Raw genomic sequence first — 230686 nt, 5'->3', positions numbered from 1 at the left:
CGGATTCAGTTTCTCCAGCAGCTGGCAGAAACGGTAAAAGTTTATCCGGTGAAGGTCAGCCTCCAGCCGCGGGGTCAGCCTGGAATGCGGCGGTTGTGCTTCTCTTCCCATTCCAGGCGCTCTCCGGTTGGTTGCAGGATAATAATCAGGCGGTTAAACAGATAGATATCGGTGTAGAGCGCGAAGAAGCGACTCAGCATCTCGCCAAACAGGCAGATATCGCCGCGTCCGGCAAAGCCGTGACTGTCCAGCGTCACCTCAATCTGCACACCGCGAACCATATAGCCCTGCTCAAAGCGCTCGGTTTCGCTGTGTTTCACATCGATGATGGCCTCCAGACGGCGGCGGTTCATTTCACTGTCGGTCCATTCATACAGCGCAAGGGTGCCACGCAGCACGTCGGCATTATCCATCATTGACAGGAAACCGCTGCCGAGATGGCTGAGTACGCGCCAGTGAAAACGATCCTGCGCCGGTGGGTAACAGGGCTGTGTCGGCGCACACAGGTTACGCACGGCGATGCTGGCTGAGGTAGTTTTCATCACCGTATCAAGCACCGTGCTCTGCAGTGCTCGTCGTGGCAGTTGACCGTTGGTGCCGGTAAGCGTCAGCGACAGGCTCTCGTCTTCCGGAACGGTGTGGTTATCAAACGCTTCACCGCCGAGGATAAGCCAGGTGTTATGCAGACCTGACGGGCCGCGACGCACACGAGTGTGGTAGTAATATTCCGGGGCTTCATGGCGCATCATTCCGCCTTTGTGGCGAAAGCTCGAAAACGGCACGTAGGTATGCTGGCTCGATGACATCACCGAATCGACAGCGTATATCTCAGTATGGCCATCCTGAACGCGCATCGGGCGCAGCATGTATTCGGTCTGCAATGAATTGAGCGTCAGCGGGTCGGATTCCAGCGGGAACAGGTTTATCACTGGCACACAGTTCAGGCGCAGATGCTTTTCGGTAAAGCTGAAATCATGCTCCCAGCGTTCCGCCAGTACCACGTCGATTTCAAACCATGGGAGCTCAGCCGGAAAAGCCACGGTCTCCAGCCCACGCAGCCCTGTGAACATGAATTTCTCACGGAAGGTGAAGTACTCCAGTAGCAGCTGGTAGCCTCTAAAGCTGCTGCTTCCCTTCGGCCACAGGTCGTCGTCGTCGCCAAAACCCAGTGCGGTGAAATACCCGTCGAGCGGTCTTCTGTCCATGTCACCCGGCATCCGCAGCCAGAGACGCGCAGTGTTCATGGTAAAGGCTTCATGCATCGCACAGGCCAGCGGTGCATCAGCGTTGAAGTAGAACGGGATCTGGCTGAGATCGACACGGCTCCAGTCGGCCAGGTGGCTGCAATTAAACCGCAGGCTGATGACCGAACGTCCGTCAGGGTCAGTCGACAGGCGGGCGTGCTCCAGCAACAACGGCTGAAGGGTGATTTCTTTGGTGGTGGTGTACCGGCAGCGCGTACCCTTCTCACCGATCGGCCGTGAGTTCACCTCAAAGCCTTTGACAATGCGCATTTGCTCTTTCATTTCACGCCAGTCAGGGGTGAACTCCACCACCGACATTGACGGAATGGTACGCAGGTAATGCGGCCACAACAGGCTGACCAGCCCTTCGGTCAGCTCCGGCAGATCGTCGTCGAGCTTCTCGCGAAGCCGCCCCATCAGGAAAGCAAAACCTTCGAACAGACGTTCCACATAAGGGTCGCGTGCGCCCGCTTTATCAAGATTGAGCATTGCCGCCTGCTCAGGGTGGGCCTGAGCAAATTCTTCACCTGCTTCGAGCAGGTAGCGCATTTCGGCGTCGTAGTAACGCAGGGTTAAATCATCCATACTTTTTTCTGCTTAGTTAATTGCTGCGTGTTTAACACTGAAGCAGACTTCGCGAGTCTGGCGGGAGTATCAAAAAGAAACGAGGCCCATCAATGCTGAGCACAAAGGGAGGGCTCGGTGGCATATTTTTTTGCCATACCAGGCATCCATCCTGAAGGGATCCCCAGACATTCGGTGTAGCCTTTATACATGAGTGATGCTGTGTATCTTTCTGAAAAGATAAACATTCCAAGGACAGTAAGCCCTAAGATGATAAACACGACCTTCAGTAATTTTTTGCCTGATGTAACACTTATCTGCTTTCCGGTAAAAACAACAGGAAAAAGCATCGCTAATAATGGAGAGAAAAAGAAGAAAAAAGCTGCAGCGAAAAACACCCAAAATGAAAAATTGACGACATCAGGATAGGACAGATATTCAGTTAACTTATACATTCCGAGATATGAAATCCCGGCAGCAAGCCCCATGAAGAAGATGCCCCCAGCAAAAGCAATGACACGTTGTTTTAAATGATACATTTTTAATTACCCATTGGGATAATGTCTTGTAATTTCTTTAGACAGATACCATCTACCTTGTCGTTTAACTCGAAATCATTATACCCTGGGGAAATGGTTAACACGGCCGAACAAAAGCCTGACTTTGAGGAGATGTGGAAGTTTTGCCCTCCGGAACCAGTGGAATTATATTCAAACTGACCGCCAGTAGACCAACCGACATTTAACTCATAACCCTCCAGAATTATTGCCGAAAATGAAGATGTTATCTTTAAGGTTTCTCCCGGTTCAATAACATCAGGGTGTTTCCTCATTACTTTATCAACCTCTTCTGGGGAAGGTTCAACACCGTTGATACTCTCACCGGCACGAAAATATACACGTTCTTTCGTTGCATTTTGAACGATGACCGCTGGCCTTACCGGGATCAGGTAAATCACTACAGTTGCAATAAAAAGAAAAATGAATGTTAACACTGCTAATTTTTTCATGGCATTTATTGCTCAACTTTGTCTGGGTTTCTCTCATTCCAGCACCAGTGTTTCTGCTTAGATACCGGGAGCGATTTAACAGGCGTGTTATCTAAAGCATTCAGAATATCAGTGGTTGTTAATGTCTCTGCCATTTTCCCATGTTGATGATACAGCGCAAAGCCGATTTTCATACTGGTCACATCATCTAATGTATCATCCCCGACTGCACCAGGGGTCATATTTTGTTCCCATGTTGAACCAGAGAGTAGTAACTCTTCGCTAAATCCAACACTAAGACCAACGTAACCATAATGGATATTCGACCATACATCATAAAAATAATCATATTGCTTGTATTTATGATAATAGGACTTAGACGGTGTATTACTTGGAAGAGGTCGCGCAACAGCAACTGAACCAAATTTATCACGGATTTTCGGCTTATGATCCCATACAGATCTTGTTTTCACTGTTTGATACCAGACAATGATGGCTTCAGCCATATGTGGCTGAGGGCGAGGACCAAGCTTTGCGTAAAACGGTAACTTACCCCATTCATTTAATGTTTTATTTATTGTCTCATCATCAATGTAATTCCTAATGGTCTTAGCAATTTGGCCTTTTACATTCGTCTTAATTTCATTAAGTATATAGTCTGCAACCTTCACAGCTCCATCTGTGTGCTGGCAATGTGGTCTACTGGCAGCATCCGACGACAATTCAGAATAAGAGCTCGTCGAACTGTTCGTTGATGAATCCGTTGAAGATGAAGTTCCGACTGCCGAATTTGCACTACCACTACTCTTCTCGTATGTATCGTCCCACATCGACGGGATAAATTTTGCTTTGCAGGGGCAGGTGCTGTAACTGTCGAGGGTGCCAGCCATACGCCGGTCACGAATGGTGTCGTTATCGATGCCGCCGGCAATTTTATAAAGCCCGGGATGCTGACCGCAGGTCACACTGTCCTGCTCCCTGGCAACGGGTTTATCAAAAAGAGTGTGATCCTCTGCACCCGTCGTTATTCTCCCGCCACAGGTTGTTTTATCACCCTGTACCAGATAGTTACCTTCTGCCATGTGTGACTCTCCTTGATAAATTCAGTCCTGATTATCCGCACAGTACCGCGCTGCCTGCCGGGTCGAGTGCGATAAGACCTGCCAGAAGCCGTTCCATCTCTGGCTGGAAGCGCGATTTGTCGGTTTCACTGCGGGTGGCTTTCATCCGCAGCAGCCGGAGGCGGCGTGATTTGACTTCAAACAGCAGCTCTGGCGTCCACTGTGCCAGGGTGATGGACTGTGCAGCTACATCGAGTTCACCCAGCAGATGCAGGGCCAGTTCATTCTTGCCCTTCTGCTCGGCCACGCGGGCCATCAGCAGGCGCAACAGCCATTTGTCTTTTGCAGAGTCGGCACGAGGGCGGGTCTGCAGCCAGTGGAGAGTAACATCCAGACCTTCGCTGTCTGCTTTCTCCAGCGCTTCAGGTTCAAGCGCCAGAATATCGTTGTCACCCGTTCTGATAGCGCTGACGGGCTCATCCCGCCAGCCGGACATATCGTCCAGCACGCTCTGGTTTATCCAGTTCAGTGTCACTTCATCCGCAAACGGCGTACCGTCATTAAAGGCCAGGGTTTCAAGCCCGGTAAGGCGACGCAGCAACCCTTTCAGGTCGGCGGCGATGATATCAGCCAGCACATCCTGCCCCGATGTCACCAGGGCCTGATGGATATACCACTGCAAATCCAGCCAGAGGTGGTTGGCGCCGCGTGAAAAAGCGCTGTCGGCCTGCTCCATAATTTCGGACCAGCTCTGCTGCAGATACAGGCGCTTAAGCATGGCCCGCTGTTCTGCACGCGGCGGTTCGATTCGGGTTTTCCCTTGTGCATCTGGAGCAGGAATACTGTGCAGCGTGTCATGACGCAGGCTTTTCATCAGCCGGTGAGCGGCAAGCCAGCCATCAGGTTGCTCACGCAGATATCCGGTCAGTGTCCGGGCCTGGGCCAACAAATCCTGGCCGGAGGTAATGCGGTTCAGAACCGGCGTGCCAGACTCGGCAGTAAGCGTGGGGGGCTGTGACTGTGCCTTATCACCAACGTTCTGTGGTACCACTGCATCCACGCCACCGGCCTTCATCAGGCGAGATTCCAGCGCGCTGTACAGGGCATTCAGCTCTGGCCGCGACGCTTCCGGCTCTGACTCCAGGCTGTCGCGAATAAGCAGCAGCGCGCCGGCAGTGCGTAGGGCATCGTCGCGTACCACTTCCGGCCAGAGTGACAGGCTATCCAGAACGCGGGAGCCTGCGAGCCACTCCAGCGCGGGTTTACGGCTCCGCTCGCGCTGAGGATGAAGCTGTGTTCCATAGAGCTGTACCAATCCCGCCAGCAGTTCAAGCCCTTCGGCAAATCCGGTTTCCCCGTCCTGGTGCAGACGCGCCCAGCAGTAATAGGTGGCAACCCGGATATCTTTGGCTGTGGTGGTCAGCAGTTTTTCGGCAAGCGTGCAAATCAGCCCGGTATCAATGCCGGAAAGCTTGTTGACCTCTTCCCGGATACGCTGAAAATCATCGTCATAGCCGGGGTCTTCTCCGGTCGGACTGACGTCACTTACCGGTGCAAGCCAGGACAGCCAGTTTTCCGTGCGTGTCTGCGCCTGCTGCCGCAGCTGCGTGTCGTCAGCCTGACAGGCCGCGACCAGATTCTGCAGTGTGCTCATTATTCGACTCCATCCCTGTGACTGTTTCCGGCACTGGCCATCAGTGCCTGTGCGGTGGCCGCGCTGTCGACACTGAATATCTGATCCGGCAGCGTGAAACCGCGCAGACCCAGCAGCGCCAGCGGACCTTTTCCAAGTTGGGAGCGCAATACCCACTGCAGGGTTCGACCGTCCGGGGCGGTAAAGCTCATCATCCACTGGCTGCGGTCAAGCTGCTGGCGCTTACCCTGTTCCAGCCAGCGAATAAAGCCCCAGGTCCCGCTGTAATCCCCGAACAGGCGCGCGCCGGCGTTGACTGTAGTCCAGGTCAGCATCGTCCCCGGCTTGTAAGTCTCTCCCGGCCAGCGGAAGTTCTGCCAGTCGGCCATCTGATTGAAGTAGTGGAGCGGCTGGCCATCGATGGTCAGCTGTGTTTCGACCACCTGCGGTACAGGGCGCGCCTGCAACTCAAAGATGATGCCCTGGCTTCCATCGGTGAACAGAATGTCTGACAGCTGGCTCAGTTGATTAATAGCCCGCAGGAAAGCCGGGTTAAAACTCAGCCCCTGGCTGTTGACCTTATCCGGTACCCACTGGCTGCCCTCTTTGTGCAGTACCCCGCTGAGCTCTGTCGTCAGGAAGCGCTCAATACGTCCGCTGTCCTTGCGCAAAAACTCAGCCAGCATCGGCAGGGAGGCATCACTTTTACTCGCCGCAAACGGGAAACGTCCGTCAAAGGCAGTTTGCCAGTTCGCGACAACCGAGCGGCTCCATTTATCATTCAGACTGGCCGCCGAAGGCTGAAGCACGGTCTCCCAGGCCTGAGTCAGTGGCTGCACAAACATCGTGCTGCCAAAACCGCTCCACTCTTCGCCAAGGCTTGCCGAAATCAGACTGCCGTATTGCTGGGTGTCGGTCAGATCCACGCTTTTGCCCTGGAATACGGTCTGCGCCAGAGTCTGCATCATTTCCTGCGGGTCGGAGGCACTGGCCACCTGCTGCAGGCGCAGACGCACGCGGGTGATGCGGGTCAGATACGTCTGCAGGCTCAGCGAGTTGTCTGCCGACATGACGTTGCTGCCTTTGTTTTTCCCCATCAGCGTCAGCAGTGGGCCAAAGGTTTCATCGAGCGGCCCCTGCGGGCCGGAGGCAGACTGGTCAATCGCGGGTTTGTCTTTACCGCCTACCAGGTCTTTGGCCGATTTGATGATCGACTCCGACAGGCCTTCACTCTGCTGGCCAGTCTGTCCCTGCCAGGCGATGGTGTTCATCAGGGCAATCAGTGGCGACTGACGGACATCACTCATCAGCGTCAGCTGGTCGGTAACGTCAGCAATGTTGTTTGCCGGATTAAGTCGCAGGCTGTTGAGGAAGCTCAGCCAGCTACCGGCAAAGTCGGTGAAGTAACGCTGGGTGAGACGGGCTTTCAGGGCTTCCGGCGACAGGTCAGCCGATACAGCCTTGCGGGAATCACTCAGCACCCAGTCGATTTCATCCCGGCGGGAATTTGCGGCCTTTTCGATAGCCTGCTGAATGCCCCCTTCCCACGCCTGCCGGGTAAACATGCCTGGCACCACTTCCTCGGTGGTGAACAGTCGCCGCGCATCGGTACCGCTGGTCATGTCTTCCAGAGACACATCGGCAAAGTTACGACGCATGGATTTGAGCATGTTCTCATACAGAGTGCTTTCGGCGTTACGCCGTCCAATTTGCTGCAACAACACCTGACGGCTCTGGCTCACCAGCTGCGCATCCGGCGTGATTTTCCACTGTGGCTGTTTTAGCAGTTCGGAAATGTAGAAGGCCCACAAATCCGGCGACAAGCTTTGCCACAGGCCGGTTGAAATACCCATCCGCGTCGGCTGCACGGCTTTCAGAGTCTGTGCGTAAAACGCGCCATCGGCTTTATCAGGTCGGGCCATCATCAGCCAGGCCTTCAGCTGGTCATAGCCTGGCTTCGCCAGCTGTGCCCGCTGGTCGCTGCCGGGAGCGGAGCCTGCCAGCACGCTGAGCTTCTGCGTCAGGGCGGCATTTGCCGGGTCGCGGATCAGGCGGTTGTTCGCCACGCCGTACCAGGGCAGCATCGCGTCGAGCAGTTGCTGGTTATGGTCCAGACCGAAGCGCTGATACCATGGCGCGCCTTCGTGAATTCGGTGCTGTAGGCGTCCGGCGTCATTACGCAGCGTATGCAGAGCCGTAAGCTGGTAATCCGATACGGAAGGATGATCCACCAGAGCATGCGCCTGCTGCGCCACGGAGACAATCTGCAGGCGGTTGACCGCAAACGACAGCAGTATTCCCGCGCCCCAGACACCGATAATGGCCATCAGCGTCCAGGCCAGCGTCTGTTCCCACGCCATACCGACACGGCGGCCACGCACGCGGGTGCAGTCATCCACAATGCCCTGCCAGGTTACCGGCAGGGTCAGCGCATGGCGTTGTGATTCCGGGATATATTTCTCAGCCTCGGCTGGTGCAGCACCGGCTGTTTCTCCTGCGATAGCGGCGGGTTTATTCTCCGGCAGACTGAACATCAGGCCACGCAGCGGAACGCGTTGCTGTGAGACAGACAGCCATGGCACCAGTTGCTGAGCCCAGCGGGCGATACCGCCGTCTTTCAGGTGCTGGCCCAGGCGCAGCAGAAAGTCGTGACTGTTGTTTTCCGCGACCTGACTCACCCCCTGCGTCCGCAGGGTCGGCAGCATCAGTTCTAGTTGGCGGATAACATCATCTTCTTTTGCGCGCACTGGAAAGCTTGCCCCTACCGCCTGTTCAGTGCGTGTCGTCTGTGACCAATTGCTGTCGCACAACTGCCACAGCCAGACCAGCGCGGAATAACGGAGCAGTTCATTGATTTTTTCAAGTCCGCGTAAGTCGTTGTCGCTGATTTGTGGGGTAAGATTAAGCGACTGCGGCATGACGCGGACAATACCGTCCAGTGGGCGCCCGCGACGCAGTTTACGCAGCGCAGCGTATTTTTCCTTATCGGGCTCAGCAGTCAGACTGCCGCCGTAAATCAGAACGGTACGGTTACCTTCAAGCCACAGGTTTTCCTGCAGGCCAGGTACCAGCTGTTCGATTGCCGCCTCATCGCCGGTGATCAGCAACAGACGGGTTTTACGACGCCAGTAAAGGCCTATACGGGAGCGAAGATGTCCCTGAATCTTGTTACACATGGCCACCGCAGGGTGAACAGGCGCTTTATCATTTTCCCGTTTCTTTTTCTCATCATCACCGTTGGTATTGTCGACAAGCGCATTAAACTCCTGCTTACCGGCACTACGAACTGCCGCCAGAAGCACTACGGATACGATAAGGGCGCAGCCTGAAATACATCCGCCGGCGAGAAGCCAGTAAATTTGCTGCTGACTTCCGTCTTCAATCCCTGCTATGTCCGGATGCTTCCAGACCATGAACGTCATAACGGCTAACAGCAAAAAGAAAATCAATGCGACAGCAAGATAGCGGCCTTCCGTAGTCTTCGGTGCTAAAGGTAGCTTCACGGATCCATCTCCTGTCGGGAAGCAATCGGGGTAATGAGCGTGCTCCACAGCACATTCTGTGTGGTATCACCGCAGATAATCATCTGTGGTAACTGAGTTTGTCGGGCGATTTCGGTGGCGGCAGCGATAGCCAGCCAGGGGGCCGCGGCACCGGCATGTCCCATAGATGTATCGAGCGAAATGACGGTTTCGTCCTCTACAGACTGCGCAGGGTACGCATTCTGGCACGTAATAACTTCTGCACGCTGCTCACCTGTCAGCCCGGCAAGCCATAAATTTTTCACGATATTTTCTTTGAGCGGGACGTTATAGGCGGCCATGTTCATCCCCTCCCTCAGCTCACCGGTAGGAGCAGCATCTGGCCGATGCAGCAACGCGAGAGGTTCGAGTGCCTCCTGGGTCAGGCGGTTGCCAAGAAGCAAAGCAACGGCTGTTTCAGCAGTATTATTTGAAACAGCCGGATCAATCTGGAGACCAACAATCAATAACATCGCATCATCTTTAATGCGGTGATCCAGCCAGTGGTTGACTACCCCCGGCCCATTGCTGTCTGTGTACTCAAGCGCGCAGGTTATGCCACTCTCCTGACAGGCTTCCTGCCAGATATTTCTGACAGCAGGGAGTGGCAGAGATGACGAGACATCGAGGATGACAACAAGCGAAGCGTTCTCAGGAAACTGGTGAACTGGAAGATCGGCAATAAGCTCAGAGAACAAACGTGAGATAACCAATCCAGGAGTATCTTCTGGTTCTGCCGTAATACGGCTCAGCCTCCTGCTTTCTTCGCCTTTCCAGTCCGACTGCGAAATGATAATGCTGTGGTTATTGAGCATTTCAACGGCAACAGAAGCTTGTTCATCGTCCTGATGGGCGGTTATAAATGTCGTATTCAAAACCTGAAGTGCACGACGAGCCCTACGGGTCTCACTCAGGATCCATTGCTCCCGACGCCGGTCAAAACCATTCGCTTTACTGTCCTGTAATGACCAGGCCCACATGCGAATAGTGAAACACACAATCCACACAACTAATGGTGTGCCAATGGCCAACATCCGGAAGTGACTGTTATCGATGTATCGTCCGAATATCCGCATAAGAATCACGCTGATGACCAGCATCGCAACCAATACGGCAAGCCAACGGGATATTTTAGGTTGTACTTGCCGAGGATAACATTTCGGAAGATCTTTCAGGGAATACGACATTCACACTCTCATGCTTTAAAATTTCCAAATTTTAACTAAGGCTAGTCACCATCAAATGAAATGCTCTCAAGCAATTTCAATGTTTCTTTAGATAGATCTTCACCTTTATCATCCAAATAATTAACACCAGAACCACATAGGGCATTATTTTTATGTATCAAACAAAAATAAACACTCTGGCCTAGCGCTCCATCTTTAATTTTCGCCATGGCATTAACAGCCATAAAACCAGATGCATCTTTGCTTTTTACCTGAAATAGAGATAGATGATTTTCCTTCCCATTTTTCACATATGTAGCATCCGGAATTGATTTCCATACCTTATTTTTGTAGTCATAAACAATTTTATTATCAGCGGCACTAACACTGGCACCCTTGTTGTTAACTTGCTGTACATCATATCCTGCTTCATATGCTTCACCAGAATACAGGCAAGTCCACTCCGATATTGGTGATTTTTTTGGAAGTACTCATCATCAGACAATGCAGGGTATTTAAAATCACTAAAATGCATATTGCATGCTTCAAAACTGGATGACGAAGAAATGTTGGCACTTGAATCAGATGACAGGGCTCTAGTTACAGGAACAAATCCTGCGTCAGCAGCAAGAACAGAAGCCATAGAGAAAGAACTGAAACCGATAATAAATGGCATGCAAACTTTGTTCATAACATTATTCCCTGTGCTTATATACTTACATGGATGCCCTAATGACTATGAAATTTAACTTTTCTCTAGGCTTCGACCATTGATACAATTTTTCAATTAAAGATAACTTTAACTCTATATCTTTTTTACATATCGAATGCAGTTATTTAAGACTTTTGAGGGGGATAGAACATGACTTTGGAGTGTTATCGTCATAAATCATATTAATCAGATCATGACCTTAAATTCTTACGTTAACAAAGTCATCGCCGCATGTTGGCTTTATCTCTTTGAACTTTTTGTCGGCAGGAGAAAAGAGAAATAATCTATAGATTTTATAAGCACCCATTCCCTCATCCAGATGCCAAATACTAAAATCTTTATAGCCATCACGATTGTAATCTTCAAATGTAATGTGATTTTTTTCTCCGATGACACATCAACATTTTCTTGATTAACCTGCTTGCCGGCTTCTGAAACTGATACTTCCAACGAATCATTATCTTTCAGCAAAACCTTTGCAGAAATATTTTTTGCACTATTAACATCTAAAATATCATTATCACAACCAAATGCAATTTTGGCAAAAACGAACAAAAAGAAAAAAGCATATTTCATAGTAATACCTTTATGATTTTTTGCGTTACTTTCCAGTAGGGCTTACACTGGCTGTTGCTTAAGGATATTTATTAAACCCCCACGAGCTATTTTCTTGCACGTTTCAAAGTTATTATCATCTGTAGGATCAAACTCTGATCCAACTGGCTTCATATTTCCATTTGCAAGATTAAAAAACAACCCCTGATTGGTTCCGATATAAGCGAGATCCTTTCATTTTATAAAATCAATGCTAAAAACACCTTCACTCACACTCTTTTCAATATTTTTATATCTGCGTTCCAAATCTAAAAGAATCACATTTGTATCTTGGGGGTTTCCATCATTAATTATTTTCGGCTTACCCCAGAGAATTATTTTATCACCACTACATTTAACACTGTAGCCGTTGATAATGGTATCAAATTTAAGAGTCTTTGTATCATTGTTAATGTCAACGGTTATTGAGTTAGTTCCATTTAATGCAACACCTGATACATATACATTAAATGAAATAAAAAAACCGGCAACTGTTGAAAATATCAGATTCATTTGTTAGTCCATCTATATATGAGATTCTCTAATTACCCCCTTCTGCGGCAGTATCTCTACAATAAAATATCATATAGTGTATTAATAAAACCTGTCAGTTTGAGCTTTATTCATTTTATCAACGCGATCCTAGTGGAAGTTAGCATCACCACTGGGTTTTATTTAGCACACTCCTCAGCACTTTTCTCATCCACAGATAAATTCTCGAGGTCTTTTATTTTAATTTTCCCCGCAGCTAGTTTTGAACTAAAATCTTTTGAGAAGCAAAAAACCTTGTCAGAATAAAAATATATTTCTTCAGTTTTATCTGGTGTGTCACCTTCTGACTGATATAAAGCCTCGGTCACATACCATTTAATATCTTTATTACCTTTAATGATCTGCATTCTATCGATGCCGAGGCATGGTTCAGAATCTTCGGCATATCCAGACTTATAATTCCTGTTTGGTATGAGATATTGATCATTAATTTTGAGCACTACGTTACACCGACTGTATGGCTCATCTTTACCAGGTATTCCTTCGCGATTAAAAACAAATGGGTATGCGTTCCCTTTACCTAACTTCTGGAAAACATAATAAGGAAGGAAACCGGTGTCAGGAGCATCAATTTGATATACTTGTGATAGGCCGTAAGGTTCTCCATCCTTGTAGGTATAGTTTATGACTGCGGATGACACATCCTGATTATTTGCCATTACGAAAAATGAAATTAAAAAAATATCAATAGCGAACCCCGAAAAAAATATAGTTTTCGTTTGAAACACTTTATACCCCAGCTTTACTTTAGATAAATAACTGGCGACTCACAAGAAAATTGATGAACTGACAGCAATAAAATAATTGCAAAAATTTCATTTCGTATTAATGAACTTTCCACCTAGCTCATTCAATGTTTTCTCACCTGAAAAAAGTTCTTTGCATTTACGGTCAATAACCGCATCATCTTTATCCTCCAGGAATGAAATTTTCATTTTCTTTTCAATATCCCATACACCAGGAAATGAATCCACAGTACAATCCAAGTCATTTGGTGCAACGTATTTTCCATTAATAGATATTTTCCCAATATATATGGTATCTCCGGGGTAAAAAAAGCTATCATCATCCGGTTCATTTTTGGAATCACTCCAAAAACCTTTTCCTGACAATAGATTTTTAGTTCCGTTAAACCTGGAAACGATGGCTTGATATGATCTAAGGTGAGCATCAACCACAACTAAGGCCAGAACTAATTTTTTTTCAAAGTTCACATCTATGATGGAAGCAATTTCTTCATCAAAGTATGGAATAGAATGAATGCTGATAGGCTTTTCTTTACAATTTATAATATCATTAACATACAAATATTTATTACCTGATGCTATAAGCACTCCTACCTGATCACTAGTTAAAGAGATACCTCCCGATCCAGAGAGTAGCGAATCATTCCAGTTATATATTTTACAGGAATAATACGCATTTGATTTTTTATCATGAATGCTGACAGAACCAGTTTTATTTTTATCAAAATTTACGCTTACGCCATCAACTTCAATGGTGTTGTAATATGCCCCCCATGAACTAAAAGTCATAGAACCAAATATCATAAACAAAAATGAACTAGTTTTAAACATCATCATCAATCATCTCTTTCGCTTTTTTAGTGGATTTTTTTCTTTCTGCTATTCCTTTATCTGCTCCATTTATGCCCTTAGTTACCTTCAAAATAATGCTGTCATCATCAGATTTACCAAATTTTTCCCCATCCATAGTTTTAAGCACTTTAGATTTAAAGCATGCTATAAAAAAACCACCTGTGTCTATGCAGTTGTATGCGCTTTCTGTTACCTTTTGAGGTTCAAATATATTTGGAGGTCGCTTTTTCATACCAGTAGCATTTTTCTTTTTGTACTCTGGATCATCCCACCAATACTTATCGAAATCATTTTTTGATATCCAACCTCTATATACCCAATAACCTGAATATGTATCAAGGCCAGTTAACATTTTAAATCCTCTGCCTCTAAATTTCTGAGCATCCACATCTCCGCAATTACCATTTATCCAACTATAGGAACCGGTAATATACCCACCGCGCGAATTATATTTCTTCCCAGAAAAGTAACTATCTTTCTCGGTTTCCAGTGCCCCATACCAATGACCAAGCTCAGTTGTTTCATTATATGTTGAGGCCTCTATGATTTTACCACCTTTCTGAACACCATCTACCACAACCTGCTGCTGGCTGGACTCTTGCATAGACAATAAATATCCTGACTCTACCGCCCCCTGACCTAAAAAATGACAAATTCTATTTGCATCAGAAAAATTATACTTCCGCATTATTTTATTTATATCCAAATAGTACTCTGACGTAGTATTTTTGATATTATCAAGTGCATTTTTATTTTTCTTACTGGTATTCGCTGCTATTACCGCTTCAATTACTTGACAATCAAGCCAACCACACTTCCGGAAGTGTCTAATAAATGTTTTTGGCTCGAAATGCCACAGCCGACCAGAACTGAATGCTGAATCAAAGCATAACGCTTCTGCATGAGCTTTAAACTTTGCATAATCTTCTTCAGTCATCGGATCATGCTCTTCACTTCCCGTTTTCAGCCACGAGAAGCGGGTGTCGATCGTACTTTTTTCCCATTCAAACGGGAAATGACAGATTAACTTTCCGCACTGGTTATCGAACTCACCATCTTCCTGCAGCTTCTTGATAATGGCTGAATTACACTGGCTATCGCTATCACTATCGTCATCAACCAGCTGCCAGCCTGTCCAGTGAGGGAAATCAGCGTCACTAAACTTTTTAATACTGGGGTCAGCAAGGTTTACCACCCCCTTTCCGCCCGGGTAACTGACGGTCATCCACAGTGGTGCATCCGCCGGCACCAGCGTTTCATGTTCCGTATTAATAATCCGCCCAAAACGAAGCAACTCAAATCCGGCACTGGGGCTCTCTTTATAATTCCGCATAGCGGTTTTATAAAGATTGTATTCGTAATCTTCACCATCAGCGTTAACCAGTGGCTCCCCCAGCAAATCATATTTTCCGTCAATCTGAGTATTTTTCTGCCGCGTTACCATCGTGCAGTTGCCTTGGGCCAGAGTCATGCTGGCATACAGAGGCGCATTGCTGGTATAGAGCTCAGAAAGCCCGGTTATGGCGGTACTGTTATTTGCGGGTGCCTTATCATAAAACTTCGTCCCGGCCGGAAGATAAAAATGAATATCCCCATATACGGCATCGGTTCGGCCATCTTTCGACACGTCCAGTTCGCGGCTCTTCCTGCCCGTCAGTTTGCTGATGTTGTCGTCATCACAGAAAATCTGGAAATGGAAGGCATTGACCGCATCGACCATCCCGGAGGTGCCAAGCGGATCTTTCCGGTACACCTTCTCACCAACCTTCACTGTTGATTCAAGCGACTTCAGGTGCATGTAAAGTGAATAAAAGACCACTTTAGCGCCCTCACCACTGCCGATCTCCGTTTGGTGCTTTAGCAGCACGTAGCCATCGTCACTGCCTTTGACATTTGGTTGATCCGCATTGAGGTTCAGCGGTGCCTTATCTCGTTTACCGATGCCTGAACTTTTACGCACGGAAACCACGATCCCATCCGCAACAGCTCTTACACTCTCAAAAGGCCTGCCGCCATCAGTATGGGCTATGTGGATCCCGCCATGCCATGAGCCATGGCCATTAACCGGGTAATCGCGGCGGTCAACTACGGCCATCACTCTTTCAATCCATGCCGCATCGGATTCATGGACATTTTTCGCTTTCAGGAATGGTGGGCTGATAATCATGTTATGACTCCATGTCAGGAAAAGCTGAATTTGCGGGAAGGTTCGGTGGTTTCCTGGGCAATGCTCGGGAATTGTTCGGGGTTGTTAGCCTTCTCTTTGCGCCCGTAGAACCCGGCTTTTGTCCGGTACTCACCCAACGTGGCAGATTCGATACCATTGGCATCCAGGTTGATATAACTTCCGCCGCCATTGATCACCACACGCTTATTTGCCGTAATGTGGATCTCATCCTCAGTGCTGGTAATACTGAATTCCCCACGCGCCACCAGTTCCATCAGGTCGTTCTGCGCCTGTATTTTTACCGGTCCCTGATTGGCGATCAGCTTGATCCCCAGCTTGCGGACAAACACGCTCAGGGCATTACCCACCCCGATAAACAGATTTTTCACCACGCTGACGTCTGCATTTTTACCAGCAGTGGCTATCAGGTTCTGACCAGCAGATACCTGCAGATGCTGTCTGCTGGTCAGCGCCATTCCATCCGGCGCACTGAGCAGCAGTACTGATTTTTTGAGGTCTGTCAGTTGCTGTTCCAGTAGTTTGATCTGCGCCTGGAGATCGGCCGGGTTCGCGGTCGCCTTCTGCGCGTCACCGGAGATGGATGTCATCTGTTCCCGGGCATCACCCAGATTGCTGACCGCCGGCCCCATCTCCAGCACCTGGCCCTGCGCCTTCGCCTGACCGTCCGCCGAGATAAACAGCCCTTTCTGCGCCCGTATTGCGCCCCAGCTGTCGGTCCGGAGCTCAAAGCCCTCGCCGCGCTGTTGCTTTTCGGCATCCACTAAATGACCCAGGTTCAGTTGGCTTTTGCCGCCGTACTCGGTGCTGACCTTGATGTGCTCTTTCCCGCGCTCATCATCGAGGCGGATTTTGTTGTTCGCAGGCGTCCGCAGGACGTTACGTTTGTAGTTTCGGATAGTGACATGGTCACCGTGCGCCGAGTCGTGAAGTACGCCGGAAATATACGGTCTGTCCGGGTTACCGTCCTCAAAGCCAATCGCCACTTCGGTGCCCGACAGCAGCGGCAGGTGCAGGCCGTAGGTATCACCGGCATACGGGCGGGACTGACGGACCCACAGGCTCTCGAACCCGGTATCCCAATTATCACGGTCAAACAGCATGTTGACGCGATAGCGGCCGTCTTTATCGATGTGGCCGTAGGTATCGTTCTCGGTGGTGCTCGTGACGCGGGCAGGCAAGGTGCCAGCCATCACGGGGCGTAACCCAGGCTCAGGACGGAAACTAAAATCCGTGCTGTCCGGGATGCCGTCGAAGTTGACGCCAAAGTCTTCATCACGGCGCGCATGGCTGTGCATCGCCGTGACGACTACGCCCTGAGCAAACACATCTGCCACCTCGTACCCGCCGGTGACTTTCAGCACCTGCCCCGGAGAGAGGGTCGGACAGCTGGTAATGGCATGAGTCTGCGTCTGGCCATTCAGGTAGCGCTCATGACGAATGCGGGCATAAAACGCCCCGGACTCCGGGACCGGATTGCGGTCATAGGTACTGCCCGCTGTCAGATAGTTATCTCCCCAGTGGTAAGCCTCCCCACAGGTGGTGGCATCCCCGCGGGTCGCATCGACCAGGGTGTTCATGTCATTCGTGGCCTGGCGGTAGTTGTAATCACGGGTGCTGACCTGCTTCTGCACCACGCTATGATGGCTCTCCATGCCCCAGACCGAATCCACACCGTCAGAATGCTGCCCTGATGGCGGAACCGATGGCAGTGTCAGGCCTTTTTCATACCCCTGCGGACCGTCGTAAAACTCCACGACGTCGATGTTCAGGCGCGTATCAGTGGTAAAGCGGAACCAAATACCCACCTCACCCAACAACCGGGAAATAAAGTGCAGGTCATCCTCGCCGTACTGCATCACCTGTTCACGACGCGGGTACTCTTTTGCAAGCGAGAACAGAAAATCCTGACCGCGCATGTTGAGACGCTCGCGCAGGATTTTTTCCACGATTTGTGGGACCGACATATCCTGATAAATAGCGTTCTGATGCGAGCGGTCAAGTAGCGCCAGGCGTGGCTGGAGGGTCAGGGCATAGTGGGTTTCATCTTTTGAGGTATTGAGACGTTCAAAGCCGCTCACCACCCCCTGAAGGGTTCGCACGACCTGCTGCATTTTGATGCCGTAACCCTGATCAACCGGGGCCTGCAGCGTCAGGGAGGCTGCTTTCATCAGCATCATTTCTTTGCTGATGGCATGGTCAGAACTTGTGAATTCAATACGGTAACTGAACGGCGTGCTCAGGGCTTCATCGCCTTCAAACGCCAGTACATCAAGCTCTGCTTCACATCCCTTCACCGACAACTGGTGATGGTTGTGGCTGAATCTGATCGGGGGATTAGTGCTCATGCGTGCACTCCTTGTGTACGGTCAAACTCCAGCCCGATGCCCTCTTCCTCACTCCAGCTAAGGCATAGCGACTGTGGTTTCTGTTTCGCTGCTATGTGGGTCAGCAACTGCTGACTCAGCACCGGCAGGATTTGCTGGTTGAGCAGACTGTCGACGTTACGTGCACCGGTGTCCGGCAGCAGGCAGGCGGCGACCAGCGCGTCATACAGGCTCTCCTCAATCTGCGTGGTCAGGCCGTAGTGACGATGTAAGCGCTTGCTGACCTGTGCGAGCTTCATTTCCACGATGGTGCGCATGGCAGGCTCACTCAGCGGGCGGTAAATCACCGTCTGGAAGCGGGCCAGCAGCGCAGGCTGGAAGTGGTCGCGCAGAATCGGGCGCAGCAGTTCGTGCAGCTCGCCTTCGGTGGCGGCCGGCTGCTCATCCAGCAGCTGCATGATGTGGTCGCTGCCGAGATTGGAGGTCATCAGGATGACGGTGTTGCGGAAGTCGATTTCACGCCCTTCACCGTCGCGCATAAAGCCACGGTCAAACACCTGATAGAACAGGTTCATCACGTCACGGTGCGCCTTTTCCACCTCATCGAGCAGTACCACGCTGTACGGACGCTTGCGCACGGCTTCGGTGAGGATGCCACCCTGACCGTAGCCCACGTATCCCGGCGGTGAACCTTTCAACTGCGACACGGTGTGCGGTTCCTGGTACTCCGACAGGTTGATGGTAATCAGCGATTTTTCACCGCCGTACAGCACATCCGCCAGCACCAGCGCGGTTTCGGTCTTGCCGACGCCGCTCGGGCCGACCAGCAGAAAGACACCCTGCGGACCATTTTCTGAGGTGAGGCCTGTTTTCGCCGCACGCAGGCGCTGAGCGATGGCGGTCAGAGGAACATTCTGGCCTACCACTCGCTGGCCAATTTCGTTTTCCAGGGTCAGCAGGTCGGTCTGTTCGTCTTTCATCAGTGACGACAGCGGCACGCCGGTCCAGTCGGCAATCACGGTGGCAACGGTGCGTACGTCCACATCAACGGAAAGCAGCGGGTTGCTGTGCTGCATGCCCTTCAGCTCCTGTTGCAGCGTGCGCGTCTCGCTCCGACGGGAGATGTCCTGCCGGCTTTCCAGCAGTTGTCCGGTGAGTTTCAGTTCCTGACCGTACTGGGTTTGAAGCTCGTCGAGTGCAACGATGAGATCGTTCTCTTCCTGCTCAATGGCGGTCAGGCGTTCACCATGACTCTGAGTGCCGACGGCGATATCTTCCAGCAGCGCCTGCTTCTCCATTTCAAGAGAGGTAATCTGCGAGCGAATGCGGGTCAGCTGTTCCGGCACGGTATCGAGACTCATACGTACGCACGCGGCGGCGGTGTCGAGCAGGTCAACGGCCTTGTCTGGCAACTGGCGCCCGGTCAGGTAACGGCGGGACAGCGTGACCGCAGCGCGCACCGCATCGTCAGTGATGTGTACATTGTGGTGTTCGGCATAGCGGGATTTGAGGCCACGCAGCATCAGACACGCCGTCTCATCGTCCGGCTCGTCCACCAACACCCGCTGGAATCGGCGCTCCAGCGCGGCATCCCGCTCAAAATACTGCTTATATTCGGACCAGGTGGTCGCGGCAATGGTGCGCAGCTCGCCACGCGCCAGCGCCGGCTTCAGCAGGTTGGCCGCATCGGCTCCGCCCGCCTGGTTACCGGCACCAATGATGGTATGCGCTTCGTCGATAAACAGCAGAACCGGCACCGGCGACTGCTGAACCGCATCGATGACGTTTTTCAGGCGTTGTTCAAATTCACCTTTCACGCCTGCGCCCGCCTGCAACAGACCGAGGTCAAGGGTGCGCAGGATGACCGGTTTGAGGGATTCAGGTACGTTGCCCTCGGCAATACGCAGCGCCAGACCTTCGACCAGAGCCGTTTTACCGACACCCGGTTCACCGACCAGAATCGGGTTGTTCTTACGACGGCGCGAGAGAATGTCGACCATCTGGCGGATTTCGGTATCACGGCCGAACACGGGGTCAATCTTGCCCTCCTTCGCTTTGGCGGTGACATCCAGAGTGAATTTATCCAGCGCGTTCTGCAGCGCCAGGTTCAGCTCCCCGACGTTCAGCTCTGCACCAACCGGGCGGCCAACAAACTCCACCTCACCACCGTGATTCTGCGCAAGTTCCGCTTCCTGCTGCAGTTCCGCGCGTTCGTCCGACTGGGCATCAAGCAGCGGACGCAGACGTTCCAGCTGACCCTGGCCCAGCGTCAGCAGCGGCCACAGCCCGTCACAGCGAACCAGTTTCTGTTTGTAAATCAGCGCCATCAGTAGATGGATGCTGCGGATTTGTTCCTCGCCGTTAAGAGAAGCAATCAGCCAGGCTTCCTGCATCAGCGTCTGAATGGCATCAGACAACTGTGGACGTTGACGTACTGAACGCGGCTGTTTATCCAGCCAGGCAAGCAAATCCTGCCAAAGCTGGTCCATATCCCACTCATAGCGGCGGGCCAGCACCGTCAGGTCACCTTCCCCCTGTTCGAGCAGCTTCAGCAGCCAGTGCTCCGGCAAAATTTCCGCATGGGCGCGGGTCTGGCAGAGCGACGCCGCCCCTTCCATCGCACGGGCACAGTAAGGGTTCAGACGTCGCAACAGGATGGCTGGGTTTTCCATGAATCTCTCTCTTTGTCGGTTCCTGGACACGCTACCGCCCATCGCTGTTCCCGTTAAGGGGACCAAAGCGCATACGGTCAGGCTGGCAGTTTGTGGTTTTCTTTGCTGAAAGCCCGCGAGCTGCAGACGTTCAGCAAAACAGCGGAAAGGTCATCCCCCTCCGCTTAAAAACGAGGATTACGCTAAAGAGTTCGTGTCGCAGGAAGGCGGCAAGTTCGTAAGTCTCCGGGAACATAGATAACTATGTGACCGGAGCGAGCGAACGCAGCCAACGCACCTGTGGCGCGAAATATGACGCGTAATCAGGCGGTGGCGCGTTCGTTCCAGCTATCGGAATGAATGATGTTGCCGTCTTTGTAGGTCCAGGTGATTTTTTCGTAACGCAGTTCAATGCGCTCAAGGTGGTTGTGCTTCTCTTTAGAAGGATCCTTGATGTCATACATTTCAGGATTCACTTTCACCACTTTCACGTTTTCCAGTTTGGTGTTGAAGTACTCCACTTCCTGGCCCGCGTCGTTGATTTTGTACCACCTGAATTCCGCAGACTTGAGGGTCTGACCGGTGGTCACAGCCTTGTACAGGTACGGGCTGGACGAGTCGATTTCCTTGGTGAACAGGAACGGGGTGTGGATACGGGTCCCGGTCAGCTTGCCAGTGTTGTTGTCGGTCGGGATGTACAGGTTATGCTCCTGCGCCACCACTTCGATGCTGCCATCACGATCCTGAACGTCCACGGACCCTTTAATGTCCGCGCCGCCGTCGTCTTTCAGCCAAAGATAAACAGGAATTGCCATGGAATTACTCTCCATTGTGTTGTGATGCGCCATCATCCTGCGATGACGCTGAGGGTTGGCCCGGTATCTGACAGGCATTGGCCTGCGGTACCAGACTGATTTCGACACGGCGGTTGAGCGCGCGCCCTTCCGGGGTGTCATTGGTTGCGATAGGACGGCTTGCGCCATAACCCTGCACCGCAAAACAGCTTTCCGGCACGTCACCGGTGTCACGCATCCAGTCGCGCACCGCTTCGGCACGTTTCTGAGAAAGCGTCTGGTTCAGTTGCGGATTGCCGGTGTTATCGGTGTGGCCAGCGACCACAATCAGCCAGCCTGGCTTCGCCTTGATACCGACCAGTGAGTTCACCAGCATTTTGGTGGAGCCAGCCTTCAGCATGGATTTGCCGGAATCGAACAGCGACATACTGTCGAGGCGGACAATTTTCGGTACCGGTTTGGGTTTCGGCTGTGGTTCAGGCGGCGGAGGCGGTGGCACATAAGAGCGGATCGCATCCAGCACAGGCATTCGCAGACGTTCCCCCTGATACAGACCAAGGCCCATACGCGCCGGTACGCCATTGCGCGCCCAGCCATCCAGCTCTGCCGCATCGTCACGCAGGACGGCAACGGCGTCGGCTTTTGGGCCGAAATCATGCATCGGGATACGGTCATAGCGGGCAATGTCGAAACTCACACGCTTCAGCAACTGACGATTGTTCCAGCCACTACTGAGCAGCGCAGCAATGGCCGCCAGCGTGAAAATACCGAGCGCACAGCAGAAGGCTCGCCCACGCGGCGTGACGCCTCGCCCTTCGGGCAGCAGCGGCAGGATAAAATCCGGGAAGGGGGAGATAACCGTACTGTCCGTTCCTGACGGCTGCCAGCCCGCTACCTGCTGCATCGCAGTTTGACGGGAAAGCCATGCAGTCCAGGCAGATGTGGCCAGACTTCCGGCAAGGATCGGTCCCATTCCCCACAGCACCGCGGCAGGCGCAATAACAGGAACGTCGGGATTCTCATCCATAAAGACAGCCTGGACGTGCTGATGGAACCAGCTTATCAGGCTGTTCATCAGCACCTGTTGCTGCATCGCAGGCGGCCCATTGGTGGTAACCCATGCAGCGATTGAACCCGGCGCTGAAGATTCACGCCAGACCCTCACCCCTTCACCCGGGATAGCCGCTTGCCAGAGCAGATCATTCATCATCGCGCTGCCAACCTGACCATTCAGAACCAGCGGCACAGAATGGCCCGTCTCTTTACGCAACTGGCTGATTTGCCATCGCAGGGCCAGCAGACGGCTGGTAAGCGTTTCGCTGTCGGCGTGTGTCTGCGGACAGACGCTGACCATCACCGACAGCTGTCGACCCCAGTCAGGTCGCAACCCCAGTACCTGGCGGGCTGCCTGCTCCAGATCCTGATGATCTTCCACTCGGATCCAGCAACCCTGCGTAACCGTAAGCACCGGTGACTGCTGCATACATTCCAGCGGCAGATCGCCACAGACCAGCACCACGGGCTGACGGTAAGTGGCTTCCGGAAGGTCATCCAGACGCAGGGTGACGTCATGCTCCGCACGACGACTGGCGACAGTCCGGAACGCCAGGATAAGCCCCAGAACGGTAAGCAGAACAAGTACAGAAACCAGACTGGATAGCGGCAGGAAGCCCAGGCAGACCACTGCACTCAGCAGGGCGGCCCACAGCGCAAGCCCGCGCTGCTGTGCAGGACTCATTTCACGGCCCCCGGTAACAGGGTCGCCAGCATCTGATCCAGCCAGTGATCCAGTCCCCACCAGAGTGCGGTGACCACCACCACGCTCAGGCCGATACACACGGGCCATGACGTTAGCCAACCACCCATTCCTCGTCCGGTACGGCTTTCTGCCAGTATCGGGTGAGTCTGCGGATAGCTGAACGGCGTGACATGTTCACTGAGCGCGTTGACGAGTTTCTGGCGCTCCGGATCATTCAGCGAGCGGAAACTGCCGAGGAACCCCAGCATCATGACCCGCTGGAAGCAGGTCACGACAGCATGGTCAGGCGCCGGTTCACGCAGCACGTCGCGCATCCGATCGCACAGCGTATCACCGGCGTCCATGGTGCCGAGGAAGTGCCCCTGTAGGGGAATGTCATACCACTGCACGCAGGCATCATCCTCCACACCGCGACCTTTTACGGCTTCATCAAGCAGCGCACACTGTGCAGTGAGAATATGCTGACAGCTGGCTTCATCGAGCTCGCTCGCTTTCAGATCACGCTGCACACGCTCAACATCAGCAATGCAGCGCTCCCACAACGTGCGCCCTTCTCCATCCTGAAACGTCGGACCGTGACGCAGGCTGATCACCTGCAGCCAGGTGTCCTGCAGCAGGGCATCAATATCAATGGACGCGGCCGCGCCGCGTTTGCGCTCACTCATGTTCTCAGTACCGCAAAGAGTTCAAGTTCAGGCTCGCCGAGCATGCCCGGCACGTAAAACATACAGGTTCCACCCTGGAGCATTTCGGTAGCCAGAGGATGAGAGACGTCCAGGCTGAAATACTGGTTTTCCAGACGCAGTGGAATAGCGGCCGGCACATGACGCAGTGGCGTCAGAGGGACGCCCACCCGCGATGAATTGACGATACCCCTGACATGATCCGGACTGCCGACCTTGCACTGGCGCGGGAACTGTTCCTGCAGCTGTGCTACCGGCATCGGTGAACGTACGGAGAGGTAGTAATCGGCCCCTTCGCGCAGGCGTGGGTCATGCAGACGGGCCTGCCAGAAGTGAAGCCGGGCATCATGCTCAAGCTCAATCGCCACCACCCGCGACGGCAGGCTGGCTTCCAGCAGGTCACCCAACAGGTCAAAGAGCGGCGGGAAGACGTTATTCAGTTGCTCATGCTGCCAGACAGGAATAGCGCTCACTTGGTGTTCCAGCGAGAAGGTCAGCAGGCTGCCCGCAAGGCGTGCCAGTTCCGGGTACAGACGCTCCGGTGGACTTTGCGGGTGACACTGAAACTGTCCGAGCAAGGGTTCTGCGCTGTTCAGGGCATTGAGCAGCCAGAACAGAGACACATCAGCCACGGCAAAATCGGCCATGCGCTCGTTACTTTCACGACGCATGTCCATCAGGCGGCTCAGACGGGCACGCAGTTGCGTCATCAGTTGTTCCAGCTGAGTTACCAGCCAGCGACTGCTCTGGATGGTAAGGAGCGGAGGAAGAAACGTCTCATCCAGTAACCACGCCCCCTGTGAATCCTGCTGCAGGCGGGCGACCGGACAGGTCAGGTAATCACTGTTGTTCTGATGGGCGAAACGCAGCGTCAGCTCTGGCTGCATCACCGCAATCTGGCGGGTATCGTCCCCAAAGGTGTTGCGGACATCCCGCCAGCGCTGGCGATAACGCACAGGACGCTCGGCCACCTCATCGGGTTTGAGGCAGTTGCCGCCATTTGCCCGCAGTAGTGGAAGCGCCAGAACCACCACCACTTCCTGTGATTCGCCCTCAAGCGCCAGCACCGGCGGCAGGGAGTCGGCATTATCCGTGTCGATAAGCGTGCCGTCGGGGAAACGGATGTGCAGATGACGGGCCTGCAGACGGCCCAGTTTCAGTGCATCCGGTTCGAAAGTGGCCTCAATCATCCCCCAGGGATGGGAGAGGCCCAGTCGGGCAATGCACTCCGCAGACCAGGCCACGTACGCGGCCTGTTGCTGGAAGTGCTGGGGAGAGACCATAACGCCCCTGCCCCATAATGGTTGTTCCGTTTTCATTGGCTTCCTGCCTTAGCTTATGACTTGGCTTTCGGCATCTGGGAAACCAGCGACAGATTGACGTCCATTCCTTCCACCTGAAAGTGCGGCACGGCATAGAGCTTCACACGGAAGAAACCCGGGTTATCCTCGATATCCTCCACCGTCACTTTCGCGTCGCGCAGCGGGTGAGAAGCCTGCAGCTCGTCGCCCGGATCGGTCATTTCAGTCACCAGACTACGAACCCAGGTGTTCAGCTCAAGCTCCAGCAGACGACGGTCCTTAGTGGTCCCGATATTTTCCCGCTGTATAAGCTTCAGGTAGTGGGCAATACGCGACAGCAGGAAGATGTACGGCAGACGCGCATTGATGCGGCTGTTGGCTGTCGCATCTGCGGTGTCATACAGGGCTGGTTTCTGGGTCGAGTTCGCCGAGAAGAAGCACGCGTAGTCGCGGTTCTTGTAGTAGGAGAGCGGAATAAAGCCGAGATTGGCGAACTCAAATTCACGGGTTTCCGGGATCATCACTTCAGAGGGGATTTTCACCTGATTGCCGGTGCCGAGGTCATACAGGTGGATAGGCAGATCCTGAACGGCACCACCGGCCTGCGGGCCACGGATTTGCACACACCAGCCGTTATTGATAAAGCTGCGCACCATGTTGGATGCAAAGGCGAAGGATGCGTTGGCCCAGAGGTATTTGTCGTGATCCGGGCCTTTCACTTCTTCAACATAGTTGAAGCTGCGCACGGGTACGGTATCCGGGCCATACGGCAGGCGGCCCAGCACACGCGGCATCACCAGACCGATATAGCGGGAATCATCCGTCTCACGAAACGATTTCCACTTGATGTACTCGGCACGGTCAAAGTAGTTACCGATATCCTTGATGGCGGCCACTTCCTCCATGCTGTCTTTCAGGAAGAATTTCGGGCCGGCGGAGCCGATAAACGGCATATGCGCAGCAGCAGACACTTTAGAGATGTTGCGCAGAAGCGTTACATCCTGAGCGGAAGCATCAAACTCGTAGGCGGAAATCAGCGCGGCAATCGGCTCTCCACCCGGGGTGTCATACTCATCAATATAGGTATGCTTATACAGTCCGCTCTGGATAATTTCCGGGCAGTCTTCGAAGTCCTGTCGCAGGTCTTCTTTGGACATATCCAGCAGTTCAACCTTCACGTTCTGACGGAAATCGGTTTTATCGACCAGGGATTTCACGCCGCGCCACAGACTTTCTACCGCCTGGAAGTCCTCATGGTGCATGACAGCATCAAGCTGACGGCTAATCTGGTAGTCCAGCTCAGCGATATGATGGTCAATCAGGTTTTTGTCGAGTTTTTCAACTTTTGAGCCCGCTTTTGTCAGGCACTCCAGGAACACCTGCATCCCGGCCGTTAAACGCTCATCCGCAGTCGCATCCGACATCGCCTGCGCATCCTGCCAGATATCCAGTGCACTGAGTTCGGAGACCGGGTTCAGATTGATTTTTTTAAACAGAGACGCATAAACCCCACCAGCGGCCGGACGTTCCAGCACCACACTCTCGCCACCCGCGGCATTCTCATTTTTTAGAGACATCAACATCTTCCTTATTAATCCGTTAAAACATCCTGACCGTTATGGCTGTTTAGGGGCCAGAGCAGACAATTCAGATCTGAGTTCTGCGCTTAATGCCGGGTCGAGCAGAATTTTTTCAAGCTCTTTCCGGAAAGCCTGATTGTCCAGCAGGTTAGCTTTTAAATCGCGAAGCAGATTACGCATGGAAAGCATCGCCTTCAGCTGAGGTATCTGCCGGGAAACCTGCTCAGGGGTGAAATCCTTCATGCTCTGGAATGTCAGATTGATATTGTCTTCGCTACCGTCACCGGCAAGCGTGTTTTTAACGGTGAGATTTACTTTTGGGGAATATTCGGAAAGTACTGAGTCAAAGTTATTTTTGTTCAGATTAACTTTTTTGCGTTCAGAGAGTGGCGCGGACTCCTGACCATTACTGAAGTCGCCCGCCACCAGTAATTTCAGGGGGAGTTCGGTTTTCTTGCTCGCCCCGCCCGTATGCAAATCAAGTTTTAAATTGATACGTGCCTTGGGTATTTCGGACTGAAAGGAAGAGTTAGACATGGCTGTCCCTGTTCTATGGAGTGATAGAAACCGCCACAGCCAGTGTCAAATATTAAGAATGGCTTACCCTGCCATAAAACATTCCTGCTATTAAACATTCAATGAAAAGCAGGACCTGCGGTCAGAAGCGAGTACATTCCATTTACTGGCGATATGACGCGATGAAAGAGCGTAAATCCTGAATTTATTTTTCAGATAAACACCCATGGCGCGAGTTTAGAAATAGTGGGTCAGCTAAAGGAAATGATAATATGTAACCATATGTAACAAAGTAACCTTGCCAGAAAATATCTTATACTGATCTGATATATAAGATTTTTCTTAAGATTTCGGCTGTGAGGCGCATGATAGCTGGGACTAAAAAATGTTTCAGTGAATAGTTCATTGCGGGATTGAGCAGAGAAATTACCCAATGCTAAAAAGTGCGGTTCATGCTTTTTTTACAGGATAGCGGCAGAAAGTGAAAACGAGAGCTAACCCAAACGGGTTAGTTTTTATAATAAGTTATGTTAATGATTTGTGGCACTGTTATACGCTGCTAATGTGCCTGTTGCCGCTAAGAAGTTCATCGACTTTCCCGACGACACGCCGAGGGCGTCATACCATAAACCTGCCGGAAACGATGGCTGAAGTGGGCTGAAGAGTGGTAACCACACTGAAGGGCAATATCGGTCAGCGTAAGATCGGGCCGCTCAAGCAACATCCTTGCACGATCCATACGACGGCGCATCACGAACTGGTGTGGTGCCTCGCCAGTGGTGTGACGGAACATGCGGGCAAAGTGAAACTCACTCAATGCCGCTTCCTGCGCCAGCACAGACAGGGTTAAAGGCTGATCGAGATGGGTTTCAATAAATTCCAGAACCCGCCGTAATACAGCGGGAGCCAGTCCACCCCGTACCTGGGGCAGTTGCCACTTAACTTCGCTGTAGTGCTGCAGCAGATGGGTCAGCAAGAGTGTTGATGCGCTGCTCAGCGTCAGCTGGCTGGCGGGCTGTTGCCAGTCGCTGCTCAGCAGAAAGTGTCGATAGAGCTGGGTAATGCGGTCATCAACAGAGAAGATTTTCTCATGCAGGTTTAACTGCGCCGGACTGCGGTCCCAGACCCGTTCGGCCAGTTGCCGCAGCTGGTTCTCGCTGCAATAGAGATGAACAAAGGCGAGATCGGCACGCAGATCCCAGGTTGATTCCGTGCCTGCCGGCATCAGACAGAAGCGGTCCGGTGCGCCACCGTTACGCCAGCCATTCGGGGTTTTATGCCAGGTATCGTAGCCGCCCGCCACGTAAAGGCTCAGCGTGTGATGGTCGCTGAGGTTTGTCACGCGATCGCCACTATTAAACCAGGCTGCCAGCTGAATGCCGCTGTGAAGCTGCACCTGATCGCGCAGTTGTGCTTTGTGTCGTTGCAGCATGTCAAAGGTCTGGAAGCGACTCATCGGGGTATCAGTTCAGATAAACAGAGTGCCAGTTTACGGATTGCGCGGGACAGAAAACAGAGCACATCGGGACAGAGAGTAAAAATGCGCAAGATTTTGCAAACCCTGCGCAATCCGCTGCAAGACCAGGGAGCGTTGCGGGTGCAGACTCGGCGTTTTTTTCGGTGGAGAATCTGGTAATGAACCTGTTTTTGTATCTCTCAGTCGTGCTGATCTGGGGCACGACCTGGATTGCGATTTATGCGCAACAGTCTGCAGGCATCAGCGCCGTAACCGTCGCTGTCTTCTGGCGTTTTTTGCTGGCCTCACTGGTCATGTTATTGCTGCTAAAGCTGATAAAGCGTCAGCACAGGCTGACGCTGCAGGATCACCTTTTCTGTGTGCTGCAGGGCTGTTGCGTTTTTGGCTTTAACTTTGTCTGCTTCTATTACGCCTCTGGCTATATCAGCAGCGGACTGGAGTCGGTCATTTTCTCTATGGCTGTGATGTATAACGCCATTAACAGCTGGATATTTTTCCGTCAGCGCCCTTCCGCACGTCTGATTCCGGCGATAGTGCTCGGCATGGCGGGTATTGTTGCGTTGTTCTGGCACGATCTGCGCAGCACTCAGGCCTCGGCCGGCTTGATGTGGGGCATTGGGTTAAGTGCGCTGGGCACCCTGGGATTTTCATTCGGCAATATGATCAGTCAGCGGCATCAGCGTCTGCAACGTGACGTGCTGACAACCAACAGTTACGGCATGTTATACGGTGCGCTGATCATGGCACTGGTCTCGCTGCTGCAGGGTGTTTCGCTGCAGCCGACATGGAATACACAGTGGTTTGGGGCATTGATCTATCTGGCTATCGTGGGATCGGTGATGGGATTCGGGGCCTATTTTACGCTGGTGGGACGTATCGGAGCCAGTCGGGCTGCCTATACAACGGTGCTGTTTCCGCTGGTGGCGCTGGCACTCTCTACCCGTTATGAAGGATATGAGTGGAATGCCAGCGCCATCCCTGGCCTTGTCATGATTTTACTGGGCAATGTCGTGATGTTTGCCCGTTGGCCGGCAAGTCGCCGCCGGATAATCATCTGACGCGGAGGCGGGCTGAGGCCCGCGTCCGGATGGGCGTTATGCCCACTGCTGCTGAAGGAGTTTCTGTGGTTTATTGATCGCTTTACGCGCAATCCAGTAGAGCAGAACACGCTCATCGTCACTATCACGATCGGCCATCGACAGCAGTTTTAATGCCAGCGTCGATTTGGTCACAGGCTGTTGTTCTGTACTGAGTTCAATCACCGCCTGACCGATGATGCAGCAAACTTCATCCTCACTGGTGCTGGATTCATATGTCCGGTCTTTCATATTTCCTCCTGATAAGTGAACTCTTAGCCTGGCAAATAATCTGTAAACCTGCTCACAGAATCATCTGATTGAAACATTATCTTACGGCTAATTACGCTTAATCATTAAGCTGCCGTTTAGCTTACTTTTGACGCGACGTTGCCAACCCCTCCCGATACCATTCATACCGCCTGAATGGCATTTCATTCCCCAATCCGTTCCGTTCATGCCTTTACTGCTCACGCGCGCGAATCACTGCTTTATTCTGACCGCAGTTTCCAGATTCCCGGATGGGAGAGAAAAATTATGAACCAGACTCAACAGGCTTCTTACCAGCGTGCTCGCTGGCTTACATTGTTCGGAACGGTAATCACTCAGTTCGCGCTGGGGTCAGTCTACACATGGAGTTTGTTTAACGGCCAGCTGTCACAGAAGCTGGATGCGACGGTCAGTCAGGTCGCTTTTTCGTTTGGTCTGCTGAGTCTGGGGCTGGCTATTGCCTCCTCGCTGGCCGGTAAATTACAGGAACGTTTTGGCGTACGCCGCGTCACTATCGGGGCGGGTGTGCTGATGGCGCTGGGTTTCTGGCTTACCGCGCATGCTAATAACCTGATGATGCTCTATTTCAGCGCCGGGCTGCTGGTGGGCCTGGCCGATGGCGCAGGTTACCTGATGACGCTCTCAAACTGCGTGAAGTGGTTTCCGGAGCGCAAAGGGATGATCTCTGCCTGTGCGATTGGCGCTTACGGTCTTGGCAGTCTGGGATTCAAATTTATCTGCGGGGCGTTGCTGGCAACGGTGGGTCTGGAGCAGACCTTTATGATCTGGGGCGTGCTCGCGATGTCGATGATTATCCTCGGTGCACTGCTGATGCGTGATGCCCCACTTCAGGATACCGGAAGCAGCACGAATGGTCAGCAACATGCGCGGGATTACACACTGGCACAGTCGGTGCGTCTGCCTCAGTACTGGATGCTGGCGCTGATGTTCCTGACAGCCTGCATGAGCGGTCTCTATGTGATAGGCGTTGCCAAAGATATCGGCGAAGGGCTGGTGCATCTGACTACGCAGACCGCTGCCAGTGCGGTAACGGTGATTGCGATTGCCAACCTGAGTGGCCGTCTGGTGCTGGGCATACTGTCTGACAAAATGATGCGCATCCGGGTTATTTCACTGGCGCAAATCGTGTCGCTGATCGGGATGAGCGTGCTGCTGTTTACCCGAATGAATGAGATCACCTTCTTCCTGTCACTCGCCTGTGTAGCCTTCAGCTTTGGCGGTACCATCACGGTATTCCCGTCGCTGGTCAGTGACTTTTTCGGCCTTAACAACCTGACAAAAAACTATGGTCTGCTCTATCTCGGATTTGGTATCGGAAGCGTGCTGGGCTCACTGGTCGCCTCGCTGTTTGGCGGGTTCACCGTCACCTTCAGCCTGATTATGACGCTGCTGGTCATCTCCCTGTTCCTGTCACTCACCATCCGCTTACCACAGAGTTCTGTTACAGCAACACCTGTATTGCAACGTCATTAACCATCACGACGGGCCGCGCCAGAGCGGCCCGTTCACGTTTAGCCGCGGAATCGCGGCTCTGCCATGCCCGCCACCGAGACGTCCACCGCAAAGATATCGCCTGACTGCGGATAGCGCGCCAGCTCCTCTTCGGTGCGATCTTCCCGTGAACTGGTAATAAACAGCGTTTTAAGATCGGCGCCACCAAAGGCCACCATGGTTGGCCACTTCACCGGCAGCAGGATCTCATCGACGATTTCGCTGCTCTGGGGATCGATGCGTACTACGCGACCGCCATCAAACTGTGCGGACCAGTAAAATCCTTCGCTATCCACTGCGGCACCATCCGGCAATCCACCTTTAGCGTCGAAACGGCGGAACAGGGTGCGTTCGCCCGGTTCGCCCTGCGCGTTTAATGGATAGCGATAGAGCGCTTCATTCGGCGTGTCACTGTGATACATCCAGCGCCGGTCGGGAGAGAAGGCCAGTCCGTTGGAAATTTTAATGTCACGCGCCTTGACCTCCAGCTTCATGTCAGGCGTCACGCGGCACAGCAGCCCGCCATTTTTGTCCTGCGGTTCCCACAGGCTGCCGCACCAGAAATTCCCCCAGGGATCAACGCGGCCATCATTAAAGCGACTTTGCGCAGCCACACCGGGATTCTCTGCGATCTTTCTCTCTGGCTTACCCTGCGCATCCAGCAGCCAGACACCGCCACGCAATGCTGCTATCAGACCGCCCTGCTCACGCAGACCGATGCATCCCACCTCTTCCGCCTGCGGGAAGGTTTGCAGTTCACCGCTGACCGGATCAAAACGGTGAATGGCGGGTGCCAGAATATCGACACAGTACAGCACCTGTTCTTCCACTGACCAGAGCGGGCATTCGCCCAGTTCAGCCTGTAAAGCCAGAATATTTTTAACGTCATGCGCCATGTTTCTCTCCCATTGAACTGACATGCTAATAATGTAGTTGTAAAAACTTTCAAATGAGAATTATTTTCGCTTGATTTTGAGACTATTCTCTTTGATAGTATTTACTATTCAGTTCATTCTTATTTCTTTATTATTCTCCGCTGCAAAACGCAGCACTCTGAAATATTCCGTCATACCTTCTTAAATAACTCTACAAAGCCTGCATCTTCACTCCACTTTTCCAGCGTAGTGTCATAGTCATTGGAAAAGAGGAGAAGCTTCCGATGAAGAGATTAATTAAAGTCGCTTCGGTGGTTGCGCTGATGACCTTATTAAGTGGTTGTATCATCAGCCCCAGACACGACAATGGCTGGCACCGCGGGGGTGGCGGCGGATATCATGGAGGCTACTATGGAGGTTATCACGGTGGGTATCATGGCGGTCACCATCGCCGCTAACGGGCAAAGATGTCACACAGCATAAAATAAAAGCATTAAACTTTAAGGGCGGGATAATTATCCCGCCCGTTTTATTTAGCTTTTCACAGCATAATTACACTGGAACCATGCTTTCTGCAGTCCCGGAATATGACTCTCCTGCGCAGGTAACGCCTCGACTTTATCAAAGCCTTTATTACTGCAGTAATTCGCCAGATCAATATTCATTGCATCACGATTGACCTTTACCGGGTCAAAACGGTACTGCACGGTATTTGAGCCTGGATCTTCATCTACACGTTCAAACGCCCCGGGTTTGCTGGCAGTACATCCACTCAGCAAAATCAGCGCTAGTGCGCCGGTTATTAGTTTTTTCATTTAGTTATCCTCACGTTGCCGCGCAGTTTATGACGCAGCATGCCGCGCATCCATAGGATTAATGCGCGAAAGTTCAAAACTTGAGAAGCTTTTACCGATTAATGTAATACGATTAAACGGCTATCACTATCATGCACGGCGTGACAAGATGCATTCAGACAAAACGAAGACTGCACCACACCAGGAAATGCCAAAAATAAAAATCTGTTCCTCTCTTCCCTGCCCGCGCTTAGCGGGCTTTTTTTCGCCCGCTATTCCGCTGCTCCGCTGCCGCTTACTGGCCAGTCAGTGCAATCATTCTACGTAACAGGTTAGCGGCGCGCTTGTCAGGTAATGCCAGAATCGCACTGTAGAGATCAATCGACATGGCACACAGCGATGAGCGATCAACCGCCGTGTCGGCAGGCATATTCAGCTGCTGCAGCTTATCCCCCCACTGCTGATAAAGCCGGGCGACAATCTTTTGCAGATCATCCTGCGCCAGCGCCTTATCCAGTGGCTGATCGGGCAATGGACTGTTCAGCAGCAGCTGCTCCATGGCATCCGCCTCTTTGCGATTCAGTGACGGCGGCAGCGTGGTCAGCAGATTGATGCCGCCACTCACCTGCGGATAGAGATAACGGAAGCAGAGGCCCGGATCGATTTGGTTCAGCGCCCGCATCTCTTCAACCGAGACGCTGATATAGTTGACCACCGCCGCGTCAGTTCCGCGCATCAGCCGCTGATTAATCACCTCAATCAGCCAGCCACGTAGCTCGCCCGTCGCCTTCTCAGCTGGCTCCCCCGCCCGGATGCGCCGGGTCAGCTCCTGGGTCAGCAACAGCCATAACGCCGGTTCCTGAGCCTGCAGCACCCGATAACCGGGCATCTTTGCCAGTTGATTTACCGCCTGCTCACGCTGACTGGCCTGCAACTGATGCGGCGCAACCCAGCTGAACCAGAGCAGGTTTGCCAGTATCAGAGGCAGCAGAAAGATGATCAGCCCCTGCCACAAACGCAGCCGGGTGGTTTTGATCAGCACAATAACAATCAGCGCCAGCAGCGCAAACGCGGCCAGCGTAATAAAAAGCAGAGCATTCATGCGGCGGGATTAATCCTTACGCACATCGATCAGCACAGGACAGTGAGCGCGCTCAATAACCGATGCGCTGACCGAGCCTTTTAACAGCCGATTCAAAGAGGAGAGATGGCGACGTCCCATGATAATCATGCTGGCCTTAAGCTGTTGCGACTGGGCAACGATAGTATCTGCCGCGTCACCCGCCAGAATCATGCCCCGCGCATTAATACCCGCGCGCAGTAACGGTGCCAGTGCATGGCGCACCACCATTTCTGCCGTATTCTGCTCATCCTGCGCAGCCACAAAATCGGCCGGATCTTCACCCGCATCGATTTCCATTGGCTGATTACAGGAGGAGTAAGCGGGATCGACGCAGCACAGCACGACCACCTCGGCGCGATGCGCCAGCGCTTCTTCAATGGTTAAGGCGACCACTTTTTCCGCTACCGGAGAGTGATCAATGGCCATCAGCAGGGTTTTCATCGAATGCTTATCCTTCTATCGCGGCGACTTTGCCGATTTCACGCACCAGTGCCTCTTTACACTTCAGCATCTCGTCACGAAAACGGGCTTCGTGTCGCAGAAAACGTGCAGAAGGCACCAGCAAAGAGACAGAAAAACGACCAAACAGCGTATCCAGCGCAAACGCCATGGTAGAGATACCTTCCAGCGTTTCACCGCGATCCACGGCGATACCGGTTTCGCGCACTTCCCTGATAAGTTGCAGCAACTGAGGCAGCGTTTTCACCGTCATATCGGTTAACTCCTGCCAGGCGTCGCCAACGATCGTCCGTACATCTTTTTCACACTCCAGCGCCAGCAACGCCCGTCCACCGGAGGTGCTGTAGAGCGGCAGATTGAGTCCCATATGCGGAACCACCCGAAGCTCACGCGACGCCACCACGTGGTGAATAATCGCCAGCTGACTGCCGCTGGCGCGCGCCAGCGAGACGGTTTCATTGGTGTCGGAAGAGAGTTTTTCCAGCAGCGGACTGACCAGATCAACCACATCGGTATGTACGCTGGAGATCAGTTTTAACAGCGCCGGCCCCAGACGCAATCCGCCCGCCCCGCTGCTGCGCACCAGCTCTGCGCTGTCGAGCGCGGCAACAATACGCTGCACCGTTGAGCGCGGCAGTTCGACCGCCTGAGCAATCTCACCGAGGCTCATGCCGCCGGGCTGTTCGCCAAGCGCATTAAGAATTTTTGCCGCACGGGCAATGACCTGTATACCGCCCGTTTTTTCATCCTCGCGGCTGGAGGGTTGATGTGCCATAGCGTCGTCCTGTTTGAGCTGCCTTACTGTAGCGCGAATGCCGCACTTTTTACAGCCTGTACCACATTGCAATACAGTATACCGGGATGTAATATTACGACCTGTATCACATCGCAGTACACTGCATCATAATAACGAGATCGCCTGCAATGAACGCTAAGCCTGCCACCGCGCCGGCCCCTCATCCTTTTACACTGCGACTGGCACTCGGATTAGTCGGCGTGCTCATCGCCGCCCTGACCTCCGGGCTGAACGATCGCGTCAGTGATATCGCGCTGGCCGATATCCGTGCCGCGATCGGCATCAGTTACGATCAGGGTAGCTGGATTATCTCTGGCTATCAGGCGGCAGAAGTAGCCGCCATGATGATTGCGCCCTGGTTTGCCGTCACCCTGTCGCTGCGGCGTTTTACGTTAGGCGTGTCGGCGGGATTTATGCTGACCGGCATTCTGCTGCCGCTGGTGCGGGATCCGACGCTGTTTATCAGCCTGCGCGTATTGCAGGGCCTGTTTGGCGGCGCCTTACCGCCAATGCTGATGACGGTCGCCCTGCGCTTTCTGCCGCCGCCCTTTAAACTTTTTGGCCTGGCGGGCTATGCCCTGACTGCGACGTTTGGCCCCAATATGGCGGCCTCGCTGGCCTCGTTGTGGACCGATCACGTCAGCTGGATGATGGTGTTCTGGCAGGTCGTGCCGTTGATGCTGATCGCTATGCTGCTGACAGGATGGGGATTGCCCCAGGATCCGCTGCGACCGGAACGCTTTCAGCAGATCGATCTGTTCGGCATGGTGACCGGCTGCAGTGGTGTTGCGCTGCTGATTCTGGTGCTGACCCAGGGTGAACGCCTCGACTGGCTGAACTCGCCACTGATTACCGGTATGTTGCTCACCGCGCTGCCGCTGCTGCTGGTTTTCCTGATTAATGAGTGGTTTCACCCGCTGCCGCTGTTTAAATTGCAGATGCTCCGACGGCCAAATCTGGCGCATGGCTTGCTGGGCCTGGCCTGCGTGCTCATCCTTGGGCTTTCTGGCTCCGCGCTGCCTTCGGCCTATTTTGCTCAGGTCAGCGGCTTTCGCACCCTTGAGTTTGCCCCGCTGGCGCTGGCGGTGGGCCTGCCGCAGCTGCTGATCGCACCGCTGATTGCGGCCCTGCTGAATATCCGCTGGATCGACTGCCGCTGGATGTTGACGGCGGGCGTCGGACTGCTGGTGACCTCCTGTCTGCTGGGCACACAGATCACCAGTGACTGGGCGAGACAGAATTTCTGGCTGCTGCAGATCCTGCAGGCGTTCGGACAACCGATGATTATTTTGCCGATACTGATGAGCGCCACCAGCGTTGTGGCCCCGCCAGAAGGCCCGTTTGCCTCGGCGATGTTTAATACGGTGCGCGGCTTTTCCAGCATCGCTGCCTCTACGCTGGTTGAGGTTTTCCTTTCGCATCGTGAGCAGTTTCACTCCAGTGTGCTGATTAATCAGGCGGCCAGTCGCAGCTGGCTGATGACAGCGCCGACAGCCAGTCAGGCCAGCAGCAGCTTGCCGCTGTTGCCGGATGGCAGCATCAGCGCCGCCGGTAATCTCAGCGGATTCGCCACCCTGGTCAGGCATCAGGCCACGATCCTTGGTCTGAGCGACAGCTGGCTGATGCTGACCGGCTTTGCCGCCTGCCTGTTATTGCTTACCGCCATCCTGCCAAAACGGGTGTGGCCGCCTCAAACTTTGATTCAAAACCCTTCCCGGAATAACTGAATATGCGTGCTTTCGAAATGAAAAGAACCCTGCTGCTGAGTCTGTTGCTGCTGGTGTTACTGGCCATCGCTTTTGTGGTCTGGTCACTGATGACCGGCAACGATCACCGCACCAACGACGCTTACGTCAATGCGGACTACACCCTGGTGGCACCGAAAGTCTCGGGCTACATCAGCCACGTGCAGGTGCAGGATAATCAGCAGGTCAAAGCGGGTCAGCTGCTGGCGACGCTGGACGATCGTGACTATCGTGTGGCGCTGGAGAGTGCGGAGGCTGACCTGCAGGTGAGCCAGGCGAAACTGCTGAGCAGTCAGGCACAGCTGGAGCAGCAGCAGTCGGTGATTGATCAACAGAAAGCCAGCGTCGCGGCCAGCGAAGCCTCTGCGCAGTATGCCGGTCAGAGCGCCGATCGTTATAACCGCCTCTATAAAAGCGGTACCGTGGCAGCCGACGATCAGCAGAAAGCCAGCTCAAACCAGCGCTCGGCGCTGGCAGCCGTGCATCAGAGTCAGGCCGCGCTGGCGTCGGCAGTAAAACAGGTGGGGGTGTTACAGGCGGCGGTGCGTTCTGCGGAAGCGGATGTTGCAGCGGCGAAGGCCAGCGTCGATCAGGCCAGGCTGAATCTCTCCTACACGCGCATTACTGCGCCCGTTGACGGCATGGTAGGTCAGCGCTCGGTGCGGACCGGCGCGTACGTATCAGCCGGCACCCGTCTGCTGGCGGTGGTGCCACTGCAGCAAACCTACATTACCGCTAACTATCTTGAGACGCAGTTAAGCGATGTGCGTCCCGGCCAGCGGGTGCGGATCCGGGTGGACGCCCTGCCGGGCGAGACCTTTACCGGTCATGTGGACAGCATCGCACCGGCCACCGGCGCAACTTTTTCGGCGATCTCTCCCGATAACGCCACCGGCAACTACACTAAAGTCGTTCAACGTCTGCCGGTGAAAATTGTGCTGGATGGCGACCAACAGCATCTGGCTCAGTTACGTGTAGGCATGTCGGCGATCCCTGAAATCGAAGTGCCGTAAAATTGTGAGCAATATCTCAGAACGGACCTATTTCATTTGGGGAGGATTACGCGTAAATTAGCGCTCGATCCTGTTCTGAGTTATTCAGATCAACCCGGAAAAGAGCAGACCATGACTGTAAATGGCGATCTCTTTTCCACATCTGTTCGCGTTGCACTGGTTTGGGATCGCCATCATCGTAACCGCTCAGAGGAGTTGCTTTGTGAAATATGCCTTGATGGGAATATCTTTTTTCGCGTTACTTTGGTTCGGAACCTTTGTTCTGCTGCTGAAGTAATGGCGTGACAGTGCCGCCACGGGGCGACCCCTGAGTCGCCCCTGCTGGCTGTCAGCGTTCTTCTTCCATTTTTATGCTGCCTGGCAATATGCCATCGGCACGAAACATCGCTTTAATTCCCCGTACCGCCTGACGAATACGATCGCTGTTCTCTATCAGCGCAAAACGCACGTGCGTGTCGCCATAGTCGCCAAACCCAATACCGGGCGAGACACAGACTTTCGCCTCCTGCAGCAGTTGCTTAGCGAACTCCAGCGACCCAAGATGTGCGTAATGATCCGGTATTTTTGCCCAGACGTACATTGAGGCTTTCGGGTTATCCACCATCCAGCCCGCTTCATGCAATCCTTTGACCAGCACATCACGGCGGCGTTTGTACTGCTCTGCGATGTCGCGCACGCACTGTTGATCCCCTTCCAGCGCCGCAATCGCCGCCACCTGCAGTGGCGTAAAGGTGCCGTAGTCATGATAACTTTTGATTCGCGCCAGCGCGGCGACCAGCTCTTTGTTGCCCACCATGAAACCGATGCGCCAGCCTGCCATGTTGTAGCTTTTTGACAGGGTAAAGAATTCGACGGCGACATCACGCGCGCCCGGCACCTGCATAATCGATGGCGCTTTCCAGCCATCGTAGACGATGTCGGCATAGGCCAGATCGTGGATCACCAGCACGTTGTACTGCTTCGCCAGCACAATCACCCGTTCGAAAAAGTCGAGCTCCACACACTGTGCGGTGGGGTTGGACGGGAAGCCAAGGATCATCATTTTTGGCTTGGGATAGCTCTCGCGAATGGCGCGTTCCAGCTCATTGAAGAAGTCGACACCCGCCACCAGCGGCACCGAGCGTACCTGCGCCCCGGCAATCACCGCACCGTAGATATGGATCGGATAGCTGGGATTGGGCACCAGCACGGTATCACCGTGATCCAGCGTCGCCAGCATCAGGTGCGCCAGCCCCTCTTTGGAACCGATGGTGACAATCGCCTCTGATTCAGGATCGATCTCAACCTGATAGCGATCGGCGTACCAGCGCGAGATCGCCCGGCGCAGGCGCGGAATACCGCGAGAAGTGGAATAACCGTGGGTATCGTCACGCTGCGCCACCTGGCATAACTTTTCGACGATGTGTGGCGGAGTCGGACCATCCGGGTTGCCCATTGAAAAGTCGATGATATCTTCGCCGCGCCGACGCGCAGCCATCTTCAGTTCAGCGGTGATGTTGAAAACGTAAGGGGGTAAACGTTCGATACGCGAGAAACGACGGGGTGTGCTGTTATCAGCCATGATGTCCTCTGGATTACGTAAGCGCCCGGACCGTCCGAGCGACGCGGGTCACTGTGGTGACCCGTTACGAACATAACGTGGCGAGGATCATTTTGTCGAGGGTGGCGGAAAATATTTTTATTTTTGCGGATTCAGCCGCCCCAGCAGCCAATCGTTCACCCAGCAGCCGTTCAGCAGATAATTATCCCGTAGCGTGCCCTCCAGCTGAAAGCCGTTTTTCTCCAGAATACGGCGTGACGCCCAGTTCCCTTCAATCACCATCGCTTTGAGTTTGTGGAAATCGGCTTCAAGCAAAAACTTGCACAGCGCAGCCAGGGCTTCGCTGCCATATCCCTGCCCACAGTGGCGATGCAGCAGCATATAGCCCACCTCCGCCTGACGGTATGGCTCCCATTCGGGGCTGCAGCCAAACAGGCCAATCGGCTCACCGTTGTCACGACGTCGCGCAACCAGGCAGAGCATATGAAAACTGCTCGCCTGCCAGGGGGCCAGACGCTCGGTGAAGCGCTGGCGGATATCCGCTTCATCGGGGATTTCGCTCACCCAGGTCATGGTGTTGCGATCTTCATGGACGGCACGAAACAGTTGCCAGTCTTCTGGCTGTAATTTACTCAGGGTTAATCTGGCGGTGACAAGTTGCATCTGCTGCTCCCGATGGGCGCGGTTTTCCAGCGGTCACTGGCGCACCTCATCGCGCAACATAGCAAAACGGCACCTTAGCGACCAGCCTCTGCAGGGCGAAAAACTGTTCCCCTTTAATGCACTCAACCTTTCCTCTTTTTGCCCATATGCCGTAAAAATTGATCTGAAGCACTAACTCCCACCGTGATTGATCGGGACGCTAGCGGTTCGCGATCACATTTTTTATCATAGAGGCACTTTCCATTGCCGACGAGTCGCCTGTGTCCTCCCACTTCACGATGTTACTGGCAGTATTTGACCGCGCCGCCCTGATGCTGATCTGCCTGTTCTTCCTGACACGCACCCGCCCGTTTCGTCAGCTGCTGCAAAAAGATGAACACACCCGTGCGGAGAAAGTAGCCGTTACTGCCATCTTTTCCCTGTTTGCGCTGTTCAGTACCTGGTCGGGTGTCGATGTCGATGGTTCACTGCTGAATGTGCGGGTCATCGCCGTGATGGCGGGTGGCATTCTGTTTGGCCCCTGGGTCGGGATCGCCACCGGGGTTATTGCCGGTCTGCACCGTTTTCTGATCGATATTCACGGCGTAACCTCCGTGCCCTGCCTGATTACCAGCATCATTGCCGGTATCGTTGCGGGCGGTATTAATCGCCGGGTACTGAAAGAGCACCGCTGGCGTGCCGGTATCGTCGGCGGCATGCTCTGTGAAGCCTTGACGATGTTGTTGATTGTTGTGTGGGCGCGCCCCACCTCACTCGGGCTGGCGATTGTGTCGGAAATTGCCCTGCCGATGATCCTCGGTGCCTCCAGTATCGGCATCATTGTGCTGCTGGTGCAGAGCGTCGAGGGGGAAAAAGAGGCGATTGCCGCCCGCCAGGCCAAGCTGGCGCTGGAGATCGCCAATAAAACCCTGCCGCTGTTCCGTCAGGTGAACAGCGACTCGCTGCGCAACATCTGTGACATTATCCGACGGGAGATCAAAGCCGATGCGGTGGCGATGACCGATAAAAAACAGATTCTGGCCTACGTCGGCTATGGCGAACATAATTATAAACATGGGGATGATGGCATCAGCCCCACCACGGCGCAGTCGATCGCCAGCGGTAAAATTATCATTAAGAACAACGATGAAGCGCATCGCACCAAAGATATTCACTCCATGATCGTGATCCCGCTGTGGGAGAAAGGCAAAGTCACCGGCACGTTGAAAATCTACTATCGCCGCGCACACCGTATTACCGGCTCGCTGAAGGAGATGGCGATTGGCCTGTCACAAATCATCTCAACCCAGCTTGAAGTATCGCGTGCCGAGCAGTTGCGCGAGATGGCTAATAAAGCGGAACTGCGTGCGCTGCAAAGTAAAATAAATCCTCATTTCCTGTTCAACGCCCTGAATGCTATCTCCTCTTCTATCCGGCTCAATCCCGATACCGCCCGTCAGCTGGTGATAAATCTGTCACGCTATCTGCGCTACAACCTGGAACTGAACGACGATGAGCTAATCGACATCCGTAAAGAGCTGTGGCAGGTGAAAGATTACATCGCCATCGAGCAGGCCCGGTTTGGCGATAAGCTGACGATGATCTATGACGTCGATGAGGATCTCCATTTTCTGCTGCCGAGTCTGCTGATCCAGCCTCTGGTGGAGAATGCCATTGTCCATGGCATCCAGCCCTGTAAAGGCAAAGGCGTGGTGACGCTGAGCGTCCGTGATCTGGGCGATCAGGTACGGATCTCGGTGCGGGACACCGGTCAGGGCATCAGTGACGAAGTGATAGCACGGGTGGCGCGTAACGAAATGCCCGGTAATAAAATCGGCCTGCTCAATGTGCATCATCGGGTAAAACTTTTGTCAGGTCAGGGATTGAATATCGTGCGGCATCAGCCGGGCACAGAGATTTCCTTTACGCTGAGTAAGAATGGCCAGCGCCTGGCGGAGAATCTGTTATGAAAGCCATTATTGTGGAAGATGAATTCCTGGCGCAGCAGGAGCTGAGCTGGATGATTCAGCATCACAGCAAAATCGAGATCGAAGCCTGTTTTGACGATGGTCTGGACGTGCTGAAGTACCTGCAACAGCATCGGGTTGATGTGATTTTCCTCGATATCAACATCCCCTCACTGGATGGCATGCTGCTGGCACAGAATATCCATCAGTTTGCCCACAAGCCACTGATTGTCTTTATTACCGCGTGGAAAGAGCATGCGGTGGAAGCGTTTGAGCTGGAGGCGTTTGACTACATTCTCAAGCCCTATCAGGAGTCGAGGATTGTCACCATGCTGAACAAGCTCGAAGCCACAGCGCAGGCGCAGCAGGCGGTCAGCCATCTCAGCGCCACGCCCGCGCCGCAGACGGTCAACCTGATCAAAGATGAGCGCATTATCGTCACTGACGTGAATGATATTTACTACGTTGAGGCGCATGAGAAGCTGACCTTTGTTTATACCCGGCGCGAATCCTACGTGATGTCGATGAATATTACCGAGTTCTGTTCACGCCTGCCGGAACAGCAATTTTTCCGCTGCCACCGCTCTTTCTGCGTCAGCCTCAGCAAGATTCGTGAAATCGAGCCGTGGTTTAACAATACCTATCTGCTGAAGCTGCGCGATCTGGAGTTTCAGGTGCCGGTCAGCCGCAGTAAGGTGAAGCAGTTTCGACAGCTGATGCGCCTGTAGCGCAGGAGGGTTAAAGGCCTGTTCAGAAAGGGGGGGTGGCGAAGCAGGAGAGCAGCAGCAAAAAATCCGGGGGGTTTTCCCGATCCTGCCCCGCTGAAGCAGGCCGATCGGGAAAATCGCTCGCGCGCAGAATGGCAGTACGCGCGCGAGGTAAAGCAGAATCAGATTTCGCGACCCAGCGTCTGGCGCAGATGCGCGCCCGCGCCCAGCAGGCCAGGCTGGTCGTGCGTAATCATATAAACCGGGATGCTGGCAACATAGTCGCGGAAGCGGCCTTTATCTTCAAACGCCGCACGGAAACCCGACGACTTAAAGAACTCCAGGAAGCGTGGCACGATGCCACCGGCAATATAGACACCACCAAAGGTGCCAAGATTCAGCGCCAGGTTGCCGCCGAAACGGCCCATGATGACGCAGAACATTGACAGCGCGCGACGGCAGTCGGTGCAGCTGTCATCCAGCGCACGCTGGCTGACATCTTTCGGCTTCAGGTTTTCCGGCACGCGATTATCCACTTTAACAATCGCACGATAGAGGTTAACCAGACCGGCACCTGACAGCACACGTTCCGCTGAAACATGGCCCAGCTCTTCGCGCAGCACTTCCAGGATCTGATCTTCTTCTTCGCTGTTGGCAGCGAAGTCGACATGACCGCCCTCACCTGGCAGGCTGACCCAGCGCTTGTCCACATGCACCAGATGGCTGACGCCTAATCCGGTGCCGGCACCATAAATCGCGATAGGTTTATCTTTGACTGGCTCTGTACCGCCAAACTGAATCACGTTTTCGGCGGTCAGCATCGGGATCGCCATAGATACCGCAGTGAAGTCGTTAATGATTTCCAGGTGTTCAAAACCGATGTTCTCTTTGAGCTTGCGCGTGGAAAACGCCCAGTCATGGTTGGTCATTTCAACCCAGTCATCGGTAATCGGGCAGGCAATGGCAATACAGCCATCTTTAACGTCCTGCTGTTGTTCATCAAGATAGTGGCGGATGACGGCTTCGAGGCTGTCGTATTCTGATGTTGAGAATGTTTTGGCCTGGGTGATGCTGCCGCTTTCCACCTCACACAGGGCGAGGCGTGCGTTAGTACCGCCGACATCGCCGACCAAGGCATAGGTTGTCATTCTTCTGTTGCTCCGCTTGGGGTCTTAAGAGTTGGAGGACACTATAAAATTCTGCCCATAAAACAACAACGCTCACCGGTGCGATTGGTGAGCGTCTTACTCAGGTGTGCTACAGCCTAACCGCGATAGTCCACCCTGCACAGCGGCAACTATCTGAATCTTAGCCGCCGTTGCGTTGATTCAGGCAGGCGGTGACTTTTCGTAGCAGTGGCGGCAAATCCTCTTTCTGCATGACGACTTCAACCAGAGAGAGCCACTTCGGCTCTGAGAGTCGCGCCATCACTTCCTCTAACTGCACCGTTTCACTGATACGCCAGCTCTGCGCCTGGCCCTGCAGGCTAAGGGCGTGCGGTAAGGCCGTCCAGTTCCACTGGGCAATATCATTGTAACGTTGTGTTGCGCCGTGAATCGCCCGTTCGACGGTATAGCCTTCATTATTCAGCAAAAAGAGTATCAGTTGCTGCTGGTCACGCAGCATCGAACCCAGTTCCTGAATTGTCAGCTGCGCCGAACCGTCTCCGATGATCAGGATAACCCGGCGATCAGGATCGGCAGTCTGCGCGCCAAATGCTGCCGGAAGAGTATAGCCGATTGATCCCCATAATGGCTGAACCACCAGCTGCGCCTGCGAGGGCAATCTTAACGCGGCGGCCCCAAAGGCGGCTGTCCCCTGCTCGGCCAGAATAAGGTCGCCGGGTTGCAGGAATGCCTGCATCGCCTGCCAGAACGCCTGCTGGCTGATCACCGCCGCCGGTTCTGCAGGCTGCGCGGCGGGCGGCGTGGCACCGGGTTGCCACTGCTGGCCATAGCGTTCAAACAGCGGCAGCAGTTCGCTCAGCGCATCCGCCATCGACAGTGGCGCAAAACGTTCACCGCCCACGCTGGCGCTGAGGGGCTGCAGATCAATCAGCCGCTCAGGGTTAAACTGCTGCGTGAAGCCTGCAGTAATGGTGTCGGTAAATCGCACCCCGACGCAGATCGCCACATCCACCTGCTCGATCTGTTCGCACACCTGACCTGCGCTGGCCTCACCGGCATAGGTACCGACGTAACCCGGCTGCTGTTCATCCAGAACCCCCTTGCCCATCAGCAGGCTGGCACAGGGAATCGCACACTGTTCACGCAGCGCGGCCAGTGCGGACTGCTGCTGCCAGCGCAGCGCAAGAAAATCGGCCAGGAGTGAAACCCGCTGCGCCGGTGCCAGCAAACGTTCCGCCGCGTCGCTGAAAGCGCGACGCGCAGCGGGCGAAGAGGATTGATGACTGTTCAGGGGCTGCGCGGGTGGCTGCACCTCCATGGCCGCCACGTCGACGGCCAGCGACAAATAGCCGGGACGACGGGCCTGCAGCGCACTGACGATCACCCGATCAATCTCAGCCGTGGCGTTGTCGGCGGTAAGCTGTGCCGTTGCCGCACTGACTTCTGTGGCCATGCGAATAAAATGCTGGAAATCGCCATCGCCCAGCGAATGATGAACACAATCCCCCTGCAACTGGGCCTGCGTCGCAGGCGCGCCAACGATATGGATCACCGGCAGATACTCGGCATAACTGCCCGCAATGCCATTAATCGCGCTGAGCTCGCCCACACCAAACGTGGTCAATAGCGCTCCCGCGCCGTTGCAGCGTGCATAACCGTCTGCCGCATAGGCTGCGTTAAGCTCATTAGCGCAGCCTACCCAGTTGATGGCCGGATGGGCGATGACGTGGTCAAGAAATTGCAGGTTATAGTCGCCCGGCACGCCAAACAGATGCTTTACACCAATCTCCTGCAGACGGGTCAGCAGATAATCTCCAACAGTAAAAGTGGACATTGCGCATTCCTTTCAGGGAAGAGTCGGGTTAAGTATCTGACACAGGATGAAATTAGCGAGGCGTGCCGCTATTTTAGCCAGCCGCAATGGCTGGAAAGGCGACGTTACGCTGGCGGAATATTCTGTAAAAATGCGAATTGCAGCGCGCTGTCACTGAGTGTAACCGTATACACTGATAGACTTTTGGCACATATCCCCGTTTTTACCCAGGAGCGCTGAATGTCCCTTTTCCCTCATCCCGATCGCTATCAACAGATGGAATATCGCCGCAGCGGCCGCAGCGGAATCAAACTGCCCGCCATTTCGCTGGGACTGTGGCATAACTTTGGTGACAGTACCCGGGTCGATAACAGCCGTGAGCTGCTGCGTCATGCGTTTGACCTTGGCATCACGCACTTCGACTTAGCCAACAATTACGGTCCACCCCCTGGCTCAGCAGAAGAGAACTTCGGGCGTATTCTGCGGGAAGATTTTCGTGCCCATCGTGATGAGCTGATCATCTCCACTAAAGCGGGCTATACCATGTGGCAGGGGCCTTATGGGGATTGGGGTTCGCGTAAATATCTGGTCGCCAGTCTGGATCAGAGCCTGAAGCGAATGGGGCTGGAGTATGTGGATATTTTCTATCATCACCGTCCCGATCCGGAAACCCCGCTGGAAGAGACAATGCGCGCGCTGGACCATGTGGTGCGCCAGGGCAAAGCGCTTTACGCTGCCCTTTCAAACTATCCGGCCGATCTCGCCGCCGAAGCGATAGCTATCCTGCGCGATCTAGGCACCCCTTGTCTGATTCACCAGCCGCGCTATTCGATGTTTGAACGCACACCTGAGCAGGGATTGATTCAGACGCTGGGCGATGCGGGCGTCGGCTGTATCGCCTTCTCTCCGCTGGCAGGCGGCGTGCTCACCGATCGCTATCTGCAGGGCATTCCGGAAGATTCGCGCGCGGCCAGCGGCAGCAAGTTCCTGAATGAGAACCAGCTGACGGATGAGAAGATGGAGAAAGTCCGCAAGCTTAATGCTATTGCGCAGCAGCGCGAACAGAAGCTGGCGCAGATGGCGCTGGCGTGGGTGCTGCGCGATGAGCGTGTGACTTCAGTACTGATCGGAGCCAGCAAAACAGCCCAGATCGATGACGCGGTGGCGATGCTCGCTCGCCGTCAGTTCAGCGACAGCGAGTTAGCTGCGATTGACGCGGCGCTGCTGTAACGGTTTTAGCGCCCGGCTGAGGCCGGGCGTTTTCTGCGCCAGAATAGTCTCAAACCCCTTTCTCTCCCCAATTTCCTCACAATCTTCCGACACAATGATGCGGTAACAACAGCAATACGCAGGCATAATCGCTGCGCCGCAACAGCATCAGACTGTTGATGAGGAGAAGAAAATGAAAAGAGCCCTTATTTTTGCTGCCCTGCTGGCCCTGTTGTCGCCGCTGGCACACCACACAGCCCAGGCCTCCAGTGCCTCTATTACTCTGGCCCCCGGCGTCACCCTGAATCTTGGCGATCGCGATCGCCGTGGCTATTACTGGGATGGTGGTCGCTGGCGTGAACCGCGCTGGTGGAACGACCGCTATTCTTACAACGAACGCCGCTGGTGGCGACACGAAGAGTGGCGTCGTCAGCAGCAGTGGGAGCGCGAACGCCGCTGGCATGAGCGCGACCGTGAGCGTCGCTGGGAACATCAGTATCGCCGCGATCGTGATCGTGGCTGGGATCACCATGACCGTCGTGGTCCTGACCATCGCGGTCCAGACCATCACGGACACGATCGCCATTAATAAAAACGCCCGGCAGAACCGGGCGTTTCAGACAACACAAAGACTTCAATCAGTGTGATTCTGGCCGCAACGCATAAACTCAACGCGCAGGGAACACGGTCAGAAGAGGAAAGCGTCCCGCGCCATGGACAAAAACGCCGGGAGCGTTTTTGAACAACGCAACGCGTTGGCCCGGCTACGGGCGCACCTCAGGGATGAGGTGCGTAATCGCGCGGGCCGAGCATGTCATGGATGACGGATTTTGCGTCTTTCCGATCTGACCGTGTTTCCTGCGCTGGCTCGGTATCACTGCGAACCTGGCCAGACGTTGCCAACAAGAAAATGCCCGGCATAGCCGGGCGTTTTCTTGTTTACCATAACCGCTACAGCCCCAGCGCTTCACCCACCAGCAGGTAAAGATTCAGCGTAATCACCAGCAACACGATCAGTCGCCCGGTGTTCTGCATCAGACGCGAGTTAACCATATCATCGCCCATCAGCTCGCGGTTGCCGGTAAAGGAGAGCAGCGGAATCAACGCCAGCGCAATACCGAAACTCAGCAGCACCTGACTCATCACCAGCACCCTTGTCGGGTCCCAGCCGGCCCAGATGACAATAAAAGAGGGCAGCATGGTGACGGTTCGGCGCACCCACAGGGGAATATGGAAGTGGATAAAGCCCTGCATCACCACCTGCCCCGCCAGCGTACCGACCACCGTTGAAGATAATCCGGCGGCCACCAGGCTCAGACCAAACACCGTCGCCGCCGCCTGACCTAACAGCGGTTGCAGCGTCAGATAGGCCTGATCGAGTTCAGCGATTTTACTGTGCCCGCTGAAGTGAAACGCCGCTGCGGCAGTCGCCATCATCGCCAGGTTAACAAATCCGGCGATGGTCATGGCAATCGCCACATCCAGTTTAGTTGAGGAGTACCGCTGACCTTTGCTGTCCTCACTTTTGCCCTGCGTTAGCGCGGAGTGCAGGTAAATCACGTGCGGCATAATGGTCGCACCCAGCACACCCGCCGCCAGGAATACGGCATCCGACGTTGGTAACGCGGGCAGCGCCATGCCGATCACCAGCTCTTTGACACTGGGTTGTGAGAAAAAGAGTTCAACGATATAGGCCGCCGCCACAAACAGCAGCAGTCCGCCAATCACCAGCTCCAGCGGCTTTTGCCCACGGCTCTGTAACATCAATATCAGGAACGTGGCGATGCCTGTCAGCACCGCGCCCTGCATCAAAGAAATACCGAGCAGCAGTTTGAACCCCAGCGCGGCTCCGATAAATTCCGCCAGGTCAGTGGCCATCGCGATAATTTCCGCCTGCACCCAGTAAAACCAGACGGCGGGCCGGGGAAAACGATCGCGAATGTGTTCAGCGAGGTTTTTGCCGGTAGCGATACCCAGCTTGGCTGACATCAGCTGAATCAGCATGGCCATGATGTTGGCCCATACCACCACCCACAGCAATTTGTAGCCGTAAGCAGCGCCCGCCTGAATGTTGGTCGCAAAGTTGCCCGGATCGATATAGCCGATAGCGGCGATAAAAGCGGGCCCCAGTAGTGCGAGTTTGACTTTTCTGACTCCGCGAGCGGCGCGCTCGGCGGTACGACTTTCAAACATATCCGGTACCCTGTCTGAACATTTGCCTGCCCCGGCAGCTTAGGGGTTAGCAGGTGCAAGTGAAATTCGTTTATTGTTATCGGTGTAATAGATGCTGCTATAAAGTATAGCCATTGCTATACATTACAGTAAAGGATGTGATTGCTAAAAATGTGAGCAATAGTGTCACTTTACGCCCGGTGTAAAATTCAGACAATAATTATGTGGTTATCTGAAGTGAAGTATTTGTAAACAGGACGTGATCTCTGGAACTTTTCTGGAAAATATAACGATAGCGAATACTTATATTGTGGTTCAGATCTCGTTTTTAAGTAACGCGTTACATAGAATACGCAACAAAATACAACCCTCCTCAAATTTGGAGCAACCATGTCCCATATTTTGCAATTTCTTTTAGCACTGGTGGTGGTCGGGATACTCGCCTTGCTGGTTAGTCACGATCGTAAAAGCATTCGCATTCGCTACATTATACAGCTACTGGTGATTGAAATTGTGCTCGCCTGGTTCTTCCTGAACTCAGAAGCGGGACTCGGTTTCGTCAAAGGATTCGCGGGCTTCTTTGACCATCTGCTGAAGTATGCCGCTGAGGGTACTAACTTCGTCTTTGGCAACATGAGCGACAAAGGTCTGGCCTTCTTCTTCCTTAACGTATTGTGCCCTATCGTCTTTATCTCTGCGCTGATCGGTATTCTGCAGCATTTCCGTATCCTGCCATGGGTGATTCGCGGTATTGGTACCGTACTGTCGAAAGTGAATGGCATGGGAAAACTGGAATCTTTCAACGCCGTGAGTTCTCTGATACTGGGACAATCAGAAAACTTCATCGCCTATAAAGATATCCTGGGCCAAATGTCACAGCGCCGCATGTACACCATGGCCGCGACCGCGATGTCGACCGTATCGATGTCGATTGTCGGCGCCTACATGACCATGCTGCAGCCGAAGTATGTAGTCGCCGCGCTGGTGCTCAACATGTTCAGCACCTTTATCGTGCTGTCGCTGATCAACCCTTATCGTGTAGAAAACGAAGAAGATCTGCAGTTGCAGGATCTGCACAAAGGCCAGAGCTTCTTTGAGATGCTGGGCGAGTATATCCTGGCCGGTTTCCGTGTCGCGATTATCGTTGCCGCCATGCTGATTGGTTTTATCGCGCTGATTTCAGGTCTGAATGCGCTGTTTGATCTGATCTTCGGCATCTCCTTCCAGGGCGTTCTCGGCTTTGTCTTCTATCCGTTTGCCTGGGTGATGGGCGTGCCTGCTGGCGAAGCGTTGCAGGTCGGCAGTATTATGGCGACCAAGCTGGTGTCGAATGAGTTTGTTGCCATGATGGATCTGCAGAAAATCGCGGGTCAGCTGTCGCCACATTCAGAAGGTATTCTTTCTGTGTTCCTGGTCTCGTTCGCTAACTTCTCTTCCATCGGCATCGTGGCCGGTGCGATTAAAGGTCTGAACGAAGAACAGGGTAACGTGGTTTCCCGCTTTGGTCTGAAGCTGCTGTACGGCTCTACGCTGGTCAGCGTGCTTTCCGCCGCTATCGCCGGTCTGGTTCTGGCGTTCTAAGCACGGTTCTGCGCACTACTCTAAGCATCAAAGGGCGAGCAGGTCTCGCCCTTCTCTTTCTGCTCTATCCTTGCTCTGCTTCCCGCTGATTCCCCTTTCCCGCGTTACCTCTTTCATTGCACATGTTACATCTGCATTCAGATCGTGCACGACAGGCGGCACAACGTACCGCAAACAGCATCGGATGTCATGACAGGTCATGCCGGTAATAACGTATTTAAGCGTGCGCAGCAGCGTGAATGGCAAAGCAATAGCGTTGGGATCCGCAGCAACTGGCGAATAAGAGATTAATCAGAAAGGATTTTGACAACGGCGTGTCAGAAAATGGTGGAGATAAGCGGGATCGAACCGCTGACCTCTTGCATGCCATGCAAGCGCTCTCCCAGCTGAGCTATACCCCCACATCTGGAATCGTTTTTCAGTGCCAAACTTTTGGGAAGAAGTTTGGTGGAGCTAAGCGGGATCGAACCGCTGACCTCCTGCATGCCATGCAGGCGCTCTCCCAGCTGAGCTATAGCCCCGAACCGAAAAACTGTCGCGTTAAGCGACGGACGGCATAATATGAAACCCCCTCCGGGGTGTCAACGGCAAAATGACATTCTCTGTTTGATCGCTGAAAAAGGCGGCAACCTGCGAAGTTTCAGCAGCATGCTGCAGGGGAAAATCGTGTCTGTTCACACAGGACCGTTTTTTAACTGTTATTCAGTCTGCCGTCAGGTTAATTCACGGTTAAATATGTTATAGGAATTTTCTTGTCTTCGGCTTTTTCGCATGCAAAACTTAGCCCGCTAATTTAGTGGTACCCGGGACCCTCTCCCGCGCACCACGCGTCCACCAGGCGTTATCGTCCCATTAATCATAAAAAAACTACTGAGATACTATGTCGCTGCATACACCTAAAGAAATCGCACAACTGGCGATCCAGTCAGGCGTGGCTAAAAGCCGTGCACCTGTCAGCATCCTTCTGATTCTCGGCTTTATGGCGGGCGCATTTATTGCGACCGGCTTCCTGCTGGATCTTCACGTGATCAACACCCTTCCCGCTGAATGGGGCTCTTTTGGTGGCCTGTTAGGTGCCGCGGTCTTTCCGGTGGGGATCATCATGACCGTGCTGGCGGGTGGTGAACTGCTGACCGGTAATATGATGACCTTACCGGTGGCCTGGTTCGCCCGTCGCATCAGCTTTATGAGCGTGGCGCGCAACTGGTTCTGGGTTACCCTGGCTAACTTTCTCGGCAGCGTGGCTGTCGCCTGGTTCTTTGGTCACATGCTGGGTATGACCGAGGGCGATTACCTGAAGAAGACCGTTGCTATCGCTTCTGCAAAAGTCCACGCTGATTTCCTGCACGCCTTTATTTCCGGCATCGGCTGTAACTGGCTGGTTTGCCTGGCGGTATGGCTGGCTTTTGCCAGTAAAGATGTGGTCGGCAAGATCTTCGGCATGTGGTTCCCGGTGATGGCATTTGTGGCCATTGGCTTCCAGCACGTTGTCGCTAACATGTTTATTATTCCGGCCGCCATTTTTGCCGGTCAGATGAGCTGGGCAGAGTACTTCCCTAATTTTATTGCCGTCTTCTCAGGCAATGCCGTGGGTGGTGCCGTGTTCGTTGGTCTGGCCTATTTCCTTGCATTCCGCCCTGCCGCTGAACCCGCCAGTAATCCTCAGTAATGATGTTTTGCCTTTTGTCGAGAGACAAAAGGCAATTTCAGCTTCAGTTACTTTCACCCGTTACGTTTTGCTGTAATATGTCCTGCTAATGTATTAATCAGGGACTGCATCGTGAAAAAGGAATGGCTTACCCCCGAAGAGCTGGCTGCAGAGACGGGTTACAGTCGGCAAACGGTGAATAAATGGATCAAGCGGGAAAACTGGACGACCACGCCGAAGCCCGGTGTGCAAGGCGGTAAAGCCCGATTGATTCACATTGATGAGCGCGTGAAAAGTTTTATTCAGTCGACCCGTAACCTTAACGAGCCGACGGCAACTTATGGCACTCCGTCTAATTCATTACCTGCGTTATTAATAAGTTCCGTCCAGCAAATGACTCAGGACGAGCAGGATCAATTCACTGCACTAATCTTACGCGAAGGTATCAAGGGCGTTTTGCAGCGACTGGGAATCAGCGAAGAGTAAGGTGTATTTATCAGGGAAGGTATGATGAAAAAGGAATGGTTAACACCCGAAGAACTCGCCTCAGAGACGGGCCTGAGCCGACAGACAGTGAACAAATGGATTAAGCGCGAAAACTGGACCACCCTGCCCAGACCCGGCATTCAGGGCGGCAAGGCGCGATTGATTCATGTCGATGATCGCGTAGAAAAATTTATCCATTCGACGCGTAGCCTGCACGAACCCGCCGCAATGTACAGGGTTCCGGCAGATTCACTGACGGCACTGTTGGTGAATGCGGTTCCACAAATGAGTCAGGCTGAACAGGAGCAGCTGTCAGCGCTGATATTACGGATAGGTATTAAAGGCATGTTGCAGCGTCTGGATATTACTGAAGAGTAAAAACCGGAAGCGCGAAGCTTCCGGTTCTGTTTATTAAGCCTGCGCTTCCCGCTCACTGATAAAGGCCAGCGCCTGCTCAATACGTGCAACGCTGCGGCTGCGGCCTATCGCTTCCACGGTGACATCCAGTCCGGGTGACTGACCGGCACCGGTTACGGCCACGCGCAGCGGCATGCCCACTTTCCCCATCCCGACTTCCAGCTCATCTGCGGTGCTCTGAATAGCCTGATGTACGTTTTCAGCCGTCCACTCTTCGATCGCGGCCAGCTTATCGCGTACCACTTCCAGCGGCTGACGAGCTACCGGACGAAGATGTTTCTTCGCGGCATCGGCATCAAATTCTGCAAAGTCTTCATAGAAGTAGCGGCAGGATGCAGCCATCTCTTTCAGCGTTTTGCAGCGCTCGCCTAACAGACCAACCAGCTTCGCCAGTTCCGGGCCCGTGCGGGTATCAATTTTCTGCTCTTCAATATGCCACTGCAGATGTGTCGCCACATATTCTGGCGGCAGCGTATTGATGTAGTGATGGTTCAGCCACTGCAGTTTCTCAGTGTTGAACGCACTGGCAGACTTACTGACCGCATCCAGGGTAAAGAGCTCAGCCATTTCGGCCACGCTGAAGATTTCCTGATCGCCATGTGACCAGCCCAGGCGAACCAGGTAGTTGAGCAGCGCTTCTGGCAGGTAGCCATCATCACGATACTGCATCACCCCTACCGCGCCATGACGCTTGGAGAGCTTTTTGCCATCATCACCCAGGATCATTGAGACGTGGGCATAGACCGGAACCTGCGCGCCAATTGCTTTGAGGATGTTGATCTGACGTGGCGTGTTGTTGATGTGGTCTTCACCGCGAATCACATGGGTGATGCCCATATCCCAGTCATCCACGACGACGCAGAAGTTGTAGGTTGGCGAACCATCGGTACGGCGGATGATCAGATCATCCAGCTCCTGGTTGCTGAACTCAATCGGGCCACGGATCTGGTCGTCAAAGATGACCGAACCTTCCTGCGGATTGCGGAAACGCACAACGCACGGCTCATCATCTGCATGATGTTCATGGCTGTCACGGCAGCGGCCGTCGTAACGCGGCTTTTCGTTGTTGGCCATCTGCTCTTCACGCAGCGCTTCCAGACGTTCTTTAGAGCAGTAGCATTTATAGGCTGTGCCCGCTTCCAGCATTTCATCAATGACCGCGTTGTAACGATCAAAACGTTTTGTCTGGTAGTAAGGGCCTTCATTCCAGTCGAGGCTCAGCCAGTTCATGCCATCCATGATGGCTTCGATAGCTTCCGGCGTGGAGCGCTCCAGATCGGTATCTTCAATGCGCAGCACGAACTCGCCCTGGTTGTGACGGGCAAAGAGCCAGGAGTAAAGTGCGGTACGGGCGCCACCTACATGCAGATAGCCAGTCGGGCTGGGCGCGAAGCGTGTTTTGATTTTCATTGAGTATTGCCTTAGATGCGCGGGTTCTCTGTCTGGATGACAAAAAACAGGTTAGACGCGAAAAAACAGTGGGCACATTCTAGCATCTGACGGTGAATCCTCAATGCATGCCCGCCAGTTGCCACCCGGGAAAAGGGGCTTTTCTGCCAGTAAAACCAGCACATTGGCTAAAAGCGCGACAGGGTGTTTAAAAATAAACCGAACGCACATTTATGTTTTAAAAAGCGTTGACTCAAAATCAACTATCCCTATAATGCGACTCCACACAGCGGGGGTGATTAGCTCAGTTGGTAGAGCATCTCCCTTACAAGGAGGGGGTCGGCGGTTCGAACCCGTCATCACCCACCACTCTTAACAGCGTGGCCCGCAGTGAACAGGTATGAAGATATGGGTGATTAGCTCAGTTGGTAGAGCATCTCCCTTACAAGGAGGGGGTCGGCGGTTCGAACCCGTCATCACCCACCATATCTTGCCTGTTAGTAGTACTGAAGTACGAAGTGGGTGATTAGCTCAGTTGGTAGAGCATCTCCCTTACAAGGAGGGGGTCGGCGGTTCGAACCCGTCATCACCCACCACTTCGGGTCGTTAGCTCAGTTGGTAGAGCAGTTGACTTTTAATCAATTGGTCGCAGGTTCGAATCCTGCACGACCCACCAATTCAGAATAAAGCGCCTTAAGGCGCTTTTTTCGTTTCCGGGGCACGGACTTTACCGTGCAGGATGAGAACCTGCTGCAGGTTCGACTGAATCGCCGGGAGCGATTCAGGCTGATGCGACAGCATCACCCGCAGGGCGAGGCCCACGACGGGCCGAGGCTATCCTGCACGACCCACCAATTCAGAATAAAGCGCCTTTAAGGCGCTTTTTTCGTTTCCGGGGCACGGACTTTACCGTGCAGGGTGAGAACCTGCTGCAGGTTCGACTGAATCGCCGGGAGCGATTCAGGCTGATGCGACAGCATCACCCGCAGGGCGAGGCCCACGACGGGCCGAGGCTATCCTGCACGACCCACCAATTCAGAATAAAGCGCCTTTAAGGCGCTTTTTTCGTTTCTGCTATTGAGAGATTTCCTGCGCTTCAGAGTGGAACTGCTTTTTCCAGCTATTTCTGACTTTAAACAAAGTGCTGGCTCAGGGAGCACAGGCCTTTCGCAAAGACGCAAAATCGCCATCCATGGCAGGCTCAGCGCGGGCGATTACGCACCTCATCCCTGAGGTGCGCCCGCAGACGGGCCAACGCTTTGCGTTGTTCAAAAACGCTCCCGGCGTTTTTGTCCCTGTCCCGCGATGCTTTGCTACAGGCCTGTGCTCCCCTCGCTTTAAGCTTATCTGCTGTCTTTTAGCCCTTTTTGGTGCCTGTTTTTTTTCTGCTGCACTGACATTGGCTTAACAGATAAGCTCTCACCTTTTCGCAACCTTAACAATTTCAGCTCTCAAGTCGTTTCACAGCGTGCCGATAACGTATCTGACAACTTACAGGGAGAAAAATGATGTCTTCAATTTCCGGAATTCTAAGCAGTGCAGTCAGTGGCGGTGACAGCGGTGGCGGCAGTGTTGCCTCGCAGGTCGCGGCGCTGAATAAACAGATTCAGAACGTCTTAACGCAAGTCAAAGAGCTGGCCGACAACAAAGAACTGACTGACGAACAGAAGTCTGAAATGCAGCAGATGTATCAGTCACAAATCACCATGCTGCAGGCACAGATTGCTCAGCTGGAACAGAAGCAGGCCGAGCAGGATCAGCCAAAGAGTGACAGCTCGTCCGTCAGTGAGAGCAAAGCAGACGGGATTAACCGCCCTACCGACACCAACAAAATTGATGTCTACATCTAAAATGCGGGCCTGGCCTCGCGTTGTTGCGCCAGCAGCGTCGCCTGCTGGCGCACCTCCTGCCAGATCGCTTCGGCAGCAGGCGTCAGCGAGCGGTTTTTACGCTTGATCAGCGTAAGGCTGCGATTGATCTCCGGATATAGTCGCCGCACCGTTAATGCGCGATCCGCCGGTAACGGTAACGCCAGCGCGGGCAGAATACTGATGCCGATCCCCACCTGTACCATCGGAAACAGCGTAGCGGGATGACCAATCTCCTGAACGACTTCAGCCCTGATATTCTGCTGCTGCATCGCCGCATCAATGAGGACCCGACTGCCCGAAGCATAGTCCTGAAGCACCATGGTGCGGCCATCCAGCATTGACCATTCTGCCCTTTCCACCTGCGCCAGCGGATCATCATCACGGCATAGCAGCAGGAAAGGCTCATCAAGAATCGCGATGCTGTCAAAATCGCTGTCGCTGAGTGGCCCAATCACAATCCCGAAATCGACTTCGGCGTTACGCACACTTTGCAGCACCCACTGCTGGGCGCGATCGTGCAGTATCACTTTGATGTCAGGAAAGTGTTGCTGGCTGGCGGCCAGACATTGCGGCATCAGATGAGCGGAAATGGTCTGGCTGGCTGCCACCCTGACGGTACCACTGCGCTGTTCGCCAAAACTGCGGATATCCAGCAGCGTGGTATGAATCTCCTCCAGCAGGCGCTCCATGCGTGACGCCAGCTGTTTTCCCGCTTCAGTCAGCATCACCTCCCGGGTGGTTCGATCCAGTAACCGCACGCCGGTTTCCGCTTCCAGCTCTTTAATACTGTGGCTTACCGCCGACTGACTCAGACCTATCGCCTGCCCTGCCTGGCTGAATCCGCCATAGTGAGCCACCGCAATAAAGGTTCGTAGCTGACGCAGGGTGTAATTCATCGATTCTGCTCATAGATTAATTCAATAAATCAATTTTATTTCTAAACAGGTTTCACGCACAATCGCGCTATTGAAAAATTTACCGGAATTTAACAATGGGATTTTTAAAACTCGATCCGATGATGGTTAAACTCATCATCACCGTGCTGCTGGCCTCTTTCCTGCCAGCCAGAGGGATCTACGTTGATATATTCAGCTATCTCGCGACGGCAGCAATAGCACTGCTGTTCTTTATGCATGGTGCCAAGTTGTCGCGTGAAAAGATCATCTCAGGCAGCAGTCACTGGCGGTTGCATCTGTGGATTATGTTCAGCACCTTTGTGCTGTTTCCGGTGCTGGGTCTGTTGCTGGTCTGGTGGCATCCGGTTAATGTCGGCCCGGAAATTTATACCGGCTTTATCTACCTCTGTATCCTGCCTGCGACCGTGCAGTCCGCTATCGCGTTTACCTCCATGGCGGGCGGTAACGTTGCAGCAGCGGTATGCAGTGCCTCTGCATCAAGCCTGCTGGGTGTGTTTATTTCGCCGTTGCTGGTGAACCTGGTGATGGATATTCACAGCAGCGCGCCCAGCGATGGACTGGAGCAGATCGGGAAGATTATGCTGCAACTGATGGTGCCTTTCGTACTGGGACACCTCTCACGGCGCTGGATCGGTGGCTGGGTTGAAAAGCACCGCAGCCTGATTGGCAAAACCGACCAGACCTCGATTCTGCTGGTGGTCTACTCCGCCTTCAGTGAAGCGGTGGTTAACGGCATCTGGCATCGCGTTGGGTTGATTACGCTGCTGTGGATTGTGGCAGGCTCAATCATCCTGCTGACCGCCGTGCTGATTATCAACCTGCTGGCCTCGCGCCTGTTCCGCTTTAAACGCGCCGATGAGATTGTGGTGCTGTTTTGTGGTTCGAAGAAGAGTCTGGCGAATGGCGTGCCGATGGCGAATATCCTGTTCCCGGCCAGTACCGTGGGGATTATTGTGCTGCCGCTGATGATTTTCCATCAGGTACAGCTGATGGTCTGCTCATTTATTGCCGGACGTTATAAGAAGACCAATGAGAAGCAGCAGCAGGCTGTGCAGGTCAAAGATTCGGTGATGGAGTCTCAGAAATAGATCGGCTGCCCGCCAGTGCGGGCAGCGTTACTTGCGGGTCTGAAGCGGTTTAACTAACCCTTCCAGACCCTCAATTTTTATTGTCAGGGTGAGTTGCATGAGATCGCCCAGCAGACCAGACGGAAAGTCCCCGCTGCGGGCAAACCACAGCAGGTAAGGCTCAGGCAGATCGATCAGCATCCGTCCCTTATATTTGCCAAACGGCATAGGCGTATTAGCTATCGCCACCAGCTGATGTTCATCCATCTGAGGCTCCCAGCAGGCGGATCATTTCCGCTTCATCAATCACTTCAATGCCAAGCTCCGCTGCTTTCGCCAGCTTTGAACCGGCCGCTTCACCGGCAATCAGCAAATCGGTTTTCTTCGAGACACTGCCGCTGACTTTTGCGCCCAGCGCGATCAGCTGCGCTTTGGCATCATCGCGGTTCATCTGCGACAGTGAGCCGGTCAGCACCACCGTTTTACCCGCGAACGGACTGTCGATCTCTTCGGCTCTCACCACCACCACCTGCGGCCAGTGAATACCGATATCTTCGACCAGCTGGCGGATAACCTCACGGTTGCTTTCCTCTTCCATGAAGTTGCGCACGTGTGCCGCAACGACTTTGCCGACATCCGGCACTGCAATCAGCGCCTCAAGATCGGCATCCATGACCTTCTGCAACTCACCAAAATGGTTAGCCAGATTGGCAGCGGTGGCTTCACCCACTTCACGAATGCCCAGTGCATAGAGGAAACGCGCCAGCGTAGTCGATTTCGCTTTCTCCAGCGCGTCGACAACGTTTTGCGCCGATTTCGGCCCCATTCGATCCAGTCCGGTCAGTTTGCCCGCCGTGAGACGGAACAGATCCGCTGGCGTGTTGACGTACTCTTTCTCCACCAGCTGGTCGATAATCTTATCGCCCATGCCATCAACATCCAGTGCCCGTCGCGAGACAAAATGCTTCAGCGCCTCTTTGCGCTGAGCACCGCAGATTAAACCGCCCGTGCAGCGCGTGACCGATTCCCCTTCGACCCGTTCAACCTCGGAACCACAGACCGGACAGTGTGCCGGGAACAGGACTTCACGCGTCTGTTCAGGGCGCTCGGCCATCACCACGTTGACCACCTGCGGGATCACATCACCGGCGCGGCGAATAACGACCCGATCGCCGATGCGTAATCCCAGCCGCTCGATTTCATCCGCGTTATGCAGCGTGGCATTGCTGACGATAACGCCCGCGACCTGCACCGGCTCAAGGCGAGCCACCGGTGTGATAGCCCCGGTGCGGCCAACCTGAAATTCGACGTCCCGCACCCAGGTCAGTTGTTCCTGTGCCGGGAATTTAAAGGCAATCGCCCAGCGCGGCGCGCGCGCCACAAAGCCCAGCTTTTCCTGCAGTTCCTGTGAATCGACTTTGATCACCACGCCATCAATATCAAAACCCAGATTCGGACGCTGTTGTTCAATATCACGATAGAAGGCCAGGGCTTCTTCTGCGTTGTGCACCAGCTTAATGCGGTCGCTGACCGGCAGGCCCCAGGCTTTAAACTGTTGCAGACGCCCCATGTGACTGTGCGGCATCTCACCGCCTTCCAGCAGGCCAAAACCGTAGCAGAAGAAGGTCAGCGGACGTTTGGCGGTAATGCGCGGATCCAGCTGACGCAGAGAACCGGCTGCTGCATTGCGCGGATTAGCAAAGACTTTGCCATCAGTCCGGCGTGCTTCCTCATTCAGCTTTTCAAAGCCGCGCTGCGTCATAAATATTTCGCCACGCACTTCCAGCCGTGCCGGAATGTTGTCGCCTTTAAGCCGCAGCGGGATAGCGCGAATGGTGCGGACATTGGCGGTAATGTTCTCGCCGGTTGTGCCGTCACCGCGCGTTGCGGCCTGGACCAGCAGACCATTTTCATACATCAGGCTGACCGCAGCGCCATCGAGCTTGAGTTCACAGCAGTAGGTTATGTCGTCACTGCTTTTCAGGCGATCCTGCACCCGCTTGTTGAAAGCCATAAACGTGGCTTCATCAAAGGCGTTATCCAGCGACAGCATCGGGACTTCATGGCGCACCTGCTCGAAGACCGTCAGCGGCGCGGCACCCACGCGTTGTGTCGGCGAGTCTGGCGTAATGAGATCCGGGTGCTCCTCCTCCAGCTGACGCAGTTCACGCATCAGACGATCGTATTCAGCATCCGGCACTTCCGGCGCATCCATAACGTGATAGAGATATTCATGATGGCGCAACGTGGTGCGCAGTTCGGTGATGTGATCCTGGACGGATTTCATAAAGCCCCATCAGATAAAAAACCCCCGACAGGCGGGGGTTTGTTTTTAACAATTCAGATAGCGTTTAGCGCAGGTCTCAGACGCCAACCACATCGCGGATACGCGCTTTGTAAGTTTCCAGCTTCTGTGGCGTCATCATGCGACGCTCATCATCCAGCACCACGCCACCTACATCATCAGCGATACGCTGAGCCGACTGCAGCATCAGCTTGAAGTTCTGATTCGCATCGCCATAAGAAGGCACCATCATAAAGATAGAGATGCCAGGCGTGCTGAAATCGGTCATCAGGTCAGGATTGAATGAGCCCGGCTTAACCATATTGGCCAGACTGAACAATACAGGGCCGCTGCCAGCCGGACTGAGATGACGATGGAAAATGTTCATTTCACCAAACTGGAAGCCCGCCTGGAGAATACCCTGCAGTAGGGCCTCACCGTTCAGTTCACCGCCCGAGTGTGCGGCAACATGCAGCACCAGTACCGCTTCTTTCGGTTTTTCCGCTGGCGCTTTAGCAGCAGGCTGTGCTGGCGCGGGCGCCGATGTCACTTCAGGCTGCGGCTCAGGTTCTGCCTGGTACTGCGGTGCTGGCTGTACAGATTCCAGCGGGTCGAGATCCAGCAGTGGGTCGGCCTGAACGGGCGGCGCGACAAAAGTGGGTGCGGGCTGCTGACGAACCGGTTCAGGGCGCGACTGCGGAGCAGGCTGCGGTGCCGTGTTAAAAAGCGGGTCGCTTTCAGGTTCGGGTTGCGGTGCGGGTCGTGGCGCAGGCTGACGCACAGGCTCAGCGGGCGCAGGCTTACGCGGCGCTTCTGGCTGTGGCTCGCGAATCTCATCGAAACGCGGTTCCTGATGTACGTTGCGATCAGAACGAACGCGAACCTCGCCGACGCCATCATCCTCGTCGTCAATCAGGTCCTGCTCATCATTTTCATCACGTTGTTTTAGACGTTTGTGCGGGCGATCGCGGAACACTGACGAACGCTCTTTACGGCTGGTCCACAGCCCGTGAAGAAGGAGCGCTATAATGGCGATCGCGCCAACAACGATTAATATCAGACGCAAATCCTGCATCATTGTATTCTCTGTTGTTCCAATACCTTGCCACCGCGGCAAACTTTATCCTCTAACTGTATTTGCCCTGCTACACAAGTGCAAGTCTGTGCACTATTTTCTGACAAATAAGATAGGCAACCCACGCTTTTTCGCTGTTTTTTTACCCAAACGGCACCTGGCCTGGAGAAAAAGCCAGGTTATAGTGGGCGCGCCTTAACATCTTCAGGAGAACTGGCTTTATGGCCATTGAGAATTCCGTCTCAAATTTTAACGGCATGCACTACTTTAGCCAGGGCTGGAAACTGGTACGTCTGCCTGGCATTCGCCGCTTTGTGCTGATGCCGTTGCTGATCAATATCGTGATGCTGGGTGGCGCTTTCATCTGGCTGTTCTATCGTCTTGGTGACTGGATCCCGCGTCTGATGGCCCATATTCCGGACTGGCTGCAGTGGCTGAGCTATCTGTTATGGCCGCTGTCGGTGATTGCGATTGTGCTGGTGTTTAGCTACTTCTTTTCGACCCTGGCAAACTTAATTGCCGCTCCGTTTTGCGGCCTGCTGGCCGAGCAACTGGAAGGCCGCCTGACAGGCAAGCCCCTGCCGGACAGCGGCTGGGCTGGGATGATTAAGGATGTGCCGCGCATCATGAAGCGCGAGCTGCAAAAACTGGGTTATTACCTGCCCCGCGCGCTGGGACTGCTGCTGCTCTACTTTATTCCTGGCTTTGGCCAGACCGTTGCGCCGGTGCTGTGGTTCCTGTTCAGCGCCTGGATGTTGTCCATCCAGTATTGCGACTATCCGTTCGATAACCACAAAGTGCCGTTTCAGCAGATGCGCAACGCCCTGCGTCAGCACAAAACGGCCAATATGCAGTTTGGCGCGCTAATCAGTCTGTTCACCATGATCCCGGTTCTGAACCTCGTGATCATGCCGGTTGCCGTCTGCGGTGCCACCGCCATGTGGGTTGATCGCTACCGGCCAACGCTGGTACGTGATGAGTTGCGCTAAATTCATCAGTGCGCCTTATGCTCTTTTTAACAGGGCTTATTGCCGGGCGACATATAGATATACGATTTCTTTCCTTCCGCCACCAGGCAGAAAAGGTATGCTCATAGGGTTCCCAATAATTCATACAGTTAAGGACAGGCTATGAGTAAGATCTATGAAGACAACTCTTTGACAATTGGTCATACGCCATTGGTTCGACTGAACCGCATCGGTAACGGCCGCATCCTTGCGAAAGTTGAATCCCGTAACCCGAGCTTCAGCGTAAAATGCCGTATCGGTGCCAATATGATTTGGGACGCAGAAAAACGCGGTATTCTGAAACCGGGTGTTGAACTGGTTGAACCGACCAGCGGCAACACCGGTATTGCTCTGGCCTATGTCGCCGCAGCGCGCGGTTATAAATTAACGCTGACGATGCCAGAAACCATGTCAGTGGAGCGCCGTAAGTTGCTGAAGGCGCTGGGCGCGACGCTGATACTGACCGAAGGCGCCAAAGGCATGAAAGGTGCCATCAGCAAAGCTGAAGAGGTTGTTGCCAGCAATCCGGATAAATATGTGCTGCTGCAGCAGTTCAGCAACCCGGCCAACCCGGAAATCCATGAAAAGACCACCGGCCCGGAAATCTGGGAAGACACGGACGGCGAAGTGGATGTCTTTATTGCCGGTGTCGGCACCGGCGGTACGCTGACCGGCGTGAGCCGCTACATCAAAAACACCAAAGGCAAAAAAGATCTGATTACCGTCGCGGTTGAGCCGACCGATTCCCCGGTGATTGCTCAGGCGCTGGCGGGCGATGAGATCAAGCCCGGCCCACACAAAATTCAGGGTATCGGCGCAGGCTTTATCCCGGGCAACCTTGAGCTGAATCTGGTGGACCGCGTCGTGGCCATCACCAATGAAGAGGCGATCAGTACGGCGCGTCGGCTGATGGAAGAGGAAGGTATTCTGGCCGGTATCTCATCCGGTGCTGCCGTTGCCGCGGCGCTGAAGCTGCAGGAAGATGAAGCCTTCGCCAACAAAAATATTGTGGTGATCCTCCCCTCCTCCGGTGAACGCTATCTGAGTACCGCCTTGTTTGCCGATCTCTTCACTGAAAAAGAGCTTCAGTAGCAGAGGCCGATAGTCCGAAAATGGAGAAAAAAGCACCCAATCGGGTGCTTTTTTGTGGTGCAGATCTCACTTTCATCACCCGGCAGATTGATTTCAGTGACGCCGCTCTGGTATTTAGACTGCCAATTATTTCGATGCCTGAAATTAATCCGCGTTTGAAGTGGATCAAGCTGAATCGATTTACGGATTCAGTGAAACGGCGAATCACGGCATAATTAACCGGTGACGTGTAGAATCGGTTTTGAGACGCAACGGACTGTAGATTTGACGCATGCGCGTCTTTGGTCAGCATGAAGCTATACCCGCGCACCTACACAGGCTAAAGTAAAGGCTCCAGGCTAGACTTTAGATCCATAACACTCATCCTGATAACGTTGGGGAAATAGAATGTTCCAGCAAGAAGTTACCATTACTGCACCAAACGGTCTGCACACTCGCCCAGCTGCGCAATTCGTTAAAGAAGCCAAAGCTTTCCAGTCAGAAATTACCGTGACCTCTAACGGTAAATCAGCGAGCGCGAAGAGCCTGTTCAAGCTGCAGACACTGGGTTTAACCCAGGGAACGGTTGTGACCCTTTCCGCGGAAGGTGAAGACGAGCAGAAAGCAGTTGAGCATCTGGTCAAACTGATGGCTGAACTGGAGTAATCTCCGCTCAGCTCTCCAGCAAATCGACTCCTCTGCGCCATTGAGTGCAAACATCTTGATCGCGGACAACCTGTCCGCGTTATTGCTTTCGTAGAGTACGTGTCCCGCGACAATGGCACCGCACAGAGTCCCATCAGCCATCGTGATTAAAAGGTAGCGTTATGATTTCAGGCATTTTAGCATCACCAGGTATCGCTTTCGGCAAAGCACTGCTGCTGAAAGAAGACGAGATCGTCATCAACCGCAAGAAAATTTCTGATGACCAGGTTGAGCAGGAAGTTCAGCGCTTCCTCGATGGCCGCAGCAAAGCGGCATTACAACTGGAAGCGATTCGCGTCAAAGCGGGTGAAACCCTCGGTGAAGAGAAAGCAGCAATCTTCGAAGGCCACATTATGTTGCTGGAAGATGAAGAGCTGGAGCAGGAAATCATCGACCTGATCAAAAAAGATCACGCTTCTGCCGATGCTGCTGCTTACTCCGTTATCGATGGCCAGGCGAAAGCACTGGAGGAGTTAGATGACGAATATCTGAAAGAGCGTGCGGCTGACGTACGTGACATCGGTAAACGTCTGCTGCAAAACATCCTCGGTCTGCATATCGTTGACCTGAGCGCTATTCCGGACGAATCCATTCTGGTGGCAAAAGATTTAACGCCGTCAGAAACCGCACAGCTGAACCTGAAGAAGGTGCTGGGCTTTATCACCGATCTGGGTGGCCGTACCTCACATACCTCAATCATGGCGCGCTCGCTGGAGATCCCAGCCATTGTCGGTACCGGCAATGTGACCGTCACGGTTAAAAATGGCGATTTCCTGATTCTGGATGGCGTTAACAATGCGATTCACGTCAATCCTTCAGAAGCGATTCAGGAAGAGCTGAAAGCCGTACAGAACCAGTATCTGTCGGAAAAACATGAATTAGCTAAGCTGAAAGATCTGCCAGCCGTTACGCTGGATGGTCATCAGGTTGAAGTCTGCGCCAACATCGGTACTGTGCGCGATATCGCCGGTGCTGAACGTAACGGCGCTGAAGGCGTGGGTCTCTACCGCACCGAATTCCTGTTTATGGATCGTGACTCACTGCCAAGCGAAGAAGAGCAGTTCCAGGCGTACAAAGCCGTCGCTGAAGCCATGGGTTCACAGGCCGTTATCGTGCGTACCATGGACATCGGCGGCGACAAAGATCTGCCTTACATGAACCTGCCAAAAGAAGAGAACCCGTTCCTCGGCTGGCGCGCTATCCGTATCGCCATGGACCGCAAAGAGATTCTGCATGCGCAGCTGCGTGCCATCCTGCGCGCCTCCTCTTTCGGTAAACTGCGCATTATGTTCCCGATGATTATTTCGGTTGAAGAAGTACGCAGCCTGAAAGCGGAACTGGAACTGCTGAAAGCGCAGTTGCGTGAAGAAGGTAAAGCCTTTGATGAGAGCATCGAAGTCGGCATCATGGTGGAAACCCCGGCTTCAGCCGTGATTGCTCATCATCTGGCGAAGGAAGTCGACTTCTTCAGTATTGGGACAAACGATCTGACGCAGTATACTCTGGCGGTCGATCGTGGTAATGATTTGATCTCGCACCTGTACAACCCAATGGCGCCGTCTGTGCTTAACTTAATCAAGCAAGTCATTGATGCATCTCACGCTGAAGGTAAATGGACCGGCATGTGTGGTGAGCTGGCAGGTGATGAACGTGCTACACTACTTTTACTGGGAATGGGGCTGGACGAGTTCAGCATGAGTGCCATTTCTATCCCTGGCATCAAGAAAATCATTCGTAATACTAATTTTGAAGATGCGAAGGCATTGGCGGAGCAGGCACTGGCTCAACCGACAGCGGAAGATTTAATGAACCTGGTAAACAAGTTCATTAAGGAAAAAACGCTCTGCTAATCCGCATGATGCTGGCCCCAAATTACTGCTTAGGAGAAGATCATGGGTTTGTTTTCTAAACTTTTTGGCGAAAAAACGGATAGCGCTGGGACAATTGACATCGTAGCGCCTCTGTCAGGCGAAATCGTGAACATTGAAGACGTACCAGATGTGGTGTTTGCAGAAAAAATCGTGGGCGACGGTATTGCGATCAAGCCCAGCGGCAACAAAATGGTTGCTCCTGTTGATGGTACTATCGGTAAGATTTTTGAAACCAATCACGCTTTTTCGATCGAATCAGACAATGGCATTGAGCTGTTCGTCCACTTCGGTATCGATACGGTTGAACTGAAAGGTGAAGGCTTCAAACGCATCGCTGAAGAAGGCCAGAAGGTCAAAAAAGGCGACGTGGTTATCGAGTTCGACCTGCCGTTGCTGGAAGAGAAAGCGAAATCAACCCTGACACCGGTTGTCATCTCCAACATGGATGAAATCAAGGAATTGATTAAGCTGACTGGCCAGGTCACCGTCGGCGAAACGCCGGTGATTCGCATCAGAAAGTAAGCATTCGTTCATAACATAACGGCACCCGCGGGTGCCGTTATCGTTTCTGCTGTATGCCTGTTCAGGGCTGCCAGTGCGGCAGACGCAGCGTCAGTTCCAGTCCGCCTTCTGGCCGGTTTCTTGCCTCGACCTCACCATGATGCGCCAGCACCACCTTGCGCACGATAGCCAGTCCCAGACCATAACCTTTGCCCATCAGCGGCGAATTCACCCGCACAAACGGGTCAAAGATGCTGGAGAGTTTATCCTCATCGACACCCGGCCCCTGATCGCGCACCTGAATCACCAGCCACTGCTGTTCTGCGCGCAGATGAACATCAATCCGCTGCCCTGGCAGAGAGAAGCGCAGCGCGTTGCGTAATACATTCTCTGCTCCGCGCCGTATCAGCTCTGCATTGCCCCGCACGGTGTAATCAGCCCGATCGTCGACCTGCAACTCTACCTGCACGCCTGGGATCTGCGCTTCATAACGGACATCGGTAATAACCGCCTGCAGCAAGCCGGTCAGATCAAAATATTGCTCATCCGGGATGCTTTCATGCTCAGCCCGCGACAGTGTCAGCAGTTCACCGATCATCTTGTCCAGCCGACGCGCCTCTTCATCAATGCGATCAAGCGAACTATTCACACTTTCTGGCGTCTGTCTGGCCAGCCCGGTCGCCAGCTGCAGTCGCGCCAGCGGTGAACGAAGCTCATGTGAGATATCATGCAACAGTTCTTCACGGGCGCGCACCAGGGTATCGAGCCGCTCGACCATGGCGTCAAAGGCTTCAGCGACGTTTGAGATCTCGTCGTGGCGCTTACGCATGATCGGAAACAGCCGCACGCTTAAATCGCCCTCAGCCACGCGGGAAAATCCTTCCCGCAGCTGACGCATAGGTCGCGTCAGATTCCAGGCCAGAAGCAGACTGAACAGCAATCCCACCGAGCCGGCGAAGACAAACATCGGCTCAGGAATATTCAGAAATTTTCGCGGCATCATGTTCAGCGTGCTGTCTTTACGCATGCCATCCAGGTCGTAGCGCAGCTGATAGGCTTTGCCATCCGCGCCGCGAACCCAGCGCACCACCTCTTCAGGAAAACGCCCTCTGATATCCAGGTTGCCGCTGTTTTCTGATTGTGACGGTTTTGTATGTTGGGTGACGTGGAAGAACTGCCGGTCGCTGTTATCCCAGTCCGAGAGCATCGCATTCAGCGCATCAGGCCCGCCCCGCTCCAGCACTGACGCGGCGGAGGTCATCTGCAGATCCACAATACGACGGATAGCCACGAGTTCAGGCGGTTCATGCCGTTTACCGGAGAGCGTAAAGCCGAGCCAGATAAGCTGGCTCATAATGACGAAAACGATCCAGAAGCCGATAAAGATCTTCCAGAACATGCGTCCACGGTAACTCTGCTTCATCGAATACGGTAACCGATGCTGCGAACGGTTTCGATGTTGATGCTGTCAGCGGTTAATGCACTGAGCTTCTGACGAATGTTACTGATATGCACATCGACGCTGCGGTCATAGGCTTCACGCGGACGACCGAGTCCCTTTTCGGAGAGCTCATCTTTTGACACCACTCTGTCCGGCGCACGCAGCAGCAGATCCAGCAGATTAAATTCCGACGCCGTCAGATCAAAGGTTTTACCCTGCCATTCGCTGATGCGGGTGGCGGGATTAAGTATCAGCTCTCCCCAGCGCAGCGGCTCTCTGGCGTCTGGCTGCGGTGCCTGCTCTTCGAAACGGCGTAATACGGCGCGCAGTCGCGCCACCAGCTCTCGGGGATAGCAGGGCTTGGGCATATAGTCATCCGCGCCCATCTCCAGACCGATCACGCGATCAATATTATCGCCTTTGGCGGTCAGCATAATCACCGGTATCCGGCTGTTCTGGCGCACCTGACGCAACACATCAATGCCGCTCATGTCGGGCAGCATAATGTCCAGAATCATGGCGGTGAACTCTCCCGATAACGCGCCCTGCACGCCGGCGCTGCCGGTCAGAACCAGCTGAGCATCAAACCCTTCCCCGATCAGGTACTGGCTTAACATCGTGCCTAATTCAACATCATCATCAACAAGCAAAATTTTCATGGTTATCTCTCTGGAGAATTGCCGCTATTTTGTCCTGTGCTGAACATTCGCGCAGCCTGATTTACGCGATCCTTACAGATTCAGTCTGTCTGGCACCGAAAATTGTGGTTAAAAAAAAGGCCTGTGGGCAGTAAATGCTCGCACAGGCCTGATTCCGCATCAGCAGAAGTTACTGATGGTAGAGTCCGGTAGAGAGATAACGGTCACCGCGATCGCAGGCGATCGCCACCACCACGCTGCCAGGATTGGCCTGCGCAATGCGCAGCGCACCCGCCACCGCGCCGCCTGAACTGACGCCACAGAAAATGCCTTCACGGCGTGCCAGCGCCCGCATCGTCTCTTCCGCTTCCTTTTGCGTCATATCCATCACATCATCCACCAGATCGGGACGGTAGATCCCCGGCAGATAGGCCAGCGGCCAGCGACGAATACCCGGAATACTGCTGCCTTCGCTGGGCTGCAAACCGATCACCTGCACGCCCGTATTAAGCTCTTTCAGATAACGCCCCACGCCGGTAATGGTGCCGGTGGTGCCCATGCTGGAGACAAAATGAGTCATGCGCTGGTTCGACTGCTGCCACAATTCCGGGCCGGTGGTCTGATAGTGACCCAGCGGATTATCGGGATTATTAAACTGGTCCAGCACCCGGCCTTCACCGCGCGCCGCCATCGCCTGGGCCAGATCGCGTGCGCCCTCCATGCCCTGTTCACGTGGCACCAGGATTAACTCTGCGCCATAGGCGCGCATCGCGTCCTGCCGCTCCTGACTCATGTTGTCGGGCATCAGCAGGCGAAGTCGGTAGCCTTTCATCGCCGCGATCATCGCCAGCGCAATCCCGGTGTTGCCGCTGGTAGCTTCAATCAGCTGATCGCCAGGTGCAATATCACCACGCAGCTCCGCCTGATTGATCATCGACCAGGCCGCGCGATCTTTTACCGAACCTGCCGGATTATTGCCTTCCAGCTTGAGCCAGACCTCGCTGCCGTTGGCGGGCGTCAGGCGCTGCAACTTAATCAGCGGGGTATTGCCGATGGTATTTTCGAGAGTCGTCACGGTGCGGTTCCTGGCATCTTACAAACCAGATGCGAAAAAAAGGCGGGAGTGTCACTCCCGCCCGGTGTTGAAGAGAAAATATCAGGCGCTTTGTGCAAAGGCAACTGCGCGCAGTGGCGTATCGCCCTTATAGAGACGCGCCTGCTGCAAGCCAACAAACAGACGCTCGCCGCGAATCGGCGCTGTCTGCTCACCTTCAAACACCACCGAGACCGGCTCGCTTTGCCAGCCTGCAGGCTGGACGACCAGCTGCCAGAAGTGTCCACGCGGGCTCACTTCCAGTACCTGTACCGGCAGCGGGGTTTCCAGACTGCTGCGGCGTGACACGTCGATTTCCCACGGACGCAGGAACAGCTCAACCGCGCCCTGGTGGGCCGAGGTATAGCCCAGCGGCCAGTGGTGCGCGCCAACGTGGAACTGTGATCCCTGAATCTCGCCATCAAAGCGGTTCACTTCACCCAGGAATTCCAGCACAAAACGGGTCGCCGGATCGCGCCACACATCATCTGGCGTGCCGACCTGCTCGATGTTGCCCTGGCTCATCACCACCACGCGATCTGCCACTTCCATCGCCTCTTCCTGGTCGTGGGTGACAAACACGCTGGTGAATTTCAGCTCTTCATGCAGCTGACGCAGCCAGCGGCGCAGCTCTTTACGCACCTGAGCATCCAGCGCGCCAAAAGGTTCGTCCAGCAGCAGAATCTGTGGTTCAACCGCTAACGCACGCGCCAGCGCCACACGCTGTTTCTGGCCGCCCGACAGCTGTGCCGGGAAGCGATTCGCCAGATGAGCCAGCTGCACCATCTCCAGCAGACGGGTAACACGCTGTTTGATCTCCGCCGTTGAAGGACGCTCACGACGTGGCAGCACGGTCAGGCCAAAGGCGATGTTGTCGAATACCGTCATATGACGGAACAGCGCGTAGTGCTGGAAGACAAAACCGACCTGACGATCGCGAGCATGCAGGCGGCTGACATCGTTGCCATGAAAACGGATGTGACCGCTGTTCTGATGCTCCAGCCCGGCAATGATGCGCAGCAGCGTGGTTTTACCCGAGCCTGATGGGCCAAGCAGCGCCACCATTTCACCCGAGGCAATATCCAGAGAGATATCGTTCAGCACCGATGTGCGACCAAAGGATTTGTTGATCTTGTTAATCTCAATGCTCATGATTTCCCTCCTGTTGCAGGCGTTTGTGCTGTTGCTCTAAACGCCACTGCACAATGCTTTTCAGAAACAGCGTCACAATTGCCATCAGGGTTAACAGGGCGGCCGCGGTGAATGCGCCAACGGTGTTGTAGTCCTGATGCAATAATTCAACCTGAAGCGGTAATGTGTAGGTCTCACCGCGAATCGATCCCGATACCACCGAGACCGCACCAAATTCACCAATCGCACGGGCGTTGGTCAGCACGATGCCATACAGCAGCGCCCAGCGAATGTTCGGCAGCGTTACGCGGCAGAACATCTGCCAGCCAGAGGCGCCCAGCAGCACCGCCGCTTCATCTTCATGACTGCCCTGACTCAGCATCACCGGGACCAGTTCGCGCACCACAAACGGACAGGTCACAAACACCGTCGCCAGCACCATGCCAGGCCAGGCAAACATAATCTGGATGTTATGCGCATCCAGCCAGCCGCCTGCCGGGCCATTAACGCCCCAGAACAGCAGATACATCAGACCGGCCACAACCGGCGACACGGCAAAAGGAATATCAAACAGGGTCAGCAGCAACTGACGCCCCGGAAAGGTGAAGCGCGTCACCAGCCAGGCGAGCAGCGTGCCGAACACCAGGTTAACCGGTACGGTGATCAACGCCACCATCACGGTCAGCCAGATGGCGTGCAGCATGTCCGGATCCGCCAGATTGCTGAGAGCGACAATGAGCCCCTGATTCAGCGCTTCCCAGAAGATGGAGGCCATCGGCACCACCAGCAGCAGAATCGAGATCAGCGCGCCGATACTAATCAGCAGCCACTTGCCCCAGTTCACTGGCTGACGTGCAGCGTGATTAATCTGTGAAACCTCAGCCATTAGTGACCTCCCAGACGACGGCCAAAGCGGCTCTGTAATGTGTTAATCGCAAATAACAGAATCAGCGATGCCGCCAGGATCACCGAGGCGATGGCGCTGGCCGCCGGATAGTCGAACTCCTGCAGCCGGACAAAAATCATCAGTGAGGTGACTTCCGTTTTCCAGGCGATGTTACCGGCAATAAAGATCACCGCACCAAATTCACCCAGGCTGCGGGTAAAGGAGAGCGCCGTTCCGGCCAGCAGCGCCGGTGCCACTTCCGGCAACACGACGCGGCGGAAGCTCTGCCACGGCGTAGCACCCAGCGTTTCGGCCGCCTCTTCATACTCCGGGCCTAACTCTTCCAGCACCGGCTGTACGGTACGCACCACAAACGGAATGCTGGTAAAGGCCATGGCGATGGCGATACCAATCCAGGTATAGGAAATTTTGATGTCGAACTGAGCGAACCACTGTCCATACCAGCCGTTGACCGAAAAGAGTCCGGCCAGGGTCAGACCCGCCACCGCCGTAGGCAGTGCAAACGGCAGATCCATCAGGCCATCCAGCAGCGTCCGGCCCGGAAAACGGTAACGGGTCAGGATCCATGCCATCAGCATGCCGAACACCGCATTAAACAGTGAGGCGACGCCTGCAGAGAGCAGCGTTACTTTATAGGCGGCAATCAGCTGCGGATTGGTCACCACATCCCAGTACTGTTGCAGCGTCATCTGCGACAGCTGCATGATCACCGCGCTGATAGGCAGCAGCAGAATCAGACAGGTAAAGAGCAGACTGGTGCCGAGGCTGAGACCAAAGCCGGGCAACACGCGTTTCTGGCTGGCTGCAAACATTATCCGCGCCCCGCCGCTAACAACTTATCAAGCTCACCGCCGCTGACGAAGTGCGTCTTCATCACCTTATCCCAGCCGCCAAACGCCTCTTCCACCCGGAACAGGCTGGTCTGCGGGAAGCGATCTTTCTGCTCCGCCATCAGCTGTGCATTGTTCACGCGATAGTAGTAGTGAGTAATAATATTCTGCGCTTCAGGTGTATAGAGATAGTTCAGATAAGCGCTGGCCGCATCAGCGGTTTTATTGGTGGCGACGTTTTTATCCACCCATGCCACCGGAAACTCCGCCAGAATGTTGGTTTTCGGCACCACCACTTCATACTCATCTTTGCCGTACTGGTTGCGGATGTTATTCACTTCGGACTCAAAGCTAATTAATACGTCGCCCAGGCCACGCTCAGCAAAGGTCGTGGTGGCACCGCGACCGCCGGTGTCGAATACTTCAACGTTTTTCAGAAATTGCGTCATAAAGGCACGGGTTTTGGCCTGATCGCCCCCGTCCGCTTTCTCCGCTGCGCCCCAGGCGGCCAGATAGGTGTAGCGGCCATTACCTGAGGTTTTCGGATTCGGGAAAATCAGCTTCACATCACTGCGGGTCAAATCTGACCAGTCGTGAATCTGTTTTGGATTCCCTTTGCGCACCAGAAACGCCATGGTGGAGTAGAAAGGCGAGCTGTTATTCGGCAGACGGCTTTTCCAGTCTGCGGCAATCAGGTTGCCTTTATCGTGCAGCACCTGCACATCCGTAACCTGATTGTACGTGACGACATCCGCGCGCAGTCCCTGCAGGATAGCCAGCGCCTGCTTCGATGAACCGGCGTGCGACATCTTAATGGTCAGTGGATCGCCGGGATGGCTGGCATCCCACTGTTTAACGAAGGGAGCATTCAGGGCGACAAACAGCTCCCGCGACACATCGTAAGAGCTATTAAGAAGTTCAGTGGCATTGGCTGCGCCGGCCAGGCTCAGCGACAACGCGATACCGCTCACGATTTTTTTCATCGCTTGTAATGTCATTTGGCACCCTGAAAAAGATTGATGCGGATCTCACCCGCTGAGGCACCAGTTTATTTATAACTCAGTGAAAACCAGTAACGGTTTTATATATCGTTTGATGATTTCAAAGTCGAAAAAAGCATAAGACGACGGCACTGTTTATGCAGAAATCAGCAAAAGCCGATAGGGAGGAGAAATCCCGTGCCGCGGGCAGCGGCAAAGGTTTTGGGAGGCTCAGCGGCCGCCTGACGGGCGGCGCGCTGAAGACGAGGGATTAACGCTGCCAGACAATCTTGCTGATTTTCCAGCTTTTCAGCGTATCGTCCGAGGGCATTAAGCCCTCCGGTCCATGCCAGTCACCCTGATAAACATAGGTCAGATGCTGACTGCCAGGCGCACGGCATGCCACGTCACGCGCATCGGTGCCGCTGGCTAAGGTGCAGTTGTCGAAGGCTTTGCTGAACTTATTACTGAAGAGATCACCCACTTTGCTGCCATCGCTGCTGGCGATTGCGCTGTCCATGACCTCAATACGTTCGACCTGCGACTGCCCGTAAATCACCAGCTTAACGTTGCCATCATCCAGCGCCTGCCAGAAAGAGACCACCTGACCATTCTGGCTGCGCATGCCCTGACGCAGGCTATAGTCACCGTTCAGTCCGGCATTAATCGCGTCCTCTTTCATGGCGGTCGAGGCAGTTAACCCACCCACACCCTGTTCTGTCGCGGTCAGCGAGGAACCGAACCAGTTCCACGGCAGCGCCGAAGACCAGTGATACGTCAGCGGATTCCACCAGCTTGCCTGCTGGCTGCTGTCAGCGCCGGAACCCGAACTGGCACAGCCGCTCAGTACAACCGCGGCGATCAGTAGCGTGGAACGAACAGCTTTCATGAGAACTCCTGTAAATGCGATGCCGGAAAGGCGGAACTTATTCGAGTCGCAAAGCGACAAAAAGTTTAGTGAAGATGATGTTCGGGCAGAAAGCAGTCGCGACAGCGGCGGCTGGATTGCAGCCAGATCAGCGCCAGCAGGTCAAAGAGCGTCAGCAGCAATGGCAGCGGTGAGGTGAGCAGATCGCCCTGCACAAACTGCATTCCCTGCCAGAGCAGATTCACCAGCAGCGACAGCGCCAGCACGCTGCGCCAGTGCTGCCAGAGTCGCGGCAGGCGGGTGCGATACCCGGTCAGCAGCAGGCCCGCCAGCGCCGGTAAACCCAGCGCAAGACCGATCCAGAACGCCTGACGATCCGGATAGAACAGCGCCAGCAGATCGTTGCCCTGCTGCCGTGACGCACCGGCCATCACCAGCAGCAGCCAGGTCCGCGCCTGGAGTAACAGGATCAGCCAAAAAAGAAACGGCAGCCGCAGCTGCCCTCTGGCGTCATACTCGTCCGGCAGATAGCCCGGTGACGGCTTAGTATTCACGATCTTCGATCAGACGTTTACCAAACAGTAGCGCATCGACCGGCTCATAATCGAGCTTCTCATAGAACGCCACGACCTGATCATTCTCTTCGCGGATCATCAGATGCAGTTTCGGACAGCCGCGCGCGATAAGCTTCTTCTCCAGACGGTTCATCAGCGCATTCGCAAAGCCGCGTCCCTGATAGTCGGGATGCACGGCCAGATAGTAAGCCGCGCCGCGATGGCCATCATAGCCGCCCATCAGTGTGCCCACGACCACGCCGCCCACTTCAGCGACCAGAAAGAGATCGGGGTCGTGATTCATTTTGCGTTCGATATCCAGCTCAGGATCGTTCCATGGCCGTAACAAATCGCAACGTTCCCATAAGGTGATCACTTCTTCAAAATCTTCCTGGCGGAAGGCGCGGATTTCCATCTTCTTTACCTGCAAATAAGCACAATTTGCTGATTATCACGCATTCTCTGCCGCACGCAACCCTCCATGACGGGCGACAAATAAAAAAGCGCAAATTTACTGTTCGCGACCTGCAATACAAAGTAATGCCCTGAAATGGTTCTGTGATCGCAGGCAGCAGCCCCTTAGGCTATAACACCGGCAAGATTCCTGTTACCGGACCCGCACATGCACCTGCTTAAACGTTTGATTCATCGCCGTCAGTTACTGCTTTCCGGGCTGGCTCTGGCCATTTTATCGCCGCGCGCGGTTCAGGCTAAAGAGCAGTCTGCGCTTACTGGTGCCAATCGTCACTCGCGCCCTGCCCCGCCCGCTAAGAACGGGAAACGTATCGTGATGATCGACCCCGGTCACGGCGGCATCGACTCTGGTGCCGTTGGCGAAGAGGGTTCAGAAGAGAAACACATCGTGCTGGAGATTGCCGGTAACGTGCAACGTCAGCTACAGAGCCATCCGCGCATAGAAGTGCGTCTGACCCGCGACAGCGACCACTTTATTCCGCTCTATCAGCGGGTGGAGATCGCCCACCAGCACGGCGCCGATCTCTTTATGTCGATTCATGCCGACGGTTTTACCAGTCCCGATGCCAGCGGTGCCTCGGTGTTTGCGCTCTCTAATCGCGGTGCCAGCAGCTCGATGGCGCGTTATCTGTCACAGCGGGAGAACGATGCGGATAAGCTGGGTGGCGTGAAAGCGCAGCAGCAGGATCACTATCTGCAGCAGATCCTGTTCGATCTGGTGCAGACAGACACCATCAAAAACAGCCTGACGCTGGGCAAGCATGTACTGGATCAGATCCGCCCGGTTCATCATCTTCACAGCCAGCACACCGAGCAGGCTGCCTTTGCGGTACTCAAGTCACCGTCGATCCCCTCGGTGCTGGTCGAGACCTCCTTTATTACTAATCCGCGTGAAGAGCAGCTGCTCGGCACCACCGCGTTTCGCCAGAAAATCGCCTCGGCTATTGCCAGCGGCATCGTCAATTACTTTGATGAGTTTGATCGGCGCAACGCCTGATGCGTGTCGCCGGTTCAGGCCGTGCGACTCGCCGCACTCATGCAAGCGGCGCGGTTTTGCGTATAATCGCGTCAGACTTTGACAAACCATAAGCGAAAAAATGGCTGATATTTCCCGCGTAAAAGCGTTCCTGCTCGCATTGCAGGATGAGATTTGTAACCAGCTGGCGGCTGAAGATGGCGGCGCAGCGTTTGCCGAAGATAGCTGGCAGCGTCCTGGCGGCGGCGGCGGTCAGAGCCGCGTCCTGCGCAACGGCGCGGTGTTTGAGCAGGCGGGCGTCAACTTTTCGCACGTGCATGGCGATCAGATGCCGGCATCCGCCACTGCACACCGGCCGGAGCTGGCGGGTCGCAGCTTTGAAGCAATGGGCGTGTCGCTGGTGATCCACCCGAACAACCCTTATGTACCTACCAGCCACGCCAACGTGCGCTTTTTTATCGCGGAAAAACCGGGTGCCGATCCCGTCTGGTGGTTTGGTGGCGGATTTGACCTGACCCCTTTTTATGGCTTCGAAGAAGATGCGCTGCACTGGCACCAGACCGCCGCTGACCTCTGCCAGCCTTTTGGCGAGGATGTCTATCCGCGCTATAAAAAGTGGTGTGATGACTATTTCTATCTGAAGCATCGTCATGAGCAGCGCGGCATTGGCGGCCTGTTTTTTGACGATCTCAATACGCCCGACTTTGAGCAGAGCTTCAGCTTTATGCAGGCGGTAGGCCGCGGCTTTATGGATGCCTATCGACCGATTGTGGCGCGCCGTAAAGATCACCCGTGGGGCGATCGTGAGCGTCAGTTCCAGCTCTACCGCCGTGGTCGCTATGTGGAGTTTAATCTGGTGTGGGACCGCGGCACGCTGTTTGGTCTGCAGACCGGCGGTCGCACTGAGTCGATCCTGATGTCGATGCCCCCGCTGGTGCGCTGGGAATATGATTATCAGCCCGATGCCGACTCACCTGAAGCCGCCCTCTATCGCGATTTCCTGCCGGTGAAGAACTGGCTGAACCTGCCAGTCTGATCGTTTCTGCCGCTGCAGCGCGCGTCTCAACCCGCGCTGCGCTTACCTCTCGCCTGATCGGCCTCTTCTTTTTTACAGGGCACAGATTGCTACAGTGTGGCCTGCGTCATTCCTCCTGACTGCTATGCTTATGGGTGGAATATGGCGCACCCCACGGTTAACACCGCATGACGGCTCCTTCGCACCGCCTCGCAGCGCAACAATCAGAGAAACCGCATGTTCATCAGAAACTCTCTGTTGCAATGTTATGGGTTCGCGTTCCCGGTAGCAGAACATGCCACAGACCGGCTGCGAGGCCTGAGGTGCCCCCTGTTCGCTTTCATTTTTCTTTTCAAGGAGTTTAGAGATGAACCAGCTAGAAGCCCTAAAACAGTTCACCACCGTGGTGGCGGACAGTGGTGATATCGAATCGATTCGTAATTACCATCCGGAAGACGCCACCACCAACCCCTCACTCATTCTGAAAGCGTCCGGTCTCGAAGGGTATAAGCACCTGATGGATGACGCGATTGAGTACGCCAAAAAACAGGGCGGCAGCAAAGAGACGCAGATTATCAACGCCAGCGACAAAGTGGCGATCAACCTTGGTATGGAAATCCTGAAAAGCATACCGGGCCGTGTTTCGACCGAAGTGGATGCGCGCCTCTCCTTCGATCGTGGCATGTGTGTGACCAAAGCAGAAAAACTGATTCGGATGTATGAAGAGCACGGTATCGATCGCTCACGCGTACTGATTAAGCTGGCCTCGACCTGGGAAGGCATCCGCGCAGCGGAAGAGCTGGAGAAAAACGGCATTCAGTGCAACCTGACACTGCTCTTCTCCTTTGCTCAGGCGCGTGCCTGTGCCGAAGCGGGCGTGTTCCTGATCTCCCCGTTCGTTGGACGCATCTACGACTGGTATAACTCGCGCAAACCCATGGACCCCTACGTGGCAGATGAAGATCCGGGCGTGAAATCCGTGCGTCGCATCTACGATTACTACAAAAAGCACCGTTACAGCACCATCATCATGGGCGCCAGCTTCCGTAAAGTGGAGCAGATTATCGCACTGGCAGGCTGCGACCGCCTGACCCTGTCACCTAATCTGCTGGAAGAGTTGCAGAACAGTGATGCGCCGCTTGAGCGCAAACTGGAGCCTTCAACTGAAGGTTTCCACCAGCCGTCGCCGCTCTCCGAGGCGGAGTTCCGTTGGGAACATAATCAGGATCCGATGGCAGTTGAAAAACTCTCTGACGGCATCCGCCAGTTCGCGGTTGACCAGCAGAAGCTGGAAGATGTGCTCGCCGCACGCCTGTAGTCTTTATTTTAGTCGGGCGGGACTTTCCCGCCCTGATGCATAACAAGGGAGAACTTTATGTCCTCACGCAGAGAGTTGGCAAACGCGATTCGTGCACTGAGCATGGATGCGGTACAGAAGGCAAATTCAGGCCACCCCGGTGCGCCAATGGGAATGGCCGATATCGCCGAAGTGTTGTGGCGCGACTTCCTCCAGCATAATCCGACCAACCCCGCCTGGCTTGATCGCGACCGCTTTATCCTCTCCAACGGCCACGGCTCGATGCTGCTTTATAGCCTGCTGCACCTGAGCGGTTATGACCTGCCGATTGAAGAGCTGAAAAATTTCCGTCAGCTGCACTCTAAAACGCCAGGTCACCCGGAAATCGGCTACACCCCAGGCGTTGAAACCACCACCGGCCCGCTGGGTCAGGGACTGGCTAACGCCGTGGGCTTAGCCATTGCAGAACGCACGCTGGCCGCGCAGTTTAACCGTCCGGATCATGAGATTGTCGATCACCACACCTATGTGTTTATGGGCGATGGCTGTCTGATGGAAGGCATCTCGCACGAAGTCTGTTCACTGGCGGGGACCCTGGGTCTCGGCAAACTGATCGGCTTCTATGACCATAACGGTATCTCGATCGATGGCGAGACCGAAGGCTGGTTTACTGACGACACCCATAAACGTTTTGAGTCCTACAACTGGCATGTGATTGGCGATATCGACGGCCATGACGCTGATGCCATTCGTGAGGCGATCAAAGAGGCGCAGAGCGTCACCGATAAGCCTTCACTGATTATCTGCCGCACCATTATCGGTTTCGGTTCGCCGAACAAAGCCGGTAAAGAGGAGTCGCACGGCGCGGCGCTGGGTGAGGCAGAAGTTGCCCTGACCCGCAAACAGCTCGGCTGGAACTATCCGGCGTTTGAGATCCCGGCTGAAATCTACCAGCAGTGGGATGCCAAAGCGGCGGGTGCTGAACGTGAAAAAGCCTGGGATGCAAAATTTGCGGCTTACAAAGAAGCCCATCCAGATCTGGCGAAAGAGTATGAGCGCCGGATGAATGGCGAAATGCCCGCCAACTGGGAAACCGAAGCGACCCGTTTCATTCAGGAGTTGCAGGCTAACCCGCAGAAAATCGCCAGCCGTAAAGCGTCACAAAACTCGCTGGAAGCCTATGGCAAAATGCTGCCGGAGTTCCTCGGCGGTTCTGCTGACCTGGCACCGAGTAACCTCACCATCTGGTCTGGTTCTAAATCGATCAAAGAGGATCCGGCCGGTAACTACATTCACTACGGCGTGCGTGAATTTGGTATGACGGCGATTGGTAACGGTATCGCGCACCATGGCGGTTTCGTTCCCTACACCGCAACCTTCCTGATGTTTGTCGAATATGCGCGTAACGCCGCGCGTATGGCTGCGCTGATGAAGGCACGACAGATTCTGGTCTACACCCATGACTCCATCGGTCTGGGCGAAGATGGCCCGACGCACCAGCCGGTAGAGCAGATCGCCAGCCTGCGTCTGACGCCAAACATGAGCGTATGGCGTCCGTGCGATCAGGTCGAAACGGCCGTAGCGTGGAAAGCCGCCGTCGAACGTCATCACGGCCCGACAGCGCTGATCCTCTCGCGTCAGAATCTGCTGCAGCCGGAACGTACCCCGGAGCAGATCGAAAACATCAAACGCGGCGGCTACGTGCTGAAGGATTGCGACGGCACACCAGAAGTGATTCTGATCGCGACCGGTTCAGAGATTGAGATCACCCTGGGTGCAGCGGATAAGCTCACTTCAGGCGGTCACAAAGTGCGGGTGGTTTCACTGCCTTCTACTGACCTGTTTGATGCGCAGGATGCCGCTTACCGCGAATCCGTACTGCCGAGCGGCGTGAAAGCGCGTGTGGCGGTAGAAGCGGGTATTGCTGACTACTGGTTCAAGTATGTCGGTCTGGACGGTGCGATTGTCGGTATGACCACCTTTGGTGAATCCGCCCCGGCCAGTCAGCTGTTCCCGGAGTTTGGCTTCACGGTTGAGAATATCGTCAGCCACGCTGAAGCATTACTCAAGCCAGTTTAATGCTTATGCCCTTCCCGGCTCACCGGGAAGGGCCATTTCCACTTATAGCCTGATACATAAAAAAAACTCTATTCCCCTCTTCCCGCCCTGCGCAAACTCATTACTATAGAGCCGTCATACTTAATGCTGCCTGTGCGCTGGCTGTCCGTCTGTTCCCGCTGTCGTTCTGCCGGGATAACGCGGTTCTGTCCTGATGCATCCCGATGAGTGAAGGCAGATTTCCTCCGATTTTATAGCGAAGCCACTTCCGTTGAACATGCGCACACCCTATTTACTGGCCCTGATGGTTTCACTGCTTCCATTAAAAAGCATGGCGCAGGTCGCGCCCGATCCGCTGCTGGCCTCTCAGATTGTTGATCGCTATGCGGAACATATCTTTTACGGCAGCGGTGCAACCGGCATGGCACTGGTAGCGATTGATGGCAATCAGCGGGTGTTCGCCAGCTTTGGTGAAACCCGTCCCGGCAACAATGTCCGTCCGCAGAAAGATTCGCTGATTCGCATCGCCTCGCTGAGTAAGCTGATGACCAGTGAAGTGATGGTGAAGCTGGCTGAGCGCGGACAGATCCGCCTCGACGATCCCCTGAGTAAATATGCGCCGCCGGGTTCACGCGTGCCCACCTACAATGGTCAGCCCATTCGCCTGATCAATCTCTCGACCCACACCAGCGGACTGCCTCGCGAACAGCCAGGCGGCAAAGCGCAGCGTCCGGTATTTGTCTGGCCGACCCGTGGTGAACGCTGGGCGTGGCTGTCGCGCGCTAACCTCAAAGCGGCACCGGGCAGCAGTGCCGCCTACTCTAACCTGGGCTACGATCTGCTGGGTGATGCACTGTCGCGCGCCACCGGCAAACCCTATCCGGCGCTGTTTCAGCAGCTGATTACCCGCCCGCTCGGCATGAAGGACACGACGTTTACGCCGTCGCCTGAGCAGTGCGGACGCCTGATGGTGGCGGAAAAAGGGGCCAGTCCGTGCAATAACACCCTGGCGGCGATTGGCAGCGGCGGCGTTTACTCCACGCCGGATGATATGGGCCGCTGGATGCAGCAGTTCCTTAACTCTTCGGTTAACCACCGCACGCCGCAGATCGATCGACTGCAGACGCTGATCTATCGTCGCGATCAGCTGAGCAAAGTAGAAGGCATGGATGTGCCAGGCAAAGCGGATGCGCTGGGGATGGGCTGGGTCTTTATGGGGCCGAAAAATGGTCGCCCTGGCATTATTCAGAAAACCGGCGGCGGCGGCGGTTTCATCACCTATATGGCGATGGTGCCGCAGCATAACGTGGGGGTATTTGTGGTGGTGACTCGCTCGCCGCTGACCCGCTTTACGCCAATGAGCGACGGCGTGAATAATATGCTGGCCGAACTGGTCGGTAATCAGCTTGGCTCACCGATGATGGTGCAGGCGATTCGTTAACGCTGCTGTACGCCACCGTCAGACTGGCTGACCCACAGGGTTGGCCAGTCATCACTGCTGTGCCAGGCATCACAGGTCGACTCTTCCGCATACTCCGCTAACACAAAACGCGTGCCATCAAACTGCCAGCGTGTGGCACTGCCGCAGTCACCCAATCCACGTCCTTTACCAAAGGTGTAGAGCTGGCCGCTGGCCGCATCATATTCGGCGTTAATCAGCTCAAGCTGTCGATCACTGGCACCTGGCGGGGTAAACGGCAGAGTTAAGGTGATGCCGCGCGCGACATACGGCTGGCTGCGCGTCACTTCAAACGCCAGATCGATCACGTTATAAGCCCCCATTTCACAACTCACCAGCAGCAGCGCGCGCTGATCGGTGAGTGGCGCCACGCTGACTTCACGGCGCAGTGGATCGAGTGAGCAGGAGTCGGTATTGACCCGCCAGGTGCCGTAATCAATTAATCCGCTGGTCTCATCGCGCGTCAATGCCGCGGGTGGCTCCACAGCAGGCGGCAGTGGCGGCAGCGCAGGCGGCGGCGGAACATCCCAGCTGGCGCGATCGCCACGTTTAACCCATGCGCTCATGCTGTTGACCCGCCCCTGGGTGTCATCCATCAGCAACAGCGCGGCCTTCATGCCGCGCAGGGAGATCAGCGCATTGGGATCGAAAGTGAGCTGAAGGGTTTTCGCCTCCATCACCAGATCAAGAAACTCATCAATTGCGATGGCATTGCTGGTGGCGAGATGATGCGGTTCAACCGTCCAGTGTTTGAGGTCGGGTTTCAGACGGCGCTGATCCAGTAGCAGGTTATCCTGAAGCGAACCGCCAGGCAGCGCGCCACTGTAGGCACTGCCGTAGTCGATTCGCAGCAAGGGGCGATCGTTGACGCCCGCATGCCGCGAAATCGTCATCACTAACCCTTTGTCGCCCGGAATATTGCGCGCCACGCAAAAGGCTTCATTGTTGCAGGTGATTTGCCAGTCGTTGAATGACTTTTGCAACGGTTCCGCCTGAACACAGGCAACCCACAGAGACGGCAACAGCCACAGCGATTTCATCCAATACGACATTAAGAAAATCGATCCCCGAATACCCAGAGTGGAGAGGATAGCGCATCAACGGGCCTGCCAGGGTTCCCATTCTGTGAACCTGTGCAAAAAGCGCAGTTAACTGCTTAAAAAGCGTGCATGAAAAGTGGATTATGCTTCACTTTCCACGCTCAACGCCGTCACGCTGCAACAGGCTAACTGCATGATTTTTTATGGTATCAGCCAGCCAGCAATCTGCGCATGCTGCAACAGCATGACGGTTTTGCCGTCGCGAATGCGGCCATCGGCGACCATTGCCAGTGCATCAGGGAAAGGCAGTTCCAGCACGTCGATCGACTCATCTTCAACGCCGCCGCCCGCATTGTCGCGCAGCGATTCATTATATTCCGCTGCGAAAAAGTGGATCAATTCAGTGACGCCGCCCGGCGACATATAGCAGGCATAGAGTTTCTCCACCTCGCCCACCGCATAACCGGTCTCTTCAATCGCCTCTTTGCGAATGCAATCTTCCGGAGAGTCGTCGTCCAGCAAGCCGGCACAGGCTTCAATTAACATGCCGCCCTCGTTACCGTTGACGTAAGTGGCGATACGGAACTGGCGCGTCAGGACCACGCTGTTCTTTTCGCGGTTATAGAGCAGGATGGTCGCCCCGTTTCCACGATCGTAGACTTCACGTTTATGGCGGATAACCTCGCCACGGCCATCGGTGATCTCATAGGTGTAGTTACGCAGCACAAACCAGTTTTCGGACAGGAGCTTATCTTTGATGATGTTGATCTTAAACGACATGAGGACTCCGCTACCGCATAAAGGGAGCCTTTCATCATAGGGGCAAGCTTGCGGGAAAACTATCTTAATTCTCGCGGTGAATGAGGCGGTTTACGCCAAAAAAAAGCCAGCCCGAAGGCTGGCCTGATTGCTGCAGCGCTTATCAGCGTGAGGTGTCGTCAGCCAGTCGGGTCGGCTGAGGCTCCTCTTCGTGATGATCCTGTTCGGTCTCAGCTATGGCGTGAACACGCTTACGCACGCCAAACCATCCCAGCACCAGCAGTACCGCGATCAGCGGAATGGAGGCGATGGTGTAAGTCCCGTTCGGGTAGTCAAACGCCATCAGCACCAGCACGCTGAACAGGAACAGCAGCGTCAGCCATGAGGTAAACGGCGCGCCTGGCAGCTTGAAGCTGACATCATCCGCCTTGCCCTCTTTAATCGCTTTGCGCAGACGCAGCTGACAAACCACGATAAAGGCCCAGGAGGAGATAATCCCCAGCGAGGCGACGTTCAGGACGATCTCAAACACCTGAGAAGGCACATAGTAGTTAAGCACCACACCAATCACATAGACGGCGATGGTCACCAGAATACCGGCATAAGGCACCTGCTGACCGTTCATCTTAGACATGAATTTCGGTGCAGAGCCACCCATCGACATGGAGCGCAGAATACGCCCGGTTGAGTAGAGGCCCGAGTTCAGGCTGGAGAGCGCGGCACTCAGCACCACGATATTCATGATGCTGCCAACGTAAGGCACGCCCAGCTTCGAGAAGAAGGTAACAAACGGACTCTGACCCGCCTGATAGGCGTTCCACGGCAGCAGCAGCACCAGCAGGACCACGGAGCCAACGTAGAACAGGCCGATACGCCAGATCACGCTGTTGATCGCTTTCGGCAGCATGGTTTTCGGGTCTTTACATTCTCCCGCCGCCGTACCTACCAGTTCGATAGAGGCAAAGGCGAACACCACACCCTGAATCAGCACCAGCGCAGGCAGTAAGCCGTGCGGGAACATGCCACCGTTATCGGTGATCAGATGGAAGCCCGTGCTGTTGCCATCCAGCGGTTTGCCGGTGCCAAGGAACACCACGCCCACCACCAGGAAGATCACAATCGCCAGCACTTTCACCAGCGCGAACCAGAACTCCATCTCGGCAAACCACTTTACGCCGATCATGTTCATGGTGCCGACAATCGCCAGCGCGCCCAGGGCGAAGACCCACTGTGGCACATCACCAAACGCGCCCCAGTAGTGCATGTAGAGCGCGACGGCGGTGATATCGACGATGCCGGTCATTGCCCAGTTGACGAAGTACATCCAGCCCGCCACGTAGGAGGCTTTCTCACCCAGGAATTCACGGGCGTAGGAGACGAAGCTGCCGCTGCTGGGACGGTGTAACACCAATTCGCCCAGCGCACGCAGAATAAAGAAGGAGAAGATGCCACACACCAGATAGATGATGGCTAAGGCGGGGCCAGCAGCCTGCAAACGGCCACCTGCGCCCAGGAACAAACCGGTACCGATGGCACCGCCGATCGCAATCATCTGTACGTGACGGTTACCCATCGCCTTCTGGTAGCCGGCGTCATGAGAGTTGAGCCAGCGTCGTTTCGCAGCGCGCATCTCGCCTGGGGTTTTGTTTTTAGATTTCATAGCATTCCTGTTTGTCCTGACTATCAGTCGTCGCCCCCATTTCAGGCGTAATGCCCTGTGAAATGGGGTATTTTCCTCTGTGCGTTTGCCTGTGAGTGAGTGCCAGACAGCGCGGGAATTTACGGCGATGAATCCTACCCGTTCTGCAAGAACGAAGCAAAATATACCGGGCAGATGCACAGGCTGATTTGTAAGAATCCATCCTGATGCACAAAAACAAAAAAACCGGCCATTTTCAGGCCGGTAAAAGCTACAGGGATGGAAACAGGAGGGTTGGGTTAGCGATAAATCTCTGCGGTGCCGCTCCACAGGCTGGAGTCGCCTGGGTTATCGACACCGATAACGCGGTAATGGCTGGCGCCCATCTCTTCCGCTTTTTGCGACAGCTGGCGATTCGCATCGTCCAGCGAGCCGCGAACGCCGGAGACCGAAACGCTACCGATGCTCTGCATACTCTGCGCCTGCGACTGATCGACCGGCGCGGCGGCGAAAGTGGCAAATGAGGCGGTAGCCAGTAATGCGCCCGCCAGGATAGCATTCAGCTTTTTCATTGGATGCTCCTTAATCTGTGATCGGGGTTGAGTTGATGACTGGATGAATTATTAGCGCTGCAATGAAAAGCAACATCGGGACGATGTAAACCTGTTCCTTTTTTAAGCGTTGAACAGCAGCACGTCCTGGGAACTGTCAGTTGCGGTCATTTTATGTGCGATGTGTAACGTCCTGTGCGATAAACAGGGAATGGATCATTTGCGTTACGTTAATGCGCTCTTATAATTCCCGCACTCTCAACAGGGCCATTCATGTGATTGTTAAACGTTCCGTAACTCAAAGCATCGCTCAGGCGCTCAGCGCCATTGTCCTGCTGTCGCTGCTCACCACCGGTCTGGCATTGGTCACGCTCCTGAGCAGCCAGCGCGACGCGGAGGCGATCAATCTGGCGGGTTCACTGCGCATGCAGAGCTATCGCATGGCCTGGGATGCCAGCCGTCAGCCGCAAAATCTGGCTCATCATCTGGCGCGCTATCAGCAAACGCTGGATGCCCCGGTGCTGCAGAAACTCGATCGGCCCTGGGTACCCCGTGAAGTAAGTGTTCGCTATCAACGGCTGCGTGCCGCCTGGCCCTCGCTGCAGCAACAGTTGCAACAGGGCGATACCGTGGCTTATCAGCAGCAGGTGCCGATCTACGTCGGTGAAATCGATCGCTTTGTGCTGGGTCTGCAGCGCTATACCGAGTTGAAAATGCATCTGGTGGCCGCCAGCAGCCTGGTGGGGGTCATTGCGATTGTGGCGCTGGCACTGATGACGATTCGCTTTACCCGACTGCAGGTGGTGCGCCCGCTTAATGCGCTGGTTACCGCCAGTCGCTATGTTGAGAGCGGTAACTTTGCTTTTCCGCCGCTGCACGTTGAGCAGCAGAATGAACTGCGGGTGCTGTCGCATGCCTTCAGCGGCATGGCGGCACGGCTGCATTCGCACTACCAGCTGCTGGAAAGCACGGTGCGCGCCAAAACAGAAGATTTAACCCAGGCTAATCGCACGCTGTCGCTACTCTATGACAGCTCACAAATGCTGACCGCCAGCCCGCTGCATCCGGCACTGTTTGAAGCTGTGTTAACCAATGTACTGACGCGCGAGAAACTGACGGCGATCCGGCTCGACAGCGACCAGTTTCAGTTTCGCGCCGGTGATGATCAGGCAGCCGGTCAGTGGCAACGTCTGCCGTTACAGCAGGACGAGCAGCAGATTGGCGAGCTGCGCTGGCAGACAGCTGGTGCCTCGCCTCCGGATGAACTGATGCGCAGCCTGGCGGCGATGCTGGGACGGGCTATCTGGATCTGGCAGGCACAGCAGCAGTATCAGCAGATGCTGCTGATTGAAGAGCGCACGACCATTGCCCGGGAATTACATGACTCGCTGGCGCAGTCGCTCTCATTTTTACGCATTCAGCTGACCCTGCTGCGCCGCGCCGTTGATAAAGACGATAGCGCCGCCCATACCATTATCGCGGACTTCGATCAGGCGCTGGCCGAGGCCTATCGTCAGCTGCGTGAGTTGCTGACCACTTTCCGTCTGACCATTGAGCAGGCGGATCTGGTGGCGGCCATGCAGGCGATGATCGCCTCGCTGCAGGAGAAGAGCAGCGCAGAGATACACTTTAACTATCAGACCGGCCTGCAGAGTCTGGAAGCACAACAGCAGGTGCATGTGTTGCAGATCGTCCGGGAGGCGCTGCTGAATGCGATTCGTCACGCCAGTGCGCAGGTTATCCGGGTGGATTATCATCACAGTGAAAAAGGTGAGCACTTACTGACAATTACCGATGATGGCGTGGGGATGAACAGCACTGAGGAACCGCCGGGCCATTACGGCCTGACTATTATGGCGGAGCGCGCTCAGCGCCTGAGCGGCCATCTGACCTTCCACGCACAGCCACGGGGTACCAGGGTGGAGTTGCGCTTTCCACCGCAACCGGCGCGCCCGCTGGAATAGCAGGCCAGACCTAATCTTAATTCATTAAAATAATCTATCGGTTTGCGACCGCGGGCTATTCGATACAAAACAGGGTGTTGTCCCTGAACAATACCGTCTGATCTGCCGCAGTCTGAAACCTATGAAACGGAGAAAATATGCAACAGCCCGCATTAACATTGATGATTGTGGATGACCATCCGCTTATGCGCCGCGGTGTCCGTCAGCTGCTGGCGCTGGATCCCCGGCTGGAGGTGATCGCCGAAGCCAGCAACGGCACTGAAGCGCTGGCGGAGGCCCGCCATCAGGAACCGGACATCATCCTGCTCGACCTGAATATGAAAGGCATGTCCGGACTGGATACGCTGAAGGCGCTGCGCCATGAAGGGATCAGTTCGCGCATTCTGGTGCTGACCGTTTCTGACGCCCGCAGCGATATTTTTGCCATGGTGGATGCCGGTGCTGACGGCTATCTGCTCAAGGACAGCGAGCCGGAGGTCCTGCTGGGGCATATCCTGCAGGCATCGCGGGGCGAAAAGGTCTTCAGCGAGGGCGTCACCCGCTATCTGGCTAATCGCCAGCACAGTGCCGATCCTCTGCGTCAGCTCACCGAGCGCGAACGGGATGTGCTGCAGGAGGTGGCGCGTGGCCTGTCGAATAAAGAGGTTGCCGCTATTCTGCATATCTCTGAAGAGACGGTAAAAGTGCACATTCGTAACCTGCTGCGGAAACTCGATGTCCGCTCACGCGTCGCCGCCACGGTGATGTGGCTTGAAAGCCGCAAATAGCCAACGAATTTACATTTTCTCCTCAATTTCTCCACGATTTCCCCCGCTGCCGCACGTAGAGTAAACGGCGGCGGAGAATCATGGCAAAGACCCGCCGATTTTCCTGCCAGAGCGCCCGTTGCTGGTGGGCCTGACCAACGATAAAAGTAGTGAGGAGTGTCGATTTAATGTCGAATTTCTTTATCGACCGCCCTATCTTTGCCTGGGTTCTGGCGATTCTGCTGTGCCTGTGTGGCACGCTTTCGATTATTTCGCTGCCTATTGAACAGTACCCCGATCTGGCACCGCCCAACGTGCGCATCACCGCTAACTATCCGGGCGCATCCGCCCAGACGCTGGAAAACACCGTTACCCAGGTGATCGAGCAGAACATGACCGGCATCGATAATCTGATGTACATGTCCTCTAACAGCAGCAACACCGGCCAGGCACAGATCACCCTCACCTTTACCGCCGGGACCAATCCCGATGAAGCCCGTCAGCAGGTACAGAACCAGCTGCAATCCGCACTGCGCAAATTGCCACAGGCGGTGCAGTCGCAGGGTGTGACCGTCAATAAAACCGGTGACAGTAATATTCTGATGGTGGCATTCGTTTCAACCGACGGCAGCATGGATAAGCAGGATATTTCAGACTATGTCGCCAGTAATATTCAGGATCCGCTAAGCCGTATTGATGGCGTCGGCCAGGTTGACGCTTACGGCTCGCAATATGCGATGCGTATCTGGCTCGATCCCAATAAACTGATCGCCTATTCGCTGACCACGGAAGATGTGGTCAGCGCGATCCAGTCGCAGAACACCCAGGTTGCCGTGGGTCAGGTGGGTGGCCTGCCGTCGGTAGAGAAACAGGCGCTTAACGCCACGGTCAACGCCCAGTCGATGCTGCAGACCCCTGAGCAGTTCCGGGCGATTACCCTGAAGAACAATCCCGATGGTTCGGTGGTGACGCTGGGCGATGTCGCCAGCGTGGCGCTGGGCGCTGAGAAGTATGATTATCTGAGTCGTTACAACGGCCAGCCCGCATCAGGCCTGGGGGTGAAGCTCGCGTCCGGTGCCAACGAGATGAACACCGATAAGCTGGTGCGGGCGCGCATTGAGGAGCTGTCCCACTACTTCCCGCACGGTCTGGAAGCAAAAATCGCCTATGAAACCTCCCCTTTCGTTAAAGCGTCAATCACCGATGTGGTGAAGACGTTGCTGGAGGCGATTGTGCTGGTATTTGGCGTGATGTACCTGTTTATGCAGAACTTCCGCGCCACCTTAATTCCTACTATTGCAGTGCCGGTGGTGCTGTTCGGCACCTTCAGCGTGCTCTATGCCTGCGGGTTCAGCATCAATACCCTGACCATGTTTGCCATGGTGCTGGCGATCGGGCTGCTGGTGGATGATGCCATCGTGGTGGTGGAAAACGTTGAACGTATCATGCATGAAGAGGGACTCTCGCCGCGTGCCGCCACCCGAAAATCGATGGGCCAGATTCAGGGCGCGCTGGTGGGTATCGCGCTGGTGCTCTCTGCGGTGTTTGTGCCGATGGCGTTTTTCGGCGGCACCGTCGGCGCCATTTACCGTCAGTTCTCAATTACCATTGTGTCGGCGATGGTGCTGTCGGTGCTGGTGGCGATGATCCTGACACCGGCGCTCTGTGCCACGCTGCTCAAACCCGTGGCGCAGGGCGAGCAGCCTGAGCGTCGCGGCTTCTTCGGCTGGTTCAATCGTCACTTTAATCGCAATGCTGACCGCTACGAGCGCGGGGTCGCGGGTATCCTGCGCAAGGGCGGTCGCTGGCTGCTGCTCTATCTCGGCATCATCGGCCTGATGGCCTTTCTGTTTCTGCGTCTGCCGACGTCGTTTCTGCCGCTGGAAGATCGCGGCGTATTCCTGACGCAGGTTCAGCTTCCGGCAGGCGCGACGCTTGAGCAAACTGCCAGCGTCGTCGCCAAAGTTGAAAACTATTATCTCACCGAGGAGAAGGCCAACGTGCTGTCGGTCTTCTCCACCATCGGCGCAGGTCCGGGCGGCAATGGACAAAACGTGGCGCGTCTGTTTGTGCGGCTTAAAGACTGGGAAGCGCGGCCCGGTGCCGATCGCACCTCGTTCGCGATTATCGAGCGCGCGACGAAGGCATTCCAGAAGATCAAAGAGGGTCGGGTGATTGCCAGCAGCCCGCCAGCCATCACCGGCATGGGCAGCAGCTCCGGCTTTGACCTGCAACTGCAGGATCACGCGGGCGTCGGTCATACCCAACTGATGGCGATGCGTGACAAACTGCTGGAGATGGCGGGCAATGACAACGCGCTGTCGCGGGTACGGCACAATGGACTGGATGACAGCCCGCAGCTGCAGATCGATGTTGATGCACGTAAAGCGCAGGCGCTGGGCGTGTCGCTGGATACCATCAACGACACTCTGACCACCGCGTGGGGTTCCAGCTACGTGAATGACTTCCTGGATCGTGGCCGGGTGAAGAAGGTCTATGTGCAGGCTGCCGCTGAATTCCGCATGCTGCCAGACGACATCAACAAATGGTACGTGCGCAACAGCAGCGGCAAAATGGTGCCCTTCTCCGCGTTTGCCACCAGCCGCTGGGAGACCGGTTCCCCGCGTCTTGAACGCTACAACGGCTATTCATCGCTGGAGATTGTCGGCGAAGCGGCCAGTGGCGTCAGCAGTGGCACGGCGATGGATGAGATGGAAAAACTGGTTAATGCCCTGCCGCTGGGCGTCGGATTCCAGTGGACCGGTGCCTCTTATCAGGAGCGGCTCTCCGGTTCGCAGGCCCCGGCACTTTATGCAATTTCGCTGCTGGTGGTCTTTCTCTGCCTGGCCGCGCTGTATGAAAGCTGGTCGATCCCGTTCTCGGTGATGCTGGTGGTGCCGCTGGGCGTGGTCGGCGCGCTAATCGCCACCTGGATGCGTGGGCTGGAAAATGACGTCTATTTCCAGGTTGGCCTGCTGACGGTAGTGGGGTTATCCGCCAAAAACGCCATCCTGATTGTAGAATTTGCTAATGAGATCAACAGCCGTGGACGCGAGCTGGTGGAATCTACGCTGGAGGCATCGCGTCAGCGCCTGCGGCCGATTCTGATGACCTCACTGGCCTTTATCTTTGGTGTACTGCCCATGGCGATCAGCAGCGGTGCAGGCTCCGGCAGCCAGCATGCCGTAGGAACCGGTGTGATGGGCGGAATGATCTCTGCCACACTGCTGGCGATCTTTTTTGTGCCGCTGTTCTTTGTGCTGGTACGCCGCCGCTTCCCGCTCAAAGAGAAGCCGCTCGACTAAGTAGAGGCGCAAATAAAAAGCGGTCACTGATATCAGTGGCCGCCTTATTTCTGTGTGTGGTAAGAATTCCAGCAAGCGGGATTAACCTGCTTTTTTCTTCGCGCGTTACTTGTTGCGTAACATCGCTTCGATAAATTCTTTCCAGGTTCCCATTTCGGTGTCAATCATAATGCCCTCTCTTATTGTGCTGGCAATGTTACGCTCTTTTTTTATACAGGTGAATACGTTTACACCTGTTATATCTATCGGCATACGCCATAAAAACATGAATGTTGCTGGTTTTGCAAGCTGACGCACACTTCAGCAACTCCTTAACCCCGTTGAAAATAATTTATTTTAAACCCAGCGGTAGACTATTTTATCAACATGGCGAAATTCCTAAGCTCTTATTGATAAGCAGGGTAATGGTTAGCTGCGAAATTGATAGCGTTTACCCGATGCCGGACGATGACCTTGCTGCCGTGCTCTGTGGCCCGATTCCCGCGCCTGTGCAGATGCCGCAACGGATCACACTATGGTAAACTCGCACTTTGGCTGCTTTTTTCAGCTTTCACTTCTCACAGGACAATAAGGATCGGGCAATGAGCACGCAGTGGGTGATGTTCGGGATTAAAAATTGCGACACCATAAAAAAAGCCCGGCGCTTTTTAACAGACGCAGGCGTTGACTATCACTTCCACGACTACCGTGCGGATGGCCTGAACGATGCCCTGCTGCAGGAGTTTATCGATGCACTGGGTTATCAGGCTCTGCTTAACACCCGGGGCACCACCTGGCGTAAATTGCCTGAGAGTGATCGCGACGCGGTTACCGATGCCAGCAGCGCCAAAGCGCTGATGCTGGCGCATCCCGCCATGATTAAGCGTCCGCTGTTGCGCGCCCCGGATGGCTCCCTGCTCGCCGGTTTCAGCGAAGCCACCTATCAGAATGCTATCCAGGAGAAGTCATAATATGTTTTGCCCGGTCATTGAGCTGACGCAGCAGCTTATTCGTCGCCCCTCTCTCAGCCCCGATGATGCCGGATGTCAGGCTCTGCTGATCGCCCGTCTTGAAGCTATTGGCTTTAAGATTGAAACGATGAACATCGACGACACCCTGAATTTCTGGGCCACCCGTGGCGAAGGTGAAACGCTGGCATTTGCCGGTCACACCGATGTGGTGCCGCCTGGCGATGCCAGCCGCTGGATTAATCCGCCGTTTGAACCCACCATCCGCGACGGTATGCTGTTCGGTCGCGGCGCGGCCGACATGAAAGGATCGCTGGCGGCAATGGTGGTGGCTGCCGAACGTTTTGTTGCGGTGCGTCCCAATCACCGAGGGCGACTCGCCTTTATGATTACCTCTGATGAAGAGGCCAGCGGGGCCAACGGCACGGTTAAAGTGGTTGAGCGGCTGATGGCGCGCCGCGAACGGCTCGACTATTGCCTGGTCGGCGAGCCCTCCAGCACGGAAGTGGTGGGTGATGTGGTGAAAAATGGCCGTCGCGGCTCAATCACTGCTAACCTGATGGTGCATGGCGTGCAGGGCCACGTCGCCTATCCACATCTGGCGGATAACCCGGTTCACCGGGCGATGCCCGCGCTGAACGAGCTGGTCGCGACCGAGTGGGATCAGGGAAATGAGTTCTTTCCGGCGACCAGCATGCAGATTGCCAACGTCCAGGCGGGCACCGGCAGTAACAATGTGATCCCCGGCGAGCTGTTTGTGCAGTTTAACTTCCGCTTCAGCACCGAACTCACCGATGAGATGATTCGTCAGCGGGTCGCAGAGCTGCTGGATCGTCACCAGTTGCGTTACACCATTGAGTGGAAACTCTCTGGCCAGCCCTTCCTGACCACGCGCGGTAAGCTGGTTGATGCCGTCGTGAAAGCTGTAGCGCACTATAATGAAATTAAGCCACAGCTGCTGACCACGGGCGGAACCTCCGATGGCCGCTTTATTGCCCGGATGGGTGCACAGGTGGTGGAACTGGGGCCAGTGAATGCCACCATTCATAAAATCAATGAGTGTGTGAAAGCCTCCGACCTGCAGATGCTGAGCCGGATGTACCAACGCATCATGGAACAACTGATCGCCTGACGGCGGTTTTAAGGAGCAGCAAATGGAATTTATTAAAGATTACTGGTGGATCCTGGTGATCCTGCTGATGGTTGGCGTGCTGATGAACGTTTATAAAGATCTGAAACGCATCGATCATAAAAAATTTATGGATAACAAACCTGACCTGCCGCCGCATCGTGATTTCAACGATAAATGGGATGACGACGACAACTGGCCGAAGAAGAAGTAAACGAAAAAGCCCCTGCTATGCAGGGGCTTTTTTACATCATCACGATAACATCATCGTCACCCGGTTTTGCGCCGCTTAACGCCTCATCAAAGTAGCGTTTTGGCACCGTATAACGCAGATGATTCAGCGCCAGCTCCATGCTGCGGTGATCGATGGCGTGCTCCAGATCGTCAACGATATCCAGGGTAACGTCGCCACCGCAGGCGGTCAGCCGATGCTCCGCCTGCTGCGCATGGTGCAGCGGGACCTGCTCATCATAATCACCGTGGATCAGGTGGATGGTGGTGCGGGTGCTGGCCTTCTCCGGCAAGGTGATAAACCGGCCATTAAACACCACCGCGCGGCCCGCCAGATCCGGATGCGCCTTAACCCCTTCCAGCACCATACTGCCGCCCTGCGAAAAGCCGATTAACGCTGTCGCTTCCGGCCGCACACCGCTCTTTTTTTGCCAGTGACGCACAGACCCAACAAACTGCGGCATGGCCGCATCAACCCGCTGCTGGACGGTCTGATCGTGAAGGTCGGTTTCGCCGAACCACTGACGACTCGCACCAGGCGAGCCGACGGACACCACCAGCGCGTCGGGAAACGTTCGGGCAAACCAGTTGCCAATCTCACCCATTGAATCCGGGTTATCGCCAACGCCATGGTAGAGCAGAAACAGCTGTGCTGTGGTGGCAGGCTGTTGAACGATTACATATTTCAGTGTCATGTTGACCTCCTGTGTTCACTCTACGCCGCCTGGCATAAAATCATATGAGGATAATTTGAACCAGCTGGTCGAATTATTTCAACGGCAGGTGCAGCAAGGCTGCATCAACGCCCAGTGTCTGGAGGGCCGCTGCCGCCTGCTGACGCAGCGCTGCGACTAGCGCTTTGCGCCCGCTCACTCCCGCCTGCTGGGCCAGTTCGCCCAGGGCTGTGGGTGTGGCAACCGCCGCAGCCAGCAGCGGTAAAGAGGCTGAACTGGCCTGCACCAGACGCTGCAACACCGGCAGGCTCGCTTCCAGTGGCCGCTGCGCCCAGGCAAAACCCGCCGCCAGACGAATATCCTGCGCGGTCAATCCGTCGTCAGTAACCTGATCAAACTGCAGTTTCAGCGCGATATGCTGGCGCAACAGCGGCCAGTCTCGCGCCAGCTGTTCTGCCGCGCGGTGCTGCAATGCCTCACCCGCAGCAGAACAGGACAACATGGCCATCGCCGCGTAGCAGCCGCTGCTGGCTTCGCGCTGACTGCCAATCCGCACCAGGCTAAAGCCACAGGCGCGCCAGAACGCCCAGAGAGATTCAGTGTAGCCGAAGCTGACGGAGAGGTAGTCATATCCGGCTGCCGCTCTGGCCGCTGCCGCAACCAGCTGCTGTCCGGTTCCCAGACGACGCCGCTCCGCCGCCACGGCAATACGGCTGATGCGCAGCGAGCGCAATGTCGCCGCCTCAGCCAGACCGGCATGGGCTGCCAGCGACTGCGCCACCAGATTCCCGCGGGGTCGCCGGGTGCCCGCCCAGACCGCCTGTGCCAGTGCAGGTTCAAGACCGCCCTCTTCCACCAGCCAGAGCGCGCCCTGTAACGCCGACGCGTCGCCGGCCCACCACAGCTGCATGCCCGGGGCATCCAGCAGGCGGCGCAGATCAAGTGGTGAGGTACGATAGTGTGCACTGGTCAGCAGACGATACGCGGCCTCCAGCACGCTGAAATCGTGGCGCTCAACACGATGAGGCGTTACAGGAGAATCGTGTGCGGTCGCGGTCGCGGCGGCATCGTCAAACAGCAGCGCCCGGTTCAGCCACTGCTCCAGCGGATCGAAACGCGACCAGCGCAGCGGCTCATCGAGCGTAAAATAGTGTGCATCAGGAAGCCCGGCGCAGAATTTAAGGATAAACCCGCGCCCGCTTCCTTCGTAGCCCTGTACGGTGGTGGTGAGCAATACACGGGGATATCGACTGACCAGCGCCTGCAGCAGCGGTGCCGGGATCGCCGCCGCTTCATCCACAATCAGCCATTCCGCCTGCGGCGGCGTCTCCAGCGCCAGCAGCGCATCGGGTGCCATAAAGTAAAAAGCGTCAGCGGCGAAGGTGCTCAGCACCTCCGTTGAGGCTTTGGCCGGAGCCGTCACCAGACAATGTCCGTTCAATCGCGCCAGCATACCCGCCAGCGCCGATTTACCGCGTCCGCGGGGCGCGGTCAGCACGGCAACCCCCGATGGCAGCCTCATCAGCTGATCGAGTATCGCCTGCTGCTGCTGCGGTGCCTGACAGTGCCACTGCGGCCAGTCCGGCTGCGCCGGAAACCGGCATGGCTGATGCTGCCGCTCCAGCAGCACCTGGTCATCCGCTAATATCAGCTGTTGCAGGTGGTGAACAAAATAAGGGGTGGCGATGGGTTCAGCGACATCGGCCCAGCGCAGGCTGTCGCTGTCAGGCTGCTGCGCCCACTGTTCCCAGGGCGGCACCAGCAGTAACAGCCAGCTACCGGTGGTGAGCGTGCCAGCCAGCGCAGCGAAAGCGTCGGCATGAAAGCCCTGACGGGCGTCAAACAGAGCATGACGAAATTCACGGCCAAGCAGCGTGCGCACCGCAGCAGGCTGTTTGTGCAGGACCGGCGTTTTATACTGACCCGGCCCTTTATCCGAAGCAGAGAACAGCGGTTCCGGGCTCAACGCCAGCCAGTCGCCGGTCAGCGTTTCACGCCACGCCGCAGCCCGTAGTAAACACCAGGCCGGGTCGCCGCTGATCACCGCCAGACGACGCACACCGGCCTGCTGCATAAGCTGCGTAAGAGGCTGCAGACTCATCAGTTGCTGGCGAAGGTGTTGCACTGTCCTGGATTGCCACCATCAAACCCGCGCTTGAACCAGGTGTAGCGCTGCTCAGACGTGCCGTGGGTGAAGCTGTCCGGCACTACGCGGCCCTGACCTTTCTGCTGCAGGCGGTCATCGCCAATTGCCTCGGCGGCATTCAGCGCTTCCTGCAGATCGCCCGCTTCAAGGATATTTTCCTGCTGCATATAGTGTCCCCAGACACCGGCAAAACAGTCCGCCTGCAGTTCCATTTTGACGGAGAGCTGATTAACCTGCGTCTGGCTGGCACCCTGCTGCATTTCACGCACTTCCGGTTCAATACCCAGTAGTTTCTGGACATGGTGGCCAACTTCATGCGCGACGACGTAGCCCTGGGCGAAGTCACCGTCCGCGCCAAGTTTGGTTTTCATCTCGTCATAAAAAGAGAGGTCGATGTAGACGGTCTGATCGGCAGGACAGTAGAACGGCCCCATGACTGACTGTCCGGTACCACAGCCAGTGCGGGTTGCGCCGCGATACATCACCAGCTTCGGTGCCACATACTGTTTGTTCATCTGCTGGAACAGTTTGCCCCAGGTGTCTTCCGTGGTGGCCAGGATCACCTTCGTAAATTTCGCAGCCTCATCATCATTGGCGCTGACGCTGCGCTGTTGCTGCTGGCTGGTCGGTGCAACTTCGCCGCCTGTCAGCAGTGCGGTCAGGTCGTAACCGTAATAACCCGCGATGGCCACGACAATCAGCAGCACAATACCGCCTTTACCGCGCGGCAGACGAATCTGGCGGCGTCCGCCTAATGAACCGGACGACTGATCGCGACGGTCCTCTACATTGTCGCTTTCGCGACGCCCTTGCCAGCGCATGCTGTATTCCCTCAGTCATTTTTTCAGATGGCATGATTTTAGTTGTGTGAGGCAGCAATCACCAGCTTTACCCTGAAATGAAAAAAGGAGAGCCGGGGCTCTCCTTTTTCTTTCTGCGCGGCAGGCAAACTCAGTCGAGCTTCACGCCCAGCCGCTGTGCAACCGCTTCATAGGCTTCCACCACGCCGCCGAGGCTCTGGCGGAAACGGTCTTTATCCATTTTATCCAGCGTCTCTTTGTCCCACAGGCGCGCACCGTCTGGCGAAAACTCATCGCCCAGCGTCACTTCGCCGTTAAACAGACCAAACTCCAGTTTGAAGTCGACCAGAATCAGGCCCGCATCGTCGAACAGTTTGCTCAGCACCTCGTTGGCTTTAAAGGTCAGCTCCTGCATCCGCGCCAGGTTCTGTTTGCTGACCCAGCCAAAGGTTTCGCAGTAGGATTCATTGACCATCGGGTCATGCTTTGCATCATCTTTCAGGAAAAGATCAAACAGCGGCGGATTGAGCACAATGCCCTCTTCCACGCCCAGACGTTTTACCAGCGAGCCTGCGGCGCGGTTACGTACCACGCACTCTACCGGCACCATCTCCAGCTTCTTCACCAGCGCTTCAGTATCTGACAGCAGCGCTTCCATCTGGGTCGGGATACCCGCTTCCTGCAATTTAGTCATGATAAAATGGTTAAACTTGTTGTTAACCATTCCCTTGCGATCAAATTGCTCGATTCGGGCGCCATCACCTGCTGACGTATCGTTGCGGAATTCGAGTATCAGCAGATCCGGGTTATCGGTGCTGTATACGGTTTTCGCTTTACCGCGATACAACTCAGCTCGCTTTTGCATCTTGTTCACTCCAGACTTGAAATAACGGGTGTTCAGCGGCCAGTGCCGCTGCGGCGATTGCCTTGACGCAATCGTTTACTTCGCCGCGCGCTATTATGCCAAAAACAAAATAAAAAGGCCGGAGAATCTCCGGCCTTGGGCAACTTTATTTGTTCAGCGCCGCCTGGAACACGGCCACCAGCGCATCGTTCTGCGACTGGGTCAGCACATGCCCTTTCGGGTCGATGAATTGCAGACTGGTGCGGTTGTCGAGATCGCCGACCTGCACTTTGTAATCACCGTTTGGTAATTCCGGATCTTTCGCACCGACTGAATCCCAGTCGCTGCTGCTCAGTGACTTGTAGGTCACCTTCATGCTGCCGGTTGAGCGGGTCGTGTCGGTCACTTCCATCCCGACGCGTTTCATTGCATCAGGCAGACGCTGCCATGCCACGTTGTATGGCGTACGCAGGATCAGCAGTGGCAGGCCAGTATCATCTGCACCGCTCTGCACATCAATGGCCCCATTCACCCGACCAGAGGCCGCGTTTTCACTCGCCGTATCAATCTTGTCCATACCGGTGCTGATGTCATTCAGCATCTGCGCGGTGTAACGCTGGATCTGCACAGGTGAGGTAATGGTTTTACCATCCTGCTGCAGCTCAAGCAGACGAACGGTTAACTGCTGCTGATAGCTCTGCGACTGCACGCTGATCTGGTAGCGGCCACGATACTGCTGATCTTCATCAGCACGATTCCACTGCACCCAGTCCGTCGTCAGCTGCTGGCCTGCGTCATTACGTGAGGCAATCGGGAATTTGTAAGACTGCACCACGTTGACGACCTGCGACCAGACTGAACCGCGGCTGTTATCAATCATCAGCGCGCCGGTATTGTTGCTGAACTGTGCGCGGGTGCCGTTCATCAGCGCCAGCGGCTGGGCTGGCGGACGGATGTCGAGCTGCTTGCCGGTGGGTGCCTGACTGGTCGTGCGCGGCACGTCGAAATCACCACGCTGCACCGGCAGGATCATTCCGGCAGGTGCTTTCAGTTCATTTAACTGACTGGCTTCAAGATAAGATTCGTCACCGCTGACCTGGCGCTTATAACGCTGATCGCTTGAACAGGCCGACAACAGCATCAGGGTAGAAAGCCCCACCACTGTGGCTACTGTTGACCGCTTTACTGAGTAATTCATTCAAACTCCCTAAATTATCGCAAACCCGCTTTCACCAGCGCCTGCTCCACTTTCGGCTGGCCGGCTGCAGTCAGTGGCGTCATTGGCAGACGCAGCGTGTCGTTAGCGATTAATCCTAGCTGTTTCGCAGCCCATTTCACCGGGATAGGATTGGGTTCACAGAAAAGCGTCTGGTGCAGATGCATCAGACGCTGATTCAGGCGGCGTGCCTCGACGAAATTGCCCTGCTGTGCGAGTTGACACAGTTCGACCATTTCGCGCGCAGCCACGTTGGCCGTCACCGAAATAACGCCTTTGCCGCCCAGTTGCATAAAGTCCAGCGCAGTCGCGTCATCGCCACTCACCAGAATGAAATCTTCATTAACCAGCTCTTGGATCTGACTAACCCGCGATAAGTTCCCGGTTGCCTCTTTGATTCCGATAATATTTTTGATTTCGGCCAGGCGGGCAACGGTTTCCGGCAGCATGTCACAACCGGTACGCGAGGGAACGTTATACAGCATCTGTGGCAGGCTGGTGCTATTCGCAATCGCTTTAAAGTGCTGGAACAGCCCTTCCTGCGTCGGACGGTTGTAATATGGGGTCACGGTCAGGCAACCCACAACGCCGGAATTTTCAAAACGCTTAGTCAGAGAGATGCCTTCAGCAGTGGCGTTTGCCCCGGTTCCGGCAATCACCGGAATACGGCCATCGGCCAGTTCCAGGGTCAGCATCACCACATCACCATGTTCTTCATGGCTCAGGGTAGCAGATTCGCCTGTGGTGCCGACGGAAACGATCGCCGCGGTGCCGCTGGCGACGTGATAATCAATCAGTTTTTTCAGACTCGACCGGCAGACATTACCGCTGTCATCCATTGGCGTAACGAGTGCAACAATACTTCCCGTAAACATTGGCGATCCCCTCGACAAACAAGTGCTTCATGGTACGTTTTACACTTAGGGAAAAGCAAGCCAGCCACGCCATTCCCGCGCTTGTCAGCAGTTTTTTTTATGTTTACCTTATGGTTATTAGCGAAAGCAGAGGAAAAGCCATTTTGCCGCAATCTCAGCCCCATCATCTGGTGATCACCGCGCTCGGTGTTGACCGTCCGGGTATCGTCAACACCATTACCCGACACGTCAGCAGCTGCGGTTGCAATATTGAAGATAGCCGTCTTGCCATGCTTGGGGATGAGTTCACCTTTATCATGCTGCTGTCGGGCAGCTGGAACGCGATCACACTGATTGAATCGACCCTGCCACTGAAAGGGGCAGAGCTGGAACTGCTGATCGTCATGAAGCGCACCAATGCCCGGCTCCGTCCGCCGATGCCCGACACCGCGTTCATTCAGGTTGAGGTGGCTGATTCGCCGCATATTATTGAACGCTTTACCGATCTTATCGATAAGCATCAGATGAATGTGGCCGAACTGGTGTCGCGCATCACGCCAGCGCAACACAATTTGCCACCTACGCTCTATATTCAAATGACCGCTCACAGTCCGACGCGAACCAGTGGCACCCCGTTTGAGCAGGCGTTTAATACCCTGTGTCAGGAGCTGAATGCTCAGGGAACGCTGCGCCTTTACAGTGTGTCAGATGCCGACAGCAGCGAATCTGTCAGCGCGGTACGCTAAGCTTTGGTCAATTAACCGGAGTTATTTCTCCACATTACTGCCACTGAAAGGTGATCGGCTATGTGGTGAAATACCCCCTGATGGTAATTTTCCCTCTGGCCGTTTCTGACCGGATGGTGTATTACCCACAGCCTGAATAAGAAAATGGAGAGATGTAATGAATCCACTGAAAGCCGGAGATACTGCACCCGCATTTAGCCTGCCCGATCAGGACGGCGAACACGTGAATCTGACCGACTTCCAGGGACAGCGCGTTCTGGTGTACTTTTACCCGAAAGCGATGACACCAGGCTGCACCGTGCAGGCGTGCGGTCTGCGTGACAACATGGATGAGTTGAAAAAAGCGGGCGTGGAAGTGCTGGGCATCAGCACCGACAAACCGGAAAAACTGTCAAAGTTTGTCGAAAAAGAGCTGCTGAACTTTACCCTGCTCTCCGATGAAAACCATGAAGTCTGCCAGGCGTTTGGCGTCTGGGGTGAAAAAACGTTTATGGGGAAAACCTATGACGGCATTCATCGCATCAGCTTCCTGATAGATGCTGAGGGCAGGATCGAAAAAGTGTTTGATAACTTCAAGACCTCGAATCACCACGACATGGTGCTGGATTACGTCAAGTCAGCCTGATGTTGAGGGGCGCGGTAGCCTTAACGCCGCGCCCTGCTTAGCTGCCTCTTCCCCACCCATTTTTATCCTGCCGTTGCGAAACACTGTGAGTTAACGCGATTACGCGGCGGCCACGATAACGCAGTTGCGCCCGGCATTTTTCGCCTCATAGAGTGCCGCATCCGCCTGTTTTAAACTGCCTTCCAGCCCGACATCCTGCGAACCATTCCAGGCCGCGACGCCGATAGACAAGGTAATGCGTCCCACGTCGGTGAGCCAGGCTTCTGCAATACCCAGTCGCACGCGCTCGGCGATAATCTGCGCCTCATCCAGCGCCGTTCCCGGCAGCAGCATCAGAAACTCCTCTCCGCCGTTGCGGCACACCACATCAGACTGACGGGCGCTGGCACGCAGCGTGCTCGCCACCTGCTGAATCACCCGGTCGCCCACATCGTGGCCCCAGCTATCGTTGACGTTTTTAAAGTGATCGATATCCAGCGCCAGCACCGAGAAAGGCTGGCGTAGCGTGCGGTAGTACTCCAGTACCGCATTAAGACCACGGCGATTCAGCAACTGAGTCAGGGGGTCGGTCTGGGCTTCCGAACTAAGACGACCGATTTTGTCCTGCACCAGTCCGATGCCGGTGAGTAGCGCGCGCTTGACCTGCGCCGCCTCAAAATACCAGGCACTGATGCCGCCAATCTCTTTTGATACGCCCTGCGCATCCATCCGGCTGGCTTTGCGGGCCAGCTGGAATAGCGGTCGGGCAATCAGCCGTGCCAGCCCTAACGCAACCAGCAGGGTCAGCAGCGCGAACGGCACCGAGTTTTTCAGGACTTTCATTAACAGGCCTGAAAGCGGGTTCAGCGTGACGTTAATCGGCTTCAGCGCTACCACCGTCCAGCCGGTAGTCGGGACGACGGCATAGCCCGCCAGCTGCGTCGACTCACCTGCACCCGCAAGCATCAGCGAGCCATTGGTCTGCTCGTCACGCGGACTGACGATGGCGGGCAGAACTTTACCAATCAGCTGACGATTCTGGTGATACAACACCTCATTATTACTGTCGAGCACATAGACCGTGGTGCCATCACGGTAGAATTGTTCACCCAGTAGCGCATTCAGAATGCTTTTTTTCTTCAGATAGATCGTGCCGCCGATGTAGCCCAGATAGTCGCCATCGGGACTCCAGATTGGCCAGGAGACAAACACCAGCAGATTATTGGCTGCAGAAAGGGTCGGTTTACTGATGATCGGCTGCCGCAGCGTCAGCGCTTCGCGGGAGGCGTCGCTGGTGACACGCATCCCTTTCAGCGTCAGGGATTCGGGCGAGATCGCTTTGATCGCGCCCTGCTCATCCACCACGGCCACCGAGTTGAAACTGGTGGTCTGCTCACGCAGACGATTGACTTCGCTATTCAGCAGTCCTTCATTATTAAAGTCACGGCTTAGCTGATTGGCGCTGTAGTGCAACTGTGACTGCGCCAGCTGAAAAAAGATTTCACTGGTTGAAGCCAGCTTGGCGGCATAGGCCCGGTTAGCCTCAAGCGTGGTGTCAATCAGCACCTGGCGCTGCACCCGCCAGGTGGCGTAGAGCGTATTCGCGAGCGTGATAACAATGCTGACAATCACCAGCAGGGCGATCAGATTGCGCAAGTCGGCCTTGGGCCGAAAGAGCTTTAACATGGCGTCGCCGCCCCGGAGAAGAGTGTCATGTCGTGAATGCCTGATTATTTTTTTAATGTGTGCCAGAAGCCCTGATAGCCGGGCTTAAGTCTACACTGTGTCGGCATTTTTGAGCAGCATTAAGACAAATATCACCCCGCTTAATACAGATTTAGCTGGCACTAATCGATTAACCCCTGACTATCGTAAAATGGCCAGGGTCCCGAAAAGTGGCCAATCGCGCACTGATGCGTGACCATTCCCTGCATTGGCTGCCAGCAATGGAGCAAAAAGCCGGGCGGCTCCAGAATAAAGTGAGCCGGCCCCTCCGGGTGCAGATCCAGAGCCACCTGATGCGACACGCCGGGTGCGACACAGGCCAGGGTTCCGGCAAAGCGGGTCTGCAGGCTGCGATGCAGATGGCCACAGAGCACCCGCTCAACCTGCGGATGGCGGGCAATGATCGCCTCAAGTGCCTCTGGATGGCGTAACCGTTGCCGATCCATATGCGCAATGCCACAGGCAAAAGGGGGATGATGCAGCATCACCAGCGTGGGCTGATCCGCGGCCTCGCGCAGTGCCTGATCCAGCCATTGCAACTGCTGCTCATCCACCTCCCCCCACGGCTGTTGCGGTACGCTGGAGTCCAGGGCCAGCAGCCTGACGCCGCCCACGCTAAGCTGCCAGTTCAGGGTCGGCCCCGCCTGCAGGTAGGTGTGATCCGGGAAGGCAGCACGCAGTGCCTCGCGATCGTCGTGATTGCCCGCCATCAGATAAAAGGGCAACTGGAGGCGCTGCAGGGCTTCGCGCAGCGTCTGATACTCTTCCGGCCTGCCAAAATCCACCAGGTCGCCGGTAATCACCACTACATCGGGGCGCGGCTGCAGCGCGTTAAGGGTATCGATAACCTGCAGTAAAGCGGCATGGGTATCGACCTGTTTATAAGAGAGACGACCAAAAGCCTTGATATGCAGATCGCTGATTTGCGCGATGACTGTGGGTTGAACAGACACAACAGACTCCTTAGCAACTAAATTCCAGCGCGGCCTGGCGGGTCAGCGACCAGCTGATGCGCTGTCCCGCCTGCCAGATTTCGCGGGCATGACGCTCGACCTGAATGGGGTTATCCAGCCCGATATCGATCAGTAAGCGCTGCGAGGCGCCAAGAAAAGTACTGCCCACCACCACACCGCGCTGGGCATAGCGGGTGTCGTCGGCCAGCAGCACATCTTCCGGGCGGCAAAAACGCAGGGGATGACCGTCGGGATCGTGCGCAATGCAGTTTATGGCACCCACAAAATCCGCCACAAAGCGGGAGGCCGGGCGCTGATAAATTCCCTGCGGAGTATCGAGCTGCACCAGACGGCCCTGCTCCATCACCGCGATGCGATCGCCCAGCGCCATCGCCTCCTGCTGATCGTGGGTGACGTAAACCGCAGTGATCGCCAGCCGCTTGAGCAGCGCGCCGATCTCCAGCCGCAGCCGATCGCGCAGCCTGGCGTCAAGCGCCGCCAGCGGCTCATCGAACAACAGGACTTTAGGCCGGGCGGCCAGCGCACGTGCCAGCGCCACCCGCTGCTTCTGCCCGCCGGACAATTTATCAATCGCCCGGTGGGACAGATGTGTCAGGTCAACCAGTGCCAGCATCTCCGCGACCCGCGCATCACGCTCGGCACGTGGCACGCCCTGCACCTTCAGACCATAGGCGACGTTCTGCGCCACGTTGAGCGTCGGGAACAGCGCGTAGTTCTGAAACACCATGCCAACGTTGCGTTTCTCAATCGGCAGCGCGGTGACGTTACGCTTGTCAAACCAGATCTCTCCCGGGGGATCGCTGCTATCCAGGCCGCTGATAATACGCAGCAGCGTGGTTTTGCCACAGCCTGACGGCCCCAGCAATACCAGTGTTTCACCGGCGTGAACCTGCAGGTCGAGCGGATGCAGCGCGACCTGCTGATTAAAGCGACGCGAGCAGTGGCGCAGCGTCACGTTGACGGCCTCATTCATACGGTTTCCTCTCTCTGCTGCCGCGAAGATTGCCGTTCCAGCCAGTGATTACAGGCGTTGAGCAACAGCAGCAGCGGTAAAATCATCATAATAAAGATCAGGGTATAGGCGGACCCGACTTCCAGCCGCATCGAGGTGTAGCTGTCGGCCAGACCGACCGGCAGGGTTTTGGTCAGTGGCGTGTGCAGCATCCAGGTAATGTTGAACTCCCCCACCGACAGGGTGATCACCATAAATGCGCCCGCCAGAATGCCGTTGCGGCAGTTCGGGACGACCACGGTAAAGAAGCGGCGCCAGAAGCCTGCCCCCAGGCTGGCGGCAGCTTCTTCAAGGCGCGGCAGATCAATCGCCTGCATCACCGACAGCACCGGTCGGATCATAAAGGGCAAGGTAAAGAGTACATGGCCGATAAGGATGAAGAGCCAGCTGTCGCGCAACGCGCTGAACTGACCATAGAGCAGAATGATGCCCAGAGCGGTGGCGAGGCCCGGCAATGCGACTGGCAGCATCAGGCACTCCTCAATGCGGCTGGCCCAGCGTGACGGTGATTTCAGTAAGCCCCAGGCGGCTGGCACGCCAGCGATAACCGTCACCGCCAGACAACTCAGAGCGATCAGCAGCGACAGCCAGAAGGTGTCGGCATACATCTGCCACACCTGTTCCACCCATTTCAGCGTCAGGCCGCTGCGCAGGCCAGTGAAATAGTTCTGCGTGACGCCCGCCAGCATCGAGAGCACAACCGGCACAATCATAAACAGCGCGGTGAGGCTGGTGATCACCACCTGCAGCCAGAACAGCCCCCGGCGTTTCATGTCTTCTCCTTACGGCGGGCAGCCAGTCCGTTCGCCAGCATCAGCGCCAGCCAGGCAACCGCCCCCATCACCACCGAAAGCGCCGCTGCGGTGGCAAAGTTGGCGTAATTAGTGAACTCGCCATAAATGGTCAGCGGCAGCACCGCGAGCTCTGTGCCAAGGGTAAATGCGGTGCCAAAGGCGCCCATGCTGGTGGCGAAACAGAGCGCGCCGCAGGAGAGCAGCGCCGGTTTCAGCCCAGGAATGATGACGTCAATGATGATGCGCCACTGGCTGGCACCCAGCGATCGGGCGGCCTCTTCCAGCGAACGGTCCAGCTTTTCACTGGCCGCCACCAGCGTCACGATGGCGCGCGGCAGCGAAAAATAGAGATAGCCAATAAATAAGCCGCTAAGCGAATAGGCCAGGATCCAGCGCTCATGAAACAGGCTGAGACTGAGTTGCGCCAGAACACCCTGACGCCCCGCCAGCATGACCATCAGAAATCCCACCACCACGCCCGGAAAGGCCAGCGGAAAGGTCAGCAGCGCCAGCAGCGTGCCTCGCCCGGTAAAGCGCTGCCGTGCCAGAAAGCAGCCCACCACCGCAGCAATCAGCAGCGTCACCAGTGTGACCGCTGCCGAGAGCAGCACGGTATTCAGCAGGCTTTGCAGATATTGCGGCTGGCTGATTACCGTCCAGTAGCCGCTGTGGTGAGTTGTGCGATCCTCCGTCATACCGATCTGCAACAGACGAGCAAACGGCAACAGCCAGAAGGCAGCAAAGAACAGCAGCGCAGGCAGCAGCATCCACGGCCAGTTTGCCCCCAGCGGCCGAAGGCGATGGCGAACCGGGCCGCCAGCGGCAAACGGATTGATCTCTGAGAGTGACATCAGCGGATCTCGCTCAGATAACGGGCGGAGAAGCTCTTCTGCGCGTCGGCCATCTGCTGATAATCAACCGTGTGAGCGCGCGCATAGTCGCTGTCAGGCAGAAAATATTTCTTCGCTTCGGGTGACATCGCGCCCGCCCGGACCGGACGCAGCCAGGCATTGGCCCAGATCGCCTGACCGGCATCTGACAGCACGAAATCGATCACTTTCTTACCATTGGCCGGATGCGGCGCATTTTTCACCAGGCTGATGACGTAAGGCACCGTGACCGTCCCCTCGCTGGGGATCACAAATTCCACATTGGCGTGATCTTTGTAGCGGGCGCGATAGGCGTTGAAGTCGTAGTCGATCAGAATCGGGATTTCGCCTGAAATCAGCCGGGCATAGGCGGTCTGCTTAGGCACAATCGGCTGGTTGCGTTGCAGCGCTTTGAACCAGTTGATGGCCGGGGTGAAGTCATGAAGACTGCCGCCTTTCGCCTGGTTCACCGCGACGGCTGCAACGTAGCCCACAAAGGCGCTGGCCGGATCAAGATAACCCACCATGCCTTTATATTCCGGCTTCAGCAGATCATCCCAGGAACGCGGCACCGGCGCGCCGCCCAGCGCATCAACATTGACCATAAAGCCCATGGTACCGGAGTGCAGCGCCACCCACTTGCCAGCAGGATCTTTCATGCCTGCCGGGATCTGATCCCAGTTTGCCGGTTTGTAAGCGCTGACCACGTCTGCACTGACTGCCTGAATGCCGAAGCTGACGCCGTAATAGACCACGTCGGCGACCGGATTGCTTTTCTCGGCGACCAGCTGCGCCAGCGCCTGACCCGAATTTTTATTATCCTGCGGCACATGAATGCCCGTCGTTTTTTCGATCGCCTGGAGCTGTGTCGCCCAGTCGGCCCACTCTGGCGGGCAGTTGTAGCAGATAGCATTTTCAGCCGCCTGCGCCCACGATGAGGCAAGCGTGCATCCGGCCAGCAGCGCAGCGCTGGCGATAGGTTTGAAATTAACGGTGAGTGACATGATGTTCCCCTGAAAAAGAGCCATGAAATGCCGGGGCGACACTCTCCCCGAGACGTAAATGATGTGCCAGCAGATGGGTTTTACCGCCGACGGGATTCAGAAGCAGGTCAATAGCGCGCGCGCCCATTAGCGCAATCGGCTGCACCACGCTGGCCAGTGAAGGTGAAAGCTGTTCGCCCAGCTCAATGCCATCGAAGCCGACCACGGAGAGCTGATTCGGAACGCTGACGCCGGCACGCGCAGCGGCGCCCAGCAGGCTGATAGCCAGCAGATCGTTACTGCAAATCACCGCCGTCAGCGGCAAAGGTGCATTAATCAGCGGCAGCAACAGATGGAAATCGGACTGGATATGGCTGGGCATCTCAATCATCGCCTGCGGCGTCAGACCGGCCTGCTGCATGGCATCGCAGTAGCCAAGGTAGCGCAGACGGGCGCGGTCAGATTGCTGCATAGGGCCCGCAGCCATCACGATGTGGCGGTGGCCCAGTGACACCAGATGGGCGGTCGCTTCGGCAATGGCTTTGCGGTTATCTACGCACAGCGCGGGCCATTCGTGCTGTTGCGGTACGTTGTGGGTCAGCACGAAGGGCATCTTCGCCGCCGCCAGTGTCGGCAGCAGCGCACTGCTGTCGGCATCTGCCACCGTCAGTACCAGACCGGCGACACGCTGGTGCAGCATATGTTCGACAATGGCCGCTTCCCGCTCAGCCTGATAATCACTGGTTGCTACCAGCAGCCCATATCCCGCCAGACGAGCCTGCTGCTCCATCGCCTGTAACTGCATGGCAAAAACCGGATTGAGCAGTGAAGGCAACAGGACGCCAAGCGTGGTGGAGTGCTGGGTGCGGAGCTGACGGGCAATATGATTCGGGCGGAAACCGATCTGTTCCGAGGCGGCAAGCACCTTTTGCAGCGTGCCCGGTTTTAGCAGATGAGGGTCAGAAAAGGCGCGCGCAGCGGTTGCGCGGGAGACCCCTGCCAGTCTGGCTACGCTGATTAAATCGGTCATGACTGCCTCGTTTATTGTCGATGAGATCGATCTCATTGCGACAACACTAGTGGCGTTCTATGACAGGGGCATCACAGCAATTTGACGGGCAGATGACAGCGGCAGTGACGCCGCTGTAGGGGAATTAAAGCATCAGGAAGGCGTAACCGCTGTTTTCCAGGGTAGCAACGGTGGTGCCGCTGGAGATAGTGTGAGTGACCATCGGGTCGATCCAGTTGCGCTCAAGCTGATGAAACGCCACTGACTGATCGCAGATAGTGACCTGAACGCCCGCTTTTTTCAGTTCGCTGATCAGCTTCAGGTTCGGGTTATCGACGCCGTAGGCTTTGCTGAACTGGTCATTATTCAGCGCTGATGAAACCGCGTCGCCGTTAATTGACACCACAAATTTCAGCTGGTCGAGTGGCACACCTGCCGCATAATAGAGGTTGGTGACGCGCGCTACGCGCTCCAGACCGAGATTCGGCTTACGAATATCCCCTTCACTGCGGTTGATCTGGAATACTATTTTATTACTCAGGCCCGCTGTCGTGCCGGGTTTAAATGCAGGCGTATCGACATAATGTATTTTGCCGTAGCCTTCAATCGCTGGCGTACTCCAGAAATCAGCAGGTTCGGATTTATTATCCGCCATTTTTCCGCTGACCTTATCGAATAATTCCGGCAACTGTAAAACATTGCCGCCGATAAATCCCGCTACGGCTGCCATCACCACTAAAGCTGCTGGACGCATTAACTCTTCTCCCGATCGTTTAAAACATTAATTACATTGCCAGCCACGCGTATCCCTGGTTTTGCAGGGTTGATACGGTGGTCGGACTGGAAAGTGCATGGACTACAGATTTATCAATCCAGTTATTGGGATAGTGATGGAATGCCACGGACTGATCGCAGACCGAGACTTTCACTCCCGCCTGATTCAGCTCATTAATCAGCTTCAGGTTTGGATTTTCGATGCCATAAAACTTTTTAAAATGGGCGTTATCCAGCATGGCGGGGGTCGCGTCGCCGGTGACCGAAACAACAAACTTCAGCTGATCGGCCGGAATGCCGGAGGCGATATATAAATTCACCACGCGCGCCACACGCTCCAGTCCCAGATTGGGCGCGGTCATCGCGCCATCGCTTCGGGTAATCTGGAAAACAATTTTATTGCTCAGGCCCGCCACCGGTTTAAACGCGGCGTCGGGCTCATAATGAATTTTGCCGTAACCTTCAATCGCTGGTGTGCTCCAGAATCCCGGGGCTTCCTGTGGCTCGGTTGCAAAATGGCCTGTCACTTTGTCATAAATCTCGCCACTCTGTGTGACAGCCGCGCCAACGACTCCGCCAATAATGGCGATTAACGCGTATGAAACAACTGAACGCATAACACTTCTCTCCGGCAAATAATGTCTGGCAGATTCAGGACTGAATCAGGTCGGCTATCTATATCACAGCGCAGGCATAATTCTCGCCTGCGTAAATTCAGGTCAGCGCGCGGCTGATAACTGCTGAAATTATTCACCTTCCGTATTAATCGAAAAGTTTCATTATGAGAAAAAAAAGGTCTTAATCAGAATGGACCTGACTCTTTGTGCTTTTTTCCCTTCCTGTGACATTAACAGGAATAAATAACAGCCAGTTGTAGCTGGAATAAGCAGGATAAACGCGGGAGCTACGATTTAATTTATCAATGGCAAAGAGGAGGTTTACGGCTCAGAGAGGGCTATTTTTTCAGAGTAGACCTGGAAAATCTCATGCCATAATCAGTTTTTTTGAGTGAATTTACATAACTTTAAAAAAATCCGCTCACTGGCTAAATCTGCGCGGCAGCAGATTCTGCTTTATTCTGCCGAAGGGCATTGGGAATAAATGAATAAGGCGTTACTTAACCGCTCACAAACCCGGCGATACTCCGCCGGTTTTTATTCGTTTAACCGCGGTTTAAGTTGGCAGGATGTTCAGTTTTTTTCGTCAAAATGGGCGATCTTGCACAAATTACGTCGGTCGCTTGCCAGAAAACGACATTTCATTCTTTTGATGCTCTGGTTAAGATAGTCACGAACCGTCGTTATCTGCGAAAAATGGAACATTCCCGCTGCGCACCTGTCCATTTTCAGGGCCTCTCTACAGGATTAAGGCATGTTGAACCGGTTAAAGAAAACGCTGATCGCCGCGCTCCTTCCGACGCTCATTTTCACTACTCTGTCACCTGCTTATGCCGATGTCAGTGATTCACTTCCCGATATTGGCACTACGGCCGGTTCGACGCTGTCGATTAATCAGGAACTGCAGATGGGCGACTTTTATGTGCGCCAGCTGCGTGCCAGTGCGCCGCTGATCAACGATCCGCTGCTTAATCAGTATATTAATCAGCTGGGTCAGCGACTGGTGTCGCATGCCGACTCAGTGAAAACCCCGTTCCACTTCTTTCTGATTCAGAACGATGAGCTCAACGCCTTTGCCTTTTTTGGTGGCAACGTGGTGCTGCACTCAGCGCTGTTCCGCTATACCGAAAATGAAAGCCAGCTGGCGTCAGTAATGGCGCATGAGATCTCACACGTTACCCAGCGCCATCTGGCGCGCGCAATGGAAGATCAGAAGCGCAATGCGCCACTGACATGGGTCGGTGCGCTGGGCTCTATTCTGCTGGCGATGGCCAATCCGCAGGCGGGCATGGCAGCACTGACCGGCACCCTGGCGGGAACTCAGCAGGGGATAATCAGTTTTACCCAGGGTAATGAGCAGGAAGCTGACCGCATCGGAATTCAGGTACTGCAGCGCGCCGGGTTTGATCCCCAGGCGATGCCGAACTTTTTACAGAAGCTGGCCGATCAGAGCCGCTTCTCCTCGAAGCCTCCTGAAATTCTGCTGACGCATCCCCTGCCCGACAGCCGTCTGGCGGATGCCCGCAACCGCGCTAACCAGATGCGCCCGGTGGTGGTGCAATCTACAGAAGATTTCTATCTGGCAAAGGTGCGTTCACTGGGCATGTACTCCACCGGGCGTAATCAGCTCACCGACGAACTGCTGAGCCAGTATGCCAGCGGCAATTCTCGTGAGCAGCTGGCGTCACAATATGGCAAAGCCATACAGTTTTTGCAGGCGAAAAGCTTTGCCGATGCGAAGCGGATTATGACGCCGCTGCTGGCGAAACAGCCGAATAACGTCTGGTTCCTGGATATTATGTCGGACATCGATATCGGCCTGAATCAGCCACAACAGGCGATCGCCCTGCTCAGCGCCGCCACCAGTGCAAAAAACAGCCCGGTGGTGCAGCTCAACCTGGCCAATGCCTACGTTGAAGCGAAACAGTATGCAAACGCCAGCCGCATTCTGAATCGCTACACCTGGGCTAATAAAGATGATCCCAACGGCTGGGATTTGCTGGCCCAGGCGTCTGCACAGCAGGGACTGAATGATGAAGAGTTATCGGCGCGGGCAGAGAGTCTGGCGCTGAATGGCCAGCTCGATCAGGCGATCACCGCGCTTGGCAGCGCCAGCGCACAGGTGCCGCTCGGCAGCCTGAAACAGGCGCGCTACGATGCCCGTATCGATCAGCTGCGCCAGTTACAACAGCGCTTTAAGCAATATCAGAAAGGCTGAGCATTCACGCTGCGAATAGAGGAGAGTCTGAGATGGTGACGATTTACCACAACCCGCGCTGCAGCAAGAGCCGCGAGACGCTGGCACTGCTGAACGCCCGCGGGATAGAGCCGGAAGTGGTGCTCTATCTGCAAACACCGCCCGATCGCGAGACGCTGCAAATCCTGTTACAGAAACTGGGAATGCAGAGTGCACAGCAGTTGATGCGGACTAAAGAGGCGATCTATAGCGAACTGGCACTCAGCGACAAAAGCGAAAGTGCGCTGCTGGATGCGCTGGTGGAACATCCGGTGCTGATTGAAAGGCCGATAGTGATCAATGGCGACAAGGCGCGGATCGGGCGTCCGCCCGAAGCGGTGCTCGACCTGTTTTAAAGGCCGAGTGTCTCTTTCACAAACGGAATGGTGAGTTTACGCTGGGCGCTGATCGAGGCGCGATCAAGCCGATCCAGCGTATCAAACAGGGTGCGCATTTCACGATCCAGTCGCTTCAGCAGGAAGCGCCCCACATCTTCCGGCAGCTCAAATCCGCGTAACCCGGCGCGCAGTTGCAGCGCCTGTAATTTGTCTTCGTCGGAGAGAGGCTGCAGGCGATAGATCTGCCCCCAGTCCAGCCGCGAGGCGAGATCGGGCAATTGCAGATTAAGCTGGCGTGGCGGACGATCGCCGGTAATAAACAGGCGCGTATTGCCGGTTTCCAGAATACGGTTATAGAGATCGAAGATCGCCATTTCCCATTCAGGCTCGCCTGCAATGCACTCGATGTTATCGATGCAGACCAGTGACAGCTGCTCCATCCCTTCCAGTACTTCCGGTACAAACCAGGTGCGTTTATCCAGCGGAACGTAACCGACCGCTTCGCTGCGCGCTGACATCTCGGCGCACGCGGCGTGCAGCAAATGGCTCCGCCCTCCGCCTTCGCGTGACCAGAAGTAGAGATAGCTGCCATGTTGTTGGTTGAGAGCGCCTTTCAGCGCGGCAATCAGCGACGGGTTTTCCCCCGGCCAGAAGCTGGAGAAGGTTTCATCGTCAGGTAAATAGAGTGGCAATGACAATTGTGCCGGCGTGTTCAGAAGCACCTCAGCAAGAGAACAAGCAAAAAATCGGGGGAAGTCTAACACAGTTTTCAGAAAGAGATGAATGGGGCGTCCCTGCCCCGATCCTGTCAGGCTTGCTGCGATCACGGCTCGCGCGATTCTTCAGCCTCCAGCACCACTTCTTCCGGACGCAACAGCGAGATCACACGGAAGATCAGCGCTAATCCAACCCCTACGATTGTCGCCAGCGCCATGCCTTTCAGCTCCGCAGCACCGATATGCACCTTCGCACCGCTGACGCCGATGATCAGGATCACCGAGGTCAGGATCAGATTTTGCGCTTTGTTGTAATCGACTTTGGACTCGATCAACACCCGAATACCGGATGCGCCGATCACGCCATACAGCAGCAGCGACACGCCGCCCATCACCGGTACCGGGATCGCCTGAATCACCGCCGCCAGTTTGCCGACACAGGAGAGCAGGATCGCCAGAATCGCCGCGCCGCCAATCACCCAGGTACTGTAGACGCGGGTAATCGCCATCACCCCGATGTTTTCACCGTAGGTGGTGTTAGGCGTTGAACCAAAGAAGCCGGAGATGACCGTTGATAAGCCGTTGGCGAACATTGAACGATGCAGGCCAGGGTCGCGAATCAGATCTTTCTTTACGATGTTGGCGGTGACCACCAGATGACCGATATGCTCGGCAATCACCACCAGCGCCGCAGGCAGGATCGTCAGCATCGCCACCCACTCAAAGCGCGGGGTATAGAAGGTTGGCAGCGCAAACCAGGGTGCTTTGACTACGCCGCTCCAGTCAACAATGCCCATAAATGCAGAGAGCAGATAACCCGCTACCACCCCGACCAGAATCGGGATGATCGCCAGGAAGCCACGAAACAGCACGGAACCGAATACCGTCACTGCCAGCGTGACCAGCGAAATCAGCACGGTTGTACTGTCGGGCGCACTGCCTTCCGCGGGCAGCAGACCTGCCATATTGGCGGCTACTCCCGCCAGTTCCAGACCGATGACGGCGACAATCGCGCCCATCGCTGCCGGGGGAAACATCACATCGAGCCAGCCGGTGCCCGCGCGTTTGACAATCAGCGCCACCAGACAGAACAGCACGCCGCACAGGATAAATCCGCCCAGCGCGACCTCATACCCCAGCGGCAGCAATAGCAGTACTGGCGAGATAAAGGCAAAACTGGAACCGAGGTAAGCGGGAATTTTGCCTTTACAGATAAAGAGGTAGATCAGCGTGCCTACGCCGTTAAATAACAGCACCGTCGCCGGGTTGATGTGGAACAGAATCGGTACCAGTACCGTGGCACCAAACATGGCGAACAGGTGTTGCAGGCTGAGTGGAATGGTTTGCAGTAACGGCGGTCGTTCACTAACGCCAATGGCGCGACGAGTCATCATTTATCCCCTTGTGTTATTTATCCCCCAGGGCGCGCGCCTCTGGCACAGCAGCAGGCACGCCGGTGAGCCTCGCAGACACACCAAACCCGTTCGGGGATCTTTTTTTTGCCAAAAAAAAGCCGACTCTCTGGTCGGCTGTGCGATTTATTTGGTTCCGAAAATCTTGTCCCCGGCATCGCCGAGCCCGGGAATGATGTAACCCTTCTCATTCAGTCCCTGATCCACTGACGCGGTGTAAAGCTCAACGTCAGGATGCGCTTTCTCCAGCGCGGCAATCCCTTCTGGTGCGGCAACCAGTACCAGCACTTTAATGCTGGTGCAGCCCGCTTTCTTCAGCAGGTCGATGGTGGCGATCATGGAACCGCCGGTCGCCAGCATAGGATCGACGACCAGCGCCAGGCGCTCTTCGATGTTAGAGACCAGCTTCTGGAAATAGGGAACCGGCTCCAGTGTCTCTTCATCACGGTAAACACCCACCACGCTGATACGGGCGCTGGGAACGTGCTCCAGCACCCCTTCCATCATGCCCAGGCCGGCACGCAGAATCGGCACCACCGTGATTTTTTTGCCTTTGATCTGATCGATCTCTACCGGGCCGTTCCAGCCCTCAATGGTTACGCGCTCTGTTTCCAGATCGGCGGTCGCTTCGTAGGTCAGCAGGCTGCCCACTTCAGACGCCAGCTCGCGAAAACGCTTTGTACTGATATCATGCTCACGCATCAAGCCCAGTTTATGTTTGACCAGCGGGTGTCTGACTTCCACGATCTTCATTGGTGTTCTCCCGGAATGAGTTGAGCTAAAAAAAAATCGCGGGATTATACCGCCTTTTACGCTCCGCGCCACCTGCTCTTGCGCAAAGCCGCGGGTTTTACCGGGACAAATAGAGGATTAATGAAAATCGCCCGATGCGCAATCCCGGACTCGCAAACGTTTGCCTGCACTGATAGAATTGCCGCGCTTTATTTTAAACCACCAACCGCAACTCGCGTGGGGACCTCGCAGTGACCGACAAAACCTCTCTCAGTTACAAAGACGCCGGTGTTGATATTGATGCTGGTAACGCTCTGGTTGACCGTATTAAAGGCGTAGTGAAAAAGACGCGTCGCCCGGAAGTGATGGGTGGACTGGGCGGTTTTGGTGCGCTTTGCGCGCTGCCGCAGAAATACCGTGAACCGGTGCTGGTCTCCGGCACCGATGGCGTTGGCACCAAGCTGCGTCTGGCGATGGATCTCAAACGTCACGATGCCATTGGTGTTGACCTGGTGGCGATGTGCGTCAACGACCTGGTAGTACAGGGCGCCGAGCCCCTCTTCTTCCTCGACTACTACGCTACCGGCAAACTGGATGTGGATACCGCCTCTGCGGTGATCACCGGCATCGCCGAAGGTTGTCTGCAGTCGGGTTGTGCGCTGGTGGGCGGTGAAACCGCTGAGATGCCAGGCATGTATCACGGTGAAGATTACGATGTGGCCGGTTTCTGTGTTGGCGTGGTTGAAAAGTCAGAGATCATTGATGGCAGCAAGGTGCAGGATGGCGACGTACTTATCGCCCTCGGCTCCAGCGGCCCGCACTCCAACGGCTATTCGCTGGTGCGTAAGATTCTGGAAGTCAGCAACACCGATCCGCTGGCTGAACAGCTGGAAGGCAAACCGCTGGCCGATCATCTGCTGGAACCGACCCGCATCTACGTGAAAAATATCCTGAGCCTGATTGAGCAGGTCGATGTGCACGCTATCGCACACCTGACCGGCGGCGGCTTCTGGGAGAATATTCCGCGCGTGCTGCCCGATAACACTCAGGCGGTGATCGACGAGAAGAGCTGGCAGTGGCCGGCCGTCTTCAGCTGGTTACAGCAGGCAGGCAACGTCAGCCGTTTCGAGATGTACCGCACCTTTAACTGCGGCGTCGGCATGATCATCGCCCTGAGTCCGGCAGACGCGGACAACGCGATTGCGCTGATGCAGGCTGCGGGCGAGAAAGCCTGGAAGCTCGGCGTAATTAAAGCGTCTGATGCCGAAGAGCGTGTGGTCATCAACGGATGAAAAAGCTGGTTGTACTGATTTCCGGCAACGGAAGTAACCTTCAGTCCATCCTTGACGCCTGTGCAAGCGGGCGGATTCACGGCAGCGTGGCTGCCGTGTTCAGCAACCGCGCCGCCGCTTATGGCCTGACGCGGGCGCAGGAGGCAGGCATTCCTGCCCACTCGCTTGCCGCCAGCGACTTCACTGACCGCGAAGACTTCGATCGCCAGCTCATCGCTGAAATCGAAGCCTACAGTCCAGACCTGATTGTGCTGGCAGGATATATGCGCATTCTCAGCAGCGCGTTCGTAGCCCATTTTCACGATCGCCTGCTGAATATCCACCCTTCCCTGTTGCCGAAATATCCGGGTCTGCATACGCATCGTCAGGCGCTGGAAAATGGCGATAGCGAACATGGCACCTCCGTGCATTTCGTCACTGATGAGCTGGATGGGGGTCCGGTGATCCTGCAGGCAAAAGTCCCGGTTTTTCCCGGCGACAGCGAAGCGGAGATTACGGAGCGGGTGCAGCATCAGGAGCATGCCATCTATCCGATGGTAATCGGCTGGTTTGTTGAGGGTCGTCTGGCGATGCGTGACGGCCAGGCCTGGCTGGATGGCGAACCGCTGCCGCCGCAGGGTTATGCTAACGACTGACGCGACAGGGGAAGCCGGGGCTTCCCCTGAAGTGCTGGCGGTCGGGGTAAAGGCTCAGGGAACCTTTGAGCCGTCTGACATAACAACCTGCTCTGCTCCCGTTACTGACTTAACCGTAGCGCCCCGTAATATAATCTTCGGTCCGTCGCTGTTTTGGCGCGGTAAAGATACGGTCAGTCTCATCAAACTCCACTAACGCGCCCTGATGCATAAACGCGGTGTAATCTGACACGCGAGAAGCCTGCTGCATGTTGTGCGTCACCAGCACCAGCGTGAAATGCTGCTTGAGCGTGGTCATCAACTCTTCAATCACCAGCGTGGAGATGGGATCGAGCGCGGAGGTCGGCTCATCCAGCAGCAGAACTTCCGGTTCAATCGCAATGGCGCGGGCAATCACCAGCCTCTGCTGCTGTCCGGTCGAGAGCGTCAGCGCATTCTGTGACAGCTGATCTTTGACCTCACTCCACAGCGCCGCCGCGCGCAGCGCACGTTCACAGGCTTCGTTCAGCACCCGCCGATCGCGTACACCCTGTAAGCGCAGCCCGTAGACCACATTTTCATAGATCGATTTTGGAAAAGGATTGGGGCGCTGAAACACCATGCCGACCCGACGACGCAGCGCCGAGAGATCCTGCTCGGGTCGCAGGATCGGCTGCGATCCCAGCAACACCTCACCCTCGACCCGGCAATGATCAATCACATCATTCATGCGATTAAAGCAACGCAGCAGCGTCGATTTGCCACAGCCGGAGGGACCAATCAGCGCGGTAATCTTGTTTTTCGGCACCTGCAGCGAAATAGCCTGCAGCGCCTGGCGCTCGCCATACCACAGCGACAGCTGGTTAACGGTCAGCGCGATATCCGTGTCGGACGTCATAGTCATAGCCTGTTATTGAGTCATAAGGCGATAGCGTTCACGCAGACGGTGACGCAGGCCCATCGCCAGCAGATTAAGCGACAGAATAATCAGCACCAGCAGCAGCGCGGTGGCGAACACCAGCGGCCGGTCAGCTTCAATATTCGGACTCTGAAACGCCAGATCGTAAATCTGGAAGCCCAGATGCATAAACTTGCGATCCAGATGCAGATAAGGAAACACCGCGTCGACGGGCAGTTCCGGCACCATTTTTACCACGCCAACCAGCATCAGCGGCGCGGTTTCACCGGCGGCACGCGCCACCGCCAGAATCAGGCCGGTCAGCATGGCAGGCACCGCCATCGGCAGCACCACGTTCCACAGGGTTTCCGCCTGAGTCGCGCCCAGCGCCAGCGACCCCTGCCGCAGGCTGTTGGGAATGCGGGATAGTCCCTCTTCGGTCGCCACAATCACCACCGGCAGCGTTAGTAACGCCAGAGTCAGCGACGCCCACAGCAAACCAGGTGTCCCGAAGGTGGGATTGGGCAGCGCGCTGGCGAAGAAGAGCTGGTCTATCGTGCCGCCCACCAGCCAGACAAAGAAGCCCAGACCAAATACGCCATAGACGATTGAAGGAACACCTGCCAGATTGACCACCGCGATGCGCACCAGTCTGGTCAGCGCATTGCGTCCGGCATATTCATGCAGCCAGATGGCGGCGATGACACCCAGCGGCATCACGACCACCGACATCAGCAGCACCATCAGCACGGTGCCAAAGATCGCCGGGAACGCCCCGGATTCACTCTCGCCTTCAGCGGGTGAATCGCTGACGAAACGCCACAGCTGATGCAGAAAATGCAGCGTTTTGCCGGTCAGCGTCATCGCGTTCGGCTTCCAGCTGTCAACGATTTCGGTCAGCGGGATCGCATGTTCGATGCCATGCACATCCCGCAGGATTAACAGATCGCGCTGACTCTGCTGTTGCAGCGAAGCCAGTGTCTCGCTCAGCTGATTAAAACGGCGCTGCAAAGCGGCCTGATTGGCCTGATATTCTGACTCGGCCTGCAGATCAAAGCGCCCGGCAGCACGGTTTGTGGCCGCCTGCTCATCAAGCTGCTCACGCTGGCTGTTGAGGCGCGCCATATCGACCCGGCGAATCTGATTAGCCTGCCGCACCAGCATCTGCACCTGTCCGAGCCGCTGATGCAGCAGTGCATCGGGATCCTGCGCAGTCAGCTCTTCATTATCCTCACGCAGGCCGACAAACCAGCCGTATGCCTGACCGTGGCTGCGGCGCTGCAGCACCATGATGTCCGCGGGCTGGCTGACCTGCGCCGCCGTGCGACTGTAAACCACCCGGAAATCGGGTGCGTCCCAGTCACGGTTACCGGTTTTAATCAGATAGCGATTAACCTGTCCGCCGCTGTTGCCCTGCTCATCTGCCGGGGCCGGAAAGCGCCGCTGATGTTCCAGGGTTTCACCCAGCAGGCGCGTCTCGGCCCCTTCAGGCTGGCTAAACGTGTAGAGATCGACGCGCTGCGCCCAGAAAGCGCGCACGCCCTGCCAGGCCAGTAACCCAATCAGCAGCGTAAAGGCCAGCAGGCAGACGGCTACGGCACCGGCGGTTAGCCAGCGCCAGCGATCGTTCTGTTGCATCGCTTTCATGCCTGCTCCTCGTGCTGGCTGTAGCGCTGGCGCAGCCGCTGACGGATCAGCTCGGCAACTGTGTTGATCACCAGCGTAAACAGCAGCAGCATCAGGGCGCTAAGAAACAGCACGCGATAATGGGCACTCCCCGCCGCCGCTTCCGGCATCTCAATGGCGATATTGGCGGACAGCGCGCGCAGGCCGCTGAACAGGCCACCTTCACTTTGCGGCGTGTTGCCGGTCGCCATCAGCAAAATCATGGTTTCTCCTACGGCACGCCCCAGACCAATCATCAGGGCGGCAAAAATACCGGCGGAAGCACCCGGCAGCACGACGCGGGTCAGGGTTTGCCACGGCGTCGCGCCCAGTGCCAGCGAGCCCTGCCCCAGTGCAGCCGGCACGCTGAACAGCGCATCCTCAGAGAGGGTAAAGATCAGCGGTACCAGCGCAAAGCCCATCGCCAGTGCGGCTACCAGCAGATTGCGCTGTTCGTAATGCGGCAGCCAGTCGCCCGCATCCGGTATCAACAGCGTGGGCAGCCACAGCGTCAGCAGCGTGACCAGCAGCAACAGCGGCAGCAGAATCAGCACTTCACGACCCGGCTGACGCCAGCGCGGCGGTAAACGCGCGCTGAATACGCCGCACAGCAGCAGCGTGCCCGCCAGCGTCAGCGGTAGCAGCAGCACACCCACCAGCGCCTGACCAATATGCGGCGCGAGCCAGATCCCGGCAATCAGCCCCACCACTACGCTTGGCAGCGCACCCATCATCTCAATGGCCGGTTTGACCCAGCGTCGCAGGCCTGGCGCCATAAACCAGGCGGTGTACATCGCCGCCGCCAGCGCCAGCGGTGTGGCAAACAGCAGCGCTAAACTCGCCGCTTTCAGCGTACCCATCACCATCGGCATCAGGCTGAACTTGGCCTGATAACTGTCACCCGCCGCGGTCGATTGCCAGATCCAGTCCGGTCCGGGGTAATTTTCATACCAGATTTTTTGCCAGAAATTGCGCCAGGTGACGTCCGGCCACGGATTATCAAGCCGCAGGGTCTGCCAGCTTCCCGCCCGTTCAATCAGCAGGCTGTCGCCACGTGGCGAAAACTGCGCCTGCACAATGCCAGGTTCCAGCTGACGCTGCAGTATCGGGCCATCCTGCTTGCTGGCAAACAGCCGCAGCATCCCCTGTTTACTGAGCGTCGCAAACACGCGGCGTTGTGATTCCGTCACCAGAATGGTCTCACCGTCGCTGTTGGCAAAAGTACGAATGCGCTGCAGGCGCGGCCCCTGTTCGCTGGCGATAGCAAACCACTGCGTGACGCCGCTGCCATCCTGGATCAGCAGGCTTGTGCCGCCCACCAGCAGATGCAGACTTTTTGGCCGCTGCGGCAGGGCGTGCGTTTCGCGCAATAGTGCACGGTCATCGTCAAGTTGCCAGACCCGCAGCAGATTGCCTTCGGTGGTGTAGAGCAGATCGCCGGACGGCGAGAGCGCCAGCAGATCCAGCTGGCGTTGCGGCAGCGGGATAACCGAGGCCTGGCGATCGGTGCCGAGCGTCAGCACCCGGAGTCCGGCCTCAGTGAGTGCGGCTATACGCCACTGACCCGCATGGCGCGTCGCCAGCGCCATCTTCGTCACTGCGCCATCGGGCAGATGAAACGGTTTGTCTCCCAGCGGAAAACGCCACTGCTGGTCGGCGGTTGGCTGAATCAGAGTCAGCGCACCCTGCATATTCAGCAGTAACGTCTGCTCATCGGCACTCCGCACTATCTCCCCGGGCGGCGGGGTCAGGGCCAGTGCCGGTTCCGCAGGCTGACCATCCAGCGGAATAAAACGCGCCGCACCGCGCTCGCTGATGCGCCAGCCGACCTTCCCCTGATTGCCAATCGCTAAGGCTGGCGCACGATCCCAGAGTTGCTGGCTGGCCGCAATCTGCAGGCCCGGCGCATTAAACAGCGGTAATACCACGCCAATCAGCCAGCAGAAGAGCAGCAGCATCAATAGCAGGATCGCCACGCCACAGCAGGTGACCAGTCGCCGTGTCAGACGGTCAACGGCACGACGCTTACGATCGCTGAATTGGACAGGAATGTGGTTTGCGCTCATGCGGTTCCGCTAGCAGGCCAAAATAAGCCGCTATGTTGCCCGTAGCCGATTGATAAGACAACTCCTGGCGTTGGACAACGCTGCCATACTCTCGCCATAATGTTGGTGGATACTGGATCTTCAGTCCTGCAACCGCTAAATGGAGTGAGAATGGGTCAGGTAAAGCTTTATATTGAAAAAGAATTAAGCTGGTTATCCTTTAATGAACGGGTTTTGCAGGAAGCAGCAGACAAAAGCAATCCACTGATTGAGCGGATGCGCTTTCTGGGTATCTACTCCAATAATCTCGACGAATTCTATAAAGTGCGTTTCGCAGACCTCAAACGCCGCATTCTGATTGGTGAAGAGCAGGGTTCCGCCAGTACGCCACGCCATCTGTTTAAGAAAATTCAGCAGCGGGTAATGAAGTCCGATCAGGAGTTTGATGCGTTATATAACGATCTGCTGCTGGAGATGGCACGTAACCAGATCTTCCTGATCAACGAACGTCAGCTCTCATCCAATCAGCAGGCGTGGCTGCGCCACTACTTCAAGCACGAACTGCGTCAGCATATCTCGCCGATTCTGATCACCCATGAAACGGATCTGACCGAATTCCTTAAAGATGACTACACCTATCTGGCGGTAGAGATCATTCGCGGTGACAATATTCAGTATGCGCTGCTGGAAATTCCGTCCGACAAAGTCCCTCGTTTCATCAATTTACCGGCTGAGCCACCGCGCCGCCGTAAGCCAATGATCCTGCTGGATAACATTCTGCGCTACTGCCTGGATGACATTTTTAAAGGTTTCTACGACTACGACGCGCTCAACGCCTATTCAATGAAAATGACGCGTGACGCCGAGTACGACCTGGTCACGGAGATGGAGTCGAGCCTGCTGGAGCTGATGTCCTCCAGCCTGAAGCAGCGACTGACGGCGGAACCGGTGCGTTTCGTCTACCAGCGCGATATGCCAGACACGATGGTGTCGCTGCTGTGCCACAAGCTTTCCATCTCAAACCTGGACTCCATCCTGCCAGGCGGCCGCTACCACAACTTCAAAGACTTTATCGGCTTCCCGAACGTCGGTAAAAACAACCTGGTGAACCGCCCGCTGCCGCAGATTCGCCACATCGGCTTTGATGGTTTCCGCAACGGCTTTGATGCGATTCGCAATCGCGACGTGCTGCTCTACTACCCGTACCACACCTTTGAGCATGTGCTGGAGCTGCTGCGTCAGGCGTCGTTCGACCCCAGCGTGCTGGCGATAAAAATCAACATCTACCGCGTTGCTAAACATTCCCGCATCATGGATGCGATGATCCATGCCGCCTATAACGGTAAAAAAGTCACGGTGGTGGTGGAACTGCAGGCGCGCTTTGATGAAGAAGCCAATATTTACTGGGCGAAACGCCTGACTGAAGCGGGCGTGCATGTCATTTTCTCCGCACCAGGCCTGAAGATCCATGCCAAGCTGTTCCTGATTTCACGCCGCGAAGGCGAAGAGATTGTGCGCTACGCGCATATCGGTACCGGCAACTTTAACGAGAAAACCGCGCGTCTCTATACGGACTACTCATTGCTGACCGCGGATGCGCGCATCACCAATGAAGTGCGTCGGGTGTTCAACTTTATTGAGAATCCCTACCGGCCCGTGACGTTCGATCATCTGATGGTCTCGCCGCAGAACTCGCGCCGGATGCTGTATGAGCTAATCGACACCGAAATTGCTAATGCGCAGCAGAATAAGCCCTGCGGCATTACTCTGAAAATCAACAATCTGGTGGACAAAGGTCTGGTTGATCGGCTTTATACAGCCTCCAGCGTAGGGGTGAAGGTCAATCTTCTGGTGCGCGGAATGTGCTCATTAATCCCTGACTTGCCCGGGATCAGTGAAAATATTCGTGTCATCAGTATTGTTGACCGTTATCTGGAACATGATCGCGTCTATATTTTTGAGAATGGCGGCGAAAAGAAGGTGTTCCTCTCCTCCGCTGACTGGATGACACGTAACATTGATTACCGTATCGAAGTGGCAGTGGCGATTCTCGATCCCCACATCCGGCAGCGCATACTCGACATTATTGCTATTCAGTTGAGTGATACGGTGAAAGCCCGCATCGTCGATAAAGAGTTGAGTAACCATTACGTCCAGCGCGGCAATCGTCGTAAAGTGCGATCGCAGCTGGCCATTTATGATTACATCAAGAAACTGGAACAACCTGAATAAATCCTATGCCAATTTCTCATAAAAGTACGCCAAAACCCCAGGAGTTTGCGGCGATTGACCTGGGCTCGAACAGTTTCCATATGGTGATTGCGCGGGTTGTCGATGGTGCGATGCAGGTACTGGGCCGCCTTAAGCAGCGCGTCCATCTGGCTGACGGGCTGGATGCCCGGCACAACCTCAGCGAGGAAGCGATGGAGCGAGGGTTAGCCTGCCTGGCCCTGTTCGCCGAGCGCCTGCAGGGGTTCAGTCCAAGCAACGTGACGATTGTCGGTACCCATACGCTGCGCGAGGCGGTCAACGCCGAAACCTTCCTGCAACGTGCGGCCGAAGTGATCCCCTATCCGATCGAGGTGATTTCGGGCCATGAAGAGGCTCGCCTGATCTTTATGGGCGTTGAACATACCCAGCCGGAGAAAGGCCGCAAGCTGGTGATCGATATCGGCGGCGGCTCCACCGAACTGGTCATTGGTGAGGATTTTGAACCGCAACTTGTTGAGAGCCGACGCATGGGTTGCGTCAGTTTTGCCCAGCTCTATTTCCCGAAAGGTGAAATCAGCCGTGAAAACTTCCGTCGCGCCCGTTTAGCGGCCGCGCAGAAGCTGGAAACGCTGGCGTGGCAATATCGTCTGCATGGCTGGCAATATGCGCTGGGCGCGTCCGGCACCATCAAAGCCGCCTGCGAAGTGCTGCTGGCGATGGATGAAAAAGAGAAGCTGATTACGCCTGAGCGCCTCGAAAAGCTCTATGACGAGGTGATGAAACACAAATCCTTTGCTGCACTCAGCCTGCCGGGTCTGTCGGAAGAGCGTAAAGGTGTGTTTGTACCCGGGCTGGCGATTCTGTGCGGCGTATTTGATGCGCTGGCCATTCGCGAATTGCGCCTCTCCGACGGTGCGCTGCGTGAAGGTGTGCTCTATGAGATGGAGGGCCGTTTCCGCCATCAGGATATTCGTAGCCGTACTGCACAGAGTCTGGCGAACCATTACGCTATCGACAGCGACCAGGCACGACGCGTGCTCGACACCACCGAGCAGCTTTATCTGCAGTGGCGCGAGCAGAATCAGAAACTGGCGAATCCACAACTGGCCGCACTGCTGAAATGGGCGGCGATGCTGCACGAAGTGGGCCTGACCATCAATCACAGCGGCCTGCAACGCCATTCAGCCTATATTCTGCAAAACACCAACCTGCCGGGCTTCAATCAGGATCAGCAGATGCTGCTGGCGGCGCTGGTCAGATTCCATCGTAAAGCGATAAAGCTTGATGAACTGCCGCGCGTGACGCTGTTCAAGAAAAAGCAGTTTGTGCCGCTGATTTTCCTGCTGCGCCTGGGTACCCTGCTGAATAATCAGCGACAGGCCACCACGCGTCCGGAGGCGTTAACCCTGAAATGCGATGACGGCCACTGGACGCTGACCTTCCCGGCGGGCTATTTCACGCAGAACAACCTGGTTCAGCTCGATCTTGAACGGGAGCAGGTTTACTGGAATGACGTCACGGGATGGAAACTGATCCTCGAAGAAGAAGTCTGACAACACGGGCGCCTGGCGCCCGTTTAACTGAAATGATGAATATGACACAACCAACCGCACCCCTTTCAGGCGAAAACTATTTTGCCGAAACCTATGGTTTAACGCCGCCCCACTCCGAAGTGGTTGCGGCGCTGCCCCAGCTCAACGTCGGCAAGGCGCTTGACCTTGGCTGTGGCGTGGGACGCAATACGCTGTTTCTGAATCAGCACGGTTTTGACGTCACGGCGTGGGATCATAATCCGCAAAGCCTGGCGCGCCTGCAGGAGATTATTGCGCAGGAAAATCTCAGCGGCATACATACCGAGCAGCGCGACCTGAACAACACGCGCTTTAATGGCGGCTTTAACTTTGTGCTGTCGACCGTGGTGATGATGTTCCTGCAGCCGCAGACCATTCCGCAGCTGATTGCCGACATGCAGGCCTGTACGGTCAGAGACGGTTTTAACCTGATCGTGGCGGCGATGAACACGGACGATATGCCCTGCCCGGCTGATTTCTCCTTTGCGTTTAAATCAGGTGAGCTCAGCCACTACTACCGCAACTGGCACATCGTGAAGTACAACGAGCACCCCGGTCAGCTGCATCGCACAGATGAAAATGGCAACCGCATCACCTGTCGGTTTGCGACGCTGCTGGCGCAAAAAGCGAGTTACTGATCTTTATCTGCTGTTTTTTTCAACAGCGATTGATTTCATCAGGCGACTGTGACTAAATATTGCAGTCGCCCCAGATGGGGTCATTACAGGAACCACCCCGCGTGAACAGCGCTATTTCTCCCCGAAGACGTCAAAAAACCGGCACCATGACCCGCATTGTGTTGCTGATTAGTTTTATCATTCTTTTTAGTCGCCTGATTTTTATCCTGCCTGCTGCCTTCGAGCATCATCAGCAACAGAAAGCTATTCCTGAACCGGTTGCCATAACATCAGGCGATACGCGATAGCGAATAACCAATAACGACCTTTCGCCTGAAACGCACCTGAAACTTAAACGTTATCCAGATAACTGGACTCTTTTTTGCATCCCTTTTTCAGGCGAAACGCTACACTTCGTGCTGGTGCTTTCAGACTTAAGGGATCCAATGTGTCTGCCTCTCACTCTCAACGTTTAAGTGAAATACGTCATCGCATTCTGACGCTGCTGCTCAGCGAGCACGATCTGGTTGATGCCCTGCTGGAGAAATCGGGCGATCTCAATCCTGAACAGCAACGTGAAAATGCGGCCCAGCGTGACGCGCTGGAGCAGGACATTCTGCAACTGCATGCCGCTGACCTCGCGGATATTCTCGAAGCCCTGCCCGAAGAAGAACGTCAGGCGCTGTGGCGGCTGGTGCCGAACGAGCGGCGCGGCCATGTGCTGGTTGAAGCGTCTGAAACGGTCTGGGCCAGCCTCACCGAAGAGATGAGCGACCGCGATATCCTGCGCGCTATCCAGCCGCTGGATATCGACGATCAGGTCTGGCTTGCGCGTTATCTGCCACGTGACCTGACCGGACGCCTGCTGGCAACGGTGGAGCCCGCCCTGCGCGCCCGCATGCTCGATATGGTGCAGCTTGACCGTGACCGCGTAGGCCGGGTGATGGATTTCAATATCCTGACGGTGCGTGAAGATGTCACGCTTGCAACGGTGCAACGCTTTCTGCGCAAGCGCAAAAGCATGCCGGGCGGTACCGATAAACTCTTCATCACCAATAAAGATAATCAGCTGCTGGGCGAGCTGCTGCTGACGGACATCCTGCTTAACAAACCCAAAACCTTGGTGAGCGACGTGATGAACGCCCGCCCTACCACCTTCCAGCTCAATGATAAGGCCGAAGACGCAGCCAGTGCCTTTGAACGTTATAACCTCATTTCAGCCGCCGTTACCGACGCCAGGGGCAAGCTGATTGGCCGCGTGACCATTGAAGACATCATCGACCTGGTGAATGCCGAAAACGAAAGCAACATTCGTAAAATGGGGGGTATCAGTCAGGAAGAGGATGTGTTCGCGCCGGTGCGTAAATCGGTACGTAAACGCTGGGCCTGGCTGGCGATTAACCTCTGTACCGCCTTTGTCGCCTCCCGGGTTATCGGGCTGTTTGAAGGGACGATTTCGCAAATCGTGGCGCTGGCCACGCTGATGCCGATCGTCGCGGGTATCGGCGGCAATACCGGTAATCAGACCATCACCATGATTGTGCGGGCGCTGGCCTTACATCAGGTTGAACCGGGCAACTTTTCGTTTTTGATCGTCCGCGAGCTTGGCGTGGCGCTGATCAACGGCCTGTTCTGGGGCGGCATCATGGGCGGCATCACCTGGATGATGTATGACAATATGGCGCTGGGCGGCGTTATGATGCTGGCTATGGCGCTTAATCTGCTGCTGGCCGCGCTGATGGGCGTGCTGGTGCCGCTGGTCATGACTAAAATGAATCGCGATCCCGCCGTCGGCTCCAGCGTATTGATCACCGCCCTTACCGACACCGGCGGCTTCTTTATTTTCCTGGGGCTGGCGACAATCTTCCTGCTGCCGCACTGATCGTCAGGCTTGCAGGCCGTAACGTTGCAGCGACCCGTTAAGATTGCGCTGCCGCGTTACCTGTGCCAGCTCTCGGGTCGCCGCAGGCAGCGTATAGTTACCTCGCTGACTCAGCCACTCCAGCACATCCGCTAAGTGCCAGATGGCGGTTTTACCGTCATGCACCGGCAGCGGAAACGGCGGGCGGTGGCTGAGCATCAGCTTACGCATATTCTGACGCGTCATGCCGATGATCTCCGCCACATCCGTCAATCCCACAAAATCGGGTGCGGCTTCCACCAGCGTGGCCCCCGGTATCGCACGCAGCACATCCTCTTCTGCCTGCTTCAATACATCCGTTGCAGAGTCGGACTCCCGGGTGAACTCCAGTGCAATTCTGCCCGGCATGCCCAGGCCGATTAGCGCATCATCACAGCCTGCCGCTGCCAGCGTTTCCAGCAGTTCACCCACCGGCGCATGCCCTTCCGGCAGGCTGAACCGTAATGTGAAACAATATTCCATATGCTTCTCCTTGTGCTGCATCAGGACTTCAGATAGTGACAGTTGTCGACCACGCGTCGCAGCGCGCGGGCATGCTGATGTGCGTTTTTTGGTGTGCTCCAGATACAGGTCAGACAAAACTCCCCGCATCGGCACATCAACAGATTTTTCGGACAGTACATTTTTCCCCAGGCGTGATGGCCTCCCGTGACGACCAGCCAGCCATGGGATTCGGCGTAGCGTAACGCCGTTTCGATCTCTTTGTTGGGATGCCGCTTCCTTGCCATGTTTTTCCCTATCCTGACGCTGAATTGATAAGTTGTCAAGTGACAACCCAATGAAATTATCTTAGTGCGGCTCAGCATGCGCAGACTTTTTCTCGCAGTAAAACAGTCAGGGTATAAACTGGAAAACGTCACACAAAAAACGATCAGCGCCAGAAGTCATCTGGCAGCAGAAACGATTAACAACGGAGGCAATATGTTTAAAGCAGAGGATTTTGTTCAGTCGAAAACCGGCGGCCCGAAAATGCAGGTGCTGCGCGTCGAAGGCGACACCTTATGGTGTGCACGCGTTGATGATGCGGCGAGAAAAGAGATCGAAGTGAAAGCAGAGAGCGTCAATCTCTATCACGAAGAGGGTGACTTTGGCGTGTGCTGAGGTGAAACGGCCCCTGACGGGGCCAGACTGTCAGGGCTTATCCTGCTGAAGGTTGTCATTTCCCAGGCCGCCAATAAACGGCAGACGCAGCCGGAACGGTGTGAAATCGAGTCCCATATTCAGGCCCAGCAGATTGACTTCAAATCCCTCTTCTGCACCCAGCGTCACTCCCGCCACGCCCAGAATCGACACCTGCACACCGCGCCCGGATGGCGGCAGCCCGACCGGACGCCACAGTGGCCGGTAATCTTTTCCCAGCGCGTTAGCGGGCAGATCAAGCCTTAAAGCGGGTACTTCGCGGCCAATATGCGCCAGGAAGGTGTTGCTGTTTGGTCCAGGCCAGGCGCGATAGGTTGTCGGCCACGGATAGGATTTAATGGCGGCTTCAATCTGCGGGATCATCGCTTCTGCTTCCGGTCCGCGATGTTCCACCAGCAGCCGCGGTTTTGCGCCATACCAGTAGCCATCAGGCAGGTTGGTGTTGCGCCGGACTTTATCGCCGCTGCCCCAGCTAATCACTTCGTAGCGAGTGAAACGCGTTTCACCGGCGCGCTTGAAGATGATCCACGGATGCACCGCCACCGCCCCTTTCCAGCCATAGGTCGGCGCGGCATAAACCTGCACAATAGCCAGGTTAGATAACGCGCGTGGATCGGGCGCTATCCCGGCCGAATCGCGGCGAGCCGACCACCAGCCGCCCTGCTCTGTGGTATCGCTGTGACGCGTCGCCTGCGCGATGCTGGCTCCCAGCGATAGCAGCAGTACGGCAACAAAAAACAGGCTGAACACTTTAAGTGAGAGCATGACAACATTCCTGGTGCGTAAGAATCGCGAAACGCCTGTTCAGCAGGCGGTTTCAGTAAGCGGCGGCTTTGGGATAAAGACAATCGGTGAAAGCGGCGGGTAAGAGCGGGACACAACTGACGTCAGTTGCGGGCTTTTACTGCATGGAGGATAGCGTAATTTCCGGCAAAGTGAACATGAAAACACCAGCGACGGACCTGGATGTGCTGAAAGGTTAAAACAGCGAGTCTGCGCACGGTCAGAGCAATAAAAAAAGCCCGCTGAGGAGCGGGCTGCAGACTTATCAGGGATTAACTGGCTGAGGCCAGGTTATTCCCACTCAATCGTCGCTGGTGGCTTACCGCTGATGTCATACACCACGCGGGAGATGCCGTCGACTTCATTGATGATGCGGTTAGAGACACGACCCAGGAAATCATACGGCAGGTGCGCCCAGTGTGCGGTCATAAAGTCGATGGTTTCCACCGCACGCAGCGAGACAACCCAGTCATATTTACGGCCATCGCCCATCACGCCGACTGAACGTACCGGCAGGAAGACGGTGAAGGCCTGGCTGACTTTGTTATAGAGATCCGCTTTATGCAGCTCTTCAATGAAGATGGCATCGGCACGGCGCAGCAGGTCGCAATACTCTTTCTTCACTTCGCCCAGCACGCGCACGCCCAGACCTGGACCCGGGAACGGATGGCGGTAGAGCATGTCGTAAGGCAGGCCCAGCTCCAGACCAATCTTACGCACTTCATCTTTGAACAGCTCACGCAGCGGCTCAACCAGGCCCATCTTCATCTCTTTCGGCAGGCCGCCGACGTTGTGATGCGATTTAATGACGTGCGCCTTACCGGTTGCAGAGGCCGCAGACTCAATAACATCCGGATAGATGGTGCCCTGTGCCAGCCACTTAACGTCCTGCAGCTTCAGCGCTTCTTCGTCGAAGACTTCCACAAAGACGCGACCGATAATTTTACGTTTCGCTTCCGGCTCATTCTCACCTGCCAGCGCGTCGAGGAAGCGCGCTTCGCCTTCAACGTGAATAATGTTGAGGCCGAAGTGGTCGCCAAACATATCCATAACCTGTTGTGCTTCGTTCAGGCGCAACAGCCCGTTATCTACGAACACGCAGGTCAGACGGTCGCCAATGGCGCGATGCAGCAGCATTGCCGTCACGGAGGAGTCAACACCACCTGACAGGCCGAGGATCACTTTGTCGTTGCCGACCTGCACACGCAGGCGTTCAACCGCATCTTCAATGATTTTGGCTGGCGTCCACAGGGCTTCACATTCACAGATGTCGATAACGAAGCGCTCAAGCATCCGCAGGCCCTGGCGGGTATGGGTCACTTCCGGGTGGAACTGCACGCCGTAGAAACGCTTCTCTTCGTTAGCCATGATGGCGAACGGACAGGTTTCTGTGCTGGCAACGGTCACGAAGTCAGCCGGGATCGCCGTGACTTTGTCGCCATGGCTCATCCAGACATCCAGCAATGGTTTGCCAGCGGCGCTGATCGCATCTTCAATATCGCGAACCAGGGCGCTTGGCGTCGTCACTTCAACCTGCGCATAACCAAACTCGCGCTCGGTTGAGCCAGCAACGGTGCCGCCCAGCTGCATCGCCATCGTCTGCATACCGTAGCAGACACCCAGCACCGGCACGCCAGCGCTGAAGACATATTCAGGCGCACGCGGGCTGTTCAGTTCGGTGGTGCTCTCCGGGCCACCGGAAAGGATGATGCCGCTTGGGTTGAACTGGCGAATCTGCTCTTCGGTGACATCCCATGCCCAGAGTTCACAGTAAACGCCCAGCTCGCGTACGCGACGTGCAACCAGCTGAGTATATTGTGAGCCGAAATCGAGAATCAGAATGCGATGCTTATGGATATTTTCCGTCGTCATTGAGGGTTTTCCAGAACGGTGACTTAATCAATAAAAGCGCCCGGCTGAAGCCGGGCGGGAAATCGGGATTATGAACCCATGCGATAGTTCGGTGACTCTTTGGTGATGGTCACATCATGCACGTGGCTCTCATTGATGCCGGCGCCGCTGATGCGGACAAACTCCGCCTTAGTGCGCAGGTCATCAATGGTCGGGCAACCGGTCAGGCCCATGCACGAGCGCAGGCCGCCCATCTGCTGATGCACGATCTCTTTCAGACGGCCTTTATAGGCCACGCGACCTTCGATACCTTCCGGCACCAGTTTGTCAGCGGCGTTATCGGTCTGGAAGTAGCGGTCAGAAGAGCCTTTAGACATCGCGCCCAGTGAACCCATACCGCGATAGGATTTGAACGAACGGCCCTGATAGAGTTCGATCTCGCCCGGTGACTCTTCGGTCCCCGCCAGCATCGAACCGACCATGACACAGGACGCACCGGCGGCGATCGCTTTCGCGATGTCACCGGAGAAACGGATACCGCCATCGGCAATCACCGGAATACCGGTGCCTTCCAGCGCGGTGACTGCATCAGAGACGGCAGTGATCTGCGGAACGCCCACGCCGGTCACGATACGGGTAGTACAGATAGAGCCCGGGCCGATACCCACTTTAACGGCGCTGACGCCTGCCGCAACCAGCGCCAGTGCGCCGGCACCGGTGGCTACGTTGCCGCCGACGATTTCAAGGTCCGGGTATTTGGCACGGGTTTCACGGATACGTGACAGCACGCCTTCAGAATGGCCGTGTGAAGAGTCAATCAGCAGCACGTCAACGCCCGCTGCAACCAGCGCATCGATACGCTCTTCGTTACCTGCACCTGCGCCAACTGCCGCACCGACACGCAGACGGCCCTGCTCATCTTTACAGGCGTTAGGTTTACGTTCGGCTTTCTGGAAATCTTTAACGGTGATCATGCCCAGCAGATGGAAGCTGTCATCCACCACCAGCGCTTTCTCAACGCGCTTTTCATGCATCCTGTGCAGCACCACATCGCGCGCTTCGCCCTCTTTCACCGTCACCAGACGATCTTTCGGGGTCATGACTGCAGAGACAGGCTGTGAAAGATCAGTGACAAAGCGCACGTCACGACCGGTGATGATACCCACCAGTTCGTTGTCGCGGTTAACCACCGGATAGCCCGCAAAGCCGTTGCGCTCGGTCAGCGCTTTAACGTCAGCCAGTGGGGTGGTTGGCAGAACGGTCTGTGGTTCAGTCACCACGCCGCTTTCATGTTTCTTCACCTTGCGCACTTCGTCCGCCTGGCGTTCGATTGACATATTTTTATGGATGAAGCCAAGGCCGCCTTCCTGTGCCAGCGCAATCGCCAGACCCGACTCGGTCACGGTGTCCATGGCAGCGGAGAGCATAGGAATATTTAAACGGATATTTTTGGTCAGCTGAGTGCTGAGATCGGCCGTATTCGGCAGGACGGTGGAGTGTGCAGGGACGAGCAGAACGTCGTCAAAAGTGAGTGCTTCTTTAGCGATTCTTAACATGGCAATACTCCACCTCGGGTGATTGAGAATAGATAAAATATTGCCGCGGCATTATACAGGCCGTAATCGATTGCCTCCAGCATTATTTACGAAAAACTCTTGATCCGCACTGGCAGCCCTGTAGTATCGATGAATTAACCTGCTGATTTGGAATTTGATCTTCGTCACATGTCGCTGCCACCCATCGCCAATATTTTTACCGTCAGCCGTCTCAATACGACAGTGCGTCAGCTGCTGGAGAAAGAGATGGGCCTGGTCTGGATCAGCGCCGAGATCTCCAACTTCACGCAACCGGCATCCGGTCACTGGTACTTCACGCTGAAAGATGATGGCGCTCAGGTTCGCTGTGCTATGTTCCGCAACAGTAACCGACGCGTCACCTTCCGTCCGCAGCATGGTCAGCAGGTGCTGGTGCGCGCCAACATCACTCTCTATGAGCCACGCGGTGACTATCAGCTGATTGCCGAAAGTATGCATCCGGCGGGTGAAGGCTTGCTGCAGCAGCAGTTTGAACTGCTGAAAGCAAAACTGGCTACCGAAGGACTGTTTGATCCGCAGCATAAGCAACCGCTGCCGGAACCGGCGCGTCAGGTCGGGGTGATCACCTCTTCCACCGGCGCGGCGCTGCACGATGTGTTACGCGTGCTGCATCGCCGTGATCCCTCTCTGCCCGTGGTCATCTACCCGACCGTGGTTCAGGGCGTCGATGCGCCAGCGGCTATCGTCCGCGCAATTGAAATCGCCAACCTGCGCAACGAGTGCGACGTCTTAATTGTCGGACGCGGCGGCGGTTCGCTGGAAGATTTGTGGGGCTTTAACGATGAACGCGTGGCGCGCGCCATTTTTGCCAGCCGCATTCCCATCGTCAGCGCGGTGGGTCATGAAACCGATGTCACCATTGCCGACTTCGTTGCCGATTTACGTGCACCCACCCCTTCCGCCGCGGCTGAAATTGTCAGCCGTAACCAGCTGGAGTTACTGCGCCAGTTGCAGTCACAGCAACAGCGGCTGGAGATGGCGATGGATTACTACCTGGCACGTCAGCAGCGGCTTTACTCCCGCCTTGAACATCGTCTGCAACAGCAGCATCCGCAGCTGCGTCTGGCCCGTCAGCAGACCGCCCTGTTCCGCCTGCAGCAGCGACTGGGAGAAGCGATGGAAACCCGCCTGCGTCAGGCCACGCGTCAGCAGGATCGTCTGTCGCATCGACTCAATGCCCAGCAGCCTCAGCAGCGGCTGTTCGATGCGCAAAAACAGCTGCAAAGCTGGCACTACCGCCTGCAGCAGAGCATGACAAAACAGCTGAGCACCAGCAAACAGCACTTTGGTCAGTTGGTGGCGCAGCTGGAAGGCGTCAGCCCGCTGGCGACGCTGGCGCGCGGTTTTAGCGTGACCACCGACACTGCCGGACAGGTGGTGAAGAAAACCGCACAGCTCCAGAGCGGCGACCTGCTCCGTACCCGTCTTGATGATGGCTGGGTTGAAAGCCAGGTGACGCAGTTACTGCCTGAAAAAAAGCGCCGCCGCAAAACCGCCTCCTGACTCTGCCCGTCAGCTCACATTTTTACACTTAACGCTGGCCTCACTAATGAGGTCTAACCCGCCTGACAGGTCTATACTTTCTGGCACATTCCCTGTCGCCAGGGCGTTTCAGATGGCTTGCCAACGTTGTTGTCTCAGAAAAGCGCCGCCGCAAAACCGTCTCCTGACTCTGCCCGTCAGCTCACACTTTTACACTTAACGCTGGCCTCACTAATGAGGGCTAACCAGCCTGACGGGTCTATACTTTCTGGCACATTCCCTGTCGCCAGGGCGTTTCAGATGGCTGGCCAACGTTGTTGCCTCAGAAAAGCGCCGCCGCAAAACCGTCTCCTGACTCTGCCCGTCAGCTCACACTTTTACACTTAACGCTGGCCTCACTAATGAGGTCTAACCAGCCTGACGGGTCTATACTTTCTGGCACATTCCCTGTCGCCAGGGCGTTTCAGATGGCTTGCCAACGTTGTTGTCTCAGAAAAGCGCCGCCGCAAAACCGCCTCCTGACTATGCCCGTCAGCTCACACTTTTACACTTAACGCTGGCCTTACTAATGAGGTCTAACCAGACTGACGGGTCTATACTTTCTGGCACATTCCCTGTCGCCAAGGAGTTTCAGATGGCTCATTGCGTTATTCCTCCCTATATCCTTCGCAAAATCATCGCGCACGGTTCCGGCCACCAGCAGGAGCAGGCACGTCGCACCCTGACACACGTCCAGCACCTGATGGCGGAACACTGGCAAAAGCAGCCGGTGGCAAAAACCGCGGCAGGCGGCCACGTGGATCGTGAAATTTATGATGCGCAAAGTCAGCAGACCCTGCCAGGTAAGTTGATTCGTCAGGAGGGCCAGCCCGGCAATGACGACGTGGCGGCTGAGGAAGCATGGGACTATCTTGGCGTAACCTATGACTTCTTCTGGCAGGCTTATCAGCGTAATTCGCTGGATAATCAGGGGCTGAAATTGCTCGGTACCGTGCACTACGGTGACAAATACCAGAACGCCTTCTGGAACGGTCAGCAAATGGTATTTGGTGATGGTGACGGCGAAATCTTTAATCGCTTCACCGTTGCGATTGACGTTGTGGCGCACGAACTGGCGCATGGCGTGACGGAAAATGAAGCCGGCTTGATCTACTTCGAGCAGGCTGGTGCACTGAACGAGTCACTGTCAGATGTGTTTGGCTCGCTGGTAAAACAGTTCAGTAAAAAACAGCGCGCCGATGAGGCGGACTGGATTATCGGCGAAGGCCTGCTGGCAAGCGGCATCAATGGGCGTGGTCTGCGCTCAATGTCTGAACCTGGTTCCGCCTATGATGACCCGATGCTGGGCAAAGATCCGCAACCGGCGCACATGGATCACTACGTGAAGACACGCGAAGATAATGGCGGGGTTCATATCAATTCCGGTATTCCTAACCGGGCTTTTTATCTGGCAGCAAAAGCGCTGGGTGGTTATGCGTGGGAACAGGCGGGATATGCCTGGTACGACACGGTGTGTGACGACGAACTGCCACAGGATGCTGACTTTAAGACCTTTGCCCGCTTCACCGTTCAGCATGGTAAAAAACGGTTCAACGAATCGGTCGGCAGTGCCATTGAACAGGCGTGGAAGGAGGTTGGCGTGCTATGAGTGACCTGCCCGAACTCACTGATGACGCCACCATCATCGTCGCGCGTGAAGGCGGCATGGCCTTTATTCCGGGGCTACGCGCCGAACGACGCTTTATGCTGGGCGATCTGCCGCCGCCAGAAAGAGAGCGCGTCTGCCATGCGCTGCAGCAGGCGATGCCGCTGGGCGAACCGGAGGAGAAAGCCGCGCAGGTGGGCAGTGGCGACCAGCGCTATTTTCGCATCCAGATTCAGTATGCAACCCACCGCGAGGTTGGGACGATAGTGCTGTTGATTCCGGAACAGGTGGCGCCGCCTGAGTTGCAGGCGCTGTGGCGCGACGGCAAATAAGCAAAAAAAAGGGCCGACAATGTCGGCCCACAGACTGCTGATAATCCGATGTGCATCTGTTAGCGACAAATGAGCTTAAAGCGAAGGTAACACGTTCAGAGGAGGAAAGCGTCCCGCGCCATGGACGGCGCGGGCCGAGCAGTCATGGATGACGATTTTGCGACTTTCCGATCTGACCGTGTTCCCTGAGCATGCTCGGTCTTACAGCGAACCAGGCAAGACTTTTCCGTAAAAAAGGGCCGACAATGTCGGCCCTTTTCATTAAGTGTTGTTACTTGCTGTCTGGCAGCGCGTAAGCAATCACATAATCACCACGGTCCGGTGACTGACGTGCGCCACCTGCCGAGATCAGGATGTACTGCTTACCATCTTTCGGTGAGACGTAGCTCATCGGTCCACCCTGACTGCCCACCGGCAGACGTGCTTTCCACACCTCTTTGCCGGTTGAAGAATCAAAGGCGCGCAGATAGTAATCCTGCGTACCCGCGATGAACACCAGGCCGCCCTGCGTGGCCAGCGTACCGCCCAGCGTTGGCATGCCAACCGGCATTTTCACGCGCATCTTGATACCGAATGGTCCGGTATCCTGCACCGTGCCGACCGGCACCTGCCAGACGATTTTCTGCGTTTTCATGTCAATCGCCGACAGCGTACCAAATGGCGGTTTCTGACATGGGATACCCAGCGGTGACATAAAGCGATTTTTATTCACAGCATATGGCGTGCCTTTCAGCGGAACGGCACCCATACCGGTGTTGATCGCTTCGCCGCCGTTGCTGCCACGCGCAATATTGCTGGTATCAGCCGGGATCATCTGAACCCACAGACCCAGACGCATATCATTGACGAACAACAGGTGGTTGTTCGGATCGACCGACATGCTGCCCCAGTTCATACCGCCCAGCGAACCCGGGAAGCTCAGAGACTTGTCGGTGTCCGGCACGGTGAACAGGCCATCATAGCGCATGGATTTGAAGCCAATGCGGCAGGCCAGCTGATCAAACGGCGTGGCACCCCACATGTCAGACTCTTTCAGCGTCTGGTTGCCAATCTGCGGCATCCCGGTCGAGTGTGGCTGCGTTTTGGTGTACTGCTCGTTCGGGATATGACCCTGCGGCATCGGCAGTTCTTCGACTTTGGTCAGCGGCTTGCCGGTCATACGGTCAAGTACGAAGATCATGCCGGTTTTGCCGCCAATCACTACCGCAGGTGTGGTAGTGCCATCTTTTTGCGGGAAGTCGATCAGGCTTGGCTGCATCGGCAGGTCAAAGTCCCACAGATCGTTATGCACGGTCTGATAGACCCACTTCTCTTTACCGGTCGTGGCATCCAGCGCCAGAACCGATGCGCCATATTTGTGATCCAGTTCAGTACGGTTCGCACCCCAGAGGTCAACCGACGAACTGCCCATTGGAATGAACACGGTGTTCATTTCCGAGTCGTAAGACATTGGCGCCCATGAGTTCGGCGTACTACGGGTATAATCTTTACCCGGCATCAATATCGCATTCGGGTCAACATTGCCTGGGTCAAACGCCCAGCGCATCTGGCCGGTGATAACGTCAAAGCCACGCAACACGCCACCCGGCATATCCGTCTGTACGTTATCCGCTACGCGACCGCCGACCACCACAGTGGTGCCAGCCAGGGTTGGCGCTGAGGTCAGCTGATATTGCGGATCCGGTGCCTTGCCCATGCCCGCTTTGAGATCAACGATGCCGTGATCGCCAAAGTTTTCACAGAACTCACCGTTGTCAGCATTGATCGCAATCAGACGCGCGTCGATGGTGTTCATCAGAATACGACGCTGACAGCTGTCACCGGCTGGCAACACTGCGGCAGTCACAGGTGAAGACCCCGGCTTATCTGGCTGCTGCAGCGGTTTCGTGGCGTCAAAGTAAGCCAGACCACGGCAGCGCGGCCAGACTTCCGCTTTGGCATTGATTTCACGTTTCCAGATCTGCTTACCGCTGTTGGCTTCAACGGCGATGACGTTGTTGTGCGGTGTGCAGAGATAAAGGGTATTGCCAATCTGCAACGGTGTCTGCTGATCTTCTGCGCCGTTGCCGGTCGGGCTGACAGGGGTATCACCGGTGCGGAAAGTCCAGGCCACCTGCAGATCTTTCACGTTGTCGCGGGTAATTTGATCCAGCGCCACAAAGCGGCTGCCCTGCGGGGTATTACCGTAGTTATCCCAGTCTTTCTGCTGTTTCGCTTTATCTACCGGGATCAGCGGCAGCTCTTCGCCCGTGCCTGCAACGGTAGGATGGGGCTGGAACATCTGCACCAGCGTAACAACCATGCCTGCCGCCAGCAGCGCAGAGAACGCATAAGAGGGTTTTGCCAGTGAGTGCTTACCTTCATGCTTACGCAATGAAGGCCAGATCAGGAAGGCAAGCAGCATCAGTCCGGCAGGCACCATCAGGCGTGATACCAGCGGCCAGAATTCCAGGCCCGCGTCGAACAGCGACCAGATCAGGGTGCCGACAAAGACCAGCAGGAACAGAACCACTGCCGAGGATTTGCGACGGAAGAACTGAATTGCGGAGAGTACAGTGACGATACCCGCACTTAAAAAGTACCCGCTGCCACCAAGTGCAACCAGTTTGCCGCCGCCAATTGCAAAAAACAGACCGGTGGCAAGTAGCACCAGTCCGAGCAGCACGGATGCTATTCCCAGCCCCTTTCCGGAGCGGGAGGATGTTTCAGCCATAATACTTACTCTCCTGAATAAACAGAGCGCCCGGACAGATGCCATCCGGACGCCGGCGCGATAAGGCAGTCCGCGCCAGGCACCGCTCGGTTTCAAATCGAATATAAACAGACCCGCGTCCGTGAGATCGATGGGCCGGAAGAACACGGATGTGGCTGGCCCCTCCCACGACGCGGCAGGATTGTACCACCTGGTACATTACAGAGTGAACATCTACAACCCATTTGTTACGGCGCAATAGCATTTTTGCTACAAAATGAGCCAGTCGTTGCTCTGAATTCTCAGACGTTTTAAGCGTAGCTGAAAGCGGCGTCAGTGACCTGGCGGCTGGAAAAGGACGCGCTTGCGGGAGATAAGGCCATGTCCGTTCCGGCAAAAATAGTCCACCGCGCCGCAGGCTTTGAGCACCTCAAGCGGCTGATGACACGCCGGACAGCAGGGTTGTGCGGGGTAATGCGTACCGCAGGTATTACAGATAAATTCCCCGTCACTGAGCGACAGCGGTTGCTGACATTTTTCGCAAATAATAGTCATTATTTTCTCCCTGCTCCGGTTTATTCAGAGAAAAAAAAAGAGGGCCAGATGGCCCTCTATTCTTAACGCTTGTTCTTTTTCATATGCGCCAGCAGACGCTTACGTTTACGCTGCTGCGTTGGCGTCAGCAGGTTACGTTTGCCTTCATAAGGGTTATCACCCTCTTTGAACTGAATACGAATTGGCGTTCCCATCACGTTGAGTGATTTACGGAAATAGTTCATCAGGTAGCGTTTGTAAGAATCGGGCAGATCCTTAACCTGATTACCGTGGATTACCACGATAGGCGGGTTATAGCCCCCCGCGTGCGCGTATTTGAGCTTAACGCGACGACTGCGTACCAGCGGTGGCTGGTGATCGTCTGCCGCCATGTTCATGATACGGGTCAGCAGCGAGGTGTTTACACGCTTCGTCGAACAGTCATAGGCTTCAGTGATCGACTCAAACAGATTGCCGACGCCGCTGCCGTGCAGCGCAGAGATAAAGTGGATGCGGGCGAAATCGATAAAGCCCAGACGGTAGTCCAGTGTCTCTTTCACTTCATCACGCACTTCCTGCGACAGGCCATCCCATTTGTTGACCACAATCACCAGCGAACGACCACTGTTGAGAATGAAGCCAAGCAGCGACAGATCCTGGTCGGAAATACCGGCATGGGCATCAATCACCAGCATCACCACGTTGGCATCTTCAATCGCCTGCAGCGTCTTGATCACCGAAAATTTCTCTACGGTGTCAGAGATTTTGGCACGCTTACGCACACCCGCCGTATCGATCAGAACGTATTCACGTCCATCACGCTCCATCGGAATATAGATGCTGTCGCGGGTGGTGCCCGGCATATCGTAGACCACCACGCGGTCTTCACCGAGAATACGGTTGGTAAGCGTTGACTTACCTACGTTAGGACGGCCAACAATCGCCAGTTTGATCGGCAGGCCCGTCGGGTCGAAGTTTTCTTCTTCCTCGGCGGCTTCCTGCTCAGCAATCTCGTCAGCTTCAAGCGCAGCCCAGTACGCCTGGTTCTCTTCTTCTTCCGTGAGCTCGACCGTCTCAACTTTGTCCATCCATGGCAGCAGTGCCTCTTCTATCAGGCTGCTCACACCACGACCATGCGATGCCGCAATGGCGTGGATCTCGCCCAGGCCCAGTGAATAGAAGTCCACAACCGCCTGATCAGGATCCATCCCGTCAGTTTTGTTGGCCACCAGGAAAGTCGCTTTCTGGCGGGAACGGAGATGCTTAGCGATTTGCTGATCGGCGGCCATCATGCCCGCACGCGCATCGACCATAAACAGCACGACATCCGCTTCTTCAATCGCCAGCAGTGACTGCTCGGCCATCCGCGTTTCAACACCCTCTTCGGTGCCGTCGATACCACCGGTATCAATAACAATAAATTCGCGCCCTTCCACTTCGGCGCGACCATATTTGCGATCGCGAGTCAGTCCAGGAAAATCCGCTACCAGCGCATCACGTGTGCGGGTTAAGCGGTTAAATAGCGTAGATTTTCCCACATTGGGACGCCCAACCAGCGCGACCACAGGTACCATAACAAAATGCCTCAATAAATAATTAATCGCCCGAATGGCGTGATTATAACGGCTCTGGCCGTCAAGTTCAGGCTTAAGGCGCAAAGAATACCATGCCTGACTAAAAACGAAACGGCCCCTGATTAAATCAGGAGCCGTCGGAACGGAGGATTTCACCTGCCAGACGTGTACCCGTTAACGGGTAATCGCATAAACCTCACCATCTTTCGACTGGATCAGCAGCTTATCGCTGGCGACCACCGGCTCGGTCTGGAAGCCTGAGCTATCCAGTTCCTGCTGCGCAACAAAACGACCATCCGTGGTGTTCAGCCAGTGCAGATAACCTTCGCTGTCGCCGACAACCAGATAGCCGTTGTAGAGCACCGGCGAAGTCAGGTTGCGATGCAGCAGATCGCTTTGACGCCAGATGGCGACACCGCCGTCAGCGTTAAGCGCAATCACACGATCGTCCTGATCGACCAGATAGATGCGGCCGGCATCAACAATCAGATCTTTCACACCGCCAATTTCGCGTTTCCACAAAATCTGGCCGGAACGCAGATCCAGTGCTGTCAGATTGCCGTTATACGCCAGCGCGTAAACCACGCCGTTGACGATAACCGGTGTGGTATCGACATCGTTAAGACGATCGATCTCAGTGGCACCGCTGACCTGGGAAATACGCTGCTGCCAGACCAGTTGTCCCTGGTTCAGCACCACGGCACTGACACGACCATTGTCGCCACCGACAATCGCGCCACCAAAAGCGACAGCCGGAGCAGATTCACCGCGCAGAGACAACGCTGGCATATCCAGGTTGACGCTCCACTTCACGGCACCGCTGCTCTGATCCAGGCCCTGCAACATGCCGTTGCTGGTATGAACCAGCACCAGACCATCGCTGACTACCGGACGTGACAGTGCTTCGCCGGCGACTTTCGTCTGCCACGCCAGGCTACCATCACTGCTGTTGAGGGCATAAACCTGGCCGCGCTCGCTGCCAACATAGACCCGATCGCCATCAGCCGTCAGGCCACCTGATAACATGGCTGAGCGATTTTTAGAGAAGAAGCCGGTTTTCTCAGAGAGATCGACTTTCCATTTTTCTTTACCGTCTGCGGCATCGAGCGCTTTGACGATACCAAAGCGGTCGGCAGCATAAACCGTATTATCCTGCCAGGCAGGATGCAGATTTGAGTAGAAATCACCGACACCATCGCCTACCGAGGTGCTCCACACTTTCTGTGGCGTGAACTGATTTTCCACCTTCGGTAACGGGGCCATTTTTACTACATCTTCTTCGCCGCTAAACAGCGAACAACCGCTGAGCAAAGTGACTGAAATCAGTCCCGGCAGCAGGTATTTACGTAATTCCATGCGCTCTCTCTTGACTGGCTTAGCTTAAGTTATTCATCTTCATCTGCATCATTTGCTTCAATGCCGGAGAGGCGTCAGATTCAACCCCTTTACTCCAGGCATCGCGCGCGCCCTGCTTGTCGCCTTTGGTCAGCAGCGCTTCGCCGCGAATATCGGCCACAATGGCTGTCCAGCCATCACCCTTCACACCGTCAAGGGTTTTAAGCGCCGCATCCGCTTGATTCTGTTGCAGTTGAATGCGTGCCAGGCGCAGGTTAATCACCGCCTGCAGATTGGCATCTTTGGTATCTTTCAGTCCGTTTTGCAGCAGCGTCGCGGCTTTATCAAGCTGACCGGCGTCAACATACTGCTTCGCCAGATCCATCGCAGCCAGCGCACCGTAGGTGTTGCTGTTTTCACTGGCAAAACGGTTTACCGCTTCCAGCGTCTCCGGTTTGCCCGCCTGCATGGCGCTGGTGAGCTGCTGATACTGCGCTGATACTGTCTTCGCCGTATCGTCCTGATGACTGCTCCAGTAACGCCAGCCGCCCAGCGCAGCAATGCCGATCACCACGCCAATAGCTAACGCTTTGCCATTGTTGGCAAAAAAGTTGCGCAGCGCGTCGGTCTGCTCGTTCTCATTGCTATACACTTCCACGCAATCCCTCTCCTTTCTATGGTTGGTGCTGTGTCACGCTTACTGTAACAGCGAGCGCAAGACAGCAGCAGCCTCTGCCTGATCCAGCGTTTGCTGCTCGCCACGGCGCAGATCTTTAATCACGACCTGACCGGCTTTGACCTCGTCCTCGCCTAACACCAGTGCGACGCGAGCGCCCCACTTGTCAGCACGGGCAAACTGTTTCTTGAAGTTGCCGCCGCCAAAGTTGGTCATCAGCCTCAGTTCTGGCGCTTCATCACGCAATTTCTCAGCCAGCTGCATTGCTGCAGACTGCACGCCCTGACCTGAAGCGATAACATAGACATCCACATTGCTCGTCGGTTCAAATTCAGGATTAACCGCCTGAACCAGCAGCACCAGACGCTCCATGCCCATGGCAAAGCCAACGGCAGGTGTTGCGCGCCCACCGAGCTGCTCAACCAGGCCATCATAGCGACCGCCACCACATACCGTGCCCTGTGAACCCAGGCTATCGGTGACCCACTCAATCACGGTGCGATTGTAATAATCAAGACCGCGTACCAGACGCTGATTGACGGTGTAGCTAATCCCGGCGTCATCCAGCAGGGCACACAGGCCGCTGAAATGTTCACGTGATTCGTCGTCAAGATAGTCGCCAAGCTGTGGCGCATCATTCAGTAACTGCTGGATATCAGGATTTTTAGTGTCGAGAACGCGCATCGGATTGGTGTACATGCGGCGTTTACAATCCTCATCCAGCACCTCTTTGTGCTGTTCAAGGAAGGCGACCAGCGCGTCGCGGTAATGCGCGCGTGCTTCCAGCGAACCGATAGAGTTGAGTTCCAGACGAACGTGCTCAGAGATACCCAGGGCTTTCCACCAGCGGGCGTTCAGCATGATCAGTTCAGCATCGATGTCCGGACCCTGCAGACCAAACACTTCCACGCCAATCTGGTAGAACTGACGATAGCGGCCTTTCTGCGGACGCTCATAGCGGAACATCGGGCCCATATACCACAGGCGCTGCTCCTGGTTGTAGAGTAAACCGTGTTCAATACCGGCTCGCACGCAACCTGCAGTGCCTTCCGGACGCAGCGTCAGGCTTTCACCGTTGCGGTCTTCGAAGGTATACATCTCTTTTTCAACCACGTCGGTGACTTCACCGATGGCGCGTTTAAACAGTGGGGTTTGCTCCACCAGCGGTAAGCGAATTTCGCTGTAACCGTAGCTCGCCAGCGTCTGCTTGAGAACGCCTTCAATCCGTTGCCAGAGGGCAGTATCCGCAGGCAGGTAGTCGTTCATCCCGCGAATCGCCTGAATATTCTTCGCCACGTTAGAATCTCTTAATGCAAAAAAACCTGTCCGGCATCATACCTTATGAGGATGAAACCGCACAGGTTCAGTCAAAAAAGTCACGCACGCAAACCGCGTACGCCATTATTTTTCCAGATGCTGCACATCAATACGGCGACTGGCATCCAGCATCGACGCTTTAGCACGAATGCGCGCTTCCAGCTGATCGATCATGTCATTGTTGTCGAGACGATCGCGCTGACGCACACCATCCTCGTAGAAACCACTCTTCTTGCTGCCGCCGGTCACGCCCAGCGTAGAGAGGGTCGCCTCGCCAGGTCCGTTGACCACGCAGCCGATGATGGAGACATCCATCGGGGTGATGAGGTCTTCCAGACGCTGCTCCAGCGCGTTGACCGTGCCGATAACGTCGAACTCCTGACGTGAGCAGGTCGGACAGGCGATGAAGTTGATGCCACGAGAACGGATGCGCAGTGACTTGAGGATATCGAAACCGACTTTGACTTCTTCTACCGGATCGGCGGCCAGCGAGATACGCAGCGTATCGCCGATCCCTTCTGACAGCAGCAGACCCAGTCCAATCGCCGATTTCACTGCGCCAGCCCGCGCGCCGCCCGCTTCGGTGATACCGAGATGCAGTGGCTGTTCAATCTGTTTCGCCAGCAGACGATAAGATTCAACCGCGAGGAAAACGTCAGAGGCTTTAACGCTGACTTTAAATTGATCGAAGTTAAGACGGTCGAGATGATCGACATGGCGCATGGCAGATTCCAGCAACGCCTGCGGCGTCGGCTCGCCATACTTTTCCTGCAGATCTTTCTCCAGCGAACCGGCGTTCACGCCGATTCGAATCGGAATATTGTTGTCGCGCGCGCAGTCGACCACCATACGGATGCGCTCATTGTTCCCGATGTTACCGGGATTGATGCGCAGGCAGTCGACGCCATACTCGGCGACTTTCAGGGCGATGCGGTAGTCAAAATGAATATCTGCAACCAGCGGGACGTTTACCTGCTGTTTGATCAGCCTGAATGCTTCTGCGGCATCCATGGTAGGCACCGAGATACGAACGATGTCGACACCGACTCGCTCAAGGGCTTTGATCTGATTTACCGTCGCCTCCACGTCAGTGGTGCGGGTGTTGGTCATCGACTGGACAGCGATGGGTGCGCCGTCACCGACCGGCACCTTGCCGACGTAAATGCGTTTGGATTTACGACGGATAATGGGTGCTTCGTTATGCATATTTCTTCTCCACAATTGCCCGGTACGCGATACGCTGTTATTGCGCACCCAACGTCAGGCGAGCAACCTGGTTATTACGGATAAAACGACTTAAATCAACGGGCTGATTCTGATATTGCAACTGAACAGCGGAAGGCGCGCCAATTTTCAGACGATACGGAGGCGTTCCTGCGAGGCTGAGTTTACCACCACTGCGCTGAATGCCGCTGAACAGTTTTTTGCCGGTGGCATCGCTCACTTCCAGCCAGCAGTCGGCGTTAAAGGTCATCACCACCGCATTAGGGTCAGCAGCCGGTTCACTGACCGCCGCTGCACCTACTGGCATCTGAGGTGCCGTGCTGTTATTGGTATTCGTGTTCGCGGCCGCAGGTGCAGCCGCTGAGTTGTCCACGGGCGCCTGGCTCGGTGAAACCACGGCATTGCTGGTGGTATCCGGCTGTGCGGTGGTCGCGCTATTGCTGCCAGTGGCGGCCGGAGCCGCACTCGCTGGCGCACTGGCTGCGCTGTTGTCACTGGTGGTATTGCTTTCGTCAGGCGCGGCAGGTGCCGCGCTGTCACCACTGGATTCACCCAGCGGAATCGACTGGCCGCTATCACCGCTGCTGCTGTTCTGATCGGTCATCGGCACCAGATCATCCTGCGACTCTTTATGATTCTGCCACCACCAGGCACCGGTCAGCCCCACCACCACAAACACCACCAGCCAGGTGAAAATCATCAACCAGCCGTCGCGTTTCTTGCGGCGTTTGCCCAGCGAGAAACTTTGCATCGGCTCGATCTTTGAAGCCCGAATCGGTGTCTGTTTCGCCATCATCGGCAGCAGTTCCTCTTCAGGAATGTGCACCAGACGCGCGTAGGAGCGAATGTATCCGCGCAGGAACGTGGAGGCCAGATCGGCAGGCGATTTGTCTTCCTCGATATCACGCACGGTAGAAAGTTTCAGGCACAGGCGTTCAGCGACGTTCTGCTGCGTCAGCCCCATCTGCTCACGGGCCAGACGCAGGCGTTCACCTGTTGAATGTAATGCAGAGTTTTCTTGAGTGGCTTCAGTATTCATTAGCTAAATAACGCTGGTACTGTATCGATTGCGGAAAACGTCGCGCTAACTGGTCGCCATAACGTGAAACGTCAGCGGCATCTCCCTGTAGCGCGGCGAAACGTAAGTGTAACGCCAGACTTCGTGCCGTTGCGGGCAGCTGTTGCTGGTAAATATCAAGCAAAACCTGCACCTTCGCCAGATGGTTATCTGCCATCTGCTTTTCAGCTTCCGACAGCAGCGAATCAGCTTTGCGTCTGTCAGCCTCAATGGCCTGGCGTAGTGTCCTGCGGGCATCGGCAATATCGCCAGCCTGCAGATAACAAAACCCTGCCAGTTCAAGCGCGTCATTGCGTGCATCAAACTGCGGTGCTGCGCTTGCCCGACTAAACTGTTGATGCGCTTCGCCATACTGCCTTAAAGCGCAGAGAAACGCACCGTAATTGTTAGCAACAAAACCATTATCCGGGGCCTGCTGCTGTGCCAGTATAAACCGTGCCTGCGCCGCTGTCTGATTACCCTGCTTCTGCGCCAGTCGAGCCAGCGCAAGCGAGACCCGGTAATCCTCTGGCGCGGCGGCCTGTGCCCGCAGAAAGTTTCGCTCAGCTGCGGCATAGTCGCCACCCGCCAGATAGTGCATCCCTAACTGCAGACGCACCTCTTCTGCTCCGGGTTCGTGATGCTGGCTGACACACCCGCTTACAACAAACAGCGCCAGTAAAACTGCAGGTAATCCGTTACGCATAATCGTTTCCATCCGGTTGACGTTGACAGGCTGCAGCCTGCCACGCGTCATCACTTCAGGAAACGCTCCGAGTCACTCTTCTAGAGAGCCTTCACAGAGATGGCTTCACCCGCCATTTTTTTACGCATCGTACGCTTGGTACGGTCGATCACCTCACCGGCTAACTGACCACAGGCGGCATCGATATCGTCGCCACGGGTTTTACGCACGATGGTCGTAAAACCATAGTCCATCAGGACTTTGGAGAAACGATCGATGCGGCTGTTGGAGCTACGGCCATAAGGCGCGCCCGGGAAGGGGTTCCAGGGGATCAGGTTGATTTTACACGGTGTTTCTTTCAGTAATGCGGCGAGTTCATGCGCATCATCTGTGCTGTCATTGACGTGATCCAGCAACACATACTCAATGGTCACGCGTCCCTGATTGGCGTTGGATTTGCCAATGTAGCGTTTCACCGCCGCCAGGAAGGTTTCGATATTGTACTTTTTGTTGATCGGGACAATATCATCACGCAACTTATCGTTAGGCGCGTGCAGGGAAATCGCCAGCGCGACGTCGATCATATCGCCCAGTTTATCCAGCGCGGGCACCACACCCGAAGTGGAGAGGGTCACGCGACGCTTCGACAGACCAAAACCGAAGTCATCCAGCATGATCTCCATCGCCGGGACCACGTTATTGAGGTTGAGCAGCGGCTCGCCCATGCCCATCATCACCACGTTGGTGATAGGACGCTGGCCGGTGATTTTCGCTGCGCCGACAATTTTTGCCGCGCGCCACACCTGACCAATAATTTCTGACACCCGCAGGTTACGGTTAAAGCCCTGCTGTGCGGTCGAACAGAATTTACACTCCAGCGCACAACCCACCTGTGAAGAGACACAGAGCGTGGCGCGGTCCCCTTCCGGGATATAGACCGTTTCCACCAGCTGGTCGCCCACGCGAATGGCCCATTTGATGGTGCCGTCGGTAGAGCGCATCTCTTCTGCCACTTCTGGCGCACGGATCTCCGTCAGCTCCATCAGCCGGTTACGCAGCTTTTTGTTGATGTCGGTCATCTGCTCGAAGTCATCGCAGCAGTAGTGATAAATCCACTTCATGACCTGATCGGCGCGGAAAGGCTTTTCGCCCAGCGACAGGAAGAATTCGCGCATCTGCTGACGGTTGAGATCCAGCAGGTTTATTTTCTGGCTTTTGGGGGAGACGACAATAGGGGATGCTGACGCGGACGTCACAATCTGTTCGGACATAATATTCTCTGGCCTCGTTGTTACACGTTATGGCGCTGTTCAGGGATAGGTGAAAAAAATTGCGCCTTCATTAAGCTGAGTCAATGAAGGCGCAATATTGTACAACATCTGCAGCCTGATAACAGGCGGGAGTGACCTCCCCTACGCAGATTTTTGTAAAGCCTACGTAACGTTTATCGCCAGGCGATTAACGGGTACGTGGGCAGATCTCGTTTTCGCCAAAGAAATAAGCGATTTCGCGGGCAGCGGATTCAGCAGAATCTGAACCGTGCGTGGCGTTTTCGGTGAAGCTGTCAGCGTAGTCAGCACGCAGTGTGCCAGCCAGTGCGTTTGCCGGGTTAGTGGCACCCATCAGGTCACGGTGACGCTGAACGGCATTTTCACCTTCCAGCACGGAAACAACAACCGGGCCAGAGGTCATGAATTCAACCAGACCATCGAAGAATGGCTTGCCCTGGTGCTCAGCGTAAAAACCTTCAGCCTGCTCTTTGCTCAGCTGCAGCATTTTTGCGCCAACGATTTTGAAGCCAGCGCTTTCAAAACGGTTATAGATAGCACCAATCACATTTTTAGCGACGGCGTTTGGCTTGATGATAGAAAAAGTACGTTCGATTGCCATGATGACCTCTGTCTTGACGTTCTGAAGAAACCGGTGGCGTCCGCCCCGGTTAAGAAACGGCGCCGATTATAGGGGCTGAGTCCGGCATTGCCTATCAGAGATCCCTAATTTGATGAAAATTCTTGATCTGAGTCGAAGCAGACGCGCCATAGTTATGATTTAGCGCAAAAAAGCGTCAGCCCCGGCTGAAGGTGACGGAGACAAGTTGCCCCTCTTCATCCATCACCACCAGCTGATACTCGCCCGGATGATCGAGCTGCAGCGACAGGCTGTCTGCGGCGTTCTGCGTCATCAGAGGCTCACCATTCAGGAACCACCAGCGCTGTGTGCCCTGCCCTCCCTGCACCGCAACCGGTATTGTCAGCGCGCTCCTGCCCGGCAGCGGTCTGACAATTTGCCCCTCAATCACGCCGGTAACGATCAGCGGAGCGCTGCTGCCCTGCTGTAACGGCGGACACCGGGCATCGACAGGGGGCAGACGTTGCGCCCGCCGCTCCTGAGGCGGCAGCCAGGCCTCCAGCGGCAGCGGCCAGACCAGCCGTTCATGGCGGGTGGCGCCGGGGCAGTCTGCTGCGACGCGCAGTCCCTGCGCATTCTGCCAGTAGCCCAGGCGTAATCCGCTGAGGCTCTCCTGGCCGGGTGCCAGCAGTGTAGGCGGCAGCGTGTCGGCGGCGACCCAGCTTTGCCGTCGCTGGCGACAGTTTTCGTCTCCGGCGGGCAACGGCTGACCGCCAGGCCAGCAAATGCTCGCCACCGTCACCGAGGCCGGCCGCGGATCGCCCGGAACATCACGTCTGCCAAGGCGACTCATCAGCAGGCTGTTGATCTGATTCATGACGGGCACGGCAGAGGCAAAACCAAACTGCCCGGCAACCGGCGTCGCATCCGGTCTTCCGACCCAGACGCCAATCAGATAACGGGGATTGATCCCCACCGACCAGGCGTCGCGGTAGCCATAACTGGTGCCGGTTTTCCAGGCCAGTGGCACCACATCGGGTACGCTGCCATTGCCCGCGGGCTGCGCTTCCCCGGCCAGGATACGCCGGATGATCCACGCCGACTCAGGCGAAAGCAGCGGCCGCTGCTGTAAGGGTTGATCGGGCATCCAGCGCAACTGGCCGGCGTTACCGTGGCGGGCAAAGGCGCTGTAGGCTGCCACGATCTCATCCATGCGCGCTCCGGTGCCGCCGAGAATCAGGGAAAGATTAGGTTCAGCGCCGGGGGGGAAACGTAAGTTCAGACCGACATTGCGCAGGCGCGCTGCAACGTTTTTCGGTCCCAGCGCCTCCAGAAGCTGCACCGCAGGCAGATTCAGCGACCGCACCAGCGCGTCACTGGCGCTGACCGGCCCGTGAAATCCGGTATCGAAGTTGCCTGGCCGGTAATCACCAAAGCGACGCGGCACATCCTGCAGCAGTGATTCGGCATGAATCAGCCCCTCATCCAGCGCCATGCCGTAAATAAAGGGTTTTAACACCGAGCCTGGCGAACGCACGCTGGCGATCATATCCACATGGCCAAAACGGCTGTCATCGGTAAAATCAGCCGAGCCGACATAGCCGCGAACCGCCATGGTGGTGTGATCCACCACCAGCATCGCCAGCGAGGTGCGTGGAGGAAGCTGATTTTTAACATTCAGCGCCAGGCTTTCCAGTTCGCGCTGCAGTGAGGGGTCAAGCGTAGAGACAATCTTATCGCTGTGGCTGATCGACAGCAGTCGCCGGGCCAGCAGCGGCGCCATCTGTGGCATCTGGCGCGGCGGCAGCCACACCGGCTCCTGACGGATTTCCGCCACCTGTTCAGCGGACCAGATGCGGTATTCCGCCAGCCGATCCAGCACTTTGTTGCGTGCGGCTTCTGCCCGCTCCGGCCAGCGATCGGGCCGCAGACGGCTGGGTGCCTGCGGCAAAACGGCCAGCAGCGCCGCCTCGCCCGGCGTCAGCTGTGACGGGGCTTTTCCCAGCCAGCTCCAGCTGGCCGCGCCCACCCCTTCCAGCGTGCCGCCAAAGGGCGCACGGTTAAGGTAGAGCGTCAGGATGTCACGTTTGGAAAGATGCCACTCCAGCTGCAGCGCCCGCCACGCCTGAATCAGCTTGCCGCGCAGCGTTCGGGGTTGCGGGTCGATAAGGCGTGCCACCTGCATGGTCAGCGTGCTGCCTCCGGAAATCACGCTCTGATGGCGCAGATCCTGCCAGGCGGCACGCAGCAGAGCCAGGGGATTGATGCCGGGGTGATACCAGAACCAGCGATCTTCGTAGGTCAGCAGCGCCTGCAGATAGGCCGGAGCCACCTCCTCTGGCGTGACCGGATAGCGCCAGATCCCCTTGCTGTCAGCAAAGCGCCACAATGGTGTACCGTCGCTGGCAACAACCACCCGCGCAGGCTGCACCTGTTTAAGCGGCAACGGGAAAAGCCGATCCAGTCCCCATGTCGCCAGCCACAGCGCCAGAAAAAAAAGCGGCAGCGCGAGCCACCACTTTTTGATGCTGCTGACGTTTACCACGCGTCGCGTCACTTACTGAATATGCAGCTGCGACGGCGTGCTGCCGGTGGCGCGCCACTCCGGCACATACATCGACTCGACCTGCGGTGGTGGCATCAGATAGCGCCCCGGTGTGACCGCCCGCGCCAGGTAGACCAGCGTCGCGGGACGATAAGTATCCACCGCCAGTGCCGCCACAAAGCGATCGTCACGGAACTCAATGTGTCTGATGTCAGCCTGCTGCATGTCACCCATGCTCTCCTTCAGCGCATCCGCACTGTCGCCGAGGCTGGCGCTGCTGTCAGCCAGGTTCTGGTTTTCCAGCTCCAGACCGGCAGGCAGCAGATCCACCACCAGCGCATCGGTGATGCTGCGCTTCGACGAAACGGTCAGACGCACCACCAGCAACTCGCCGCTGCGCAGATTGCTGAGATCGGCGGCTTTGCCATCCAGCGTAAAGTATTCACGCTTTATCCCGAGCACATTGCTCTCCGGCAGTGGCGCGGCCAGCGGATAACCGGTGACATCCAGACGACCATACAGCGGCGCACTGCCCGGATTACTGACGGCTAAGCCCTGCAACAGTCGTTCAGCCCCCAGCCCTTTATTCAGTGGCGCATCGCCCTGCAGAGGCTGTGCATTGCCCGACAGTTGCGCCTGCCAGCTTCCGCCCTGCGCACGCTGCAGAGTATGCGCCGCTAAATAGAGCGCGTTATTCTCCTGAGTCGAGAACCAGCGCTTGCCGTTGACCTCTTTTGACAACGACAGCAGCAGACTATTCTGCAAATCAGGCTGCAGCTTATTCTCTGCTAACAGGGCTATCATCATCCCCTCATCGCGCACCGTGCTGCCATAGTCGCCATACCACTCTTTATCTGAGCGCGTCAGACTGGCACCCTGCATGATCGCAAGCGATGCGCGCTGCCCGTCACCCATCAGCTTCAGCGCCACGCCAAGCTGCATCAGCGCCAGGCCGGAGCGGGCCTTCTCACGCTTTTCATACAAGGCGCGCAGCGCACCCAGCGGCGCACGCTGCTGACGCGCCAGCACCAGTCCGGCGTAAGCCTGCACGCTGAACTGCAGCGCGGCGTTGTTATCACTGCCGCCGCCGCTGATCTGCGCGGGATCCTGCAGATAGCGCAGCAGCCGTGCGTTAGCGCGATCAACGATATTATCCGGCAGCGCATAGCCCGCCTCGCTGGCGCGAAGCAGGAAATCGGTCACGTAAGGCGTCAGCCAGAACTCCTCCTCACTCTGCTTGTCCCACAGCCCGAAGCTACCGTTGGCCCGCTGCATGCCCGCCAGACGGGCAATGCCGGTGTCGACGGCGGCCCGGCGCGCCTCATCACTGCTGGTTTTTATCCCCATCGCGGTCAGCTCGGCATGGCTGATGTAGAGCGACGGCCAGAGGCCGCTGGTGGTCTGTTCCAGACAGCCGTAGGGATAGGCGTAAAGCGCACTGATATAGCTGGCGATATTGAGCGGCGGACGATTGCTCAGCGTCAGCTGTCCACTCAGGGTCTGAGCATCAAGGCCGGTAAACGCGGCTGCCGCGACCTGCCAGGGCTGATCGGAATTGATGACGGCATCGAAATTCAGCGTCCGGGCCGGATAAGGTGGTCTGACGCCGATTTTCCACTGCTGTTTGCTGGGCTTCACCTGCTCGCCCGGCAGGTTCAGACCGGAAATCTGCACGGCGACCTCACCATCACCAAAGCCGGCTTTCGCCGTGACCGGAATCTGAAGTGTGGTACGTGCGCCTTTGGCCAGCGTCACGCTCTGGCTGGCAGCCCCGGCCAGATCCACTAAGCCACTGCTGCTCAGATCCACCTTCAGAGTTTGCGGCAGATCGGTCAGGTTAGTGAGATCCAGCGCCAGTGAGGCTGTATCGCCGCTGGCAAGGAAGCGCGGGGTGGCCAGTTCGCTGATCAGCGGCGCCGCGACCACCAGTTTGCGCTCTGCCGCGCCGAAGCTGTCGTCGCTCCAGGCCTGAGTCATCAGCCGCAGTTCGCCGTTAAAGGCCGGGATCGGCAGCGTAATCGATCCGTTGCCCTCTTTATCCAGTGTGACTGCCTGTAACTGCTGCGCCACGATATTGACGTGCGTCACCGGCTTTTTGCCGCCGCGCGTCATCGATTCATCTTCGCCATCACCACCAAAACGCAGCGCCGCGAGCCGGCCACCGCCTTCGATCAGCTGGCCAAAGACGTCGTACTGATCGACGTTGTAGCGTTTACGGCCAAAAAACGCCTGCCACGGATCGGGCGTTTTAAAATCCGTCACGCTCAGAACGCCGCTGTCCACCGCTGACAGCAGTACATTCACTTTTTCAGGCAGCGGGCCGCCATCACGACTGGCGTGGACTTTTACCGTCAGGCGTTGCTCAGGACGGATTTTATCGGGCGCATCCAGCGTCAGATTTAAGCGGCGCGCCTCCGTCGCCATCGGCAGATGCAACAGCCCCACCGCGCGTTTTGGCGTTGCGCCACTGACCTTATCGCCGTCTCGCACCACGATGGCGCTGAAGTAGAGATCGTGACGCTGCCAGCTCTCAGCAACAGGGACATCCACCGTTGTGCCGCCCTTAGGTACGGTCAGTGGCTGCCACCAGAGCGTGCCGCTGCTCGACTCCACCATCAGGTAACCTTTACCGGCCGCCGGTGACTCAACCTGCAGATGCACGGTATCGCCCGGCTGGTAAGCCGCTTTATCCAGCTTCAGTCTGACCTGATCCGGGCGCAATGCACCCGTGCCGTTGGTGTTATCCTGCCAGTCATAACCCGCCTGGAACCGGACGCTGCTGACGATCTTCTCGCCCGCCTGCACTTCCAGCCGGTAGTGGCCCCACTCGACCGGGAAGCTGACTTTGGTGCTGCCATCAGCCGGGACAGAGATGGCGCGTTCATCTTCCTGCAGATCCTTGTCGCTATACTGCGACTGCCAGCCTTCGCTGTCAGAGAAGCTCCAGTAGTAATCATGGCGTTCACGGATCAGGCGAACATTCAGCTTCTCTGCCGCCAGTTTTTTGCCCTGACTGTTGGCATAGACAATGTCGAATTCGGCCAGGCTCTGTTCCGGCACGGTCGGCTCATCGTGATAGCTGTCACTGCGGTAGTCATAAACCGCCTTGTTACCAAACAGCGGCCGGATACCCGGCAGCGCTTCAGCGGGCCAGATGGCCTGGGTGGCACGACGGGTGACCGGACGTCCGCCGGTTTCCAGCAGGCTGGCCTGCAGGATCAGATTGAGCGGGGAGTGGAGCTGATCCCACTGATTTTCTACCGTGAGTTCTGCTTTACCGCTGGCATCGAGCTTGAGATCCACCTCATCCAGCGTCCGCTTTAACCCCTCTTCGGTGATGTCACCAAACTGGTAGCCTGGCAGTGCAGTCACCGCCTCGCGTGCCGGTCGCAGATAGAGTTGACCCTGTAGCGTGTTACCTGCTGCTGGGGCGCCATAGAGATAGCGCCCCTCAATACCGAACTCAACACTGGCATCAGCGGCCTGTGGCTGAGGGTCATTTTTCAGGGTTAACGCCATACGCTCCGGCAGAAAATCTTCGACGTGAAACTTCCACTCTCGCTTGAGGTTATCGCCGGTATTCAGTCGCAACATCCAGTCGCCGGTCATGGCCGACGCGGACAGCGCCAGTCGCTGCTGGTAGAATCCCGCTTCAGGCTGCCAGACAAAAGTCCGCATCACCTGGCCATCGGGCTGCACCAGCTCCGCTTTGATCGGCTGCGCGGGCAAGGGGTGTCCGTCGGCATCGCGAAGCAACGCATTTACGATGACCGTTTCACCTGGACGATAGATATCGCGCGGACCAAAAACAAACAGCTGTTTGTCATAGCCCTGCGGCCCCGCGACCGGGAATTCAGCGAGATCCAGCGCCGGACGCGCCAGGTCGATCATTGAGGTCTGTTCTCCCTGAATTGCCAGCAGGAGCTTGCCTTTTTCATCCGCCTTGAGGCTCAGATGACCGGTGCTGTCACTGGTTCCGCTTTGCAGCACCTGCCCCTTCTCATCCAGTAACCTGACGCTGACCCCAGAAAGCGGCTGACCGTCTGCCAGACTCTGGGCGAACAGTTCGAACCGGGTCGGGAAGCGATGCAGTGACAGGCCAATATCGCTGAGGGTGAAAAGCGTGGCGGGCTGGCTGTAGCGATAAGTCCCGGCCTGCTTCATCACCGCCAGATAGACGCCCGGCTGCTGAAGTGCGGTAATGTCACGCATCGGCAGCTGCAATTTTTCACGCGTGTTACGCGCCGGATTGAGCTCAAAGCGTCCGCTATAAACCAGCTGGCTGCTTTTCAGCAACTCCTGCGACTGCCAGCTTGAGAGGTTGTTGCCGTAATTCCACTGCGAGAGAAATTCCGCCAGGCCGGCATTCTTTATCCGGAAGAAATCGACATCGACCTGGTCAACATTCAGCGCCAGCACCGGCAGTCCCTGGGTGATACGCAGCGGCAGCAGTGAACCGCGACTGGCAAAGCCCACCATCGGCTGGATATCACGGGTGGCGATTTTCTGACTGTAATCGGCGGCAAGCGTCTCTCCGCTGGCCGCGCGCAGTCCCGCATCCACCGTGACGGTGAAGTGACGCGACGGCTCGGGATGGCGGAAGCGCAACGTTTTGCGGTTAGCAGAAAGCTCCCAGCCGCCATCCACCCGGCCCTGTTTATCGTCGGTCAGCCTGACTTTTTGCGCGATATCCTGTTTATCATCAAGCGGCTGATTGAAGGTTAAGACCAGCGCAGCGGCATTATCGATCTGCAGTTCCGAGAGATCGATAATCGTCAGCGGTTTGCTGACCTGGGAGGTTGCGGGTGCTTCTGCCGCCTGGAGAGGCAAAACAGGTAACAGGGTCGCTGACAGCAGCGAGCCACCGATCAGCATGCTGAGCAGCAGCCGGGTATTGCGTTTCTTCATGGTAGTTCCTTCACCGGGACGCAGGGAGTGTCGTTTGATTACGCAGCGCAATTTCATATCAATGCTCGCATTTAATCAACGCTTCTCTTGAGATGGTGCGCACATTCCCTGACACTGGTATGACAGATTGCTGAGATGAGGTTGTTATGACGACGCCACTGTTTGTGTCCGCCGACTGGTTACAAGAGCACTACAACGATGAGCGGCTTCAGGTGCTGGATGCACGGTTGTTGCCACCCGGTATGGAAGCGGTTCGCGATATCCAGGCCGAATATCTGGCGGGTCATTTACCCGACGCCCCTTACTTCGATATTGAAGCGCTTTCCGATCACACCAGCCCTTACCCCCATATGCTGCCCCGCGCCGAAAGTTTTGCCGTCGCGATGCGTGAACTGGGTGTCAGCAGTGATAAGCACCTGGTGGTGTATGACGAGGGTAATCTCTTTTCTGCGCCACGCGCCTGGTGGATGCTGAAAACCTTTGGTGTGGCTCAGGTGTCGATTCTGGCCGGGGGCTTGCAGGGCTGGAAAGAAGCTGGTTTTGCGCTGGCAACCGGCGAAGTGAATCTGCCGGAAGGTGAGTTTGAGGCCCACGCGGATGAAAGCCGGGTGAAACGCCTGACGGACGTACTGCTGATCAGCCATGAAGGCGGCGCACAGATTATTGATGCGCGTCCTGCCAATCGCTTTAACGCCGAAGTGGATGAGCCGCGTCCCGGATTGCATCGCGGACACATTCCCAACAGCCTGAACGTGCCGTGGAACAGCCTGGTTGAACAGGGAAAACTCAAGCCGGAGGCGGAACTTCAGACGCTGTTTGCCGATGCGGGCGTCGATATTACCCAACCGGTGGTCGCCAGCTGTGGCTCAGGCGTGACGGCGGTGGTGGTGATTCTGGCGCTGACGGCGCTGGGCGCACGGGATGTCACGCTGTATGACGGATCCTGGGGCGAATGGGGCAGTCGCGACGACTTACCTATCGCGAAATAAAAAACAGGCGGCCCATGAGCCGCCTGTTTTTTTAATAATATCGGATTCGATCAGCTGTAAGAACGAGGTAGCACAGGAAACAGGGTCAGATCGGAAAGTCGCTAAAGCCACTCCCTGGCCGCTCGGCCCGCGCCGTCCATGGCGCGGGACGCTTTCCTCCTCTGACCCTGTTCCCTGCGCGTTAAGCTTATTCGTTGCGGCCAGATTTCCCCTGATTCGGGATATCAGCTATATGAGGCGGCTCGTGAGCCGCCTGTTTACTTTTTTGTCTCAGATAATCCGCTCACTGCCCTTGAAGTCCCGCAGGAAACTGCCCCAGCGACGCTCATAGAATGGCGTGATATGGGCGGTAAAGAAGTGGCTGATGCCGCGATCGTTCAGCGTCACCTCACAGATATCAACCGGCGCATCGTCCGGCAGCGTATCGGTTGCCACGCTGCCCGCCGCCTGAATGATCGTCTCAATATTGCTGTCCGCTTCAATGCCAATCAGCAGATTGGGCGCTTCGTCAGCCCGCTCACGGATACTGGCGATAAACGCGCGACGCACCTGCTTATGCTTGCTGAAGAGCTGAGTCAGTGAGTCGATCATCTGCGCAGGGGGTTCAGCCACCTCAGACAGCAATAGTGACTGTCCGCCTTCCAGCACGGTTTGCTGGCTTAGTGCACTGCCCTCTTCAGCCAGCAGATGGGTGATCTCGGCCGCAGTAAACTCTTTACCGGAAGGCAGTTTGGGATTGAGAAACAGCGTCTCGCCACGCGTAATCTCAAACAGCGTTCGTACCGGCAGACGCAGCCAGGACTGCTCACCGCTCACCGCTTCACTCATCGCCTCTTCTGACGTGAAAAAAGGAATGATGCTGCTGCCATCCTCTTTTTCCCAGTGCTGCAGATCAACGGGCGTGCTGGCATCAAGCTGTTGCGTGGTGCTTTCACCTGGCACCCAGGCATCAGATTCCAGCAACAGCTGAAAAAATTCGGGCCGATGGGCAGGCTCAGTGGCCGCCAGCTTCAGCACCTCTTCAAGACGATTCATAGTTTCCCTCTGAACAGCGGCAGCATCAGCCACCGCTGAGATCGGCTTATTTCAGTAACAGATTGGCGAGGGTACGCACGCCAAGACCTGTTGCACCCGCCGCCCACTGGTCAACTGCGCCTTTGCGATAGGTCGCGGAGCAGTCGATGTGCAGCCAGCCCTGCTGATAGTTACTGACGAAGTGTGACAGGAACGCTGCCGCGCTACTGGCACCCGCCGCATGTGACGGGCTGGCGATATTATTGAGATCGGCGAAGTTAGACGGCAGATGGCTGCGATGGAATTCGGCCAGCGGCAGACGCCAGAAAGGTTCGTTCTCACTCACCGCGCTGCCCATCAGCGACTGTGCCATCACATCATCAAAGGTAAACAGCGCATGGTAATCGTTGCCCAGCGCCGTCTTAGCCGCACCGGTCAGCGTCGCAGCATCGATGATCATCGTCGGGTTCTGCTCGCTGGCGTCGATTAAACCGTCGGCCAGGACCAGACGCCCTTCCGCATCGGTGTTCATCACTTCCACCGATTTACCGTTGCGATAGCGAATGATGTCGCCCAGTTTAAAGGCGTTGCTGCTGACCATGTTATCGGCACAGCAGAGGTAGAGTTTGACGCGCTTGTTAAGACCGCGCGAAATCGCCATGGCCAGCGCGCCGGTGACGGTCGCCGCGCCGCCCATGTCAGATTTCATTGAGTCCATGAAGCTGCTCTGCTTCAGGCTGTAGCCACCGGTATCAAAGGTAATGCCTTTACCGACCAGACAGGCGTAGACCGGGGCATTGTCGTCGCCGGTCGGGTTGTAATCGAGCGCCAGAAATACCGGCGGACGATTTGAACCACGTCCAACGGTGTGCAGGCCCATATACCCCTGTACCCGCAGATCGTCGCCTTTGGTGATGCGATAGCTGACGGCGCTGCCGCCCACTTCACTAATCAGATCGACTGCATTGTGTGCCAGCTGTTCCGGCCCCAGATCTTCCGCAGGCAGGTTAATAACGTTGCGAACCCAGTCGATAATTTTCAGACGGCGATCAAACTCCGCCTGCTCATGTTCGCCCAGCGCCGGCCACTCAACCTGACGCTGGCCTTTCGGACCACGGAAGCCCTGCCAGAATGCCCAGCACTGCTCAAGGTGCCAGCCTTCGCCGGTCAGCGCCACATGGCGGATCCCCTGGCTGTCGATTTTGTGAGCCGCACGCTGAATGATATTCAGCGCATCCGCGCCGGTCAGATGCAGTGTCATGCCGCTGTCGTTGCTGCTGAGAATCGCTTTTTCGCCCCAGCGCGCATCGGCGGGCTGGCTGCTAAGCGTAATATTCATGGGTTGTGTGGTCATCGAAAAGCTCCATAATCGTTATCTGTTTCATCCAGCCTGATTGTTATAACGGCTTTAATAAGATGTTAAATATAATTCGCAGAGAGACCTGATAACAGATTCCGTCAGGTGTTGCCAGCGAAGTGCAAATATAGGCGCAATTTCCGGACTATGACCGGATATCAGGATTTCATTAAGGCCCGCAGACGGGTCACTGATTTCTGCACCAGGGCAATGGCGTAGTCGATCTCTTCCTCGGTAGTGAAGCGTCCCAGCGAGAAGCGCAGCGAACTGTGCGCCAGCTCTTCACTCAGGCCCAGCGCCCGCAATACATAGGAAGGCTCCAGGCTGGCGGAGGTGCAGGCCGAGCCGGAAGAGAGCGCCAGATCTTTCAGCGCCATGATCAGTGATTCACCCTCAACGTCAACAAAACTGAGGTTAAGAATGTTCGGTGCGCTCTGCTGCAGATCGCCATTGAGGGTGACGTCGGGCAGTGTGCTGATGCCCTGCCACAGACGATCGCGCAGAGTCTGCAGGCGCGCCATCTCGGTTTCGCGCTCTTCTGCTGCGATACGATACGCCTCGCCCATGCCGACAATCTGATGCACCGGCAATGTCCCGGATCGCATACCGCGTTCATGTCCGCCGCCGTGGATCTGCGCAGCAATCTGCACACGCGGTTTACGCCGTACATAGAGTGCGCCGATGCCTTTCGGGCCATAGAGTTTGTGGGCAGAAAAGGACATCAAATCAACCGGTAACTGGCTGAGATCGATAGGCAGCTTGCCGACGCTCTGGGTCGCATCCACATGAAACAGAATCTCACGTTCGCGGCAGAGTTCGCCAAAGGCGGCGATATCCTGAATCACCCCGGTTTCATTATTAACGTGCATCAGGGTGACTAAAATCGTGTCGTCGCGCAGCGCCGCACGCAGCTGGTCAGGCGAGATAATGCCGTTAGCCGCCGGGGTGAGATAAGTGACAGCAAAGCCTTCACGCTCAAGCTGCTGGCAGCTATCAAGCACCGCTTTATGTTCTGTCTGGCTGGTGATGATATGTTTGCCGCGCGCCTGATGGGCGTGAGCTGCACCTTTAATCGCGAGGTTATCGGATTCAGTGGCGCCAGAGGTAAAGATGATTTCACGCGGATCGGCATTGACCAGTTCGGCGATCTGATTACGCGCAACATCAACCGCTTCTTCAGACTGCCAGCCAAAACGGTGCGATCGCGAGGCCGGATTACCGAACGTGCCATCCAGCGTCAGAAACTGCATCATTTTGCTGGCCACACGCGGATCGGCCGGCGTGGTGGCGGCGTAATCCAGGTAAATCGGTAATTTCATTGCGCTATAGCTCCGTATAAAAAATCATACGTCTTTATAGCAGATTCGGCCCTGACCGCGTTAGCAGTAAGGGCCGCAACAGCGGGGATTACGAGGCGCGTTGGTTGACGTTAATTTCCTGCGTGCGCGGGCTCTGGAAGCGACGATTATCAATCGCATTCTGACGATCGGCTACATCCAGGATCTCCTGATTATTCACTAGCTCAGCCAGTGTAATATTGTTCAGGAAGTCACTGATACGCACGCTCAGATCGCGCCACAGCACGTGAGTCAGGCAACGCTCGCCGCCCTGGCAGCCTTCTTTACCCTGACATTTGGTGGCATCAACAGACTCATCAACGGCGGTGATCACTTCACCGACAGAGATGGTATTAGACGCTTTGCCCAACAGATAACCGCCGCCCGGACCACGTACGCTGGACACCAGCTCATTTTTACGTAATCGGGAGAATAACTGCTCCAGATAGGAGAGCGAAATGCCCTGACGCTCTGAAATATCAGCCAGCGGGACCGGACCTTCATGGGAGTGAAGGGCAACGTCCAGCATTGCAGTAACGGCATAACGTCCTTTGGATGTCAGTCTCATAACGTACGACCTCAATAGCGTCCGGTTATCGGAGGATTAGCAACAGATGCTCTGAAGTCTGCCATTCCCGAGTAAATTGGTCAACTATTTAACCTGGTAAATTAGTCAGGTATTTAACCTGGTAATTCACTCAACTATTATCTGCTTCTTTTTTATCGTTTTTTCGCTTTTCAAACGACGAAAGCATGCCGCGCAGGATGTTCAGTTCATCGCGTTCCGGGCGGGCACGGGTGTAAAGACGACGCAGTTTGCTCATCACCTGGCCAGGATTGGCTTCACGGATAAAGCCGCTGTTCAGCATCATCTGTTCCATATGCTGATAGAAGCGCTCCAGGTCATCCACCAGCGGATAAGGTGACTCTTCATACTGTGGCGGCGGGCTGGCCTGCTCCTGCGCCTGTAACCATGCCATGCGCACTTCATAGGCGATAATCTGTACGGCCATCGCCAGATTCAGCGAGCTGTATTCCGGGTTTGCCTGAATTGCGACGTGATAGTGGCACTTCTGCAACTCGTCATTGGTCAGGCCGACACGTTCACGACCAAATACCAGCGCAACCGGTGCCTGCTGGCCCTCTTCCACGCTTTTCACGCCACATTCGCGCGCATCCAGCATCGGCCAGGGCAGCGAGCGGGAACGTGCGCTGGTGCCGACCACCAGACTGCATCCGGCAATGGCCTCATCCAGCGAGTCGACAATTTTGGCGTCGCCGATAACGTCGCTGGCACCAGCCGCGAGTGAGATAGCCTGTGAGTCAGGCTTGACCAGCGGGTTAACCAGATAGAGGTTGGTTAAGCCCATGGTTTTCATGGCGCGCGCAACGGAGCCCATGTTACCGGTGTGAGAAGTCTCGACCAGCACGATACGAATATTTTGCAACATGATTAGGGATACTCAGAAACGGGTCAGTAAAATCAGTAGAGAGAATATTAACATAAAGCAGGACATTTACCGAACACGCTGCTATACTCCGCGCCGTTTTCCCCGTTCTTTAACATCCAGCGAGAGATACCGATGCATCCAATGCTCAACATTGCCGTGCGCGCAGCGCGCAAGGCCGGAAATTTAATTGCCAAATATTATGAAACCCCGGACGCTGTCGAAGCCAGCCAGAAAGGCAGCAACGACTTCGTAACGAATGTTGACCGCGAAGCAGAACGCCTGATTATCGAAATTATTCGTAAATCTTACCCGAAACATACCATCATCACTGAAGAAAGCGGTGAACTGGCGGGCGAAGATCAGGATGTTCAATGGGTTATCGATCCGCTGGATGGCACCTCAAACTTCATCAAACGTTTACCCCACTTTGCTGTTTCTATCGCTGTGCGCATTAAAGGCCGCACCGAAGTCGCCGTCGTTTACGATCCAATGCGCAATGAACTCTTCACCTCTTCACGCGGTCAGGGCGCTCAGCTGAATGGCTATCGTCTGCGTGGCAGCACGGCCCGCGATCTGGATGGCACCGTTCTGGCGACCGGCTTCCCGTTCAAAATGAAGCAGCACGCGCCGGCTTACATGAATATCATGACCAAACTCTTTACCCAGTGTGCTGACTTCCGCCGCACCGGTTCTGCTGCGCTGGATCTGGCCTATGTGGCTGCCGGTCGCGTAGATGGCTATTTTGAGATTGGCCTGAAGCCGTGGGATTTTGCGGCGGGGGAACTGCTGGTCCGTGAAGCGGGCGGTCTGGTGACTGATTTCACCGGCAACCACGGCTATCTGCAGTCAGGTAACCTGGTCGCGGGTAACCCACGTGTGGTGAAATCGATGCTGTCGAACATGCGTGATGAGCTGAGCGAAGCGTTAAAACGCTAAGTTTCAGTACAGAAAAAGGCGGCTTCTCAGCCGCCTTTTTTATTGCCTGTTACTCAGTGATGATTAACGACGTTCGTGTGACAGCACCTGACGAGGCTGAGTACGACGACCTACCATACCCATCACACCTGCCAGCACCGCTTCGATGATCAGCAGAATCAGGGCATACCAGCTCGCTTTCGCAGTCGCGGCAGCGGCTTTTTCACCGGCTTCACGCGCTTTCTGTTCAGCCTGCTGTTTCAGTTCCTGATACTTCTGAACGGCCTGCTGATAGCTCTGTTCAGTTTGGGCCACGATCTGATCCACTTCCTGATCGCTTTTGCCGGTGCGCGCTTTGATAATATTTTTCAGCGCATCACGATCGGCTGCCTGCAGGGTATCGGAATGACGATCCATCACCCCTTTTAACCAGTTAGCCAGATCAGTATCCGCTGTCTGTGGATGGTTTGCGGTGTTGTTAGCCTGGTTTTCAGCATTCTGCGCTTCTTTATTTGCATCCTGCTTTAAGTTCTCTGGCTGTAATTCCGGTTTCCCGGTCTGGCGTAAAGTCGTTTCCAGTTCGTTCTGCAGGTTATCTAAATTAATATTACTCTCCTGCAGTTTGTCTTTTGCCATTTGGGTAACGGATGGCGCAGCGGCGGAAATACCACTACCCAGCGCCTGGAAGCCTGAGCCCACAATATTCATCGCGCCGCCTAATACACTGGTCGCCAGCGCAATAGCCAGGTAAATAGTGAAAATTGTGCTAAGGCCAAACATCAGTAAACCGTGCAGTGCGCCTTCGCGCTGAGCCAGTCGTCCTGCAACATAACTACCTGCAGCCATCGCGACCAGCATTTCAATGGCAGTCCAGACCAGCGCGCCTGTGCCCAAGCCGTCGAGTGGATTCTGTTCTTTCATCGGATCAATGGTTGTTGCACCAATGGCGGTTCCCAGCAGCGTCAGAATAATGTGAACGATCAACGCACAAATGACACCGGCAAAGACGGCGCTCCAGGAAATACGTTTTAACGGCAATCCAGCAGGCCCGGTCGCCAGCGTTTCGGTGTAGCCATTATTAATACGGGTATCAGCCATGAAATATACTCCTCGCAATAAACAGAAAGCGGTCTTGATCTTTTATCATCCCGACGGCGGAATGCCGTTTTGGTATTATCAGCGTAGACAGGGAATAGTCATTTCACCACTAAACCAGCCAGAGAAAAAAATAAAGAGATGAATTCAGAGATAATTAACGAAGAGAAGAGCGCAGCGGCAATTTTATTTCCGCTGCGCTTTTATTCAGAAGGGTCGAATTCCGCCACCCAACGTCATCTGCGCTGACTGCCATAGCGCGATACCCGCTACGATTAAAATCAGGCTGCCGGTTAAGGCCAGCGCGGGGATCAGCAGTCGCGTCATGCCTGCGGTAACGCCAGGCTGTGCCAGCCGTTGTGCCACCGTGCGCGCCTGCTGAACCAGCAGGCCAATCGCCGAAATGGTCAGTGCCGTGCCCAGCGCCATCACCGCAGCAGAGATCACCCCCCAGCCATAGACACCAATCACTTTGGCAAACAGCAGCATCATAATCGCGCCGGAACAGGGACGTAATCCCATCGACACCACCACCAACAGCTGGGTTTTCACGCTGAGATTGCCGCTCATCTGCTGCGGTGTCGGAAGATGTGCGTGTCCGCATCCGCACTGATCGTCATGCTGATGGTGAGGTTTGAAGGTGCGAAATACCGGGGCCGGACGCGGACGCAATGTCCGCCACAGCGAACGCAGCGCCCGATAACCGATCATCACGCCCAGCCCGATCACCAACAGATAACTGCCCTTCTCCAGCCAGAAACTGCTGAGATGCAGCTGTCGCGATGACGTTTTCAGCAGCACCAGCATCACCGTCACCAGGGCAATCGCCACCGAACCCTGCAGCAGTGAGGCGAGCAGCGTCAGCCTGATACTGGTTTTCACTCTGGTGGGATGGGTCGCCAGAAAGGTCGCGATCACCACTTTGCCATGGCCCGGTCCCAGCGCGTGCAGTACGCCATACAGCAGGCTGAATATCACCAGCGAAATGCCTGCCTGGTGGGGCTGCTCCGCAACCTGCTGTAGCAGCTGAGTCATCTGCCGATGCAGATCTTTCTGCCACAGTACGCTCTGCATCAGAATCTGCGACCAGTAGAGCCAGACCAGCAACGCGCTGCTCAGCAGCACGCCCGCCATCAGCCACAGCGGCCAGAGGCGGGAAGCCCGTAACGGTGGGGAGATTACTGACATGTCAGTATCACCGTCTGGGCAAACTGGCGGCCTAAATCCATCTCCTCTGCAGGCGCGTCGGCTTTATCCAGCGACAGCGCATACTGCTTCAGTGAATCATTGGGCTTTGGCGTGTTCAGCGCGAACTTGCAGCGCGCCTGCAGCGCCGTCGGCAGCGTTAACGCACCAGGATTGTCATAGAACATATCGACGAAATAGGTGGGATCAAAAGTCAGGATCTCAAAGCGCTGCCCGGTCAGCTTCGGGGGTTCCGCCAGCGGCAGAATAAATTCCAGCACCGCTTTATGGCCGTTACGTGACAGGTTGTATTCGGTTGGCAGATTCAAAAACTTTACCCGCTGTTGGTTGTGCCAGATTTCAGAAAAGTAGTGCTGGCCCAGCACGTTCGCCATCACGCCTGCCGCCAGCTTCTTCCACACCACGCTGCCTGGTTTCGCCTCGCCCGCGTCGTAAAGCAGATCGGCGGAGGTAATCTCATCCATGGTCCAGGTCATCTTTAATCCGGTAAAGGTGTCATCCTGCGCCACCAGTTCGGTTTTCATATCGATGAAGCTGTGAGGATGTGCCATTACAGCCGGACTTAATACCATCAAGAGGGCAAAGAGTGTGCGTTTCATAATGTTATAAAGTAACGTTCCCGATGAAAAGAATCTATAAGTAACAAAATTTTGTGACCCGCCTTAAACCTCCGGCAAATAAACCGCGTAAACCGCGCAGGCGCTGACGGGGTTGACTATTCTTAGCTCAAAATAGCCTGCTGGAAACCTGATTGATGAGTTCTGCTACCCCTTTGGCACCACTCTTCACCCGCTCACAGCGTCAGTGCCATCTTTTATTGCTGCTGTTTCTGCCGACACCCGTGCTTACGCTTGAAAAAGTCTGCCAGCTGAATGGCGTCGATCCTGCTGTTGCCCGACAGGATATCGCGGATGTGGGCCTTGAGATACAGCGATATCACCAGCTGGAATTGCATCAGATGGTGGATGGCAGCTTTCGTCTTCATGGCACAGAGCTGGATCGGCGCCTCTGTCTGCTGCACAACCTGCGACGCAGTTTGCGTTTATCGCAGGATTTCGTCTGCGACCATTTTGCAGCTCCCCTGCGTCAGCGCCTGAAGGTGATGAAGATTGAGAAGGCGCTGTGGGATGAGACCAATTTACAGGCGCTGATCCAGCACTGTAGCCTGCGTCTGAAGCGCGATTTCAGCGAACGCGACCGGCTTTTTCTGCAGATTTTCATGAAATATGGATTGTGCCAGCGCCAGCCGGTGCTGTTCAGTGAAGCGCAGTGTCACTGGCTGCAGCAGAAGGCTGAGCGGCAGGCCGCTGAGGATGTGATTCACCACTGGCGCAAACGCTGCCACCTTGCGCCGCCCGTCAGTGAAACCGACTTCTGGACACTGCTGTTCAGCCAGATACATACGCCTGTCGTGGATGCGATTGCACATCCTGCTGAGCAGCAGTTAATGGCTGCGACCCAGCAGTTGATTAATGACTTTGAACGGTGTGCCGACATTACTTTTGCTGCTCGCGACGAGCTGCTTAACCAGCTCTATCCTCATCTGGCGCAGGCGCTGGATCGCACCCACTTCACTATCGGCATCGACAACAGCGTGGCGCTGGATGTCAGCCGCCTCTATCCCCGCCTGTTGCGCACCACTCAGCAGGCGCTGCAGGCGTTTGAGCAGCAATACGGGATTGCGTTCAGCCCGGAAGAGGTGAGCTTAATTACCGTTATTTTTGGTGCCTGGCTGATGCAGGAGAATGCGTTGCAGGAGAAGCAGGTGCTGATTCTGACGGGTGACGATACCGATCTGGAGCAGGATGTGGAGCAGCAGATCCGGGAGATCACGCTGCTGCCGATCAATATTACCTATCAGGACGTGAAACAGTTTCAGCGGGATGGCGCACCGCGGGATGTGGACATCATCATTTCGCCCTACCCCACCTCGCTGCCACTCTTCTCCCCGCCGCTGGTGCATGCGGAACTGCCGCTGACGTTACACCATCAGCAGCGGATTCGTTATTTACTGGAGTCGTAGCCGGGACGCAGAAATAGCGCGGGCAGCGCCACCAGTGCCATCACCCAGAACAGATGCCCCTGCAGATGAGCGAACAGCACGCCGCAGATCATGGTCATTATCGCAATGCCACCCCCCATCGCCAGCGCGGAATAGAGCGACTGCAGACGGATCACTTCCGCTCCCTGACGCGCCGCAATAAAACGCATCGCCGCCAGATGACAGACGGTGAAGCTGCCACAGTGGAGGATTTGCGCCACAATCAGCAGCGGCAGCGCGGTAGTGGCGCCCATCAGACTCCAGCGGATCAACGCACAAATGCCCGAAAGCAGCAGCAGATCGCGCGCGCTCCAGCGGCGGAATAACCGGTTGCTCAGGGCAAACACGACGATTTCGGCCACCACGCCCAGCGACCAGAGATAACCCACCGTGGAGGCGGAGTAGCCACTCTCCTGCCACCAGATAGCACTGAAGCCGTAATAGGCGGCGTGCGCACCCTGCAGCAGTGTTACGCAGAGCATAAATCGCCATACCGCATTCTCACGCAGCAATGCACGCCACACCTGCCAGCCGCCGCCCGCCGCGCCCTGCCGTTCATTACCCTGTGGCTGGGTGGCGGGTGACAGCATCATGCCTGCCAGCATAGAGATGACGCCGACGGAAAGCAGCAGCAGAATGGCGTTTGAAGAGTAAGCACTGACCAGCACGCCGGTTAATGCCGAGCTGATCACAAAGGCTAGCGAACCCCACAGCCTGACCGGCCCATACGCCAGTCCTATCTGCTGTGTCCAGGTGGCGGCCAGCGCATCGCTGAGCGGGACCAGCGGCGAGAAAAAGAGGTTAAAGCCGATCATGACCGTCAGCAGCCACATCCACTGCTCACCCACCCAGAAACCGGCAGCGAACAGGCAGGTCATCAGCGCCAGCAAACGCAGCGCCGTAATCAACCGTGAAGGATTTTTGACCTGAGAGGCGATAAGCAGACTGCCGACAAAGCGTGCCACCATGCCACAGCCGAGCAGCAGGCCAATCTTTTCAGCATCAAGACCGGTGCCTTTCAGCCACACGCCCCAGAATGGCAGATAGATGCCGTAACAGAAGAAGTAAGTGAAGTAGCCCAATCCGAGCCATCTGGCGGAGCCGATTGCCATATTCCCTCCAGCAAGAGTGCTGCCTGGCAGCATGAGTGGGCGCTACTCTGGCAGAGCGCCGCAGGACAGGCAATAAAAAAGGATGGCTGATGCCATCCTTTGTATGCTGTCTCACAACAGGTTAACGATTAAGCGTAGACCGGCAGACGGCTGCAGATTTCCAGCACTTTCTTTTTGGTGCGCTCAATGGTCGCTTCGTCATTGACGTTATCCAGCACATCCGCGATCCAGCCAGCCAGCTCACGCACGTCTACTTCGTTGAAGCCACGACGGGTAACAGCTGGCGTACCGATACGGATACCAGAAGTCACAAACGGGCTTTTCGGATCGTTAGGCACGCTGTTTTTGTTAACCGTGATGTTGGCACGGCCCAGCGCCGCATCCGCTTCTTTACCGGTCAGGTTTTTGCTCACCAGATCGATCAGGAACAGATGGTTATACGTTCCGCCAGAAACGATGTCATAGCCACGCTCAATCAGCACCTCAACCATCGCTTTGGCGTTTTTTGCCACCTGCTGCTGGTAGGTTTTGAATTCCGGCTCCATCGCCTCTTTGAACGCAACCGCTTTACCAGCGATAACGTGCATCAGAGGACCGCCCTGACCGCCAGGGAAGACAGCAGAGTTCAGTTTCTTATAGAAATCTTCGTCGCCGTTTTTCGCCAGAATGATACCACCGCGCGGACCCGCCAGCGTTTTGTGAGTGGTAGAGGTCACGATGTGCGCATGCGGGATCGGACTCGGGTAAACGTCTGCAGCAATCAGGCCGGCGACGTGTGCCATGTCCACAAACAGCCATGCACCTACGCTATCCGCGATTTCGCGCATTTTCGCCCAGTCGCAAACGCCGGAGTAAGCTGAGAATCCGCCAACGATCATTTTTGGCTTGTGGGTTTTCGCCAGTTCAGCCAGTTCGTCGTAGTCAATTTTACCGGTCTCATCGATACCGTAAGCCACAACGTTATAGAGTTTGCCCGACAGGTTAACCGGTGAGCCGTGAGTCAGATGCCCACCGTGCGCCAGGTTCATCCCCAGAATAGTATCGCCCGGCTGCAGCAGCGCGGTGTAAACCGCAAAGTTAGCCTGTGAACCTGAGTGTGGCTGCACGTTAGCGTAATCGGCACCAAACAGTTCTTTTGCGCGATCGATCGCCAGTTGCTCAACGATATCAACGTACTCACAGCCGCCGTAGTAGCGTTTGCCCGGATAGCCTTCAGCGTATTTATTGGTGAGCTGAGAACCCTGTGCCTGCATAACACGCGGGCTGGTGTAGTTTTCAGAAGCAATCAGTTCAATGTGCTCTTCCTGACGCACTGTCTCCTGCTCCATCGCCTGCCACAACTCGGCATCGTAATCGGCAATGTTCATATCACGCTTTAACATCCGGATCTCCTGACTCAGCTAACTTTCTGACGGTATTTACCCCCCTTCAGGGGCGAAGGCCCACAGTGTAAACCGTTTTAACAGGTGAAGGTAGGGTGAACCTCCTCTTTTTACGCAAACGATTGGCTGGCTACTGGCAGGGCTTTTTTACACCTTTTTACCCTGTTCAGACGCCACAATTTTTCTTCAGGATGTGACGGCGGTTTCTCAGGATGCACCAAAAAGTTGCCACTTTGACAACCGGGAAATTTATCGGGTTATTTACACCACAGGCGAGACGGCTATAAGATGCATTTAAAATACATTTTTAAATGAGAGGCCGCTTTTATGCTTGATGCACACACTATCGCCACGGTTAAATCGACCCTGCCTGCCATCGCCGCCTGTGGTCCTGCGCTTACCGCACACTTCTATGACCGCATGCTGTCGCACCATCCTGAACTCAAAAATGTTTTCAATATGAACAACCAGCGCAATGGCGATCAGCGTGAAGCGCTGTTCAACGCCATTTGCGCCTATGGCGCGAATCTGGAGAACCTGGCCGTCCTGCTGCCTGCGGTGGAAAAGATTGCACAGAAACATACCAGCCTGAATATTCAGCCTGCGCAATACGCCATCGTTGGTGAAAATTTGCTGGCAACCATTAAAGAGCTGCTGAATCCGGGTGAAGAGGCGCTGGCAGCCTGGGGCCGGGCCTATGGCGTACTGGCGGATGTGTTCATTAATCGCGAAGAGGAAATTTATCAGGCGACGGAGCAGCAAACCGGTGGCTGGCGCGGCACTCGTGCGTTTCGCATCAGTGCTATTGAGCAGCAGAGCGAGGTGATTAAAAGCTTTACCTTCAGTCCGGTAGATGACGGCCCGGTGGCGGCCTTTAAACCGGGTCAGTATCTGACGGTGCATCTGCAGCCCGTCAGTTTCGAACATCACCAGATTCGTCAGTACTCGCTTACTCACCTTAGTAATGGCAAAGATTATCGGATTGCGGTGAAACGTGAAGCGCAGGGCACCGTCTCCGGCTGGCTGCATCAGAATGGCAAAGTGGGTGATGAGCTGATGCTGGCCGCACCGCATGGCGACTTCTTCCTTGAGGTCGATGCTGCAACCCCGGTGGCGCTGATTTCAGCGGGCGTGGGTCAGACGCCGATGCTGGCGATGCTGCATGCACTGGCGGCCCGTCAGCACCGCGCGCCGGTAAGCTGGCTGCACGCAGCAGAGAACGGCAAACAGCATGCATTTGGCCCGGAAGTGATAGCTACGGGCGCGCAGCTCACCGATTTCGTCAGTCAGGTCTGGTATCGCGATCCCGCCGCTGAAGATGCCGGTCGCTATGACGCGCAGGGTCTGATGGATATCACCGCGATCTCCGCACGTCTCGCCTCACCCGACACCCACTTCTACCTCTGCGGTCCGCTGCCCTTTATGCAGCATGTGGTGGCGCAACTGCGTGATGCCAGCGTGGCAGATACACGCATTCATTACGAACTTTTTGGACCGCACAAAGGGATGTAATTGAGCAATAAAAAAAGCCCGCAGCGCGGGCTTCTTTATGCTGATAAAGAGCTGATAAAGATATAATCAGATCGCCTCTTCATCCTCTTCGCCAGTACGGATGCGCACCACGCGCGCCACGTCGAAGACAAAGATTTTACCATCACCGATTTTGCCGGTCTGCGCAGTACGCATAATGGTCTCGACGCAGGTATCAACGATATCGTCGCCCACCACCATCTCGATTTTCACTTTAGGCAAAAAGTCGACCATATACTCTGCGCCGCGGTAAAGCTCGGTGTGCCCTTTCTGGCGGCCAAAACCTTTTACTTCACTCACGGTCATCCCGGTGATGCCGACTTCCGCTAAGGCTTCACGGACATCATCGAGTTTGAATGGTTTGATAATCGCATCAATCTTTTTCATGTCAGACCCTTTTTCACTCCCTCCATGGTCAGAGGGTTTATCAAGTATAAATGTTGCTGGCGCTGTCGGGCGGTAATATCCGGGATTCTTCAGGTTGCCGCAAGCGCTGCCAGATTATGCTGACCGCACCCATTCTGATTCGGGCCTGAGCAGGCAACCTGCCGGTATCACTCCGCAGCCTCCGCTACTCTTTGAAATCACTGGCATCCAGCTCATGACGAGACAGCAGCTTATAGAACTCCGTGCGGTTGCGTCCAGCCAGACGTGCGGCATTGGTTACATTGCCTTTGGTCATCTGCAACAGCTTACGCAGATAGTTCAGCTCAAACTGATTGCGCGCCTCTGCAAAGGTCGGCAAAGCACTATTCTCACCGCTTAACGCCTGCTCCACCAGCGCATCGCTGATGACCGGCGATGAGCTCAGCGCCACACACTGCTCAATCACGTTAACCAGCTGACGCACATTGCCCGGCCAGCTGGCCGCCATCAACCGCTTCATCGCATCAACGGAAAAACTGCGGATCTGCGGTTTATGCCGTTCCGCCGCCTGACGCAACAGATGATTAGCCAGCAGCGGAATATCTTCAGTGCGCTGATGCAGCGCCGGAATCTTCAGGTTCACCACATTAAGACGATAGAAGAGATCCTCGCGAAACTCCTTTTTCTCCATCGCCTTCGGCAGATCGCGATGCGTGGCTGAAATAATGCGCACGTCAATCTCAATATCATGATCGCTGCCCAGCGGCCTGACCTTACGCTCCTGCAACACCCGCAGCAACTTAACCTGTAGCGGTTGCGGCATATCGCCAATCTCATCCAGGAACAGCGTCCCGCCACCTGCAGTTTTAAACAGACCATCACGGGCACTGACTGCGCCGGTAAAGGCCCCTTTGGCATGCCCGAACAGCTCTGACTCCAGTAACTGCTCCGGCAGTGCGCCGCAGTTAATGGCGACAAAGGGCTTGCCGTTTCGCGGGCTGGCGGCGTGAATCGCCTGTGCCAGCATCTCTTTACCAGTACCGCTCTGCCCGTTAATCAGCACGCTGACGTCCGACTGCGCCACCATGTGCGCCTGCTCCAGCAGCCGCAACATCAGCGGGCTGCGGGTGACGATCGCTTCCCGCCAGCGGTCATCGCTGACCGGCGCCTGCTGAGCCAGTGCTTCATCGATCGCTTTGTAAAGCGCATCTTTATCCACCGGTTTAGTCAGAAAGCTGAAGACGCCCTGCTGCGTGGCAGAAACTGCGTCCGGGATAGAACCGTGCGCCGTCAGGATAATCACTGGCAGACCGGTGTGGCGTTTCTGGATCTCGCCAAACAGCGCCAGACCATCCATCTCATCCATCCGCAGATCGCTGATCACCAGCTCGATTTTTTCTTTCTGCAGCAGACGCAACGCTTCGGGTCCGCTGGCCGCGGTGGTGACCTGATAACCTTCGCTGCGAAGACGCATGCCCAGCAGCTTCAGCAGGCTGGGATCGTCATCCACCAGCAGCAGTTTTGCCGCTTGTCTGACCATTATTGCTCCTCATCCTGCGGCAGCGCAGTGCCATGGCCGCTGTCAGAAACATCCGGGGCTTTCCGCGATGAAAGCTGGCGCTCAATATCAGTAAGTCGCTCCAGCTTATGCTGCGTGTCGCTGAGCTGCTGCTGCTGTTTAACCATCTGCTGGCGTATCGCCTCCAGCTGCGTATCGCTGCTCTGTTGCAGATGAACATAACGGGTGCGCGCTTCACTCAGGTCGAGCTGCGCGGCCTGATTACTGCGCCACAACTGGAGCAGCGGACGCACAGACTGCGGGAAATCGTCGCTGTAGCGATCCAGGGTTTCAACATAACGACGACGCTCCACTGGCATCACGTTGCCGTTCGACATCAGCACGCCCTGCTTGAAAGCGCGCGACCAGCTCTCAACCGGCCAGCGGTGGGCTTCGGCTCGGGCCTCGGCGGGGGAAAGGCGTTCAGCGCAATCGATCGCCCGCATCCAGTAGAGGGGATTACTCAGTGCCACACTATTCTCTATCGTCCACAGGTCACTGCAGCGGGTCGCCAGGTAATCAGCCACTCTGACCTCGGGTTCCGCCACCTGATGGCCTGACGGCAGGGATGAGGTGGCCGGGGAGGTCGTACATCCGCTGAGCAGCAGCGTGGTCAGTGTACTCAGCAGCAAAGCGGGTAAATATTTCATCAGTCAGACATTCCCGGCTGTGGTGTTCAGTTCAATTCGAAAACAGACGTCAGCCTGCTCGCAGGAGACCAGCGTCAGGTCGCCATGCATCCGGCGCAGGCAATCTTTGGCAATACTCAATCCCAGCCCGCTGCCTTTTACCGGCCCTTTGCGCTGCTGGCTACCCTGGAAAAAAGGTTCGAAAATCATTGCCTGCTCTTCCGGCGGGATCGGCGTACCGCTGTTCGCGACATCAATCCAGACCCGATCGCCCTGCTGCTGACTGCGCAGCCAGATGGTACCGGATTCGCTGCCGTAGTTCACGGCGTTCGAATAGAGATTATCAATGACCCGCATCAGTAACATCGGTTCGGCAAGGCAGTGACTGACCGCCAGATTGACAACCGTCTGCATGAGTTTGGCGCGCGCCGAGAGTGCGTGTGCATTCACCACCCCCTCCACAATTTCCGCCACGCTGACCGGTTCCAGCTGGATCGGGCCATCTGCCAGTTTACGGTTGTAATCAAGCAGCTGTTCAATCAGCCGCTGCAGATGACGGCTGCTGCCATCGAGGATAGTGACCACCTCTTTTTGATCGGCGTTCAGCGAACCGGCTACCTCGTCCGCCAGCAGTTCGGTGCCTTCACGCAGGCTGGCCAGCGGTGTTTTCAGTTCGTGAGAAAGATGGCGCAGGAATTCATGGCGCTGCGATTCCAGCCACTGAAGCCGTTCGCTGAGCCAGACGATGCGCTGTCCCAGCGAGCGTAACTCGCGCGGGCCGCGAAATGTCACGCTGTTACCCAGTTCCCGGCCTTCGCCAAGCCGGTTGATCATCCGCTCAATACGCTTGACCGGCCCGATAATCATGCCGGTAAACAGCGTCATCAACGCCAGACTGATGATAAACAGAATCAGCGCCTGCCAGCCAAAAAACTGGCCGCGATCGGCAATTTCGCGCTGCAGCTGAAGGCCGCGCGAAAACACCACTTCGCGCGTGTCCTGCACCATCTGCGCATTGGTGGCAGAAAAACGATCCAGCGCCTCTGCGGCAGGTGTAACCGGATTGCCGTTTTCGCACTTTAACGGTGTCAGCAGCGGCAACGTCGCCTGTAAAGTCTGGAATGCGGGCAGCTCGGGCAGGCTGGCGCTGTGCGAACTCAGCATCTGGCTGTAGCGGGTGTGCTGGGTCTGATAAAGGCGCGCCAGCGAGGCATCATCCAGCACGCAGTACTGGCGATAGCTGCGCTCCAGCTCAACCGCCGTTCGTGCCATCGCCTCACTTCTGCGAACGTCGGTGAAGGTATTGCGGTTGGTATCCGCTGCCTGTTCGCTTAACGCAGAGAGACTTTCCCACGCCTGCCAGGCCAGCACCAGCAACGGCAGCAGCACCAGTACAAACGCCATCAGCACCAGCTGACGCAGAGAACGGGGAAATAAACGCCATTTTTTCACGCAGCCGCTTCCTTAAGATTTGCTGTCTGGATGCTAACGGACTCTGTCAGCGGAAGAAAGGTGTCGGCGGAAGAAAGGGGAACAAAAGAAAACGGCAGGCTCGATGGCCTGCCGCTGGCACGACGCGTGATGCATCGCGTAAAAATGGGTGGAGCCTTACTCAACGTTACGTCCGGTGTTTGATAACGCAAGCGATTATCGGTCAGTTGGACGGCAGGCTCCGTTTGGTGCGTCATTCGGGCTTTATGAGCTCTTCTCCGCTAAGCGGGGCAATCATAAACAGGTGAATGAGCAGCTGCATGAGTATAGCAAGTTCCATGCCAGGAAATAAATCATTATATTTTTCAGCAAATTGAATAAGCTTACCGGACAACTGTTGCGCAAAATCTGATTACAGTAAGTGAAAACTGTCTCCGCTGAGCGACATGAAATCGCGCCGGATGGGCGTTCATTAAAAATCAACGAGATAGATGTCGCCAAAAAGAGACAGTACGACATGCTCATTGTCGCCATTTGCCAACAGAGCCACAAAAAAGAACAGGAGGCACACTGGCCTCCTGCTCTTTTCAGCGGATTACATTAACCCAGCTGTTTACGCGCATTGCGGAAAATACGCATCCACGGGCTGTCTTCGCCCCACTCTGCCGGATGCCAGGAGTTGCTGACGGTGCGGAACACCCGCTCCGGATGCGGCATCATGATAGTGACGCGCCCACTTTCATTAGTCACGGCAGTGATGCCGTTTGGTGAGCCATTCGGGTTAGCCGGATAGGTTTCTGTTACCTTGCCGAAGTTATCGACAAAGCGCAGTGCCACCAGCCCTTTCGACTCCAGCGCCGCCAGATGCGAAGCATCACGCACTTCAACAAAGCCTTCACCGTGCGAAACGGCGATGGGCATATGCGAACCGGCCATGCCGTCCAGCAACAGCGATGGACTGGCGGCCACTTCTACCAGACTGAAACGCGCTTCAAAGCGCTCAGACTGGTTACGCACAAAGCGCGGCCAGAGATCGCTGCCTGGGATCAGTTCACGCAGATTAGACATCATCTGGCAGCCGTTGCAGACGCCCAGCGCCAGGGTTTGCGGACGGTGGAAGAAGGTTTCGAACTCGTCACGCACGCGCGGATTAAACAGAATCGATTTCGCCCAGCCCTCACCGGCACCCAGCACATCGCCGTAGGAGAAGCCGCCACAGGCGACCAGCGCCTGGAACTCTTCCAGACCGCGACGTCCGGCCAGCAGATCGCTCATATGAACGTCAATGGCGGTGAAACCTGCCCGATCAAAGGCGGCGGCCATCTCTACATGGGAGTTCACGCCCTGCTCACGCAGCACCGCGACCCTTGGACGTGCGCCAGTGGCGATCATCGGGGCAGCAACATCTTCCTGCGGATTAAAGGTCAGATTAACGTTCAGGCCAGGATCGCTGTCGTTTTTCTTCGCTTCATGTTCCTGATCGGCACACGCCGGGTTGTCGCGCAGACGCTGCATCTGCCAGGTGGTTTCCGCCCACCAGGTACGCAATGTGTTGCGGCTTTCACTGTAGACCGCGCTGTCACCAGAACGGATCACAAAGCGATCGCCCGGCTGCGCGCTGCCCAGCAGATGCGTCGAGTCGGCAAGGCCGTGATCCGCCAGGATCTGCTCAACCACAGCGCGATCGGCAGCGTTGATCTGAATCACCGCGCCCAGCTCCTCGGTAAACAGGGCGGCCAGCGCATCGTTACCCAGCGAGGCGATGTCAACGTCGATGCCGCAGTGACCAGCAAACGCCATCTCGGCCAGCGTCACCAGCAGACCACCGTCGGAGCGATCGTGGTAAGCCAGCAGTTTCTGCTCAGCCACCAGCGCCTGGATGGCATTGAAGAAGCCCGCCAGCTGAGCGGCATCGCGCACGTCGGCAGGTTTGTCGCCAAGCTGACGGTAAACCTGCGACAGCGCGGTTGCGCCCAGCGTATTCGCGCCGTTGCCCAGATCGATCAGCAGCAGCAGGTTATCCTGATCGGCCTGCAGCTGTGGCGTGACGGTGCGACGGACATCTTCGACGCGGGCAAAAGCGGTAATTACCAGCGACAGCGGTGAGGTCATTTCGCGCTGTTCGCTGCCTTCCTGCCAGCGTGTTTTCATCGACATCGAATCTTTACCGACCGGGATGGTGATCCCCAGCGCCGGGCAAAGCTCCTCGCCGACTGCCTTCACCGCCGCATATAAACCGGCATCTTCACCCGGATGACCGGCGGCGGACATCCAGTTTGCGGAAAGCTTCACACGCTTCAGCGAACCAATATGGGTAGCCGCCAGGTTGGTCAGTGCTTCACCGACGGCCAGACGACCCGATGCCGCGAAGTCCAGCAGCGCAACCGGTGAACGTTCGCCCAGGGCAAACGCTTCGCCGTGATAGCTGTCGAGGCTGGCGGTTGTCACCGCACAGTTGGCAACCGGGATCTGCCACGGTCCCACCATCTGGTCGCGCGCAACCATGCCGGTCACGCTGCGGTCACCGATGGTGATCAGGAAGGTTTTTTCCGCCACGGCAGGCAGATGCAGCACGCGGTTCACCGCATCGACCAGCGTAATGCCGTCACGCTGCAGGGCAGTACCCTGTGTCTGCTGCGTCACCACATCCCGCGTCATCTTCGGCGTTTTGCCCAGCAGGACATCAAGCGGCATGTCGATCGGCTTGTTACCGAAATGACTATCTTCCAGGCTCAGGTGCAGCTCTTCGGTGGCTTCACCAATGACCGCGAACGGTGCGCGTTCGCGCTGGCAAATTGCCTCAAACTGCGCCAGCTGATCGGGTGCCACTGCCATCACATAACGTTCCTGTGATTCGTTACACCAGACCTCCAGCGGACTCATGCCAGGCTCATCACTCAGAATGTCACGCAGGTTAAACCGGCCGCCACGACCACCATCGCTGACCAGCTCCGGCATCGCATTGGAGAGGCCGCCAGCGCCCACGTCGTGGATAAACAGAATCGGGTTCTCATCACCCAGTTGCCAGCAGCGGTCGATCACTTCCTGACAACGGCGCTCCATCTCCGGGTTATCACGCTGTACCGAGGCAAAGTCGAGATCGGCATCAGACTGACCCGAGGCCATCGATGACGCCGCGCCGCCGCCCAGGCCGATGTTCATTGCCGGACCGCCCAGCACCACCAGCTTCGCGCCTACGGTGATTTCACCTTTCTGCACGTGATCGGCACGGATATTCCCGATGCCGCCCGCCAGCATAATGGGCTTATGGTAGCCACGCAGCTCAGTGCCGTTGTGGCTGGTGACCTGCTCTTCATAGGTACGGAAGTAACCATTCAGAGCCGGACGACCAAATTCATTGTTAAATGCAGCGCCGCCCAGCGGGCCATCGGTCATAATTTCCAGCGCGCTGACGATGCGGGCCGGTTTGCCGAAGTCCTCTTCCCACGGCTGTTCAAAGCCAGGGATACGCAGGTTCGATACGGAGAAACCGACGAGGCCCGCTTTTGGCTTTGAACCCCTTCCGGTTGCGCCTTCATCACGAATTTCACCACCGGAACCGGTCGCAGCACCAGGCCACGGCGAGATGGCCGTCGGGTGGTTATGGGTTTCCACCTTCATCAGGATGTGTGCGGCTTCCTGATGCCAGCGGTATTCGCTCTCTCCGGCGTCAGCAAAGAAGCGGCCAACCTCTGAGCCTTCCATCACGGCGGCGTTATCTTTGTAAGCAGAGAGCACGTAGTCCGGCGTCTGCTCCATGGTGTTTTTAATCATCTTAAACAGCGACTTTGGCTGTTTCTCGCCGTCGATAATCCAGTCGGCGTTGAAGATCTTGTGACGACAGTGCTCAGAGTTCGCCTGCGCAAACATATAGAGTTCAATGTCGTTGGGATTGCGGCCCAATGCGGTAAACGCCGCCACCAGGTAGTCGATTTCATCGTCGGCCAGCGCCAGACCCAGTGAGATATTCGCCTGAACCAGCGCCTGACGGCCCTCACCCAGCAGATCGACACTTTTCACCGGCTGTGGCGTGTGATGCGCGAACAGCTGTTCAGCCTGCGTCAGATCGCCGAAGACCGTTTCCATCATCCGATCGTGCAGCAGTGTGCCCAGCGTTTGCCACTGCGCTTCCGTCAGTTGCGGGGCCTGTACATAAAAGGCCAGGCCGCGCTCCAGGCGACGGACCTGCGGCAGGCCGCAGTTGTGGGCAATGTCAGTGGCTTTGGATGACCAGGGCGAAATGGTGCCGGGACGAGGCGTCACCAGCAGCAGACGCCCCTGTGGGGCATGTTCAGCGAGAGAGGGACCATATTTCAGCAGGCGCTGCAGACGGCTCTGTTCGTCAGCGCTTAAGGGCGTGCTGACATCAGCAAAATGGATGTACTCAGCGTAAATATCACTCACCGGCAGATGAGCGTCCTGAAAGCGGGTCAGCAGTTTGTTTACACGAAATGCCGACAGGGCGGGCGAACCACGCAGAATTTCCATTAATAAATCTCTCGTCAGGGCGCCGGGCGACGCTTCATTGGGCGCAACAGGGAAAACGGGGCGTATTATAGAGAAAGCGACCTCGCGACGAAACCGTTTGCGCACAATTTTTGGCGACCCGGATTTGCCTGAATTTTGCGCAAAAGCTGCTATAAAAGTTGCTCAGCGTGATTTTGTTGCGCAAAATGCCCCTCGCTCTGGGAGTTCAAAGAAGACAAATACTGCCTTTAAAAGACAGAGGCCTTAGAGCCAGCGAGAGATAACTATTTGAAACGCCTAAAATTTAATTATCTGTTTATCGGTCTGGTTGCCGTGCTGTTAGCGTTAGCGCTATGGCCATCCATTCCCTGGTATGGGGGTGGGCAGGACCAGATTTCACAGATTAAATCACGGGGAGTACTGCGTGTCAGTACCATCAATTCCCCGTTGACTTACTACACAGTGAACCAATCTCCGGCCGGTATGGATTATGAGCTGGCAAAACGCTTCGCCGATTATCTGGGCGTCAAACTCAAGGTGACAGTACGTCCCAACCTGAGCGATCTGTTTGACGATTTAGATGATGGCAAAGCCGATTTGCTGGCCGCGGGTCTGAACTACAACAGCGAACGCCTGACCCGCTATCAGACCGGGCCAGGCTACTACAACGTTTCGCAGCAGCTGGTCTATCGCGTGGATAAGCCACGCCCTAAAAACCTCGGTGACTTAAAGGGGCGGCTGACTGTTGCGTCAGGATCGGCGTATCTGTCAACGCTGAAGAGCGCGCGGTCAAACCAGTACCCCGATCTGGACTGGGCGATCTCCACCGATCAAAGTCCTAAAGCCCTGCTGGAAGCGGTGGCAGACGGCAAGCTCGACTATACGATTGGCGACTCCGTGACCATCGCTCTGCTGCAGCGCATCTATCCGCAGCTGGCGGTGGCGTTTGACGTCACTGATGAAGAGCCGGTCACCTGGTATGTGCGGCACAGCGATGACGACAGCCTGAATGCCGCGATGCTCGACTTCTTTAACGGTATGGGTGAAGAAGGGGCGATGGCGCGGCTGGAGGAGAAATATCTCGGCCACGTCGGCACCTTTGATTATGTCGATACCCGCACTTTCCTGCGCGCCATCGATAACACGCTGCCTGACATCAAACCGCTGTTTGAGAAGTACGCCACCAGCATTGACTGGCGACTGCTGGCGGCGATCTCCTATCAGGAGTCGCACTGGAACCCGCAGGCCACCTCCCCTACCGGCGTGCGCGGCATGATGATGCTGACCCGTAACACCGCTGAGAGCCTGGACGTGGGCGACCGGACCGATCCCGAACAGAGCATTCGCGGCGGCAGTCAGTATCTGCAGGATATGATGGCGAAGGTGCCGCAGACCATCCCGGAAGATGAGCGCATCTGGTTTGCGCTGGCGGCCTATAACATGGGCTATGCCCATATGCTGGATGTCCGTAAACTCACTGCCCGCCAGGGGGGTAATCCGGATAGCTGGGCGGATGTGAAGCTGCGTCTGCCCATGCTGAGCCAGAAGCGTTACTACACCCAGACGGCTTATGGCTATGCCCGTGGGCATGAAGCCTATAACTATGTGGAGAACATCCGCAAATATCAGTTAAGCCTGGTGGGTTATCTGCAGGAGCAGGAAAAGCGCCTGGCGCAGCAGGCTGAAGCACAAGAAGCACAGGCCGAACTGGCCAAAGGCTATCCGGCGGTCGAACCGAAGATCGCCATGAATTAATAATCCTGGCGTTGCGCCTGCCGCAGCGCTTTTTTCTGCTCACGACGCATACGGAAGAAGTCGCTCAGCATAGCGGCACACTCTTCAGCCAGCACGCCGCTCTGTAATTCAACCTGATGATTCATGCCGGGGTGCCCCAGCACATCGAGCAGCGATCCTGCCGCTCCACTTTTGATATCGTGCGCCCCGTAGACCAGCCGGCTGATGCGGCTGTGTACCATGGCGCCGGCGCACATCACGCACGGCTCCAGCGTCACATAGAGCGTGGTGTCCAGCAGACGATAATTTTCCAGTACTTTACCGCCCTGCCGCAACGCCATAATCTCCGCATGCGCCGTCGGATCGTGCTGGCCGATGGGCCGGTTCCAGCCTTCACCGATCACCCGGTCATTCTGAACCAGCACCGCACCCACCGGCACTTCGCCCTGCTCCCACGCCCGGCGCGCCAGGTCAAGCGCATGGCGCATCCAGTATTCATCTTGTTGTTTCATGCTGACCACTCCGGGCGACAGAAAAGCGGCGCATTATAGCGGTCTCACCGATCCTTTAGAAACTTATTCCAGCTGTTGCAGCTCACCTGCGGGTGTTACGCGCCAGCGATGCTGACAGAAAAACAACAGCGGGTTGTCCTGTTTGCTGTCGCTATAGCCGCTGTAGAGCTGTAGCGGCGTGCCGATTTTCTCTTCCAGCTGTGCCACTTTCTCATGACCGAGGCAGCGCATTGCCAGTACCCGCCCGCCCCAGCCGCGCTGCATCTGACTGGCAATCAGCTTCACGCGTGGCAGAAACGCGGAGTCGTAATAGACCTGCTCCACCAGAGACTGTGGCGATCCGGTGATGAGCCAGACGTCAGCATCATCACTGCCGAGGTAATCGGTCAGGCGCTGCTGAACCACCGGAAAGGCTTTAACGCGCAGGCGGAACCACTGCGCAAATTCGGCTTCGAGTTGCAGCAGCGTCCGCTCAGAACGACCAAAAGTAATAGACCAGAGCAGCAGGCTCATGGGCCAGCGTGCCGCCCGGCCTTTAAACAGCAAGCCGATACCCACTACCGGCAATAACGGCACCACCAGCAGCAGATTAAGCGGGCGGCGACGCAGCAGATAGCGCATAAAAGTGCCGAACATGTCCTGCTGGTGCAAAGTGCCATCCAGGTCAAAAAATACGACGCGACGTTGTGTTCCCCTGGTCAAACAACTCTCCTTCAGGCTGATTCTGGAATGATAAAGAGTAGTGTAGCCATCATCAGGCGCTACGGCGATGACTGTCATTTTTAATTCCGATGACTACAATGCCTGATGAATAGTTTATTCTTCACAGATTATCCCTGAATTACGAGGATTGGGCATGAGTTCATTGCTGCGCATTCGCCAGCTTTATCCACGTCTGGCATTGAACGAGCGTCGGCTGGCTGATTTTTTACTGTCGCAACCCGATCGGGCGCGCCACCTGAGTTCGCAAAAGCTGGCGGAAGAGTCTGGCGTCAGCCAGTCGAGCGTGGTGAAGTTTGCTCAGAAACTGGGATACAAAGGTTTTCCGGCGCTTAAGCTGGCTCTGAGTGAGTCACTGGCGGACAAAGATGCCATTACCGTGCATAACCATATCCTCAGCGACGATCCCCTTAAAATGGTGGGCGAGAAGCTGCTGACAGAGAAACTCTCGGCGATCCGCGCCACGCTGGATATCAACAGCGAAGAGAAGCTCAACGATGTGTTACAGCTGCTGAAAAATGCCCGGCGTATTTTACTGGTAGGCATCGGCGCTTCGGGTCTGGTGGCGAAGGACTTCTCCTGGAAGCTGATGAAGATCGGCATTAATGCGGTGGCAGAGCAGGATATGCACGCCCTGCTGGCCAGCGTGCAGGCGATGGGGCCCGGCGATGTGCTGCTCGCCATCTCTTACACCGGTGAACGGCGGGAGATCAATCTGGCCGCGCAGGAGGCGGTTCAGGTAGGCGCCGATGTGGTGGCCTTTACCGGCTTTACGCCGAATACGCTGCAGCAGAGCGCCAGTTACTGTCTCTATACGGTGGCGGAAGAGCAGAGTACCCGCAGCGCGGCCATCTCCTCGACCACGGCGCAGCTGGCCCTGACCGATCTGCTGTTTATGGCGCTGGTGCAAAACGATCCGGAACGCGCGTCCAGTCATATTCGCCACAGCGAAGCGCTGGTGAAAAAGCTGGTCTGATCAGCTGCAGCGCGTATAATACCCGCGCTTTTTCTGTTGTTATCAGGTGGGTAAAATGGCGCTGTTGATTACGTCCAGATGCATTAACTGCGATATGTGTGAACCGGAGTGCCCGAACCAGGCCATTTCACTGGGCGATGCGATCTATGAGATTGATGTCAGCCGCTGCACGGAATGCGTCGGGCATTATGAGACGCCAACCTGTCAGCAGGTATGCCCCATCGACAACACCATCATCATTGACCCACAGCACACCGAATCACGCGATGCGCTGTGGGAGAAGTTCGTGCTGCTGCACGGCTAGCTTTCAATGATCACCGTGGCGCAGGCGTAGTGACGCTCATCGGCCAGCGTCACGTGAACGTGTTTAACGCCCAGCCTCTCTGCCACTTCAGCGGCATGCTGAAAGAAGCGTAATCCCGGTTTTCCCAGCGCATCGTTGTAAACTTCAAACTGATTAAACGCCAGACCACCGCGAATACCGGTGCCAAAGGCTTTTGCCGCCGCCTCTTTTACCGCAAAGCGTTTAGAGAGAAAGCGCACCGGCTGCTTGTGCGCCTGATATTGCTGCCATTCGGCTTCGCTCAGCACCCGCCGTGCCAGCCGGTCGCCGGAGCGTTCAATCACCCCGGCGATACGTTCAATCTCAACGATGTCCGTACCCAGTCCCAGAATAGCCATCAGCGACGGGCTTCACGCAGCAGCTGCTTCATCTCTTTCACCGCATCCGGCAGGCCACTCATCACCGCACGACCAATAATCGCATGGCCGATATTCAGCTCATGCATTTCCGGCAGCGCCGCAATCGGCAGCACGTTGTGGTAGGTCAGACCGTGACCGGCATTGACCTTCAGTCCCAGGCTGGCGGCAAAGGTCGCGGCGTGGCGGATACGCGCCAGCTCAGCGTCACGCGCCAGTCCCTCTGGTGCTTCGGCGTAAGCGCCGGTATGAATTTCGATGTAAGGCGCGCCGCTGGCCACGGCCGCTTCAATCTGACGGTGATCGGCATCGATAAACAGCGAAACCAGAATGCCTGCGTCACTCAGCAGTCGTACGGCCGCGTTCATCTTCTCCTGCTGCCCCGCCACATCCAGCCCGCCTTCAGTGGTCACTTCCTGACGCTTTTCCGGCACCAGGCAGCAGAAATGGGGCTGGATATCACAGGCGATGCCGATCATCTCATCGGTGACCGCCATCTCCAGATTCATCCGCGTCTGGATGGTGTCACGCAGGATACGCACGTCGCGGTCAGTGATGTGACGGCGATCTTCGCGCAGGTGCACGGTAATGCCGTCTGCGCCCGCCTGCTCGGCGATAAACGCTGCCTGCACCGGATCGGGATAGTTTGTCCCACGGGCGTTACGCACCGTAGCAATGTGATCGATATTGACGCCTAACAGCAACTCAGCCATGTCCGTCCTCACTTGTTTTTCATCGTGATGTTGAGTGTACCGCGCAAAGTGAAACAGGCGGTACGACCCGCGCTATTCTTCTGCCTGTTCAGGCTTTTTCTTCGGGATAAACTGGCGGAACAGCTCCTGACTCTTCAGCGGCTTGCCACCAAGATAGGGCTTCAGGGCGATGCGGGTAAACCGCTTCGCGGCGCGCAGAGTGTCGGCATCGGGAAACTCTCGCTCGCACAGGGCGCGCAATTCGCGGCCGGTAAAGCTGCGCTGATTGACCACCAGGCTGGCAATAAAGCCGCGCTCTTCGCGGTAGCTGTACGTCATGTTGTCGCTGACCGGCTCGCCGCTGCCGGCGCAGTGAAGGAAATCGACGCCATAACCCAGGTGACCGAGCAGCGCCAGTTCAAAACGCCGCAGTGCCGGTTCGGGCTTGCCGTGCGTTGAGGCTAATGCCTGAAGGCAGTTGAGATAGTCGAAGAAGAGTTCTGAGAAGGGGAATTCCTGCTGCAATACGCGAGAGACCAGCTCATTGACGTAAAGACCGCAGTAGAGCGTGATGCCGCTGAGCGGTAAGGCCAGCGACACCGCTTCGGCATTGCGCAGGGTTTTGACTTCCCCGCGCCCGCTCCAGCGAACCAGCAGCGGGGTAAAAGGCTGTAACGCCCCCTTCAGCTGCGAGCGCCGCGAACGTGCGCCCTTGGCCAGAACCCGCACCCGCCCTTCGCTTTCGCTGAACAGGTCGAGCAGCAGACTGGTTTCGCTGAAGGGGCGACTATGCAGCACAAAGGCGCGTTGCCAGCCTTCCATTGAATCAGAGATCGTCTGTATAACCCAGGCTGCGCAGCGCACGTTCGTCATCTGCCCAGCCGGATTTCACTTTCACCCACAGTTCGAGATGCACTTTCGCTTCGAACATCTCTTCCATGTCTCTGCGCGCTTCTGTGCCGATGACTTTGATTTTGGCGCCTTTGTTGCCAATCACCATCTTCTTCTGCCCTTCGCGCTCAACCAGAATCAGACCGTGAATGTCATAACCGCCACGTTCGTTAGTCACGAAGCGCTCGATCTCAACCGTAACGGAGTAAGGCAGTTCAGCACCCAGGAAGCGCATCAGTTTTTCACGGATCATCTCTGACGCCATGAAACGCTGTGAGCGGTCGGTGATGTAATCTTCCGGGAAGTGATGATCGGCCTGCGGCAGATGCTTGCGGGTAATCGCCGCAATGGTATCGACGTTTTTGCCGCTCTCAGCAGAAATAGGCACGATATCGAGGAAGTTCATCTGCTGGCTCAGGAACTGCAGATGTGGCAGCAGAATGCTTTTATCCTGGATGTTATCGACCTTATTGATCGCCAGCACCACCGGCACTTTATTGTCGCGCAGTTTGCCCAACACCATCTCATCATCGGGCGTCCAGCGGGTGCCTTCAACCACGAAGATCACCAGTTCTACGTCGCCAATGGAGCTGCTGGCTGCGCGGTTCATCAGACGGTTAATGGCGCGCTTCTCTTCCATGTGCAGACCTGGGGTATCGACGTAGATCGCCTGATATTCGCCTTCGGTATGAATGCCCATGATGCGGTGGCGCGTGGTTTGCGGCTTACGCGAGGTGATCGACACCTTCTGCCCCAGCAACTGGTTCAGTAAGGTGGATTTACCGACGTTTGGTCGGCCAACAATCGCGACAAAGCCGCAATAAGTAACGTTTTCGCTCATTCGAGTCCTGAATTGTTCAGCGCCTGATGCGGCGCCGAAAGAGTGCTATTCGAGTCATGTGTCATTCAGCGTCTTCTGACGCCGGGATAGAATGTCAGGTTAATGGTCAGTGCCGGTTCCGGCACTGTCATCCCGACAGATCTATTCAAGACCTAATTTTATCAGTGCCTGTTCAGCCGCTGCCTGCTCAGCTTTACGACGGCTGGAGCCGACGCCGACAACCGGCTCGGCCATGCCACTCACCTGACAGTGAATGGTGAATTCCTGATCGTGGGCTTCGCCACGTACCTGTACTACCAGATAACTTGGCAGCGGCAGATGACGCCCCTGCAGATACTCCTGCAGACGCGTTTTCGGATCTTTTTGTTTGTCGCCAGGACTTATTTCGTCGAGGCGGGTCTGATACCAGTCGAGGATCAGCTGCTCTACCCGCTCGATACTGCTGTCGAGGAAGATACCGCCAATCAGCGCTTCCACCGTATCCGCCAGGATCGATTCACGACGGAAACCGCCGCTTTTCAGCTCACCGGGTCCCAGGCGCAGGCACTCGCCAAGATCAAATTCGCGTGCCATTTCAGCCAGCGTGTTGCCCCGCACCAGCGTGGCGCGCATGCGGCTCATGTCACCTTCATCAACCCGCGGGAAGCGGTGATAAAGGGCATTAGCAATCACATAGCTAAGAATAGAATCGCCAAGAAATTCCAGGCGTTCGTTATGCTTACTGCTGGCGCTGCGGTGAGTCAGGGCCTGCTGTAACAGTTCCGAATGAGTAAAAGTGTAGCCCAGTTTGCGCTGAAGCTTGTTAATCAGGATGGGGTTCATGCGATTCCAGTTCTTTGTTGCGTCTGTGACTCTGCATACCAAACGGGGCTGGTAATCCAACACGTTCCGTTTGGTGTGCAGTGGCCTCCCTGAGGAGGCCACCCGATTTGCCTGTTAATCAGACAATAATGTTAGTGGATACCACCGATGCGACTGAATCGCACGCCGGTTGGCCACTGGCCTTCTTGTTTCTCAAAGCTCATCCAGATAGCGACCGCTTTACCGACCAGATTACGCTCCGGGACAAAGCCCCAGTAGCGGCTGTCGGCGCTGTTATCACGGTTGTCGCCCATCATGAAGTATTGCCCTTTCGGCACGACCCAGCTCGCCTGCGGCTGACCCGGCTGCTGATAATACATGCCTGCCTGACTCTGCGCTTCGTTTACCAGCAGAATGTCATGCGTCACGTTACCGATTGTCTCTTTGCGGGTTCCCAGGCGCAAACCACCGCGCAGGGTATCGCCCTGCGGCACCTGATAAAAACCGTTGCCGGTTTCGTTGCCATCAAAGCCGCTAAAGGTCTGAACAAAGTTGCTTGGCTCAACGTCGGTGTAAGTTACCGCTAACGCTGTGTCACAGGCTCTATCATCGGAGCAGGTCGGTTTCACCGTCAGCGTTTTGCTGTAAGGATCATAAATGACTTTGTCGCCCGGCAGGCCGATAACGCGCTTAATGTAATCCAGGCTCGGATCTTTCGGGTATTTAAATACCGCGATATCGCCGCGCTTCGGCTGACCGGTTGGGATCAGCGTCGTCTGGGTGATCGGATCCTTGATGCCGTAAGCAAACTTCTCCACCAGGATAAAGTCACCAATCAGCAGCGTCGGCATCATCGAGCCAGAGGGAATCTGGAACGGTTCGTAGATAAACGAACGCACGATGAAAACCACGGCCAGCACCGGGAACACGGATGCGGTCGTTTCAACCCAGCCTGGCTTTGCAGCGACCTTCGCCAGCGTTTTGCTGTCGAGCGCGTTACCGGTCTGGGCCTGAGCCTCAGCCTGTTTCGCGCGACGCGCGGGTGCCCATTTAAAACGATCAATTACCCATACGATGCCAGTAATCAGCGTCGCTATCGCCAGAATCAGGGCGAACATATTAGCCATTGGAAATCCTTATTTGCTGTCCTTACCGACATGCAGAATGGCGAGGAACGCTTCCTGTGGCAGCTCAACGTTACCAACCTGCTTCATTCGCTTCTTACCATCTTTCTGCTTCTGCAACAGTTTCTTCTTACGGCTGACGTCACCGCCATAACACTTGGCGAGAACGTTTTTACGCAGCTGTTTCACCGTTGAACGCGCGATAATGTGGTTGCCGATGGCAGCCTGAATCGCAATATCAAACTGCTGACGCGGGATGAGCTCTTTCATTTTCTCAACCAGATCGCGTCCGCGATAAGGCGCGTTGTCACGGTGGGTAATCAGCGCCAGCGCATCCACACGCTCAGAGTTAATCAATACGTCAACACGTACCATGTCTGAAGGCTGGAAACGTTTAAAGTTGTAATCCAGCGAGGCATAACCGCGCGAGGTTGATTTCAGACGGTCAAAGAAGTCGAGTACCACTTCAGCCATCGGAATTTCGTAAGTCAGTGCCACCTGATTGCCGTGGTAAACCATGTTGGTCTGCACGCCACGCTTCTCAATACAGAGCGTGATGACGTTGCCCAGATACTCCTGCGGCAGCAGCATGTGACATTCGGCAATCGGTTCACGCAGCTCTTCGATATTGTTCAGTGCCGGCAGCTTGGATGGGCTGTCGACATGAACGATTTCGCCGCTGGTGGTCACGACTTCATACACCACCGTCGGTGCGGTAGTGATCAGATCGAGATCGTATTCGCGCTCCAGACGCTCCTGGATGATCTCCATGTGCAGCAGACCGAGGAAGCCGCAGCGGAAACCAAAGCCCAGCGCCGTTGAGCTTTCTGGCTCATAGAACAGCGAGGCGTCGTTCAGGCTCAGCTTACCGAGCGCATCACGGAACGCTTCATAGTCGTCAGAGCTGATTGGGAACAGACCGGCGTAAACCTGCGGCTTCACTTTTTTAAAGCCTGGCAGCGCTTTGTCTGCCGGATTACGTGCGGTAGTCAGCGTATCGCCCACGGGTGCGCCGAGGATATCTTTAATGGCGCAGACCAGCCAGCCTACTTCACCGCAGTTCAGCTCATTACGATCAACCCGTTTCGGGGTGAAGATACCCAGGCGGTCAGCGTTATAAACCTGACCGGTGCTCAGGACTTTGATCTTGTCGCCTTTGCGCATGGTGCCGTTTTTCACGCGCACCAGGGAAACAACACCCAGGTAGTTATCGAACCAGGAGTCGATAATCAGTGCCTGCAGCGGCGCTTCCGGATCGCCTTCTGGCGGCGGAATGTCGCGCACTAAGCGTTCCAGCACTTCCGGAACGCCGACGCCGGTTTTAGCTGAGCAGCGCACCGCGTCAGTTGCATCAATGCCGACGATATCTTCAATTTCCTGCGCGGCGCGATCGGGATCGGCAGCGGGCAGGTCAATTTTGTTCAGAACCGGCACCACTTCCAGATCCATCTCCATCGCGGTGTAGCAATTCGCCAGTGTCTGCGCTTCAACACCCTGACCGGCATCCACCACCAGCAGCGCGCCTTCGCAGGCGGCCAGTGAGCGGGAAACTTCATAAGAGAAGTCTACATGTCCTGGGGTATCGATGAAATTGAGCTGGTAAGTTTGGCCGTCTTTCGCGTGGTAATCGAGTGTGACGCTCTGTGCTTTGATGGTGATGCCACGCTCGCGCTCCAGATCCATAGAGTCAAGAACCTGCGCAGCCATTTCACGAGCGGTGAGGCCGCCGCAAATCTGAATCAGGCGGTCAGAGAGCGTAGATTTGCCATGGTCGATATGAGCGATGATGGAGAAATTTCTTATGTGCTTCATTTATTGGGATATCTTCGCTTAAAATTCAGTTGAAAACCTGAGCACAGACACATTCAGGAAGATCGCTCTTTACCCACAATCCTGTCAGCCTCATTAATGACGACGCATATTACACTGTTAACGCCGCGCATAAAAGAATGGAACGTGGTGGAAGCGAAACAGATATCTGCGCGAGGCAGAACAGACAAAGGCCGCGGGATGCGCGGCCTGGACGTGCGTTACGCTTCGCTTTCAACACGCAGCGCATCGGGAGGCAAGGCGATGTTCAGAATGACCGGCTGAAAGGCTTCCCGATCGCCGAATTTCATTGAAACGCCTTTGGCGACAATAAAACCCCCGATACCGCCCAGCAGCGCACCACAGGCGGCGGCCAGATCGCTGCTGAACAGCGCCTGAAACAGCCCGGAAACCAGGAACAGGCCAAACAGCGGCGTCATGTAGACCAGCAACGCTGAACCCAGCAGGCTGCTCTCTTTGATACCGAGTTCGATCCGCTGCCCCGGCTGCAGCGGCTTGCTGCTGGCGATCTGCATCACGTGGGCATTCTTCGGACCGAGCTTATTCAGCATATGGCTGCCACAGCCTTTACGCGCCTGGCAGCTGTTGCAGGAGGTTTTTGCTTCGGTGTGCAGCGTGGCGATGCCATCCTGCCATGCCACCACGGTGGCCCATTCTCTCATCATTTTTGTGACCCCAGGTCGATGCTGTCCGCAATACGTTTTGCGGTCGAGGGCGGTAATTCGCCGATCACCGCTATTTCGTTATTATTGCGCACAACGGTCTGGACCGTACGACGCCCAGTGCGCAATGTCTGCGTTGTGCTGGTTTTATCGGCCGGCGTCACGTTGATCGCGAAACTAAACAGGCCATCGCTGTAGAGCTTCGATTCCATATTTTTATTCAAACCGGGTAGCGTGCGGCGATTCTGCGACACCAGCGACATACCAGCAGGTATCCAGCCAGGCTGCCAGGTGAGCGTAACCGCATCCCCTTTCGGCACGGAAAGCGACGGTGGCAGATTGGCTTTCTCCAGCCCCTTCATCAGATTGCGCACCCCTTCGTCCACCGCAAAGCTGATGACGCGGAACTGCTCCAGCGTTTCGCCGTCACGATCAAGCAGGTCGATGCGCAGCGGCAGCTTGGTGTCCACATCCAGCCAGACCACATAGCTGTAACGGGTGCCATCGCGTGAAACGATGCGCAACACATCACACATCTGATCGGCAATGCGCGAGCGGCCTACGGTAATAAAATCATAGGCTGTGGCGAGCTTGGTGAAGTCAGCAAAAATCACCGACGGCAAAGCATCGATAATGTGATTGCCGGGGAGCGAAAAGGGATCGAGGCCGGGTTCGAAGTAACTGATATCGTTGCCGCGCTGGATCACTTCCCGACGTGGCCCGTCCATCTGCAACAGCTGAGCGAATATCCGGTTATCGATTACAGCATGACGATAACGCAGCGATTCGATGCCGATGCGGGAAACGTTGATATAGGCGAATTCGTAGTTGAGGTTCTGACTTGCCTGCTCCATCTGCTGCAATAGCGCCCCGGACGCAGAAGGTTGCGCCGGGGCGGCAGATGACCACAACAGGCTGCCTGTCAGCAGGCTAACAGCATACCAAAGCGGCTTCATTACTGCTGTTGCTGTCCTAATGATTGATTTCCGGGAACATCAACCTGCGCCTGTTTTGGCGCAGTGGTTTCAAACTGCAGCTGGTCAGCGTGCAGGCGACGTTGCAGTTCGTAATCCTGCAGCATGGCATTTACGCGACGACGCTGGTCCTGAACCTGCTGGTTAGAACTGTTGGTGTCAAATGCATCAGACGGCACGCCCAGGCTCACCGGAGACGCTTTGCCCATCATCGGCATCGTATTGAACACCGGAGAGTCAGAGGTCTGCGTGGCGCTGCCCTCTGGCTGGTTATAGTGCTGAACGCCTACGATCACGGCCAGTGAAACACAGGCAGCGACACCGACCTGGGTCAGTTGCGCAGCCCACGGGCGCGCTTTTTTCCAGAACGGCATTTTTTCCCAGCGGGAAGGTTCTGGCTGAGCTTCAGGGATCAGCGTTGTAACCGTACGCAACGGTTCTTTTTCGATGGCAGCAGCGACGCGCGCAGAAATATCAAAATGCAGGACATCGCCCACATCACCGCGCATGGTGTCGCGAATGAGATGATAGCTTGCCCAGCTTTTCTGTAGTTCTGCGTCCTTAGACAAGGCGGAAAACAGCTCGTTATCTAAGGTCTCACCATCCATTAAAGCGGAAAGTTTTTCTTTCTGCATGCCTATGTACCCTTCCAGTAGCCGTTATCACTGACGTTGGATAAGCGGTTGAACTTTGTTATCAATGGCCTCTCGCGCACGAAAGATACGTGATCGAACAGTGCCTACCGGGCAATCCATAATGACGGCGATCTCTTCATAACTCAGACCGTCCAGTTCCCTGAGGGTGATTGCCATACGCAAGTCCTCGGGTAGCGCCTCGATGGTACGAAAGACAATTTGTTTCAATTCTTCTGACAACATTAAGTTCTCAGGGTTCGAAATTTCTTTTAATGCACCCGCACTTTCGAAATTTTCTGCGTCAATAGCATCCACATCGCTGGATGGCGGACGACGCCCCTGAGCAACCAGGTAATTTTTCGCTGTATTTACCGCAATGCGGTACAGCCAGGTATAAAACGCGCTATCGCCCCGGAATGAATCCAGTGCGCGATACGCTTTAATAAACGATTCCTGTACTACATCAGGTACGTCGCCCGAGGGAACATAGCGTGAAACCAGGCTCGCCACTTTATGCTGGTAACGAATCACCAGTAAGTTGAAAGCTTTTTGATCTCCCTTCTGTACGCGCTCGACAAGGACCTGGTCCGTCAACTGCTCGCTCATCCGAGGTAATGTCTCCCCAAATTTTTCATACGCATAAAGTAACTGCCAGCACATCTCATGGTTCTGAGCAAGCATGCGCTTAGAGTTATGATGTGGTGCGAAGTTCACTTCTCGCCCTGATATTTACCGCTCCGATGGACATTACACAGGTTCTTCGTTTTCGTTCAGTGTAAGGAGCGTAAATCGCAGGCAGAGTAACCTATGACAACAGCTTTTTCATCATTAAATCCTTTAGGTTTAATAAGTTTGCTATAAAAAACCGCGCCAAAAGCAGCCCGGTTTTAACTCACTGATATTAAGTAACTTTGGGAAATCATCAGACAAAAACCTGCGCCAGATGTTTAAAATACTTCACAGCAACCCCCATTGCGCTTATGCTCAGCCCTATTCTTGTTTAGTAAATTAAACATTATGATGAATGCGAACCCGGATTATCAGTGTGATGTACTCATTGTGGGCAGCGGTGCTGCTGGCCTGTCGCTGGCGTTGCGGCTGGCAAAACAGTATCAGGTGACAGTTCTCAGTAAAGCGCAGGTCAATGAGGGGTCAACCCTTTACGCCCAGGGCGGTATTGCTGCGGTATTTGATGAGACTGACAGCATCGAGTCGCACATCGAAGATACGCTGATTGCCGGAGCAGGATTATGCGACCGTGAAGCCGTCTCGTTTATCGCCAGTAATGCCCGGCACTGCGTGCAGTGGCTGATCGACAACGGTGTCGCCTTTGATCTCGACCCGCAGGCGGCCGGCGACATGCGTTATCACCTGACGCGGGAAGGCGGCCACAGTCATCGACGTATCCTGCACAGCGCTGACGCCACCGGCCATGCGGTTGAAACGACGCTGGTAAGCCAGGCGTTGAGCCATCCCAATATCCGGATACTGGAACGCACCAACGCGGTCGATCTGATTCTTTCAGATAAAATCGGCCTGCCAGGCCCACGCCGCGTGGTGGGAGCATGGATCTGGAACCGTAATCGCGAACAGGTGGAAACCTGTCGGGCACGGGCCGTGGTGGTTGCAACCGGTGGTGCCGCCAAAGTTTATCAATATACGACTAACCCCGACATCGCCTCCGGTGACGGCATCGCGATGGCCTGGCGTGCCGGCTGCCGGGTTGCCAATCTGGAATTTAACCAGTTCCACCCGACCTGCCTGTTTCATCCGCAGGCGCAGAATTTCCTGTTAACCGAAGCGTTACGCGGAGAAGGTGCCTGGCTGTTGCGTCCCGATGGCAGCCGTTTCATGCCCGATTTCGATGAGCGTGCCGAACTCGCCCCGCGCGATATCGTCGCCCGGGCCATCGATCATGAGATGAAGCGGCTGGGCGTTGACTGTATGTATCTGGATATCAGCCACCAGCCTGAGGAGTTTGTTCGCGCGCACTTCCCGATGATCTATGAGAAGTTGCTGACCTTTGGCTTTGACCTCACCAAAGAACCCATCCCGATTGTGCCTGCCGCGCACTATACCTGTGGCGGCGTAGTCGTTGATCAGCACGGCCAGACCGACGTCAGTGGCCTCTATGCCATCGGTGAGGTGAGTTATACCGGCCTGCATGGCGCTAACCGCATGGCATCCAATTCGCTGCTGGAGTGTCTGGTTTATGGCTGGTCCGCTGCAGAGGAGCTGATTCGCACCCTGCCCGCCATCGAAGCCGTTACTGCGCTACCCGCATGGGATGAAAGCCAGGTCGATGACGCCGATGAGCGCGTGGTGATCCAGCATAACTGGCACGAGCTGCGGTTATTCATGTGGGACTACATGGGAATCGTCCGCACGACCCGGCGGCTGGAGCGGGCGCTGCGTCGCATCAACCTGCTTCAGCAGGAGATCGATGAATATTATCGTCATTTCCGCCTCTCCAATAATCTGCTGGAGCTACGGAATCTGGTGCAGGTGGCTGACCTGATGGTGCGCTGTGCGCTGGAGCGAAAAGAGAGTCGCGGCCTGCACTATATCCGCGACTACCCGGATTTACTGCCCGAGGCGCGGCCAACCATCCTGACGCCGCCGGACTACATAAAAAGGTAGAACTCCCGCGTCAGGCTACACCACTCATCAGAATAGCGGGTGTCCGGCGTGCGGATGGCAAGGCGCTCCAGCAGGGTTTCCCCGGCCTGCGGCGACAGCCCCAGCAGGACGCGGTGCGGCGGACGATGGGCATATTCCGCCACGTCCAGCCGGAAACGCAGATGCCAGCCATCCGCCTGCGCCAGGGCGATGAATTCCTGGCCGGTCGCGGTGGGCAGCACCACGCAGAACATCCCCTCTTCTTCAATCAGTAATGCAGCACTGCGTAACAGTGTCTGATGATCGAGCGAGGCCGTGGCACGGGCGCTGTCCCGTGCCGCAGTCGAACAGGCCACGCCAGGCGCAAAATAAGGCGGATTGCTGACGATTAGCGAGTAACGTTTATCGCACTGTTCAGCCCAGTCGGCGATATCACGCTGATGAACCCGAATACGTTCAGGCCACGGCGACTGCTGCACATTTTCCTGCGCCTGAAGCGCGGCTTGCGGTTCTAACTCAACCGCATCGATGTTGACCGGCGACGGCGTACGCTGCGCCAGCATCAGCGCGATAAGCCCGCTGCCGCTGCCAATATCCAGAATACGTTTTACCCCGGCAACCGGCGCCCAGGCCCCAAGCAGAATGGCATCGGTGCCCACTTTCATCGCACAGCGATCGTGCGCGACAAAAAATTGTTTAAAGGTAAAACCGTTCTTGTTTAACTGTGGCCGTTCACGCGGCTTATCCTGCATCATTCGTCACTACCATCTTTTTTTTCCTGCCGTACGGCAGCGCATGAGTGTAACGTGACAACAGAGGGAATTCACGCGGCAGACAACCCCAGGCGCAGCCGAAACGGATTAACAGATGAAGATTCAGTCTGATCTGTCTATAATCAGCGCCCCAAACTGAGGTAGACCATGACAGTAACCACATTTTCCGAACTCGAACTCGACGAAAGCCTGCTACAAGCGTTGCAGGAAAAAGGCTTTACGCGCCCAACAGTGATCCAGGCTGCTGCAATTCCGCCCGCGCTGGAGGGCCGTGACGTTCTGGGTTCGGCACCTACAGGGACCGGGAAAACCGCCGCGTATCTGTTACCGGCGTTGCAGCACCTCCTTGATTTTCCGCGTAAGAAATCTGGCCCGCCACGCATCCTGATTGTGACCCCGACCCGCGAACTGGCGATGCAGGTCGCCGATCATGCGCGTGAGCTGGCGAAACATACTCATCTGGACATCGCCACCATCACCGGCGGCGTGGCTTATATGAACCATGCCGAAGTGTTCAGCGAAAACCAGGACATCGTGGTCGCCACCACCGGCCGTCTGCTGCAGTACATCAAAGAAGAGAACTTTGACTGCCGCGCAGTAGAAACCCTGGTGCTGGATGAAGCGGACCGCATGCTCGATATGGGCTTTGCCCAGGATATCGAAACCATCGCGGCTGAAACGCGCTGGCGCAAGCAAACTCTGCTGTTCTCTGCCACGCTGGAAGGCGACAATATCCGTGACTTCGCCGAGCGTCTGCTGAACGATCCGGTTGAGCTGGAAGCGGACCCAAGCCGCCGTGAGCGCAAAAAGATCCAGCAGTGGTACTACCGCGCTGACGATCTGCAGCACAAGACCAAATTACTGATCCATCTGCTGAAACAGCCGGATGTGACGCGCAGCATCGTGTTCGTGCGTAAGCGTGAACGTCTGCATGAGCTGGTGAGCTGGTTGCACGAAGCGGGGATTCGTAGCAGCTATCTTGAAGGCGAAATGGTGCAGGCAAAGCGTAACGAAGCGATTAAACGTCTGAGTGAAGGCCGCGTTAACGTGCTGGTTGCGACGGATATCGCCGCGCGCGGCATTGACGTTGAAGATGTCAGTCACGTCTTCAACTATGACATGACGCGCACCGCTGATACCTATCTGCACCGCATCGGGCGTACCGGTCGTGCGGGCCGTAAAGGCATCGCCATCTCACTGGTTGAAGCACACGATTTCGTGCTGCTGGGCAAAATCACCCGCTATGTGAACGAGCCAATCAAAGCGCGCGTGATTGATGAGCTGCGTCCTGAGACGCGGGCGCCAAGTGCCAAAACGACCGGCAAACCGTCGAAAAAGGTTCTGGCGAAGCGTGCAGAGCAGAAAGCCAGTGAAACAGAAAAACCGCGTGTGAAAAAACGCCATCGTGATGCCAAAAATGTCGGCAAACGCCGCAAGGCAAGCGGCAGTACGCCCGCTAATGAGAATGCGGAATAAATCATCGCAGCTATAAAAAAATCGCCTCACAGGAGGCGATTTTTTTTATCTGATAATCAGTAACAGCCCTTTCACAATCTTTTATCTGCCAGAGCGCTTTCTTCATGACACTGGCATCAGCGTGCCGGGCAGTTAACTGTTTATCTTATTCATAATATTAATAAAAATTGCTGTGTGCGCTTTGCGCTAATTTTCAGCAACCGATAACTCAGGCTGCTTAAAGACTTTCAGTAAAGGTACGGGTAATAACGTCGCGCTGCTGCTCAGGCGTCAGTGAGTTAAAACGCACGGCATAGCCTGAAACGCGGATGGTCAGCTGCGGATAGTTTTCAGGATGTTTAACTGCATCTTCCAGCGTTTCGCGACGCAGAACGTTGACGTTCAGATGCTGTCCACCTTCAACACGTACCTGAGGTTTGATTTCAACCGGCACTTCACGGAAAGCGAATTCACCCAGTTCGCTGATGGCGACAACCTGATCTTCTTCGTAGCCCGCTTTTGCACACAGGCAACGCGCTTCGGCTTTCTCTTCGTCCAGCAGCCAGAAGGAGTTCAGTAGTTGTGAATTGTTTGATTGAGTGATCTGGATACCAGTGATCATGATTGCGTCTCCCGGGTAATACGTGGATAAATCAAATTTGAGGCCCCGGTATATCACCTTTGATTTCGGACAGTTTTGACCTGTATCAATATTAATCAGGCATTCCGCCCGCTTTTAAGCTAACCCATTGATCTCAATACCCCTGTCACTTAAACTTAATTTGTATTATTCAAATTATTTTTGCCTTCAGGTCAGCGGCAGGAACCGCTAAGCTTATGGCACTAACGTTAAGGGAGTTAAACATGGCTGAAAAGCTGACCTGGCACGACGTGCTGGCTGAAGAGAAAGAGAAACCCTATTTTATCGAGACGCTGAAGCAGGTCGCCGATCAACGCGCCGCAGGTGTCACGGTTTATCCGCCGCAGAAAGATGTGTTCAACGCCTTTCGCCTGACGGAGCTGGGCGACGTCAACGTGGTGATACTCGGTCAGGATCCCTATCACGGGCCTCATCAGGCGCACGGCCTGGCCTTCTCGGTACTGCCCGGCGTCCAGGTGCCGCCATCTCTGCAGAATATCTACAAAGAGCTGATGCAGGATATTCCAGGTTTTCAGAAGCCCAGTCACGGCTTTCTTGAGAGCTGGGCAAAACAGGGCGTGATGTTGCTCAACACCGTGTTGACGGTTGAGGCAGGTAAAGCGCATTCCCATGCGCGATTTGGCTGGGAGACCTTTACGGATAATGTGATTGCGGCGATTAACCAGCACTGTGAAGGGGTGATTTTTCTGCTGTGGGGTTCACATGCGCAGAAGAAAGGCAGCATTATCGATCGCCAGCGCCATCACGTGTTGCAGGCACCGCATCCCTCGCCGCTCTCCGCGCACCGTGGCTTTTTCGGCTGCAAACACTTTTCAACAACCAATGAACTGCTGAGCGCTGCCGGTAAAAAGCCGGTGGACTGGACGCCGGTTTTACCGGACTAACGCCAGAAAGCACACGGCCGCGTCAGAGCGCGGCCGTGTAACGGGATTCAGGCGTTGAATCAGCTTTTCGCTTTGGAAACCGCAACCATCGCCGGGCGCAGCAGGCGACCATTCAGCGTATAGCCACGTTGCATCACCAGCATGACATGGTTTGGCTCAAACTCTTCAGACTCCATCATCGACATCGCCTGATGCACTTCCGGGTTAAACGGCACGCCGGTTTCGCCGACCACTTCAACACCGAATTTACGCACGGCGCCCAGCAGGCCTTTCAGGGTCAGTTCAATCCCTTCAATCATCGAAGCCAGCTGTGGGTCCTCTTTGTTCGCGACTTCCAGCGCACGCTCGAGACTGTCGATTACCGGCAGCAGTTCGTTGGCAAACTTCTCAAGCGCAAATTTGTGCGCCTTCTCAACGTCCATCTCGGCACGACGACGAATGTTCTCAATCTCTGCCTGCGCACGCAGCTGGGCATCGCGCACACCGGTCTGTGACTGCGCTAATTCAGCTTCGAGCTGAGCAATACGCTCATCACGCGGATCCACCTCTGCCGCTGTCTCCGCTTCCTGAGGTTGCTGCTGATCCTGCTGAATTTCGTCTGAGACTTGCTCGTTTGGGGTGTTCTGTTCTTTACTACTCATGAATTTCTCCGCGTTTTGCACATTCATTTCGCTGGTTGGCTTATTATGGGGATTGGTATGACGGATTCAAGGGAACCTATCACATTGCCTTACCGTTTTGGCTTATAAGGAACACCGACCAGATGAACAAACACTTTAACTGCATTGGTATTGTGGGTCATCCGCGCCATCCCACCGCGTTAACCACGCATGAGATGCTCTGGCGCTGGCTGACAGCCAAAGGTTATCAAGTGATCGTTGAGAAGCAAATTGCGCAGGAGCTGTCGCTTCACGACGTGCAGACGGGCACGCTGGCGGAGATTGGTCAGCAGGCCGATTTAGCGGTCGTGGTGGGTGGTGATGGCAATATGCTGGGCGCAGCGCGGGTGCTGGCGCGCTACGACATTAAAGTGATTGGGATTAACCGCGGTAATCTCGGCTTTCTCACCGACCTTGACCCGGACAATGCGCAGCAGCAGCTGGATGAGGTGCTACAGGGCAACTATTTCGTCGAGAGCCGCTTTCTGCTGGAAGCGCAGGTGTGCAAATCTGACTGCTCGCCGCGCATTGGCTCCGCTATCAACGAAGTGGTGCTGCATCCCGGCAAAGTCGCGCACATGATCGAATTTGAAGTCTATATCGATGAAGTGTTCGCCTTCTCCCAGCGATCGGATGGGCTGATTATTTCGACACCCACCGGCTCGACCGCCTATTCACTCTCTGCGGGCGGCCCGATTCTGACGCCGTCACTCGAAGCGATAGTGCTGGTGCCGATGTTCCCGCATACGCTGTCAGCGCGGCCACTGGTCATCAACAGCAGCAGTACCATCCGTTTGCGCTTTTCCTCGCGCCGCAGCGATCTGGAAATCAGCTGTGACAGCCAGATTGCGCTGCCGATTCAGGAAGGCGAGGATGTACTGATTCGACGCAGCAGCAACCACCTGAACCTGATTCACCCCAAAAACTACAGCTATTTCAATACGCTGAGTTCAAAACTGGGCTGGTCAAAAAAATTGTTCTGAAATGCGGCCTCCCCTCTTTACTGGATAAAAAACCAGTTTATACTGTATGAAAAACCATATGTGTTTATTCATACAGGTGAACCTATGCTGGCCCAACTGACCATCAGTAATTTCGCTATCGTTCGTGAGCTCGACATTGATTTTCAACGCGGCATGACAGCAATCACTGGTGAGACCGGTGCCGGTAAGTCTATCGCGATTGATGCGCTGGGATTATGTCTGGGTGGTCGTGCTGATGCCGACATGGTGCGTCAGGGTGCCAGCCGGGCCGACCTTTGCGCCCGCTTCCAGCTTAAGTCCTCCCCTTCTGCTCAGCGCTGGCTGATTGATAATCATCTGGACGATGGCAACGAATGTCTGCTGCGCCGGGTTATCAGCGCTGACGGACGTTCCCGTGGCTTTATCAATGGCACGGCGGTGCCGCTCTCTCAGCTGCGCGATCTCGGCCAGTTACTGATTCAGATCCACGGCCAGCATGCCCATCAGCTTCTGCTCAAACCAGACCATCAGAAACATCTGCTGGATGCCTATGCCGGTCACGACGATCTGCTGCAGCAAATGCGCGCCAGCTATCAGACCTGGCATCAGAGCTGCCGCACCCTGGCGCTGCATCAGCAGCAGGCGCAGGAGCGCGAATCCCGCCGCGAGCTGTTGCAGTATCAGTTGAAAGAGCTGAACGACTTCGCTCCGCAGCAGGGTGAATATGAGCAGATCGACGAAGAGTACAAGCGTCTGGCCAACAGCGGACAGCTGCTGTCGACCAGCCAGCAGGCACTGCAACTGTTAGCAGACAGCGATGACAATAATCTCAACAGCCTGCTCTACAGCGCACGTGAGATGATTTCAGAATTGACCTCACTGGATGAGAAGCTGAATGGCGTTCACAACCTGCTGGAAGAGGCGGCGATTCAGCTGAGCGAAGCCAGCGATGAGCTGCGCCACTACTGCGACAGCCTCGATCTGGACCCTAACCGCCTGTACGAACTGGAACAGCGTATTTCGCGCCAGATTGCTTTAGCCCGTAAGCATCACGTCACTCCTGAAGGGCTGCCTGAACTGCATCAGCAACTGCTGGCGGAAGCGGAATTGCTGTCTCAGCAGGAGAGCGATCAGGAGAGCCTGCAATTACTGGTGGGTGAACACTATCAGGCCGCGCTGCACAGCGCAGAGCAGCTGCATCAGCAGCGCAGCCACTATGCCGATGAGTTGCAGCTGCTGATTACCCAGAGTATGCATCTGCTCTCAATGCCGCATGGCCAGTTTAAAATCGCGCTGACCTTTAATCCGGATCAGCTGACCGCAGACGGTGCGAGCCGCGTTGATTTCCAGGTGACGACTAACCCAGGTCAGCCACTGCAGCCGCTGGGCAAAGTCGCTTCGGGCGGTGAACTGTCACGTATCGCCCTGGCGATTCAGGTCATCACCGCGAAGAAAATGGAAACGCCAGCGATGATTTTCGATGAAGTGGATGTCGGCATCAGCGGCCCGACCGCCGCCGTGGTGGGTAAACTGTTGCGCCAGCTTGGCGAATCGACTCAGGTGATGTGCGTAACCCACCTGCCGCAGGTTGCCGGTTGTGGTCATCAGCATTTTTATGTCAGCAAAGAGACCGATGGTGCGATGACCGAGACCCATATGCAGCCGCTGGACAAGCGTGCACGTCTGCAGGAACTGGCACGACTGCTGGGTGGCAGCGAGGTCACACGCAACACCCTGGCCAACGCAAAAGAACTTTTAGCCGCATAGCAGCGCACTTTTTTAACCGGCTGGGGTCATAAGCTTGCTCTGTAGAGGTTTCCAATAGCGAAAAGGTTTATTATCATCGGCACTTATGTCGCCAAAGTAATAAAGCCTGCCGCAGGCAGAGTTCAGATTTTGATGGCAAGAAAACCGCCTGTAAAAGGCGTTTGGCCCCGGAAAAGGAATGTATAGATGCGCTGTAAAACGCTGACTGCCGCGGCAGTAGTAATGTTGATGATGACCGCCGGATGTTCCACCTTAGAGCGCGTGGTCTATCGTCCTGATATCAACCAGGGTAACTATCTGGTAGCTAACGACGTAGCCAAGATCCATACCGGTATGACACAGCAACAGGTGGCTTACACCCTCGGTACGCCGATGATGAAAGACCCGTTTGGCAGCAACGTATGGTATTACGTTTTCCGTCAGGAGCCAGGTCATGAGCGCGTGAAGCAGCAGACGCTGACACTGAACTTTGATGGTAACGGTGTTCTGACTAACATCGACAATAAGCAGAATCTGACCAGAAACAGCGACTGATTGAACGTAAGACCGTTTAAACGACAGACAGCAAAAAGGCGCACTGAGCGCCTTTTTTTATGCCCGCTATCCACTGAGCCTGTAGGGATAGCGACTTATTTTTTGCTTTCTGCCGCTCGCTCTGCGCGCTGACGGCGCAGCTCTTTGGGATCGGCAATCAGCGGACGATAGATCTCAATACGATCGCCCTCATTAACCTCATCACCCAGCTTCACTGGCCGACTATAGATGCCGACTTTGTTACTGCTGAGGTCAATCTCCCTACGCAGTTCCAGTAGCCCTGACTTTTGGATGGCCTGCTCTACCGTGCTGCCCTGCTCCACTTTCACGTAAAGCTGATACTGTTTTTCAGGTAAGGCGTAGACCACCTCAACGGAGATCTCAGGCACTGTAGACCTCTTTGGCACGCTGAGTGAAAGCCTGCACCATGCTGTTAGCAAGCTCTTTGAAGATACGTCCAAAGGCCATCTCTACCAGCATGTTGGTGAATTCAAACTCCAGGCTTAATTCAACCTTGCAGGCGTCATCGCCCAGCGAGACGAACTTCCAGCCGCCGGTCAGCTTGCGGAACGGTCCATCAACCAGTTGCATATGAATGCTCTGGTTATCTGTCAGGGTATTGCGGGTGGTAAATGTCTTGCTGATGCCCGCTTTCGACACATCCACGGACGCAGTCATCTGATTATCTGACGCATCCAGCACGCGGCTTCCGGTGCAACCCGGCAGGAATTGCGGATAGGCATCCACATCATTTACAAGTTTGTACATCTGCCCGGCACTAAACGGGACCAGCGCCGAACGACTAATCTGAGCCATAATGGTTCCTGTTCATCACGAAACCGCTGAATAATAGCATTTTCAGCGATTAAACAAAAATGTCCCCGAGTGAGGGTGTGCTAGAATATCCCGTTTCCTGCCGCCCCGCTGGACTGGGGATGCGATAACCGACTAAGTGATGTAAAATACGCCGCACTATGACAAAGAAAAAAGCACACAAACCCGGTTCTGCCACTGTTGCCATGAACAAACGCGCCCGTCACGAGTACTTCATTGAAGAGGAGTACGAAGCGGGATTGTCGTTACAAGGATGGGAAGTTAAGTCACTTCGTGCTGGTAAAGCCAACATCAGCGACAGCTATATTCTGCTGCGCGATGGCGAAGCCTTTCTGTTCGGTTCAACCTTTCAACCCTTAGCCGTTGCCTCCAGTCACGTGGTCTGTGACCCAACGCGCAGCCGTAAGCTGCTGCTGAAGCAACGTGAACTCGACTCCCTGTATGGCCGCGTCAACCGCGAAGGCTACACCATCGTGGCGCTGTCGTTGTACTGGAAGAACGCCTGGTGCAAACTGAAGATTGGTGTTGCACGCGGTAAAAAAGAGCACGACAAGCGCGATGATATCAAAGACCGCGAATGGCAATTAGACAAAGCACGTATCATGAAGAATTCAAAGCGTTAAGCACTGGATTTTGAGTTGTTTTGTTGTTAGTATTTGAAGTTCTGGGGCTGATTCTGGACTCGACGGGATTGTGAAGCCTTAGGAGCATGCCGAGGGGCGGTTTGCCTCGTAAAAAGCCGCAAAAAAATAGTCGCAAACGACGAAAACTACGCACTAGCAGCTTAATAACCTGCTTAGAGCCTTCTCTCCCTAGCTTCCGCTCTTAAGACGGGGATCAAGAGAAGTCAAACCCAAAAGAGATCGCGTGGATGCCTTGCCTGGGGTTGAAGCGTTAAATCCAATCAGGCTAGTCTGTTAGTGGCGTGTCTGTTCGCAGCTAACCGGCGAATGTAAAAACTGACTAAGCATGTAGTGCCGACGGTGTAGTAATTTCGGACGCGGGTTCAACTCCCGCCAGCTCCACCAAAATTCTTCAAAGATGGTTCCAGTGCCATCCGCAGAAGTCCTGAAGGCCCGCACGGCACAAGCCCTGCGGGCTTTTTTGTGCCCTCAATTTGTCCCGCGAAGTCTGAAGCCAACTAATTAAATCCGAACCTTTTAGGCCCATTGATAGGCCCAACGAAAAGCTCTATTGTTTTCGTTGGGCCTAAACGCATGGAGACTCCCATGGCAAGAAAAACCAAGCCGTTAACCGATACGGAAATCAAAGCCGCCAAACCTAAAGATGCCGATTACCAGCTGTATGATGGTGACGGGCTTACTCTGTTAATCAAGTCCAGCGGTAGTAAGCTCTGGCAGTTCCGTTACTATCGACCTCTGACAAAGCAGCGAACCAAGCAGAGCTTCGGTGCCTACCCTGCTGTCTCACTTTCTGATGCGCGTAAACTCAGAGCCGAATCTCGAGTTTTATTGGCAAAAGATATTGATCCTCAGGAACACCAGAAAGAACAGGTGAGGAATTCACAAGAGGCCAAAATCAACACCTTCTTGTTAGTTGCCGAGCGTTGGTGGAATGTGAAGAAAGCCAGCGTAACAGAAGACTATGCCGACGATATCTGGCGCTCACTTGAGAGAGATATTTTTCCAGCAATCGGTGATATTAGTGTCACTGAGATTAAGGCTCATACTCTGGTTAAAGCAGTGCAGCCGGTTCAGGCCAGAGGCGCATTAGAGACAGTCCGACGCCTTTGTCAGCGTATTAACGAAGTCATGATTTATGCGCAGAACACAGGCTTGATTGATGCAGTTCCCAGCGTAAACATAGGGAAAGCGTTCGAGAAACCGCAAAAGAAAAACATGCCAAGTATCCGCCCGGATCAGCTACCACAATTAATGCAAACGATGCGTACAGCAAGTATAAGTTTGCCCACGCGATGCCTGTTTATGTGGCAGCTTCTAACCATCACTCGCCCTGCCGAAGCCGCTGAAGCTCGATGGGATGAGATCGATTTTGATGCCAACGAATGGAGAATTCCTGCGGCTCGAATGAAGATGAACCGAGATCATACGGTTCCATTATCTGATGGGGCTCTAGCTATTCTGGAAATGATGAAGTCTCTTAGCGGTGGCCGAGAGTTTATATTTCCCAGTCGCATCAAACCAACCCAGCCAATGAACAGCCAAACAGTTAATACCGCACTGAAGCGTGCTGGCTTAGGAGGCGTACTCGTTTCACACGGCTTACGTTCTATCGCCAGTACGGCTCTCAATGAGGAAGGATTTCCACCTGATGTCATTGAAGCAGCACTTGCTCATGTAGACAAGAATGAGGTACGTCGTGCTTATAACCGCAGTGATTACCTTGAGCAACGTCGTCCTATGATGCAGTGGTGGGCAGATTTCGTGATGGCGGCAGATCGTGGAAGTATGATTGACGGCGGGATGAAAGAAATGCGGTTAGTTGGTTGATGTGAATTTCCTAAGACCTAACACGCCCACTAAACCTATGAAACCTTACTTAATTATGGGGATAGTGCAAAAACTGACATCTCCCTTCTTAGCACATAGATAACACATTAACATAAACAATTAAACTAAGGACTCAATATGAACGTAGCATCTACTTACGATGATGAACTCCGAACTTTTTCAAAGACATTTGATACTACGAGTGAGGACAAAGCGCTAAGTGCTCGTGGACATTTTCTACTGTCTTACCCACTAAAAGAACTTCAAAATATCACTATCGATGAATATGTTATTGGTAAAGGTACTGCTTCATTTTGTGCGTGTGTCGAAGCAAAGACAAAAGCTTGGGCAAATATACAAGGTGCGACAGCGAATAAGTTTGGTATTTACTACGGTAAAACTAAGTCTGATCCAACGACCAGATATCGTTATACTAAAAAATTTGGAAATACGAAAAAAGAAGCTTTTGATGGAGTAAAGAGTGCTCTCTTAAAACTCATTCAGGCAGGAAAATCCAAAAAATATCGCGATATAGATGAAAATCCCCTATCTCAAATGTTCAAGGCTAAAATATTAAGTCTCTATTTTCCATCCAGTTACTTAAACATATGTAGCTCCGAACACCTTAAGCAAATTGCATTAGGAATGGGGATTCAGGGGCAACTCTATATTAGCGAGTATCAGCACTTGTTAATCGAGAAAAAAATGGAGAATAAAATCACAAAGAACTGGACCAATCCTAAGTTCATGTCATTTCTTTATAGTAAGTTCATACGTGGAAACCTATCTACAAATTCTTTATGTACTATACAAAAACCTCGAAAAAAATCTAGACGCCCTGTTAATTTTGAGGACATCAATATAAACAGAGATATAATTGGAAAGTTAAGCGAAGAGTATGCCATCGAATGGGAAAGAAAAAGATTGGTTGGTATTGGATATGAAGAACTGGTAAAAAAGATAGAGGATCGCCGTGATATTCCATCTTATGGATATGACTACCTTTCGTTCAATGCACCGGGACATGAGAGGTACATAGAGGTTAAATCAGTTGGCCGAGAAAAAAAAGAAGAATACTATCGATTCTTTCTTTCCGAAAATGAACGTGCTATTTCCATTAAAAAAGAATACAGCAAGGATTATTACTTTTATCTTGTTATCTATGGTAAGAATGGAATGCCGTGCGATATTTTAGTTAAGCATGCCAAAGAACTCTATTCAAACAGTGAGATTACCCCATGTGCTTATGTAGTAAGATTTAATTTAGAAGATCATGAATAATTACACCATTAATTTTAATGTGTACTTTAAATATACATTCAATTAATAACCACTAAAGACTTATCACTCGGGTAATTCAGTGCCAAAACCATCTCATAAAGACAAAAACATACACCAACACACATTACGAGATATTATTAGGTATAAACCACCCTAAGATCTTAAATATATTACCACTGATAACACTGAATCCGATAATGGAGCTAATGTGCATTTCTTATCAAGACTCAATAGCTTAATTATAAAGTAAAACCTTAAAACATCTTATTGGTGACACTAAGAAATCGCAGCAAAAAACACATCCGTTCGGGTAGAAAAATGATATCGCTAGATAAATATAATCATTTGTAGGATTATGCTAGACATCATAGTCATACTAGAAATCAGCTTATAAGTTGTGAGAGCATGAAGCAATAAGTAGTTATGGTTCTCAACTATGTAGAAAATTCTATAACATTCAAGTATAGTGCAATAAACACAACTATAAACTGTCAGGTGCTAACAGAAAAATGATTTCAAATACACAGGCAGTACAACGTTGGTTAAAGCAATTTTCTAAGCCGCATAGAAATATTGCCAAATCGCTATTAGATAGCCTCATTTATATAAAAACATCCACTGTAATTAATGATTTGAAAGAGGAGCTTGCTCAAAATATAGGCGTAAATGTGGTTTCAATTTTGCCGATTAGAGAGCTTTCCCCCAATGAAAATGTGTATGATTTGTTAAATAAATCAATACCACCAGTAGTACAAGTTTCATTGGAGCCACTTGGAAGCGAAGCATTTATTAGTAATCTCTACACGCAGCTCAATAGGAGAAATAATCAATACTTCCCTTTACCCCAAACAAATATATCTGGCAGAAGGGTGTCAGCATCCATCTCACTAAATGAAATGCGCATTTTAAATGTTAGAAAGTTGATATTAATAGATGATCTAATTGGTTCTGGGGATAGAACTAAAGAATTTATTGAAAGAGTTTATAATCACCCTACAATTAAGAGTAGATTATCGTTTGGAACACTTGAGATAGAAATATTAGCATATATGGCAACACATACTGGCCAATCTGTAATTGAGAAATATATTTCAAATAAAAAGGGGCTAAGCCTAAATGTGCTGTATTCCGCCCCAATAATAGATGAACTTGCTAATCACAAAGAAATAACTAACCTTTGTCATGCATATGCCCATAATAAAGAAAAACACCCTCTAGGGTACAAAGGTAGTGCCGTACGGGTTATATTTACCCATTCAGCCCCCAATAATATCCCATCTATACTCCACCGTACTGTTATTAAGTATAAACCAAAAACCAATGGTATTACTCCAGCCAGTAGATGGGATGCATTATTTCCGAGACGATATATTCCTACGGATTTCACACACGAAATTGAAGAAAAAATCAAAATACAACCTAAGCTCTTAAAAATAAAATCAATTCTTAAGCTTTTGGAAGTAGAATCGTTAAGCCTAAAACAACTAAGTAAAATTTCTGGTTTTCCACAATATGAATTAAAACTTATTTTAAAGAATCTAAATACTGCTGGCTGGGTTCATTACCGGAATCATGAATATGAAATTACTGGTATAGGCCGTGTAGAAGTAGAAATAGGTTCAAAAACAAAAGGCTTTAAAATCATTGCAATAAACCCAGATTTTTATTATCCTCGTAAAAGGTGAACGGACTCTGGTCTATGCGCTAGTGTTAGTCGGTTGGTTTACAATCGACCCTCGTTTACGAGGATCAGACGGTGATGTTTTAACCGTGAGGGTTATGCCCTCAGTTGATGTAATTTGTATCAATTGTGGAAAATGATTCGCTTACATGCGCAATTGACCCCTTCAGCAACCCCGGCTCGTAACCTCGTCCGTCTTTGCTGAAGGGGTAAATCCGCGAACATTTAAGGTAGCCATATGACCATTGTTCCGTCTCACCTATATTACTTAGGAGGAATCAAAGCCAAAAGAATCCCCGCTGTGCTAAGCGCTACAATGGCAAAAGCAGCTAAGTTTCTTATCAATGATGTTGTATATATTCATAACCTGCAACATCTGGTTAAACTTTCTTCAGTCGATAAAGTTTATTTAGACGATATTATTCTTAGAAGAAAAAATGAATATGAACATTATACAGTTGAGAAAAAATCAGGTGGAAGTCGCTTCATTAGCGCTCCCAAAGAAGATTTAAAACAGTTACAAAGATGGATCAATTATTATATTTTGAGAAATCTTAAACCACATCCTTGCTGTTATTCTTATCATAAAAATTCATCTATTTATAGTTGTGCTATGGTTCATTGCTCATCTCAGTGGCTTGTAAAATTAGACGTTGAAAATTTTTTTGACATGACCTCTGAACGGAGTGTATATGAACAATTTATATTAATAGGGTATTCTCCCATTGTTTCTTTTGCTTTAGCTCGAATTTGTACTTATCAACCTACATTCCTGACTAAAAACCATAGTAAGTGGGTATTGTACAAGCGAAAAAACAGAGAGCTTGCTTATTCTAGGCATAATATAAAATATATTGGGAGATTGCCTCAAGGTGCTCCAACAAGCCCTATGCTTTCAAATATGGTTTTTTTCGAGCTGGATAAAATAATTTTTAAGCTAGTACAAAGTCATGGTGGCCTATATACACGCTATGCTGATGATCTATTCATATCTTTTCCAAAAAAAGACATGAATAGATCTGATATTAGTAAAATCATTGGCCGTGTCGTTGATTACTTACGAAAAAAAGGATACTCCTTAAATAAAACGAAAATCAAAGTATCCCCACCAGGTGCAAAAAAAATCGTTTTGGGATTGAATGTAGATAAGCATATTCCTCATTTATCAAAAGAATTTAAGAATTCGATTGATTCACACTTATATGCTTTAAGCGAGTTTGGACCAGTTGCTCATGCAAGATTTCGGGGTTTTAATAGTGTTTATGGAATGTTAGAACATATAAAAGGAAAGATCTTCTTTGCTAAAACAATATCTCAGGACTACGGTTTGAAATGTATTCAGGAATTCTATGCAGCTCTAGAAAAGCATGGTTTTAATTAGCTATATCACAGCATTCCTATTTCAGTATGTTTTCAGCTATTTTTTCAGTCTTGTTGTTTAAGTTCAGATAAATTTTTTAACCGAAACTCATTTTGTTATGTTCTTCTAACCTATTTATTGAGCCCCTTGGAATAGTTTACCATGAACAATCTAGTCACTTACGCAACATTGAGCTTAAGAATTTTTTAAGATAAAGTTTCCCGCTTTTCATATGCAATTACGGTACAGTTCTAATTCCTAACATATAGATAATGGTTTCTGCTGCTAGTAAAAAAACACAATATCTTTCAAGTGATTTCAAATTACTTCACCCCTCCAATTTAATATCTCTAACTGTTAAGTCAATTAGGATCACTTCAATTGCAGAAACACCAGAGAAATTATAGGCAATAGAATCCCAATAGGACTTAAGTGCATCAATCAGGCAAGGAAGAACTACACGTTGCCCCTCAATTTGCCAATGTGCTTGATTAGATCTACCCCGCCAAACCAAAAGCATTATCCCACAGCCTGCTGTTTCCTCTCGTAAATAATCACCTGCAAGTTGATTGCGTAATCGCTCACATAATTCTGGGCCAGACCAGTTTTCGAGTAACTTTAGTTCAATTGGCACAGGTGAGGAGATAAGTGGATTTTGAGTCCAAATATCTGGCCTTTGTCTATTTGGAAGCTCGTTTTCCTGAGCACAACTATAATGGCCTGAAGAATTGTGATTCAACCATCCCGCCACAAGGTTCCGCATTTCGGTTTCACCTTCAACTCTTTGCCAGGTCCTGTATGGGCTATCATTTCCGCCTTCGATCCATGATTTAAGATCAATCAACCGGTTGACTGTAAGATCAAAGAGCTGTCGATGTGTTGTTGGCGTGCTCATTTGGTACCTAACAAATTCTCGCATTTGCTGTGCCGACCATGGTTCTAAATCTGCATCTTCTTCAGCTCGTTTATAAGCTAACTTACTCATCCAAGCTCGAGATTCAATAACTGGATGTTCTCCTGATAGTTCTATAAGGGCAAAATAGGTCTCTTTACCTGGAATTGCAGCCAACCTGTTAAAAAGAGCATTACGACCATCTTGCGCATCATCTCTCAGCCCCGGAGAATACACTCCCATACCAGCCCGTTCTATATCATCCTCTGCTCTGATATACCGATGCATGAGAATATATAACGCTTTAAGCTGTTTGACACTAAAGGAATCACCATTACCATACGCTGTATTCCTAGAAAAACGAGTCCCCATTAATTTTGTTATAAACAACTGAGCTTCTTTTGAAGCCTCTTCTGGCTGAAGGCCTGACAACCAACTATCGACTGCAGGAATCGCTTCTTCCGCATTAAGATCAACCCAAACTGCATACCAAGTTGCTAGCTGCTCTTTTACAGAACTTTGCGAAACCTTAAATTTAACTAGTTTTAATATAACGTTAGAATCAACACATTCGTTTAGTACAATACAAATACAGTAACGAAGCATGTCAGAGTTATATATTTCGTTTTGCTCTATCCGGTCAATTAATGCTGGAGCCAAGTAGGGATGCATCCATGGTGCATAAGTCGCAAGTTTATACAAAATATAATGCATAGACTCGTCGACTGCAGTATGCGTCAATTCCCAGTTCAATTCTGTGAGGATTGCTTCCAATACCAATTCAGGAAAAGCATGATGCAATTGTTCCAGCCATTTTGGTAGCCCATTCAACTCCCAGATAGCATACCGAAATACATGGCGAACTTCAGCTTCAGTCAAACACGCAGGAAAAGTATCATTTTCACTTGCTTCAATTTCCAGGCCAGCTATAGCAAATAATAATTGATAGGAAACGGTGGTTGTGTCACTACCCTCGGATCTAATAGAAGGAACGTATTTCCTCCAATGTGAGATTGCAGCATCCCGATATGCTCTTGCGACATCTTCACCAAATTCAGGGATCAACCGTTTCCAATTTGAACCATCAGAACGATCACCGTTACCTTCAATCTCACATAATAACCAATACTGGTCATTACTGAAATCCCCTGTTTTAAGTCCAGGGGGATTTCTGATAACATCCGGTGTAGCTCTTAAGCGATTAATCCACGCTATCCGGTTGCGATTGCGATCTTCTTTTTCTTTTTCCCGCTCTTCCCGGCGCTGTGCTTCTTGTTCTTCCCTTTCAATAGTTTTTTGAGATCTCTGCGGGTTTAAAAATGTATCTAGGTACTCTTTAACTTCGGCTCGATCTTCTGTTACGCATTTGAGTTTACGTAACAAGCCTTCAGGTTTATCAGCCAAATTATAAAGCCTGAAGGCGAGAGAAACCGCTACAAGTTTGTCATCAAGAAAATCATGCATCGTGATAAAACTCAGCACATCATCGAATCGGTCTAGCCCGAATTTCCAAAAATGCCCGAGCCACTGCACAGAGTAATCATCGATCAGCCGTTCAGATTCCTTTGTTTCAATTCTGCCACGTGCTTCGTCGATACTTTTCCAGAATAGGGCATCGTTCAGTTCCTTCCAAGCTGGAACGATTTCGTGAAGTATATTTTTATACTCATCGAAATCCTCACTTCGCCAGAATCGCACCGCCGGAACTTTTAACATAATCGCAAGTGCATCCAATGAAAGTGCTGCTTCAGAGCGCATAGAAACCAGTCGTTCAACTGCATGTGTTGCCGCACCTAAAAGCCATACGAACTCTTTAGAGACATGGCACTCCCCTCGCTCAATATAAGGTTTTCTTTCAAGAAAACCGTTCAAGCCAATAATTATTGTTTTCAAGGGTTTGAGCGCGGCTGCATCATTTGGGAAGCGATCAATGAAAACATGCAAAGCTTGCTTTAGTCCAGATGTTTCATACTGTTTATAATCTTCAACTTTTTCTAACGACGCTAACAAGAAATTAGCTGAGGTAGTATCAGGGCTGGCATTCCCCAGTACTTCAGCCAGCAATTTTCGAGGTATAATGTCTGGTAAACGGATTAGCTCATTCAATAGATGGTTTATTTGCGTTTTCTTTCCACATGTCATTACAGCACGTGTAGCCGCGATCCGCGCATAAATACCTCGTCCTGAATCAATTGCAATGCCTGAAAGAACTGGGACACACTCCGTCATACAACCTTGCCAAACTAATCTTCCCAAGAAGAAGATTGCATCATCATTATTTCGATATTTCCCGATCAAATTGAGGGTGTCATTCATTAAATCCGGCTGGGCTATACGGGCAATAGCATTATTATCACGTGCCGAATGATCATCCTTCCCTTCCGCAATACGGTTAACAACATCTGTGAGTATCATTTTCCGTTCAGTTAAAGGTAAGCTAGCTGCATCTCCTCCCTCAAAAACGATCTCAGGTGATATTTTCAATACTTTTTGACGTAATTCATTATCAAATAAAATTAACCAAGGTAATATCGGTCGCAAACGAGGAGTTATAACTAATTGTCCATATTGTTCACGAATAAATAGGGATTCTATTGCTCTACGAGAATGACCATCATTAAGTTGACGACTAAACCATTCTGCTGCGAGGAGCTCTCGCACTTCTCGGTGCCGAAATCGTACCATGCCATATATGACATCATTGAAGATACCACGTTCAAGTAGTGCTCTCACCTCTGGTGGGTTCCAATCACCTAAAACAAGTTCCGCATCAATGCCTTCATCTGGATTCGTGGCATCTGGAATTCGAATTCCAGGTTCACCAGTCATAATAACCGCGGCTGCAAGTAAACGTACACCTGACAATGCATTCTCTCGATTGAGTGGTTGTCGTTGTGAACGACTTGGATCAATCTCGCTTAAACGAAGCTCAATATTGTGCTGTAGTAACTCGAGCCGCCCATCAAGCTTTTGTTCGGTTTTCCACTTAGCCAAAATACTCTCAAGATCAAATGGCCGTGCAGCCATAGTTGTCAGATTTGCACGATGAAGTTCAATAATCAGCGTTTCTACTTGTGGTGTTTCACGATGCTCGGCAAAAATACGAATGCCACACTCGTCCAATGGTTCGAGTATGAATACTTGCAGAGCGCTACTTACTTCAACTACCTGATCATTATCGATTTCATTAGAATTACTCTCTTCAGTGACAGTAGTATTAGCCAACAACTTTTCGAAGGGCAAATATTGCTCTAACAGTTCCCGATCAGTTCGTGCACGCCATGCATATGGGCGACTAGAAACGTAAATGTGTGCACGCTGTTGCGCTGATTTGATCTTCAATGAAAAACGCCTAATTGCTTTCTCAAAAGCTCGAGGGTTTTCAAGACGAGCTTCATCGACCGAGTCAAGGAAAAACCATGCTTTTTCGTGAGATTCAAGCCAATATTCAAAGGATTCTGCGCAACCAACTTCAAAGGCATTTTCGAAACCATCTTCTATATCTTCTATTCTGATGAAGAATGCTGCTCGACCTGATTGCTGAATATGCTTTGCTCGAGATTCCATCTCGAAGGTTTTTCCTGCTCCTGCTTCCGCCAAAATGACGCAGCGATATTCTTCTTCAAGACTTTGCCACTCAGTGTGTTTCTGTGTACCCCAAAGCGAGTGCAATTCGCTTTCATCTGAGTCATCCTTTGACTTAGGTACTAAAGAAAAATATCGAACAAGCGGAACAGGCTGATACATCATTTCAAAACACCTCGAGAGTCTATATTCTGATACGCTCTGATTTTCAGCGAACTCGGCATTAACTCAGCAATGGAATTATCCTTAAGATAAGGTAAGCATATCTATCCTCAGGCGACACTATGGAATGACCTGTATTTCATCTTTAGTAAACCACATGCTCTCCTCGATTCGAGCCATTGCTGCAGCAGGATCGGACGACCAAAGCACTAAAGCTAGCGATTCTTGCGCCCTGCTACAAGTCACGTACAGCAAACGTAAAGTCCGGTCAATTGTTGTCTCCTTACCAGCCTCTGCATTCTTTTTATCTGTTGGACTTAACTGCGTACCACCAAAAATTTTGTCGTACTTGATGAGAGTCCCACCAGCAAGAGCATCATCCATTACAACCATGACGTGATTGAACTCAGAGCCTTTAACTACCTGATGTGTTGCGAGCTCTGAAATCCCAGCAAGGTAATTCCGATAGCACTTAAGTTGTTTCCATGGAGACGCAAACAGTGCACACCATCCACGGCGCATTCTGGTTTGCTTTGACTCATCCTCACCACGTCCAGGAGCTTGCGGGGCTGGTGACTTGTCGACATAAGCCTCTAGGAGTCGATGATCAACCTCGAATAAGTTTGCACTCAAGACTGGCGCTAACACCTCAGCGATCGTTGACTCAGAGTTGGCGCAAGCCATTGCAAATATCGCTATCGCCTCGAGCATTTCATCAGTACGTTCAACTCTTGATTCTGAGTCCTCAGGCATATTGTCTAAACCGCCATAACGTCGAAAAACCTCGGTGGCCTTAAACTCATTAACGATTCCTTCATCACTGACGCAGGCTTCTAAATGCGCCAGCTCATTAAGCAAAATTTGAACTGTTGAAGGCCCCTTATTGTCCCCACTGCCAGATGGTGCTGCAGCGTTGTGATCTAACAGAACCATTGCCTCATAGACATCAAGAAACGAGCCACGAGTGGCGACAAGCCTATGCTCAAGCGCAAGCAACTGATATTGCCCTTGATTCCAATCTGCTAAACCACTAATTTCAAACATTCGCTCAGCGCACCAGCGTTCACTAAGCACTTTATCTTCTGGACTTCGTGATGTATCCCCCAAGAAGAGCCGAACCGTTCCACCAGCTTTTTCCGTTCGGGGATGTTGTGCTGAACCCTTTGTTGGTTGTGTCCTGCCTTCAAATTCAGTTTCCCAGATTTTATTAATCAGTGTGACTATCCGTCGTTGACTGCGATGATTCATTTGTAACTCAGGCGTTGCCCAGCTTTCCGGAACAATGCTTGGAAGATCGGCATGACCATCCATATAAATTCGTTGTCGATGATCTCCCAGCAGACCAAGAGTCAAATCTCTCTCACTTTTTTTGGCAAGCACCATCAAGGAGTCCAGTACACCTTTCATCGTGTCCTGCGACTCATCAATCAGTATGATTGGATGTCGATCTTTGAGAATGGATTGAAGTGTTGGCTTATTTTGAAGCAACCAAGCTGTCGCATCGAGTACGTAATTGTGTGGTAGTGCACCAGGTCCATATGTATTGCGATCGGGATGGTATTTGAATACTTCAGTTGTCCGAAGAACCTCGATTTCATTCGTGATTTCGTCAAGGTCACGCTGTTTTGCTGCAGTAATACCCCTCGGTTTCGCTTGTGCCTCTGCAGTCTCTTTAGCGAGTTGAGCTTCTTTTACTGCTATAAGGGACTCCCGAATGTCATCGTTGAACCCATTAATTAACTCCCAGCAAAACGAATGGATGGTAGACACACTGACTAAATTATTGTCCCCAAGACGTCTGTTGATTACAGAGACAGCATTCTTGGTGTAGGTCACAACTCTAATCGAACGCCCATACATCTTCAGGGACCGTGCTAATTGTCCCCCCTTCTCATGCTCAGTCACACCAGTAAGGCGACGCAAAACTTCTACCAAAGTTCGTGTTTTACCAGAACCAGCCCCTGCAAAAAGGAAGTAGTTACGGGGTGGTATGTCTGTAAGGTAGCCGCAAATCTCTTCAACTACCCCTGCATCGCGATCATTGTCGTCAAGGGCTGATGAGTTAGTCATGGCATCACCTCCTTGCTTGGCTCAAGCTGTGTCTGGAGCCATTCCAATGCATCCTCGATATATTTAGGACAGACTATCGGCTCATCCGCAGCAACCATTTCAAAGATACTTGCGGCAAAGTCTCCTTTATTAAAAGATCCATGCATTAATTTATGCAGAGCTGCGAGCAGTTCTGGAATATTATCATTTTCAGCGACCTGTCTTGCTACTGAGCCCAGTGCTCCCTTCGGCGGTTTGATTTGCTTCCCATCGCCATCGACTTTTTCATCAATAAGTTGCTTAAACCAAGGGATATTTCTCAGAATTAGAGAGTCTTCAAAAGTACTTGGCCATTGACCATCAGCTTCGACTACAGGCAACTGCCATGCAAAACGTACAGAACACTCGGCAATTTCTTTCCAGACAAGATGCTCATTTTTCGGGTTCTTGAAATCCTCAAGCTGTTGCAACTTAGGGTGCCATCCGCGAAGAGTCGGGTTCCCACATTGCAGTCCGGGTTGTCCTGTATTAGCCACAGCAACTAAGGTTGTAGTCGGATCCCCATTTTTTTTAGGCTTACCTGGTCTTTCTTCAACTGGATCGATATCAGTAATAATTACAGTTGGAATACGGAGTCTTTCAACGAGAGCTCTTAGCCGATGAGCATGGCTGCCACCAATATCAAGGAAGGACAGATAGCGACTGTTGAGTTCTGCAAAATCTCTTTCAATGAAAAGAGGTAACAGCATTCGTTCAGCAACCCCCTCGACAAAGATTGCAGCATTGGCAAATAAAAGATCTGTGTGTTGAACGCGAAAATAACGTTCAGCGAATTGACGGGTTGTTTTATCATCACCAAAAACTTGCCCAAGATTAACCACCTCAGTGGTAGGCATGTTTTGTTCTTCACTCTTGGCAACGCGGCGAACATATCGTAGCCGGTCAAAATTCTCAGCATGAGCTAAATGGCTAGAATGAGTACTGATAATCAGTTGGCTTTTAAGACCTGACTCATCGCTACCGTTAGGACTGATGAGCTTATGTGCCTTACCCGAGAAAATACGTTGTACCTGTACGTGCAAATGAGCCTCAGGCTCCTCAATCATAACCAGATGAACAGGTGCGGGAGCGCCCTTTTCAGGATTTAGGCGAGCAGCTTTGAAAGAAACAAGTTGGTAACTAAGGGATTGTAAATTCTGATAACCAAGACCTATGGAATATTCCGGCAGAAGCTCTTCTAACGAATCCTTTAGCATACTGTATTGAACAGCAGTTCCATGGTCCAGTAAATCAGCTGTTTGTATACGAGTCCGGAAACGGATCTCTTGAGGATCATGCAAGCCGGGGTAGCCAAGCTCTTTAACCTCTTCTACCGAAGGTCCAATAGCCTCATGAATCTTCTTATCCAGTTCCTGCTGGGCCTCAGCAACAGCTTTTATGAGGTCAGCTCGGTGCCCATGACCTGTTGCAGCCACATTTAGGTGCTGTCGAGCAAATTTGAGTAGCTGATTGGAAAACAAACCTATGCGATGAGGGCCAGAAGCAGATCGCGAATCAGCTTCCTCGCTACCAAGACCACGTTGTGCCGCTACAAAATCTACCCGTATAAGCTTTTGCAGATGTTTTCGATCAATTGGGCTAGAGTCAGCATTTAGTATCTGGCTAGCATAGGTCTTCATTCCGTCCAAAGGATTGTTATCAGCATCCAACTTGTAAGCTCGAACTTGGCCCAACAAGTATGCTTCGCGGAGCCAAAAATCTAGTAGATCAATAGGCCAAGCAAGAGAATTGTTCCCCATATCCTTTACAGGCCTTCTCACCATGTGATACTTCCATGCTAACTGTTTCAAATCCTCAATGTTAGTAGCTGGCTCAAGACGTAATCGGACACCTACTGCGCCGCCTTTCCAGCTAAATTTTGATAGAAACGGAGAGACATAGTGGAACATACCGGCCTTAGCATCGAACCATAGGTCTAGAGTTGGCATAGCTGAAAGTAAGGTTTCAAGTTGCTCTTTCCACACATCTTCGGATGCGCCAGACGTAGATGGATCTTCCTCTAATGCATCCCAAGCCCTTCCAAGTTCCCGCAATTTTGGCCATTGAGAAATACTTATGTCGAAAGCACCAAATGGTGAACTATCTGCGAGGAAGTGCCGAAGTGCAGCCAGAATTGACGTTTTGCCGCTATTATTTGCGCCGACGAGGATAGTCGTCTTTGGATCAACGTCCACTTGGACCTTACCGAGTCGACGGAATTGGGAGAGTTCAATAAATCTTAGTGATATGTGTCCAGACAATGGTGTTGTTGCGATTGCTTCTGACATTTTGGCTCCTCTCAATCCTTGTAGGAATGCGCCAACCTGCAGTAGCTTAGCGCCACACCGTAAGACCAAGTCCTTCAACCTTGATGCTGTTGAGGCACAAATATAAAAGAATTGACACGGCAAGTCATATTACCGCTTCGCTAAAAAATGCCAATCCTTAAATATACTTTAACTGATTCATGTCACAGCGTTTTGGGCATCAGATCTTCAATCAACATGGCCTATAGGTTCGCGCAATGACGTAATCCAACTTGTTCAAGGACTATTTTCAAATATAAATCCTTCCTGAGAGCCCACTGCGACATCGTTTCTTGGGTAGATCCTCTACCCAATCCATACACAGCAAATTCCAGTTTAAGTTTGATACCACTCCCGAGTGCTCTACAGTTTGGATAGTCTCAGACTATAGCCAGCATGTTACGATACGAGTAAAACCATTGGTTATGTTGTTCAGAAAGGGGGCAACACTGCGTATAAAGCAACTAAAATCAGTGACCTGCCCCCAGGATTAAATACAAAACTCAGTTAGTAATGTCGGATCATTCACTCTCAGAATTACCCTTTCTCCAGCTCACTGCAACTTCAGACGGCGTCTGATAATTCAGCGTGGAGTGCGGGCGGCACTCATTATAATCCTGACGCCATTCGCTGATGGTTTTCCTGGCATGACTGACGTCGCTGAACCAGTGTTCATTCAGGCATTCATCGCGAAAGCGTCCGTTAAAACTCTCAATAAATCCGTTCTGTGTCGGCTTGCCGGGCTGGATAAGTCGCAGCTCCACTCCATGCTCAAAGGCCCACTGATCGAGCGCGCGGCAGGTAAACTCCGGACCCTGATCGGTTCTTATCGTAGCCGGATAGCCGCGAAACAGCGCAATGCTGTCCAGAATACGCGTGACCTGCACGCCTGAAATCCCGAAGGCAACAGTGACCGTCAGGCATTCCTTTGTGAAGTCATCGACGCAGGTAAGGCACTTGATCCTGCGACCGGTAGCCAGCGCATCCATGACGAAATCCATCGACCGGGTCATGTTGGGCGCCGCCGGGCGGAGCAGCGGCAGACGTTCTGTTGCAAGCCCTTTACGACGACGTCTGCGTTTAACGCCCAGCCCGTTCAGATGATAAAGGCGGTACACGCGCTTGTGATAAACCAGAAGCCCTTCAAGACGCAGTAACTGCCATATGCGGCGGTAGCCAAAACGCCTGCGCTCCAGTGCCAGTTCAGTAATGCGCCCTGATAAATGGGCATCAGCCGCCGGACGCTGAGCGTCATAGCGCCAGGTCGACAGGGACAAACCTGTGAGTCTGCAGGCACGACGTTGTGACAGGCCGGTCGCATCACACATCAACACCACGACTTCGCGCTTCTGGTCTGTCGTCAGTACTTTCGCCCAGGAGCCACCTGAAGCACCTCCTTATCCAGCATGGCCTCGGCGAGCAGCTTCCTGAGTCTGGCGTTCTCTTCCTCAAGTGACTTCAGGCGCTTAACCTCAGGCACCTCCATGCCGCCATACTTCTTACGCCAGGTATAAAACGTGGCGTCGGAAATGGCGTGCTTACGGCAGAGTTCCCGGGCAGGAACTCCGGCTTCAGCCTCGCGGAGAATACTGATGATCTGTTCGTCGGAAAAACGCCTCTTCATGGGGATGTGCTCATGTGGCTTATGAAGACATTTCTAACATCGCGGTGTATTAATCAACGGGGGAGCAGGTCAATTGTACCAAGTAACTAAATTTTGTTATAAAAAGCCAACAATCAAACAAAAGACACTAATTAATTATGAATAAATTTGATATAGAAAAAATGCTATTAGAAGAGGGATTTACCCCAAAGGAAGTTTCTGTGATACGTCATCATTCTGAGAAAGAAGGTTTTCCTTATCCCTGGCTCCTTTCACAGTTAAAGAAAAGATTCATAGTTGCAATGATATTAATAGCAATCCTTCTGGCAGGACTCATTTATACCATTAGCAGTGGTACACAAGAAAACATTGTATCTTATTCGATAACGCTGTTAGCAGGCTTCACAATTCTGTATACTTTTATTCCTTTGAAGCCTGCATACAAAGCATTTAGATTTTTGAGAAAACACTCTCATATTTTATAAAGTCGCTAATGAATATTTTCATTTATTTAATCGAAGAATCGCACTACCTCTTCCCCCTACAGCAATACATTCACCACTAAAGACATCTATATAATATTTAATTGGATTTGGCATGTTTTCCATCATCCATGGAAGATCTTCAGAAAATTTCAAATCTGAGGTTGAAATAACCCAAACAGATTTACCATCAAAAGACGATCTAACAGCCTCATGAAAACGTTCGTCCCAACCATGACCTGTTACCCTTGCATATTCTTTGGCAATTTCAACAGCTTTATTTTCCGATATCATTGCTGAACTCCATACCAAACATTATACATTAACCCTCCAACCACTACTGGCCCCAAAAGAATACCTGCTGTTTCATGCCGCAATAATGTATATGTAATTTCGTAAGTATTTCCAAGAGGGAATTTGAAGCCTTCAATGATATATCCTCTACTCATCCCTCTGGCTCTTAATAAGCCAATAGTTTCAGCAAGTGACTCTTCCAGATATCGTAATATATATGATTTATTATATGCGCTTTGTCTCATGAAAACCCTAAGTTCTCTTAATAAATAGAACTTAGGCGCAATCGCCATGTGTACCTGTTCATGATAAAGAGTTGAAAGCATCTGCAAATAGGCGTCATCTTTCGACATTGCACCAGGATAGTAGTTGCGTCCTACTTCTACGTCCCCCCAAGGTTTTGTGCGTCCCTGAACGACGTCACTATGCTTTGTGATTTTTATCTTAGGAGTATAACGCCAACCTCCATTGCGAGGCAGGTTCATTTTCCTTCCAATATCGCTGCTGTATCTAGGCATTTTTACTCCCCTGAAAGGAGTTTTAAATGTATCACCAGGCTTCTTCTTTAAAAGAAGTGCGAGGACAGCATTAACGCCTAACAGAGTGATCGCGTCTGCTAAATCCTTAGCAGCAACGTCAAGATCTCCTTCGCTACGAGCTGCGTTAGTCTTCGTTGCAAAATCAAACAACTTCTTAGCCGCTTCAAGCGCTACGCCCCCTACTGCTACCCAACCTACAATGAGAAGCACTAAATCAGCGATTTCACCAATCCCAAAAAAGTGCGCACCAGCCCAAACCACGATTACCCCCGCCATAGTTGCTAATGCTGAGGGGGTGACCATAGCAAGAAGCTGTTGACCTATGTCAGATGGTAAGAGCACTGCCGCTTTCGAGATGACTAATTGTAGCCTTGACTGTATATCGCTAGGGATAACTTCCATTCTCTATCCTCAGTTATATGTTAAGCTGCCTGCAGAATAACTCTTGAATACTGCATTATCCAGTAGTTTTGCTTATCATGTTTGTTTGCTCTGAACGAAGAAGATATGTCCACTTATCATTTAGCTTTTTTAAAAATTCATTATAAACTGACAGCATTAAAATTATGATTTAAATCAAAAACCCAACCTAACCCTGAATAATAAAAATATAAAAAAACGAGAGTGGTAAGAAAAAGAGCAGCTTCCCGTTTTCAATCCCGCTATCAGAAATATATGTAAATGAAATCTTAAAGCTGACAGAACACGATGCAACAACATGGGCTCAGGAGGAAAGATTTGTACGTTATCTTGAGCGCTATAGAACTGGTCTTCCTAACAATCAGCAATTGCAGGATAAGTAATTAATCCAATACCTCAACGACCTGAAAAGATAAGTAGCTTGATGGCTATGTAGGTGCTAAAGCGAGTGACTCTGTAATGGATACTATCTATGAATACATGGGAATTTGAAGAATGAAGTCGGCTATAATGGTTTTAATGATGCTTCCTTTGATTTGCTTAGTGGTAAGCGTTTTTTTGTATCTAATGAACAGGTCTCGCTACAAGGAATTGATCTCAGACTTCCAACAAAAGCATACACTGCCCGCCCCTTACTTGTTGCACTGCAATATAGGATATATAGGTTCACCTCTAATGACCTATTTTTTTATGCGATTAAAAAAAAATAAAAAAATTTCTTTTTAAACAGGAACGACAATGCTTATAGCTTTGCACATGAAGGTCAAAACCTAAAAAAAATAAACAACTTAAAACCATTATATTATACATTTTTATTAGGGTTTTTCTGTTGCTTTTCACTTTCCATTATTGCACTACTGATCAAAACTAAAATAATTTGATCATGTTAATAAAACATTCAGATAGATAATTTTCTATACCATATTTTATGGTTAACCTTAGAATTAGATTGTATAGTGAATTCTGTCTCTGGATTAAAACCGGGCGGGCATACGCTTTTAAAGCATATTGGAAAATCACCCCAGGAACTTCATGAAAGAATTATCCAATCCAATGGGGTATTGGATCTATCTGGTTCGTTCTCATCGCTGGAGATTGCCGAAGCAGCCATATCAAAGGCACTTCATAATAATCGGGAATGGATAAAACTATGGGCTGCAAGTAAACCACGACATAACATGACGATAAGTTACGATATGGGTAAAACCGTTGGTTATGTTGTTCAGAAAGGGAGCAACACTACGTATAAAGCAACTAAAATCAGAGTTGCGCTCAAGTATCAGACTTACAATAACAAACCTTATTATATAATCACTTCTTTTCCAGATAAGTGAGTTGATCATGAGCCGCGCACCTCTTGCTCCAAACTTAGATTTATGCATTGTGGGAACCCTTAATCAGGACTTCGACGTTATCACTGGCGCTGATACGATGGATGGTGCCATTGATGTAGTCGTTGACGAAGCTTCTCCAGAAGAAAGATGTGATTTACGTAAAGAAATTAATGACTTTCTCAAACTGTCAGAAGAAGAGATAAAGGAAGAGTTTTCTCAGCGCTGGCAAGATATTTCACCTGATTACGCCAGCAGTTTTTTGCTCTATTTCCTTGAAAGCATTAAAAGATACGATCAAAAGTGATATTGCGTGCGCACCCATTCGTGAACTGATTGGTAGGTTTGTTGGTGGTGCACTTGCTGCATTTGAAATAGGACGTTTATGGTGACAGGAATGGAACAAATAGCTTCGGTTAAGCTCATTGAGAAAAGCAAAGCCTCTGATTTCATACAGGCAACATCTGAAGTTATTGTTGGGGATAAACCGACAGGTATCACCATTGACGGACAGGAACTGGAAGGGGCTGTTAAGGTGGATAGTGACAGATATATTCTGTTCACGACTGATGATGTCATTTTCGAGGAATCCCTTACCGTCACGCTCATCAGTTTGAGTCAGGGAAAGCTTGAAAGCCTGCAGATTGGCAATGAATACTCATCCGGTTCTTTTGAACAGCTGTCTGTGCATGACAAATATATCTGCTTCAATTTCATCGGCCATTCTGCATGGGTGATAAAAGTGAATGACAGCCCAAAGCTCCGTCTTCCTTTTGTTTCGGATCCGCGTGGAGTCAAGCGTGCCTCGGGTCTCAAAACATACCTTTCGATTGATGCAAAGCCCTGCCCCTCTATCTGACTGAACGCCTTAGTGGATGAGATAGCTATACGTCTGGTGATACCCATAATCTCTGTATCAGGCGTTTCGCTGGCAACAGATAACGCGCAGGCACTTTCCCAATCTGAAAGACCAGCCCTTCTTACACTCCCTTCCGCCTCCCCACTCCCCCTTTACAGCCCCAACCCAAACACGAAATAATACCCCTCTACGCCGGGCCACAATGCCCTGCCAACGCTTAAACCCAAACTCAACTCTGCGGACACCCTATGAATAACGAAATCTCTCTCAAATACTATGATGTCGCAGATGAGTATGCGACGGAGTCCGCTAAGCCGGTGAGCGAAGCTGAACGTACCCCACTGGCGCATTACTTCCAGCTGCTGATCACCCGTCTGATGAACAACGAAGAGATCAGTGAAGAGTCGCAGCAGGATATGGCGCGTGAAGCGGGTATTGATGAGCAGCGTATTGATGAAATTGCGGAGTTCCTGAACCGCTGGGGCAACGAGTAACAGACATTCACCGGCAGACGAGCTTTGCGCAGTTTGCCGGTTAATCTGCCTGACTCAGTACCGCATTCGCCCGCCGGTATTCCCGTAACAACGCACAATGCTGACAGCCACGTGTCTCACGTGGCTGATGTCCGTTACCTGCTCTACCAACCCATCACTTCGTCTTTATCTGCCGCTACACACTCCATCGCTCTCGCCTTAACCAGCCACAAAGTCCCCTTCCGCCCCACATCCTCTGGCGCACCTGAAAATTATCATCCAGACTTATATAGTCTGCGCAGGCATTGTGTTTTACACTGCGCGCTGTAAAAAACCGAGTAGATTAAGCAGGCAAAAATGGCGATGAACGGAACGATCACAACCTGGTTTGAAGATAAAGGTTTTGGCTTTATCAAAGATGAAAACGGTGATAACCGCTATTTTCATGTGATTAAGGTCGCCAATCCTGATCTGATCAAGAAAGATGCGGCGGTGACCTTTGAACCCACCACCAACAACAAGGGCTTATCCGCCTATGCGGTGAAGGTCGCGCCGACAAGCAAATACATCTATATCGCAGGCGAGCGGCTCAAGATCACCTCGATTAAGTCTTATCTGGTCTACAACGAAGAAGTGCCGGTCGATGCCGGTGTCGATAAAGAGAACGCGGTGTTGTCAGTGGGACTGCTGCTGAATAATATCCGGCCGAAAAATGACCCGAACGCCAATGAGATGCGCTCGCTGAAAAAGCTGGCGGTCACCACCTTCCAGGGTACGACACTGATCTTCTCTGAAGACGAGATCGACATTGAAAGCACGGTTAAAGTGCTTAAAGGCCTGAAGTAATCCCGAAGGCAGGCCGAAATTCTGTTAGCAGAATTCCGGCCTTCAGCCTCCCGCTAGCCTGCTATTCAGGCACATTTCTCTGACACGAAATCCC

203 protein-coding genes, 6 tRNA genes and 3 other RNA genes (1 of these 212 only partly in view) are annotated in these 230686 nt (G+C 54.3%); 77 read left to right on the top strand and 135 right to left on the bottom strand.

Features of this window, described 5'->3' with window-relative positions:
• The 24 genes from tssG to ACXKZD_RS05550 form a co-directional block, all read right to left on the bottom strand.
• On the bottom strand, positions 1-111 hold the 5' end (the start) of the coding sequence (gene tssG, locus ACXKZD_RS05665; RefSeq protein WP_033758527.1) for a type VI secretion system baseplate subunit TssG. 975 nt of this gene lie to the left of the window's left edge; only the first 111 of its 1086 coding nucleotides appear in the window; its start codon is at positions 109-111; its stop codon lies off the left edge, out of view.
• Positions 75-1829, bottom strand: coding sequence for a type VI secretion system baseplate subunit TssF (tssF, locus tag ACXKZD_RS05660; protein WP_010671403.1), 1755 nt, complete (start codon positions 1827-1829; stop codon positions 75-77). Before tssF ends, tssG begins: the two co-directional genes overlap by 37 nt.
• An 89-nt stretch (positions 1830-1918) precedes the next feature.
• Positions 1919-2347: a DUF1240 domain-containing protein gene (locus tag ACXKZD_RS05655; RefSeq protein ID WP_192033300.1), complete on the bottom strand. Its 429-nt coding sequence runs from the start codon at positions 2345-2347 to the stop codon at positions 1919-1921.
• Between the two features lie 2 nt (positions 2348-2349).
• Positions 2350-2817 carry an immunity protein TsiR gene (gene tsiR, locus ACXKZD_RS05650; protein ID WP_010671401.1) on the bottom strand — a complete coding sequence of 156 codons (468 nt, stop codon included), beginning with the start codon at positions 2815-2817 and terminating at the stop codon, positions 2350-2352.
• A gap of 5 nt (positions 2818-2822) precedes the next feature.
• Entirely contained in the window at positions 2823-3878 is a 1056-nt protein-coding gene (locus tag ACXKZD_RS05645; RefSeq protein WP_033758531.1) for a polymorphic toxin type 44 domain-containing protein, read from the bottom strand.
• Between the two features lie 31 nt (positions 3879-3909).
• Positions 3910-5511 (bottom strand): type VI secretion system protein TssA, encoded by a 1602-nt coding sequence (gene tssA, locus ACXKZD_RS05640; RefSeq protein WP_187510573.1) that lies wholly within the window; start codon positions 5509-5511, stop codon positions 3910-3912.
• The gene (locus ACXKZD_RS05635; RefSeq protein WP_488981930.1) at positions 5511-8993 is read right to left on the bottom strand and encodes an ImcF-related family protein; all 3483 of its coding nucleotides are present in this window, start codon (positions 8991-8993) and stop codon (positions 5511-5513) included. Before ACXKZD_RS05635 ends, tssA begins: the two co-directional genes overlap by 1 nt.
• Positions 8990-10198, bottom strand: a complete 1209-nt coding sequence (locus ACXKZD_RS05630) for a hypothetical protein (RefSeq protein WP_346553836.1) — start codon at positions 10196-10198, stop codon at positions 8990-8992. The genes ACXKZD_RS05635 and ACXKZD_RS05630 overlap by 4 nt, the downstream gene beginning before the upstream one ends.
• 41 nt (positions 10199-10239) lie before the next feature.
• Positions 10240-10488 carry a hypothetical protein gene (locus tag ACXKZD_RS05625; RefSeq protein WP_488981929.1) on the bottom strand — a complete coding sequence of 83 codons (249 nt, stop codon included), beginning with the start codon at positions 10486-10488 and terminating at the stop codon, positions 10240-10242.
• Complete coding sequence (locus ACXKZD_RS05620; protein ID WP_262405637.1) at positions 10485-10868, bottom strand: hypothetical protein; 384 nt, start codon at positions 10866-10868, stop codon at positions 10485-10487. Before ACXKZD_RS05620 ends, ACXKZD_RS05625 begins: the two co-directional genes overlap by 4 nt.
• 220 nt (positions 10869-11088) lie before the next feature.
• A complete protein-coding gene (locus tag ACXKZD_RS05615) occupies positions 11089-11208 on the bottom strand; it encodes a hypothetical protein (protein ID WP_488982077.1) in 120 nt (39 codons plus the stop codon).
• A gap of 470 nt (positions 11209-11678) precedes the next feature.
• Complete coding sequence (locus tag ACXKZD_RS05610) at positions 11679-11996, bottom strand: hypothetical protein (protein WP_488981928.1); 318 nt, start codon at positions 11994-11996, stop codon at positions 11679-11681.
• Positions 11997-12154: 158 nt separating this feature from the next.
• Positions 12155-12763, bottom strand: a complete 609-nt coding sequence (locus ACXKZD_RS05605; protein WP_488981927.1) for a hypothetical protein — start codon at positions 12761-12763, stop codon at positions 12155-12157.
• Positions 12764-12850: 87 nt separating this feature from the next.
• Positions 12851-13618, bottom strand: a complete 768-nt coding sequence (locus ACXKZD_RS05600) for a hypothetical protein (RefSeq protein WP_488981926.1) — start codon at positions 13616-13618, stop codon at positions 12851-12853.
• Complete coding sequence (locus ACXKZD_RS05595) at positions 13605-15800, bottom strand: M23 family peptidase (protein WP_488981925.1); 2196 nt, start codon at positions 15798-15800, stop codon at positions 13605-13607. The genes ACXKZD_RS05600 and ACXKZD_RS05595 overlap by 14 nt, the downstream gene beginning before the upstream one ends.
• Before the next feature lie 14 nt (positions 15801-15814).
• Positions 15815-18166, bottom strand: a complete 2352-nt coding sequence (locus tag ACXKZD_RS05590; protein ID WP_488981924.1) for a type VI secretion system Vgr family protein — start codon at positions 18164-18166, stop codon at positions 15815-15817.
• Positions 18163-20817, bottom strand: coding sequence for a type VI secretion system ATPase TssH (tssH, locus tag ACXKZD_RS05585; RefSeq protein ID WP_488981923.1), 2655 nt, complete (start codon positions 20815-20817; stop codon positions 18163-18165). Before tssH ends, ACXKZD_RS05590 begins: the two co-directional genes overlap by 4 nt.
• Positions 20818-21119: 302 nt before the next feature.
• The gene (hcp, locus tag ACXKZD_RS05580; RefSeq protein WP_033769751.1) at positions 21120-21611 is read right to left on the bottom strand and encodes a type VI secretion system effector Hcp; all 492 of its coding nucleotides are present in this window, start codon (positions 21609-21611) and stop codon (positions 21120-21122) included.
• Between the two features lie 4 nt (positions 21612-21615).
• Positions 21616-23328: an OmpA family protein gene (locus tag ACXKZD_RS05575; RefSeq protein ID WP_488981922.1), complete on the bottom strand. Its 1713-nt coding sequence runs from the start codon at positions 23326-23328 to the stop codon at positions 21616-21618.
• Positions 23325-24014: a type VI secretion system protein TssL, short form gene (gene tssL, locus ACXKZD_RS05570; RefSeq protein ID WP_089415061.1), complete on the bottom strand. Its 690-nt coding sequence runs from the start codon at positions 24012-24014 to the stop codon at positions 23325-23327. The genes ACXKZD_RS05575 and tssL overlap by 4 nt, the downstream gene beginning before the upstream one ends.
• Positions 24011-25351 (bottom strand): type VI secretion system baseplate subunit TssK, encoded by a 1341-nt coding sequence (tssK, locus tag ACXKZD_RS05565; protein WP_488981921.1) that lies wholly within the window; start codon positions 25349-25351, stop codon positions 24011-24013. Before tssK ends, tssL begins: the two co-directional genes overlap by 4 nt.
• A 17-nt stretch (positions 25352-25368) precedes the next feature.
• Entirely contained in the window at positions 25369-26916 is a 1548-nt protein-coding gene (gene tssC, locus ACXKZD_RS05560) for a type VI secretion system contractile sheath large subunit (protein ID WP_475009723.1), read from the bottom strand.
• A gap of 33 nt (positions 26917-26949) precedes the next feature.
• Positions 26950-27450: a type VI secretion system contractile sheath small subunit gene (gene tssB / locus ACXKZD_RS05555; protein WP_010671384.1), complete on the bottom strand. Its 501-nt coding sequence runs from the start codon at positions 27448-27450 to the stop codon at positions 26950-26952.
• A 565-nt stretch (positions 27451-28015) separates the two neighbouring features.
• Positions 28016-28885 carry a helix-turn-helix domain-containing protein gene (locus ACXKZD_RS05550; RefSeq protein WP_022624178.1) on the bottom strand — a complete coding sequence of 290 codons (870 nt, stop codon included), beginning with the start codon at positions 28883-28885 and terminating at the stop codon, positions 28016-28018.
• Between the two features lie 179 nt (positions 28886-29064).
• On the opposite strand from ACXKZD_RS05550, the gene ACXKZD_RS05545 reads away from it, so the two are divergent.
• Positions 29065-29964: a DMT family transporter gene (locus ACXKZD_RS05545; RefSeq protein WP_488981920.1), complete on the top strand. Its 900-nt coding sequence runs from the start codon at positions 29065-29067 to the stop codon at positions 29962-29964.
• A 36-nt stretch (positions 29965-30000) separates the two neighbouring features.
• Here ACXKZD_RS05545 and ACXKZD_RS05540 read toward each other — a convergent pair whose 3' ends face one another.
• Positions 30001-30234, bottom strand: a complete 234-nt coding sequence (locus tag ACXKZD_RS05540; RefSeq protein ID WP_010257893.1) for a hypothetical protein — start codon at positions 30232-30234, stop codon at positions 30001-30003.
• Between the two features lie 285 nt (positions 30235-30519).
• Between ACXKZD_RS05540 and ACXKZD_RS05535 the strand changes: the two genes are divergently transcribed.
• Positions 30520-31746 carry an L-lactate MFS transporter gene (locus ACXKZD_RS05535; protein ID WP_022624176.1) on the top strand — a complete coding sequence of 409 codons (1227 nt, stop codon included), beginning with the start codon at positions 30520-30522 and terminating at the stop codon, positions 31744-31746.
• Positions 31747-31784: 38 nt separating this feature from the next.
• On the opposite strand, the gene ACXKZD_RS05530 is transcribed toward ACXKZD_RS05535, so the two are convergent.
• The 5 genes from ACXKZD_RS05530 to ACXKZD_RS05510 all read right to left on the bottom strand — a co-directional run bounded on the left by ACXKZD_RS05530 (position 31785) and on the right by ACXKZD_RS05510 (position 35790).
• Positions 31785-32660: an SMP-30/gluconolactonase/LRE family protein gene (locus ACXKZD_RS05530; RefSeq protein WP_187511717.1), complete on the bottom strand. Its 876-nt coding sequence runs from the start codon at positions 32658-32660 to the stop codon at positions 31785-31787.
• Positions 32661-33172: 512 nt separating this feature from the next.
• The gene (locus tag ACXKZD_RS05525; protein WP_033758553.1) at positions 33173-33454 is read right to left on the bottom strand and encodes a putative periplasmic lipoprotein; all 282 of its coding nucleotides are present in this window, start codon (positions 33452-33454) and stop codon (positions 33173-33175) included.
• A gap of 274 nt (positions 33455-33728) precedes the next feature.
• Positions 33729-34535 (bottom strand): hypothetical protein, encoded by an 807-nt coding sequence (locus ACXKZD_RS05520; RefSeq protein WP_033758555.1) that lies wholly within the window; start codon positions 34533-34535, stop codon positions 33729-33731.
• Positions 34536-34544: 9 nt separating this feature from the next.
• On the bottom strand, positions 34545-34997 hold the full coding sequence (locus ACXKZD_RS05515) for a universal stress protein (RefSeq protein WP_010257878.1): 453 nt from the start codon (positions 34995-34997) through the stop codon (positions 34545-34547).
• A gap of 7 nt (positions 34998-35004) precedes the next feature.
• Entirely contained in the window at positions 35005-35790 is a 786-nt protein-coding gene (locus ACXKZD_RS05510) for an IclR family transcriptional regulator (protein WP_010257875.1), read from the bottom strand.
• Between the two features lie 149 nt (positions 35791-35939).
• Here ACXKZD_RS05510 and ACXKZD_RS05505 point away from each other — a divergent pair, with 149 nt between their 5' ends.
• From ACXKZD_RS05505 to ypdK, 3 genes are all read left to right on the top strand, one after another.
• Positions 35940-37538, top strand: a complete 1599-nt coding sequence (locus tag ACXKZD_RS05505; protein WP_060680687.1) for an MFS transporter — start codon at positions 35940-35942, stop codon at positions 37536-37538.
• 2 nt (positions 37539-37540) lie between these two features.
• Entirely contained in the window at positions 37541-38569 is a 1029-nt protein-coding gene (locus ACXKZD_RS05500; protein ID WP_010257869.1) for an HlyD family secretion protein, read from the top strand.
• Positions 38570-38771: 202 nt separating this feature from the next.
• Positions 38772-38846 carry a membrane protein YpdK gene (ypdK, locus tag ACXKZD_RS05495; RefSeq protein WP_099257831.1) on the top strand — a complete coding sequence of 25 codons (75 nt, stop codon included), beginning with the start codon at positions 38772-38774 and terminating at the stop codon, positions 38844-38846.
• Between the two features lie 51 nt (positions 38847-38897).
• On the opposite strand, the gene alaC is transcribed toward ypdK, so the two are convergent.
• Both alaC and ACXKZD_RS05485 read right to left on the bottom strand, forming a co-directional pair.
• Positions 38898-40130 carry an alanine transaminase gene (gene alaC / locus ACXKZD_RS05490; RefSeq protein WP_488981919.1) on the bottom strand — a complete coding sequence of 411 codons (1233 nt, stop codon included), beginning with the start codon at positions 40128-40130 and terminating at the stop codon, positions 38898-38900.
• A gap of 117 nt (positions 40131-40247) precedes the next feature.
• The gene (locus ACXKZD_RS05485) at positions 40248-40772 is read right to left on the bottom strand and encodes a GNAT family N-acetyltransferase (RefSeq protein WP_488981918.1); all 525 of its coding nucleotides are present in this window, start codon (positions 40770-40772) and stop codon (positions 40248-40250) included.
• 278 nt (positions 40773-41050) lie between these two features.
• Between ACXKZD_RS05485 and ACXKZD_RS05480 the strand changes: the two genes are divergently transcribed.
• Both ACXKZD_RS05480 and ACXKZD_RS05475 read left to right on the top strand, forming a co-directional pair.
• Positions 41051-42721 carry a sensor histidine kinase gene (locus tag ACXKZD_RS05480; protein ID WP_010257859.1) on the top strand — a complete coding sequence of 557 codons (1671 nt, stop codon included), beginning with the start codon at positions 41051-41053 and terminating at the stop codon, positions 42719-42721.
• Positions 42718-43446, top strand: a complete 729-nt coding sequence (locus tag ACXKZD_RS05475; protein WP_033769736.1) for a LytR/AlgR family response regulator transcription factor — start codon at positions 42718-42720, stop codon at positions 43444-43446. Before ACXKZD_RS05480 ends, ACXKZD_RS05475 begins: the two co-directional genes overlap by 4 nt.
• A gap of 161 nt (positions 43447-43607) precedes the next feature.
• Here ACXKZD_RS05475 and glk read toward each other — a convergent pair whose 3' ends face one another.
• Both glk and ipdC read right to left on the bottom strand, forming a co-directional pair.
• A complete protein-coding gene (gene glk, locus ACXKZD_RS05470; RefSeq protein WP_010257856.1) occupies positions 43608-44573 on the bottom strand; it encodes a glucokinase in 966 nt (321 codons plus the stop codon).
• 160 nt (positions 44574-44733) lie between these two features.
• Positions 44734-46386 (bottom strand): indolepyruvate decarboxylase, encoded by a 1653-nt coding sequence (gene ipdC / locus ACXKZD_RS05465; protein ID WP_488981917.1) that lies wholly within the window; start codon positions 46384-46386, stop codon positions 44734-44736.
• A gap of 219 nt (positions 46387-46605) precedes the next feature.
• Here ipdC and mgrA point away from each other — a divergent pair, with 219 nt between their 5' ends.
• Together mgrA and ACXKZD_RS05455 are read left to right on the top strand one after the other, a co-directional pair.
• A complete protein-coding gene (gene mgrA / locus ACXKZD_RS05460; protein WP_010257851.1) occupies positions 46606-47595 on the top strand; it encodes an L-glyceraldehyde 3-phosphate reductase in 990 nt (329 codons plus the stop codon).
• A 172-nt stretch (positions 47596-47767) separates the two neighbouring features.
• The gene (locus tag ACXKZD_RS05455) at positions 47768-48163 is read left to right on the top strand and encodes a DUF2502 domain-containing protein (RefSeq protein ID WP_010257849.1); all 396 of its coding nucleotides are present in this window, start codon (positions 47768-47770) and stop codon (positions 48161-48163) included.
• Positions 48164-48525: 362 nt separating this feature from the next.
• Here ACXKZD_RS05455 and ACXKZD_RS05450 read toward each other — a convergent pair whose 3' ends face one another.
• Entirely contained in the window at positions 48526-49767 is a 1242-nt protein-coding gene (locus ACXKZD_RS05450; protein WP_010257845.1) for an Nramp family divalent metal transporter, read from the bottom strand.
• A gap of 369 nt (positions 49768-50136) precedes the next feature.
• On the opposite strand from ACXKZD_RS05450, the gene ACXKZD_RS05445 reads away from it, so the two are divergent.
• Positions 50137-51327, top strand: a complete 1191-nt coding sequence (locus ACXKZD_RS05445) for a NupC/NupG family nucleoside CNT transporter (RefSeq protein WP_010671371.1) — start codon at positions 50137-50139, stop codon at positions 51325-51327.
• 325 nt (positions 51328-51652) lie between these two features.
• Here the strand turns inward: ACXKZD_RS05445 and ACXKZD_RS05440 are convergent.
• Both ACXKZD_RS05440 and ACXKZD_RS05435 read right to left on the bottom strand, forming a co-directional pair.
• Positions 51653-51728 (bottom strand) — tRNA-Ala (locus tag ACXKZD_RS05440).
• A 44-nt stretch (positions 51729-51772) separates the two neighbouring features.
• A tRNA-Ala gene (locus ACXKZD_RS05435) sits at positions 51773-51848 on the bottom strand.
• Between the two features lie 359 nt (positions 51849-52207).
• Between ACXKZD_RS05435 and ACXKZD_RS05430 the strand changes: the two genes are divergently transcribed.
• The 3 genes from ACXKZD_RS05430 to ACXKZD_RS05420 all read left to right on the top strand — a co-directional run bounded on the left by ACXKZD_RS05430 (position 52208) and on the right by ACXKZD_RS05420 (position 53839).
• Positions 52208-52996, top strand: coding sequence for a formate/nitrite transporter family protein (locus tag ACXKZD_RS05430; RefSeq protein ID WP_010257841.1), 789 nt, complete (start codon positions 52208-52210; stop codon positions 52994-52996).
• 111 nt (positions 52997-53107) lie between these two features.
• Entirely contained in the window at positions 53108-53461 is a 354-nt protein-coding gene (locus tag ACXKZD_RS05425) for a YfeC-like transcriptional regulator (protein WP_010257838.1), read from the top strand.
• Positions 53462-53485: 24 nt separating this feature from the next.
• On the top strand, positions 53486-53839 hold the full coding sequence (locus ACXKZD_RS05420; protein ID WP_010257835.1) for a YfeC-like transcriptional regulator: 354 nt from the start codon (positions 53486-53488) through the stop codon (positions 53837-53839).
• Between the two features lie 33 nt (positions 53840-53872).
• On the opposite strand, the gene gltX is transcribed toward ACXKZD_RS05420, so the two are convergent.
• A complete protein-coding gene (gene gltX / locus ACXKZD_RS05415; protein WP_010257834.1) occupies positions 53873-55288 on the bottom strand; it encodes a glutamate--tRNA ligase in 1416 nt (471 codons plus the stop codon).
• Positions 55289-55560: 272 nt separating this feature from the next.
• Here gltX and ACXKZD_RS05410 point away from each other — a divergent pair.
• The 7 genes from ACXKZD_RS05410 (at position 55561) to ACXKZD_RS05380 (ending at position 57117) form a co-directional block, all read left to right on the top strand.
• Positions 55561-55636, top strand: a tRNA-Val gene (locus ACXKZD_RS05410).
• A gap of 41 nt (positions 55637-55677) precedes the next feature.
• Positions 55678-55753: transfer RNA gene (locus ACXKZD_RS05405), tRNA-Val, on the top strand.
• A 34-nt stretch (positions 55754-55787) separates the two neighbouring features.
• Positions 55788-55863 (top strand) — tRNA-Val (locus ACXKZD_RS05400).
• Between the two features lie 4 nt (positions 55864-55867).
• A tRNA-Lys gene (locus ACXKZD_RS05395) sits at positions 55868-55943 on the top strand.
• 42 nt (positions 55944-55985) lie between these two features.
• Positions 55986-56121, top strand: a non-coding RNA gene (locus ACXKZD_RS05390) — RtT sRNA.
• Positions 56122-56164: 43 nt separating this feature from the next.
• A non-coding RNA gene (locus ACXKZD_RS05385) (RtT sRNA) lies at positions 56165-56300 on the top strand.
• A gap of 475 nt (positions 56301-56775) precedes the next feature.
• Complete coding sequence (locus ACXKZD_RS05380; protein WP_010259880.1) at positions 56776-57117, top strand: FlxA-like family protein; 342 nt, start codon at positions 56776-56778, stop codon at positions 57115-57117.
• Here the strand turns inward: ACXKZD_RS05380 and ACXKZD_RS05375 are convergent.
• Positions 57114-58034 carry a LysR family transcriptional regulator gene (locus ACXKZD_RS05375; protein ID WP_010259882.1) on the bottom strand — a complete coding sequence of 307 codons (921 nt, stop codon included), beginning with the start codon at positions 58032-58034 and terminating at the stop codon, positions 57114-57116. The two genes, ACXKZD_RS05380 and ACXKZD_RS05375, sit on opposite strands and share 4 nt — an antisense overlap.
• A gap of 95 nt (positions 58035-58129) precedes the next feature.
• Between ACXKZD_RS05375 and ACXKZD_RS05370 the strand changes: the two genes are divergently transcribed.
• Positions 58130-59143: a bile acid:sodium symporter family protein gene (locus tag ACXKZD_RS05370; RefSeq protein ID WP_010671370.1), complete on the top strand. Its 1014-nt coding sequence runs from the start codon at positions 58130-58132 to the stop codon at positions 59141-59143.
• Between the two features lie 27 nt (positions 59144-59170).
• Here ACXKZD_RS05370 and ACXKZD_RS05365 read toward each other — a convergent pair whose 3' ends face one another.
• The 3 genes from ACXKZD_RS05365 to zipA all read right to left on the bottom strand — a co-directional run bounded on the left by ACXKZD_RS05365 (position 59171) and on the right by zipA (position 62484).
• Entirely contained in the window at positions 59171-59389 is a 219-nt protein-coding gene (locus ACXKZD_RS05365; RefSeq protein ID WP_003848878.1) for a DUF3820 family protein, read from the bottom strand.
• Positions 59382-61409 (bottom strand): NAD-dependent DNA ligase LigA, encoded by a 2028-nt coding sequence (ligA, locus tag ACXKZD_RS05360; protein ID WP_010259887.1) that lies wholly within the window; start codon positions 61407-61409, stop codon positions 59382-59384. The genes ACXKZD_RS05365 and ligA overlap by 8 nt, the downstream gene beginning before the upstream one ends.
• Positions 61410-61485: 76 nt before the next feature.
• Complete coding sequence (gene zipA, locus ACXKZD_RS05355; protein WP_029519439.1) at positions 61486-62484, bottom strand: cell division protein ZipA; 999 nt, start codon at positions 62482-62484, stop codon at positions 61486-61488.
• A 218-nt stretch (positions 62485-62702) separates the two neighbouring features.
• Here zipA and cysZ point away from each other — a divergent pair, with 218 nt between their 5' ends.
• The 5 genes from cysZ (at position 62703) to crr (ending at position 67657) form a co-directional block, all read left to right on the top strand.
• Positions 62703-63470: a sulfate transporter CysZ gene (cysZ, locus tag ACXKZD_RS05350; RefSeq protein WP_488981916.1), complete on the top strand. Its 768-nt coding sequence runs from the start codon at positions 62703-62705 to the stop codon at positions 63468-63470.
• 141 nt (positions 63471-63611) lie between these two features.
• A complete protein-coding gene (cysK, locus tag ACXKZD_RS05345; RefSeq protein WP_010259895.1) occupies positions 63612-64580 on the top strand; it encodes a cysteine synthase A in 969 nt (322 codons plus the stop codon).
• Between the two features lie 387 nt (positions 64581-64967).
• Positions 64968-65225 (top strand): phosphocarrier protein Hpr, encoded by a 258-nt coding sequence (gene ptsH / locus ACXKZD_RS05340; RefSeq protein ID WP_003848868.1) that lies wholly within the window; start codon positions 64968-64970, stop codon positions 65223-65225.
• Positions 65226-65386: 161 nt separating this feature from the next.
• Positions 65387-67114 carry a phosphoenolpyruvate-protein phosphotransferase PtsI gene (gene ptsI, locus ACXKZD_RS05335; protein ID WP_010259908.1) on the top strand — a complete coding sequence of 576 codons (1728 nt, stop codon included), beginning with the start codon at positions 65387-65389 and terminating at the stop codon, positions 67112-67114.
• Positions 67115-67156: 42 nt separating this feature from the next.
• Positions 67157-67657 (top strand): PTS glucose transporter subunit IIA, encoded by a 501-nt coding sequence (crr, locus tag ACXKZD_RS05330; protein ID WP_010259911.1) that lies wholly within the window; start codon positions 67157-67159, stop codon positions 67655-67657.
• 61 nt (positions 67658-67718) lie between these two features.
• Here crr and ACXKZD_RS05325 read toward each other — a convergent pair whose 3' ends face one another.
• The 10 genes from ACXKZD_RS05325 to ACXKZD_RS05280 form a co-directional block, all read right to left on the bottom strand.
• Positions 67719-69059, bottom strand: a complete 1341-nt coding sequence (locus tag ACXKZD_RS05325) for an ATP-binding protein (RefSeq protein ID WP_158149126.1) — start codon at positions 69057-69059, stop codon at positions 67719-67721.
• Positions 69056-69736, bottom strand: coding sequence for a response regulator transcription factor (locus ACXKZD_RS05320; protein ID WP_425022206.1), 681 nt, complete (start codon positions 69734-69736; stop codon positions 69056-69058). The genes ACXKZD_RS05325 and ACXKZD_RS05320 overlap by 4 nt, the downstream gene beginning before the upstream one ends.
• Before the next feature lie 169 nt (positions 69737-69905).
• Complete coding sequence (gene cysM / locus ACXKZD_RS05315) at positions 69906-70790, bottom strand: cysteine synthase CysM (RefSeq protein WP_010259921.1); 885 nt, start codon at positions 70788-70790, stop codon at positions 69906-69908.
• A gap of 81 nt (positions 70791-70871) precedes the next feature.
• Positions 70872-71960 carry a sulfate/thiosulfate ABC transporter ATP-binding protein CysA gene (gene cysA, locus ACXKZD_RS05310; RefSeq protein WP_010259925.1) on the bottom strand — a complete coding sequence of 363 codons (1089 nt, stop codon included), beginning with the start codon at positions 71958-71960 and terminating at the stop codon, positions 70872-70874.
• Entirely contained in the window at positions 71950-72825 is an 876-nt protein-coding gene (gene cysW, locus ACXKZD_RS05305) for a sulfate/thiosulfate ABC transporter permease CysW (RefSeq protein ID WP_476098394.1), read from the bottom strand. The genes cysA and cysW overlap by 11 nt, the downstream gene beginning before the upstream one ends.
• Positions 72825-73658, bottom strand: coding sequence for a sulfate/thiosulfate ABC transporter permease CysT (gene cysT, locus ACXKZD_RS05300; protein WP_010259932.1), 834 nt, complete (start codon positions 73656-73658; stop codon positions 72825-72827). The genes cysW and cysT overlap by 1 nt, the downstream gene beginning before the upstream one ends.
• Positions 73658-74674 carry a sulfate ABC transporter substrate-binding protein gene (locus ACXKZD_RS05295; protein ID WP_033758584.1) on the bottom strand — a complete coding sequence of 339 codons (1017 nt, stop codon included), beginning with the start codon at positions 74672-74674 and terminating at the stop codon, positions 73658-73660. The genes cysT and ACXKZD_RS05295 overlap by 1 nt, the downstream gene beginning before the upstream one ends.
• A 253-nt stretch (positions 74675-74927) precedes the next feature.
• Positions 74928-75545, bottom strand: coding sequence for an RpoE-regulated lipoprotein (locus ACXKZD_RS05290; protein WP_022624157.1), 618 nt, complete (start codon positions 75543-75545; stop codon positions 74928-74930).
• Positions 75546-75610: 65 nt separating this feature from the next.
• Positions 75611-76078: a DUF2919 family protein gene (locus ACXKZD_RS05285; RefSeq protein ID WP_010259942.1), complete on the bottom strand. Its 468-nt coding sequence runs from the start codon at positions 76076-76078 to the stop codon at positions 75611-75613.
• Positions 76068-76493, bottom strand: a complete 426-nt coding sequence (locus ACXKZD_RS05280; RefSeq protein WP_003848834.1) for a GNAT family acetyltransferase — start codon at positions 76491-76493, stop codon at positions 76068-76070. The genes ACXKZD_RS05285 and ACXKZD_RS05280 overlap by 11 nt, the downstream gene beginning before the upstream one ends.
• Positions 76494-76700: 207 nt before the next feature.
• Here ACXKZD_RS05280 and amiA point away from each other — a divergent pair, with 207 nt between their 5' ends.
• From amiA to ampH, 5 genes are all read left to right on the top strand, one after another.
• Entirely contained in the window at positions 76701-77549 is an 849-nt protein-coding gene (amiA, locus tag ACXKZD_RS05275) for an N-acetylmuramoyl-L-alanine amidase AmiA (RefSeq protein WP_010259947.1), read from the top strand.
• A gap of 100 nt (positions 77550-77649) precedes the next feature.
• The gene (gene hemF / locus ACXKZD_RS05270; RefSeq protein ID WP_033758587.1) at positions 77650-78564 is read left to right on the top strand and encodes an oxygen-dependent coproporphyrinogen oxidase; all 915 of its coding nucleotides are present in this window, start codon (positions 77650-77652) and stop codon (positions 78562-78564) included.
• Positions 78565-78910: 346 nt separating this feature from the next.
• Positions 78911-79861 (top strand): transaldolase, encoded by a 951-nt coding sequence (gene tal, locus ACXKZD_RS05265; protein WP_010259954.1) that lies wholly within the window; start codon positions 78911-78913, stop codon positions 79859-79861.
• Positions 79862-79918: 57 nt separating this feature from the next.
• Positions 79919-81919 (top strand): transketolase, encoded by a 2001-nt coding sequence (gene tkt, locus ACXKZD_RS05260; protein ID WP_191919995.1) that lies wholly within the window; start codon positions 79919-79921, stop codon positions 81917-81919.
• Between the two features lie 256 nt (positions 81920-82175).
• Positions 82176-83339, top strand: coding sequence for a D-alanyl-D-alanine-carboxypeptidase/endopeptidase AmpH (gene ampH / locus ACXKZD_RS05255; protein WP_010259962.1), 1164 nt, complete (start codon positions 82176-82178; stop codon positions 83337-83339).
• Here ampH and ACXKZD_RS05250 read toward each other — a convergent pair.
• The 4 genes from ACXKZD_RS05250 to ACXKZD_RS05235 form a co-directional block, all read right to left on the bottom strand.
• Entirely contained in the window at positions 83336-84409 is a 1074-nt protein-coding gene (locus tag ACXKZD_RS05250; RefSeq protein ID WP_010259965.1) for a DUF1176 domain-containing protein, read from the bottom strand. The two genes, ampH and ACXKZD_RS05250, sit on opposite strands and share 4 nt — an antisense overlap.
• 189 nt (positions 84410-84598) lie before the next feature.
• Positions 84599-85177, bottom strand: coding sequence for a GDP-mannose pyrophosphatase NudK (gene nudK / locus ACXKZD_RS05245; RefSeq protein ID WP_031592577.1), 579 nt, complete (start codon positions 85175-85177; stop codon positions 84599-84601).
• 142 nt (positions 85178-85319) lie between these two features.
• Positions 85320-86816, bottom strand: coding sequence for an L-asparagine permease (gene ansP / locus ACXKZD_RS05240; RefSeq protein WP_010259970.1), 1497 nt, complete (start codon positions 86814-86816; stop codon positions 85320-85322).
• Positions 86817-87094: 278 nt separating this feature from the next.
• The gene (locus ACXKZD_RS05235) at positions 87095-87367 is read right to left on the bottom strand and encodes a YdgH/BhsA/McbA family protein (protein ID WP_010259972.1); all 273 of its coding nucleotides are present in this window, start codon (positions 87365-87367) and stop codon (positions 87095-87097) included.
• 254 nt (positions 87368-87621) lie between these two features.
• Here ACXKZD_RS05235 and narQ point away from each other — a divergent pair, with 254 nt between their 5' ends.
• The 3 genes from narQ (at position 87622) to acrD (ending at position 93361) form a co-directional block, all read left to right on the top strand.
• Positions 87622-89310 (top strand): nitrate/nitrite two-component system sensor histidine kinase NarQ, encoded by a 1689-nt coding sequence (gene narQ / locus ACXKZD_RS05230; protein ID WP_488981915.1) that lies wholly within the window; start codon positions 87622-87624, stop codon positions 89308-89310.
• A gap of 137 nt (positions 89311-89447) precedes the next feature.
• A complete protein-coding gene (locus ACXKZD_RS05225; protein WP_033758590.1) occupies positions 89448-90077 on the top strand; it encodes a response regulator in 630 nt (209 codons plus the stop codon).
• Between the two features lie 167 nt (positions 90078-90244).
• Positions 90245-93361, top strand: coding sequence for a multidrug efflux RND transporter permease AcrD (gene acrD / locus ACXKZD_RS05220; RefSeq protein WP_010259979.1), 3117 nt, complete (start codon positions 90245-90247; stop codon positions 93359-93361).
• A gap of 105 nt (positions 93362-93466) precedes the next feature.
• On the opposite strand, the gene ACXKZD_RS05215 is transcribed toward acrD, so the two are convergent.
• Positions 93467-93658, bottom strand: a complete 192-nt coding sequence (locus ACXKZD_RS05215) for a hypothetical protein (RefSeq protein WP_010259981.1) — start codon at positions 93656-93658, stop codon at positions 93467-93469.
• 284 nt (positions 93659-93942) lie between these two features.
• Here ACXKZD_RS05215 and ACXKZD_RS05210 point away from each other — a divergent pair, with 284 nt between their 5' ends.
• From ACXKZD_RS05210 to ACXKZD_RS05200, 3 genes are read left to right on the top strand one after another with little or no spacing between them, the layout of a single operon-like run.
• The gene (locus ACXKZD_RS05210) at positions 93943-94311 is read left to right on the top strand and encodes an ArsC family reductase (protein ID WP_010671352.1); all 369 of its coding nucleotides are present in this window, start codon (positions 93943-93945) and stop codon (positions 94309-94311) included.
• 1 nt (position 94312) lies between these two features.
• Positions 94313-95440, top strand: a complete 1128-nt coding sequence (gene dapE / locus ACXKZD_RS05205) for a succinyl-diaminopimelate desuccinylase (RefSeq protein WP_010671351.1) — start codon at positions 94313-94315, stop codon at positions 95438-95440.
• A gap of 22 nt (positions 95441-95462) precedes the next feature.
• Positions 95463-95651, top strand: a complete 189-nt coding sequence (locus tag ACXKZD_RS05200) for a YpfN family protein (RefSeq protein ID WP_003848800.1) — start codon at positions 95463-95465, stop codon at positions 95649-95651.
• A gap of 31 nt (positions 95652-95682) precedes the next feature.
• Here the strand turns inward: ACXKZD_RS05200 and ypfH are convergent, their stop codons facing one another.
• The 6 genes from ypfH to dapA form a co-directional block, all read right to left on the bottom strand.
• Entirely contained in the window at positions 95683-96363 is a 681-nt protein-coding gene (ypfH, locus tag ACXKZD_RS05195; RefSeq protein WP_010671350.1) for an esterase, read from the bottom strand.
• A gap of 73 nt (positions 96364-96436) precedes the next feature.
• Positions 96437-98443, bottom strand: coding sequence for a tRNA(Met) cytidine acetyltransferase TmcA (locus ACXKZD_RS05190; protein ID WP_488981914.1), 2007 nt, complete (start codon positions 98441-98443; stop codon positions 96437-96439).
• Positions 98443-99309 carry a KPN_02809 family neutral zinc metallopeptidase gene (ypfJ, locus tag ACXKZD_RS05185; protein WP_488981913.1) on the bottom strand — a complete coding sequence of 289 codons (867 nt, stop codon included), beginning with the start codon at positions 99307-99309 and terminating at the stop codon, positions 98443-98445. The genes ACXKZD_RS05190 and ypfJ overlap by 1 nt, the downstream gene beginning before the upstream one ends.
• Before the next feature lie 130 nt (positions 99310-99439).
• On the bottom strand, positions 99440-100153 hold the full coding sequence (purC, locus tag ACXKZD_RS05180) for a phosphoribosylaminoimidazolesuccinocarboxamide synthase (RefSeq protein WP_010260002.1): 714 nt from the start codon (positions 100151-100153) through the stop codon (positions 99440-99442).
• 145 nt (positions 100154-100298) lie between these two features.
• Entirely contained in the window at positions 100299-101330 is a 1032-nt protein-coding gene (gene bamC, locus ACXKZD_RS05175) for an outer membrane protein assembly factor BamC (protein ID WP_010260005.1), read from the bottom strand.
• 14 nt (positions 101331-101344) lie between these two features.
• The gene (dapA, locus tag ACXKZD_RS05170) at positions 101345-102223 is read right to left on the bottom strand and encodes a 4-hydroxy-tetrahydrodipicolinate synthase (protein ID WP_010260008.1); all 879 of its coding nucleotides are present in this window, start codon (positions 102221-102223) and stop codon (positions 101345-101347) included.
• A gap of 143 nt (positions 102224-102366) precedes the next feature.
• Here dapA and ACXKZD_RS05165 point away from each other — a divergent pair, with 143 nt between their 5' ends.
• A complete protein-coding gene (locus tag ACXKZD_RS05165) occupies positions 102367-102948 on the top strand; it encodes a glycine cleavage system transcriptional repressor (protein WP_010260011.1) in 582 nt (193 codons plus the stop codon).
• A 157-nt stretch (positions 102949-103105) separates the two neighbouring features.
• Positions 103106-103573, top strand: a complete 468-nt coding sequence (bcp, locus tag ACXKZD_RS05160; protein ID WP_010260016.1) for a thioredoxin-dependent thiol peroxidase — start codon at positions 103106-103108, stop codon at positions 103571-103573.
• A 99-nt stretch (positions 103574-103672) separates the two neighbouring features.
• Here the strand turns inward: bcp and ACXKZD_RS05155 are convergent, their stop codons facing one another.
• The 9 genes from ACXKZD_RS05155 to ACXKZD_RS05115 form a co-directional block, all read right to left on the bottom strand.
• Entirely contained in the window at positions 103673-105238 is a 1566-nt protein-coding gene (locus ACXKZD_RS05155; RefSeq protein WP_010260020.1) for a sensor domain-containing diguanylate cyclase, read from the bottom strand.
• A gap of 161 nt (positions 105239-105399) precedes the next feature.
• Positions 105400-106230: a phosphodiesterase gene (locus tag ACXKZD_RS05150; protein ID WP_060680718.1), complete on the bottom strand. Its 831-nt coding sequence runs from the start codon at positions 106228-106230 to the stop codon at positions 105400-105402.
• A gap of 10 nt (positions 106231-106240) precedes the next feature.
• The gene (locus tag ACXKZD_RS05145) at positions 106241-107224 is read right to left on the bottom strand and encodes an ABC transporter ATP-binding protein (protein WP_010260026.1); all 984 of its coding nucleotides are present in this window, start codon (positions 107222-107224) and stop codon (positions 106241-106243) included.
• Positions 107221-108036, bottom strand: coding sequence for an ABC transporter permease (locus ACXKZD_RS05140; protein ID WP_022624145.1), 816 nt, complete (start codon positions 108034-108036; stop codon positions 107221-107223). The genes ACXKZD_RS05145 and ACXKZD_RS05140 overlap by 4 nt, the downstream gene beginning before the upstream one ends.
• Positions 108033-108908: an ABC transporter permease gene (locus ACXKZD_RS05135; RefSeq protein ID WP_346449935.1), complete on the bottom strand. Its 876-nt coding sequence runs from the start codon at positions 108906-108908 to the stop codon at positions 108033-108035. The genes ACXKZD_RS05140 and ACXKZD_RS05135 overlap by 4 nt, the downstream gene beginning before the upstream one ends.
• Complete coding sequence (locus ACXKZD_RS05130) at positions 108908-109930, bottom strand: ABC transporter substrate-binding protein (RefSeq protein WP_033769710.1); 1023 nt, start codon at positions 109928-109930, stop codon at positions 108908-108910. The genes ACXKZD_RS05135 and ACXKZD_RS05130 overlap by 1 nt, the downstream gene beginning before the upstream one ends.
• The gene (locus ACXKZD_RS05125) at positions 109914-110939 is read right to left on the bottom strand and encodes a LacI family DNA-binding transcriptional regulator (RefSeq protein WP_163762462.1); all 1026 of its coding nucleotides are present in this window, start codon (positions 110937-110939) and stop codon (positions 109914-109916) included. Before ACXKZD_RS05125 ends, ACXKZD_RS05130 begins: the two co-directional genes overlap by 17 nt.
• A 124-nt stretch (positions 110940-111063) precedes the next feature.
• Positions 111064-111672 carry a DsrE family protein gene (locus ACXKZD_RS05120; RefSeq protein ID WP_010671341.1) on the bottom strand — a complete coding sequence of 203 codons (609 nt, stop codon included), beginning with the start codon at positions 111670-111672 and terminating at the stop codon, positions 111064-111066.
• A 31-nt stretch (positions 111673-111703) separates the two neighbouring features.
• Positions 111704-112309, bottom strand: a complete 606-nt coding sequence (locus tag ACXKZD_RS05115) for a DsrE family protein (protein WP_488981912.1) — start codon at positions 112307-112309, stop codon at positions 111704-111706.
• A gap of 754 nt (positions 112310-113063) precedes the next feature.
• Between ACXKZD_RS05115 and bepA the strand changes: the two genes are divergently transcribed.
• Both bepA and arsC read left to right on the top strand, forming a co-directional pair.
• Positions 113064-114527 carry a beta-barrel assembly-enhancing protease gene (gene bepA, locus ACXKZD_RS05110; protein WP_346440599.1) on the top strand — a complete coding sequence of 488 codons (1464 nt, stop codon included), beginning with the start codon at positions 113064-113066 and terminating at the stop codon, positions 114525-114527.
• A gap of 32 nt (positions 114528-114559) precedes the next feature.
• Positions 114560-114901, top strand: a complete 342-nt coding sequence (gene arsC, locus ACXKZD_RS05105) for an arsenate reductase (glutaredoxin) (RefSeq protein ID WP_086906249.1) — start codon at positions 114560-114562, stop codon at positions 114899-114901.
• Here the strand turns inward: arsC and hda are convergent.
• From hda to upp, 3 genes are all read right to left on the bottom strand, one after another.
• Positions 114898-115599: a DnaA inactivator Hda gene (hda, locus tag ACXKZD_RS05100; RefSeq protein ID WP_195719715.1), complete on the bottom strand. Its 702-nt coding sequence runs from the start codon at positions 115597-115599 to the stop codon at positions 114898-114900. The genes arsC and hda overlap by 4 nt on opposite strands.
• A gap of 107 nt (positions 115600-115706) precedes the next feature.
• Positions 115707-116990, bottom strand: a complete 1284-nt coding sequence (gene uraA, locus ACXKZD_RS05095) for a uracil permease (protein ID WP_010671338.1) — start codon at positions 116988-116990, stop codon at positions 115707-115709.
• Positions 116991-117137: 147 nt separating this feature from the next.
• On the bottom strand, positions 117138-117764 hold the full coding sequence (upp, locus tag ACXKZD_RS05090) for a uracil phosphoribosyltransferase (RefSeq protein WP_009088774.1): 627 nt from the start codon (positions 117762-117764) through the stop codon (positions 117138-117140).
• Between the two features lie 230 nt (positions 117765-117994).
• On the opposite strand from upp, the gene purM reads away from it, so the two are divergent.
• A complete protein-coding gene (gene purM, locus ACXKZD_RS05085; protein ID WP_010671337.1) occupies positions 117995-119035 on the top strand; it encodes a phosphoribosylformylglycinamidine cyclo-ligase in 1041 nt (346 codons plus the stop codon).
• A complete protein-coding gene (gene purN / locus ACXKZD_RS05080) occupies positions 119032-119670 on the top strand; it encodes a phosphoribosylglycinamide formyltransferase (protein ID WP_409399414.1) in 639 nt (212 codons plus the stop codon). Before purM ends, purN begins: the two co-directional genes overlap by 4 nt.
• A 109-nt stretch (positions 119671-119779) precedes the next feature.
• Here purN and pstB read toward each other — a convergent pair whose 3' ends face one another.
• The 3 genes from pstB to ACXKZD_RS05065 are packed head-to-tail and all read right to left on the bottom strand — an operon-like array spanning position 119780 to position 124278.
• Positions 119780-120547: a phosphate ABC transporter ATP-binding protein PstB gene (pstB, locus tag ACXKZD_RS05075; RefSeq protein WP_010260068.1), complete on the bottom strand. Its 768-nt coding sequence runs from the start codon at positions 120545-120547 to the stop codon at positions 119780-119782.
• 12 nt (positions 120548-120559) lie between these two features.
• Positions 120560-122194, bottom strand: coding sequence for a phosphate ABC transporter permease PstA (pstA, locus tag ACXKZD_RS05070; RefSeq protein ID WP_488981911.1), 1635 nt, complete (start codon positions 122192-122194; stop codon positions 120560-120562).
• Positions 122191-124278: an ABC transporter permease subunit gene (locus tag ACXKZD_RS05065; RefSeq protein ID WP_307379043.1), complete on the bottom strand. Its 2088-nt coding sequence runs from the start codon at positions 124276-124278 to the stop codon at positions 122191-122193. Before ACXKZD_RS05065 ends, pstA begins: the two co-directional genes overlap by 4 nt.
• A gap of 150 nt (positions 124279-124428) precedes the next feature.
• Here ACXKZD_RS05065 and ppk1 point away from each other — a divergent pair, with 150 nt between their 5' ends.
• The 5 genes from ppk1 to mgtE all read left to right on the top strand — a co-directional run bounded on the left by ppk1 (position 124429) and on the right by mgtE (position 130538).
• Positions 124429-126489 (top strand): polyphosphate kinase 1, encoded by a 2061-nt coding sequence (gene ppk1, locus ACXKZD_RS05060; protein ID WP_010671333.1) that lies wholly within the window; start codon positions 124429-124431, stop codon positions 126487-126489.
• Between the two features lie 5 nt (positions 126490-126494).
• The gene (ppx, locus tag ACXKZD_RS05055) at positions 126495-128021 is read left to right on the top strand and encodes an exopolyphosphatase (protein ID WP_010260078.1); all 1527 of its coding nucleotides are present in this window, start codon (positions 126495-126497) and stop codon (positions 128019-128021) included.
• A 41-nt stretch (positions 128022-128062) separates the two neighbouring features.
• A complete protein-coding gene (gene tehB / locus ACXKZD_RS05050; RefSeq protein ID WP_010671332.1) occupies positions 128063-128677 on the top strand; it encodes a tellurite resistance methyltransferase TehB in 615 nt (204 codons plus the stop codon).
• Between the two features lie 101 nt (positions 128678-128778).
• Positions 128779-128964 (top strand): YfgG family protein, encoded by a 186-nt coding sequence (locus tag ACXKZD_RS05045; protein WP_010671331.1) that lies wholly within the window; start codon positions 128779-128781, stop codon positions 128962-128964.
• A gap of 140 nt (positions 128965-129104) precedes the next feature.
• Positions 129105-130538, top strand: coding sequence for a magnesium transporter (gene mgtE / locus ACXKZD_RS05040; RefSeq protein WP_033758614.1), 1434 nt, complete (start codon positions 129105-129107; stop codon positions 130536-130538).
• A 3-nt stretch (positions 130539-130541) separates the two neighbouring features.
• On the opposite strand, the gene ACXKZD_RS05035 is transcribed toward mgtE, so the two are convergent.
• A complete protein-coding gene (locus ACXKZD_RS05035; RefSeq protein ID WP_488981910.1) occupies positions 130542-131039 on the bottom strand; it encodes a helix-turn-helix transcriptional regulator in 498 nt (165 codons plus the stop codon).
• A gap of 20 nt (positions 131040-131059) precedes the next feature.
• Positions 131060-131305: a hypothetical protein gene (locus tag ACXKZD_RS05030; protein WP_010671328.1), complete on the bottom strand. Its 246-nt coding sequence runs from the start codon at positions 131303-131305 to the stop codon at positions 131060-131062.
• Between the two features lie 193 nt (positions 131306-131498).
• Between ACXKZD_RS05030 and ACXKZD_RS05025 the strand changes: the two genes are divergently transcribed.
• Positions 131499-131678 carry a hypothetical protein gene (locus ACXKZD_RS05025; protein WP_029519437.1) on the top strand — a complete coding sequence of 60 codons (180 nt, stop codon included), beginning with the start codon at positions 131499-131501 and terminating at the stop codon, positions 131676-131678.
• Positions 131679-131708: 30 nt separating this feature from the next.
• Here ACXKZD_RS05025 and ACXKZD_RS05020 read toward each other — a convergent pair whose 3' ends face one another.
• The 3 genes from ACXKZD_RS05020 to guaB all read right to left on the bottom strand — a co-directional run bounded on the left by ACXKZD_RS05020 (position 131709) and on the right by guaB (position 135907).
• Complete coding sequence (locus ACXKZD_RS05020; protein ID WP_033758615.1) at positions 131709-132482, bottom strand: DUF3750 domain-containing protein; 774 nt, start codon at positions 132480-132482, stop codon at positions 131709-131711.
• Between the two features lie 309 nt (positions 132483-132791).
• Complete coding sequence (gene guaA / locus ACXKZD_RS05015; RefSeq protein WP_010671325.1) at positions 132792-134372, bottom strand: glutamine-hydrolyzing GMP synthase; 1581 nt, start codon at positions 134370-134372, stop codon at positions 132792-132794.
• 68 nt (positions 134373-134440) lie between these two features.
• Positions 134441-135907 carry an IMP dehydrogenase gene (gene guaB / locus ACXKZD_RS05010; protein WP_010671324.1) on the bottom strand — a complete coding sequence of 489 codons (1467 nt, stop codon included), beginning with the start codon at positions 135905-135907 and terminating at the stop codon, positions 134441-134443.
• A gap of 168 nt (positions 135908-136075) precedes the next feature.
• Here guaB and xseA point away from each other — a divergent pair, with 168 nt between their 5' ends.
• From xseA to ACXKZD_RS04995, 3 genes are all read left to right on the top strand, one after another.
• Positions 136076-137449, top strand: coding sequence for an exodeoxyribonuclease VII large subunit (xseA, locus tag ACXKZD_RS05005; RefSeq protein WP_033758621.1), 1374 nt, complete (start codon positions 136076-136078; stop codon positions 137447-137449).
• 613 nt (positions 137450-138062) lie between these two features.
• Entirely contained in the window at positions 138063-139076 is a 1014-nt protein-coding gene (locus tag ACXKZD_RS05000) for a M4 family metallopeptidase (RefSeq protein ID WP_488981909.1), read from the top strand.
• Positions 139073-139405: a protealysin inhibitor emfourin gene (locus ACXKZD_RS04995; protein WP_010671321.1), complete on the top strand. Its 333-nt coding sequence runs from the start codon at positions 139073-139075 to the stop codon at positions 139403-139405. The genes ACXKZD_RS05000 and ACXKZD_RS04995 overlap by 4 nt, the downstream gene beginning before the upstream one ends.
• A 271-nt stretch (positions 139406-139676) precedes the next feature.
• Here ACXKZD_RS04995 and ACXKZD_RS04990 read toward each other — a convergent pair whose 3' ends face one another.
• The 13 genes from ACXKZD_RS04990 to ACXKZD_RS04930 form a co-directional block, all read right to left on the bottom strand.
• Positions 139677-142118 (bottom strand): glucose/quinate/shikimate family membrane-bound PQQ-dependent dehydrogenase, encoded by a 2442-nt coding sequence (locus tag ACXKZD_RS04990; protein ID WP_488981908.1) that lies wholly within the window; start codon positions 142116-142118, stop codon positions 139677-139679.
• 312 nt (positions 142119-142430) lie between these two features.
• Complete coding sequence (locus tag ACXKZD_RS04985) at positions 142431-142652, bottom strand: zinc ribbon domain-containing protein (RefSeq protein WP_010257531.1); 222 nt, start codon at positions 142650-142652, stop codon at positions 142431-142433.
• A 62-nt stretch (positions 142653-142714) separates the two neighbouring features.
• Complete coding sequence (gene der / locus ACXKZD_RS04980) at positions 142715-144205, bottom strand: ribosome biogenesis GTPase Der (RefSeq protein WP_010257536.1); 1491 nt, start codon at positions 144203-144205, stop codon at positions 142715-142717.
• A gap of 174 nt (positions 144206-144379) precedes the next feature.
• Positions 144380-145561, bottom strand: a complete 1182-nt coding sequence (bamB, locus tag ACXKZD_RS04975; protein WP_010257539.1) for an outer membrane protein assembly factor BamB — start codon at positions 145559-145561, stop codon at positions 144380-144382.
• Between the two features lie 19 nt (positions 145562-145580).
• Complete coding sequence (locus ACXKZD_RS04970; RefSeq protein WP_010257542.1) at positions 145581-146198, bottom strand: YfgM family protein; 618 nt, start codon at positions 146196-146198, stop codon at positions 145581-145583.
• A gap of 39 nt (positions 146199-146237) precedes the next feature.
• Entirely contained in the window at positions 146238-147512 is a 1275-nt protein-coding gene (gene hisS, locus ACXKZD_RS04965) for a histidine--tRNA ligase (RefSeq protein WP_010257545.1), read from the bottom strand.
• Positions 147513-147617: 105 nt separating this feature from the next.
• Positions 147618-148739, bottom strand: a complete 1122-nt coding sequence (gene ispG / locus ACXKZD_RS04960; protein WP_003848692.1) for a flavodoxin-dependent (E)-4-hydroxy-3-methylbut-2-enyl-diphosphate synthase — start codon at positions 148737-148739, stop codon at positions 147618-147620.
• 37 nt (positions 148740-148776) lie between these two features.
• Positions 148777-149796 carry a cytoskeleton protein RodZ gene (rodZ, locus tag ACXKZD_RS04955; RefSeq protein ID WP_256844698.1) on the bottom strand — a complete coding sequence of 340 codons (1020 nt, stop codon included), beginning with the start codon at positions 149794-149796 and terminating at the stop codon, positions 148777-148779.
• Entirely contained in the window at positions 149786-150520 is a 735-nt protein-coding gene (gene pilW / locus ACXKZD_RS04950; protein WP_060680799.1) for a type IV pilus biogenesis/stability protein PilW, read from the bottom strand. The genes rodZ and pilW overlap by 11 nt, the downstream gene beginning before the upstream one ends.
• An 80-nt stretch (positions 150521-150600) precedes the next feature.
• Positions 150601-151770, bottom strand: coding sequence for a dual-specificity RNA methyltransferase RlmN (gene rlmN / locus ACXKZD_RS04945; protein ID WP_010257560.1), 1170 nt, complete (start codon positions 151768-151770; stop codon positions 150601-150603).
• Positions 151771-151957: 187 nt separating this feature from the next.
• Positions 151958-152389: a nucleoside-diphosphate kinase gene (gene ndk, locus ACXKZD_RS04940; protein WP_003848684.1), complete on the bottom strand. Its 432-nt coding sequence runs from the start codon at positions 152387-152389 to the stop codon at positions 151958-151960.
• A gap of 175 nt (positions 152390-152564) precedes the next feature.
• A complete protein-coding gene (gene pbpC / locus ACXKZD_RS04935; protein WP_488981907.1) occupies positions 152565-154904 on the bottom strand; it encodes a peptidoglycan glycosyltransferase PbpC in 2340 nt (779 codons plus the stop codon).
• Positions 154905-159800 (bottom strand): alpha-2-macroglobulin family protein, encoded by a 4896-nt coding sequence (locus ACXKZD_RS04930; protein ID WP_488981906.1) that lies wholly within the window; start codon positions 159798-159800, stop codon positions 154905-154907.
• 146 nt (positions 159801-159946) lie between these two features.
• Here ACXKZD_RS04930 and sseA point away from each other — a divergent pair, with 146 nt between their 5' ends.
• On the top strand, positions 159947-160789 hold the full coding sequence (gene sseA, locus ACXKZD_RS04925; protein ID WP_010257579.1) for a 3-mercaptopyruvate sulfurtransferase: 843 nt from the start codon (positions 159947-159949) through the stop codon (positions 160787-160789).
• Between the two features lie 270 nt (positions 160790-161059).
• Here sseA and sseB read toward each other — a convergent pair whose 3' ends face one another.
• The 5 genes from sseB to trmJ all read right to left on the bottom strand — a co-directional run bounded on the left by sseB (position 161060) and on the right by trmJ (position 165948).
• Entirely contained in the window at positions 161060-161824 is a 765-nt protein-coding gene (sseB, locus tag ACXKZD_RS04920; protein ID WP_010257582.1) for an enhanced serine sensitivity protein SseB, read from the bottom strand.
• 46 nt (positions 161825-161870) lie between these two features.
• Complete coding sequence (pepB, locus tag ACXKZD_RS04915) at positions 161871-163157, bottom strand: aminopeptidase PepB (protein WP_033758640.1); 1287 nt, start codon at positions 163155-163157, stop codon at positions 161871-161873.
• A gap of 161 nt (positions 163158-163318) precedes the next feature.
• Entirely contained in the window at positions 163319-164479 is a 1161-nt protein-coding gene (locus ACXKZD_RS04910; RefSeq protein WP_488981905.1) for an IscS subfamily cysteine desulfurase, read from the bottom strand.
• Between the two features lie 88 nt (positions 164480-164567).
• On the bottom strand, positions 164568-165065 hold the full coding sequence (iscR, locus tag ACXKZD_RS04905) for a Fe-S cluster assembly transcriptional regulator IscR (RefSeq protein WP_010257591.1): 498 nt from the start codon (positions 165063-165065) through the stop codon (positions 164568-164570).
• Positions 165066-165195: 130 nt separating this feature from the next.
• Entirely contained in the window at positions 165196-165948 is a 753-nt protein-coding gene (gene trmJ / locus ACXKZD_RS04900) for a tRNA (cytosine(32)/uridine(32)-2'-O)-methyltransferase TrmJ (protein ID WP_010257594.1), read from the bottom strand.
• A gap of 132 nt (positions 165949-166080) precedes the next feature.
• Here trmJ and suhB point away from each other — a divergent pair, with 132 nt between their 5' ends.
• Positions 166081-166884: an inositol-1-monophosphatase gene (gene suhB / locus ACXKZD_RS04895; RefSeq protein WP_052271654.1), complete on the top strand. Its 804-nt coding sequence runs from the start codon at positions 166081-166083 to the stop codon at positions 166882-166884.
• Between the two features lie 63 nt (positions 166885-166947).
• On the opposite strand, the gene ACXKZD_RS04890 is transcribed toward suhB, so the two are convergent.
• The 3 genes from ACXKZD_RS04890 to ACXKZD_RS04880 all read right to left on the bottom strand — a co-directional run bounded on the left by ACXKZD_RS04890 (position 166948) and on the right by ACXKZD_RS04880 (position 169763).
• Positions 166948-167961 carry a hypothetical protein gene (locus tag ACXKZD_RS04890; RefSeq protein ID WP_488981904.1) on the bottom strand — a complete coding sequence of 338 codons (1014 nt, stop codon included), beginning with the start codon at positions 167959-167961 and terminating at the stop codon, positions 166948-166950.
• 204 nt (positions 167962-168165) lie between these two features.
• Complete coding sequence (locus ACXKZD_RS04885) at positions 168166-169146, bottom strand: nickel/cobalt transporter (RefSeq protein ID WP_061703693.1); 981 nt, start codon at positions 169144-169146, stop codon at positions 168166-168168.
• Entirely contained in the window at positions 169137-169763 is a 627-nt protein-coding gene (locus ACXKZD_RS04880; RefSeq protein WP_010257608.1) for a DUF1007 family protein, read from the bottom strand. The genes ACXKZD_RS04885 and ACXKZD_RS04880 overlap by 10 nt, the downstream gene beginning before the upstream one ends.
• Positions 169764-169918: 155 nt before the next feature.
• Between ACXKZD_RS04880 and csiE the strand changes: the two genes are divergently transcribed.
• Complete coding sequence (csiE, locus tag ACXKZD_RS04875) at positions 169919-171187, top strand: stationary phase inducible protein CsiE (protein WP_022624119.1); 1269 nt, start codon at positions 169919-169921, stop codon at positions 171185-171187.
• On the opposite strand, the gene ACXKZD_RS04870 is transcribed toward csiE, so the two are convergent.
• Together ACXKZD_RS04870 and glyA are read right to left on the bottom strand one after the other, a co-directional pair.
• Positions 171169-172317 (bottom strand): 3-phenylpropionate MFS transporter, encoded by a 1149-nt coding sequence (locus tag ACXKZD_RS04870; protein ID WP_033758649.1) that lies wholly within the window; start codon positions 172315-172317, stop codon positions 171169-171171. The two genes, csiE and ACXKZD_RS04870, sit on opposite strands and share 19 nt — an antisense overlap.
• A 128-nt stretch (positions 172318-172445) precedes the next feature.
• A complete protein-coding gene (gene glyA, locus ACXKZD_RS04865; protein WP_488981903.1) occupies positions 172446-173699 on the bottom strand; it encodes a serine hydroxymethyltransferase in 1254 nt (417 codons plus the stop codon).
• A gap of 327 nt (positions 173700-174026) precedes the next feature.
• Here glyA and hmpA point away from each other — a divergent pair, with 327 nt between their 5' ends.
• On the top strand, positions 174027-175211 hold the full coding sequence (hmpA, locus tag ACXKZD_RS04860) for an NO-inducible flavohemoprotein (protein ID WP_033788054.1): 1185 nt from the start codon (positions 174027-174029) through the stop codon (positions 175209-175211).
• Positions 175212-175277: 66 nt separating this feature from the next.
• On the opposite strand, the gene glnB is transcribed toward hmpA, so the two are convergent.
• The 5 genes from glnB to purL form a co-directional block, all read right to left on the bottom strand.
• Positions 175278-175616 (bottom strand): nitrogen regulatory protein P-II, encoded by a 339-nt coding sequence (gene glnB, locus ACXKZD_RS04855; RefSeq protein ID WP_003848647.1) that lies wholly within the window; start codon positions 175614-175616, stop codon positions 175278-175280.
• 184 nt (positions 175617-175800) lie between these two features.
• Positions 175801-177135: a two-component system response regulator GlrR gene (gene glrR, locus ACXKZD_RS04850; RefSeq protein ID WP_010257627.1), complete on the bottom strand. Its 1335-nt coding sequence runs from the start codon at positions 177133-177135 to the stop codon at positions 175801-175803.
• Positions 177135-177803 (bottom strand): two-component system QseEF-associated lipoprotein QseG, encoded by a 669-nt coding sequence (qseG, locus tag ACXKZD_RS04845; protein ID WP_488981902.1) that lies wholly within the window; start codon positions 177801-177803, stop codon positions 177135-177137. Before qseG ends, glrR begins: the two co-directional genes overlap by 1 nt.
• A gap of 3 nt (positions 177804-177806) precedes the next feature.
• Positions 177807-179234, bottom strand: coding sequence for a sensor histidine kinase (locus tag ACXKZD_RS04840; RefSeq protein WP_488981901.1), 1428 nt, complete (start codon positions 179232-179234; stop codon positions 177807-177809).
• Between the two features lie 579 nt (positions 179235-179813).
• The gene (purL, locus tag ACXKZD_RS04835) at positions 179814-183701 is read right to left on the bottom strand and encodes a phosphoribosylformylglycinamidine synthase (RefSeq protein WP_488981900.1); all 3888 of its coding nucleotides are present in this window, start codon (positions 183699-183701) and stop codon (positions 179814-179816) included.
• Between the two features lie 267 nt (positions 183702-183968).
• On the opposite strand from purL, the gene mltF reads away from it, so the two are divergent.
• Positions 183969-185435, top strand: coding sequence for a membrane-bound lytic murein transglycosylase MltF (gene mltF, locus ACXKZD_RS04830; RefSeq protein ID WP_010257637.1), 1467 nt, complete (start codon positions 183969-183971; stop codon positions 185433-185435).
• On the opposite strand, the gene tadA is transcribed toward mltF, so the two are convergent.
• Together tadA and yfhb are read right to left on the bottom strand one after the other, a co-directional pair.
• The gene (tadA, locus tag ACXKZD_RS04825) at positions 185432-185926 is read right to left on the bottom strand and encodes a tRNA adenosine(34) deaminase TadA (RefSeq protein WP_022624112.1); all 495 of its coding nucleotides are present in this window, start codon (positions 185924-185926) and stop codon (positions 185432-185434) included. The genes mltF and tadA overlap by 4 nt on opposite strands.
• 63 nt (positions 185927-185989) lie before the next feature.
• Positions 185990-186628 (bottom strand): phosphatidylglycerophosphatase C, encoded by a 639-nt coding sequence (yfhb, locus tag ACXKZD_RS04820; RefSeq protein WP_010257641.1) that lies wholly within the window; start codon positions 186626-186628, stop codon positions 185990-185992.
• A gap of 154 nt (positions 186629-186782) precedes the next feature.
• Between yfhb and ACXKZD_RS04815 the strand changes: the two genes are divergently transcribed.
• Positions 186783-187622, top strand: coding sequence for a MurR/RpiR family transcriptional regulator (locus tag ACXKZD_RS04815; RefSeq protein ID WP_010257643.1), 840 nt, complete (start codon positions 186783-186785; stop codon positions 187620-187622).
• Between the two features lie 55 nt (positions 187623-187677).
• Positions 187678-187926: a YfhL family 4Fe-4S dicluster ferredoxin gene (locus ACXKZD_RS04810; RefSeq protein WP_010671305.1), complete on the top strand. Its 249-nt coding sequence runs from the start codon at positions 187678-187680 to the stop codon at positions 187924-187926.
• Here the strand turns inward: ACXKZD_RS04810 and acpS are convergent.
• The 11 genes from acpS to rpoE all read right to left on the bottom strand — a co-directional run bounded on the left by acpS (position 187923) and on the right by rpoE (position 197377).
• Positions 187923-188303, bottom strand: coding sequence for a holo-ACP synthase (gene acpS, locus ACXKZD_RS04805; RefSeq protein WP_010257645.1), 381 nt, complete (start codon positions 188301-188303; stop codon positions 187923-187925). The genes ACXKZD_RS04810 and acpS overlap by 4 nt on opposite strands.
• Positions 188303-189034, bottom strand: coding sequence for a pyridoxine 5'-phosphate synthase (pdxJ, locus tag ACXKZD_RS04800; protein ID WP_010257647.1), 732 nt, complete (start codon positions 189032-189034; stop codon positions 188303-188305). Before pdxJ ends, acpS begins: the two co-directional genes overlap by 1 nt.
• Before the next feature lie 72 nt (positions 189035-189106).
• On the bottom strand, positions 189107-189835 hold the full coding sequence (gene recO / locus ACXKZD_RS04795) for a DNA repair protein RecO (protein ID WP_010257651.1): 729 nt from the start codon (positions 189833-189835) through the stop codon (positions 189107-189109).
• 4 nt (positions 189836-189839) lie between these two features.
• Complete coding sequence (gene era, locus ACXKZD_RS04790; RefSeq protein ID WP_010257653.1) at positions 189840-190745, bottom strand: GTPase Era; 906 nt, start codon at positions 190743-190745, stop codon at positions 189840-189842.
• A gap of 141 nt (positions 190746-190886) precedes the next feature.
• Positions 190887-191567, bottom strand: coding sequence for a ribonuclease III (gene rnc / locus ACXKZD_RS04785; protein ID WP_010257656.1), 681 nt, complete (start codon positions 191565-191567; stop codon positions 190887-190889).
• Between the two features lie 131 nt (positions 191568-191698).
• Positions 191699-192673: a signal peptidase I gene (gene lepB / locus ACXKZD_RS04780; RefSeq protein ID WP_488981899.1), complete on the bottom strand. Its 975-nt coding sequence runs from the start codon at positions 192671-192673 to the stop codon at positions 191699-191701.
• A gap of 9 nt (positions 192674-192682) precedes the next feature.
• Positions 192683-194482, bottom strand: a complete 1800-nt coding sequence (lepA, locus tag ACXKZD_RS04775; protein WP_010257661.1) for a translation elongation factor 4 — start codon at positions 194480-194482, stop codon at positions 192683-192685.
• Positions 194483-194700: 218 nt separating this feature from the next.
• Entirely contained in the window at positions 194701-195165 is a 465-nt protein-coding gene (gene rseC, locus ACXKZD_RS04770; RefSeq protein ID WP_010257664.1) for a SoxR-reducing system protein RseC, read from the bottom strand.
• The gene (gene rseB, locus ACXKZD_RS04765) at positions 195162-196118 is read right to left on the bottom strand and encodes a sigma-E factor regulatory protein RseB (RefSeq protein WP_022624108.1); all 957 of its coding nucleotides are present in this window, start codon (positions 196116-196118) and stop codon (positions 195162-195164) included. Before rseB ends, rseC begins: the two co-directional genes overlap by 4 nt.
• The gene (gene rseA, locus ACXKZD_RS04760; RefSeq protein WP_010257667.1) at positions 196118-196771 is read right to left on the bottom strand and encodes an anti-sigma-E factor RseA; all 654 of its coding nucleotides are present in this window, start codon (positions 196769-196771) and stop codon (positions 196118-196120) included. The genes rseB and rseA overlap by 1 nt, the downstream gene beginning before the upstream one ends.
• Positions 196772-196798: 27 nt before the next feature.
• Positions 196799-197377 carry an RNA polymerase sigma factor RpoE gene (rpoE, locus tag ACXKZD_RS04755; RefSeq protein WP_010257669.1) on the bottom strand — a complete coding sequence of 193 codons (579 nt, stop codon included), beginning with the start codon at positions 197375-197377 and terminating at the stop codon, positions 196799-196801.
• Between the two features lie 414 nt (positions 197378-197791).
• On the opposite strand from rpoE, the gene nadB reads away from it, so the two are divergent.
• Positions 197792-199411 carry an L-aspartate oxidase gene (gene nadB / locus ACXKZD_RS04750; RefSeq protein WP_010671303.1) on the top strand — a complete coding sequence of 540 codons (1620 nt, stop codon included), beginning with the start codon at positions 197792-197794 and terminating at the stop codon, positions 199409-199411.
• On the opposite strand, the gene trmN is transcribed toward nadB, so the two are convergent.
• Positions 199396-200145 (bottom strand): tRNA(1)(Val) (adenine(37)-N(6))-methyltransferase TrmN, encoded by a 750-nt coding sequence (trmN, locus tag ACXKZD_RS04745; protein ID WP_488981898.1) that lies wholly within the window; start codon positions 200143-200145, stop codon positions 199396-199398. The genes nadB and trmN overlap by 16 nt on opposite strands.
• A gap of 165 nt (positions 200146-200310) precedes the next feature.
• On the opposite strand from trmN, the gene srmB reads away from it, so the two are divergent.
• Entirely contained in the window at positions 200311-201639 is a 1329-nt protein-coding gene (gene srmB / locus ACXKZD_RS04740; RefSeq protein ID WP_010257676.1) for an ATP-dependent RNA helicase SrmB, read from the top strand.
• Positions 201640-201856: 217 nt separating this feature from the next.
• Here the strand turns inward: srmB and grcA are convergent, their stop codons facing one another.
• On the bottom strand, positions 201857-202240 hold the full coding sequence (gene grcA / locus ACXKZD_RS04735; protein ID WP_010257678.1) for an autonomous glycyl radical cofactor GrcA: 384 nt from the start codon (positions 202238-202240) through the stop codon (positions 201857-201859).
• Positions 202241-202482: 242 nt separating this feature from the next.
• On the opposite strand from grcA, the gene ung reads away from it, so the two are divergent.
• The gene (ung, locus tag ACXKZD_RS04730; RefSeq protein WP_022624103.1) at positions 202483-203163 is read left to right on the top strand and encodes a uracil-DNA glycosylase; all 681 of its coding nucleotides are present in this window, start codon (positions 202483-202485) and stop codon (positions 203161-203163) included.
• A gap of 59 nt (positions 203164-203222) precedes the next feature.
• Here the strand turns inward: ung and grpE are convergent, their stop codons facing one another.
• The gene (grpE, locus tag ACXKZD_RS04725; RefSeq protein ID WP_010257683.1) at positions 203223-203804 is read right to left on the bottom strand and encodes a nucleotide exchange factor GrpE; all 582 of its coding nucleotides are present in this window, start codon (positions 203802-203804) and stop codon (positions 203223-203225) included.
• 122 nt (positions 203805-203926) lie between these two features.
• Here grpE and nadK point away from each other — a divergent pair, with 122 nt between their 5' ends.
• The 3 genes from nadK to bamE all read left to right on the top strand — a co-directional run bounded on the left by nadK (position 203927) and on the right by bamE (position 207085).
• Positions 203927-204805 carry an NAD(+) kinase gene (gene nadK / locus ACXKZD_RS04720; RefSeq protein WP_010672178.1) on the top strand — a complete coding sequence of 293 codons (879 nt, stop codon included), beginning with the start codon at positions 203927-203929 and terminating at the stop codon, positions 204803-204805.
• Between the two features lie 84 nt (positions 204806-204889).
• Positions 204890-206551, top strand: a complete 1662-nt coding sequence (gene recN, locus ACXKZD_RS04715) for a DNA repair protein RecN (RefSeq protein ID WP_409399400.1) — start codon at positions 204890-204892, stop codon at positions 206549-206551.
• 186 nt (positions 206552-206737) lie between these two features.
• Positions 206738-207085: an outer membrane protein assembly factor BamE gene (bamE, locus tag ACXKZD_RS04710; protein ID WP_010257688.1), complete on the top strand. Its 348-nt coding sequence runs from the start codon at positions 206738-206740 to the stop codon at positions 207083-207085.
• A 95-nt stretch (positions 207086-207180) separates the two neighbouring features.
• Here bamE and ACXKZD_RS04705 read toward each other — a convergent pair whose 3' ends face one another.
• Entirely contained in the window at positions 207181-207474 is a 294-nt protein-coding gene (locus ACXKZD_RS04705) for an RnfH family protein (protein ID WP_187506574.1), read from the bottom strand.
• Entirely contained in the window at positions 207467-207901 is a 435-nt protein-coding gene (locus ACXKZD_RS04700) for a type II toxin-antitoxin system RatA family toxin (protein WP_010257692.1), read from the bottom strand. Before ACXKZD_RS04700 ends, ACXKZD_RS04705 begins: the two co-directional genes overlap by 8 nt.
• A gap of 158 nt (positions 207902-208059) precedes the next feature.
• On the opposite strand from ACXKZD_RS04700, the gene smpB reads away from it, so the two are divergent.
• The 6 genes from smpB to ACXKZD_RS04670 all read left to right on the top strand — a co-directional run bounded on the left by smpB (position 208060) and on the right by ACXKZD_RS04670 (position 214733).
• Positions 208060-208542: an SsrA-binding protein SmpB gene (smpB, locus tag ACXKZD_RS04695; protein WP_010257694.1), complete on the top strand. Its 483-nt coding sequence runs from the start codon at positions 208060-208062 to the stop codon at positions 208540-208542.
• A gap of 43 nt (positions 208543-208585) precedes the next feature.
• Positions 208586-208947, top strand: a transfer-messenger RNA (tmRNA) gene (gene ssrA, locus ACXKZD_RS04690).
• A gap of 201 nt (positions 208948-209148) precedes the next feature.
• Positions 209149-210390, top strand: a complete 1242-nt coding sequence (locus ACXKZD_RS04685; RefSeq protein ID WP_488981897.1) for an integrase — start codon at positions 209149-209151, stop codon at positions 210388-210390.
• 138 nt (positions 210391-210528) lie between these two features.
• Entirely contained in the window at positions 210529-211671 is a 1143-nt protein-coding gene (locus tag ACXKZD_RS04680) for a protein NO VEIN domain-containing protein (protein WP_137230140.1), read from the top strand.
• Positions 211672-212180: 509 nt separating this feature from the next.
• Positions 212181-213356, top strand: a complete 1176-nt coding sequence (locus ACXKZD_RS04675; RefSeq protein ID WP_137230139.1) for a phosphoribosyltransferase-like protein — start codon at positions 212181-212183, stop codon at positions 213354-213356.
• 234 nt (positions 213357-213590) lie between these two features.
• Positions 213591-214733 (top strand): reverse transcriptase family protein, encoded by a 1143-nt coding sequence (locus ACXKZD_RS04670; protein ID WP_137230137.1) that lies wholly within the window; start codon positions 213591-213593, stop codon positions 214731-214733.
• Positions 214734-215040: 307 nt separating this feature from the next.
• Here the strand turns inward: ACXKZD_RS04670 and hyoA are convergent, their stop codons facing one another.
• The 4 genes from hyoA to ACXKZD_RS04650 all read right to left on the bottom strand — a co-directional run bounded on the left by hyoA (position 215041) and on the right by ACXKZD_RS04650 (position 225369).
• Positions 215041-219354, bottom strand: a complete 4314-nt coding sequence (gene hyoA, locus ACXKZD_RS04665) for an NACHT domain-containing antiphage protein HyoA (RefSeq protein ID WP_488981896.1) — start codon at positions 219352-219354, stop codon at positions 215041-215043.
• Between the two features lie 117 nt (positions 219355-219471).
• Positions 219472-221421 carry a UvrD-helicase domain-containing protein gene (locus tag ACXKZD_RS04660; RefSeq protein ID WP_488981895.1) on the bottom strand — a complete coding sequence of 650 codons (1950 nt, stop codon included), beginning with the start codon at positions 221419-221421 and terminating at the stop codon, positions 219472-219474.
• Complete coding sequence (locus ACXKZD_RS04655; RefSeq protein WP_488981894.1) at positions 221418-223727, bottom strand: AAA family ATPase; 2310 nt, start codon at positions 223725-223727, stop codon at positions 221418-221420. The genes ACXKZD_RS04660 and ACXKZD_RS04655 overlap by 4 nt, the downstream gene beginning before the upstream one ends.
• A 539-nt stretch (positions 223728-224266) precedes the next feature.
• Positions 224267-225369 (bottom strand): IS3 family transposase gene (locus tag ACXKZD_RS04650; protein WP_488981893.1). Its coding sequence is split into 2 segments (ribosomal slippage): positions 224267-225111 and positions 225111-225369, totalling 1104 coding nucleotides; the frame shifts between segments, so codons are not numbered across the junction.
• A gap of 137 nt (positions 225370-225506) precedes the next feature.
• Here ACXKZD_RS04650 and ACXKZD_RS04645 point away from each other — a divergent pair.
• Positions 225507-225833: a hypothetical protein gene (locus ACXKZD_RS04645; protein WP_457175037.1), complete on the top strand. Its 327-nt coding sequence runs from the start codon at positions 225507-225509 to the stop codon at positions 225831-225833.
• 18 nt (positions 225834-225851) lie between these two features.
• Here ACXKZD_RS04645 and ACXKZD_RS04640 read toward each other — a convergent pair whose 3' ends face one another.
• The gene (locus tag ACXKZD_RS04640; protein ID WP_128088276.1) at positions 225852-226124 is read right to left on the bottom strand and encodes a hypothetical protein; all 273 of its coding nucleotides are present in this window, start codon (positions 226122-226124) and stop codon (positions 225852-225854) included.
• Positions 226121-227065: a hypothetical protein gene (locus ACXKZD_RS04635; protein WP_346552831.1), complete on the bottom strand. Its 945-nt coding sequence runs from the start codon at positions 227063-227065 to the stop codon at positions 226121-226123. Before ACXKZD_RS04635 ends, ACXKZD_RS04640 begins: the two co-directional genes overlap by 4 nt.
• Before the next feature lie 974 nt (positions 227066-228039).
• On the opposite strand from ACXKZD_RS04635, the gene ACXKZD_RS04630 reads away from it, so the two are divergent.
• The 5 genes from ACXKZD_RS04630 to ACXKZD_RS04610 all read left to right on the top strand — a co-directional run bounded on the left by ACXKZD_RS04630 (position 228040) and on the right by ACXKZD_RS04610 (position 230592).
• Positions 228040-228417: an RNase A-like domain-containing protein gene (locus ACXKZD_RS04630; protein ID WP_488981892.1), complete on the top strand. Its 378-nt coding sequence runs from the start codon at positions 228040-228042 to the stop codon at positions 228415-228417.
• 7 nt (positions 228418-228424) lie between these two features.
• A complete protein-coding gene (locus tag ACXKZD_RS04625; protein ID WP_207254612.1) occupies positions 228425-228721 on the top strand; it encodes a contact-dependent growth inhibition system immunity protein in 297 nt (98 codons plus the stop codon).
• 90 nt (positions 228722-228811) lie between these two features.
• A complete protein-coding gene (locus ACXKZD_RS04620; protein WP_488981891.1) occupies positions 228812-229273 on the top strand; it encodes a hypothetical protein in 462 nt (153 codons plus the stop codon).
• 248 nt (positions 229274-229521) lie between these two features.
• The gene (locus ACXKZD_RS04615) at positions 229522-229767 is read left to right on the top strand and encodes a YmjA family protein (protein ID WP_010672163.1); all 246 of its coding nucleotides are present in this window, start codon (positions 229522-229524) and stop codon (positions 229765-229767) included.
• Between the two features lie 336 nt (positions 229768-230103).
• Positions 230104-230592, top strand: coding sequence for a cold-shock protein (locus ACXKZD_RS04610; protein WP_192072718.1), 489 nt, complete (start codon positions 230104-230106; stop codon positions 230590-230592).
• Positions 230593-230686: the final 94 nt, after the last annotated feature.

It is taken from the genome of Pantoea sp. ABR1s, assembly GCF_057812235.1.
This window is presented reverse-complemented; position numbering and strand designations above follow the sequence as displayed.

Bases quoted from the DNA above. Each gene is read 5' to 3' on its own strand.
- tssF (WP_010671403.1), bottom strand. From the start codon at position 1,829: ATGGATGATTTAACCCTGCGTTACTACGACGCCGAAATGCGCTACCTG.
- ACXKZD_RS05655 (WP_192033300.1), bottom strand. From the start codon at position 2,347: ATGTATCATTTAAAACAACGTGTCATTGCTTTTGCTGGGGGCATCTTC.
- tsiR (WP_010671401.1), bottom strand. From the start codon at position 2,817: ATGAAAAAATTAGCAGTGTTAACATTCATTTTTCTTTTTATTGCAACT.
- ACXKZD_RS05645 (WP_033758531.1), bottom strand. From the start codon at position 3,878: ATGGCAGAAGGTAACTATCTGGTACAGGGTGATAAAACAACCTGTGGC.
- tssA (WP_187510573.1), bottom strand. From the start codon at position 5,511: ATGAGCACACTGCAGAATCTGGTCGCGGCCTGTCAGGCTGACGACACG.
- ACXKZD_RS05630 (WP_346553836.1), bottom strand. From the start codon at position 10,198: ATGTCGTATTCCCTGAAAGATCTTCCGAAATGTTATCCTCGGCAAGTA.
- ACXKZD_RS05620 (WP_262405637.1), bottom strand. From the start codon at position 10,868: ATGAACAAAGTTTGCATGCCATTTATTATCGGTTTCAGTTCTTTCTCT.
- ACXKZD_RS05610 (WP_488981928.1), bottom strand. From the start codon at position 11,996: ATGAATCTGATATTTTCAACAGTTGCCGGTTTTTTTATTTCATTTAAT.
- ACXKZD_RS05600 (WP_488981926.1), bottom strand. From the start codon at position 13,618: ATGATGATGTTTAAAACTAGTTCATTTTTGTTTATGATATTTGGTTCT.
- ACXKZD_RS05595 (WP_488981925.1), bottom strand. From the start codon at position 15,800: ATGATTATCAGCCCACCATTCCTGAAAGCGAAAAATGTCCATGAATCC.
- ACXKZD_RS05590 (WP_488981924.1), bottom strand. From the start codon at position 18,166: ATGAGCACTAATCCCCCGATCAGATTCAGCCACAACCATCACCAGTTG.
- tssH (WP_488981923.1), bottom strand. From the start codon at position 20,817: ATGGAAAACCCAGCCATCCTGTTGCGACGTCTGAACCCTTACTGTGCC.
- hcp (WP_033769751.1), bottom strand. From the start codon at position 21,611: ATGGCAATTCCTGTTTATCTTTGGCTGAAAGACGACGGCGGCGCGGAC.
- ACXKZD_RS05575 (WP_488981922.1), bottom strand. From the start codon at position 23,328: ATGAGTCCTGCACAGCAGCGCGGGCTTGCGCTGTGGGCCGCCCTGCTG.
- tssL (WP_089415061.1), bottom strand. From the start codon at position 24,014: ATGAGTGAGCGCAAACGCGGCGCGGCCGCGTCCATTGATATTGATGCC.
- tssK (WP_488981921.1), bottom strand. From the start codon at position 25,351: ATGAAAACGGAACAACCATTATGGGGCAGGGGCGTTATGGTCTCTCCC.
- tssC (WP_475009723.1), bottom strand. From the start codon at position 26,916: ATGTTGATGTCTCTAAAAAATGAGAATGCCGCGGGTGGCGAGAGTGTG.
- tssB (WP_010671384.1), bottom strand. From the start codon at position 27,450: ATGTCTAACTCTTCCTTTCAGTCCGAAATACCCAAGGCACGTATCAAT.
- ACXKZD_RS05550 (WP_022624178.1), bottom strand. From the start codon at position 28,885: ATGAGTCGCTTCCAGACCTTTGACATGCTGCAACGACACAAAGCACAA.
- ACXKZD_RS05545 (WP_488981920.1), top strand. From the start codon at position 29,065: ATGAACCTGTTTTTGTATCTCTCAGTCGTGCTGATCTGGGGCACGACC.
- ACXKZD_RS05540 (WP_010257893.1), bottom strand. From the start codon at position 30,234: ATGAAAGACCGGACATATGAATCCAGCACCAGTGAGGATGAAGTTTGC.
- ACXKZD_RS05535 (WP_022624176.1), top strand. From the start codon at position 30,520: ATGAACCAGACTCAACAGGCTTCTTACCAGCGTGCTCGCTGGCTTACA.
- ACXKZD_RS05530 (WP_187511717.1), bottom strand. From the start codon at position 32,660: ATGGCGCATGACGTTAAAAATATTCTGGCTTTACAGGCTGAACTGGGC.
- ACXKZD_RS05525 (WP_033758553.1), bottom strand. From the start codon at position 33,454: ATGAAAAAACTAATAACCGGCGCACTAGCGCTGATTTTGCTGAGTGGA.
- ACXKZD_RS05520 (WP_033758555.1), bottom strand. From the start codon at position 34,535: ATGAATGCTCTGCTTTTTATTACGCTGGCCGCGTTTGCGCTGCTGGCG.
- ACXKZD_RS05515 (WP_010257878.1), bottom strand. From the start codon at position 34,997: ATGAAAACCCTGCTGATGGCCATTGATCACTCTCCGGTAGCGGAAAAA.
- ACXKZD_RS05510 (WP_010257875.1), bottom strand. From the start codon at position 35,790: ATGGCACATCAACCCTCCAGCCGCGAGGATGAAAAAACGGGCGGTATA.
- ACXKZD_RS05505 (WP_060680687.1), top strand. From the start codon at position 35,940: ATGAACGCTAAGCCTGCCACCGCGCCGGCCCCTCATCCTTTTACACTG.
- ACXKZD_RS05500 (WP_010257869.1), top strand. From the start codon at position 37,541: ATGCGTGCTTTCGAAATGAAAAGAACCCTGCTGCTGAGTCTGTTGCTG.
- alaC (WP_488981919.1), bottom strand. From the start codon at position 40,130: ATGGCTGATAACAGCACACCCCGTCGTTTCTCGCGTATCGAACGTTTA.
- ACXKZD_RS05485 (WP_488981918.1), bottom strand. From the start codon at position 40,772: ATGCAACTTGTCACCGCCAGATTAACCCTGAGTAAATTACAGCCAGAA.
- ACXKZD_RS05480 (WP_010257859.1), top strand. From the start codon at position 41,051: ATGTTACTGGCAGTATTTGACCGCGCCGCCCTGATGCTGATCTGCCTG.
- ACXKZD_RS05475 (WP_033769736.1), top strand. From the start codon at position 42,718: ATGAAAGCCATTATTGTGGAAGATGAATTCCTGGCGCAGCAGGAGCTG.
- glk (WP_010257856.1), bottom strand. From the start codon at position 44,573: ATGACAACCTATGCCTTGGTCGGCGATGTCGGCGGTACTAACGCACGC.
- ipdC (WP_488981917.1), bottom strand. From the start codon at position 46,386: ATGTCCACTTTTACTGTTGGAGATTATCTGCTGACCCGTCTGCAGGAG.
- mgrA (WP_010257851.1), top strand. From the start codon at position 46,606: ATGTCCCTTTTCCCTCATCCCGATCGCTATCAACAGATGGAATATCGC.
- ACXKZD_RS05455 (WP_010257849.1), top strand. From the start codon at position 47,768: ATGAAAAGAGCCCTTATTTTTGCTGCCCTGCTGGCCCTGTTGTCGCCG.
- ACXKZD_RS05450 (WP_010257845.1), bottom strand. From the start codon at position 49,767: ATGTTTGAAAGTCGTACCGCCGAGCGCGCCGCTCGCGGAGTCAGAAAA.
- ACXKZD_RS05445 (WP_010671371.1), top strand. From the start codon at position 50,137: ATGTCCCATATTTTGCAATTTCTTTTAGCACTGGTGGTGGTCGGGATA.
- ACXKZD_RS05430 (WP_010257841.1), top strand. From the start codon at position 52,208: ATGTCGCTGCATACACCTAAAGAAATCGCACAACTGGCGATCCAGTCA.
- ACXKZD_RS05420 (WP_010257835.1), top strand. From the start codon at position 53,486: ATGAAAAAGGAATGGTTAACACCCGAAGAACTCGCCTCAGAGACGGGC.
- gltX (WP_010257834.1), bottom strand. From the start codon at position 55,288: ATGAAAATCAAAACACGCTTCGCGCCCAGCCCGACTGGCTATCTGCAT.
- ACXKZD_RS05380 (WP_010259880.1), top strand. From the start codon at position 56,776: ATGTCTTCAATTTCCGGAATTCTAAGCAGTGCAGTCAGTGGCGGTGAC.
- ACXKZD_RS05375 (WP_010259882.1), bottom strand. From the start codon at position 58,034: ATGAATTACACCCTGCGTCAGCTACGAACCTTTATTGCGGTGGCTCAC.
- ACXKZD_RS05370 (WP_010671370.1), top strand. From the start codon at position 58,130: ATGGGATTTTTAAAACTCGATCCGATGATGGTTAAACTCATCATCACC.
- ACXKZD_RS05365 (WP_003848878.1), bottom strand. From the start codon at position 59,389: ATGGATGAACATCAGCTGGTGGCGATAGCTAATACGCCTATGCCGTTT.
- ligA (WP_010259887.1), bottom strand. From the start codon at position 61,409: ATGAAATCCGTCCAGGATCACATCACCGAACTGCGCACCACGTTGCGC.
- zipA (WP_029519439.1), bottom strand. From the start codon at position 62,484: ATGATGCAGGATTTGCGTCTGATATTAATCGTTGTTGGCGCGATCGCC.
- cysZ (WP_488981916.1), top strand. From the start codon at position 62,703: ATGGCCATTGAGAATTCCGTCTCAAATTTTAACGGCATGCACTACTTT.
- cysK (WP_010259895.1), top strand. From the start codon at position 63,612: ATGAGTAAGATCTATGAAGACAACTCTTTGACAATTGGTCATACGCCA.
- ptsH (WP_003848868.1), top strand. From the start codon at position 64,968: ATGTTCCAGCAAGAAGTTACCATTACTGCACCAAACGGTCTGCACACT.
- ptsI (WP_010259908.1), top strand. From the start codon at position 65,387: ATGATTTCAGGCATTTTAGCATCACCAGGTATCGCTTTCGGCAAAGCA.
- crr (WP_010259911.1), top strand. From the start codon at position 67,157: ATGGGTTTGTTTTCTAAACTTTTTGGCGAAAAAACGGATAGCGCTGGG.
- ACXKZD_RS05325 (WP_158149126.1), bottom strand. From the start codon at position 69,059: ATGAAGCAGAGTTACCGTGGACGCATGTTCTGGAAGATCTTTATCGGC.
- ACXKZD_RS05320 (WP_425022206.1), bottom strand. From the start codon at position 69,736: ATGAAAATTTTGCTTGTTGATGATGATGTTGAATTAGGCACGATGTTA.
- cysA (WP_010259925.1), bottom strand. From the start codon at position 71,960: ATGAGCATTGAGATTAACAAGATCAACAAATCCTTTGGTCGCACATCG.
- cysW (WP_476098394.1), bottom strand. From the start codon at position 72,825: ATGGCTGAGGTTTCACAGATTAATCACGCTGCACGTCAGCCAGTGAAC.
- cysT (WP_010259932.1), bottom strand. From the start codon at position 73,658: ATGTTTGCAGCCAGCCAGAAACGCGTGTTGCCCGGCTTTGGTCTCAGC.
- ACXKZD_RS05295 (WP_033758584.1), bottom strand. From the start codon at position 74,674: ATGACATTACAAGCGATGAAAAAAATCGTGAGCGGTATCGCGTTGTCG.
- ACXKZD_RS05290 (WP_022624157.1), bottom strand. From the start codon at position 75,545: ATGAAAGCTGTTCGTTCCACGCTACTGATCGCCGCGGTTGTACTGAGC.
- ACXKZD_RS05280 (WP_003848834.1), bottom strand. From the start codon at position 76,493: ATGGAAATCCGCGCCTTCCGCCAGGAAGATTTTGAAGAAGTGATCACC.
- amiA (WP_010259947.1), top strand. From the start codon at position 76,701: ATGCACCTGCTTAAACGTTTGATTCATCGCCGTCAGTTACTGCTTTCC.
- hemF (WP_033758587.1), top strand. From the start codon at position 77,650: ATGGCTGATATTTCCCGCGTAAAAGCGTTCCTGCTCGCATTGCAGGAT.
- tal (WP_010259954.1), top strand. From the start codon at position 78,911: ATGAACCAGCTAGAAGCCCTAAAACAGTTCACCACCGTGGTGGCGGAC.
- tkt (WP_191919995.1), top strand. From the start codon at position 79,919: ATGTCCTCACGCAGAGAGTTGGCAAACGCGATTCGTGCACTGAGCATG.
- ampH (WP_010259962.1), top strand. From the start codon at position 82,176: ATGCGCACACCCTATTTACTGGCCCTGATGGTTTCACTGCTTCCATTA.
- ACXKZD_RS05250 (WP_010259965.1), bottom strand. From the start codon at position 84,409: ATGTCGTATTGGATGAAATCGCTGTGGCTGTTGCCGTCTCTGTGGGTT.
- nudK (WP_031592577.1), bottom strand. From the start codon at position 85,177: ATGTCGTTTAAGATCAACATCATCAAAGATAAGCTCCTGTCCGAAAAC.
- ansP (WP_010259970.1), bottom strand. From the start codon at position 86,816: ATGAAATCTAAAAACAAAACCCCAGGCGAGATGCGCGCTGCGAAACGA.
- ACXKZD_RS05235 (WP_010259972.1), bottom strand. From the start codon at position 87,367: ATGAAAAAGCTGAATGCTATCCTGGCGGGCGCATTACTGGCTACCGCC.
- ACXKZD_RS05225 (WP_033758590.1), top strand. From the start codon at position 89,448: ATGCAACAGCCCGCATTAACATTGATGATTGTGGATGACCATCCGCTT.
- acrD (WP_010259979.1), top strand. From the start codon at position 90,245: ATGTCGAATTTCTTTATCGACCGCCCTATCTTTGCCTGGGTTCTGGCG.
- ACXKZD_RS05210 (WP_010671352.1), top strand. From the start codon at position 93,943: ATGAGCACGCAGTGGGTGATGTTCGGGATTAAAAATTGCGACACCATA.
- dapE (WP_010671351.1), top strand. From the start codon at position 94,313: ATGTTTTGCCCGGTCATTGAGCTGACGCAGCAGCTTATTCGTCGCCCC.
- ACXKZD_RS05200 (WP_003848800.1), top strand. From the start codon at position 95,463: ATGGAATTTATTAAAGATTACTGGTGGATCCTGGTGATCCTGCTGATG.
- ypfH (WP_010671350.1), bottom strand. From the start codon at position 96,363: ATGACACTGAAATATGTAATCGTTCAACAGCCTGCCACCACAGCACAG.
- ACXKZD_RS05190 (WP_488981914.1), bottom strand. From the start codon at position 98,443: ATGAGTCTGCAGCCTCTTACGCAGCTTATGCAGCAGGCCGGTGTGCGT.
- ypfJ (WP_488981913.1), bottom strand. From the start codon at position 99,309: ATGCGCTGGCAAGGGCGTCGCGAAAGCGACAATGTAGAGGACCGTCGC.
- purC (WP_010260002.1), bottom strand. From the start codon at position 100,153: ATGCAAAAGCGAGCTGAGTTGTATCGCGGTAAAGCGAAAACCGTATAC.
- bamC (WP_010260005.1), bottom strand. From the start codon at position 101,330: ATGAATTACTCAGTAAAGCGGTCAACAGTAGCCACAGTGGTGGGGCTT.
- dapA (WP_010260008.1), bottom strand. From the start codon at position 102,223: ATGTTTACGGGAAGTATTGTTGCACTCGTTACGCCAATGGATGACAGC.
- bcp (WP_010260016.1), top strand. From the start codon at position 103,106: ATGAATCCACTGAAAGCCGGAGATACTGCACCCGCATTTAGCCTGCCC.
- ACXKZD_RS05155 (WP_010260020.1), bottom strand. From the start codon at position 105,238: ATGTTAAAGCTCTTTCGGCCCAAGGCCGACTTGCGCAATCTGATCGCC.
- ACXKZD_RS05145 (WP_010260026.1), bottom strand. From the start codon at position 107,224: ATGAATGAGGCCGTCAACGTGACGCTGCGCCACTGCTCGCGTCGCTTT.
- ACXKZD_RS05140 (WP_022624145.1), bottom strand. From the start codon at position 108,036: ATGAAACGCCGGGGGCTGTTCTGGCTGCAGGTGGTGATCACCAGCCTC.
- ACXKZD_RS05135 (WP_346449935.1), bottom strand. From the start codon at position 108,908: ATGTCACTCTCAGAGATCAATCCGTTTGCCGCTGGCGGCCCGGTTCGC.
- ACXKZD_RS05130 (WP_033769710.1), bottom strand. From the start codon at position 109,930: ATGTCACTCACCGTTAATTTCAAACCTATCGCCAGCGCTGCGCTGCTG.
- ACXKZD_RS05125 (WP_163762462.1), bottom strand. From the start codon at position 110,939: ATGACCGATTTAATCAGCGTAGCCAGACTGGCAGGGGTCTCCCGCGCA.
- ACXKZD_RS05120 (WP_010671341.1), bottom strand. From the start codon at position 111,672: ATGCGTCCAGCAGCTTTAGTGGTGATGGCAGCCGTAGCGGGATTTATC.
- ACXKZD_RS05115 (WP_488981912.1), bottom strand. From the start codon at position 112,309: ATGCGTTCAGTTGTTTCATACGCGTTAATCGCCATTATTGGCGGAGTC.
- bepA (WP_346440599.1), top strand. From the start codon at position 113,064: ATGTTGAACCGGTTAAAGAAAACGCTGATCGCCGCGCTCCTTCCGACG.
- arsC (WP_086906249.1), top strand. From the start codon at position 114,560: ATGGTGACGATTTACCACAACCCGCGCTGCAGCAAGAGCCGCGAGACG.
- uraA (WP_010671338.1), bottom strand. From the start codon at position 116,990: ATGACTCGTCGCGCCATTGGCGTTAGTGAACGACCGCCGTTACTGCAA.
- upp (WP_009088774.1), bottom strand. From the start codon at position 117,764: ATGAAGATCGTGGAAGTCAGACACCCGCTGGTCAAACATAAACTGGGC.
- purN (WP_409399414.1), top strand. From the start codon at position 119,032: ATGAAAAAGCTGGTTGTACTGATTTCCGGCAACGGAAGTAACCTTCAG.
- pstB (WP_010260068.1), bottom strand. From the start codon at position 120,547: ATGACGTCCGACACGGATATCGCGCTGACCGTTAACCAGCTGTCGCTG.
- pstA (WP_488981911.1), bottom strand. From the start codon at position 122,194: ATGAAAGCGATGCAACAGAACGATCGCTGGCGCTGGCTAACCGCCGGT.
- ACXKZD_RS05065 (WP_307379043.1), bottom strand. From the start codon at position 124,278: ATGAGCGCAAACCACATTCCTGTCCAATTCAGCGATCGTAAGCGTCGT.
- ppk1 (WP_010671333.1), top strand. From the start codon at position 124,429: ATGGGTCAGGTAAAGCTTTATATTGAAAAAGAATTAAGCTGGTTATCC.
- ppx (WP_010260078.1), top strand. From the start codon at position 126,495: ATGCCAATTTCTCATAAAAGTACGCCAAAACCCCAGGAGTTTGCGGCG.
- tehB (WP_010671332.1), top strand. From the start codon at position 128,063: ATGACACAACCAACCGCACCCCTTTCAGGCGAAAACTATTTTGCCGAA.
- ACXKZD_RS05035 (WP_488981910.1), bottom strand. From the start codon at position 131,039: ATGGAATATTGTTTCACATTACGGTTCAGCCTGCCGGAAGGGCATGCG.
- ACXKZD_RS05030 (WP_010671328.1), bottom strand. From the start codon at position 131,305: ATGGCAAGGAAGCGGCATCCCAACAAAGAGATCGAAACGGCGTTACGC.
- ACXKZD_RS05025 (WP_029519437.1), top strand. From the start codon at position 131,499: ATGTTTAAAGCAGAGGATTTTGTTCAGTCGAAAACCGGCGGCCCGAAA.
- ACXKZD_RS05020 (WP_033758615.1), bottom strand. From the start codon at position 132,482: ATGCTCTCACTTAAAGTGTTCAGCCTGTTTTTTGTTGCCGTACTGCTG.
- guaA (WP_010671325.1), bottom strand. From the start codon at position 134,372: ATGACGACGGAAAATATCCATAAGCATCGCATTCTGATTCTCGATTTC.
- guaB (WP_010671324.1), bottom strand. From the start codon at position 135,907: ATGTTAAGAATCGCTAAAGAAGCACTCACTTTTGACGACGTTCTGCTC.
- xseA (WP_033758621.1), top strand. From the start codon at position 136,076: ATGTCGCTGCCACCCATCGCCAATATTTTTACCGTCAGCCGTCTCAAT.
- ACXKZD_RS05000 (WP_488981909.1), top strand. From the start codon at position 138,063: ATGGCTCATTGCGTTATTCCTCCCTATATCCTTCGCAAAATCATCGCG.
- ACXKZD_RS04995 (WP_010671321.1), top strand. From the start codon at position 139,073: ATGAGTGACCTGCCCGAACTCACTGATGACGCCACCATCATCGTCGCG.
- ACXKZD_RS04990 (WP_488981908.1), bottom strand. From the start codon at position 142,118: ATGGCTGAAACATCCTCCCGCTCCGGAAAGGGGCTGGGAATAGCATCC.
- ACXKZD_RS04985 (WP_010257531.1), bottom strand. From the start codon at position 142,652: ATGACTATTATTTGCGAAAAATGTCAGCAACCGCTGTCGCTCAGTGAC.
- der (WP_010257536.1), bottom strand. From the start codon at position 144,205: ATGGTACCTGTGGTCGCGCTGGTTGGGCGTCCCAATGTGGGAAAATCT.
- bamB (WP_010257539.1), bottom strand. From the start codon at position 145,561: ATGGAATTACGTAAATACCTGCTGCCGGGACTGATTTCAGTCACTTTG.
- ispG (WP_003848692.1), bottom strand. From the start codon at position 148,739: ATGCATAACGAAGCACCCATTATCCGTCGTAAATCCAAACGCATTTAC.
- rodZ (WP_256844698.1), bottom strand. From the start codon at position 149,796: ATGAATACTGAAGCCACTCAAGAAAACTCTGCATTACATTCAACAGGT.
- pilW (WP_060680799.1), bottom strand. From the start codon at position 150,520: ATGCGTAACGGATTACCTGCAGTTTTACTGGCGCTGTTTGTTGTAAGC.
- rlmN (WP_010257560.1), bottom strand. From the start codon at position 151,770: ATGTCCGAACAGATTGTGACGTCCGCGTCAGCATCCCCTATTGTCGTC.
- ndk (WP_003848684.1), bottom strand. From the start codon at position 152,389: ATGGCAATCGAACGTACTTTTTCTATCATCAAGCCAAACGCCGTCGCT.
- ACXKZD_RS04930 (WP_488981906.1), bottom strand. From the start codon at position 159,800: ATGAAGAAACGCAATACCCGGCTGCTGCTCAGCATGCTGATCGGTGGC.
- sseA (WP_010257579.1), top strand. From the start codon at position 159,947: ATGACGACGCCACTGTTTGTGTCCGCCGACTGGTTACAAGAGCACTAC.
- sseB (WP_010257582.1), bottom strand. From the start codon at position 161,824: ATGAATCGTCTTGAAGAGGTGCTGAAGCTGGCGGCCACTGAGCCTGCC.
- pepB (WP_033758640.1), bottom strand. From the start codon at position 163,157: ATGACCACACAACCCATGAATATTACGCTTAGCAGCCAGCCCGCCGAT.
- ACXKZD_RS04910 (WP_488981905.1), bottom strand. From the start codon at position 164,479: ATGAAATTACCGATTTACCTGGATTACGCCGCCACCACGCCGGCCGAT.
- iscR (WP_010257591.1), bottom strand. From the start codon at position 165,065: ATGAGACTGACATCCAAAGGACGTTATGCCGTTACTGCAATGCTGGAC.
- trmJ (WP_010257594.1), bottom strand. From the start codon at position 165,948: ATGTTGCAAAATATTCGTATCGTGCTGGTCGAGACTTCTCACACCGGT.
- suhB (WP_052271654.1), top strand. From the start codon at position 166,081: ATGCATCCAATGCTCAACATTGCCGTGCGCGCAGCGCGCAAGGCCGGA.
- ACXKZD_RS04890 (WP_488981904.1), bottom strand. From the start codon at position 167,961: ATGGCTGATACCCGTATTAATAATGGCTACACCGAAACGCTGGCGACC.
- ACXKZD_RS04885 (WP_061703693.1), bottom strand. From the start codon at position 169,146: ATGTCAGTAATCTCCCCACCGTTACGGGCTTCCCGCCTCTGGCCGCTG.
- ACXKZD_RS04880 (WP_010257608.1), bottom strand. From the start codon at position 169,763: ATGAAACGCACACTCTTTGCCCTCTTGATGGTATTAAGTCCGGCTGTA.
- csiE (WP_022624119.1), top strand. From the start codon at position 169,919: ATGAGTTCTGCTACCCCTTTGGCACCACTCTTCACCCGCTCACAGCGT.
- ACXKZD_RS04870 (WP_033758649.1), bottom strand. From the start codon at position 172,317: ATGGCAATCGGCTCCGCCAGATGGCTCGGATTGGGCTACTTCACTTAC.
- glyA (WP_488981903.1), bottom strand. From the start codon at position 173,699: ATGTTAAAGCGTGATATGAACATTGCCGATTACGATGCCGAGTTGTGG.
- hmpA (WP_033788054.1), top strand. From the start codon at position 174,027: ATGCTTGATGCACACACTATCGCCACGGTTAAATCGACCCTGCCTGCC.
- glnB (WP_003848647.1), bottom strand. From the start codon at position 175,616: ATGAAAAAGATTGATGCGATTATCAAACCATTCAAACTCGATGATGTC.
- glrR (WP_010257627.1), bottom strand. From the start codon at position 177,135: ATGGTCAGACAAGCGGCAAAACTGCTGCTGGTGGATGACGATCCCAGC.
- qseG (WP_488981902.1), bottom strand. From the start codon at position 177,803: ATGAAATATTTACCCGCTTTGCTGCTGAGTACACTGACCACGCTGCTG.
- purL (WP_488981900.1), bottom strand. From the start codon at position 183,701: ATGGAAATTCTGCGTGGTTCGCCCGCCCTGTCGGCATTTCGTGTAAAC.
- tadA (WP_022624112.1), bottom strand. From the start codon at position 185,926: ATGAAACAACAAGATGAATACTGGATGCGCCATGCGCTTGACCTGGCG.
- ACXKZD_RS04815 (WP_010257643.1), top strand. From the start codon at position 186,783: ATGAGTTCATTGCTGCGCATTCGCCAGCTTTATCCACGTCTGGCATTG.
- ACXKZD_RS04810 (WP_010671305.1), top strand. From the start codon at position 187,678: ATGGCGCTGTTGATTACGTCCAGATGCATTAACTGCGATATGTGTGAA.
- acpS (WP_010257645.1), bottom strand. From the start codon at position 188,303: ATGGCTATTCTGGGACTGGGTACGGACATCGTTGAGATTGAACGTATC.
- pdxJ (WP_010257647.1), bottom strand. From the start codon at position 189,034: ATGGCTGAGTTGCTGTTAGGCGTCAATATCGATCACATTGCTACGGTG.
- recO (WP_010257651.1), bottom strand. From the start codon at position 189,835: ATGGAAGGCTGGCAACGCGCCTTTGTGCTGCATAGTCGCCCCTTCAGC.
- era (WP_010257653.1), bottom strand. From the start codon at position 190,745: ATGAGCGAAAACGTTACTTATTGCGGCTTTGTCGCGATTGTTGGCCGA.
- rnc (WP_010257656.1), bottom strand. From the start codon at position 191,567: ATGAACCCCATCCTGATTAACAAGCTTCAGCGCAAACTGGGCTACACT.
- lepB (WP_488981899.1), bottom strand. From the start codon at position 192,673: ATGGCTAATATGTTCGCCCTGATTCTGGCGATAGCGACGCTGATTACT.
- lepA (WP_010257661.1), bottom strand. From the start codon at position 194,482: ATGAAGCACATAAGAAATTTCTCCATCATCGCTCATATCGACCATGGC.
- rseC (WP_010257664.1), bottom strand. From the start codon at position 195,165: ATGATGAGAGAATGGGCCACCGTGGTGGCATGGCAGGATGGCATCGCC.
- rseB (WP_022624108.1), bottom strand. From the start codon at position 196,118: ATGAAGCCGCTTTGGTATGCTGTTAGCCTGCTGACAGGCAGCCTGTTG.
- rseA (WP_010257667.1), bottom strand. From the start codon at position 196,771: ATGCAGAAAGAAAAACTTTCCGCTTTAATGGATGGTGAGACCTTAGAT.
- rpoE (WP_010257669.1), bottom strand. From the start codon at position 197,377: ATGAGCGAGCAGTTGACGGACCAGGTCCTTGTCGAGCGCGTACAGAAG.
- nadB (WP_010671303.1), top strand. From the start codon at position 197,792: ATGAATGCGAACCCGGATTATCAGTGTGATGTACTCATTGTGGGCAGC.
- trmN (WP_488981898.1), bottom strand. From the start codon at position 200,145: ATGATGCAGGATAAGCCGCGTGAACGGCCACAGTTAAACAAGAACGGT.
- srmB (WP_010257676.1), top strand. From the start codon at position 200,311: ATGACAGTAACCACATTTTCCGAACTCGAACTCGACGAAAGCCTGCTA.
- grcA (WP_010257678.1), bottom strand. From the start codon at position 202,240: ATGATCACTGGTATCCAGATCACTCAATCAAACAATTCACAACTACTG.
- ung (WP_022624103.1), top strand. From the start codon at position 202,483: ATGGCTGAAAAGCTGACCTGGCACGACGTGCTGGCTGAAGAGAAAGAG.
- grpE (WP_010257683.1), bottom strand. From the start codon at position 203,804: ATGAGTAGTAAAGAACAGAACACCCCAAACGAGCAAGTCTCAGACGAA.
- nadK (WP_010672178.1), top strand. From the start codon at position 203,927: ATGAACAAACACTTTAACTGCATTGGTATTGTGGGTCATCCGCGCCAT.
- recN (WP_409399400.1), top strand. From the start codon at position 204,890: ATGCTGGCCCAACTGACCATCAGTAATTTCGCTATCGTTCGTGAGCTC.
- bamE (WP_010257688.1), top strand. From the start codon at position 206,738: ATGCGCTGTAAAACGCTGACTGCCGCGGCAGTAGTAATGTTGATGATG.
- ACXKZD_RS04700 (WP_010257692.1), bottom strand. From the start codon at position 207,901: ATGGCTCAGATTAGTCGTTCGGCGCTGGTCCCGTTTAGTGCCGGGCAG.
- smpB (WP_010257694.1), top strand. From the start codon at position 208,060: ATGACAAAGAAAAAAGCACACAAACCCGGTTCTGCCACTGTTGCCATG.
- ACXKZD_RS04685 (WP_488981897.1), top strand. From the start codon at position 209,149: ATGGCAAGAAAAACCAAGCCGTTAACCGATACGGAAATCAAAGCCGCC.
- ACXKZD_RS04680 (WP_137230140.1), top strand. From the start codon at position 210,529: ATGAACGTAGCATCTACTTACGATGATGAACTCCGAACTTTTTCAAAG.
- ACXKZD_RS04675 (WP_137230139.1), top strand. From the start codon at position 212,181: ATGATTTCAAATACACAGGCAGTACAACGTTGGTTAAAGCAATTTTCT.
- ACXKZD_RS04670 (WP_137230137.1), top strand. From the start codon at position 213,591: ATGACCATTGTTCCGTCTCACCTATATTACTTAGGAGGAATCAAAGCC.
- hyoA (WP_488981896.1), bottom strand. From the start codon at position 219,354: ATGATGTATCAGCCTGTTCCGCTTGTTCGATATTTTTCTTTAGTACCT.
- ACXKZD_RS04660 (WP_488981895.1), bottom strand. From the start codon at position 221,421: ATGACTAACTCATCAGCCCTTGACGACAATGATCGCGATGCAGGGGTA.
- ACXKZD_RS04655 (WP_488981894.1), bottom strand. From the start codon at position 223,727: ATGTCAGAAGCAATCGCAACAACACCATTGTCTGGACACATATCACTA.
- ACXKZD_RS04645 (WP_457175037.1), top strand. From the start codon at position 225,507: ATGAATAAATTTGATATAGAAAAAATGCTATTAGAAGAGGGATTTACC.
- ACXKZD_RS04640 (WP_128088276.1), bottom strand. From the start codon at position 226,124: ATGATATCGGAAAATAAAGCTGTTGAAATTGCCAAAGAATATGCAAGG.
- ACXKZD_RS04635 (WP_346552831.1), bottom strand. From the start codon at position 227,065: ATGGAAGTTATCCCTAGCGATATACAGTCAAGGCTACAATTAGTCATC.
- ACXKZD_RS04625 (WP_207254612.1), top strand. From the start codon at position 228,425: ATGAGCCGCGCACCTCTTGCTCCAAACTTAGATTTATGCATTGTGGGA.
- ACXKZD_RS04620 (WP_488981891.1), top strand. From the start codon at position 228,812: ATGGAACAAATAGCTTCGGTTAAGCTCATTGAGAAAAGCAAAGCCTCT.
- ACXKZD_RS04615 (WP_010672163.1), top strand. From the start codon at position 229,522: ATGAATAACGAAATCTCTCTCAAATACTATGATGTCGCAGATGAGTAT.
- ACXKZD_RS04610 (WP_192072718.1), top strand. From the start codon at position 230,104: ATGGCGATGAACGGAACGATCACAACCTGGTTTGAAGATAAAGGTTTT.